222 protein-coding genes, 4 tRNA genes and 4 pseudogenes (1 of these 230 cut by a window edge) are annotated in these 230686 nt (G+C 57.3%); 104 read left to right on the top strand and 126 right to left on the bottom strand.

Annotation, left to right across the window (positions count from 1 at the left end; genetic code table 11):
* A protein-coding gene (locus tag ACR0LX_RS13470; protein ID WP_480784155.1) for an ABC transporter substrate-binding protein crosses the window boundary here: on the bottom strand, positions 1-214 show its start. Its footprint begins 1364 nt before the window's first position; 214 of the gene's 1578 nt are visible here — the first part of the coding sequence; its start codon is at positions 212-214; its stop codon lies off the left edge, out of view.
* Positions 215-318: 104 nt separating this feature from the next.
* Between ACR0LX_RS13470 and ACR0LX_RS13465 the strand changes: the two genes are divergently transcribed.
* A complete protein-coding gene (locus ACR0LX_RS13465) occupies positions 319-1008 on the top strand; it encodes a DUF1028 domain-containing protein (protein ID WP_480784154.1) in 690 nt (229 codons plus the stop codon).
* Here ACR0LX_RS13465 and ACR0LX_RS13460 read toward each other — a convergent pair.
* Positions 978-1909, bottom strand: a pseudogene (locus tag ACR0LX_RS13460) (glutaminase). The gene ACR0LX_RS13465 and the pseudogene ACR0LX_RS13460 overlap by 31 nt on opposite strands.
* Positions 1906-2664 (bottom strand): FadR/GntR family transcriptional regulator, encoded by a 759-nt coding sequence (locus ACR0LX_RS13455; protein ID WP_480784153.1) that lies wholly within the window; start codon positions 2662-2664, stop codon positions 1906-1908. The pseudogene ACR0LX_RS13460 and the gene ACR0LX_RS13455 overlap by 4 nt, the downstream one beginning before the upstream one ends.
* A gap of 88 nt (positions 2665-2752) precedes the next feature.
* Between ACR0LX_RS13455 and ACR0LX_RS13450 the strand changes: the two genes are divergently transcribed.
* Positions 2753-4009 carry a M20 family metallo-hydrolase gene (locus ACR0LX_RS13450; protein ID WP_480784152.1) on the top strand — a complete coding sequence of 419 codons (1257 nt, stop codon included), beginning with the start codon at positions 2753-2755 and terminating at the stop codon, positions 4007-4009.
* A gap of 27 nt (positions 4010-4036) precedes the next feature.
* Here ACR0LX_RS13450 and ACR0LX_RS13445 read toward each other — a convergent pair.
* From ACR0LX_RS13445 to ACR0LX_RS13395, 11 genes and pseudogenes are all read right to left on the bottom strand, one after another.
* Positions 4037-4468: pseudogene (locus tag ACR0LX_RS13445) on the bottom strand (PfkB family carbohydrate kinase); the annotation flags it as partial.
* 4 nt (positions 4469-4472) lie between these two features.
* Positions 4473-5471 (bottom strand): iron-containing alcohol dehydrogenase, encoded by a 999-nt coding sequence (locus ACR0LX_RS13440; RefSeq protein WP_480784151.1) that lies wholly within the window; start codon positions 5469-5471, stop codon positions 4473-4475.
* A gap of 515 nt (positions 5472-5986) precedes the next feature.
* Positions 5987-6862 carry an SMP-30/gluconolactonase/LRE family protein gene (locus ACR0LX_RS13435; RefSeq protein WP_480784150.1) on the bottom strand — a complete coding sequence of 292 codons (876 nt, stop codon included), beginning with the start codon at positions 6860-6862 and terminating at the stop codon, positions 5987-5989.
* The gene (locus ACR0LX_RS13430) at positions 6862-7632 is read right to left on the bottom strand and encodes an SDR family NAD(P)-dependent oxidoreductase (protein WP_480784149.1); all 771 of its coding nucleotides are present in this window, start codon (positions 7630-7632) and stop codon (positions 6862-6864) included. The genes ACR0LX_RS13435 and ACR0LX_RS13430 overlap by 1 nt, the downstream gene beginning before the upstream one ends.
* Positions 7622-8830 carry an aminotransferase class V-fold PLP-dependent enzyme gene (locus ACR0LX_RS13425; RefSeq protein ID WP_480784148.1) on the bottom strand — a complete coding sequence of 403 codons (1209 nt, stop codon included), beginning with the start codon at positions 8828-8830 and terminating at the stop codon, positions 7622-7624. Before ACR0LX_RS13425 ends, ACR0LX_RS13430 begins: the two co-directional genes overlap by 11 nt.
* Positions 8827-9876, bottom strand: coding sequence for an ABC transporter ATP-binding protein (locus ACR0LX_RS13420; RefSeq protein ID WP_480784147.1), 1050 nt, complete (start codon positions 9874-9876; stop codon positions 8827-8829). Before ACR0LX_RS13420 ends, ACR0LX_RS13425 begins: the two co-directional genes overlap by 4 nt.
* On the bottom strand, positions 9873-10388 hold the full coding sequence (locus tag ACR0LX_RS13415; protein WP_480784146.1) for a RidA family protein: 516 nt from the start codon (positions 10386-10388) through the stop codon (positions 9873-9875). Before ACR0LX_RS13415 ends, ACR0LX_RS13420 begins: the two co-directional genes overlap by 4 nt.
* On the bottom strand, positions 10385-11428 hold the full coding sequence (locus ACR0LX_RS13410) for an iron-containing alcohol dehydrogenase (RefSeq protein WP_480784145.1): 1044 nt from the start codon (positions 11426-11428) through the stop codon (positions 10385-10387). The genes ACR0LX_RS13415 and ACR0LX_RS13410 overlap by 4 nt, the downstream gene beginning before the upstream one ends.
* Before the next feature lie 4 nt (positions 11429-11432).
* Positions 11433-12290: a carbohydrate ABC transporter permease gene (locus tag ACR0LX_RS13405; RefSeq protein ID WP_480784144.1), complete on the bottom strand. Its 858-nt coding sequence runs from the start codon at positions 12288-12290 to the stop codon at positions 11433-11435.
* The gene (locus ACR0LX_RS13400) at positions 12287-13168 is read right to left on the bottom strand and encodes a carbohydrate ABC transporter permease (RefSeq protein ID WP_480784143.1); all 882 of its coding nucleotides are present in this window, start codon (positions 13166-13168) and stop codon (positions 12287-12289) included. The genes ACR0LX_RS13405 and ACR0LX_RS13400 overlap by 4 nt, the downstream gene beginning before the upstream one ends.
* Before the next feature lie 86 nt (positions 13169-13254).
* The gene (locus ACR0LX_RS13395; protein ID WP_480784142.1) at positions 13255-14622 is read right to left on the bottom strand and encodes an ABC transporter substrate-binding protein; all 1368 of its coding nucleotides are present in this window, start codon (positions 14620-14622) and stop codon (positions 13255-13257) included.
* A 180-nt stretch (positions 14623-14802) separates the two neighbouring features.
* On the opposite strand from ACR0LX_RS13395, the gene ACR0LX_RS13390 reads away from it, so the two are divergent.
* Positions 14803-15510 carry a FadR/GntR family transcriptional regulator gene (locus ACR0LX_RS13390; protein WP_480784141.1) on the top strand — a complete coding sequence of 236 codons (708 nt, stop codon included), beginning with the start codon at positions 14803-14805 and terminating at the stop codon, positions 15508-15510.
* A 341-nt stretch (positions 15511-15851) separates the two neighbouring features.
* Here the strand turns inward: ACR0LX_RS13390 and ACR0LX_RS13385 are convergent, their stop codons facing one another.
* Positions 15852-18134, bottom strand: a complete 2283-nt coding sequence (locus ACR0LX_RS13385; protein WP_480784140.1) for an adenosylcobalamin-dependent ribonucleoside-diphosphate reductase — start codon at positions 18132-18134, stop codon at positions 15852-15854.
* 128 nt (positions 18135-18262) lie between these two features.
* Here ACR0LX_RS13385 and ACR0LX_RS13380 point away from each other — a divergent pair, with 128 nt between their 5' ends.
* Positions 18263-18694: a DUF1489 family protein gene (locus ACR0LX_RS13380; protein ID WP_480784139.1), complete on the top strand. Its 432-nt coding sequence runs from the start codon at positions 18263-18265 to the stop codon at positions 18692-18694.
* Here the strand turns inward: ACR0LX_RS13380 and hisG are convergent.
* From hisG to hisS, 3 genes are read right to left on the bottom strand one after another with little or no spacing between them, the layout of a single operon-like run.
* Positions 18691-19380, bottom strand: a complete 690-nt coding sequence (gene hisG / locus ACR0LX_RS13375) for an ATP phosphoribosyltransferase (RefSeq protein WP_480784138.1) — start codon at positions 19378-19380, stop codon at positions 18691-18693. The genes ACR0LX_RS13380 and hisG overlap by 4 nt on opposite strands.
* Positions 19377-20465, bottom strand: a complete 1089-nt coding sequence (locus ACR0LX_RS13370) for an ATP phosphoribosyltransferase regulatory subunit (protein WP_480784137.1) — start codon at positions 20463-20465, stop codon at positions 19377-19379. The genes hisG and ACR0LX_RS13370 overlap by 4 nt, the downstream gene beginning before the upstream one ends.
* A 3-nt stretch (positions 20466-20468) precedes the next feature.
* Positions 20469-21956: a histidine--tRNA ligase gene (hisS, locus tag ACR0LX_RS13365; protein WP_480784136.1), complete on the bottom strand. Its 1488-nt coding sequence runs from the start codon at positions 21954-21956 to the stop codon at positions 20469-20471.
* A 124-nt stretch (positions 21957-22080) separates the two neighbouring features.
* Between hisS and ACR0LX_RS13360 the strand changes: the two genes are divergently transcribed.
* Together ACR0LX_RS13360 and ACR0LX_RS13355 are read left to right on the top strand one after the other, a co-directional pair.
* Complete coding sequence (locus tag ACR0LX_RS13360; protein WP_480571485.1) at positions 22081-22275, top strand: SlyX family protein; 195 nt, start codon at positions 22081-22083, stop codon at positions 22273-22275.
* 10 nt (positions 22276-22285) lie between these two features.
* The gene (locus ACR0LX_RS13355) at positions 22286-22975 is read left to right on the top strand and encodes an imm11 family protein (RefSeq protein WP_480784135.1); all 690 of its coding nucleotides are present in this window, start codon (positions 22286-22288) and stop codon (positions 22973-22975) included.
* A 21-nt stretch (positions 22976-22996) separates the two neighbouring features.
* On the opposite strand, the gene ACR0LX_RS13350 is transcribed toward ACR0LX_RS13355, so the two are convergent.
* The 3 genes from ACR0LX_RS13350 to dnaE form a co-directional block, all read right to left on the bottom strand.
* Positions 22997-23362: a hypothetical protein gene (locus ACR0LX_RS13350; protein ID WP_480784134.1), complete on the bottom strand. Its 366-nt coding sequence runs from the start codon at positions 23360-23362 to the stop codon at positions 22997-22999.
* Positions 23363-23367: 5 nt separating this feature from the next.
* Positions 23368-23577 (bottom strand): YMGG-like glycine zipper-containing protein, encoded by a 210-nt coding sequence (locus tag ACR0LX_RS13345; protein ID WP_480784133.1) that lies wholly within the window; start codon positions 23575-23577, stop codon positions 23368-23370.
* Positions 23578-23648: 71 nt separating this feature from the next.
* Positions 23649-27149: a DNA polymerase III subunit alpha gene (gene dnaE, locus ACR0LX_RS13340; RefSeq protein ID WP_480784132.1), complete on the bottom strand. Its 3501-nt coding sequence runs from the start codon at positions 27147-27149 to the stop codon at positions 23649-23651.
* 344 nt (positions 27150-27493) lie between these two features.
* Here dnaE and xdhA point away from each other — a divergent pair, with 344 nt between their 5' ends.
* The 7 genes from xdhA (at position 27494) to ACR0LX_RS13305 (ending at position 36882) form a co-directional block, all read left to right on the top strand.
* Positions 27494-28855 (top strand): xanthine dehydrogenase small subunit, encoded by a 1362-nt coding sequence (xdhA, locus tag ACR0LX_RS13335; protein WP_480784131.1) that lies wholly within the window; start codon positions 27494-27496, stop codon positions 28853-28855.
* A complete protein-coding gene (xdhB, locus tag ACR0LX_RS13330; protein ID WP_480784130.1) occupies positions 28852-31254 on the top strand; it encodes a xanthine dehydrogenase molybdopterin binding subunit in 2403 nt (800 codons plus the stop codon). The genes xdhA and xdhB overlap by 4 nt, the downstream gene beginning before the upstream one ends.
* On the top strand, positions 31254-32189 hold the full coding sequence (gene xdhC / locus ACR0LX_RS13325) for a xanthine dehydrogenase accessory protein XdhC (protein ID WP_480784129.1): 936 nt from the start codon (positions 31254-31256) through the stop codon (positions 32187-32189). Before xdhB ends, xdhC begins: the two co-directional genes overlap by 1 nt.
* Entirely contained in the window at positions 32186-33703 is a 1518-nt protein-coding gene (locus ACR0LX_RS13320; RefSeq protein WP_480784128.1) for an ABC transporter ATP-binding protein, read from the top strand. The genes xdhC and ACR0LX_RS13320 overlap by 4 nt, the downstream gene beginning before the upstream one ends.
* A 63-nt stretch (positions 33704-33766) precedes the next feature.
* Positions 33767-34849, top strand: coding sequence for an ABC transporter permease (locus ACR0LX_RS13315; protein WP_480784127.1), 1083 nt, complete (start codon positions 33767-33769; stop codon positions 34847-34849).
* A gap of 3 nt (positions 34850-34852) precedes the next feature.
* A complete protein-coding gene (locus ACR0LX_RS13310; protein ID WP_480784126.1) occupies positions 34853-35773 on the top strand; it encodes an ABC transporter permease in 921 nt (306 codons plus the stop codon).
* A gap of 35 nt (positions 35774-35808) precedes the next feature.
* On the top strand, positions 35809-36882 hold the full coding sequence (locus ACR0LX_RS13305; protein ID WP_480784125.1) for a BMP family ABC transporter substrate-binding protein: 1074 nt from the start codon (positions 35809-35811) through the stop codon (positions 36880-36882).
* Between the two features lie 71 nt (positions 36883-36953).
* Here ACR0LX_RS13305 and ACR0LX_RS13300 read toward each other — a convergent pair whose 3' ends face one another.
* The 3 genes from ACR0LX_RS13300 to ACR0LX_RS13290 form a co-directional block, all read right to left on the bottom strand.
* Positions 36954-37817: a DMT family transporter gene (locus tag ACR0LX_RS13300; protein ID WP_480784160.1), complete on the bottom strand. Its 864-nt coding sequence runs from the start codon at positions 37815-37817 to the stop codon at positions 36954-36956.
* A gap of 67 nt (positions 37818-37884) precedes the next feature.
* Positions 37885-39117, bottom strand: coding sequence for an HlyD family secretion protein (locus tag ACR0LX_RS13295; RefSeq protein ID WP_480784124.1), 1233 nt, complete (start codon positions 39115-39117; stop codon positions 37885-37887).
* Positions 39118-39120: 3 nt separating this feature from the next.
* Entirely contained in the window at positions 39121-39543 is a 423-nt protein-coding gene (locus ACR0LX_RS13290; RefSeq protein ID WP_480571451.1) for a hypothetical protein, read from the bottom strand.
* A gap of 161 nt (positions 39544-39704) precedes the next feature.
* Here ACR0LX_RS13290 and ACR0LX_RS13285 point away from each other — a divergent pair, with 161 nt between their 5' ends.
* Together ACR0LX_RS13285 and ACR0LX_RS13280 are read left to right on the top strand one after the other, a co-directional pair.
* Positions 39705-40778 carry an NAD(P)/FAD-dependent oxidoreductase gene (locus ACR0LX_RS13285; RefSeq protein ID WP_480784123.1) on the top strand — a complete coding sequence of 358 codons (1074 nt, stop codon included), beginning with the start codon at positions 39705-39707 and terminating at the stop codon, positions 40776-40778.
* Positions 40775-41428 (top strand): DUF938 domain-containing protein, encoded by a 654-nt coding sequence (locus ACR0LX_RS13280; RefSeq protein WP_480784122.1) that lies wholly within the window; start codon positions 40775-40777, stop codon positions 41426-41428. The genes ACR0LX_RS13285 and ACR0LX_RS13280 overlap by 4 nt, the downstream gene beginning before the upstream one ends.
* Before the next feature lie 268 nt (positions 41429-41696).
* Here ACR0LX_RS13280 and ACR0LX_RS13275 read toward each other — a convergent pair whose 3' ends face one another.
* The 3 genes from ACR0LX_RS13275 to ACR0LX_RS13265 form a co-directional block, all read right to left on the bottom strand.
* A complete protein-coding gene (locus ACR0LX_RS13275; protein ID WP_480784121.1) occupies positions 41697-44204 on the bottom strand; it encodes a GcvT family protein in 2508 nt (835 codons plus the stop codon).
* 176 nt (positions 44205-44380) lie between these two features.
* Complete coding sequence (locus tag ACR0LX_RS13270; protein WP_480784120.1) at positions 44381-45778, bottom strand: FAD-binding oxidoreductase; 1398 nt, start codon at positions 45776-45778, stop codon at positions 44381-44383.
* Between the two features lie 30 nt (positions 45779-45808).
* Entirely contained in the window at positions 45809-46795 is a 987-nt protein-coding gene (locus tag ACR0LX_RS13265) for a 2-hydroxyacid dehydrogenase (RefSeq protein ID WP_480784119.1), read from the bottom strand.
* Positions 46796-46942: 147 nt separating this feature from the next.
* Here ACR0LX_RS13265 and ACR0LX_RS13260 point away from each other — a divergent pair, with 147 nt between their 5' ends.
* Entirely contained in the window at positions 46943-47455 is a 513-nt protein-coding gene (locus tag ACR0LX_RS13260) for an SH3 domain-containing protein (RefSeq protein ID WP_480572384.1), read from the top strand.
* Between the two features lie 11 nt (positions 47456-47466).
* On the opposite strand, the gene ACR0LX_RS13255 is transcribed toward ACR0LX_RS13260, so the two are convergent.
* A complete protein-coding gene (locus tag ACR0LX_RS13255; protein WP_480784118.1) occupies positions 47467-47964 on the bottom strand; it encodes a ferritin in 498 nt (165 codons plus the stop codon).
* 367 nt (positions 47965-48331) lie between these two features.
* On the opposite strand from ACR0LX_RS13255, the gene ACR0LX_RS13250 reads away from it, so the two are divergent.
* A tRNA-Gln gene (locus ACR0LX_RS13250) sits at positions 48332-48406 on the top strand.
* 163 nt (positions 48407-48569) lie between these two features.
* On the opposite strand, the gene ACR0LX_RS13245 is transcribed toward ACR0LX_RS13250, so the two are convergent.
* The 17 genes from ACR0LX_RS13245 to ACR0LX_RS13165 form a co-directional block, all read right to left on the bottom strand.
* Positions 48570-49577 carry a hypothetical protein gene (locus tag ACR0LX_RS13245; RefSeq protein WP_480784117.1) on the bottom strand — a complete coding sequence of 336 codons (1008 nt, stop codon included), beginning with the start codon at positions 49575-49577 and terminating at the stop codon, positions 48570-48572.
* A 268-nt stretch (positions 49578-49845) separates the two neighbouring features.
* Positions 49846-50595 carry a proteasome-type protease gene (locus ACR0LX_RS13240; protein WP_480784116.1) on the bottom strand — a complete coding sequence of 250 codons (750 nt, stop codon included), beginning with the start codon at positions 50593-50595 and terminating at the stop codon, positions 49846-49848.
* Positions 50596-50606: 11 nt separating this feature from the next.
* Positions 50607-51404 (bottom strand): transglutaminase family protein, encoded by a 798-nt coding sequence (locus tag ACR0LX_RS13235; RefSeq protein WP_480784115.1) that lies wholly within the window; start codon positions 51402-51404, stop codon positions 50607-50609.
* 3 nt (positions 51405-51407) lie between these two features.
* Positions 51408-52349 carry an alpha-E domain-containing protein gene (locus ACR0LX_RS13230; RefSeq protein WP_480784114.1) on the bottom strand — a complete coding sequence of 314 codons (942 nt, stop codon included), beginning with the start codon at positions 52347-52349 and terminating at the stop codon, positions 51408-51410.
* 1 nt (position 52350) lies between these two features.
* Entirely contained in the window at positions 52351-53769 is a 1419-nt protein-coding gene (locus ACR0LX_RS13225; RefSeq protein ID WP_480784113.1) for a circularly permuted type 2 ATP-grasp protein, read from the bottom strand.
* 276 nt (positions 53770-54045) lie between these two features.
* Positions 54046-55827, bottom strand: a complete 1782-nt coding sequence (locus ACR0LX_RS13220) for a thiamine pyrophosphate-binding protein (RefSeq protein WP_480784112.1) — start codon at positions 55825-55827, stop codon at positions 54046-54048.
* A complete protein-coding gene (locus ACR0LX_RS13215; protein ID WP_480784111.1) occupies positions 55827-57236 on the bottom strand; it encodes an aldehyde dehydrogenase family protein in 1410 nt (469 codons plus the stop codon). Before ACR0LX_RS13215 ends, ACR0LX_RS13220 begins: the two co-directional genes overlap by 1 nt.
* Positions 57217-58131, bottom strand: coding sequence for a sugar phosphate isomerase/epimerase family protein (locus tag ACR0LX_RS13210; protein WP_480784110.1), 915 nt, complete (start codon positions 58129-58131; stop codon positions 57217-57219). The genes ACR0LX_RS13215 and ACR0LX_RS13210 overlap by 20 nt, the downstream gene beginning before the upstream one ends.
* Positions 58132-58285: 154 nt before the next feature.
* Entirely contained in the window at positions 58286-59476 is a 1191-nt protein-coding gene (locus tag ACR0LX_RS13205; protein WP_480784109.1) for a Gfo/Idh/MocA family protein, read from the bottom strand.
* Positions 59469-60143, bottom strand: coding sequence for a hypothetical protein (locus ACR0LX_RS13200; protein ID WP_480784108.1), 675 nt, complete (start codon positions 60141-60143; stop codon positions 59469-59471). Before ACR0LX_RS13200 ends, ACR0LX_RS13205 begins: the two co-directional genes overlap by 8 nt.
* Entirely contained in the window at positions 60133-61320 is a 1188-nt protein-coding gene (locus ACR0LX_RS13195; RefSeq protein ID WP_480784107.1) for a Gfo/Idh/MocA family protein, read from the bottom strand. Before ACR0LX_RS13195 ends, ACR0LX_RS13200 begins: the two co-directional genes overlap by 11 nt.
* Positions 61310-62146 (bottom strand): citryl-CoA lyase, encoded by an 837-nt coding sequence (locus tag ACR0LX_RS13190; protein ID WP_480784106.1) that lies wholly within the window; start codon positions 62144-62146, stop codon positions 61310-61312. Before ACR0LX_RS13190 ends, ACR0LX_RS13195 begins: the two co-directional genes overlap by 11 nt.
* On the bottom strand, positions 62143-64035 hold the full coding sequence (locus tag ACR0LX_RS13185; protein ID WP_480784105.1) for a bifunctional sugar phosphate isomerase/epimerase/4-hydroxyphenylpyruvate dioxygenase family protein: 1893 nt from the start codon (positions 64033-64035) through the stop codon (positions 62143-62145). The genes ACR0LX_RS13190 and ACR0LX_RS13185 overlap by 4 nt, the downstream gene beginning before the upstream one ends.
* On the bottom strand, positions 64035-65330 hold the full coding sequence (locus ACR0LX_RS13180; protein ID WP_170473842.1) for a TRAP transporter large permease: 1296 nt from the start codon (positions 65328-65330) through the stop codon (positions 64035-64037). Before ACR0LX_RS13180 ends, ACR0LX_RS13185 begins: the two co-directional genes overlap by 1 nt.
* Positions 65327-65902, bottom strand: a complete 576-nt coding sequence (locus ACR0LX_RS13175; RefSeq protein WP_480784104.1) for a TRAP transporter small permease — start codon at positions 65900-65902, stop codon at positions 65327-65329. Before ACR0LX_RS13175 ends, ACR0LX_RS13180 begins: the two co-directional genes overlap by 4 nt.
* Before the next feature lie 29 nt (positions 65903-65931).
* The gene (gene dctP / locus ACR0LX_RS13170; protein ID WP_480571337.1) at positions 65932-66942 is read right to left on the bottom strand and encodes a TRAP transporter substrate-binding protein DctP; all 1011 of its coding nucleotides are present in this window, start codon (positions 66940-66942) and stop codon (positions 65932-65934) included.
* Between the two features lie 101 nt (positions 66943-67043).
* Entirely contained in the window at positions 67044-68126 is a 1083-nt protein-coding gene (locus ACR0LX_RS13165) for a Gfo/Idh/MocA family protein (protein ID WP_480784103.1), read from the bottom strand.
* 208 nt (positions 68127-68334) lie between these two features.
* Here ACR0LX_RS13165 and ACR0LX_RS13160 point away from each other — a divergent pair, with 208 nt between their 5' ends.
* Entirely contained in the window at positions 68335-68988 is a 654-nt protein-coding gene (locus ACR0LX_RS13160; protein WP_480571331.1) for a GntR family transcriptional regulator, read from the top strand.
* Positions 68989-69293: 305 nt separating this feature from the next.
* Entirely contained in the window at positions 69294-70541 is a 1248-nt protein-coding gene (locus ACR0LX_RS13155) for an MFS transporter (protein ID WP_480784102.1), read from the top strand.
* 114 nt (positions 70542-70655) lie between these two features.
* Here ACR0LX_RS13155 and ACR0LX_RS13150 read toward each other — a convergent pair whose 3' ends face one another.
* The 6 genes from ACR0LX_RS13150 to ACR0LX_RS13125 form a co-directional block, all read right to left on the bottom strand.
* Entirely contained in the window at positions 70656-70985 is a 330-nt protein-coding gene (locus ACR0LX_RS13150) for an L-rhamnose mutarotase (protein ID WP_480784101.1), read from the bottom strand.
* The gene (locus ACR0LX_RS13145; protein ID WP_480784100.1) at positions 70985-72097 is read right to left on the bottom strand and encodes a mandelate racemase/muconate lactonizing enzyme family protein; all 1113 of its coding nucleotides are present in this window, start codon (positions 72095-72097) and stop codon (positions 70985-70987) included. Before ACR0LX_RS13145 ends, ACR0LX_RS13150 begins: the two co-directional genes overlap by 1 nt.
* 1 nt (position 72098) lies before the next feature.
* Positions 72099-73196: an ABC transporter ATP-binding protein gene (locus tag ACR0LX_RS13140; protein WP_480784099.1), complete on the bottom strand. Its 1098-nt coding sequence runs from the start codon at positions 73194-73196 to the stop codon at positions 72099-72101.
* 3 nt (positions 73197-73199) lie between these two features.
* A complete protein-coding gene (locus ACR0LX_RS13135) occupies positions 73200-74063 on the bottom strand; it encodes a carbohydrate ABC transporter permease (RefSeq protein ID WP_480784098.1) in 864 nt (287 codons plus the stop codon).
* 4 nt (positions 74064-74067) lie between these two features.
* Positions 74068-74961: a carbohydrate ABC transporter permease gene (locus tag ACR0LX_RS13130; RefSeq protein ID WP_480784097.1), complete on the bottom strand. Its 894-nt coding sequence runs from the start codon at positions 74959-74961 to the stop codon at positions 74068-74070.
* A gap of 85 nt (positions 74962-75046) precedes the next feature.
* On the bottom strand, positions 75047-76366 hold the full coding sequence (locus tag ACR0LX_RS13125; RefSeq protein ID WP_480784096.1) for an extracellular solute-binding protein: 1320 nt from the start codon (positions 76364-76366) through the stop codon (positions 75047-75049).
* Between the two features lie 152 nt (positions 76367-76518).
* Between ACR0LX_RS13125 and ACR0LX_RS13120 the strand changes: the two genes are divergently transcribed.
* The 4 genes from ACR0LX_RS13120 to ACR0LX_RS13105 are packed head-to-tail and all read left to right on the top strand — an operon-like array spanning position 76519 to position 80697.
* Positions 76519-77319, top strand: a complete 801-nt coding sequence (locus ACR0LX_RS13120) for an IclR family transcriptional regulator (RefSeq protein WP_480784095.1) — start codon at positions 76519-76521, stop codon at positions 77317-77319.
* A complete protein-coding gene (locus tag ACR0LX_RS13115; protein WP_480784094.1) occupies positions 77316-78338 on the top strand; it encodes an aldo/keto reductase in 1023 nt (340 codons plus the stop codon). The genes ACR0LX_RS13120 and ACR0LX_RS13115 overlap by 4 nt, the downstream gene beginning before the upstream one ends.
* Positions 78339-78341: 3 nt before the next feature.
* Positions 78342-79172 carry an amidohydrolase family protein gene (locus ACR0LX_RS13110; RefSeq protein ID WP_480784093.1) on the top strand — a complete coding sequence of 277 codons (831 nt, stop codon included), beginning with the start codon at positions 78342-78344 and terminating at the stop codon, positions 79170-79172.
* A gap of 1 nt (position 79173) precedes the next feature.
* Complete coding sequence (locus ACR0LX_RS13105; RefSeq protein WP_480784092.1) at positions 79174-80697, top strand: UxaA family hydrolase; 1524 nt, start codon at positions 79174-79176, stop codon at positions 80695-80697.
* 169 nt (positions 80698-80866) lie between these two features.
* Here ACR0LX_RS13105 and ACR0LX_RS13100 read toward each other — a convergent pair whose 3' ends face one another.
* The 3 genes from ACR0LX_RS13100 to ACR0LX_RS13090 form a co-directional block, all read right to left on the bottom strand.
* The gene (locus ACR0LX_RS13100; protein ID WP_480784091.1) at positions 80867-81169 is read right to left on the bottom strand and encodes an SH3 domain-containing protein; all 303 of its coding nucleotides are present in this window, start codon (positions 81167-81169) and stop codon (positions 80867-80869) included.
* 240 nt (positions 81170-81409) lie between these two features.
* Positions 81410-81485 (bottom strand) — tRNA-Ala (locus tag ACR0LX_RS13095).
* A 146-nt stretch (positions 81486-81631) separates the two neighbouring features.
* Complete coding sequence (locus ACR0LX_RS13090) at positions 81632-81955, bottom strand: TIGR02300 family protein (RefSeq protein ID WP_480571293.1); 324 nt, start codon at positions 81953-81955, stop codon at positions 81632-81634.
* A gap of 100 nt (positions 81956-82055) precedes the next feature.
* Here ACR0LX_RS13090 and ACR0LX_RS13085 point away from each other — a divergent pair, with 100 nt between their 5' ends.
* The 3 genes from ACR0LX_RS13085 to ACR0LX_RS13075 all read left to right on the top strand — a co-directional run bounded on the left by ACR0LX_RS13085 (position 82056) and on the right by ACR0LX_RS13075 (position 84673).
* Positions 82056-82751 carry a M48 family metallopeptidase gene (locus ACR0LX_RS13085; RefSeq protein ID WP_480784090.1) on the top strand — a complete coding sequence of 232 codons (696 nt, stop codon included), beginning with the start codon at positions 82056-82058 and terminating at the stop codon, positions 82749-82751.
* A gap of 30 nt (positions 82752-82781) precedes the next feature.
* Entirely contained in the window at positions 82782-83429 is a 648-nt protein-coding gene (locus ACR0LX_RS13080; protein WP_480571287.1) for a GntR family transcriptional regulator, read from the top strand.
* 113 nt (positions 83430-83542) lie between these two features.
* The gene (locus tag ACR0LX_RS13075) at positions 83543-84673 is read left to right on the top strand and encodes a lytic murein transglycosylase (RefSeq protein WP_480784089.1); all 1131 of its coding nucleotides are present in this window, start codon (positions 83543-83545) and stop codon (positions 84671-84673) included.
* A gap of 4 nt (positions 84674-84677) precedes the next feature.
* On the opposite strand, the gene ACR0LX_RS13070 is transcribed toward ACR0LX_RS13075, so the two are convergent.
* Positions 84678-85640, bottom strand: a complete 963-nt coding sequence (locus tag ACR0LX_RS13070; protein WP_480784088.1) for an acetyl-CoA carboxylase carboxyltransferase subunit alpha — start codon at positions 85638-85640, stop codon at positions 84678-84680.
* A gap of 121 nt (positions 85641-85761) precedes the next feature.
* Here ACR0LX_RS13070 and ACR0LX_RS13065 point away from each other — a divergent pair, with 121 nt between their 5' ends.
* Positions 85762-86595 carry an AraC family transcriptional regulator gene (locus ACR0LX_RS13065; protein ID WP_480784087.1) on the top strand — a complete coding sequence of 278 codons (834 nt, stop codon included), beginning with the start codon at positions 85762-85764 and terminating at the stop codon, positions 86593-86595.
* Between the two features lies 1 nt (position 86596).
* Here the strand turns inward: ACR0LX_RS13065 and ACR0LX_RS13060 are convergent, their stop codons facing one another.
* Entirely contained in the window at positions 86597-87193 is a 597-nt protein-coding gene (locus ACR0LX_RS13060; RefSeq protein WP_480784086.1) for a LysE family translocator, read from the bottom strand.
* 73 nt (positions 87194-87266) lie between these two features.
* Here ACR0LX_RS13060 and ACR0LX_RS13055 point away from each other — a divergent pair, with 73 nt between their 5' ends.
* Together ACR0LX_RS13055 and ACR0LX_RS13050 are read left to right on the top strand one after the other, a co-directional pair.
* A complete protein-coding gene (locus ACR0LX_RS13055) occupies positions 87267-87719 on the top strand; it encodes an Lrp/AsnC family transcriptional regulator (RefSeq protein ID WP_480571272.1) in 453 nt (150 codons plus the stop codon).
* Positions 87720-87820: 101 nt separating this feature from the next.
* Positions 87821-88390 (top strand): PA14 domain-containing protein, encoded by a 570-nt coding sequence (locus ACR0LX_RS13050; RefSeq protein ID WP_480784085.1) that lies wholly within the window; start codon positions 87821-87823, stop codon positions 88388-88390.
* A gap of 42 nt (positions 88391-88432) precedes the next feature.
* Here ACR0LX_RS13050 and ACR0LX_RS13045 read toward each other — a convergent pair whose 3' ends face one another.
* Positions 88433-89395: an L-malyl-CoA/beta-methylmalyl-CoA lyase gene (locus tag ACR0LX_RS13045; protein ID WP_480784084.1), complete on the bottom strand. Its 963-nt coding sequence runs from the start codon at positions 89393-89395 to the stop codon at positions 88433-88435.
* 294 nt (positions 89396-89689) lie between these two features.
* Here ACR0LX_RS13045 and dgcN point away from each other — a divergent pair, with 294 nt between their 5' ends.
* The 3 genes from dgcN to ACR0LX_RS13030 all read left to right on the top strand — a co-directional run bounded on the left by dgcN (position 89690) and on the right by ACR0LX_RS13030 (position 92602).
* Positions 89690-90691 carry an N-acetyltransferase DgcN gene (dgcN, locus tag ACR0LX_RS13040; protein ID WP_480784083.1) on the top strand — a complete coding sequence of 334 codons (1002 nt, stop codon included), beginning with the start codon at positions 89690-89692 and terminating at the stop codon, positions 90689-90691.
* Between the two features lie 74 nt (positions 90692-90765).
* The gene (gene dgcA, locus ACR0LX_RS13035) at positions 90766-91731 is read left to right on the top strand and encodes an N-acetyl-D-Glu racemase DgcA (RefSeq protein WP_480784082.1); all 966 of its coding nucleotides are present in this window, start codon (positions 90766-90768) and stop codon (positions 91729-91731) included.
* Positions 91732-91741: 10 nt separating this feature from the next.
* Positions 91742-92602 (top strand): D-amino-acid transaminase, encoded by an 861-nt coding sequence (locus tag ACR0LX_RS13030; RefSeq protein WP_480784081.1) that lies wholly within the window; start codon positions 91742-91744, stop codon positions 92600-92602.
* A gap of 37 nt (positions 92603-92639) precedes the next feature.
* On the opposite strand, the gene ACR0LX_RS13025 is transcribed toward ACR0LX_RS13030, so the two are convergent.
* From ACR0LX_RS13025 to ACR0LX_RS13015, 3 genes are all read right to left on the bottom strand, one after another.
* Complete coding sequence (locus ACR0LX_RS13025) at positions 92640-92954, bottom strand: DUF1244 domain-containing protein (RefSeq protein ID WP_480784080.1); 315 nt, start codon at positions 92952-92954, stop codon at positions 92640-92642.
* Between the two features lie 108 nt (positions 92955-93062).
* On the bottom strand, positions 93063-93302 hold the full coding sequence (locus ACR0LX_RS13020; protein ID WP_480784079.1) for a DUF6868 family protein: 240 nt from the start codon (positions 93300-93302) through the stop codon (positions 93063-93065).
* 87 nt (positions 93303-93389) lie between these two features.
* Complete coding sequence (locus tag ACR0LX_RS13015) at positions 93390-94127, bottom strand: N-formylglutamate amidohydrolase (RefSeq protein WP_480784078.1); 738 nt, start codon at positions 94125-94127, stop codon at positions 93390-93392.
* A 116-nt stretch (positions 94128-94243) separates the two neighbouring features.
* Here ACR0LX_RS13015 and pyk point away from each other — a divergent pair, with 116 nt between their 5' ends.
* From pyk to rplT, 5 genes are all read left to right on the top strand, one after another.
* Positions 94244-95689, top strand: a complete 1446-nt coding sequence (pyk, locus tag ACR0LX_RS13010) for a pyruvate kinase (protein ID WP_480784077.1) — start codon at positions 94244-94246, stop codon at positions 95687-95689.
* A 245-nt stretch (positions 95690-95934) separates the two neighbouring features.
* A complete protein-coding gene (locus ACR0LX_RS13005; protein ID WP_480571244.1) occupies positions 95935-96372 on the top strand; it encodes a universal stress protein in 438 nt (145 codons plus the stop codon).
* Positions 96373-96386: 14 nt separating this feature from the next.
* Positions 96387-97937 (top strand): alanine/glycine:cation symporter family protein, encoded by a 1551-nt coding sequence (locus tag ACR0LX_RS13000; RefSeq protein ID WP_480571241.1) that lies wholly within the window; start codon positions 96387-96389, stop codon positions 97935-97937.
* A gap of 184 nt (positions 97938-98121) precedes the next feature.
* Positions 98122-98322: a 50S ribosomal protein L35 gene (gene rpmI / locus ACR0LX_RS12995; RefSeq protein WP_010443552.1), complete on the top strand. Its 201-nt coding sequence runs from the start codon at positions 98122-98124 to the stop codon at positions 98320-98322.
* Positions 98323-98337: 15 nt separating this feature from the next.
* A complete protein-coding gene (rplT, locus tag ACR0LX_RS12990; RefSeq protein WP_170658380.1) occupies positions 98338-98703 on the top strand; it encodes a 50S ribosomal protein L20 in 366 nt (121 codons plus the stop codon).
* A 101-nt stretch (positions 98704-98804) separates the two neighbouring features.
* Here rplT and ACR0LX_RS12985 read toward each other — a convergent pair whose 3' ends face one another.
* Positions 98805-99011, bottom strand: a complete 207-nt coding sequence (locus tag ACR0LX_RS12985) for a hypothetical protein (protein ID WP_480784076.1) — start codon at positions 99009-99011, stop codon at positions 98805-98807.
* An 802-nt stretch (positions 99012-99813) separates the two neighbouring features.
* A tRNA-Thr gene (locus tag ACR0LX_RS12980) sits at positions 99814-99888 on the bottom strand.
* A gap of 83 nt (positions 99889-99971) precedes the next feature.
* Between ACR0LX_RS12980 and ACR0LX_RS12975 the strand changes: the two genes are divergently transcribed.
* From ACR0LX_RS12975 to ACR0LX_RS12910, 14 genes are all read left to right on the top strand, one after another.
* On the top strand, positions 99972-100127 hold the full coding sequence (locus ACR0LX_RS12975; RefSeq protein ID WP_480784075.1) for a hypothetical protein: 156 nt from the start codon (positions 99972-99974) through the stop codon (positions 100125-100127).
* 6 nt (positions 100128-100133) lie between these two features.
* Positions 100134-101402, top strand: a complete 1269-nt coding sequence (gene murA / locus ACR0LX_RS12970; RefSeq protein ID WP_480571233.1) for a UDP-N-acetylglucosamine 1-carboxyvinyltransferase — start codon at positions 100134-100136, stop codon at positions 101400-101402.
* Positions 101399-101875 carry a DUF2948 family protein gene (locus ACR0LX_RS12965; protein WP_480784074.1) on the top strand — a complete coding sequence of 159 codons (477 nt, stop codon included), beginning with the start codon at positions 101399-101401 and terminating at the stop codon, positions 101873-101875. The genes murA and ACR0LX_RS12965 overlap by 4 nt, the downstream gene beginning before the upstream one ends.
* 86 nt (positions 101876-101961) lie before the next feature.
* Complete coding sequence (hisD, locus tag ACR0LX_RS12960) at positions 101962-103263, top strand: histidinol dehydrogenase (RefSeq protein ID WP_480784073.1); 1302 nt, start codon at positions 101962-101964, stop codon at positions 103261-103263.
* 75 nt (positions 103264-103338) lie between these two features.
* Complete coding sequence (locus ACR0LX_RS12955; RefSeq protein WP_480571224.1) at positions 103339-103818, top strand: UPF0262 family protein; 480 nt, start codon at positions 103339-103341, stop codon at positions 103816-103818.
* 3 nt (positions 103819-103821) lie between these two features.
* Positions 103822-104274 carry an arsenate-mycothiol transferase ArsC gene (locus ACR0LX_RS12950; RefSeq protein ID WP_480571221.1) on the top strand — a complete coding sequence of 151 codons (453 nt, stop codon included), beginning with the start codon at positions 103822-103824 and terminating at the stop codon, positions 104272-104274.
* A 2-nt stretch (positions 104275-104276) separates the two neighbouring features.
* A complete protein-coding gene (locus ACR0LX_RS12945; protein ID WP_480571218.1) occupies positions 104277-104675 on the top strand; it encodes a ketosteroid isomerase-related protein in 399 nt (132 codons plus the stop codon).
* Positions 104668-105264 (top strand): GNAT family N-acetyltransferase, encoded by a 597-nt coding sequence (locus tag ACR0LX_RS12940; RefSeq protein WP_480784072.1) that lies wholly within the window; start codon positions 104668-104670, stop codon positions 105262-105264. The genes ACR0LX_RS12945 and ACR0LX_RS12940 overlap by 8 nt, the downstream gene beginning before the upstream one ends.
* The gene (locus tag ACR0LX_RS12935; protein WP_480784071.1) at positions 105261-106136 is read left to right on the top strand and encodes a carbon-nitrogen hydrolase family protein; all 876 of its coding nucleotides are present in this window, start codon (positions 105261-105263) and stop codon (positions 106134-106136) included. The genes ACR0LX_RS12940 and ACR0LX_RS12935 overlap by 4 nt, the downstream gene beginning before the upstream one ends.
* Positions 106137-106226: 90 nt before the next feature.
* Positions 106227-106445 carry a translation initiation factor IF-1 gene (gene infA / locus ACR0LX_RS12930; protein WP_005978431.1) on the top strand — a complete coding sequence of 73 codons (219 nt, stop codon included), beginning with the start codon at positions 106227-106229 and terminating at the stop codon, positions 106443-106445.
* An 11-nt stretch (positions 106446-106456) separates the two neighbouring features.
* Positions 106457-107035, top strand: a complete 579-nt coding sequence (locus ACR0LX_RS12925; protein WP_480784070.1) for a Maf family protein — start codon at positions 106457-106459, stop codon at positions 107033-107035.
* Complete coding sequence (locus ACR0LX_RS12920; RefSeq protein ID WP_480784069.1) at positions 107032-108054, top strand: ribonuclease E/G; 1023 nt, start codon at positions 107032-107034, stop codon at positions 108052-108054. The genes ACR0LX_RS12925 and ACR0LX_RS12920 overlap by 4 nt, the downstream gene beginning before the upstream one ends.
* Positions 108051-108233 carry a DNA gyrase inhibitor YacG gene (locus ACR0LX_RS12915; RefSeq protein ID WP_480784068.1) on the top strand — a complete coding sequence of 61 codons (183 nt, stop codon included), beginning with the start codon at positions 108051-108053 and terminating at the stop codon, positions 108231-108233. Before ACR0LX_RS12920 ends, ACR0LX_RS12915 begins: the two co-directional genes overlap by 4 nt.
* A 79-nt stretch (positions 108234-108312) precedes the next feature.
* Positions 108313-108387 (top strand) — tRNA-Phe (locus ACR0LX_RS12910).
* Positions 108388-108439: 52 nt separating this feature from the next.
* On the opposite strand, the gene ACR0LX_RS12905 is transcribed toward ACR0LX_RS12910, so the two are convergent.
* From ACR0LX_RS12905 to ACR0LX_RS12885, 5 genes are all read right to left on the bottom strand, one after another.
* A complete protein-coding gene (locus ACR0LX_RS12905; RefSeq protein WP_480784067.1) occupies positions 108440-108685 on the bottom strand; it encodes a MoaD/ThiS family protein in 246 nt (81 codons plus the stop codon).
* The gene (locus tag ACR0LX_RS12900) at positions 108678-110933 is read right to left on the bottom strand and encodes a xanthine dehydrogenase family protein molybdopterin-binding subunit (protein ID WP_480784066.1); all 2256 of its coding nucleotides are present in this window, start codon (positions 110931-110933) and stop codon (positions 108678-108680) included. Before ACR0LX_RS12900 ends, ACR0LX_RS12905 begins: the two co-directional genes overlap by 8 nt.
* Entirely contained in the window at positions 110933-111412 is a 480-nt protein-coding gene (locus tag ACR0LX_RS12895; protein WP_117868038.1) for a (2Fe-2S)-binding protein, read from the bottom strand. The genes ACR0LX_RS12900 and ACR0LX_RS12895 overlap by 1 nt, the downstream gene beginning before the upstream one ends.
* Positions 111409-112275, bottom strand: a complete 867-nt coding sequence (locus ACR0LX_RS12890; RefSeq protein ID WP_480784065.1) for an FAD binding domain-containing protein — start codon at positions 112273-112275, stop codon at positions 111409-111411. Before ACR0LX_RS12890 ends, ACR0LX_RS12895 begins: the two co-directional genes overlap by 4 nt.
* Before the next feature lie 128 nt (positions 112276-112403).
* Positions 112404-115616 (bottom strand): 2Fe-2S iron-sulfur cluster-binding protein, encoded by a 3213-nt coding sequence (locus tag ACR0LX_RS12885; protein ID WP_480784064.1) that lies wholly within the window; start codon positions 115614-115616, stop codon positions 112404-112406.
* A 75-nt stretch (positions 115617-115691) separates the two neighbouring features.
* Between ACR0LX_RS12885 and ACR0LX_RS12880 the strand changes: the two genes are divergently transcribed.
* Positions 115692-116588, top strand: coding sequence for a LysR family transcriptional regulator (locus tag ACR0LX_RS12880; RefSeq protein WP_480784063.1), 897 nt, complete (start codon positions 115692-115694; stop codon positions 116586-116588).
* On the opposite strand, the gene ACR0LX_RS12875 is transcribed toward ACR0LX_RS12880, so the two are convergent.
* Complete coding sequence (locus tag ACR0LX_RS12875) at positions 116585-117436, bottom strand: LysR substrate-binding domain-containing protein (RefSeq protein ID WP_480784062.1); 852 nt, start codon at positions 117434-117436, stop codon at positions 116585-116587. The genes ACR0LX_RS12880 and ACR0LX_RS12875 overlap by 4 nt on opposite strands.
* 102 nt (positions 117437-117538) lie before the next feature.
* Here ACR0LX_RS12875 and ACR0LX_RS12870 point away from each other — a divergent pair, with 102 nt between their 5' ends.
* Entirely contained in the window at positions 117539-118240 is a 702-nt protein-coding gene (locus tag ACR0LX_RS12870; RefSeq protein ID WP_480784061.1) for an SDR family oxidoreductase, read from the top strand.
* Between the two features lie 4 nt (positions 118241-118244).
* Here ACR0LX_RS12870 and ACR0LX_RS12865 read toward each other — a convergent pair whose 3' ends face one another.
* From ACR0LX_RS12865 to ACR0LX_RS12855, 3 genes are read right to left on the bottom strand one after another with little or no spacing between them, the layout of a single operon-like run.
* The gene (locus ACR0LX_RS12865) at positions 118245-119516 is read right to left on the bottom strand and encodes an NAD(P)/FAD-dependent oxidoreductase (RefSeq protein WP_480784060.1); all 1272 of its coding nucleotides are present in this window, start codon (positions 119514-119516) and stop codon (positions 118245-118247) included.
* A 40-nt stretch (positions 119517-119556) separates the two neighbouring features.
* Positions 119557-120591: an ACP S-malonyltransferase gene (locus tag ACR0LX_RS12860; RefSeq protein ID WP_480784059.1), complete on the bottom strand. Its 1035-nt coding sequence runs from the start codon at positions 120589-120591 to the stop codon at positions 119557-119559.
* Positions 120588-122780 carry a dehydrogenase E1 component subunit alpha/beta gene (locus ACR0LX_RS12855; RefSeq protein WP_480784058.1) on the bottom strand — a complete coding sequence of 731 codons (2193 nt, stop codon included), beginning with the start codon at positions 122778-122780 and terminating at the stop codon, positions 120588-120590. The genes ACR0LX_RS12860 and ACR0LX_RS12855 overlap by 4 nt, the downstream gene beginning before the upstream one ends.
* 183 nt (positions 122781-122963) lie before the next feature.
* Here ACR0LX_RS12855 and ACR0LX_RS12850 point away from each other — a divergent pair, with 183 nt between their 5' ends.
* The 5 genes and pseudogenes from ACR0LX_RS12850 (at position 122964) to ACR0LX_RS12830 (ending at position 130946) form a co-directional block, all read left to right on the top strand.
* Positions 122964-123851 (top strand): LysR family transcriptional regulator, encoded by an 888-nt coding sequence (locus tag ACR0LX_RS12850; RefSeq protein ID WP_480784057.1) that lies wholly within the window; start codon positions 122964-122966, stop codon positions 123849-123851.
* A gap of 187 nt (positions 123852-124038) precedes the next feature.
* Positions 124039-126519 (top strand): heavy metal translocating P-type ATPase, encoded by a 2481-nt coding sequence (locus ACR0LX_RS12845; protein WP_480784056.1) that lies wholly within the window; start codon positions 124039-124041, stop codon positions 126517-126519.
* The gene (gene cueR, locus ACR0LX_RS12840) at positions 126516-126905 is read left to right on the top strand and encodes a Cu(I)-responsive transcriptional regulator (RefSeq protein WP_480784055.1); all 390 of its coding nucleotides are present in this window, start codon (positions 126516-126518) and stop codon (positions 126903-126905) included. Before ACR0LX_RS12845 ends, cueR begins: the two co-directional genes overlap by 4 nt.
* Positions 126906-126986: 81 nt before the next feature.
* A pseudogene (locus tag ACR0LX_RS12835) lies at positions 126987-127877 on the top strand (NAD(P)-dependent oxidoreductase); the annotation flags it as partial.
* A gap of 3 nt (positions 127878-127880) precedes the next feature.
* A complete protein-coding gene (locus ACR0LX_RS12830; RefSeq protein ID WP_480784054.1) occupies positions 127881-130946 on the top strand; it encodes an aminotransferase class III-fold pyridoxal phosphate-dependent enzyme in 3066 nt (1021 codons plus the stop codon).
* Between the two features lie 60 nt (positions 130947-131006).
* On the opposite strand, the gene ACR0LX_RS12825 is transcribed toward ACR0LX_RS12830, so the two are convergent.
* The 15 genes from ACR0LX_RS12825 to ACR0LX_RS12755 all read right to left on the bottom strand — a co-directional run bounded on the left by ACR0LX_RS12825 (position 131007) and on the right by ACR0LX_RS12755 (position 145127).
* Positions 131007-131483 carry a hypothetical protein gene (locus ACR0LX_RS12825; protein ID WP_480784053.1) on the bottom strand — a complete coding sequence of 159 codons (477 nt, stop codon included), beginning with the start codon at positions 131481-131483 and terminating at the stop codon, positions 131007-131009.
* Entirely contained in the window at positions 131480-131647 is a 168-nt protein-coding gene (gene hemP / locus ACR0LX_RS12820; protein WP_480578743.1) for a hemin uptake protein HemP, read from the bottom strand. Before hemP ends, ACR0LX_RS12825 begins: the two co-directional genes overlap by 4 nt.
* 785 nt (positions 131648-132432) lie before the next feature.
* Positions 132433-133209 (bottom strand): maleate cis-trans isomerase family protein, encoded by a 777-nt coding sequence (locus tag ACR0LX_RS12815; protein ID WP_480784052.1) that lies wholly within the window; start codon positions 133207-133209, stop codon positions 132433-132435.
* The gene (locus ACR0LX_RS12810; RefSeq protein ID WP_480784051.1) at positions 133209-134288 is read right to left on the bottom strand and encodes a pyridoxal phosphate-dependent aminotransferase; all 1080 of its coding nucleotides are present in this window, start codon (positions 134286-134288) and stop codon (positions 133209-133211) included. The genes ACR0LX_RS12815 and ACR0LX_RS12810 overlap by 1 nt, the downstream gene beginning before the upstream one ends.
* Positions 134285-135934: a hydantoinase B/oxoprolinase family protein gene (locus ACR0LX_RS12805; protein ID WP_480784050.1), complete on the bottom strand. Its 1650-nt coding sequence runs from the start codon at positions 135932-135934 to the stop codon at positions 134285-134287. Before ACR0LX_RS12805 ends, ACR0LX_RS12810 begins: the two co-directional genes overlap by 4 nt.
* On the bottom strand, positions 135931-138030 hold the full coding sequence (locus ACR0LX_RS12800; RefSeq protein ID WP_480784049.1) for a hydantoinase/oxoprolinase family protein: 2100 nt from the start codon (positions 138028-138030) through the stop codon (positions 135931-135933). The genes ACR0LX_RS12805 and ACR0LX_RS12800 overlap by 4 nt, the downstream gene beginning before the upstream one ends.
* A gap of 322 nt (positions 138031-138352) precedes the next feature.
* Positions 138353-138922, bottom strand: a complete 570-nt coding sequence (locus ACR0LX_RS12795) for a carboxymuconolactone decarboxylase family protein (protein WP_480784048.1) — start codon at positions 138920-138922, stop codon at positions 138353-138355.
* 74 nt (positions 138923-138996) lie between these two features.
* Positions 138997-139500 carry a YHS domain-containing (seleno)protein gene (locus ACR0LX_RS12790; protein ID WP_480784047.1) on the bottom strand — a complete coding sequence of 168 codons (504 nt, stop codon included), beginning with the start codon at positions 139498-139500 and terminating at the stop codon, positions 138997-138999.
* 39 nt (positions 139501-139539) lie between these two features.
* The gene (locus ACR0LX_RS12785) at positions 139540-140403 is read right to left on the bottom strand and encodes a cysteine hydrolase family protein (RefSeq protein ID WP_480784046.1); all 864 of its coding nucleotides are present in this window, start codon (positions 140401-140403) and stop codon (positions 139540-139542) included.
* 179 nt (positions 140404-140582) lie between these two features.
* Positions 140583-141047 (bottom strand): nuclear transport factor 2 family protein, encoded by a 465-nt coding sequence (locus tag ACR0LX_RS12780; protein WP_480784045.1) that lies wholly within the window; start codon positions 141045-141047, stop codon positions 140583-140585.
* Between the two features lie 63 nt (positions 141048-141110).
* Positions 141111-141371, bottom strand: coding sequence for a hypothetical protein (locus ACR0LX_RS12775; RefSeq protein WP_480784044.1), 261 nt, complete (start codon positions 141369-141371; stop codon positions 141111-141113).
* 175 nt (positions 141372-141546) lie between these two features.
* The gene (locus tag ACR0LX_RS12770) at positions 141547-142551 is read right to left on the bottom strand and encodes an AraC family transcriptional regulator ligand-binding domain-containing protein (protein ID WP_480784043.1); all 1005 of its coding nucleotides are present in this window, start codon (positions 142549-142551) and stop codon (positions 141547-141549) included.
* A 49-nt stretch (positions 142552-142600) separates the two neighbouring features.
* Positions 142601-143452 carry a PhzF family phenazine biosynthesis protein gene (locus ACR0LX_RS12765; protein ID WP_480784042.1) on the bottom strand — a complete coding sequence of 284 codons (852 nt, stop codon included), beginning with the start codon at positions 143450-143452 and terminating at the stop codon, positions 142601-142603.
* Positions 143453-143508: 56 nt separating this feature from the next.
* Positions 143509-144471: an alpha/beta fold hydrolase gene (locus ACR0LX_RS12760; protein ID WP_480784041.1), complete on the bottom strand. Its 963-nt coding sequence runs from the start codon at positions 144469-144471 to the stop codon at positions 143509-143511.
* A gap of 59 nt (positions 144472-144530) precedes the next feature.
* Positions 144531-145127 carry a pyridoxamine 5'-phosphate oxidase family protein gene (locus tag ACR0LX_RS12755; protein WP_480784040.1) on the bottom strand — a complete coding sequence of 199 codons (597 nt, stop codon included), beginning with the start codon at positions 145125-145127 and terminating at the stop codon, positions 144531-144533.
* 280 nt (positions 145128-145407) lie between these two features.
* Here ACR0LX_RS12755 and ACR0LX_RS12750 point away from each other — a divergent pair, with 280 nt between their 5' ends.
* Complete coding sequence (locus ACR0LX_RS12750) at positions 145408-145962, top strand: TetR/AcrR family transcriptional regulator (protein WP_480784039.1); 555 nt, start codon at positions 145408-145410, stop codon at positions 145960-145962.
* A gap of 330 nt (positions 145963-146292) precedes the next feature.
* On the opposite strand, the gene ACR0LX_RS12745 is transcribed toward ACR0LX_RS12750, so the two are convergent.
* The 4 genes from ACR0LX_RS12745 to ACR0LX_RS12730 form a co-directional block, all read right to left on the bottom strand.
* Positions 146293-146517, bottom strand: a complete 225-nt coding sequence (locus ACR0LX_RS12745; protein WP_480578773.1) for a hypothetical protein — start codon at positions 146515-146517, stop codon at positions 146293-146295.
* A 278-nt stretch (positions 146518-146795) separates the two neighbouring features.
* Complete coding sequence (locus ACR0LX_RS12740; RefSeq protein WP_480578775.1) at positions 146796-147578, bottom strand: ATP-binding cassette domain-containing protein; 783 nt, start codon at positions 147576-147578, stop codon at positions 146796-146798.
* The gene (locus ACR0LX_RS12735) at positions 147578-148648 is read right to left on the bottom strand and encodes an ABC transporter permease (protein ID WP_480578777.1); all 1071 of its coding nucleotides are present in this window, start codon (positions 148646-148648) and stop codon (positions 147578-147580) included. Before ACR0LX_RS12735 ends, ACR0LX_RS12740 begins: the two co-directional genes overlap by 1 nt.
* A 117-nt stretch (positions 148649-148765) precedes the next feature.
* Positions 148766-149785, bottom strand: coding sequence for a substrate-binding domain-containing protein (locus ACR0LX_RS12730; RefSeq protein WP_480578779.1), 1020 nt, complete (start codon positions 149783-149785; stop codon positions 148766-148768).
* Between the two features lie 186 nt (positions 149786-149971).
* On the opposite strand from ACR0LX_RS12730, the gene ACR0LX_RS12725 reads away from it, so the two are divergent.
* The 10 genes and pseudogenes from ACR0LX_RS12725 to ACR0LX_RS12680 all read left to right on the top strand — a co-directional run.
* Positions 149972-151171: an ROK family transcriptional regulator gene (locus ACR0LX_RS12725; protein WP_480578916.1), complete on the top strand. Its 1200-nt coding sequence runs from the start codon at positions 149972-149974 to the stop codon at positions 151169-151171.
* Between the two features lie 318 nt (positions 151172-151489).
* Positions 151490-152728 (top strand): hydroxymethylglutaryl-CoA reductase, encoded by a 1239-nt coding sequence (locus ACR0LX_RS12720; RefSeq protein WP_480784038.1) that lies wholly within the window; start codon positions 151490-151492, stop codon positions 152726-152728.
* Positions 152725-153636: a UbiA family prenyltransferase gene (locus ACR0LX_RS12715; protein WP_480784037.1), complete on the top strand. Its 912-nt coding sequence runs from the start codon at positions 152725-152727 to the stop codon at positions 153634-153636. The genes ACR0LX_RS12720 and ACR0LX_RS12715 overlap by 4 nt, the downstream gene beginning before the upstream one ends.
* Entirely contained in the window at positions 153633-156089 is a 2457-nt protein-coding gene (locus tag ACR0LX_RS12710) for a PEP/pyruvate-binding domain-containing protein (RefSeq protein WP_480784036.1), read from the top strand. Before ACR0LX_RS12715 ends, ACR0LX_RS12710 begins: the two co-directional genes overlap by 4 nt.
* The gene (locus ACR0LX_RS12705; RefSeq protein ID WP_480784035.1) at positions 156082-157182 is read left to right on the top strand and encodes a BtaA family protein; all 1101 of its coding nucleotides are present in this window, start codon (positions 156082-156084) and stop codon (positions 157180-157182) included. The genes ACR0LX_RS12710 and ACR0LX_RS12705 overlap by 8 nt, the downstream gene beginning before the upstream one ends.
* Complete coding sequence (locus tag ACR0LX_RS12700; protein ID WP_480784034.1) at positions 157179-158510, top strand: hypothetical protein; 1332 nt, start codon at positions 157179-157181, stop codon at positions 158508-158510. The genes ACR0LX_RS12705 and ACR0LX_RS12700 overlap by 4 nt, the downstream gene beginning before the upstream one ends.
* Positions 158507-159352: a hypothetical protein gene (locus tag ACR0LX_RS12695; protein ID WP_480784033.1), complete on the top strand. Its 846-nt coding sequence runs from the start codon at positions 158507-158509 to the stop codon at positions 159350-159352. Before ACR0LX_RS12700 ends, ACR0LX_RS12695 begins: the two co-directional genes overlap by 4 nt.
* Positions 159345-160766, top strand: a complete 1422-nt coding sequence (locus ACR0LX_RS12690; protein WP_480784032.1) for an AMP-binding protein — start codon at positions 159345-159347, stop codon at positions 160764-160766. The genes ACR0LX_RS12695 and ACR0LX_RS12690 overlap by 8 nt, the downstream gene beginning before the upstream one ends.
* Positions 160767-161472: 706 nt before the next feature.
* On the top strand, positions 161473-161961 hold the full coding sequence (locus ACR0LX_RS12685; protein ID WP_480784031.1) for a hypothetical protein: 489 nt from the start codon (positions 161473-161475) through the stop codon (positions 161959-161961).
* A gap of 53 nt (positions 161962-162014) precedes the next feature.
* A pseudogene (locus ACR0LX_RS12680) lies at positions 162015-162344 on the top strand (transposase); the annotation flags it as partial.
* Positions 162345-162619: 275 nt separating this feature from the next.
* Here the strand turns inward: ACR0LX_RS12680 and ACR0LX_RS12675 are convergent.
* From ACR0LX_RS12675 to ACR0LX_RS12645, 7 genes are read right to left on the bottom strand one after another with little or no spacing between them, the layout of a single operon-like run.
* Complete coding sequence (locus ACR0LX_RS12675) at positions 162620-163405, bottom strand: SDR family NAD(P)-dependent oxidoreductase (RefSeq protein ID WP_480784030.1); 786 nt, start codon at positions 163403-163405, stop codon at positions 162620-162622.
* On the bottom strand, positions 163402-164502 hold the full coding sequence (locus ACR0LX_RS12670; protein WP_480784029.1) for an NAD(P)/FAD-dependent oxidoreductase: 1101 nt from the start codon (positions 164500-164502) through the stop codon (positions 163402-163404). The genes ACR0LX_RS12675 and ACR0LX_RS12670 overlap by 4 nt, the downstream gene beginning before the upstream one ends.
* The gene (locus tag ACR0LX_RS12665; RefSeq protein ID WP_480784028.1) at positions 164499-165920 is read right to left on the bottom strand and encodes an FAD-dependent oxidoreductase; all 1422 of its coding nucleotides are present in this window, start codon (positions 165918-165920) and stop codon (positions 164499-164501) included. Before ACR0LX_RS12665 ends, ACR0LX_RS12670 begins: the two co-directional genes overlap by 4 nt.
* Complete coding sequence (locus ACR0LX_RS12660) at positions 165917-166216, bottom strand: (2Fe-2S)-binding protein (protein WP_480784027.1); 300 nt, start codon at positions 166214-166216, stop codon at positions 165917-165919. The genes ACR0LX_RS12665 and ACR0LX_RS12660 overlap by 4 nt, the downstream gene beginning before the upstream one ends.
* The gene (locus ACR0LX_RS12655; protein WP_480784026.1) at positions 166213-167112 is read right to left on the bottom strand and encodes a dihydrodipicolinate synthase family protein; all 900 of its coding nucleotides are present in this window, start codon (positions 167110-167112) and stop codon (positions 166213-166215) included. The genes ACR0LX_RS12660 and ACR0LX_RS12655 overlap by 4 nt, the downstream gene beginning before the upstream one ends.
* A 10-nt stretch (positions 167113-167122) precedes the next feature.
* Complete coding sequence (locus ACR0LX_RS12650) at positions 167123-168010, bottom strand: SMP-30/gluconolactonase/LRE family protein (RefSeq protein WP_480784025.1); 888 nt, start codon at positions 168008-168010, stop codon at positions 167123-167125.
* Positions 168007-169173, bottom strand: coding sequence for a CaiB/BaiF CoA transferase family protein (locus tag ACR0LX_RS12645; RefSeq protein WP_480784024.1), 1167 nt, complete (start codon positions 169171-169173; stop codon positions 168007-168009). Before ACR0LX_RS12645 ends, ACR0LX_RS12650 begins: the two co-directional genes overlap by 4 nt.
* 101 nt (positions 169174-169274) lie before the next feature.
* Between ACR0LX_RS12645 and ACR0LX_RS12640 the strand changes: the two genes are divergently transcribed.
* Genes ACR0LX_RS12640 through ACR0LX_RS12630 form a run of 3 tightly spaced genes read left to right on the top strand, consistent with a single transcriptional unit; the run spans position 169275 to position 172672 of the window.
* A complete protein-coding gene (locus ACR0LX_RS12640) occupies positions 169275-170606 on the top strand; it encodes an aspartate aminotransferase family protein (protein WP_480784023.1) in 1332 nt (443 codons plus the stop codon).
* Between the two features lies 1 nt (position 170607).
* Complete coding sequence (locus ACR0LX_RS12635; RefSeq protein ID WP_480784022.1) at positions 170608-171486, top strand: beta-keto acid cleavage family enzyme; 879 nt, start codon at positions 170608-170610, stop codon at positions 171484-171486.
* 7 nt (positions 171487-171493) lie between these two features.
* Positions 171494-172672 (top strand): cytochrome P450, encoded by a 1179-nt coding sequence (locus ACR0LX_RS12630; RefSeq protein ID WP_480784021.1) that lies wholly within the window; start codon positions 171494-171496, stop codon positions 172670-172672.
* A gap of 5 nt (positions 172673-172677) precedes the next feature.
* Here ACR0LX_RS12630 and ACR0LX_RS12625 read toward each other — a convergent pair whose 3' ends face one another.
* Positions 172678-173466, bottom strand: a complete 789-nt coding sequence (locus ACR0LX_RS12625; protein WP_480784020.1) for an IclR family transcriptional regulator — start codon at positions 173464-173466, stop codon at positions 172678-172680.
* Positions 173467-173543: 77 nt separating this feature from the next.
* Here ACR0LX_RS12625 and ACR0LX_RS12620 point away from each other — a divergent pair, with 77 nt between their 5' ends.
* From ACR0LX_RS12620 to ACR0LX_RS12610, 3 genes are read left to right on the top strand one after another with little or no spacing between them, the layout of a single operon-like run.
* Positions 173544-174149 (top strand): dioxygenase family protein, encoded by a 606-nt coding sequence (locus tag ACR0LX_RS12620; protein WP_480784019.1) that lies wholly within the window; start codon positions 173544-173546, stop codon positions 174147-174149.
* A 15-nt stretch (positions 174150-174164) separates the two neighbouring features.
* Positions 174165-174833 carry a dioxygenase family protein gene (locus ACR0LX_RS12615; RefSeq protein ID WP_480784018.1) on the top strand — a complete coding sequence of 223 codons (669 nt, stop codon included), beginning with the start codon at positions 174165-174167 and terminating at the stop codon, positions 174831-174833.
* Positions 174830-175369: a gamma carbonic anhydrase family protein gene (locus ACR0LX_RS12610; RefSeq protein WP_480784017.1), complete on the top strand. Its 540-nt coding sequence runs from the start codon at positions 174830-174832 to the stop codon at positions 175367-175369. Before ACR0LX_RS12615 ends, ACR0LX_RS12610 begins: the two co-directional genes overlap by 4 nt.
* Before the next feature lie 25 nt (positions 175370-175394).
* On the opposite strand, the gene ACR0LX_RS12605 is transcribed toward ACR0LX_RS12610, so the two are convergent.
* The 5 genes from ACR0LX_RS12605 to ACR0LX_RS12585 are packed head-to-tail and all read right to left on the bottom strand — an operon-like array spanning position 175395 to position 180321.
* Positions 175395-176783, bottom strand: coding sequence for an FAD-binding oxidoreductase (locus tag ACR0LX_RS12605; RefSeq protein WP_480784016.1), 1389 nt, complete (start codon positions 176781-176783; stop codon positions 175395-175397).
* 27 nt (positions 176784-176810) lie between these two features.
* Entirely contained in the window at positions 176811-178334 is a 1524-nt protein-coding gene (locus ACR0LX_RS12600) for a tripartite tricarboxylate transporter permease (protein WP_480784015.1), read from the bottom strand.
* A gap of 11 nt (positions 178335-178345) precedes the next feature.
* Positions 178346-178771 carry a tripartite tricarboxylate transporter TctB family protein gene (locus tag ACR0LX_RS12595; protein ID WP_480784014.1) on the bottom strand — a complete coding sequence of 142 codons (426 nt, stop codon included), beginning with the start codon at positions 178769-178771 and terminating at the stop codon, positions 178346-178348.
* Positions 178772-178828: 57 nt separating this feature from the next.
* Entirely contained in the window at positions 178829-179776 is a 948-nt protein-coding gene (locus ACR0LX_RS12590; RefSeq protein WP_480784013.1) for a tripartite tricarboxylate transporter substrate binding protein, read from the bottom strand.
* Positions 179773-180321 (bottom strand): MarR family winged helix-turn-helix transcriptional regulator, encoded by a 549-nt coding sequence (locus ACR0LX_RS12585; RefSeq protein WP_480784012.1) that lies wholly within the window; start codon positions 180319-180321, stop codon positions 179773-179775. Before ACR0LX_RS12585 ends, ACR0LX_RS12590 begins: the two co-directional genes overlap by 4 nt.
* Before the next feature lie 155 nt (positions 180322-180476).
* Here ACR0LX_RS12585 and ACR0LX_RS12580 point away from each other — a divergent pair, with 155 nt between their 5' ends.
* Both ACR0LX_RS12580 and ACR0LX_RS12575 read left to right on the top strand, forming a co-directional pair.
* Positions 180477-181310 (top strand): universal stress protein, encoded by an 834-nt coding sequence (locus tag ACR0LX_RS12580; RefSeq protein ID WP_480784011.1) that lies wholly within the window; start codon positions 180477-180479, stop codon positions 181308-181310.
* Positions 181311-181321: 11 nt separating this feature from the next.
* The gene (locus ACR0LX_RS12575; RefSeq protein ID WP_480784010.1) at positions 181322-182935 is read left to right on the top strand and encodes a sulfatase-like hydrolase/transferase; all 1614 of its coding nucleotides are present in this window, start codon (positions 181322-181324) and stop codon (positions 182933-182935) included.
* Positions 182936-183231: 296 nt separating this feature from the next.
* Here ACR0LX_RS12575 and ACR0LX_RS12570 read toward each other — a convergent pair whose 3' ends face one another.
* From ACR0LX_RS12570 to ACR0LX_RS12555, 4 genes are read right to left on the bottom strand one after another with little or no spacing between them, the layout of a single operon-like run.
* The gene (locus ACR0LX_RS12570; RefSeq protein WP_480784009.1) at positions 183232-184143 is read right to left on the bottom strand and encodes a LysR family transcriptional regulator; all 912 of its coding nucleotides are present in this window, start codon (positions 184141-184143) and stop codon (positions 183232-183234) included.
* A 15-nt stretch (positions 184144-184158) separates the two neighbouring features.
* The gene (gene leuD, locus ACR0LX_RS12565; protein ID WP_480784008.1) at positions 184159-184764 is read right to left on the bottom strand and encodes a 3-isopropylmalate dehydratase small subunit; all 606 of its coding nucleotides are present in this window, start codon (positions 184762-184764) and stop codon (positions 184159-184161) included.
* 1 nt (position 184765) lies between these two features.
* Positions 184766-186160 (bottom strand): 3-isopropylmalate dehydratase large subunit, encoded by a 1395-nt coding sequence (leuC, locus tag ACR0LX_RS12560; protein WP_480784007.1) that lies wholly within the window; start codon positions 186158-186160, stop codon positions 184766-184768.
* Complete coding sequence (locus ACR0LX_RS12555; RefSeq protein ID WP_480784006.1) at positions 186157-187062, bottom strand: alpha/beta fold hydrolase; 906 nt, start codon at positions 187060-187062, stop codon at positions 186157-186159. Before ACR0LX_RS12555 ends, leuC begins: the two co-directional genes overlap by 4 nt.
* Positions 187063-187231: 169 nt before the next feature.
* Between ACR0LX_RS12555 and ACR0LX_RS12550 the strand changes: the two genes are divergently transcribed.
* The 3 genes from ACR0LX_RS12550 (at position 187232) to ACR0LX_RS12540 (ending at position 190387) form a co-directional block, all read left to right on the top strand.
* Entirely contained in the window at positions 187232-188233 is a 1002-nt protein-coding gene (locus tag ACR0LX_RS12550; RefSeq protein ID WP_480784005.1) for a TRAP transporter substrate-binding protein, read from the top strand.
* Positions 188234-188303: 70 nt separating this feature from the next.
* Positions 188304-188969 (top strand): TRAP transporter small permease, encoded by a 666-nt coding sequence (locus tag ACR0LX_RS12545; protein WP_480784004.1) that lies wholly within the window; start codon positions 188304-188306, stop codon positions 188967-188969.
* Complete coding sequence (locus ACR0LX_RS12540) at positions 188969-190387, top strand: TRAP transporter large permease (protein WP_480784003.1); 1419 nt, start codon at positions 188969-188971, stop codon at positions 190385-190387. The genes ACR0LX_RS12545 and ACR0LX_RS12540 overlap by 1 nt, the downstream gene beginning before the upstream one ends.
* 601 nt (positions 190388-190988) lie before the next feature.
* Here ACR0LX_RS12540 and ACR0LX_RS12535 read toward each other — a convergent pair.
* Both ACR0LX_RS12535 and ACR0LX_RS12530 read right to left on the bottom strand, forming a co-directional pair.
* The gene (locus ACR0LX_RS12535; protein ID WP_480784002.1) at positions 190989-191396 is read right to left on the bottom strand and encodes an ectoine synthase; all 408 of its coding nucleotides are present in this window, start codon (positions 191394-191396) and stop codon (positions 190989-190991) included.
* Between the two features lie 17 nt (positions 191397-191413).
* Positions 191414-192163: an SDR family oxidoreductase gene (locus tag ACR0LX_RS12530; RefSeq protein ID WP_480784001.1), complete on the bottom strand. Its 750-nt coding sequence runs from the start codon at positions 192161-192163 to the stop codon at positions 191414-191416.
* 118 nt (positions 192164-192281) lie between these two features.
* Between ACR0LX_RS12530 and ACR0LX_RS12525 the strand changes: the two genes are divergently transcribed.
* On the top strand, positions 192282-193160 hold the full coding sequence (locus tag ACR0LX_RS12525) for a LysR substrate-binding domain-containing protein (RefSeq protein WP_480784000.1): 879 nt from the start codon (positions 192282-192284) through the stop codon (positions 193158-193160).
* A gap of 263 nt (positions 193161-193423) precedes the next feature.
* On the opposite strand, the gene ACR0LX_RS12520 is transcribed toward ACR0LX_RS12525, so the two are convergent.
* The gene (locus tag ACR0LX_RS12520; protein ID WP_480783999.1) at positions 193424-194221 is read right to left on the bottom strand and encodes a helix-turn-helix domain-containing protein; all 798 of its coding nucleotides are present in this window, start codon (positions 194219-194221) and stop codon (positions 193424-193426) included.
* A gap of 393 nt (positions 194222-194614) precedes the next feature.
* Between ACR0LX_RS12520 and ACR0LX_RS12515 the strand changes: the two genes are divergently transcribed.
* From ACR0LX_RS12515 to ACR0LX_RS12470, 10 genes are all read left to right on the top strand, one after another.
* Positions 194615-195181 carry a hypothetical protein gene (locus ACR0LX_RS12515; RefSeq protein WP_480783998.1) on the top strand — a complete coding sequence of 189 codons (567 nt, stop codon included), beginning with the start codon at positions 194615-194617 and terminating at the stop codon, positions 195179-195181.
* Positions 195182-195245: 64 nt separating this feature from the next.
* Positions 195246-196499: a cysteine desulfurase-like protein gene (locus tag ACR0LX_RS12510; RefSeq protein WP_480783997.1), complete on the top strand. Its 1254-nt coding sequence runs from the start codon at positions 195246-195248 to the stop codon at positions 196497-196499.
* 36 nt (positions 196500-196535) lie between these two features.
* Entirely contained in the window at positions 196536-197342 is an 807-nt protein-coding gene (locus ACR0LX_RS12505) for a transporter substrate-binding domain-containing protein (protein WP_480783996.1), read from the top strand.
* Positions 197343-197433: 91 nt separating this feature from the next.
* Positions 197434-198126 (top strand): ABC transporter permease, encoded by a 693-nt coding sequence (locus tag ACR0LX_RS12500; RefSeq protein ID WP_480783995.1) that lies wholly within the window; start codon positions 197434-197436, stop codon positions 198124-198126.
* Entirely contained in the window at positions 198123-198818 is a 696-nt protein-coding gene (locus ACR0LX_RS12495) for an ABC transporter permease (RefSeq protein ID WP_480783994.1), read from the top strand. Before ACR0LX_RS12500 ends, ACR0LX_RS12495 begins: the two co-directional genes overlap by 4 nt.
* Position 198819: 1 nt before the next feature.
* Positions 198820-199566, top strand: a complete 747-nt coding sequence (locus ACR0LX_RS12490; protein WP_480783993.1) for an amino acid ABC transporter ATP-binding protein — start codon at positions 198820-198822, stop codon at positions 199564-199566.
* Positions 199567-199575: 9 nt separating this feature from the next.
* Entirely contained in the window at positions 199576-200361 is a 786-nt protein-coding gene (locus ACR0LX_RS12485) for an inositol monophosphatase family protein (protein ID WP_480783992.1), read from the top strand.
* Between the two features lie 26 nt (positions 200362-200387).
* Positions 200388-201350, top strand: coding sequence for an ornithine cyclodeaminase family protein (locus ACR0LX_RS12480; RefSeq protein ID WP_480783991.1), 963 nt, complete (start codon positions 200388-200390; stop codon positions 201348-201350).
* 19 nt (positions 201351-201369) lie between these two features.
* Positions 201370-202527: an aminotransferase gene (locus ACR0LX_RS12475; RefSeq protein WP_480783990.1), complete on the top strand. Its 1158-nt coding sequence runs from the start codon at positions 201370-201372 to the stop codon at positions 202525-202527.
* The gene (locus ACR0LX_RS12470) at positions 202524-203162 is read left to right on the top strand and encodes a threonine ammonia-lyase (RefSeq protein ID WP_480783989.1); all 639 of its coding nucleotides are present in this window, start codon (positions 202524-202526) and stop codon (positions 203160-203162) included. The genes ACR0LX_RS12475 and ACR0LX_RS12470 overlap by 4 nt, the downstream gene beginning before the upstream one ends.
* On the opposite strand, the gene ACR0LX_RS12465 is transcribed toward ACR0LX_RS12470, so the two are convergent.
* The 13 genes from ACR0LX_RS12465 to ACR0LX_RS12405 form a co-directional block, all read right to left on the bottom strand.
* Positions 203074-203526, bottom strand: a complete 453-nt coding sequence (locus ACR0LX_RS12465) for a methylglyoxal synthase (protein WP_480783988.1) — start codon at positions 203524-203526, stop codon at positions 203074-203076. The two genes, ACR0LX_RS12470 and ACR0LX_RS12465, sit on opposite strands and share 89 nt — an antisense overlap.
* Positions 203441-203959 carry a 2,4'-dihydroxyacetophenone dioxygenase family protein gene (locus ACR0LX_RS12460; protein WP_480783987.1) on the bottom strand — a complete coding sequence of 173 codons (519 nt, stop codon included), beginning with the start codon at positions 203957-203959 and terminating at the stop codon, positions 203441-203443. Before ACR0LX_RS12460 ends, ACR0LX_RS12465 begins: the two co-directional genes overlap by 86 nt.
* Positions 203960-203968: 9 nt before the next feature.
* Positions 203969-204670 (bottom strand): SDR family oxidoreductase, encoded by a 702-nt coding sequence (locus tag ACR0LX_RS12455; RefSeq protein ID WP_170456438.1) that lies wholly within the window; start codon positions 204668-204670, stop codon positions 203969-203971.
* Complete coding sequence (locus ACR0LX_RS12450) at positions 204667-205293, bottom strand: 2-dehydro-3-deoxy-6-phosphogalactonate aldolase (protein ID WP_480783986.1); 627 nt, start codon at positions 205291-205293, stop codon at positions 204667-204669. The genes ACR0LX_RS12455 and ACR0LX_RS12450 overlap by 4 nt, the downstream gene beginning before the upstream one ends.
* The gene (locus tag ACR0LX_RS12445) at positions 205290-206210 is read right to left on the bottom strand and encodes a 2-dehydro-3-deoxygalactonokinase (RefSeq protein ID WP_480783985.1); all 921 of its coding nucleotides are present in this window, start codon (positions 206208-206210) and stop codon (positions 205290-205292) included. Before ACR0LX_RS12445 ends, ACR0LX_RS12450 begins: the two co-directional genes overlap by 4 nt.
* Positions 206191-206880: an RraA family protein gene (locus tag ACR0LX_RS12440; protein WP_480783984.1), complete on the bottom strand. Its 690-nt coding sequence runs from the start codon at positions 206878-206880 to the stop codon at positions 206191-206193. The genes ACR0LX_RS12445 and ACR0LX_RS12440 overlap by 20 nt, the downstream gene beginning before the upstream one ends.
* A 12-nt stretch (positions 206881-206892) precedes the next feature.
* Positions 206893-207924 carry a C-terminal binding protein gene (locus ACR0LX_RS12435; protein ID WP_480783983.1) on the bottom strand — a complete coding sequence of 344 codons (1032 nt, stop codon included), beginning with the start codon at positions 207922-207924 and terminating at the stop codon, positions 206893-206895.
* The gene (locus ACR0LX_RS12430) at positions 207917-208411 is read right to left on the bottom strand and encodes a lactoylglutathione lyase family protein (RefSeq protein WP_010437254.1); all 495 of its coding nucleotides are present in this window, start codon (positions 208409-208411) and stop codon (positions 207917-207919) included. Before ACR0LX_RS12430 ends, ACR0LX_RS12435 begins: the two co-directional genes overlap by 8 nt.
* A gap of 22 nt (positions 208412-208433) precedes the next feature.
* Positions 208434-209222 carry an SDR family NAD(P)-dependent oxidoreductase gene (locus ACR0LX_RS12425; protein ID WP_010437253.1) on the bottom strand — a complete coding sequence of 263 codons (789 nt, stop codon included), beginning with the start codon at positions 209220-209222 and terminating at the stop codon, positions 208434-208436.
* 1 nt (position 209223) lies between these two features.
* Positions 209224-210225, bottom strand: a complete 1002-nt coding sequence (locus ACR0LX_RS12420; protein WP_480783982.1) for an ABC transporter permease — start codon at positions 210223-210225, stop codon at positions 209224-209226.
* Positions 210222-211745 (bottom strand): sugar ABC transporter ATP-binding protein, encoded by a 1524-nt coding sequence (locus tag ACR0LX_RS12415; RefSeq protein ID WP_480783981.1) that lies wholly within the window; start codon positions 211743-211745, stop codon positions 210222-210224. Before ACR0LX_RS12415 ends, ACR0LX_RS12420 begins: the two co-directional genes overlap by 4 nt.
* Before the next feature lie 84 nt (positions 211746-211829).
* Positions 211830-212864, bottom strand: a complete 1035-nt coding sequence (locus ACR0LX_RS12410; protein WP_480783980.1) for a sugar ABC transporter substrate-binding protein — start codon at positions 212862-212864, stop codon at positions 211830-211832.
* Positions 212865-212890: 26 nt separating this feature from the next.
* Entirely contained in the window at positions 212891-213760 is an 870-nt protein-coding gene (locus ACR0LX_RS12405) for an SMP-30/gluconolactonase/LRE family protein (RefSeq protein ID WP_171724190.1), read from the bottom strand.
* Between the two features lie 106 nt (positions 213761-213866).
* Here ACR0LX_RS12405 and ACR0LX_RS12400 point away from each other — a divergent pair, with 106 nt between their 5' ends.
* The 6 genes from ACR0LX_RS12400 to ACR0LX_RS12375 all read left to right on the top strand — a co-directional run bounded on the left by ACR0LX_RS12400 (position 213867) and on the right by ACR0LX_RS12375 (position 220032).
* Positions 213867-214538: a GntR family transcriptional regulator gene (locus ACR0LX_RS12400; RefSeq protein WP_170431691.1), complete on the top strand. Its 672-nt coding sequence runs from the start codon at positions 213867-213869 to the stop codon at positions 214536-214538.
* A gap of 135 nt (positions 214539-214673) precedes the next feature.
* Entirely contained in the window at positions 214674-216239 is a 1566-nt protein-coding gene (locus tag ACR0LX_RS12395; RefSeq protein WP_480783979.1) for a sugar ABC transporter ATP-binding protein, read from the top strand.
* A gap of 2 nt (positions 216240-216241) precedes the next feature.
* Entirely contained in the window at positions 216242-217228 is a 987-nt protein-coding gene (locus ACR0LX_RS12390; protein ID WP_480784159.1) for an ABC transporter permease, read from the top strand.
* A 56-nt stretch (positions 217229-217284) separates the two neighbouring features.
* Positions 217285-218280, top strand: coding sequence for a substrate-binding domain-containing protein (locus ACR0LX_RS12385; protein WP_010437236.1), 996 nt, complete (start codon positions 217285-217287; stop codon positions 218278-218280).
* A 52-nt stretch (positions 218281-218332) separates the two neighbouring features.
* Positions 218333-219235, top strand: a complete 903-nt coding sequence (locus ACR0LX_RS12380; protein ID WP_480783978.1) for a hypothetical protein — start codon at positions 218333-218335, stop codon at positions 219233-219235.
* The gene (locus ACR0LX_RS12375; RefSeq protein ID WP_480783977.1) at positions 219223-220032 is read left to right on the top strand and encodes an NAD-dependent epimerase/dehydratase family protein; all 810 of its coding nucleotides are present in this window, start codon (positions 219223-219225) and stop codon (positions 220030-220032) included. The genes ACR0LX_RS12380 and ACR0LX_RS12375 overlap by 13 nt, the downstream gene beginning before the upstream one ends.
* Positions 220033-220490: 458 nt before the next feature.
* Here ACR0LX_RS12375 and ACR0LX_RS12370 read toward each other — a convergent pair whose 3' ends face one another.
* Positions 220491-221375: an HAD-IIA family hydrolase gene (locus ACR0LX_RS12370; RefSeq protein ID WP_480783976.1), complete on the bottom strand. Its 885-nt coding sequence runs from the start codon at positions 221373-221375 to the stop codon at positions 220491-220493.
* 271 nt (positions 221376-221646) lie between these two features.
* On the opposite strand from ACR0LX_RS12370, the gene ACR0LX_RS12365 reads away from it, so the two are divergent.
* The 7 genes from ACR0LX_RS12365 (at position 221647) to ACR0LX_RS12335 (ending at position 228127) form a co-directional block, all read left to right on the top strand.
* Positions 221647-222423, top strand: coding sequence for a DeoR/GlpR family DNA-binding transcription regulator (locus ACR0LX_RS12365; protein ID WP_480783975.1), 777 nt, complete (start codon positions 221647-221649; stop codon positions 222421-222423).
* Between the two features lie 2 nt (positions 222424-222425).
* Positions 222426-223442, top strand: a complete 1017-nt coding sequence (locus ACR0LX_RS12360) for an ABC transporter ATP-binding protein (protein WP_170398781.1) — start codon at positions 222426-222428, stop codon at positions 223440-223442.
* Positions 223443-223498: 56 nt separating this feature from the next.
* A complete protein-coding gene (locus tag ACR0LX_RS12355) occupies positions 223499-224755 on the top strand; it encodes an ABC transporter substrate-binding protein (RefSeq protein ID WP_480783974.1) in 1257 nt (418 codons plus the stop codon).
* Positions 224756-224814: 59 nt separating this feature from the next.
* Positions 224815-225708, top strand: a complete 894-nt coding sequence (locus ACR0LX_RS12350) for a carbohydrate ABC transporter permease (RefSeq protein ID WP_480784158.1) — start codon at positions 224815-224817, stop codon at positions 225706-225708.
* Positions 225705-226514, top strand: a complete 810-nt coding sequence (locus ACR0LX_RS12345; RefSeq protein ID WP_108861532.1) for a carbohydrate ABC transporter permease — start codon at positions 225705-225707, stop codon at positions 226512-226514. The genes ACR0LX_RS12350 and ACR0LX_RS12345 overlap by 4 nt, the downstream gene beginning before the upstream one ends.
* A gap of 2 nt (positions 226515-226516) precedes the next feature.
* Positions 226517-227311 (top strand): metallophosphoesterase, encoded by a 795-nt coding sequence (locus tag ACR0LX_RS12340; RefSeq protein ID WP_480783973.1) that lies wholly within the window; start codon positions 226517-226519, stop codon positions 227309-227311.
* Between the two features lie 186 nt (positions 227312-227497).
* Positions 227498-228127 carry a hypothetical protein gene (locus tag ACR0LX_RS12335; RefSeq protein ID WP_480783972.1) on the top strand — a complete coding sequence of 210 codons (630 nt, stop codon included), beginning with the start codon at positions 227498-227500 and terminating at the stop codon, positions 228125-228127.
* A 720-nt stretch (positions 228128-228847) separates the two neighbouring features.
* Here ACR0LX_RS12335 and ACR0LX_RS12330 read toward each other — a convergent pair.
* A complete protein-coding gene (locus ACR0LX_RS12330; protein WP_480783971.1) occupies positions 228848-229714 on the bottom strand; it encodes an ATP-grasp domain-containing protein in 867 nt (288 codons plus the stop codon).
* Positions 229715-229761: 47 nt separating this feature from the next.
* Entirely contained in the window at positions 229762-230055 is a 294-nt protein-coding gene (locus ACR0LX_RS12325) for a hypothetical protein (protein ID WP_480783970.1), read from the bottom strand.
* Positions 230056-230686 lie beyond the last annotated feature (631 nt).

The following is a 230686-nucleotide window of genomic DNA, read 5'->3' as shown; positions in this document are numbered from 1 at the left end:
AGCGCACAAGTCCGTCGTAGACATTCATCAGTATCCGGAAATCATTGACCGCGGTGACCGCCGCCGGATCGAGCGCTTTTGGCTCCGCGATCTGCCCAACAATAAGGACGCCGGGCGGCGTTTGGGCTGTGGCGCCACTGACCGCTCCGAGGGCCAGCGCTATCGCCGCACCCGAAGCCAGCAGTGTCCGTCTTGTGAAAGAAAAGAGCGACATTGGCTTTACCTCCGTTGTGATGTTCTTAGAATATTTTTCATGATAAATTGCATCAGGCCAAATTTTCATGATAAATTCAAGCCCACTTGCAAGGAGGTGCCCAAGTGACGATCTCAATCCTGGCTTTTGACAAAGAAACAGGCAGTTACGGGGGTGCAGCAACCACGGGAAGCCTCTGCGTAGGGGGGTGGGTGCTCCGCGGAGACGCCGAATCAGGCCTCTCAGCATCGCAGGGATCATTGCCTTCAACGATGTGGGGGACAGATACTCTCGCCGCCATGCGGGCCGGGAAAAGCGCCAAGGATGCGGTCTTGGGCGTCGTAAACGCCGACGCGGGACGAGCGCAGAGGCAACTCGCGGCGCTCGATCCGAAGGGTGGAGTTTTCGCCTTCACCGGGGAAGACAGCATCCCTGCGGCGAGAAGCCGTTCTGGATCGAACGTCATAGTAGCCGGAAATCTTCTGAAGAGTGATGACGTGATTGACGCCTGTTTCAATTGCTTCCTAGCCACCGAAGGCTCTTTTGCCGAACGACTTTTGGCCGCGCTCGAGGCCGCTTCACTAGAAGGCGGTGACAGCCGGGGGCTGCTGTCCGCCGCTTTGCTGATCGTCAACCGCAGCGCAGCACCGCTGACCCTACGCATCGACAAAAGCGCTACACCGCTTTCTGACCTGCACGCCCTGCACCAGGCCACAACGTCCGGCACATACGCGGACTGGGCTATGCTCGTCCCAACGCTTGACGACCCCGAACGCGCAGAGCCTTACCTTGAAAAGGCGGACCAGCCCGTCTGATCCGCAAGATACTCGGCCAGCCGCGTACCGACCTTCGAATTGCCATAGCGATCCAAACCGGGCGACCAGACGGCAATCGATGCCCGCCCGGGCGCGAAAATCAGGATTCCACCACCTACGCCGCTTTTGCCCGGCAGACCGACGCGAAACGCAAACTCCCCCGAACCATCGTAGTGGCCGCACGTCATCATGAGCGCACAAATCCGGCGCGCACGTTTTTCTGATATAAGCCTTGCGGCATCAGGAAACTGCGCCAGAACCGAACCCGCACGGGCGAGTTGCACGCAGCTCATCTCGATCGCACACTGGTGACAGTAGGTGCCGAGAACCCGCTCGGGCGTATTCGACAGATTTTTATGCGATTTCAGATAATGAGCGAGCGCAAGGTTCCGATGCCCTGAGGCCTTTTCCGACTCCGCCACACGCTTGTTGATGTGAATGTCGTCGTCCTGCGCCGCTGCGCGCGCAAAACGAACAAGCTCGGCGAGTGCGTCTTTAGGCTCTCGGCCACCAATCATGGCGTCCGTAGTGACAAGCGCTCCTGCGTTGATAAACGGGTTGCGCGGGCGCCCCTCCTCTCGTTCCAGCAACACCACGCTGTCAAAAGCTGTGCCAGAGGGCTCGCGCCCTACGCGCAACCAAAGATCATCGCCGACGCGCCCCAGAACCGCGGCCAGGGCAAAACCTTCGAGACACCCTGGATAGAGAGAGGCGTTTCGGCTTGCCCTGCCCGCAAGTCCAATCCGTCAGGCAGAGCGATCGCGACCCCAACCTGATCAGGCGCGATCGAGGCCAACTCGGGGATGTAGGTCGCAACCTGCCCCCAATCGGCCTTTTCAATTGCTTCTGCGACCCCTTGCTCGGCAATCTGCTGTAAACCGGCAAACGTGGTGGAAATCACTCCGCGATGAACCGCTTCATAACAACGGCCTCCTGATCTTCCATTAGGCGGCGGGCGAGTTTCATGTGCTCCAGCATGATGTCCCTCGCGCGGTCAGAGTCGTCTTTTCGCAACGCCTCGATCAGCGCGATCTGGTGGTCTCGGCCTTCGCGCCAAAGCTTGTGGTTCGGCTTGGAATAAAGGCGCTTGTAGACCGTCAACTGGGTTAGAATCTCTGCAAGAAACCCAATTATGAACCCAAGGATCGGGTTCTCGGCATATTCCGCCAGCTTGGCATGAAAAAGAAGTGAGTCGACATGCTGAGCGCGCTCTTCTTCGGCTGATTCCGCAGGGGTATCGTAGCGCATCGTAATTGCGCGAAGCTCCTGAAGCTGATGCTCTGACAACCGCCCAGCGAGCGACGCAGCGTTCTCCGGTTCAAGAGCCACGCGCACTTGATAGATGTCGTCAATGGAGACGTTCTTGAAATAGAAGAAGTTAGCAAGCAGCGCGTGCGCGCGCTCTGTCGTCACTTCGCCGACAAAACTGCCACCGCCAGGGCCCGTCTTCGTGGCGACAAGACCTTGCGCTTGCAACAGCCGCATGGCCTCGCGAATTGTCCCTTTGGACATCTGAAACCGTTCGATGAGTTCAGGCTCGCTGGGCAGGCGATCCCCCGGCTGAAGCCCTTGCTCGACCACCCAAGACTTGATTTCATCGGCGACCTGAATGGGGCGCGATCTCTTCCGTTTCGTTTGTGTTTTCTGCGAAGCCAAGGCGCTCCTCACGTTTTTTGTAGCGTAACGGCGCGATCGCCGTTAAACCATGGAATCAATTTATCATGATAAATTCAAGGAAAATATCATGGATGGTGACATCGCCGCCCAGCGTCTCTCGGTTATTTCCAAACATAGCGCAACAGAGGAAGGCGTTACGCGCCTGCCCTGGACGCCCGAGCATAAGGCCGCGCTGGACGAGATAAAGGGTTGGATGAAGGATGCCGGGCTGTCCACCGAACTGGATGCCGCAGGTACACTCGTCGGGCGGTCACCAAATGCGACAGGCAAGCCGGTCATCCTAATGGGCTCGCATCAAGACAGTGTTCTCAACGGCGGTCAGTTTGACGGGATCATGGGGATCGCCCTCGGCTGTCTTGTGGCAAAACGCTTCGAGGGCCTATGGGACGCGCTTCCCGTCGGTATCGAAGTCCTTGCCTTTGCCGACGAAGAAGGCGTTCGGTTTCCGACTGCTCTGATCGGTCCGCGGGCGCTAGCCGGTACGCTGGACTCAACGGTATTCGAAATGACCGATCGGCAAGGTACCGTGATGGGTGACGCTATGCGCGCTTTCGGGGCCAACCCGAAGCAGGCGTTGACGATTAAGCGCAATCCCAAGTCAATTGCGGGGTATCTCGAAGCACATATCGAGCAGGGCCCGGTTCTTGAAGACGCAAACGTCCCAATCGGGATTGTCACGGCCATATGCGGCATTGCCCGCTACAACGTCACGGTCACAGGCGAAACCGGTCACGCGGGAACCGTCCCAATGGCGGGGCGCCGTGACGCGCTTGTCGGGGCTGCGCACTTGGTAAGCGAAATCAATACACGCGCCACAGCACAAACAAATCTCAGAGCAACCGTCGGTGTGCTATCGGTTAGCCCAGGTGCGGTGAATGCAGTGCCTGGCGTTGTCGAGTTCACCCTTGAAGTGCGCGCTGACGAAGACGCGCGCCGCGATGATTTCGCTAATGAAGTGGAAACGTTTGCAGATGACTGGTGCAGCACAACAGGCCTCCAGTTTTCGATTACGCGCACTTACGAACAGGGCGCTGTCCCCAGTGACGACGAGCTCATGACGGCGCTATCGGAAGCGGCCGAGGACACGGGCCACGCTGCACTGCGTTTAATGTCAGGTGCTACCCACGATGCGTCCGCGATGGCCGATATCTGTCCGATTGCAATGCTCTTCATTCCCTGCCGCGCGGGTGTAAGCCATCGCCCGGACGAATACGCCGATGCCAACAGCATGAACGCTGCCGTGGATGTTCTCGAACAAACCGTCAAACGACTTGCGACCAAATACGCAGATAGACTCGAACGCCCCGCCAAAACACCTCGATGACAGCTTTCTCGGCGATCCGAATCCGCCGAGATAGACAACGTCAAAGCGCTCGAGATCACGCAGATTTGGTCGATCTTGTTGAAACAGCTGTCGCGCAGCGGATTCGGATCGCCAATAAGCGAATGAGCGTTCGCCACGATCGTCTGTATTGACAGCATTAAGCCCAGGATATCGACTCTTGATACTTCCAATTAGGCTACAGTCGATGCCTTCGCTCGCAATTGCTTCAATCATCTTTTGCGAAAGCGGATCACATCCTAGACATGTCAAAAAACTCACGGCTATGTCACCTCGGCAGACTGAACGAGCGAGATAGATAGCAGTGTTAAGGGTGTCGCCGGCAACGGCGATGGAAGCTGAGTTTTTAGACAAATCAACATTTGAAAACTCGACCATGCATTCGCCAATCGAAGCAACGCGAACATTTTTGCGACCACAGACTTCATCCAATGTTGTCATCACATTAGATCGACTTGTATTTGTAAGCAGTACTTAGTCGCTTTCTAAGGTCTGCAATAAAGCCATCCGATATCGGCGCGTCGTGGGCGATCGAATGCCAAAGACCAACTTCATTCACATAAGCGCGCATCGACCGAAGCCCCTCTTCGAATTGATCCCAACTAAGCCCCATCGCTTCCGGCCTGATATCCAACCCGATGCTCGATATGGTGTCCAGCATCTCATCCGCACCATCTTCGTGAAGCATCGATCCGACCAATACGCCCAATCCAACAGGCTGCCCGTGTAGAAATTTTTTGCCGGTCATTTTTTCTAACGTGTAGAACAGGAAATGATCCGTACCTTCAATGTGCCTTGGGCACCAACCTGCGCCATGGTAAGTGGTTCCCCATTTCAGACCGTCGACCAGAGCCTCAATCCCGCGGTCATTCATGTCGCGAATATTGTCGATGTTCTCGACGATTGTCCTTACCTTCGAAAGCGACTGCTGAGCCAATCCTTCGTCAAAGCGCCACTTGTCCTCGATCTGCCCTTCCCTTTCGGCATAGCGCCAATCAAGAACACCTGTGTGAAAACACAGTATATCCCCGATCCCGGACCAGTTAAGCGCTGGTGGGCAGGCTGCGAGAACATCGTAGTCGATGTAGATGGCTTCAGGTACGGCCCACCCCTGATAAACCACTTTACCATCAATCCTGATCCCAGACCGTTGGCCGTAGACTGCATTGACCGAGAGCGCCGTCGGCGCCTGGAACAAAGGAAGATTCAAGCGCCAGGAGAAGTATTTTGCGACATCCAACGCCTGCCCGCCACCTAGGCCAACGACGGCTCGAATTTCACCGAGCTTTGCTGCATCCTGCTCAAGGTCGCTGCGTTCTATTGAGCCACAGAAATAGGTCTTGCAATCCGCTCCATCGAAGTGATGACCAAAGATCGGCCAAAGGTCTTGCATCGTGACGACCAGGAAAGGAGGATTAACGAAATTTCGAAATTCACCCAACAAACCCCTTCCGAACACGGTGGGAAAGCCATAGTTCAATGCGCTGTGAGCGTGAGAACACTGTAGATGTGCCATTTACTGCTTCATCCTTGGTTTGTGTGGTGAGATTTTCGGGACCAACAATTCGATGGTGGCGGTGATTGTGACTCGAGCGAGGTCTCGAAATGCCGCAACCGACCAAAGCGTCGGATCAGAACAATGTATCGATGCCCCTAGGGCATCGTACTTTTCCGACCTGGACATGTTTGGCGAAGCACCAAGACATTCATCGACAGCAACAATGTGGGCCTCGGAGAAACCGACCTTTCCCAAAATTCGTGAAATACACAAGCAAGAAAAGAACAGTCCTGGAGTACTGCCGGTTGGCAAACAGATCACCAGGCTCGGTTTATCCTCAGTCAAAGTGATCACATGCTCCGCTCTCGATTTGGACCTTGTGCCCTTCGTGTTGGCGACCACCGGGTTTAGGGGATCAGGCGCATCCTGCCGACAGAGCAATGTATGATTTGAAATCGGAATCATCTTTTCAAAATGTCGGACAAGCTGAGTAAATCGTGCTGCTTCAAACGAGGCGCGGGAGGGCCGCTGTGTCCAGCGTCAAAAACGAACAGGTTACCTCCTTGATCTTCGGGTAAATCATCGAGGGTGTCCAAACGCGCACTTGCTACAAAAGCCGTGCTGCCGCGAAACGCAACAGAGGTTATCCTTTGTGCAGGCATCAAGATACGGCGATCAACGGAACCGTCCGGCAGATACCGGGTGACACAACCGCCGTCCCAATGCGCAGACCAAAGCCCGCCTTCGTCGTCACAGATCATGCCATCTGGATAACCCTGAGCCTCGGGCAATTCGGCGAAAACTCTGCGCTCACCCACTTCTCCCGAAATCGGATCAAACGGGGCAGAATAGATAATACGTTCAGGGGAATCCGCAAAGTAGATGAATTTTCCACAGGGGCTGAACGCTGGGCCATTAAACACCGTAAATGACCAGGAGAGTTCGACCAATTCACGGCCCAAAACCCACATGCGGCCATTGGGTTTTTCTTCGTCGCGGTCGCGGCTTCCAAAAATCAAAAACTTGCCCGAGGGATGCACTGCTCCGTCATTCAGAACTTCGTCGACCCCAAGCCAGTTCTGGACCAGCGGAACACTGTCTACGAACAAACCGTCTGCTCCCCCCGCCAGGATACTTCCACTTTGCGTTAGGCAGGCAAAGGCAGCGTTTTGACCCAAATTCAACTCTTCTTCATAACCGTCTGAAAATAAGCGCCACGCTCGGCTTTCTGGAATATCCAGCCACAGTATCGAGTCGCTGGCCTTGTCGTAACGCACGCCTTCGCCTAGGACGGTATTTACCTTGCTGGGCTGACGGATATCCGGGTTAGAAGCCATCAGTAAGTCGCACTCAGACCACCGTCGACGCAGATCACCTGACCGGTGACGTATCTGGAAAGGTCAGACAAAAGATAGACATAAGCACCCGTGCAATCTTCGGGCGTACCCGGACGTCGTAGTGGTATTCGACCTTCCGCGATATAGTGGCTCTTGAAGTCATCTGCCTCGTGTTCATGCAGACCTTCCTCGGTCAAAGCCATGCGAGTGTCTATGAAACCAGGTGCCACAGCGTTGACCCTAATTCCCTGTGAGCCAAAATCCACTGCCATGGATCGAGTTAACATTAATAAGCCACCCTTTGCGGTCGCATATGCCGCCGATTTGGGCACCCCGAAGAATGCTTGAGTGGACAATGTGTTGACAATTGCCGGGGTGGCGGAATTGCCGAGCTTGGGCAAGGCCGCTCGGGTAACGCGCAGTGCCCCTGTCAAGTTCGTGTCCAGAACTTGGGCAAAGCGATCGTCAGTGACCGCCCCTGCATCACTAATATCGAGCACAGCGGCATTATTGATCAGACCATCCAGTGCGGGCCAATCGCTGATATCGGACAGCGCGGTCTCAATGCTCACTGGATCGCTAACGTCCAATGCACAATGGCGCAATCGGTCGGAGTACTCTTTTAAGCCCATTGCCGCCTGATCTAGGGCGGTGCAGTCCTTATCCGTCATCAGCACATCGCCACCTTGCTTTAGGCAGGCCCGTGCGACCGCAAGACCAATGCCCCGCGCTGCGCCGGTCACAAGAATACGGCGCCCCTCAAGAAGCATTGCCTTCTCCCGTCCAGCTTAACGCCGAAGTTGCTCTTGCGCGTTTGACATCACTCCAGCTCTGTTGCAGCCCATTGCATTCGGATCGATATCGCACCGCTTCCTCTGTGATGGCATCGGAAACCAATTCTGCCTCCTCCGGCGTCAGGTTGCAGGGATCCAAATAAATTTCCTGCCGCTCTATAAGATCATCGCGAACGATAATACGTGGGGTTCTGGCCGAGAGCCGATCCGCCAGTTCCCAGGCATTGAAGCCTGCCGCCTCGGGGTTAACGGTTATTTGCAGGCGTGTGATCGGGTTTCCGGTCCAGTCCGCGTGCCGATCCAAGGTAAACCCTGGAATACCCGACAAGTCCTTGATCCAGCCGTCAACGAGTGCTTCTTCGTAGGATTTCGCCGCGTCGTGATCGCGTTTTTCCCACAGCTCCATAGCGGCCATCGCGCCGACTACGCTTTCTTTCCCAGCTTTCATAGTGCGCCCAATACCGCGGTGTTGCAGGTAAGTGGCCCGTACTAGATTGGAATCTCCAGCAACAATTCCGCTTGTGACGCCGCCCAAAAACTTATGGCCAGAGTAGATGACTGCGGATGCCCCCGTTTCAATGGGCCCCCTCAGATCATATTCCGATGCCATGTCGACAATGACCGGAACGCCGTATTCTCGACAGCAGGCAATAAACAAGTCCATTGGCAGTTCGTTCTCTTGCACCGTGTGGTGTGACACCACATACATCGCCGCAGTTGCGCCCCTCTGAAGCGCAGCGAGCAGATGCCATTCTTCACACGTGGCTGCGGTTCCAACTGGAACAACATCAGCGCCGGCCAAGCGAATGGCCTGATCCACTGGTGCGCCGTAGTTGATCATATGCCCCATCGGCAGCAGAACACGGTGCTCGCGATCCGTCTTCGGCAGCATTTCAATACGGGCAAGATCGGTTCCGGTCCAACAAGCGGCGACGGTTTGTGTCATAGCCGCAGCCGAGCAAGTCGTGACACAGCCGGCCTCAGCGCCGGTGAGACGGGAAATGACCGAGCTTGCGCGCGCTTGCAACTCGTCCATATCTACAAAGGACGCCAAAACCATGTCTACAAGTGCACGGGTGGATGGTGCAACGCGGGACGCGCCGATGCTTGTCATAGTCCCCGCCGCATTGATCACCGGCGTCAAACCCCATCGTTCAAAAGGGTCGTTAGTCATTGCAAACGCTCCCCACCGTCAGCATTGAAAACGTGCAGGTGCTCCGGACGAATTCCCAATGTTACGCCCTGGCCCGGTGCTACACGACCGCGTATCTCGCCCCCGGCGCGCGCAGTCAGAACGGTGCCGTGTGCTGTGGTCAGATGTATAAGTGCCTCGTGGCCCAGATCCTCCATGCGATCCACACATGCCGACCCGATCCCAAACCCTTCACTCTCATCGATTGTTACGTGCTCTGGGCGGATTCCCAGTAGTGATCCTGAACGCGGAGCAATTCGACTATCCACTGTTTCCGCCCCTGCAAGAAGCGTGTCAGCGGTGACAAGGTTCATTCGGGGGCTGCCAATGAACCCCGCTACAAAGGTGTTTGACGGGCTTTCATATAGCTCGATCGGAGTGCCAACCTGCATGACCCGCCCTCTGTTCATAACTGCGATCCGATGTCCCATGGTCATCGCCTCGACTTGATCGTGCGTGACGTAAACCGTTGTTGTTCCAAGCTCCTTTTGCATCTGAGAAATCTCTCCGCGCATCTGCACCCGCAATTCAGCATCCAGATTGGACAATGGTTCGTCAAAAAGAAACGCAGACGGTTCGCGGATCATTGCGCGTCCAAGGGCGACCCGTTGAGCCTGTCCGCCCGACAGCTGGCGAGGCTTGCGATCAAGCAACTCGCCAAGGCCCAACATCTGAGCTACGCGATCCACCTCCGAATCTACGGTGGCCTGATCAGTTTTGCGAAGCTTCAGTCCAAATGACAGGTTTTCCTTAACCGACATGTTTGGAAACAGGGCGTAGGATTGAAACACCATCGAGATGTTTCGTTCGGCCGGTGTCAGATTGTTCGCGCGTTGGTTCCCGATCATCAAGTCACCCGAGGAAATACTCTCTAGCCCAGCGATCATTCTAAGAGTGGTGGACTTTGCACATCCCGATGGGCCGACAAGCACCATGAACTCGCCCTCGTGCACATGCAGGTTGAGGCCCTTGATCACCTCGACATCGCCATAGCGTTTTGACGCGTCCACAAATCTAACTTCACTCATCTCTGTGAAATCCAATCAGGAGAAATCGAAATTATGGCATCGATCTCAACGGTGATATTCCCCGGCAGCGATCCCATACCAACAGCCGCACGCGAATGCCGCCCACGCGATCCAAAAACGTCACAGAAAAGGTCGGAGCATCCGTTGATCACTTCGGGGTGGTCTGCAAATTCAGGGACGCTGTTAACCATTCCAAACACTTTACGGATTTGCGCGACATGCTCGAGCGAACCCAGTATCTCTTTCATCGCGCTGATCAGGACCAAGCCGGTCCGCATCGCGTGATAACGAGCTTCTACAACACTCACGTCGAGACCAACTTTGCCTTGGGCCAATTGCCCATTCTCTAAAAGTGGACCTTGACCGGAAAGATAAAGCGTTGTTCCGTCGACCGATCCAAGATCGAAATTTCCTACGACATCAGGAACTTGCGGAAGCTTCAATCCCAGCGCCTCCAGTTGGGTCTCGGGTGGTGGTGAGTAAAGTGATTTGGTTCTTGGTTCGGAGCTCATATTGAATACGCCTCCTCAACCTTTTCCCGCGCCTCTGTCAAAAAACTGTCCGTGACGACGAACTCGTTTGCGATGCCGAAGGCGAGGTTTTCACGGTCCACGAAACCCATAAGACCCCGCATAGCATCAAAAACATCATCCCAAGAGACACCTAACGCTGAAGGTCGGATATCGACCCCGAGTGAAACAACCGCTTTCAACAGCTCATCAGCGCGGTTTGCGTGCATCATTGCGCCAATCACAAGGCCCAGACATACCGCCTGTCCATGCAGAAACTTTTTACCAGTCCCAGCTTCGAGCGCATAAAAGATATAATGTTCAACACCTTCGATGTGACGTGGGTTCCAGCCGGCCCCATGATACGATGCACCACCCCATTTCAGGGCATCGACCATGATCTCAATTCCACGCGGGCTGAGCTCCTTAATCTCATTTAACTCGGCCAAGGCAGCTTCGGCCTTGGACAATGAAACCTGTGCTAAGCTTTCGTCATACGGCCAACGCTTCTCGCACTTCCCATGGGCATGAGCGTAGCGCCAGTCCATGACCCCGGTTATGAAACAGAACACGTCACCCACACCGCCGATATTCAATGCGCGGGGTGCACCCTCAATAATATCCAGATCGATGTAGATTGTTTCCGGCACAGCCCAACCTACATATTTGACGACGCCGTTCTCTCGCACGCCAGCGCGGTGGCCGAATACGGCGTCAACAGACAGGGACGTGGGAAACTGGAACAGCGGTAGGTTTAGGCGCCAGGCAAAGTATTTGGCGGCATCTATAGCCTGTCCCCCGCCGAGCCCGACGATCGATGCAACATCCGAGAACATGGCGAGATCGCTCTCAAGCCGCGAGCGTTCCATAGACTCGACAAAGTAGACTTGGGCATCCTGTGGCAAGGCCGGACCGAAGATGGGCCACAGATCCTCCATCGTTACGATCAACATTTTCGGACGCACAAAATTTGGAATCTCTGCCAACAGGTTACGTCCGAAAACTGTAGGAAACTGATCAATATCGGCTTCTTTGAATGGCATATTCTCAACCCTTGACTGCGCCAAGGGTCAACCCTTTGACGATGTGTTTTTGAGCGACGATGGCAAAGATCAGCATGGGGATAATCGCGATGATCGACGCCGCCGTCATTGCGCCCCAATCCAGCGCGGCATAACCGCGAAAACTGGTCACGCCTAAAGTGACCGTTTGAGCTTTCGAAAACGTGAGACCCAAAGCAATTGCGAGCTCGTTCCAGATCCAGATGGCATTCAGGATCGCTGTCGCTACCATCCCCGGCAAAGTGCAAGGAATGTAGATTTTTGTCAGGATTTGAAAATTGCTCGCCCCTTCTATTCGGGCAGCTTCATCAATCGCGGGATTGATTTCCCGAAAGAAGGAACTCAGCAGCCAAATGGACAATGGCAGCACATGTACCTGATACATCAACGCCAGGCCGATATGCGTGTCATAAAGACCCGTCCACTGATAAAGCGAGAACATCGGAAGCACGAATAGGAACTCGGGCAGCATATAGGCGAGGATCAACCAAACGCCGACGATGTTCCGACCCCGAATTTTCATCCGAACAAGTGCGTAGGCAGTCGGGATTGCAATCGCCAGTGACAGCGCGACACCAATGATTGTCACGATCACGGAATTTAGGAAGGTGTACTTGAACGTATCGTGCGTCCAAAGTTTCAGATAGTTCGCGGTCGTCGGATCAAATATCCAAAGGGGCGGGTTGGCCAACCCGTCTTTTTTAGATTTGAGAGAAGTCGCAAGTACCCAATACACTGGGAATAGGCTGAACAATACCATCGCGCCGGTGAAGACGTATGCCCACCACGTCGACAAACGCTCCGACAGACGGGTTTTTTGCGGCAGGTGTGCGGTAACGCTCATCTCCTTTCCTCCATGCGCTGTTGCAGCGTCTGAAGAGCCAGTGCGATGAAGAGGATTAGCAACGAGAACAATATGATCGTTGCCATCGCTTTGCCGATTTGCTGATAGCTATAGGCTGTTCGGTAGACAAATGTCTGCACAACCTCGGTCGCCATTCCCGGACCGCCGCCAGTTGTACCGAAGACGATGTCAAAGATTTTCAGCGTATCTATCGCGCGAATGATGACCACGGTTATTAAGAGAGACCGAAGCATTGGCAGCTTGATCCGCCAGAAGATTGTGAACTCACGTGCACCCTCAACGCGCGCAGCTTCGATCGGGTCAACGGGCAACCCGCGAAGGCCAGCAAGCAAGATGATGAAAACAAAAGCGGTTTGCCACCAGACGTCCACCGCGATTATTGACGGCATGGCCGTTGCAGCAGAGCCGTAAAACGCAGAAGGCCCAAGACCGACAGCACCAATGAGATGGTTCACGATTCCAAGAAACGGATCGAACATCACTTTCGACATCAGGGCCACAACAATGCCCGAGACCATAAGCGGCAACATGATTAACGCACGGATCAGATCAGTTCTTATGGATAATTTATCCACCTGAACCGCCAGATACAAACCCAGAGCGACTTCGACTGTTGTTGCAAATGTCGCGAAAACCACAGTGTTTCGCATAACCGTCCAGAACTCGCTGTCAGAAAGAAGAGCCGTGAAATTAGACATGCCTACATAGTCAAACTGGTTGCCCCAATTCCAGTTGGTCAGCGACACAACCATCCCGAATCCAATCGGGTAAAGCGAGGTCATCGCAAGCACCAAAACACACGGCAGGATGAACCAGAATGCGGAAGCATTGCCTAAGGGTTTGAGCAAAGAGGTCATGTCACCTTGCTATCAGAAAAGTTGTTTTGATGTTGCGAGGCGTTGCTCTGGGCCGCAAAGCCTTGAGGCCCAGAGTTATGGATGGCTCAGTTAGCAGCCAGCTTCTTGAAATCAGCCTGCGCTGCGGCGCCGGACTCAGTGGGGTCGGCACCACCATAGATCGCCTGAATGACATCAACGATGCGAAGCGCGAATTCGCTCCAACCCGCGCGCTGGACCACCGAAGTTTGCGAGTTTGGCATGGCTGCGGCCACTGCATCGACATACCCCTGCGGGAAGCTTGCTGCATAGTCGGCATCTTCCCAAGTTGACAGTCGTGGTGCTCCGCCATGGAATTTACCAATAGTTGTCGCGTTGTCTGCATTCGACATGTATTGAATGAACAGCCAACCAGCCTCGGGATTGGTCGCGTTCTGCGGAATGCCAAAACCCCATTGCCAATGCGCTGTATAAGGATCACCCCCAGCATTATCGACGGGGATCACGGAATAGCCGATCTTGCCCGCAATCGGACTTTCATCCGCGTTCTCGAAGCCTGGGGCAAACAAACTGGCATCAATAAAGAATGCAGCACCTCCAGCCTGGAAAAATTGCGAAGCGTCGGGCCAGTCCATCGCCTGAATGTTGACAGGGCCAGCCTTCATCAACTCAGCATAATTGGCCAGGCCACGCACGATATCGGGATTATCCATTTTCGGGTTATCCCATCCCCCCTCGAACCAGACGTTGTATGGAGCAGACCGATCGGCCGGCCCGACCGAGTTGTTTACGAAGCCAGTGATTGTATCGATCAACGTATCTGACCGAATTCCGCGCAACACCGCACCAGCGACTGCACCGTCGCTATCTTCTTTCACTTTCTGCGCGGCTGCGATCAGCTCTTCCATTGTGGCTGGCATTTGGCCACCCAGGTATTGATCGACATGATCCATATTTGCGAACAGGATGTAGGTCTCGAACGATGCCGGAATACCGTGATACTCCCATGTTCCGTCAATGTCGTATTTGGTGGAATCCATGAAACCTGCAGGAATGTCTGCCAAGTTGTAGTCGGGCGCAGTCAAGTCGGGATTGTCGATGAAACCCTGGAGCGAATGAACTAATCCGTTTGTATGCTGCGTATATGCTGTGGAATCCATCGGCAGAAAATAGACGTCCATCTGGGAGTTACCACCAGTTCCCCTTAGGGCAACCTCCATCCGGTCGAAATACAGGTCTTCAGCCATTGTCTGCAGATTTACTTCGATACCGGTGTCGGCTTCGAACTGATCCATAACTGCGCGTACCCCATCGGTCACCGGATGTTCAGGCATCATTACAGTGACGGATTGGCCCGAGAGTTGGTCCCAAGAAAATTCCGCAAGGGCATCTGAAGCAGATAGGCCGAACGCCAGAATTGAGCCGGCGGTCAGAAGGGTAGCGCGAAAGTGATTTTCGCGGCGCTGAATGGTCATCGTTTCCTCCTGTTGATAGCTACCCCTAAGGGGCATTGGTCAACCGAATCTCTATTTTTATGAAAGCGGTCAACCAATTAGGCTAATAACGCGACCAATTGTCAACTTAATTCAGTAAATTTTGGCATTTCAGCCATGAGAACTTGGCATTTCATCCCGACTATGCGAATGGTTGACCACTTGAACAACTTGGACGCCGATATGAAAAACCGAGCCACTGACCGTGTTTATCAGGAGATCCGAGATCTGCTTCGGTCAGGTGAAATCCTGCCGGGGCACCGCATTCCGAACGAACGTAAACTTGCCGAATCCATGAATGCCTCGCGCACTCAGATAAGGGATGCGCTTTTGGTTCTCCAACGTGATGGTCTGGTGGAGCGCAAGATAGGCAGTGGTACCTATTTGTCAGAACGAGCAGCGCAGATCATAGAATTGGACGAAGCGTCCGTTGATATGTCGCTTGAGCGGTCACATGACTTCCACGAAACGCTTGAAGCCCGACTGCTGATCGAGCCATCGGTCGCAGCTCGGGCGGCAGAAGCTCCAACTGCCAGCTTCTTGAATGATCTGGATGATGCTCTGGAACGGATCCTCGTTGCCCCTACATGGCTGCAGTTCAAAGAGGAAATCTACGGTTTCGCAAGGCTCTACTACGTCGAAGCTGGCAACGGATTTCTGTGTTGGACTTTTGACCAGATTGTCTCTGCGCGCCGCGCTAACAAGTTTGACGGCGGCACAGATCAGGCGCCCGTTGCAAATCTTGTACGCAAGCATTTTCATGACCGTCTTTCAAAGATCGCAGTTGCGATAAGGTCAGAAGAACCCGAAATGGCTCGCTCAGAAGTAGAGAGCTTTTTGGTCGGCATGGCCGCATCATCTGCTCTATGAACATAACGGGCTTAAAGGTTTCCAAAGAAAATTTGACGGGGTGAACGCCTGACAAAAACAATTCCCAACTGACAAGCCGGTGAATTGATTAGGTCGTAGCGGACCATACTTCGAGAGCCGGAAATTTTATCTAGTGGTAGTCGATTGACGTATGTCCGCTTTCGCGACGGTTAATAATTCCGTTCGCACCAGCAGCGAACGACTGGTTTCCGCCCTAAATAATGGAACACGCAAAAGTCTGCCATGAAAGTTGCAGGTTTGACGCCGAGAAATGGCATCTCGGCGTCAATAAATGTCACCTTTTGTGTCGTTCCACACCAACAAAAAATGAATTCCGGTCCTCAACCGCATTTAGAATGACCGCAACTTCGACAGGTCATGCATCCTTCGATCATGACCATGTCGAATTGGCCGCAGGACGGGCAGGCTTTGCCGCGTGGGGCATCGATGTTGACGACCTGCGCCTGTGGGTCGGACTTCAGCCCCATCCCTTCGCCTTCCAGAAAGCCGATGTTGATCATGTGCTGTTCGATGACGCCACCAATTGCCGCCAGAATCGAAGGTATATACTTGCCCTTAACCCAGGCACCGCCGCGCGGGTCGAAAACGGCCTTTAGCTCTTCGACGACAAAGGACACGTCACCGCCACGTCGGAAAACGGCCGATATCATGCGGGTCAGCGCCAATGTCCAGGCGTAATGCTCCATGTTCTTCGAGTTGATGAACACCTCGAACGGACGCCGCCGCCCACCGATGACGATGTCGTTGATGGTCAGGTAAATCGCGTGCTCGCTGTCGGGCCATTTCAGCTTGTAAGTCGATCCTTCCAATGCCTGCGGGCGATCCAGCGGTTCGGACATATAAACCACCTCGCCGCCGTCGACCTCATGCGGTGCATCGGCGCTTTCGCCCGGTGCTTTGTCATCGCTTTCGGAAACGGTCAGGACCGAACCGGTCACGTCATTGGGGCGATAGGTCGTGCAGCCCTTGCAGCCCTGATCCCAGGCCTGCATGTAGACATCCTTGAACGCGTCAAAGCTGATATCTTCGGGGCAATTGATGGTCTTTGAGATCGAGCTGTCGATCCACTTTTGCGCCGCCGCCTGCATCTTGACGTGATCTGTCGGTGACAAGGTCTGTGCATTGACGAAGTAATCGGGCAATTCCGCGTCGCCAAACTTGTCGCGCCACATCCGCACGGCATAATCGACGACTTCTTCTTCGGTGCGAGAACCATCCTTTTGCAACACCTTACGCGTGTAAGCATAGGCAAAGACCGGCTCGATCCCCGAAGAGACGTTCCCGGCATAAAGCGATATCGTCCCCGTCGGCGCTATTGATGTCAGCAATGCGTTACGGATACCATGTTCGCGGATGGCGTCGCGTACGTCGTCATCCATCTGCTGCATGGTGCCGCTGGCGAGATATTTCTCGGCATCGAACAAGGGGAACGCCCCCTTTTCCTTGGCCAAATCGACCGACGCCAGATACGCGGCGCGGGCGATCGCGTGCAACCAGCGTTCGGTCTGACGCGCCGCCTGGTCCGAGCCATAGCGCAGACCCAGCATCAGCAGCGCATCTGCCAGACCGGTCACACCAAGGCCGATGCGGCGCTTGTCCTGCGCTTCCGCTTCTTGCTCTGCCAGCGGGAATTTCGACGCGTCCACCACATTGTCCATCATCCGCACGGCGGTGGCGACCAATTCTTGCAAGGCGCTCTCATCCAGATGGGCAGCATCTTCGAACGGTGCGGCGACCAATCGTGCCAGATTGATCGAGCCCAGCAAACACGCTCCGTAAGGCGGGAGAGGTTGCTCGCCACAGGGGTTTGTGGCGGCAATCGTCTCGACATAGCTCAGATTGTTGGCTGCGTTGATGCGGTCGATGAAGATCACGCCCGGCTCGGCGTAGTCATAGGTCGCCTGCATGATCTTGTTCCACAGATCGCGCGCCTGAACCGTGTGATAGACCTTGCCCTCAAACACCAGATCCCACGGGCCGTCGGCCTTGACGGCCTCCATGAACGGATCGGTCACCAGCACCGACATGTTGAACATGCGCAGGCGGGCCGGGTCGGATTTGGCGGTGATGAACTGTTCGATATCCGGGTGGTCGCAGCGCATGGTCGCCATCATCGCGCCCCGGCGCGAGCCTGCGGACATGATCGTGCGGCACATCGCGTCCCAGACGTCCATGAAACTCAACGGCCCCGAGGCGTCGGCGGCCACGCCTTTCACGTCTGCACCACGCGGACGGATGGTCGAGAAATCATATCCGATTCCCCCGCCCTGCTGCATGGTCAGCGCCGCCTCTTTCAGCATGTCGAAGATACCACCCATGCTGTCGGGGATCGTGCCCATCACAAAGCAATTGAACAGAGTCACCTGACGCGCGGTCCCTGCGCCCGCTGTTATGCGACCGGCGGGCAGGTATTTGAAATCTTCCAGCGCCGCATAGAATTTCTCTTCCCAATGCGCCGGATCATCCTCGACCCGCGCCAAATCGCGCGCGATGCGTCGCCAGCTATCCTCGACCGTCTGGTCAATGGGCGTGCCATCGGCCTGTTTGAAACGGTACTTCATATCCCAGATCTGCTCGGCGATGGGGGCGGCAAAGCGGCTCATTGGCGATTCCTGTTTAGCTAGAGGCGGTCAGATTACTCCAATTCGCACCCAATCCACAACACCTTGATGACATGGCGCATCAGGCTACAATATAGTGAAGACCCTTGGGACGACTCTGTGGGAAAACTGTGGATAAGTACGTAAACCTCATCAAACTTTCGGTCGGATCAGAAAGCGTTGATACGCTGATCGCGTGGCAGGACAGCCGCAAACCGTTGTACGAGGACGGCTGCCCGCGCCATGTCACCCGCATGTGGCCCAAGCGCGAGGCCGAGATTTTGAATGGCGGATCAATCTATTGGGTGATCAAAGGCGTCATCCAATGTCGCCAGCGCATCCTGCGGCTGGACGAAGTCCGCGGCGAGGATGGCATCCGCCGCTGCGCGATCGTTCTGGACCCCGAACTTCACCGTACGCAGAACGCCCTGAAACGCCCGTTCCAAGGCTGGCGCTATCTAAAGCCCGAGGACACGCCCGCCGATCTGCCCAAAGGGCGAGAGCAGGACGACGCCCTGCCCGACGATCTGAATCGCGCGCTAGCGGATATCGGTCTGCTTTAGCTTAGCCGGTCAAGCAGGTCCGACAGAACCGCCTTGTCACTAGACTCGTATTTGGAGACCCGGCTGCGCCATAGCGTGGCTTGCGACTGCAGGATCAGGCCATCCGACAGGATCTTCAGATGGTTGGCCCGCAAGGTTTCCCCGGTCGAGGTGATGTCGGCAATCGCCTCGGCGGTTTCGTTCATCACCGTACCCTCGGTCGCGCCCTGGCTGTCGACCAGAGCGTAATCCGCGACACCCGCATCTGTCAGGAATTCGCGCACAAGCCTGTGGTACTTGGTGGCAATCCGCAGGCGGTGCCCATGGGTTTTGCGAAACGCAGCCGCAGCCGCATCCAGATCGTCCAACGTGTCCACATCGACCCAGCAGGCCGGTGTGGCAACAATCAGATCGGCCTTGCCAAAGCCAAGCTGCGCGACCTCTTCGACCTGCTGTTCCCAACGGGGCAGCTTCTCTTGCACCAGATCGACACCGGTAACGCCAAGATGAACGCGCCCGGCGGCCAGTTCGCGCGGAATTTCTCCGGCTGAGAGCAGGATCAGGGAAACGCCATCGATTCCTTCGACCCGGCCTGCGTATTCCCGGTCTGATCCGCTGCGGGACAGGGTAATCCCGCGCTTTTCGAACCACGCAAAAGTCTTGTCCATCAACCTGCCCTTCGAGGGGACACCCAGCTTCAGGCTCATTGTGCGCCCTCCTCGATCTCGAGCATCAGGTCGGGGCGCAGCACCCCGCCGACCGCCGGAATTTCGGCTCCATTGCCCAATTGGCGCGTCAGCGCGTCATAGCGTCCGCCGGTGGCAATCGGCGGCAGGTCCGGGCGACCCTCGGCGTAAAACCCAAAGACGAAGCCGTCATAATATTCCATCGACGTCCGGCCATAGGCGGCCTCAAAGTCCAGCCGTGCGATATCGACGCCGCGCGCTTGCAAGGCGGCCATGCGCGCTTCCAGCCGATCCAGCGCCGGGGCGATTTGTGGCAGGTCTACAGCCACGTCGCGCAGTTGTTCCAACGCAAACGGAACGGTTTCGCGTACGTTCAGCAGCGTTTCCAGACCAACCAGCTCATTGTCCGAGATCGGTGGCGTGTCGCGGTCTTCGCGCAAAGCACTGATCCGCGCCTCTATTTCGGATGCGCGGCGCTTGCCGATCATCGGCACGTCGGTCGCTAGGGGGTCTTCGGCATCCAGCAGCGCATCGCGCCCTTCCGGGGCTTGTTGGCGCCCTGCGAAACGGTCCAGCAAAATGCGGAAACGGCGCGGCCGCCACAGATGCCGCATCAACGCGTTCTTACGGCGGTCCGTCGTCCGCAGACCCTGTACCGCAGCGGTCAGGATGCCGATATCTCCGGTTGCAGCGCGCAGTGGCAAGCCACGCAATTGCAGGGCAAACAGTGAAAACACTTCGGCGTCGGCACCCGAGGGATCGTCGCGGTCAAAGACCTCGTACCCCACCTGAATATATTCGTTTGAGCGTTCCGGGTCGTGCTCTTGCCGCCGGAACACCTCGCCGGAATAGGTATAGCGCGCCGGTTCCGCACCGTCGTTCATGTGCATCTGCACCACAGGCAGGGTGAAATCCGGGCGCAGCATCAACTCACCACGCAGCGCATCCGAGGTGACATAGGCGCGGGCACGAATGTCTTCTCCATAAAGGTCCAGCAACGTGTCGGCGGATTGCAGCAGGGGCGTATCCACCACCTGAGCACCAGCGGCCTCGAACCGGACGCGCATCATCGCGGCGCGGGCCTGAATCTCGGAACGGTTGGCCATGGGTCAGTCCTGACTGTCGAGGATTTCGCGCACCTTGGCGACCAGTTCGCCACGCGGCACTTCGAACTGGCTGGGGCGTTCCTTCCATTCCTCAAGCGTTGCGCTTTCGGCGATCTTCGCGCCCAGGATCAGGTCCTTGATCTGAACGATCCCATTGGCCTTCTCATCACCGCCTTCGATCACCGCAATGGGGGAGTTCCGCTTATCTGCATATTTCAGCTGGTTGCCAAAATTCTTGGGGTTGCCCAGATAGACTTCGGCCCGGATACCCGCATTGCGCAACTCGGCGACCATCGCCTGATAGTCGGCCATCCGGTCGCGATCCATGACGGTGACGACTACGGGACCCGTGGCCTGCGCAGCGATCCGGCCCTTTTCGCGCAGGGCAGCCAGCAGACGGTCAACGCCAATTGAAATACCGGTTGCAGGCACTTCTTGCCCAGTAAAGCGCTTGACCAGATCGTCGTAGCGACCTCCACCCGAGACCGAGCCGAACTGGCGCTTGCGACCTTTTTCGTCGAAAATCTCAAAGGTCAGTTCGGCCTCGTAGACCGGCCCGGTATAGTAACCCAGACCGCGCACGACGGATGGGTCAATTTCGATCCGGTCCGCGCCGTAGCCACCCGCATCCAACAGGGCGCCGATCTGTTCCAACTCGGCAATGCCATCCGCACCGATCTTGCTGTCGCCCACAGCAGCGCGCAGGTTGGTCAGCGTTCCGGCGGTGTCAGTGGCCTTCGAGGTCAGGAATGCGATCACCGGCTCGGCCTGATTGTCGCTCAGGCCGACGCCGTCGATAAATGCACCCGAGGCGTCCAGGCGGCCTTTGGTCAACAGCTCTCGCACGCCCTGTTCGCCGACCTTGTCGAACTTGTCGATGGTGCGCAGGACGTTGTCGCGGGCAGCTGCGTCGCCACCCAGCCCCATCGCCTCAAGCACACCGTTAAGAACCTTGCGGTTGTTGACGCGCACCAGATAATCACCGCGCGGAATGCCGACGGTCTCCAGAGTATCCGACAGCATCGCACAGATCTCGGCATCGGCTGCCATGCTGGCCGTGCCCACCGTATCCGCATCGCACTGATAGAACTGGCGATACCGCCCCGGCCCCGGCTTTTCGTTGCGCCAGACCGGACCCATCGCATAGCGGCGATAGGGCGTCGGCAGGTCATTGCGGTGCTGCGCGTAAACACGGGCCAAAGGCGCGGTCAGGTCATAGCGCAGGGCCATCCAGTCGCCCTTATCGTTTTCGTCAATTTCCTGCCAGGCGAACACACCTTCGTTCGGGCGATCCACATCCGGAAGGAACTTGCCCAGTGCCTCAACGGTTTCGACCGCGCTGCTCTCCAAGGCATCAAACCCGTAGCGATGATAGACCTCCGCAATAGCCCGCAGCATCTCGGTGCGCTGCGAGACTTCCTGGCCGAAATAGTCACGGAACCCTTTCGGCGTTATGGCCTTGGGGCGGGGCTGTTTCTTGGGCTTGGCCATCTGGGGCGTCCTTCGCGGTCATGTTCCGCGCGCGGTCTATCCCATGGCCTTCATCGGGGCAAGGCGCGCTTTCGCTGGCTTTGGCGTCACAGGGTCGCTATGACCGGCCACAAAGGAGCTTTCCATGCAGCATCTGGAAGAACAGATCGCCCATCTGACCCGCACGGTCGAAGAGCTGAACACGGTCGTCACAAGCCAGCAAGGCGAGATTGACCGCCTGACCCGCCGTGTCGAAATGCTGTTGCAGCGCGAGGCCGAACGGGCACAGGAAGGCTCGGGCGGGGTCGTGTTCGGAGACGAACGCCCGCCGCATTATTGAGGTTTGGTTGATGGCGAACGACCCGAGCGCTGAGCCCTGCGCGTGGATTTCTACGACTGTCAACAGCATCAATGACATACAAGCTGTACTCCGCAAGGAGTACGGCGACCGGCGCTTGAGGCAATCTCCAGAAGTGGTCGAATGGTCCAAGAGGATGGTTCGCGAGTCGGATCTCGGCTGGAAGCGAGGAGAAATCCTGACCGAAGAACAAGTTGGCGAACTTTGGTATTTCAACGCTCATCCCGAATATGCCCCACCTCCGTTCATATCAGGGGGTGGCTACCCCTTGATTTCGGAAACTGCGAAAGCAGTTCTTGAACGGTTCGATCTGGGAGAAACTGTTTTTCACCCGCTCACAATCATGGACGCAGAAGAAACGCGAGTGACGACACCCGAGCCGTACTACTTTCTGAATGTCGGCAACAAACGGTTGATGGGTAACTACGAAGCGCTTGGTCCAGAGGGTGGGCCAGCAAGCGCGCCGTTAGTTAGCATTGCTGGAGGTGTTGTTTACGTTCCTCGCCAAGGAAAAGAAGCTAGGCTTGTAGTAGTCCCCGAAGCCCTCAACGGCCCGGACATCTGGCTAGACCCGAAAGTCCCGTCTCTGCTGTTCCTGTCCGACCGCCTTGTCACCGGCCTCAAATCCGCCGGGGTGGACAAAGGCTGGGGATTGGTTCGCTGCACCGTGGGCACGCTTTAGCGAACCCAGACCACAATCCGACTAATACCCCAGCGACTTTTTCACCGCATTGTCGACCACGCCGCCCAAAAGGGCATGCTTATCTGCGGCGCATCCTTCTGACAAAGCGGTAATGAACACTTCGCGCAGTTGGTCCTTTTCTTCGTCGGTCGTTGCATGATCTTCGATATTGATCTGGCGATTGTAGAGCGATAGGGCCGTCATCTTTTCGACCACGGCCACGACAAAGGCTTCGTCACCATCCGCCTCTTCGGCAATCGACGCACAGGTATAATGCATGACGGGCAGAGCGTCTTGGACCATCTGTTCAGCCGCTTCGTCCGCAAAGGTCAGGACCGGCGCGGCCGTAATAAGGCCCGCCAAAATGGTCGTCAAAGGGTTCCGCATCGCACTCATTTCCAGTTATGCCCGATAATCGCCCCGGCCACGCCGCCAATCGCGGCGCCTTTGCCATCGCCTATCAGGGCACCAACGCCCGCGCCAATCAACGCGCCCTCAATTGTCTTTTTCTTCTTGTCATCGGCCAACGCCGCAGTTGCCATGGCGGCTGACGTCGCACCGGCCAAGACCAAAGTTCTTAGACCAACAGATGAAAGTGTCATCCCTGCGCCCTCCTGTGTTTCGCGCGAAAGAGTGTCCAAGGCAGCCTAGCGGCACTGAATCATCGTGGCAACTAGACCTCGTCGACAGACATCACTCCGTCCAGCGATTTGATCGCGCCCTTGATCTGAGGATTGATCGGAAACTCCTGCCCCAAATCCATCTCGACTTCGCCGGGCAGTCCGGGACCGAGCAGGCACAGATGAATGGGGCCCTTCGCGGCGCCTTTGGCGGCGCCTGCCGCATCAGCCAGAACTTTGGCCACTGTTGGCAGGGCCTGTGGTTCGTCGACAAAGATGCGTAAACCGGTTGCTCCTGCCTCGCTCACCACGGAATCGGCAGGCCCGACAGATCGACCTAGCAGCTTTAGCTGATCAGCCTCCATCGTCGCCTCGGCGGTCAGAACCACCTGCGCGCCGGTCTCCAGAAATTCGCGGCATTTTTCCAGTGTATCCGAGAACAGCGTGACCTCGTACGCACCCGTCGGGTCCGAAAGCTGCGCGAAGGCGAACCGGTTGCCACGGGCGGATTTGCGCTCTTGTCGTCCGGCGACAACGCCGGCCATCTTGGCGATCAGCGGTCCGGATCGGGCCTTTTCCATCACTTCATCCAGCGTCAGCACCTGTTTGCGCTTCAGCGCGGGCATATAGTCGTCCAGAGGGTGACCCGACAGGTAGAACCCAATAGCCTTGAACTCTTCGCTCAGCCGTTCCGCAGGCAGCCAGTCGGGCGATGGCGACAGGCGTGGTTCGGGCAGATCGTCCCCTGCCTCACCAAACAGCGACACCTGGTTTGAGTTCTTCTGATCGTGGATCGCCGCAGAGTATTGCACCAGCGGATCGAGGCTCTCGAAAACGCGGCGGCGGTTCTTGTCTAACTCGTCAAAAGCCCCTGCCCTTGCCAGCATCTCAAGCGGGCGCTTGCCGACCTTTTTCAGATCAACCCGGCGCGCGAAATCAAACAGGTTGACGAACGGCTTGTCTGCCCGACCCTCGACCACGAGGTTCATAGCCTCGACACCCACATTCTTGAGCGCGCCCAGCGCATAGACCAGATGCCCATTGTGAACATCAAACGTCGCCTGAGACCGGTTCACGCAAGGCGGCACATAGGGCAGTTCCAGACCTTTGCGAACCTCTTCGAAATAGACCGCCAGCTTGTCGGTCAGGTGGATATCGCAGTTCATGACACCGGCCATGAACTCGACCGGGTGGTTCGCCTTCAGCCAACCGGTCTGATAGCTGACCACCGCATAGGCCGCGGCGTGGGATTTGTTGAAGCCATAGTTGGCGAATTTCTCCAACAGGTCGAAGACCTCGCTGGCCTTCTTGGCATCGACACCATTCTCGGCCGCGCCCTTTTCGAATTTCGGGCGTTCAGCATCCATCGCCTCTTTGATCTTTTTCCCCATCGCACGGCGCAGAAGGTCGGCACCACCGAGGCTGTACCCCGCCATGACCTGTGCAATCTGCATCACCTGTTCCTGGTAGACGATGATGCCTTGGGTCTCCTCAAGGATATGGTCGATCAGAGGGTGCACGGATTCGATTTTCCGCAGCCCATTCTTGACCTCGCAATAGGTCGGGATGTTCTCCATCGGGCCGGGACGGTACAGGGCCACAAGGGCTACGATATCTTCGATGCAGGTCGGTTTCATACGCTTGAGCGCATCCATCATGCCCGAGGATTCCACCTGGAACACCGCTACTGTCTTGGCCGCCGAATAGAGTTTGTACGTCGCTTCATCATCCAGCGGGATCGCGTTGATCTGGTTTTTGGCCCCTTCGGCGGGTTCATAAAGTTCAGTACCATCAGCGGCGATGTGCAACGGGCGATCAGATTTGAAGATCAGATCCATTGCGTTCTGGATCACAGTCAGCGTCTTCAGTCCCAGAAAGTCGAACTTCACCAGTCCGGCCTGTTCGACCCACTTCATATTGAACTGTGTGGCAGGCATATCCGAGCGCGGGTCCTGATACAAAGGCACCAGCGCATCCAGCGGACGATCGCCAATCACCACCCCCGCTGCGTGGGTCGAAGCGTTCCGCAACAGCCCTTCGACCTGCTGGCCATAGTTCAGCAGGCGATCAACAACCTCTTCGCTGCGCGCCTCTTCGCGCAAGCGGGGCTCGTCCTTAAGCGCCTTCTCGATTGAAACCGGTTTGACACCTTCAACCGGGATCATCTTGGACAAGCGATCAACCTGCCCATAGGGCATCTGCAACACCCGCCCGATATCGCGCACCGCCGCCTTCGACAGCAACGCACCAAAGGTGATGATCTGCCCCACCTTGTCGCGGCCATATTTCTGCTGCACGTAGCGGATCACCTCTTCGCGACGGTCCATGCAGAAGTCGATATCGAAGTCGGGCATAGACACCCGTTCCGGGTTCAGGAACCGTTCGAACAGCAGGGAATAGCGCAGTGGGTCAAGGTCTGTGATTGTCAATGCATAAGCCACCAATGAGCCCGCACCCGAGCCTCGGCCCGGCCCGACCGGGATATCTTCGTCCTTGGCCCATTGAATAAAGTCTGCAACGATCAGGAAGTAGCCCGGGAAGCCCATCCCCTCGATGATGTCGAGTTCGAAATCCAGCCGTTCCTGATATTCCTCGGGCGTTACCGCATGCGGGATCACCGCCAGACGTTTTTGCAGACCCTCATTGGCGATGCGGCGCAGTTCAGCGACCTCGTCATCAGCAAATTTTGGCAGGATCGGATCACGGCGATAGGCCATGAAGGCACAACGGCGCGCGATTTCTACCGTGTTTTCGATCGCTTCGGGCAGATCGGCGAACAGGGTCACCATTTCCTGCTGCGACTTGAAATAGTGCTGCGCGGTCAAACGGCGACGTCCATCCTGCTGATCGACATAGGCCCCCTCGGCGATACAGATCAGCGCGTCATGCGCCTCGTACATATCCGTTGTCGGGAAATAAACGTCATTGGTGGCCACCAGCGGCAGGTTCTTGGCATAGGCCATCTCGACATGGCCCTGCTCGGTCAGGCGCTCGGCCTCGGGCTGGCCGCCCTCGCCCGGATGGCGCTGAAGCTCGACATAAAGCCGATCGGGGAACATCGTCGCCAATCGATCCACCAGAACCTCGGCCGCCGGGCGTTGCCCGTGCTGCAGAAGCATTCCAACCGGACCATCAGGTCCACCCGTGAGGCAGATCAGGCCGTCAGACCTTTCCGCCAGCTCTTCCATTGTGACCTGCGGCAATTGCCCACCCTTGTCTACGTAAAGGCAGGAACTGAGTTTCATCAGGTTCTCGTAGCCCAGCTCGGACTGCGCCAGCAGCACGAGCGGTGCGGGCGCTTTGGGCTTCTCACCCGGCTGCGCCTGTACATAGGTCAGATCAACCTGACAGCCCATGATCGGCTGTACCCCGGCCCCGCTGGCGGTCACCGAAAACTCCAGCGCCGAAAACATGCTATTGGTGTCCGTTACTGCGACGGCGGGCATCTCCATCTGTTCGCAAAGTCCCGGCAGCTTTTTCAGCCGCACGGCGCCTTCCAACAGGGAATATTCGGTGTGAACGCGGAGGTGAATGAATCGAGGAGAACTGCTCATGACCGCCACGCTATCCCAGCCGGGCGCAGGGCAAAAGCAAGAACCGTTGCATCGGGATGCTTAAAAAATCAGCTTTGATTATTCGGCTTTTTCAGAAGGTGCTTCGGGGACCGGCATTAACCAAACAAAAAAATCGCTTTAGTTTCAGACGCCTAATTCGTAAACACGCAAGGCCGTTCGGCGCAAAGCAGGTCTATTGATGCATCACATAGGCAGTTTTTCTTGCCAGACAAGGTGCGCTGTTTCTAACATCTGACGGCAAGCTATCCGCCCGCTACTCTTTCTACGTCGCATCGAAGGAGGGCACCGAAGGGCGCAACCGAGTAACGCGACGGGTTTCTCGAATGAACATCACGTTTCTTCTGAACGGAGAGACAGTGGAACTGGCGGATGTAGATCCGACAGCGACTCTTCTGGACTGGCTACGCGAAGATCGCGGCCTGACCGGCACCAAGGAAGGCTGCAACGAAGGCGATTGTGGAGCCTGTACGGTCATGGTGACGGATGAGGGCGGCCACAAGGCGCTAAATTCCTGCATTCTGTTCCTGCCGCAACTGCATGGCAAAGCGGTGCGCACGGTCGAGGGGGCCAGCGGCCCCAATGGCGAGGCACACCCGGTTCAGCAGGCGATGGTTGATCTGCACGGCTCGCAATGCGGGTTCTGCACACCCGGCTTCGTGATGTCGATGGTTGCCGGGCACGCAAACGGGGCCAAGGATCACGACACACAGCTTGCCGGGAACCTGTGCCGGTGTACCGGATACGCGCCGATCATTCGCGCAGCGGAAGCAGCCGAAGAACAGCCCGTACCGGTTTGGGTCAAGGATCAGCCCGCGGCCCCGCCCGCAGCGTCGCCGATGCTGCCAGAGTCCTCGGACGCACTGGCGGCGGTTTACGCCGACCACCCGGACGCGACCTTGGTTGCAGGCGCCACCGATGTGGGCCTGTGGGTCACCAAGCAATTGCGCGACCTTGATCCCGTGATCTTTCTAAGCCGTTGCGATGATCTCAAAGAGATCGCGATCACCGACAGCGAGGTTCGTTTCGGCGCGATGGTTGATATGAATCGCATGGGCGAGGCACTGGCCGATCTGCACCCCTCATACGCGGAAATGATCCGTCGATACGCAAGCGTGCAGGTACGTCACGCCGCCACAGTCGGCGGCAACATCGCCAATGGCTCGCCGATCGGGGACAACCCGCCCGCACTGATCGCGCTGGGTGCCACGCTGCATCTGCGCAAGGGCGACACGCGGCGATCGATACCGCTGGAAGAGTTCTTTGTCGACTATGGCAAACAGGATCGCGCAGCCGGCGAATTCGTCGAGGCCGTCAGCTTTCCGCGTCAGCCTGACCGGCTGAAGGCATACAAGCTCAGCAAGCGATTCGATCAGGATATCTCGGCGGTCTGCGGCTGCTTCAGCATCACTGTGTCGGACGGCATTGTCACCGACGCGCGGATTGCCTTCGGCGGCATGGCGGGCATTCCGAAGCGCGCGACAAATGTCGAGGCCGCGCTGGTCGGAAAACCATGGACGTCCGAGACTGTACAGTCGGCGACACCGGCCTTCGACCAAGATTTCACCCCGATGACGGACATGCGCGCCTCGGCCACTTACCGGCTCGAGACGGCGAAAGCGATGCTCGAGCGGTATTTCCTGGAAGATCAGGGCGAAGTGACGAACGTGTTGGAGGTTTCGGCATGAGCGTGACAAAACCCCTGCCCCATGACGCGGCCCCTTTGCATGTCGCGGGAACCGCGCGGTACGTGGACGACATCCCGACCCCCAAGGGATCGCTGCACCTGGCCTTTGGCCTGAGCCCGATTGCCAAGGGTACGATCACGTCGATGGACCTGTCGGCGGTTAAATCGGCCGATGGAGTGGTCATGGTCATGACCGCCAACGACCTGCCCTTTGCCAACGACGTCTCGCCATCGATCCATGATGAGCCGCTGCTGTCGGATGGAACCGTTCATTATATCGGCCAGCCGGTGTTTCTTGTCATTGCCACCAGCCATCTTGCCGCGCGCAAAGCGGCACGGCTTGGCAATATCGACTATGCCGAGGGCACACCGCTGCTGACGATCGAAGACGCGCTCGCCGCCAATAGCCGGTTCGAGGATGGTCCCCGCATCTATGCCAAGGGCGACGCCGACGCGGCCATCGCGGGCTCGGCCCACGTGATCGAAGACAGCTTTGAGCTTGGTGGGCAAGAACACTTCTATCTGGAAGGTCAGGCCGCGCTGGCAGTGCCAAATGAAGGCGCGGATATGCTGGTGCACAGCTCGACCCAGCACCCGACCGAAATTCAGCACAAAGTGGCGGACGCCCTGGGCGTTCCAATGCACGCCGTTCGCGTAGAAACCCGCCGCATGGGCGGCGGTTTTGGTGGCAAGGAAAGCCAGGGCAACGCGCTGGCCGTCGCATGCGCCGTCGCCGCACGCGCGACCGGCAAAGCCTGCAAGATGCGTTATGACCGCGATGACGACATGACCATCACCGGCAAACGTCATGCATTCCGCATCTCTTACAAGGCCGGTTTCGACGAGAATGGCCATATTCAGGGTGTATCCTTCCTGCACCACGCGATCTGTGGCTGGGCGCAGGACCTGTCGCTGCCGGTGGCGGACCGCGCAATGCTGCATTCGGACAACGCCTATCTGCTGCCCAATGCCCGGATCGAGAGCCATCGGCTGAAGACCAACACACAATCCGCCACCGCCTATCGCGGCTTTGGCGGCCCACAGGGCATGGTCGGGATCGAACGTGTGATGGACCACGCTGCGCATGTGCTGGGAATGGACCCCGTCGAGCTGCGTCGCCGCAACTACTACGAGCCTGCGCACAAGGTGGCCGAGACAACGGCGGGTGAAAAACCGCTGGGCCATCCGGACCCGCATGAGGACCTGACCAGCCGCGGCGCCGTTGAGATGGGCGACGCACCTGTTCGCCCGCTGCCCGCAGGTGGCAACACAACGCCTTATGGCATGGAGGTCAGTGATTTCGAATTGCACGGCATGACCGAAGCTCTGCTGAAATCCAGCGACTACGCCGCGCGCAAGGCCGCCATCGAGACATGGAACGCCGAAAACAAAGTGATCAAGAAGGGCATCGCTTTCTCTCCGGTCAAATTCGGGATCTCCTTCACGTTGACGCATCTGAACCAGGCCGGTGCGCTGGTGCATGTGTATCAGGATGGCTCGGTTCACCTGAACCACGGCGGCACCGAGATGGGTCAGGGCCTGTTCCAGAAGGTTGCGCAAGTTGCAGCCTCGCGGTTCGGTATTCCACCAGAGATGGTCAAGATCACTGCAACGGACACGGCCAAGGTGCCCAATACGTCGGCAACGGCGGCGTCGTCTGGCAGCGACCTGAACGGCATGGCGGTCAAAGCCGCCTGCGACACGATCCGCGACAGGATGGCCACCTATCTGGCCGAGCGCCATCAGGCCGATCCCACGACCGTCCGTTTCCGGGACGGACATGTCGAGGTGGGCGAGGAACGCTATACCTTCGCCGAAGCCGCCGCGCTGGTCTATATGGGCCGTGTCAGCCTGTCGGCCACCGGCTTCTACAAGACACCCAAGGTCGAATGGGACCGGATCAAAGGACATGGCCGCCCGTTCTATTACTTTGCCTACGGGGCATCGGTCACCGAGGTTGCCATCGACACGCTGACCGGGGAAAACCGCATCCTGCGTACGGATATCCTGCATGACGCGGGCGCGTCGTTGAACCCGGCGCTGGATATTGGGCAGGTCGAAGGGGCCTATGTGCAAGGTGCCGGTTGGTTGACAACCGAAGAGCTGGTCTGGGACGGCAAGGGGAACCTGCGCACGCATGCACCCTCGACCTACAAGATTCCTGCCTGTTCGGATCGGCCTGACATCTTCAATGTTGCGCTTTGGGATGGCGAGAACCGAGAGGACACGATCTATCGCTCGAAAGCGGTCGGAGAGCCGCCCTTCATGCTGGGCATCTCGGCTTGGCTGGCACTGTCCAACGCGGTGGCCGCCTGCGGAGGCAGCTATCCGGCCCTGAACGCGCCCGCCACTGCCGAAGAGGTCTGGCGCGGTGTTCAAGGGATGAAGGGAGGCATCTGATGGGATTTGACCTTGAGGCTTTGAGGGAGGCGGTCAAAACCCACGGAACGGTGACCCGGGTGGTCATCGCCGCGATCAAGGGTTCGTCCCCGCGCGAAGTCGGCGCTGCAATGCTGGTCTGGAAAAACGGTCAGAGCGGCACAATCGGCGGCGGCACGCTGGAATATCAGGCCGCCCGGGCAGCGCGGGCACAGACCACGCCTGCGCTGCTGACGCAGCACGCGCTTGGACCGGATCTGGGCCAGTGCTGCGGCGGTGCTGTCACGTTGCTGAGTGAAATTTACGATGCAAAGGCGCTTGACGCATTGGAAGGCGGGGTTGTCGCCAGGTCGCCCGTGGGCGGTGACATGCCGCTGTCGATCAAACGCCTGTTAACCGCCGCGCGGGGTCAGGGGATCAAGCCCGAGCCACAGTTGATCGACGGCTGGATGGTCGAGCCCGTACATGAACCTGCGCGCAATCTGTGGATCTGGGGTGCTGGCCATGTGGGCCGCGCACTGGTCGATGTTCTGGCCCCCTTGCCCGATCTGGCAATCACCTGGGTCGATACCGGACCCGAGCGGTTTCCCGAAGACATCCCGCTAGGTGTAACTCCGGTGCCCGCTGCGAAACCGGCAGAACTGGTGCGTCATGCACCGCGTGAGGCCGAACATCTGGTGCTGACCTATTCGCACAATCTGGATCTGGAACTGTGTAACCGACTGCTTTTGCACGATTTCCGCTTTGCGGGGCTGATTGGTTCAGCTACCAAATGGGCGCGGTTTCGGTCGCGACTGGGGGCGCTGGGACATACGCCGGAACGGATCAGCCGGATCACCTGCCCGATTGGCGATCCCGACTTGGGCAAACACCCGCAAATGATCGCCGTTGGCGTTGCCGCGCAAATTTTGCGCCCGGCCCGGCAGAACGAATTGAAGAAGGACCTGAGCGCGTGACCACTCCTCTATTAAGCCTGCAAGGGCTGACCAAAGCCTATCCCGGCGTCGTGGCCAATGATCAGGTGTCCTTTGACATCGGTGAGGGCGAAGTTCACGCCCTGCTGGGCGAAAACGGTGCTGGTAAATCAACGCTGGTGAAAATGATCTATGGGCTGGTCAAGCCTGACAGCGGGACAATGCTGCTGCGTGGTCAGACATTTGCGCCCCCCGAGCCACGTGCGGCGCGCGCCGACGGAATTGCGATGGTATTCCAGCATTTCTCGTTGTTCGACGCGCTCAATGTGGCCGAGAACATCGCGCTGGGAATGGAAAATCCGCCGCCAATGGGCGATCTGGCTTCGCGCATTCGGCAGGTTTCCGAAACCTACGGTCTGCCGCTTGACCCCTATCGTACCGTCGGCGATCTGTCCGCCGGTGAACGGCAACGGGTCGAGATCATTCGCTGTCTTTTGCAGGACCCCAAGCTGCTGATCATGGACGAACCGACCTCGGTTCTGACACCGCAAGAGGTCGATATCTTGTTCGAGACGCTGAATAAACTGCGCTCTGAGGGCACCTCGATCCTGTATATTTCGCACAAGCTGGAGGAAATCCGCACGCTGTGTGACCACGCAACAATCCTGCGTCTGGGCAAGAATGTGGGCGAATGTGTTCCGTCCGAAACCTCAGCCCGCGATATGGCCGAGATGATGGTTGGCTCGACCCTGCAAACGCCCGAGCGTTCAGGGCGTGAACTCGGCGATGTCGCCCTCGACGTCAGCGGGTTGTCGGTGCCTTCGCCGTCGGAATTCGGCACTGCGTTGAAGAACGTTCACATGACCGTCCGCAAAGGCGAGGTTTTGGGCATCGGCGGCGTCGCCGGAAACGGGCAGGATGAATTGCTGGGCGTACTGTCCGGGGAAATCCCGACAGCCGCCGATGCGATCAAGTTCAACGGCCAGCCGGTCGGCAAACTTGGGCCCACAGCCCGACGCAAGCTGGGCGTGTTGACCGCGCCCGAGGAACGTCTGGGCCACGCCGCGGCGCCGGATATGAGCCTGACGGAAAACGCCCTGCTGACCGGGTCGGTGCGCGAAGGGTTGGAAAGCAACGGTTTTCTGAAATGGACCGAAACCAAAGGTTTTGCCGAAAAGATCATCGAGGCTTTCGACGTGCGCACGCCGGGACCTGAAAATGCGGCCCGATCGCTGTCGGGTGGTAATTTGCAGAAGTTCGTGATCGGTCGCGAGGTGCTGCAAAATCCCGATGTGCTGGTGGTGAACCAACCGACCTGGGGCGTTGACGCCGCAGCCGCGGCCTCGATTCGGCAGGCGATTCTGGATCTGGCGGCCAAGGGCACCGCGGTCATCTGCATCAGCCAGGACCTGGATGAGTTGATGGAGATTTCCGACAGTTTTGCCGCCCTGAACGAAGGACGCCTCAGCGCGCCGCGTGAAACGACCGGCCTGACCGTGGACGAGATTGGCCTGACGATGGGCGGAGCCCACGGCATGGAGGTGGCGCATGTGTGATCTGCGGGACCGCCTTCGGCGAGAGTATTTACAAAAAGATGAAGAACTTGGGGGGATGAGCAGGTGATTGTGTTGGAGAAACGGCCACAGCCGTCGAAAGCGTGGTCTTATGCGACCCCCCTTGTGGCGGTGCTGGCAACGATGGTGTTTGGCGGCATTCTGTTTGCCATACTGGGTAAGAACCCTGTGCAAGCCATAGGTACCATCTTTTGGGAACCCCTGTTTGGTGAGTTCTCGTTTTATTACCGCCCGCAACTGCTGGTGAAAGGTGCCCCGCTGGTGCTGATCGCCATTGGCCTGTCACTGGGTTTCCGAGCCGGTATCTGGAACATCGGGGCCGAGGGGCAATACATCATGGGCGCGATCTTTGGTGCCGCGGCCGGTTTGGCCTTCTATCCGCTGGACGCGTTTTACATCTTTCCGATCATGGTGATCGCGGGCGCGTTTGGCGGCTGGTTGTGGGCGATGATCCCGGCTTTCCTGAAAGTCCGTTTCGGCACCAACGAGATCCTCGTATCGCTGATGCTTGTCTATGTGGCCGAGCAGATGCTGGCTTCGGTTTCGCTGGGATTGCTGAAGAACCCCGAGGGGTTCGGCTTTCCCGGTTCACGCAACCTGCAATCCTATGAAAGCGCGCATAACGCGGAACTGATCGCAGGTTCCGGCATGCATTGGGGCGTCGTGACCGCCCTGATCGCGGTGATCTTTGCCTATGTGCTGTTGAACCGTCATATGTTGGGCTTTCACATCCGCTTGACTGGCGAGGCCCCGCGCGCCGCGAAATTCGCTGGCGTGAATCCGGCGCGCCTGATCCTATTTTGCCTTGGAATGTCCGGCGCGCTGGCCGGTCTGGCGGGGATGTTCGAGGTGTCGGGTCCGTCTGGCGTCGTCAGCATCGACTTTAACGTCGGCTACGGCTTTACCGCGATCATCGTGGCGTTTCTGGGCCGCCTGCATCCGGTGGGCATCCTGCTGGCCGGTGGCCTGATGGCGCTGACCTATATCGGCGGCGAAATCGCCCAGTCTCAGATGGGTCTGCCAGCCGCTGCCATTCAGGTATTTCAGGGGATGCTCCTGTTCTTCCTGCTGGCATTCGATCTTCTGACAAACTACCGCATCCGTGCGGCCCGTAGCGAGGTAGCCTGAGCCATGGACCTGACTGAAATCAATCCCGTCCTTCTGGTGGCCTCGTTGATGGTTGCCGCAACCCCGCTGCTGCTGGCTGCGATCGGAGAACTCGTGGTCGAAAGAGCCGGCGTTTTGAACCTTGGTGTCGAGGGAATGATGATCGTCGGCGCGATCAGCGGCTTTGCCATCTCGGTCGAGACCGGCTCACCCTGGCTGGGTTTCGTCGCCGCAGCCGTCGGCGGTGCCGCGCTGTCGCTGCTGTTTGTATTGCTGACCCAAGTGGCGCTTGCCAACCAGGTGGCCAGTGGTCTCGCCTTGACCCTGTTCGGTCTGGGCTTCAGCGCGCTTATGGGGCAGAGCTATGTGGGCATCAAACCTCCGGACATGGCCGAGATCCATATTCCGGTGATCAGCGATATCCCTGTGATCGGCCCCATTCTGTTCCAGCATGACCCGATCCTTTATGTCGGCATTGCCCTGACCGCCGCCGTATGGGCGATGCTGAAATACACCCGTGCCGGTCTGATCCTGCGCGCTGTCGGCGAAAACCACGACGCTGCGCATGCCCTGGGTTACAAGGTTGTCAGAATTCGCATCATGGCAATCCTGTTCGGCGGCGCCTGTGCCGGTCTGGGCGGCGCTTACATTAGCCTGATCCGCGTACCGCAATGGACCGACGGCATGACTGCAGGTGTCGGCTGGATCGCGCTTGCGCTGGTGGTGTTTGCCAGTTGGAAACCGTGGCGCGTTCTGCTGGGTGCCTATCTGTTTGGCGGCATCACCGTCTTGCAGCTGAATTTGCAGGCAGCGGGCGTTGCCATTCCAGTCGAGTATCTGGCAATGTCGCCCTATCTCATCACGATCCTTGTGCTTGTGATCCTTTCGGCCGACAAGAGCAGTGCACCTGCCTCGCTGGGCCGGATTTTCCATGCCTCGCACTAGACGAGGCCAAAATGAACCAACTCGGGAGTAACTACATGAAATTTACATCACTTCTGGCAAGCGCCGCCGTGGCGCTGGGGCTGGCTACCAGCGCTGTCGCTCAGGACAAAACCAAGGTCGGCTTCATCTATGTCGGCTCGATCAACGACGGGGGCTGGAACGAGCACCATCATCATTCGGCCAAGGAAATGCAGAAGCATTTTGGCGACAGTGTCGAACTGGTTTATCAGGAAAACGTCGCTGAAGGGCCGGACGCCGAACGGGCAATGACCCAGATGGCGCTGGAAGGCGCGGACCTGATCTTTTCGACCTCCTTCGGGTTCATGGACCCCACGATCAACGTGGCCAAGAAATTTCCGGACGTGAAATTCGAACATGCGACCGGCTACAAGCGGGCGGACAACGTCTCGACCTATTCCGCCCGGTTCTACGAAGGCCGTGCGGTGCAGGGACATATCGCCGGTAAAATGACCGAGTCGAACATCGTTGGCTATATCGGGTCCTATCCCATCCCCGAGGTTATCCGTGGTATCAACTCGGCCTATCTGCACGCGAAGAAGGTCAACCCGGAAGTCGAGTTTAAGGTTATCTGGATCTACACCTGGCTTGACCCCTCGAAAGAGGCTGACGCTGCCAAGGTTCTGATCGAACAGGGTGCGGACGTGATCCTGCAACACACGGATTCGACCGCTCCGCTGGCGGCAATGAAGGATGCCGGCAATGTAATCGGATTTGGTCAGGCAGCGGATATGGCGGAGTATGCTCCGCATCCGCGCGTCAGCTCGATCATCGATAACTGGGCACCCTATTATGTCGCCAGAACCCAGGCTGTCATAGATGGCAACTGGGAAAGCATCGATACCTGGGATGGCATCAGCAAAGGCATGGTTGGGATCGGCGAAATCTCGGATGCGGTTCCGGCAGACGTCAAAGAAGAAGCGTTGGCCATGAAAGCCGCGATTGCCGATGGCAGCTATCACCCCTTTACCGGACCGATCAAAAAGCAAGACGGAAGCGATTGGCTGGCAGACGGTGAAGTGGCCGATGACGGCACTCTGGCAGGCCTGAACTTCTATGTCGAAGGGCTGGAAGGCGAAATCCCGCAGTAACGCTGCGCCAACGACCAAACGGAAAAGACCCGCATTTGCATGCGGGTCTTTTTTCGCCGGATCGGTAATCCTCAGCGCGACCGAAACGCGATGATAAGTCCCGCCGACGCGATGAATGCGATGCCCAACACCTGCCATCCCCCGACCGGCTGATCGAATGCCAGCCATGCGAACATGGGACCGAAGATCATCACCGAATATTCGAAGACCGAGACATAGGACGGCTCGCCCAGTTGGTAGGATTTGATGATCATGAACACACCGCAAACCGACCCGACCGCTTGCATGAGGATCAAGGGCACCGCGTCCCAAAAAGGCCAGACCCAGGGTCGGGTCACGAATGTCACTTCGTCGCCAGGTTGCCACATGGGCCAGATCATCAGAACAGACGTGCCAACCGCGCCCAGCAGTCCTAGCGTGACCCACATTCCGGCCAAGAGGGCAACGGTGCTTTCACCAGCGCATAGGCTGCGTGTGGCGATTGCGCCCAGCGCATAGAAGAACCCGGCGCAGACGGGGATCAGGACCATCAGGTCAAAATCAGCGGGGTTCGGCTGCAATACCAGCGTTATTCCGAGGAACCCAAGCGCGACCGCCAAAACCCGCCAGACGCCGATACGTTGCCCCATCAATCCGGCCGATATAAGCAAGATGAAAATGGGGGACGTAAACAGACCCGCCAATGCCTGCGCGATAGGCATCATGGCCAGCGCCGAAAAGTAGAACAGCATCGAAACGGCCACCAGCACGCTGCGCAACGCCACCGCCCAAAGCCGGGCTGGTATCAGCCCTCCCAATCCAAACAGCGGCAGCATTGCAACCAGAGGCCACGCCATCAACGCGCGCATAAAGTGGAATTGCCACAGGCCGATATGGCGCGACAGCGGGGCGATGAAGTTGTCGATCACCCCAATGATCGCCATCGCGCAAATCATCAGGCCAGCAGCAAGAAGGGGCCTGTCAGCTTGGGTCAAAGACATTGCGACATGGAGCGACGACCGCTCAATGACCGGTCAGGACCAGCGTGTTGACGGGCATCAGGATCAGCCGCAGACGCAGGCCTGCCGCATGCACCACACCGATGGTATCAACGACATGCAGGAACGCACCTTCCCAGAATCCCAGGTCTTCATGCTCAAGCCGTTCATGGTTGTCGGTGTAGACGTTCGCCAAGCAGTTGCTACCCGGTGGAATGTCGTCCGCCATGCCTTTGTACAAAGGCTCCAGATACACCAGGATTGACCCCGGATTGGTATTGGTCTGCACATCGCGCAACTCGTCCGAAGGGCGGATCTGGCCTGAGGGGATCACATCCTGAATCTCAACCACCACAACGGGGATCACCGTAAACGGCTTGGTCATGCACCCCAACTCTCCGATCATGCCGGGTTTGATGACCTGTGCTGAAAGCTGGTTGAAGGCCGCCTGGAACCGATCATGTCCGGAATGCGAGGGCACCAGAATGCCAGCAGGGCGCAAAAGCGGGCTGACATAGTCCCCGACCTGCAATCCGAACTGCTCGACGCGCCCGGAAACGCCAGCATAGATCACGGTCCTTTCCAATTCGGTCAGGGCCGCGTCCAGTTGCGCATTGGCGCTGGTCAGCTGGGCCGGTATCAACTCCTCGATCTGCTGAACAACCGCCGCGCGCTGAGATTTGGCCGCAGTCACCTGCGCCTCGCGTTCGGCCACCAGATTCTCGAGCCGGTCGATCTCGGCCAGGCGCACCGCGCTTGAACCTTCGTCGCGCAGGGTCGTATTCCGCTCAAGGTCCTCCAGCGCCTGATCCAGCGCCGCGTTCGCGCCCGCAATCCCGGCCTCGGCCTCAGCCAGATCGGTTTGTGCGACCTTCAAAGACGCCTGAACCTGTGCGATCTGCGCATTGGCCGCCTGAACCTGCGCGGTTTGGGTAAAGTCCTCGATCCGAAAGATCGGCTGCCCCGCGGTGACGTGTTCGTTGTTACGGACATAGACCTCGGACACACGACCACCCAACTGCGGCAGGATCGTCACGGTCCGGAAATAGGACGCGGCGGTGTGGCTGGAGGGGTGAAAGTAAAACAGAGTGGTGATCACCGTCAGCGCCAGGATGGCGCAAGTCGTCAGGCCCCAGCGCAGTTCGTACCACATGGTGAACAGGGTGATTTCGTGACCTATCCGTTTGCCTTGAACAAAGCGGCGGAACAGGTAATCGGGCAGCACCGTGATCAGGGCGCAGAGCATTGTTTCAATCATGACTTACTGCTCCTGCCCTTCCTCGACATCCGCGGCAGGCGCAGCCGGTGCGGGTGTTTCCACCACCGGCTGTGGGGCGGGCGGCTGCCCCAGAGATCGAATGGCGTCAGCGATGTTTTTCATCGGCGTAGCAAAATCCGGGAATTGGAAGCCTGCGACCAAAATGGCCGCGATCCAGAATATCCCGTTATGCGTGAACAGGGCCAGCAGCGCCAGAATACCCACCAGCTGAAACTGCGGGTGGTTGTTCTCATGCGCCATCTTTTCAGGGACCGAGTGCAGCGTCAGGTAACCAACACCAATCAGCACCACAAGCACCACAAAAAAGATCACCATGGCGGAAAACAGGTAATCGCTTCCGTCTGCTGCGACAACGTAGCGGGGAATATGGCCGGTCGCCATTGGATGAAGGTCTGCTGCGGTCACCTTGCCCTCCTGTTCCTTTTGATACTTCTTTGACCGGGTTGTCGCCCAAATTCAAGGCTGCTTATAGTTGGCAGACCCTCAAAGCGGGCGAATATTCAGAACAGGGACCAGCATGCTTGCCATTGACCAACACTACCCCCAACCGAGCGGAACCGCTTACCGTGATTGACTTTTTGGTCATAGGAGGCGGTATCGCCGGGATCAGCGCCGCCGCGCGTTTGTCTGCGCACGGATCGGTCACCGTGCTCGAGGCCGAAGAGGCGCTTGGCTATCACGCATCAGGACGTTCGGCTGCGCTGTTTGAAGAAAACTATGGACCGCCTTCCGTTGTCGCTTTGAACAAAGCCGGAGCCACATACCTTGCGGACGAAAATGGCGGGTACCTGACCCCGCGCGGCCTTTTGCTGATTGCAGGAAAGGATCAGGCCCAGCAGTTCCAGATCGACACTGCGGATTTGAACATGCAGGCCATCGATGTGGACGATGCCCGAGCCCATGTCCCAATTCTCAACCCCGAAACCGTAGCATTTGCCGCGCGCGGTCAGGGCGCATTTGACATCGACACGGATCGGCTGATCCAGGATTTTGCGCGTGTGGTACGAGCCAATGGCGGCTCTGTTCTGACGCGCCACAAAGTGACGTCGATCCGCAAGACAGGCCATTGGATCGTCGAGGCATCGGACGAGTTCAAGGCATCCGTGATTGTGAATGCAGCCGGTGCCTGGGTTGACGAGATTGCCGCGATGGCAGGCATCGCTCCAATCGGGATCACTCCGCGCCGCAGGTCGATGGCGCGGCTGCCAGCGCCAGGCGGGCACGACGTCACGGGCTGGCCAATGATGCTGGGTGCCGGTGAAGGCTGGTACGCCAAGCCCGACGCTGGAAAATTGCTTGTTTCCCCGTCCGAGGCTGACCCCGTCCCACCGCACGACGCCTATGCCGACGACATGGTACTGGCCGAAGGGCTTGCACGATACGAGGCGATGGTGACCGAGCCGGTCACTCGGGTCGAAACAAACTGGGCCGGTCTGCGTAGCTTTGCCCCGGATGGAACGTTGGTACTGGGCCCTGACCCGGCGGATGCAAGTTTTGTCTGGTCTGCCGGTCAGGGTGGGTACGGGTTCCAGACCGCCCCTGCCGCATCGCAATTGGTTGCAGATCTGGTGACCGGCGGGCAACCCGTTCTGAAGTCTGAGGATATAGCGGCGTTGAAACCGGACAGGCTACGCAGATGACGACAAGAAAACTGCCTTCGAACGCAAGCGTCGCAAACCCAGGTGATGGCGATCGCCTTGTTGCGCCAGCCGCCAGCAGAAATACCGCTGCGTTGTGCGAATTGCTGGAACGTCACGCACCCGCGACGGGTCGCGCGCTTGAACTTGCCAGCGGCACCGGGCAGCACGTTGCCGCCTTTGCCCAGCGCCTGCCCGGGCTGCGATGGCAACCCAGCGAAATTGATCCGCAGCGCCGCGCCAGTATCGACGCTTACGCGCAGGGCATACCAAACGTCGACCCAGCAATCGAACTGAATGCGGTGGGTGCAGGGTGGCACAAGGTCTTTGTTGGGCAGGACGTGATCGTTTTGGTCAACCTGCTGCATCTGATCAGTTGGACTGAGGTGCAGATTTTGATCCGTGAAGCCGCGCTGGCGCTAATTCCCGACGGTCGCCTGATCATCTATGGCCCATTCATGCGCGATGGGTGTCTGACAAGCGACGGGGACAAACGGTTCCATAACGCCCTGATCCAACAGGATGCCGAAATCGGCTACAAGAACGATCAAGATATGATTGACCTGTTTCTCGGCTTCGGCCTGAAAGAAGTAGAAACCATAGAAATGCCTGCGAACAATCTGGCCTTCGTGGCGAAGAGACCTTCACCATGAAGGAACGTGTTTCTGGTCAAAAAGCCTGCTTTCGCAGGCTTGCCTCCGGCGGAGGTATTTCTGAACAGAAGAAGAAACGGTTTCTTAACCATGACCGGACAAACTGATAATGCGGTACAGGCGGAGGCGCCGATGGCCGTAACAGGAGAAGGCCCCCTTTGCCAAAATCAAAGGGGGCTGGATCTTGGCCCAGCCCCCGCATCTTCTGTTTGAAAACACCTCCGCCGGAGGCATGGGTCGCTGAAAGCGGCCCATTTTGGCTTTCGCGTTAGCCGTCCTTGCGGATGGTCTCGTTCTTCGGATCATATGGGCTGTCGCAGGTGACAACTGCGTCCCACAACTTGTCCTGAATTTTGACCTGTAGCTTGGTGCCCTCGACCGCCAGTTCGGGCTTCACATAACCCATGCCGATGGATTTCTCGAACGCGACCGAGTAACCGCCCGAGGTCAGACGCCCCACGCGCTCACCCTCGGGCGTATACAGCGCCTCGCGGCCCCAAGGATCGGCATCTTCTGGTCCGTCGATCAGCAGGGTACAGCACTTCACGCGCACGCCGGTCTCTTCCAGCTTGGCTTTACCGTAGAAGTCCTTGGACAGGTCGACAAAACGCGGTAGGTCGGCTTCCAGCGGGGTCGCGTCGCGGCCCAGTTCGGTGCCGAAGGCGCGATAAGATTTCTCCTGACGCAGCCAGTTCTGAGCGCGTGCACCGACCAGCTTCATACCGTGCTTTTCACCGGCTTTTTCAAGCAGATCGAACAGGTAGTTCTGCATCTCGATCGGATGGTGCAGTTCCCAGCCCAGCTCACCGGTATAGGCCACGCGGATCGCGTTCACGGGGCACATGCCCAATTCGATCTGACGGGCCGACAGCCATGGGAAGCGTTTGTTGGACAGAGCGGTTTCCGGATCGGCGTCCTTGATGACCTCTTTCAACACGTCGCGCGACTTGGGTCCGGCGATAGCAAAGACGCCCCACTGGGTGGTCACGTCCTGGATCTCGATGTAACCGAACTCCTCCATCTTATCCTCGGCCGCCTTGCGCAGATAGTCGGCGTCGTACTCGGTCCAGGCACCGGCAGAGACGATGTAGTAGTTGTTCTCGCCATTGCGGACGATGGTGTATTCGGTGCGGGTGGTGCCGTGCGAGGTCAGCGCGTAGGTCAGGTTGATGCGTCCGACCTTGGGCAGCTTGTTGCAGGTGAACCAATCCAGAAACTGGGTGGCACCGGGGCCTTTGACGACGTGCTTGGTGAAGGCCGACGCGTCGATCAGGCCAACGCCTTCGCGGATCGCTTTGGCTTCTTCGACTGCATATTGCCACCAGCCGCCACGGCGGAACGAGCGTGCGTCATGGTCGAAGTTGTCCGGCGCATCGACGGGTCCGAAGTAGTTCGGACGTTCCCAACCGTTGACCCAGCCAAACTGCGCGCCGCGCGCTTTTTGACGGTCGTAGGCCGGAACGGTGCGCAGCGGACGGCAGGCTTCACGCTCTTCGTCGGGGTGGTGCAGGATGTAGACGTGCTCATAGCACTCTTCGTTCTTGCGCGCCGCAAACTCGGTGGTCATCCAGTTGGACGAGTACCGCTTGGGGTCCAGCGAGGCCATGTCGATCTCGGCTTCGCCGTCGACCATCATCTGTGCCAGATAATAGCCGGTGCCGCCCGCGGCGGTGATGCCGAACGAGAAGCCTTCGGCCAACCACATGTTGCGCAGGCCCGGAGCCGGACCAACCAGCGGGTTGCCGTCAGGAGTGTAGCAGATCGGGCCGTTGAAATCGTCTTTCAGGCCGGATTCAGCGCAGGACGGCACACGTTCGGCCATCGCCATGTACTGGTCCGCGATCCGGTCCAGATCCAGCGGGAACAGATCCGCGCGGAAGCTGTCCGGCACGCCATGTTCGAACTGCGCAGGCGCGCCATGTTCATAGATGCCCAGAATCCAGCCGCCGCGTTCTTCACGCGCATAGGATTCGTTGTCGGCGTCGCGCACAACGGGATGCTCGGGGTTGCCTGCTTCACGCCATTTGACCAACTCGGGGTCCTTGTCCATGACGATGAAGGTATGCTCGACCGGGATCGCGGGCATCTTGATGCCCAGCATCTTGGCGGTGCGTTGCGCGTGGTTGCCCGATGCGGTCACGACATGCTCAGCCGTGATCACAACCTGCTCATCCGACGGAACAAGGTTACCACCTTTCTCGACCATCTTGGTGCAGGTGACTTCCCAGTGGGTGCCGTTCCAATGGAACGCATCGGCCTGCATCTTGCGCACGATATCGACACCGCGCTGACGGGCCCCTTTGGCCATCGCCTGCGTCACGTCGGCAGGGTTAATGTAGCCGTCCTCGGTGTGATAGATCGCGCCCTTCAGGTCCGAAGTTTCGATCAGCGGCCAGCGTTCCTTGATCTGATCCGGGGTCAGCCATTCGTATTTCACATCGCACGTCTCGGCGGTCGAGGCATAGAGCATGTATTCGTCCATGCGATCCTGCGTTTGCGCCATGCGCAGGTTGCCAACCACAGCAAAGCCCGCGTTCAAGCCGGTCTCTTCCTCGAGCGTCTTGTAGAAATCAACCGAGTACTTGTGGATGTGGGTCGTCGCATAGGACATGTTGAACAGCGGCAGCAAACCCGCCGCGTGCCAGGTCGAGCCCGAGGTCAGCTCGTCCCGTTCGATCAGCATCACATCATCCCAGCCTGCCTTGGCCAGATGATAGGCGATCGAGGTACCGACGGCGCCACCGCCAACGACCAGTGCTTTGACTTGGGTTTTCATGAGCCCGTTCTCCGGATTGAGTCTGTTTGGCAAGGTTTATGCCCAACCGAATGCAAAACCGCCAAGTCCATCCGACGCAAAAACGCACAAAACCGACGCTTGCGAAAAACTAGATACAATTCGCAAGGTGCGACCCGTCGGATTGAGTATTTGAGAAAAGGTGAAATGCGTGCGTTCTAGATGATCTTGCCGGGGTTCATGATGTTGTCCGGGTCGAGCGCTGCCTTGATCGCCGCCATGAAATGCGTCGCGGGTCCCAGTTCTCTGACCAGATAGGGGCGTTTGCCTTGCCCGATCCCGTGCTCGCCCGTGCAGGTCCCTTCCATCGAAATGGCCATTTCGTTCAGCCAGCCAACAAAATCCTCGGCTCTGGCGACCTCGTCGGGGTTTTCCATATCGACGAGTAACAGAGTGTGGAAATTGCCATCCCCGACATGGCCAACGATTGGAGCCAGAAGATCAAGCTCCGCCGACTTTGCCTGAGCGGCCATCACGCATTCGGCCAGCCGCGAGATGGGGACACAGATATCCGTGGAAATCCCCTTTGCGCCGGGCCGCAATTGCAGGCTTGCCCAATAAATGTCGTGCCGGGCCTGCCACAGCTTGTTGCGCTCTTCAGTGCTGGAAGTGGAGGTGAAATCCGAGCCGCCATATTCCGCAGCGATCTGGCCAAAGGTGTCCGCCTGTTCGACGGCGCTGCTGTCCGAGCCGTGAAACTCCAGCAACAACAAAGGTGTTTCGGGCAAAGTCAGCCCCGAATAGGCGTTGGCCGCCTGAACCGACATCTCATCCATCAATTCGATCCGGGCGACAGGCACACCGTATTGGATTGTTGTCATGACCGCCTGACAGGCTGCATCGACCGAAGGAAACGAGCAGCGGGCAGAACTGATCGCCTCGGGGATACCCTGCAGGCGCAGGGTAAGTTCGGTTATGATCCCCAAAGTTCCTTCTGCGCCGATCAACAGGCGCGTCAGGTCATAGCCGGCCGAAGATTTCTTGGCCCGTTGTCCGGTGCGGATGATCTGCCCGTCTGGCATCACAGCTTCCAGACTCAGCACATTGTCCTTCATTGTCCCATAGCGCACCGCATTGGTGCCCGAAGCGCGGGTCGCAGCCATGCCGCCTAGCGAGGCGTTGGCACCGGGGTCGATGGGAAAGAACAGGCCCTGATCACGCAGGTGGGTGTTCAAGTCTTCACGCGTTACGCCGGGTTGAACGACGCAGTCCAGATCACCCGAATTCACCCTGAGAACCTTGTTCATCTGGCTCAGGTCAACCGAAACACCGCCCGCCGGGGCGTTTACATGCCCTTCCAGAGATGTACCCGTGCCAAACGCGATGACTGGCACTTTGTGTGCGGCACAGGTCTTGACGATCTCGGACACCTCTTCGGTCGAGTGAGGAAACACCACGGCGTCGGGGGATTGGTTTTCGATCCATGTGGTCGTGTGCCCGTGCTGTTCACGGATCGCCGCACCGGTTTGCAGCCGGTCCCCAAAACGCTGCTTGAGAATGCCGACCGCTGTTTCGATGCCGGTGTCATTGCGCGGCAAAGCGTTTGCCTGCACCATGCCCATCCTCCCAGTGATATCAGATTTTGCTCACAACATTGCAGGTACGACCTGATCCGGCGGGCGGTGCCCGTCCTCGAAGGTCTTGATGTTGATGATGACCTTTTCGCCCATCTCGATGCGCCCTTCTAACGTGGCCGAGCCCATATGCGGCAATAGAACCACATTGGGCAATTGCCGCAACCGAGGGTTAACGTCGGTTCCATGCTCGTAGACATCCAGCCCGGCACCGGCGATTTCTTCGGAACGGATCATGCGCGTCAGGGCGTTCTCGTCGATCACCTCGCCGCGCGACGTGTTCACGATCACTGCCGTCGGTTTCATCAGTTTCAACCGTCTCGCATTCATCAGATGGAAGGTCGAAGGGGTCGAGGGGCAGTGGATCGTCAACACATCCATGCGCGCAACCATCTGATCGAGGCTTTCCCAATACGTCGCCTCAAGATCCTCTTCGATCTCGGCGCGTAGTCTGCGGCGATTGTGGTAATGGACCTGCATGCCAAAGGCCTTGGCGCGCCGCGCAACGGCCTGACCGATGCGTCCCATGCCCAGAATGCCCAGCCGACGACCGCCGAGCCTGCCACCGAGCAACGCCGTCGGCGCCCAACCGCTCCAATCCCCTTTTTGCATAAGGCTCAGACCTTCGGGAATGCGTCTCGTAACCGAGAGGATCAGCGCCAAGGTCATGTCGGCAGTATCGTCTGTCAGAACGCCGGGCGTGTTTGACACCAGAACGCCTCTCTGCCGGGCGGTTGCCACATCGATATTGTCGACCCCGGCACCATAGTTGGCGATTAAGCGCAGATTTTCCCCTGCCTGCCCCAGAATACCCGCGTCGATCGTGTCCGTGATGGTGGGGACCAGAACATCCGCCACTTTCACAGCGGCGGTCAATTCCTCGCGCGTCATCGGCGCATCCGTGTCGCGCAGCTTGACGTCGAAAAGCTCGCTTAACCGGGTTTCAACCGCCTCTGGCAACCGTCGCGTAACGACAACACTCAGACGTTCTCTTGGCACCTCAGTCCTCCTACCGCTTTGCAATCAGATGCGCGCCATGGCATCGTGGCGCAGGATCAGACGGGGCACAAGAACCCCATGAGCATTGATGCGACCTTTTTTCGAAGCACGACAAACAGGCATACGAGCAGACAGGCAGTGAGTGCTATTTTTTCGGTAAAACGCCTTTGTTTGGCGGCAACGTGCGCGTTTGGTGTGGCGCTGGGTACTCTTGCAGCCAGCGCACAGGATGCGCGTGGCCAGGTCACCAACCTACCCCTGCCGCGCTTTGTTTCGATGAAAGCAGCCGAAGGCAATGTGCGCCGCGGTCCCTCCCTGACCCATCGAATCGATTGGGTCTTTAAGCGGCGCGGCATGCCATTGCAGATCACGGCGGAATACGGCAATTGGCGTAAGGTCCAGGACCGCGACGGCGCCGGTGGATGGGTCCACTACGCCCTGCTGTCCGGGGTGCGTACTGTGTTGATCGAAACCGATCTGCTGCCAGTCTATGCGACGCCTGACCCGAAATCGCAGATCAATGCGCATTTCGAAACAGGCGTGGTCGCGCGTCTGGGAACGTGCACGCTGGATTGGTGCCGAATCTCGGCGGGCGGGTATCGCGGCTGGACCCAAAAATCCAATCTCTGGGGCGTTGATGCTGCGGAAATTCGCGAATAGCGCCGACCGATTTATTCTTCACCGCGTTGCGACAGTTCCTTGTCCAGCAGCAAAAGGTTCCAACGGTCGTCATTGGCGGCCTTGGCCTTGTCCAGAATAGACGAGAACAGATCTTCTTCCTCGATCTGCTCGGCCAGAAACCAGTTCAGCATATTCTGCGTGCTATATTCCTTGACCGCATGCGCCATTTCGAACAGCGCGTTGATCTGACCGGTCACGGTCTGTTCCTGCGCAAGCGCCTGTTCCAGAACGTCAACGGGCGACGCGTAGTCCGCTTGCGGTTTCGAGATTCCGTCCAGTTCGATCCGCCCGCCCCGTTTGGCGATGAAATCAAAGATCCGCATTGCATGCGTGCCTTCTTCGGCAGAATGGCCCCGGAACCAGCTTGCAAACCCCGGCAAATCCTGCGCCTCAAAATAGGCTGCCATGGCGAGGTAGGTATAGGAGGCATGTAATTCGTTGTTGATCTGCTTGTTCAACGCTTCCGCGACTTTGGGATTTAGGTTCATGTGCCCCTCCTTCGAGTGTCAGTTCCGGATATCATAGAGGTATGTGCAGCACTTAGTGAGTCAACCGGTCGAAAGATGCTTTTTTCAATTATTTTCAAATCTTTACCAAAAAGTTGTGCGACTGCGATGCAGTCTCAAATCCTTGCGTTCAATCGCATCTTCGTAAATTCTCTGCGTCTTAGGGCACGCGTCCTGTTTACGTCTTCCGGCGACGCTCCAAGCACCCTTGATTCAAGCCTGACAGTAGACAAAGGCCGAAAGAACCACCCGCTGAGCAACCGGCCAAACAAATTGTCTGATTGGATCATTTTTTGCGGAAAAACCTCTTGAACCCGGAATACAACAGTCGTAGATAGCCGCTCACCGTTGGGGTGTAGCCAAGTGGTAAGGCAGCGGTTTTTGGTACCGTGTATCGTAGGTTCGAATCCTACCACCCCAGCCAAATTCCCGTAAGTATTTGATTTTATTAAATAAAAATGTTGCGGGATCCCGCAACAATCCCGCAACAATTTTGATGGCTCCGTTACACGAATTCCAACGTGTCCACCCGTCAGGCGACTCGCAGACGTGAGGTTGAAAACTACAATCGAATTCTGTGGATCAGATCAGAAGAACGGCTCATCGTTGATTGAAGATGGCCTAATATCGAATTCAAAACCAAACTTCGCAATAGTGCTGTTCAGCACGTCAACGAACCAAGACGGAGCGAACGGAGAGATGACAATGCCGTCGATGAGATTCCTCAATTCACATTTAAGGACCTGTCCGTTGCTTGGTTCGTTTCGATCATTCTGTAAGACAATTCTAATCTCTCGCTCATGGCTTAGTGATTGGCGCTTACAAAAAATCCGCTCGGACTGAATGGACGCGTAGCGTTTGCGAAAATCTAAGTAATGAACACGACCCACAATCGCTTGGTCGCTGTTAGATGCCGCCTCCCAAAGGTTTCCAACAGTGCTTTGGATTGCAAGGCCAGTTCCCGACGGCGGAGAATAGAGTTGCCAAAGTGCTTCGGACTCGTCGTCGTTTTCATGCCAGCAATTCACCAACGATTTACGAACATGGGTCGAGGTCGCTTTGATCGACTTCAATAGGCGATGAGCCTCCGCTTCGACTTCCTGATCTGACAATTTCGGCGGTGTGTATCCCGGAGGTGCGGTTGTTACAGCTTGTCTAATAAAATCTAAGTAGTAATTATCCCAGATTGTCTCGCGATCAGCCAGTCCAATGGCGCCCTCAAATGGGTCGCTAAAATTCTCAGCGGTGGTGAAATAAAGTCCCTGTTGCATTAGCATCGCAACGAACTTTGTGAAATCCATGTAGCGCCAGACTTTCGAACTGTCGGGCGCGGATAAGTTCAAAGTGCCCGTCCAATAGACTGGGGTAGCAAGGTGAGCGAGTCGATCTGAGCAGCAAGCGCCGACGAGAAGCTCTTTTTTGTTTTCGTCGTAGCCAGCAAAGACAGGTCTGCCTTGAGGTGTATTTCGACCACAAGATACGCATGTGTTCCATTGCTGCGTCATCATGCGGCGAAGTCGATGTGTGATCCTCCCATCAGATTTTAGCCGGTCAAATACCGCTTGGTCTTCTGGTTGAATATTGATGTCGGACAATGAACCGGCCTCGATCTCTATAATTGTGAATGCTTAGAACCTCACTCTGGAGAAATGAAATGTCTAGCGCTGTTCACCCGCATCCAACCAATTTTCCCATTCGAAGAGCTACAATTGAACCCGCAACAAATCCCGCAACATTTTCTTGCAAAATATCCACTAACAAATTGTTTTAATTTAGCTTTCAAAAAACCTTAAATCCTACCACCCCAGCCATGATTTTCCTTGAATCTGCAGGCTGAATAGTTGGGCGCCAACTATAGTGCGATCATTCGTCCGTCCCGTCTGGGAGGGTGTAATCCGGAAGCTTGGATAACGCGGATTTCAATGCGTCGCCCCAGCCTTCTGAAATGGTGCGGAAATAGTCGTCGTCGGCCTCGAACCGCGAGCGTTTGCCCGCTTCAAGGCTGTCCTCGTCGTATAGCAGAAGATCGAGCGGCGCGCCCACCGACAAATTGGCTTTGATCGTGGAATCAAAACTGACCATCAAAAGCTTCACCGTCTCGGGAAAACTCATCTCGGCATCGTAGGCGCGGACCAGAATCGGGCGGCCGTATTTGGTCTCGCCGATCTGAAAGAACGGGGTTTCGTCTCCGGCTTCGATAAAGTTGCCTTCCGGGTAGATCAGAAACAGGCGCGAGGGACCGCCTTTTATCTGCCCCCCCAGAACAAGCGTTGCGTGAAAGGCGCTGTCTGCCTGCTGGCCTGATCGGGCGTGCTGTTCGATCACGCTGTTCAGCGTTTCGGCAACCAATTGCGCAACCTGAAACATTGTCGGTGCTTCGAGGATCGATGGCGATCGCTCCTCTGGGACCTTGGTCCGCTCTTCCAGCAAGCTGATCGTTGCTTGCGTGGTCGCCAGATTTCCGGCGGTCAACAAGGTGATGGAACGTTCCCCGTCCACCGTCCAGTTGAACATCTTGTTGAAGGTAGAGACATTGTCGACGCCGGCGTTTGTACGCGTGTCTGACATGAAAACCAGCCCGCGGTTCAGCCGCATCCCCACAGCGTAGGTCATTTATGTCTCCGTTACTGCTGTGCGACCTGCAATTGTACCGTCAATTGCTCGCCCGCTGTCCCTATTCGGTTTCCTATTACCGGGGCAGCTTGCATATAGTCCAGACCGGTTGCGACGCGAACATAACGATCGTCAGGGGAAATCCCGTTGGAGACATCAAATCCGACCCATCCGATCGCCTCAAGATGCACTTCGGCCCAGGCGTGAGTCGCGTCCTGAAGCTCAGTTTCGTTCATCATCAGATAGCCCGAGACATAGCGGGCGGGTAATCCCATCTTGCGCGCGCAGGTGATGAATATGTGGGCGTGGTCCTGACAAACACCGCAGCCTGCGTCTATCGCGTCCTCTGCACTCCAATCAGGCTGAGAGCTTCCAATCTCATAGCGTACGCATCCACGAATGGCTTCTGACAGGGCGTGCATCTGCTGTAGCTGCTCGCCTTCAGGCAATGCGTTCACCAGATCGGTGACGCCTTTTCCCGGGGTCGTCTGTTTGGTGCTGCGATTGAAAAGCCACAGGGGCGTGGAACCTTCATGGCGTCCCAATATCCCATGCATATCCTCGACTTCTACAATTCCTTCCGAGATCAGGGAAACGCTTTGGGTGTTTACGTCTAAACTGATCAATTCGACCGTGTTGCGGTGATAGTCCTCGTAACTCAATTCCTTTCGGCCACCGATAATTTCAGTGCTCCAACTTTCGATCTGCTGGTTGCGAAAGGATTTGGGCGTTTTCCTCAGTTGCTGAAGCCCAAAGGGGACCGGCGCATCGAAATCGTATCGGGTTTCGTGTTTGATATGCAGTTTCATGGGCTACTCATAGAACCGGTAGTCGATTTCGATCTGGCGACTTAATTCACCGAGATCTCTCAGGAACTCTTCTATGTATTCGTGCAATCCAAATTCGAAGATGCCCGTAATCTGTTGGTCGAGATACTTTTCGGCAAGCAGATTGGAGGCCTCGCACGAGGGGCCCGCAAAACCATAGTCTTTCTTGAGGTAAGACAGGTTTTCCTGAATCTTCCGGCAGCAGAAATGAAGGCTGCGGGGCATGCGCTGATCTAAAATCAGGAACTGAGCGATAGCCGAAGGTGTGGTTTTTTGCCCGTGTGTCATCCGGTACCCACCACCTGCCCCGACCGAACGAAGGATGCTTTCCCACTGGATATTGTCCAACGACGACCCGACCGAGAACGCCGTGGGCAGCAGGACATAGTACTTAACGTCCAGAATGCGACCGGTATTGTCGGCGCGTTCAATGAATGTACCGATGCGCGTAAAATCGAACATGTCGTTTCGCAGCATCGTGCCAAGCGTCGCACCGCGCACCAGCGCTGCTTGCTGGCGAATAAGTTCCAGCAAGCCCGGCAGATCGCGCTCGTTCACGCGACGTTTCATCGCCGCGTCCACCTGCATCCAGGTGCTGTTTACCGCGCTCCAGACGTCATGGGTCAATGCTGTTCGCACAAGACGAGCGTTGTCTCGGGCTTGCTTGATCACTGATCTTATGGACGAGGAATTTGCGACATCCCTCAACATCCAATCGACGGCGTCGTCCTTCGTGATCTCTTCGTAGTTGGACAAATATCCGTCCAGCACGCCGGCTGTTTTCAACACCGAGCCCCATTCCTCGACCGAGTTCTGGGTTCGTGTCAAAGCCATCCTTTGTCCAGTTTCCAGCAGTCTTGCGGTGTTTTCTGCGCGCTCCAGATAACGGGACATCCAGAACAACCCGCCAGCAGTTTTTCCCAGCATGTCAGTCCTCCAGAACCCAGGTATCTTTTGTCCCGCCACCCTGGCTGGAATTCACGACCAATGATCCTTTCTTGAGCGCGACACGCGTCAAACCGCCGGGCGTGATCTTGATCCCGTCCGGCGACACCAACACAAACGGGCGCAGATCAACATGCCTGGGCGCCAAACCAGACCGAGCAAAAATCGGCACCGTCGATAATGACAGAGTCGGCTGGGCGATATAGTTCGCCGGGCGCGATTTGAGCTTGTCGCGGAAGGCGCTGATCTCTTTCTTGCTGGCGGTCGGGCCGATCAACATCCCATAGCCACCCGAACCGTGCACCTCTTTCACAACAAGCTCGGACAGGTTGTCCAGAACATACGCCAGAGAGTCCGGATCACTGCACCGCCATGTCGGAACGTTCTGAAGCAATGGCTTCTCGCCCGTATAGAATTCAACGATTTCAGGCATGTAGGAATAAATCGCTTTGTCATCGGCGATACCGGTTCCAGGCGCATTGGCAATTGTTATGCCCCCAGCACGGTACACATCCATGATGCCCGGCACACCCAAAGCGCTGTCCGGATTGAAATTCAACGGGTCGAGGAAATCGTCGTCGACCCGCCGATACAGGACATCGATCGGCTGGTATCCCCGAGTGGTGCGCATACAGACACGACCATCGACAACGCGCAGGTCATGTCCTTCGACCAATTCGACCGCCATCTGATCTGCAAGGAAAGCGTGCTCGTAATAGGCCGAGTTGAAGATACCCGGCGTCAGAACCGCGACGGTTGGCTCTCTGTCCGCGCAGGCTGGTGCGCAGGCGGCAAGCGATCGTCTCAGGTTCTTGGGGTAGTCGGAAACATTGCGTACGTTTGTTGCGCTGAAAAGCTCGGGGAACATCTTCAACATGGTTTCCCGGTTTTCCAGCATGTAGCTGACACCCGAGGGCGTGCGGGCGTTGTCCTCGAGCACGAAGAACTCATCCGGGCCGGTCCGCACCAGATCAATTCCCACGATGTGCGTGTAAACCTGTCCGGGTGGCGAAACACCAAGCATCTGCGGCAGGAACGCTTCGTTTCCGGCAATCATTTCGGCAGGAACACGTCCGGCGCGGACAATTTCCTGGCGGTGGTAGATATCGTGCAAGAAGGCATTTATGGCCCTGACGCGCTGTTCAATGCCTTTTTCCAGCCGCTGCCATTCCCGGCCGGATATCACACGTGGAACGATGTCAAACGGGATCAACCGCTCTTCCGCCTCGGCTTTACCGTAGACGTTGAAAGTGATCCCGGTGAGCCTAAAGACTTCTTCAGCTTCGCGTTGTTTGGCCCTCAGCCTTGAAACATCTTCCGAGTCGAACCAGCGACCAATTTCTTCATAGGGAACCCGCAGAGATCCGTCGGCGCCGAACATTTCGTCAAAATAGTCACTCATGGAAGGAGTTTGCCAAACAAACCTGAGTTTTCAAGAGGTATAGCCTCCATCGCCAATTCCCTGCCGGGAAGCGCCTATTTTTAAGGCGAATTGATACGCCGCCTTTGTTCGAGCTACTTCGTTCATGTGTATGGATTTCGGTCAAAAGCTCAGTAAAACAACGCGCAACGGGTCCCCGTTGCAGCGTTTCGATTACTCGGGCCCGACGGCACAACATCCGATTTCCGAGACATCCGGAGGCTGAACACTGGGCGCGGCTCGCCGCGCCCAGTGATTTCAGGTCGCAACGTGCGATACATCCTTGTCCGGCGAGTAGATGTCCAGGATGTTCCAATGCCCGGTCGTTGGCGTCGGGTTGTTGATCATTGGCACGTCGAGGACGGTTGGTTTGCCGCTGGCAATGGCCGCCTCCAGTGCGGGCAATAACTCATCCGCCGCGCTTAGCCTGTGTCCTTCCGCACCGTAAGCCCGCGCAATGTCGGCGTAGCCCGGACCGTTTGCGGGCGCCTCGGCTGATCCCGGAAATGTCGTTCCGTAGGTCAATCCGTAATGCGCCTTTTGCAGTCCTGCGATGGTACCGAATGCATTGTTGTTCATCACCAGCCAGATGATGCCCAGATCAAGCTCGACCGCCGTTGCCAGCATCGACGGGTTTTGGCCAAAGCCACCGTCGCCAACCAGACTAAGCACCACGCGATCCGGCGCTGCCAGTTTTGCGCCGATCGCCCCCGGAGGGCCAAAACCCATCGTGGCGAACCCGCCCGGTGTCAGGATGGAACCCGGTGTCAGGATATCAAACTGTTGTCCGACGCCATTCTTGTTCCATCCAACATCAGTGGTGATGATTGCATCCTCGGGCAGCGCCTTGCGGGTGTCTGCCAGAATACGCTCGGGCATCATCGGAAAGGCTGATGAGGTCGCCATGTCCGCGTTGCGCGTTTTGAATTCAGTCCGGAAGTCGGCGATCTTCTGTTCCAGCTCGGGGCGTTTGAAGCCGTCCGGATACATCTCGCGGGCCACGCGGGTCAGAACACGCAACGCGGCCTTGGCGTCCGCAACGACGCCGATCTCGGTGGGATAGTTCCGACCGATCTCTTGCGGTTCGATGTCGATATGGATGACCTTCGAGCCGGGAATGTTGAACGTGTAGCCGGGATACCAGCTGGAGCAATCGGCCTCTTTGAACCGGGTTCCCACCGCAAAGATGTAGTCCGCATTCAGGCAGGACTGGTTAACCAGCTCGGTGCCCCAAAACCCTGTCATGCCCAACACCAGCGGATGGTCGTCCCGCAACGCGCCCTTGCCCATCAGGGAATGCGCGACCGGCAGGCCCATGTGTTCCACAAAGTCGCGTAGTTCCTCACTGGCCTGTGCCAGAAGGATACCGCCGCCAACATAGGCGACCGGATTTTCGGCCTGTGCCAACGCTTCGACAATCTCACGCGCAGTTTCGTCATCGATCGATGGTTTCTTGAGCGCACTGGTGTTGCCGAGAATGCGGTCGAAGCTGTCCGACGGAATCACTTCCGAGAAGATGTCCATCGGCACGTTGACCAGCACCGGCCCTGGCTGACCGCTTTCCGCAAGGTGGAACGCCTTTTCCAGAATTTCGGCCATCAGATCCGCCCGATCCACCCGCCAGGCACGTTTCACGAAGGGGCGATAGATCTCCCACTGGGCCGCGTCTGCGTGCAGGTTCACCTCCTGATGCGGATGTTTACCGTAGTAATGCGTGGGAATGTCCCCCGCGATCACCACCATCGGGATGCAGTCCAATGCGGCGTTTGCGACCCCGGTGGCGCAGTTGGTCAGCCCTGGGGAGAGATGGGACAGCACCACCGAGGCCTTGCCCGTCACGCGCGCATAAGCGTCAGCTGCGTGACTGGCGATCTGTTCATGGCGAACGGTCACGAAGTCGATGGGACTTTCCGCCAGCGCAGCCAGAACCGCGATATTCGTGTGGCCACACAGGCCGAATACATGCTTGACCTCACGGCGTTCAAGGAAGTCTACGATATGTTCGGCGACCGTTTTGCCGTCCAGTTTCGCTCCGTCCATCACGCGACCTCCTGTCCGTAGAACTCACCGAACAGGTCCGGCTCCGAGGGGCGATCCTCGGGGATCGGACGGCTGACCCAGGTGTAGTTCATCATGTGCTTCATGGTGACGTTTTCATTGGTGATGTTGCCGCCCCAGATGCCGCAACCCAGGCTGCTGGTCATAGGCATGCCATTGGTCCAGGCACCCGCATTGGCCTTGGATTGAGGCTGTCGAACCATCATACGGCTGACCGGAGCAAGACGCGCCAACCGGTCGATGTGATCGTCGTTGTGGCTGTAGATGCCACAGGAATGGCCCTTACCCCCGGTGTTGTAGATCTGGCTGACCGTTGCCAGCGCGTCATCGAACGTGTCGAAGTGATAAAGCGCCATCAGCGTAGTCAGCTTTTCCTTGGAAAACTTGTGCTGCGGCCCAATCTGGCCCTGATTTTCAACCATCAGGAATTTGCGATCTTCGGGAATCGAGAACCCGGCGACCTTGGCTGTTTGCTGAGGTGGGCAGGCGATGGTCGGGAACGTACGGTTGCCCTTCTCATCCCACATGGCCGCTTCGAGCATAGCCTTTTCTTCGTCCGAACACAGGTATCCGCCTTCGGCCTCAAGCGCCTTGACCATATCGTCGTAAACCGAGCGCTGGATGATGATGTTGCCGTCGGCCGAGCAGCCCGATCCAAAGTCGGACGTCTTTGAAATGCGAGTGTTCTGAGCGGCGATGTCCAGATCTGCGGTCTCATCGATGACAATGGATGAATTGCCGGCGCCGACGCCATAGGCCGGTCGCCCTGAACTGTACGCCGCTTTGACCATCGGCTTGCCACCCGTCGCCAAAGTCAGGTCACAAACCTCCATCAAATGTTGCGTCAACGGGATCGACGGTTTGCGGATCGACTGGAACAGGTCTTCGGGGGCACCGGCGGCACGGCAGGCCGCGCGCATGACCTCGACCATCTCGAAGGTGGTATGGGCGGTGCGCGGGTGCGGGCTGAAGATGACCGCATTCCGGGCGTTCGCGGCGGAAACTCCGGTCACCGGTGGGGTCATCGCCGGGTTGGTCATCGGGATCAGCGAGGCGATGACACCGGCTGGCTTTGCGTATTTCACCAGGCCCTTTTCTTCGTCGACTTCGACGATCCCCGTCGACGGTGTGCGCAGTACATCGCGCAGGACCATGTGTATCTTGAACCGCTTCGCAGGACGCCCTTCGCGATCACCAATGCCGCTCTCATCTACGCCTTGCTGTGCCAGACGTGTAAAAGTTTTCTCGTTCCCCGCATACCAAGCAATGGCCTGAGACAGGCGGTCCAGCCTGTCCTGATCCCAATCCTCGATCTCGGCCATGGCAGCGCGGGCGCGCGCCAGCATATCGGCCGCGAGTTGTCGGTCGTTTTCAGTGAGCTCTTTGCCCATGGTGATCCTCTTGGTGTTTTGGAATTGCAGCATCAGGCATACGACGCTGAGATCGCGCCGCACCGAATGTTCGTTTGGCGTGGCTGAGACAGCGACGCGCGTGTTCTTCATATCCCAACTCGGCAACGCGGCTTTGGTTGGGCAGTTCGATGGAATAGTCGACGGGTGGCATCCTTTCGATGATGCCGGTGAAGTCGATCCAGCCCTCGCCGGGGTACAACCTTGCATCGCGGGCCAGCTGGATCATGCCCTCGCGCGTATCTGCGATGCCGGGCAGGCAGTCAGAGATATGCAGGAAGTGAAACAGGTCCGAGGGGACGTGTAGCAACTCTCCCAAATCAACGCGGCTAAGGTGTAGGTAGAGCGTGTCGACCAGAATACCGCCGTTGGGCTGATCGGAAGCGCGAACAATATCCAGCGCCTCATCCAGAGTACGAAGGCGGGAAAAGCTTGGAAACTCTAGGTCCACGGTCAGCCCATAGGGTGCGGCCAGTTCGCAGGTCTCTGAGTAGACGTCGATCAGAAAGTCACGATCATCGCGGGTGTTGGTCCACGCGCTCATTATCATGCGCTTGGCGCCCAGTTCCCCGCCGATCTCCAGAGAAGGCTCAAAACTGCGCGGATCGACATCTTCGGTGATGCGCGCAATCTCGACATCAAGGACTTTCAGACCGGTTGTAGAAAGCGCAGTTTTGGTAGCCTGCACCTGCGCCTTGTCGATTGGCGATTGGGTGAATTCTCCGGGCACATGCATCGGGATAAACCGGGGGCTGACGGCATCGTAACCGGCCCGGGCTGCGATATAGACCAGCTCGGGCGGCGTACAGCCGATCAGCGTCAGATGCGCCAAGGAATAGAGAGAGGGGCTTGCGCCAGCCTCTTCGGGTTTCACCATGAACGACAGCTCCACGTGTCTGCGAATCCAATTTTCATCACATGTAAATAAAAATATCTGATATTTTTTAAAATATCAACTTTTAATACTGGGCAGGAAATGAAAACGCCCGGGCAACGACCCGGGCGTGCTTAACCTTCGTGTTCGCAAAGCTTTAGATAGTGACCCAGCCGCCTTTGGACTGGTGAGAGCGCACAGAGGCATCAATGAATCGGACACCGTCTGCGCCCTGATTGACACTAGGATAGGTAAGCCAATCCACCGGAACAGCAACGCCATCCCGGCGCGCGGCTACGGCCATGGCAAATTCCGTATAAAGGTTGGCCCAGGCTTCGATAATCCCCTCGGGGAAACCCCGCGCGGTACGGATCAGACGTTCTACACCGGCGCCGATGCCATGCCCGTGACCTCGGCTGATGATACGATCCGGCTCACCAAAACGATTGAACTTCAGCTGCTCCGAATTCTCCAAGTCCCACTCGAGACCCCCTTCGCTCCCGAATATCCGCAGGCGCAAACCGCCTCGATTTCCGGGGGCAAGGCGTGTCGCCATCAGGGTTCCCGGAACCTCGTTTTGATAGCGGGTGAACATGAACACCGTGTCTTCCAACGGCTTGGGCGCGCCGCAGACATAAAACTCGGCCCGCAGATCGGTCATGGGTAGGCCCGAGACAAAACTGGCGAGATGCGCGGCATGGGTGCCGATATCTCCGACACAACTGGTCGGGCCAGAAATCTTTGGGTCCAGCCGCCATTTGACATGAGGCGCATCAGCCACATCTTCGGGCGTCATCCAGTCTTGCATGAACTCGACATGGATTTGGTTGATTTTACCGATGCCGCCTTCCGCCACGATTTGTTTGGCCTGCCGGATGACCGGAAAACACGACATCGCATAACCGACAACAAAGACCTGACCCGTGCGCGCGGTGATCTCCTCAAGCCCCTCTGCCTCGGCGACTTCATTGGTCAGGGGCTTGTCGCACAGCACATCAATGCCTGCTTCCAGAAATACCTTGGCCGCGTCGAAATGAACGTGGTTCGGGGTGGTGATCATGACGGCATCCACGCCGTCCGGGCGCGCCGCCTCGGCCTGTGCCATCTCCTCGAACGACGCGTAGCACCGGTCGGCCGGCAGGAACCACTCGGCCCCGCGCGCCTTGCTTCGCGCAGCGTCAGAACTGAGCGCGCCTGCGACGACCTCCCACCGGTCGGTCATTCGCGCGGCCGTTGCTTGCGTGACCGAGATCCGTCCACCACCAACAACGCCCAACCGCAAACGGCGAGACAAGCGAGGAAAGGGGCCGTCAAAGTTCTGGTCTTCGGGTAAAAGTCTTTCAGCCATTCTGAACCTCCATTTCCGGGACCCGTGCGCCCTCGGGCAGGATTTCAACCGCCATGAAAATGCTGGGGGTAATCGTCTCGTATTGATGCCAGGGATAGTTGCCGTCGGCGTCATACATCGGCTTGTGCGTCGCGCCCGGAGCCATGAATTCTTCGAGATAGAGCGTCTCAACGTCCCGCTCACGACATTGCTGCATTTTACCGAAGCCAACAATTTGCGTGTGCACTTCGCGGAACCCCGGCACCGGACAGAACGGATGCTCCTTGTGCAATCCGACATTCAGTGGGACCGAGCCGGAGTGGTACATGGTCAGTCCAACGTTACCCACGAAGACCTTTGGCGACATGTAGTGGCTAACACCGCGCAGACGCTCCTCCTGGCGGATATCAAAAGCAGATGGCCACGTATCTTTCACCCAAGCGAACAGCTCATCGTCATCACCATGGGCGTCGAAACCGTAGACAATAACCGCGCGTTCTACGCTGTTAAGCGTGCTGTCTTGCACGATGACAGACGAAAGCGGTGCAACGGTCTGATCCTCGACAGAGAGATTTCGCCCCCCAAGGTTAAGAACAATCGCACGACCCTCGACAGATATTCTGTCTTCATCGGTTATGTGCTGGACGCGAAAGAATGGCTGGGCAAAGTCGAGTGTCTCAATCGGCATGCGCCAACTCCTTCCTCTCATCGTTCAGGAAATCGACCGGCAGAGGTTCCGGTGCTGCGCAACGGCTTTCAATTGTCTGGTAAGCACCAAATTTCGGTGCCCGTTCAATAGCGTCCATGACCTCGAACGCATGGTAGGCAAGCGCTCCACTCGCGCGCGGTTGGCGTCCTTCTTGTGCCGCAAGGGCCAGGTCCAGAAGGCCGAGCCCGCGACTGTCTTCATTGAACCCGTGTTTGTTTTGGACCACCTGCCAGTCCTCGCGACCAGTTGGACGGGGCTGATGAGACCAGCGCGAAGTGCCCCGTGTCTTCAACCAGACATCCCCCTGAAAAATGTTGGCTCCATGAACCGGATCAGGGTCCGGGATGCTTATAGTTCCGTCTTCGCCATAGATCTCGAACCGCGGCGTTTCGCTGTCCCAAACGTCGAAACTCATAGTCATCGACCCTATAGCTCCGGATGAGAACTGCAGCAGGCTCAGGGAGTGCGTGTTGACCTCGACATCCATCCACTCTCCGTTGCGCGGGCCGTTTTCGATCATCCGCTGGTCAAATGTCCGCCGCGCCATTCCGGCGACCCGGTCAATGGGACCAAGGCAGCAGATCATCGCGGTCAGGTAGTATGGCCCAAGGTCCAGCAAAGGCCCGCCACCAGCCTGATAGTAGAAGTCCGGGTTGGGATGGTGGCGTTCTGTCCCGTGGGTACCGACATGCGCAAAAACCCCTGTTGGTTTGCCAATGGCACCCTCGTCGATCAAGCGCCGAACGGTCTGCCAGCGACCGCCCAGAAATGTGTCGGGTGCGCAACCGACCAGCAACCCCTTTTCAGAGGCCATATGCAGGATCGCCTTTCCATCAGTTCGGTTCATAACCAGCGGCTTTTCGGAATAGACGTGCTTGCCTGCCTTTAAGGCGCGCAGGCTGATTTCTGCATGGGCCGCCGGAATTGTCAGGTTCAAAACGCAGTCAATCGTCGGATCGGCGAACACTTCATCTGGCGTGCAGGCCTTGGCAATGCCGTATTGATCCGCCTTGGCGCGGCTTTCCGAAGGATCGAGGCTGGCGCAGGCCACGACCTCGACGTTTGAGAATTTGGATAGTGTTTTTAGATAGATATCGCTGATACGACCACAGCCGATAAGGCCGACCCGGAAGGATTTCGATGTCTCACGTGTCATCATTCCTGTCTTCGTAGAGGGGTAAGTAGTTCGGGGGCATCGGCCCTTTGTTGCGCCCGCCCTGGCCCATCTGCTCCCAGGCGTGGGCGAGAATTCCGACCGAGCGGGACAGGCAGAACAACCCGCGCGACAAGGGCGCGGGAAAGCCAAGCTCGCAGAAGATGACAGCTGTCGCGCCATCGATGTTCATTGCAATGGGCCGACCTCCGCGTTGACGGTCGAGTTCGGCCTGAACCTCTTCTCCGATATCGGCAAACCGGCCAGAAACGGTGCCATCACTCGCGGCGTCGCGAACCAGTTGCATCAACCGTGGCGCGCGCGGATCAACAGGCTTGTGGAACCTGTGACCAAAGCCCGAGACGATCTTGCCGTAGGTCTCGCGCCAATTGTTCAGACCGTCCTGAACGGCTTCGTTCAGCGATGCGCCAGCATCCAGCCGGGCCGCAATATCATAGTACAGCTCGGCACATTGCTCCCCTGCCCCACCGTGTACGTCGCCCAGCATGTTCACCGCAGTTGCCATCGCATTGTTCAGCCCGACCCCACAGGTGGCAGCCATGCGCGCCGCCGCGATCGATGGGGCCTGCGGACCGTGATCCACGCCTGCGACCAGCGCAGCCTCAAACAAACGCGCCTGAGCATCGCTGGGCAGATCGCCCCGTACCATCAGCCAGATCATCTGCGGGAAGGTTACATTCCCGATCAGGTCTTCGATGGGATTTCCACGAAACGCGATCTGTCCGGGTTTCATGTCGATTATGGACGTGCGCCACCAATGGCGAACTGCGCGCTCGTCGCTTGTGATTTTGTCTTCCGAGTCGGTCATTGGAGTTGCGTTTCTTTCGCGGGGTATTGTTTCGTTTGTGCAGCAAGGCGAATTGGGGCATTCCGTGCACCATACCCTGCATAGCCCGCGCGGCGTTCAACGATTTCAAAAAACAGTCCGTTGAAGATCGGGCGGCTGTAGATCTGAAAATACTCGGCACCCGCTGCCCGGTCGTAGAGAATGTTACCCCGGCGCAGTTGGGCGACTAAATCGTCATCCAACCCGAAAGCCGCCTGCAGATCGGCATAGTAGTTTTCCGGGATTGCGAGGCTGGGAAAACCGGACTCGCGCAGATGATCCGACGTTTCAAAAATGTCGTCCGACCGGAAAGCAATGTGCTGAACTCCGGCCCCAAACCCATCTTCAAGGAACGAAGCCGCCAGTGTTCGGCGCCCAACGGCCCCGTTCAGGTTCAGGCGCACTTCGCCTTCAGGACTTTCGATAGCCTGGCTTTGCACGACACCGGACGGGTCGGCGACGTTTACGATCGGCGATTTCGCCATCTCAAACGTCGAGATGTAATAGAGCAACCAGCATTGCATCTCATCATGGCGCATCGTCTGTGCCAGATGGTCGATACGGCGCAGACCGGCGGGCTGGGTCGCTTTTGTTTTGGCGACTGGCTCGAATTCGATGTCCCAGACACGGTGCAGATCAGATTTCTCATCGATGAAATGGACAACATTACCACCGACACCTCGGATTGCGGGAATATCCAGCTCGCCGGTGCCCACTGGTTGCGAGAAATTCGGCGCGCCCAGCGCGGTCGCGCGCTGAACCGTCTGATCCGCGTCCTTGACGCGCAACCCCATGTCGCAGACCGAGGGGCCGTGGCCCAGAAATGCCGAATGCGCGAAACCTTCCTTTTCGGTATTCACGACGATGTTTATGGCACCCTGCCGCCACAGCTCGACAGACTTGCTGACATGCTTTCGTTCCATGCGAAAACACATGGCCGAGAGCATATCGGCCAGCTGCGCGCCGCTTGTTTCGTCGGCTGTAAATTCGACGAATTCGAAGCCCGACGCATAAACGCGCTCAGGCAGGTCCGGGATGCCGAAATCGGCTCCCGGCTCGGTCCGCGACACCTCATCCAAAAGGTTGACCAGCGACCTAAAGCTGTCACGCGCCAGCGTTTGACCACCGGGTTGCGGCGCTGCCTCGTTGACACGCGCAATGGACCAAGACCCCTTGTACCCGGCACGCGCCAACACCCGAACGAAACCCGCTAGGTTCAACGACCCAAGCCCCGGCAAGAGCCCAAAGTGCCGCTTGAGCCTGCGGATATCCATTTCAAGCCGGGGTGCATCGGACAGTTGCACATGGAACAGGCGCTCTCCGGGAATGTCCCGAAGGCGGGCGGGCTTGGACCCGTCGGCCAGCGAGAAGAAGGAGTTCAAGGCCAATCCGAAATGAGGACTGTCAATCGCCTCGACAATGCGCAGCGCCTGCGCGTCCGAGTGGATGAGGTCGGACCAGGGCAAGCCCATATAGGCCAGACGTACCCCCATCGCCTTTGCAATCTCGGTCGCTTCCCCGAGGTCCGTGATCACCTGATCTTCGGTGGCGTCGGCGTCCACCTCAAAAGCAGAGCCAATGAGCAGCAGTTCTGTGCCCAACTCACCCATCAGGTCGAGTTTGCGCTTCAGCCGATCAAAAGCGCGCTGTTTACCGCCACCAGATTGACCTTCGAGGTTATGGAACGGCTGCAGCAGGCAGATTTTCAACCCGAGGTCTGAGGCAATGCTCTGGACCTGCGTTGGTGACCCGTCAAAGGCGGTCAAATCCGGTTCATGCAGTTCAACCCCGTCAAATCCGGCCCCGGCGATGGCATGCAGTTTCTCGGCCAAATCACCGGGGATGGATGTTGTCGAAACCGACAGGCACATTACCCCTGGTACCCAAACATGCGCGGCAACCACAGGACCAGATCAGGCATCAGCATCATGATTATCAAGGCAAAGATCAGCACCGCCAGGAAGGCCCAGATTTCCGAGATGATTTCACGTAGCGGGATGTCCGTCACGGCGTTGATCACAAAGAGCAAAATGCCATAGGGCGGCGTGATCAGGCCGATCATCGAGTTTACGACGACCAGCACTCCGAAATGCACCAGATCAATCCCGAGCGCTTCGCAGGTTGGAATGAACAGGGGCACGATCACCAGGATGATCGTCGTCGCATCCAAGACGCAACCCAGCGCGAGGATAAGCAGGTTGACCAGGATCAGGAAGACAATCGGGCTGACATCCGAACCCTCAAGCAAGGCCGAGATCGACTGAGGGATTTGCTCCTGAATGACGATGAAGTTCAAAATGAACGCGCCACCGATGACAACCCCAACGGCTGCCGACGAACGGGCACTGTCAACGAAGACCTGATAGAGGCCACGGAACGAAAGCGCGCGATAGAAGAACGCTGCCAGCAACAGGGCATAGAATGCGGCAACAGCGGCGGCCTCTGTTGGCGTGGTAACGCCCCCGTAGATGCCATAGAGCAGGATTGCGGGCATCAGCAGCGCCGGAAATGCGTTGGCGGTTTTTGCGGGCAATTCGCGCAGTGGGATCGGCTCTTCCAAGGCAAAGTTCCGCTTGCCGGCCAGATAGTAGTTCATCGCCATCAGGACGACGCCCATGATCAGGCCCGGCAAAATACCGGCCAGGAACAGCGACCCGATAGAGGCCTTGGAAACGAGCGCGTACAAAACCATCGGGATCGAGGGCGGAATGATCGGACCGATGGTGGCCGACGCCGCCGTGATTGCGGCTGCGTAGCCTCGGCTATAGCGACCATCTTTGGTCATCATCTCGATGATGATCTTGCCGATCCCCGCAGCGTCGGCAACGGCAGAACCGGACATGCCGGAAAAGATCAGCGACGCCACAACGTTGACGTGCCCGAGGCCGCCTTTGAAGCGCCCGACAGCAGCGACGCAGAAGTTCAGCAAGCGGTCGGTGATCGACCCCGCATTCATGATATTGGCGGCGACGATGAACAAAGGCACGGCAAGCAGGATCGTGCTTTTGTAGAAGCCTTGCAAGATTTTTTCACCCGCCAACGCAACGTCAAGACCAGCGACACCCAGATACATCAGTGACGCCAAAAGGATGGAATAGCCGATAGGTGTCCCGATGCCTGCCAGAACAAAAAGGGTTAGCAGGCAGGAAAGAAGTTCAAAACTCATTTGCTTGCGTCCTCGTCGTCTTCCACATCAACGCGGGGGTGTTCGTCGACCACGTTGTATCCCACGACCATTTCAAGTTCGGTTTTTGGTGGGCCGTTGCGCATGATGTCAAAGAACAGCCATGCATACCGCGCGGCCACGACCAGCATGAACACGGCATAGATCGAAAACACGGTTCGCAGCGGTATCTTCTCGCCCGAGAAGGGGTTGCGAACGGTCGCGGTTTTGCGGATTTTCATCCAGTCGATGTAGTCCCAAGTTGGCAGGAAGCTGTAGAGCATCCCGATCACGATTGCCGCGGCGGCCAGCATCGCAAAGACCTGACGGACGCGCCGGGGTACAGACAGATAGATAATGTCGAATTTTACGTGATCCCGCTCGCGCACGATGAAGGCGCAGCTGAAGAAGATCACCCAGACCCAGAGGATGCCGATCAGTTCAAGCGTCCAGCCCGCTGGGGTAAAGAAGTACCGCAGAAGAATTTGCAACAGAAAGATCAGGAAGATTGCCGCCAGCATCCCGCCGGCAATCGCTTCGGTCAGTCGGGAGAACCCCTTCATGAAGTCTTTCATTGCGGTTCTCCCTCCCTTGCAATACGGGCTTAGTTGCCCAGAGCGTTGATCTGATCCAGAACGCCCTCGGGCCACGCCCCGGCGAACTCGCTTTCAAGATACATGGACTGTACCTGATCGCGGAACGCTGCGAGATCGGGTTCGTAAATCTCCATTCCCTGCTCTTTCAGGAAGCTGACGAGATCTTCTTCTTTTTGAAGCTGTTTCTGACGACCCGATTCCGCAGCTGCATCTGCAGCTTCCTGAACCTTGGCTTGCTGTTCAGGGGTCAGACTGTCCCAAACTTCTTTGCCGATGGCGATATAGTTCAGGTCCACCAGGTGAGACGTCAGAACGATCTGATTGGTCACTTCGTAGAACTTTGCGTCCACGACTGTCGGCAGCGGGTTGTCCTGACCGTCAACAGCACCGGTCGACAGCGCGGTATAGACTTCCGAGAACGCCATAGGTGTTGGAGCCGCGCCCAGCGCCTTGCCCAGGAACTGCCATGCATCGGTGCCCGGCATCCGCAGGTTCACGCCATCCAAGTCGGCTGGCGTCGAAACCGTCAGTTCATCCTTGGGCTGGCGCAGGTTCACCTGGCGACGGCCCAGATACATGACCGACAGCAATTTGACGCCCAGTTCTTCTTCGGCCTTCTGCTTGAAGGCATCCATCAAGGGATCGTTGAAAACAGCGACCTGATGCGCTGCATCCTGATGGACATAGCCTGCGGTAAAGATCGAAAACTCGGGGAAGAACTGCGCCAGTTCCTGCGCCGAGGTGATCGACATTTCCAGGTTGCCACGGCTGATCGCGTCCAACTCGGTGCCTTGCGCGAAGATGGTGCCGTTGTAGCTGGGTTCATAGCTTGCGAAGTCGGCAACCATGGGCGCGAAAACCTCCGCCATGGCGACCGAACGCTGATCGGTTTCCGACCCCGACGTTGCGAGGCGAAGTTGCACTTTGTCGTCTGCCAGTGCTGCACTTGTTGCGCTGAACAGAACTCCGGTTGCGACCAGGGCTGATACAGCAGCCCGGCGTGTAAGTTTGAAAGTCACGTTTTTCCTCCCTGAGACATCACTGATGCTTCTTTTTGACGATTCCAAGTTTTGACCTATTTTGGACATTTTGCAAGATTTTTTGCAAAATATCTGATATTTTATACTGCTGTGGCTTTTGCCGGTGGAGTTCGTTGCAGGCTATTTATCCTGACCGTCTCTCCGGTTCGGCAGGAATTTTGAATGGCTTCAATAACTTGCAGCGTCCTCAGACCCTCCCAACCGGATACTATCGGGTCTGCTTCGTGCCGAGCCACTTCGACAAAGTGCCGGAGTTGGTTGACCAATGGGTCCGACGCCCCCTTCTTCAACGCTGTCGACGAGATCGGTGTCCACCAATCCCTTTGCTGTCCTTGATAGCTCCAAAGTCGAAGATCGGGGACGGACAATGACCCATGCGAACCACCGATCATATAGCTGCTTTCGGTTGTTGACGGATAGATCGGATATTCCTGAGACGTCATCTCCCAGCTCCAAGGGGCGACGATACTGTCGGATACGCTTATGGTCCCGATTGCCCCACCCTCGAACGTCAATAACGCCCCGGCAACATCTTCATTGTCAAATCCGCGCTGCGAATCAGCCGACTGTGCTTGGACGGTCACAACCTCGCCAGCCAAATGCCGCAGCAGATCAACGTCATGGACCAGATTAACTGAAATAGGGCCTGCACCTGGTTTCTTTCGCCAGGGCGCAGCGTCAAAATACCCGTCGGGTTTGTAGAACCAGCAATTCGCATGGACTGCACGAACATCCCCGATCCTGCCTTCTGCAATGGCTTCCTTCGCCGACTTGATCAGAGGGTTGTGCCGCCGATGGTGCCCAACCATGAGTGGCACGTTCGCTTTCTCGGCCGCTTGGACAAGTTCCAACGCCGCAATGGCCTCGACGGCGATTGGTTTTTCAACAAGAACAGGGCAACCGTGGCAAATACAGGTAAGGCCCTGCTCGACATGCAGTGTCGTTGGGGTCGCAAGCACCGCCCCGTCCGGTGACTGCTGGGCGAACATTTCATCAAGCGTTTCGTAAAACGCCACACCATGCTCAACGGCATAGGCACGGCCTTCGTCACTGGGGTCAACAACTGCGACCAGGTCGACATGACGCAACGCTCGGATTGCATCTGCGTGGCGGCGTCCAACAAGGCCAATGCCAACGATGGCAACGCGAAAGTTCTTTGACACTTTGCTTCCTTCCGGTGGTTCCGGTGCTCTCCGGGACCCATTTTTTCGAATGAGCAAAACTGCTCTGCTTGGTGACGACCGTATTGGGGTTTTTGCGATTCCGCAATAATGTATGATATTTTTATTTTTACCATACATCAGTTTGGATTGCTGATGTCCCCTAAAAATGGTAAATGAACGAAGAAACCAAAAATATCGGGTGAAACGAATGGCGAAACAGCCGTCCACGATAGGTGCCAGCACCTATCAGCGCATCAAGCGGGATATCATCTTCGGAGAGTTGCAGCCCGGTTCGAAACTGAAGCTGGACGCGCTGAAAGATCGCTACTCGGCCAGTCTCTCGACACTTCGTGAAACGCTCAACAGGCTAGCCAGCGATGGGTTCGTCGAGGCACCTGAACAGCGGGGTTTTCTGGTCACGCCGGTATCCCGCGAAGATCTGACCGAGATCGCAGAGCTGCGCGCCCTGTTGGAATGCCACGCATTGGAACTGTCGATTGCAAACGGCGATACCGATTGGGAAGGCAACCTTGTCGCCGCGCACCACAAACTGCACTTGATGGAGCAGCAGCTTCTCAAAGGAGATGACTCGGAGAAAGAAACCTGGAAACGGTACGATTGGGAGTTTCATCAGGCCATGATCGCGGCCTGCAACTCCAGAAACCTTCTGTCTCTGCACTCGATCATCTACGATAAGTACCTGCGCTATCAGATGCTTGTACTGACCTACCGCGGCGAGGACGCTGTCAAGGAACACAAGGGCATGTTCGATGCTGCATTGGCCCGAGATGCAGGTACGGCCAAGAAACTTCTGGAAGATCACATCCGTAACGGCCTCGCCCATACCCTGAAGGCAATGTAGGCCAACCTATTGCAAAAAGCCCGGATACCTTGCGCTCGGGAAATGCGGGTTGTGAGCAAAGCTGCGCCGCGCAAGTGAGGCTTAGGCTTTAGGGCATTCTGCACCGGATGGACCCTCTTCTTCGAGCAGGTCGACGGGTGCGGCAGTGCGCGGGCGACGTCGTCAAATTGGACACAAAACGCATGGGCCGGTAATGTTCAAATCAAGGCGCCCAGTTGGGTGACCATGCGGTCGCCATTGTTTGCGTTGTTGCCACCAAGCTCATTTCAGCTTGGATGATATTGGGTTTGGTTGAGGTCGTTGTTATGAACCTTTCGCGGTTGTCACTGTTGCTTGTCGTGTTCATCGACGTGATGGGCTTTGGGCTAATCCTGCCGATTTTCAACACTATCTTGCTGGACCCGCAGCAGACATTCTTGCCGCATGATACGCCTGCCCATATTCGACAGTTCGACTACACTGTTCTCATCGCCGTCTTCTTTCTGTTTTACTTTTTTGGCGCTGCATTCATCGCAAAGGTGTCGGATTACATAGGCCGGAAGAAAGGCATCATGATCTGCCTGACCGGAGCGTTGATCGGCTATGTTCTGACCGTGGCCGCGATCATGACGGCCAGCTATTGGTTGTTGCTTTTGGGTCGCGCGATCTCGGGTTTTACGACCGCCAATCAACCCATCGCTCAGGCCGCTTTGATCGACATCAGCCACGACGACCAGGAAAAGTCAAAGAACCTCGGGATGATCGTCGCGGCGTCAGCGTTGGGTCTGTTGGGCGGCCCGTTGATTTCAGGATTGCTGAGCGACCAAAATCTGATGGGTTCATTCGCCTCACTGGAGCTGCCGTTCTACGTTGCGATAGGCCTTATACTCGTCAACATGGCACTGATCCTGTTCTTCTTTTCAGAGCCCGGTTTCAATCCGCAGAAAATCGACTTTGGGCTTTTGGATGTTGTCCTGAACCTGTGGAAGGTCTTTGCGCACCCGGTCGTGCTGAGGCTTTCAATCGTCATGTTGTTCTCGCTCATGTGCCTGAACGCGTTTTTCTTTTTTATCGACACTTACCTTCTGACCCGGTTCCGGTTTGGGACGTTGCAAAACAGTATGGCTCTGGCCGTGTTCGGAGGTTCCATGGCCTTTGGCAGCGCCTACCTGACAGCGCCGTTGCACGAACGGTTCAAAAAGTTCCCGATACTGTATGTATCTATTGCTGCGATGGGCTTGGGGATACTGGCCTTTATGCTTAACCCTGTCGCTGATCTTTCGTATGTGTTGATCGTTCCGATAACAATCGCGTTCGCAATCATGTATCCGACGATGCTGTCGCTGTTTTCCGGCAGCGTTGGCCCGACTGAGCAAGGTTGGGTGATGGGCGTGACGGTGGCAATCTACGCCCTAGGCTCAGGCACCATTACATCATTGAGCGGCTCTTTGATGGCGATCAATCTGAAGATGCCGTTCGTCATCGCTGTGATCTGCTGCGTCTTGGCGCTTGTTGCCATGGCCAAGCTGTTCCGACACCCGGGCGTCCAGGCTCTGGACACCAAAGGCAAGTGATCTTCGCCATTGCAGCTAGAATTGGGTCCATAGAGCCCGATACAGGGTATCGGTGGTTTGCGTCAGGCAACTTCAGAGTTCTTTCTTCCAAACTGCCGCAAGCTTTCGGTCGTTCTATTCCATCAAAAAGACCTGTTCCATCATCGACCATTGGTCGCCCTTGTTACGGGTCACCAGAGGTTGCTGACATGGGTCGGTCAGCGCCCACCATTCCTGCGTTTTTGGGTCCTTGGCCATTTCGGCCATGTCACGCTCGAAATCGTCGCCATGATATTCCCAATAGCCAAACAGGAGGTTTTCAGGCTCTCGCAGGAAGATCGAGTAATTGCGAATGTTGCTGCGCCTGATTTGTGCCAACACATCCGGCCATGCGTTCGCGTGCAGGCGCTTATACTCCTCGATCTTTTCGGGCCGGATACCGATCATCATTCCCATGCGTTGCATCACGCGGCCTCGCGGATATCGTGATGAACCATTTCCATCCGTGCAATGGCGTCCCAGTCCCAATCGATGCCAAGCCCGGGGTCACTCGACGGTACCCCTTTGCCATCCACAACCTGAATCCCGCTGCGGGTCACGTTGTCCAGCTGCGGGATGAATTCCAGCCATTTCGCGTTCGGAACGGCGCAGATCAGCGGCAGATGAAGCTCCATCAGGAAATGCGGGCAAACAGCGACATTGAAACATTCAGCCATATGCGCGACCTTGAGCCAGGGTGTGATCCCCCCGACCCGCGCCACGTCAACCTGCACAATCGACGCGGCACCCATCTGTAGATAGTCTTTGAACTGGCTGGCCGAATACATGCTTTCCCCAACTGCAATCGGCACCTGCGAGTGGCGGGCAAGTTCCACATGCGCACCTATGTCATCGGCGGGCATGGGTTCCTCGAACCAAGCGATGTTCAAATCATCCAGCATCGCGGCAGCGCGGATTGCCTGAGACAAATCATAACTCTGATTGGCGTCGGTCATGATCTCGTAGTCATCGCCCACTGCAGCGCGTACGGCCGCCAGCCGACGACGATCCTGCGCAATGAATTCCGATCCGATCTTGATCTTGGATCCTTTGAACCCTGTTTCTTTGGCCTCTAGCGCGTTTTCCACCAATTGTTCTTCGGTGAAATACATCCAACCGCCTTCGGTCGTATAAAGGCGCATGCTGTCGCGCACGCCGCCTGCGGCCTTCCACAAGGACTGATCGTTCTTTCGGCAGTTCAGATCCCAGATCGCGGTGTCGATCGCCGCCAACGCCAAAGAGGTGATCGCCCCCACGGCCGTTGCATGGGTTAGAAACAGCAAATCGCGCCAGATCTGTTCGTGTCGAGAGGGGTCCTTGCCTATCAAAGCCGGTGCCAGGGTCCGTTCCAGCAGCGACACAACAGCCGGCCCTCCCGTTCCGATGGTGTAGCTATAGCCGGTGCCAACCGCGCCATCACTGTCATGGATGATGACAATCGGGGTTTCCTGACTGACAAAGCTCTGGATCGCATCTGTGCGGGTAATCTTGGGCAGCAGATCGATCATTTTGATTTCAACGCGGGTGATTGTCGCCATGTCAATTGCTCCGGATTGCGTGGGTGGACGCGGCATCAAAGACATGCGCCTTGTCCAGCGTCAGGCGAAATGTCATCTGCTCGCCGGGTGAAACCGGACGGGGGTTCAACATCTTCCCCTGCACTTCGGTTCCCGCCAGTTCGGCAAACAGCAGTGTTTCGGTGCCAAGAGGCTCGGACAGGTTCACGGTCAGATCAATCTCGGCCGCCTCGCTGTTTTCGGACACTCCGTGCCCGACCGGGCTGAGGTTGTCTGCACGAAAACCCAGATGCACCCTTTGACCGGGCCTGACATCGGCACGCGCGGCTGGGGGCACCGTGATTTCCTGCCCGTCGGTCAGGCGGATCATACCCGTTTCAGTCACCTCACCATCGACCAGATTCATTGGCGGAGAACCAATGAAGGTCGCAACGAAGGTATTGACCGGTGCATTGAACAGCTCAAGCGGTGTGCCAACCTGAACGATATGCCCGTCCTGCATCAGAACGATGCGATCCGCCAACGTCATCGCCTCGACCTGGTCATGTGTGACGTAGACAATCGTGTTGCCGACTTTCTGGTGCAGTTTTTTGATCTCGACGCGCATCTGGGTACGCAGCTTGGCGTCCAGATTTGAAAGCGGTTCATCGAACAGGAACACATCGGGGTGCCGTACGATCGCACGACCCATCGCCACGCGCTGCCGCTGACCGCCGGACAGTTCCGCCGGTTTACGGTCCATCAGCTCTTCCAGCCCCAATATACCAGCGGCTTCATTTACCGCCTGGTCTATTTCGGCTTGCGGTCGCTTTGCGATCTTCAGTGAAAACCCCAGATTCTCGCGCACATCCATATGCGGGTAGAGCGCATAGTTTTGGAACACCATCGAGATATTGCGCTCGCGCGGGGGCAAGTCGTTGACCACACGGCCCCCGATCGCCACTTCGCCATTCGTGATGTCTTCAAGGCCAGCGATCATGCGCAATGTCGTGGATTTACCACACCCTGATGGGCCGACCAGCACCACAAATTCGCCATCTGCGATTTCGAGGTTGATGCCGTGCACCGCCTGATGAGAGCCATAGCGTTTGATAACGTTGTTCAGAGTTACTTCGGTCATGATCTATCCTTTGACGCCGCCAAAAGTGAGGCCGGCAATCAAGTGTTTCTGTACGATGAAGGTCAGGATCAGGGCGGGCAGGATCATCAAGACTGCCAGGGCGCACATGCCGCCCCAATTGATTGTGAACTCTGCAGTGAAATCCAGCAGGCCCACCGGCATGGTCTTGGATCCGACCGAGCGGGTCAGCTGCGACGCAAGCGCAAATTCGTTCCACGATGTCAGGAAAGCAAAGATCGCGGCCGAGGCGACGCCCGAACGCGCCACCGGAAATTCGACACGCCAGAACGCCTGCCAGCGGGTACAGCCATCAATCTCGGCCGCCTCGTGAAGCTCTTTCGGAATTTGGCGGAAGAAGCCATCGGTCAGCCAGATGGTAAATGGGACGTTCATTGCCACATAGGCCAGTATCAGACCGAAATGTGTGTCGATAACGCCAAGGCGGGCGAATACGATGAACAGCGGTAGCGATAGCGCTACACCCGGCACCGCACGAAACAACATCAGGCCAACGAAATACCCGGCTTTGCCTTTGAACCGGTAGCGCGCAAAGGCATAGCCGCCCGACATTCCAATCAGGATGGCAATGACAGTCGAGGTTACGGATACGACAATCGAATTCCACAGATAGGAAAAGACCGGTACGCCACCTTCACCTGCGCCGCCAAACATTGCCCGGTAATGGTCCAGGGTGAAGCTGGGGTTCCAGACGGGTGGTTTGGCCATGATCTCGACCGTTGGCCGAAACGAGTTCAGAACGATCCACAATCCGGGGACGCAGATCACCGCCATGGTCAGGAACAGCGCCAGGAAATGCAGGGATTTCAGAAAGCGGCGGCGCGCGCGATGGGTTTTGTTCCGATCCATGGCCTTACCCTGTCATGCCAAGCTGCGCGCGCGCAGCGCTGAGCTTTTTGAAAAAGTACACGGTGAACGCGATCGACAGCAGAATCGAGACATATCCCATGGCGTTGGCCAGCCCCATCTTGGCGTCGACATACCCAGTACGCGCCATCAGCGTCCAGATCAGCTCGGTCCGGCGCGCAGGTCCACCACCGGTCATGATTTGAACGATGTCGTAAGCCCTTGCCACATCCAGCGACCGGATGGTCATCGCGATGAAAATAAAGGGCATAAGGAACGGAAGCGTGATGTGGCGAAAGCTTTGCCAAGGGGTGCAGCCATCGACCTTGGCGGCCTCTAGCGGGTCGCGCGGCATAGCGAACAGGCCCGCGAGAATGAGGATGGCGAAGACCGACGTGCTCATCCAGATCTCGGCAAACAGGATCGAAAACAGCGCCAATTTGCCATCGACCAGCCAGGGCAACGCAGCGTCGGAAAGGCCTGTGGATTGCAGCACGTTGTTCACGAACCCGACATTGTCATTGAAAATGAACTTGAACTGAAAGCCGACCAATATGGGCGAGAACATCATCGGGAACATCAGGATGGTCCGCAACGTACGCTGGCCCCACGTGATTTTGTTGACCATCAGTGCAATCCCGAGACCCAGCAGCATTTCCATGTTCAGCGCAATCGTGAGAACAAGAACTGTCCGGCCAAAGGCGGCCCAGAAGTTCCAATCCTGCAAAATGCGTTCGTAGTTTCGGGTGCCGATCCATGTCCACAACGTGGAAGGACGCGTCAGCTTGTAGGGGGTAAAGCTGGAATAGAGCGAAAACAGAAGCGGGATCAGAACCACCGCAGCGATCACGATGAACGCCGGCAACAGCAATAGAAACCACTCGGGCAAGCGGCGGCGCATGGCAAGTCCTTCTTACAGTACCATGTAGGAGTCGGTCAGGGCCGAAAGGCTAAAACATAGCCTCCCGGCCCCCGGGGGAGTGGCCTTAGTAGTGACCCGCGTCCTGCATCATTTCGTCTACACCGGCTGCTGCGTCGTTGAGAGCCTCCTCAACGCTTTTGTCGCCGACGATCGCGGCCTGCAGCTCAGGGAATACGATGTTAGTGCTTTCGCCCCATTCGGCGATTGGAGGAACCGCAAATGCATATTCGGCACCTTTGGCAAAGGCTGCCAGAGCCTCGGCGCGGAACGGGTCATCCCCGCTTTGCGCCGCGGCGACATTTGCCTCCCATACCGCAGACCGCGTCGGCAGCGAGCCACCTGCGCTTTCGGCCAACTGGCTTTCTTCGCTGGTCAGGAACCGAACCAGCGATACAGCGGCGTCCTGGTTTTCGCAATCCGAAGTGACCGAGAAGCCATGGTGACCGGACCAGCCGGTGCGCGTCACACTTCCCATCGGTTGCACCGCGACACCCACGTTACCAGCCGCCTTCGAGGATTCCGGATCATTGAAGAACCCGGCCCAACCCGGCCAATCTAGGTTCAGCGCAACCGTACCCGAGGCGAACCCCTGCCCCAGATCGTCCCAGACATAGCTGAGCGTACCTGCCGGGACCGCTTTGGCATTGTAGAGGTCCACAAACCATTGCAATGCCCGCTGGCCTGCGTCTGAGTTGAAGGCCGGGCGCAGATCGTCACTCAGATACTGTCCGCCTTCAGCCACAAGCATTTCGTAGAAGCGGCCAACGATGGCTTCGTCCTTGCCTGCGTATTGCGTGCCATAGAAATTTGGTGGATCAGCAAAGAAAATCGCTTGATCTTTGAACTGGTCCCAGGTTTCCGGAACAGCCAGCGGATAGCCATATTCAGCCTCAAACGCCTTGGCCTTTTCCTCGTCCTCATAGTTTGATTTCAGATAATACAGTACCGAAACGTCGAATTGCGCACGTGGGAGCATTAACAATTCACCATTTACGGTCGAAGCGTTGATGTTGCCACCGACGAACTCTGCGACTTCTTCGACCGGAACATGGTCAGTCAGATCGATATACAGCCCCTCATATTGCGGCGCGAAAGACGAATGATTGGAACCGACGCACCAAGATGTGGTGCCCGCCGCCATGTCCGATTTGATTTCCTTATCAATCTCGAAATGGCTTTTCTTGGAGATGATGTTGACTTTGCCTCCGGTCGCCGCCTCCCAATCCGCGATGCGGCCGTAGAGACCCTCATACTGCTGACCACCGATCAATTTGGCGTCGATCGTGACCCCCGGAAAGCTGCCGTAGTCCTCGGCCGAAGCCGATTCGGCGACAGAAACAAGCGCGGTGCATGCGGCCAACGCTCTGAAAACACTGTTTTTCATAGTTCTTCCTCCCTTACCAGGCGCAGCAATCTGTTGCCCGGCTCCTCATGGATATTCATTTATAAAACATTTATTTGTTTTTAAATCAATCCTTGACTGCCCGCGCGCCGGGCCGATAAAACACGGGGCAACAACGCAGACAGGACATCGCAATGCCCAATGACCCCGAAACCAAATATCGCGCGCCTGCGCTGGAAAAGGGTCTCGATATCATCGAACTGTTGTCGGACAGCCACGATGAGATGTCACAAAGCGAAATCGCGCGCGCGCTGGACCGTTCACAAAGCGAGATCTACCGGATGCTGTCGACACTGGTTCGGCGCGGCTATGTCTCGCGCACGAGCGGTGATCGCTATTCACTGAGCCTCAAACTGTTCTCGACAGCGCAACGCTATTCACCGATCAACCGCCTGCTGGAAGTGGCGACACCCAAGATGCGGCGCGCCTCGCGCACGGTCTGGCAGTCGTGCCATCTGGGGATGGAAGCCGGAGGCGCCATTGTCATCGTCTCGTCCGTGGAAAGTCCCGGAAACTGGGGGCTGGCCATTCGAACCGGATCGGTCATCGGCCTGTGCAACACCGGCACCGGGCGTGTGCTTGCAGCCTTTCGCAGTGAGGAAGAGTTGCAGCAACTGATCGCCACGCATACTCCGGCGGTCGGCGAGCCGGAATTTGACGAGCCTTTGTTTCGAAAAGAACTGCAGCAAATCCGCGAGATCGGATATTACAAGGCCAAGTCGGAAACCACGCTTGGCGTTACCAATCTCAGCTTTCCGATCTTTCATCCATCCGGTGAAATCGTCGCGGTTCTCAGCTGCCCGTTCCTGGAACGTGTAGACGCCATGCGCACAGCTAATCTGGAAGAGACCGAGCACGCCTATCGCCATCTGGCAGACGAACTGACCGCCTATTTCCAGGGCGGAACTCTGGATGACGAGGGCGCTGTCCCATGACGGTCAACCGCTTTCCAACGAGCAAATTGGCCAACGGAGCGCTGTCGCTGCCGGTTCTGGGCTTCGGTGGAGCACCTCTTGGCGGGTTACTACAGGCCAATGACGCTGTGGAAACGCAAGCCATGCTGCAGCAGACGCTCGAGGTCGGATACCGGTTCTACGACACTGCGCCGTTTTATGGGTTTGGCCGTTCGGAACACATGACAGGCAATCTGCTGCGCGGGCAGGACTATATCCTGTCGACCAAGGTCGGTAGGCTGTTGCAGCCAGGTCTGCCCGGCGATCCGGCGGCAATGGGCTGGCCTGATCCGTTCCCGTTTCATCCGGTCTACGACTATTCCTACGATGGCATCATGCGTTCGTATCAGGACAGCCAAAAGCGTCTTGGCTTGGATCGGATCGATATTCTGCTGGTTCACGATATCGGGCATATGACTCACGGCGTCGAAAACCTCCGCCATTTTGACGCGCTGAGAACCAGCGGCTACCGGGCATTGGAAGAGCTGCGCAGATCAGGTGACGTCAAGGCAATCGGGCTGGGCGTGAACGAGGTTGAAATCTGCCGAGAAGCTTTGAAAATCGGCGATTGGGATCTGTTCCTGCTGGCAGGCCGCTATACATTGCTGGAACAGGCACCGCTTGGGGATCTGTTTCCCGAATGTGCTGCTGCCGGAACTTCAATCATCATCGGCGGCCCTTACAACTCTGGTATTCTGGTTGGCGGCGACACCTGGAATTATGGTGCCGCTCCGGCGGATGTCGTTGACCGTGTCCGCGCCCTGTCCGATTGCGCCACCCGCCATGGTATCCCGCTGCCTGCCGCCGCGCTCCAGTTCCCCCTGGCCCACCCGCAGGTGATCTCGGTCATTCCGGGTCTGCGCAGCCGGTCCGAGTTGCAGCAGACGCTGGATTGGACGGCAACCGACATCCCGCTGGATTTCTGGCACATGCTGCAGACCGAAGGGCTTCTACACCCCGAAGCACCACTGCCGGACGCCAACCCGTTTCAAGAGGTTTGACTTATGCGCATTGACGCTCATCAGCATTTCTGGGCACTGGCCCGAGGCGATTATGGCTGGCTGTCACCAGAGCTGACCGACATTTACCGGGACTTCCTTCCCGACGACCTGATGCCTTTGTTAAATCAGTCCGGAATTGATGGGACAGTCCTGGTGCAGGCAGCCCCCACTGTGGCAGAGACCGAATTCCTGCTGACGCTTGCCGATCAGCACGACTTTATCAAAGGCGTGGTGGGTTGGGTCAATTTCGAGAACCCAGAGGCCATAGCGGATATTGATCGCTATTTGAAACACGACGCCTTTGTCGGATTGCGGCCGCTGATTCAGGACATTGCCGACCCAGATTGGATGTTGTCGACCGAACTGAAACCCGTGTTCGAGGCTCTGATTGCGCGCGACCTGACATTCGATGCCCTGACGTTGCCGCAGCACCTGAAGAACCTGCACAAGTTGTTGTCACGGCACCCTGAAATGCGCGTTGTGATCGATCACGGTTCGAAACCTGCCATCCGCAACGGTCTGATCGATGAATGGGCCGCAGACATGACAGCACTGGCCGACGACACCGGTGCATTTTGCAAACTGTCGGGCCTGGTGACCGAAGCCAACCCAGACTGGTCGACGGACACGTTGCGCCCATATGTCGATCATCTGCTTACAACGTTCGGACCGGACCGATTGGTTTGGGGCAGCGATTGGCCCGTCTGCACTCTGGCCAGCGGCTATGAGCGATGGGTCGCGGTCACTGACGAACTGCTGGCAGGCCTAACCCCAACGGACCGCACCGCCGTCCTTGGTGACAACGCGGCCCGCGCCTATAAGTTGCGAGACTGACATGTCCAATGCGCCTCAGACCATCAAACTAAGCGCCTACGACAACGTGATTGTCGCATTGACCGATCTGGAAAGCGGCGCGCGCCCCGAAAACTCGGGGATTACGCTCAACTCTGCGGTCGCGCGCGGCCACAAGATTGCCATTGCCGCCATCGCAAAAGGTGACAACGTCCTGCGTTATGGCCAGATCATAGGACAGGCCACCCGCGACATCGCACCCGGCGATCATGTGCATTCCCACAATCTGGGCATGGGCGCGCATCAGCAGGATTATGGATTTGCCAGCAAATCCCACCCATTGCCCCGGTTGGACACAGGCAGAACCTTTGAAGGCTTTCACCGGGCCGACGGACGCATCGGAACACGCAATTACATCGGCATATTGACCTCGGTGAATTGTTCCGGGTCTGTTGCCCGGTTTATTGCCGAAGCAGCAGAGAAATCGGGAATGCTGGATGACTACCCGAATGTCGACGGGATCGTCCCAATCGTGCACGGAACCGGCTGCGGCATGTCCGGCAAGGACGAAGGCTATGCCACCCTGCACCGTACCTTGACCGGTTATGCGCAGCACCCGAACTTTGGGGGCATTCTTCTGGTCGGACTGGGGTGCGAAGTCATGCAACTCGCCGATCTGGTTGGTGGTCGTCCAATCCGAGCGGATGGCGCGCTGCGCTATATGACAATCCAACATCAGGGGGGAACGCGAAAGACCATCGAAAAAGGTCTTGTGGAGCTGGAAGGCATCGTTGCGTTGGCCAATCAGGCGGCGCGCCAACCAGCGCCCGTCAGCGCGCTGACCGTGGGGATGCAATGTGGTGGCTCGGATGGGTATTCGGGTATCACCGCAAACCCGGCACTCGGATACGCTTCGGACCTGCTGGTTCGCCTGGGCGGCACGACCATTCTGTCGGAAACCTCTGAGGTTTACGGCGCTGAACACTTGTTGACCCACCGCGCCGAAACAAAAGAAATTGGCGAACGCCTGATCGAAAGGATCAAATGGTGGGAGGACTATACCGCCCGCAACGGCGGTGAGATGGACAACAACCCCAGCCCCGGCAACAAACGCGGCGGGTTGACCACAATCCTTGAAAAGTCATTGGGCGCAGTGGCAAAAAGCGGGTCGGCCCCGCTGAGTGGCGTCTATCTTTATGCCGAGCAAATCGAGCGGTCCGGGTTGGTATTTATGGATAGCCCTGGCTATGACCCCTGCTCGGTCACCGGGCAGGTCGCCTCGGGGGCGAACCTGATCGTCTTCACCACCGGTCGCGGGTCGGTCTCGGGCTACCAGCCGACGCCGTGCATCAAGCTGGCGACAAATTCTGAGATGTATGGTCGCATGTCCGATGATATGGACCTGAACTGCGGCGACATCATCACCGATGGTGTTTCGATTCAGGACAAGGGCGCTGAGTTGCTTGAGCTGATGATCCGCGTCGCCTCAGGCGCGCCGACCAAAAGCGAAGACCTGGGCTTTGGCGGGGTCGAGTTCGTACCCTGGCAAATCGGCGCGACAATGTGAATGTCGCGCTACGCGGCCAACAGCCGTCGCATTCAAAACCGAACGAGATATCCCACCAACGCACTCGGAGCATTGCTCGAGCCCATAGAGCAAGCAGTCAGAATTTGGATCTCGCCACACCAAGAAACGCCTGCTCTGCCTTTGGGTCCTGAGCTCAAACTCAGTCGATTCAGACTTTTCGCAAATACGCCCAGGAGACATATCCCTTTAGTCCGCGCGCGCGCTGCAAGGACACGCGGCACCAGCGGGTGCCTCCGGTCTGCTCGCAACTGTGAACGCGCAGGGCGGTTCCGTTTGGAAGGCCGACGATCACGTTGAAACCAATTCCGGGTCCTGCTCGCAACTTCAGCATGTCGCCATCTTCGACCCCAAAGACCTCGTACCGTCCAAGCGAAGCAGCCGCTGCCGATCCCGCTTCGACAATGGCAAGCTGAAATAATACCGCCAAGAATAAGAATATTGTTTTTCGCATCACATTGACCTGCTTGTTGCCTCAACAGCATTCGTAGCGGTTCAGAGCATCCGGCGGAACCACTTTCCAACAAGAATACGCGCTTCTTGTTCTGTCGTTGAAGCAGCATACCAAACAGTTAAAACGGTTTGATACGGGGTTCCTTTGTCTTCAAGGGTGTCGAAAACAAGTGGGCACGAATCCAAACAGCGCTTCTTCGGTGGAAAGAAAGTAACTTCAGGGTACGGATCGGAGAAGATTTGGTGGAGCCTAGGGGAGTCGAACCCCTGACCTCTTGCATGCCATGCAAGCGCTCTCCCAACTGAGCTAAGGCCCCATCATGGTACCGCTATTGCGGTGGACGGACGTTTATGAGACGGCGCTTCCAAGCGCAAGTCTAAAAACGCGTTCGGGCAAAAAGTTTCTGCCGCTTTTTATCCGAAGCAAAACAGCTGAGGCGGCCTGCGCCGCCTCTTTCGCCGATCAGGAATCTTCGTCAGACGACATGTCCTTGATATCATCCAACGAGACGTTTTCGTTGTCGTCGTCATCGTCCAGCAGATCGTCGTCCAGCTCGACATCGACGTTGTCGTCATCGTCCAGAACGATATCTTCATCCGACGACGCCTCGCGCGCCTTGACCGATGCCGCATCCTCGGCGTCGGCGGCAATCATCCGGCTTTTGCCGGTGTCCAGTTCGACGATCTCGCCCGTGTAGGGGCTGACGATCGGGTCCTTGTTCAAGTCGTAGAACCGTTTGCCTGTTGTCGGGCAAACGCGTTTTACGCCCCATTCTTCCTTGGGCATATCAAATCCCCTTGATATCAGGTGAATCTCATCAATGATTCAGGTCACCTGCCATATGCGGCAGGCACTGTCAAAGCCTTTACGCCGAGGAGCACACGCCATGGGGCGACACGACTTGCCAGGAAAGCCCCCAGTTCCGCTGACGCTGCGAAAATCTGCGCGGGCGCGGCGTATCAGTCTGCGGATTTCCCAGTTGGATGGGCGGGTTACGCTGACCTACCCGCAGGGGATTGCCGAAACCGAGGCCTTGAAGTTCGCCCATCAGAAAGAGGATTGGATTCGACAACATCTGCAGGAACGACCCGATCCCGCCACCGTTCAATTTGGACAGACCCTGCCTGTCGAAGGGGTTCCCCGCCGAATCGTACCCGAACCCGGGCGTCGAGTGGTTCTGCGGCCCGATGAGATTGGCGTGCCAACCGGATCCGAGGCGCGACGGCTGGCGCGATTCCTGAAAGAGATGGCCCGGGATCGTCTGACTGGCGCATGCGATGACTATGCTTCGATGCTGGGGCGCCCTTACACGACACTGACATTGCGTGATACCCGATCCCGCTGGGGATCGTGCAGTTCCGCCGGAGGGCTGATGTTTTCTTGGCGCCTGATCCTCGCCCCATCCGAAGTGTTGCATTACGTGGCCGCGCATGAGGTGGCGCATCTGGCGGAAATGAACCACTCACCCGCGTTTTGGGCGCAGGTCGAACGGATTTTCGGCCCCTACAAGGAACCGCGCCGCTGGTTGCGGGATCATGGGGTCGAACTGCATCGCTATCGCTTTGACGCCGGGGCCGGTTGACGTCACTGAATTTTGTGATCACATAAACGCATGTTGAGCGCCCGCCCCGCAGAATCTCAGACAGCCACGCATGACAGGGTGTACCGTGCCCTGCGTTCCCGCATTCTGCATGGTGAAATCGCGCCGGGTCAGGCGCTGACCCTGCGCGGCATCGGCGCAGAATTCGACGTTTCCATGACCCCTGCGCGTGAGGCGGTGCGCCGTTTGGCGGCTGAGGGTGCGTTGACGCTTTCGTCGTCGGGCCGCGTCTCGACACCCGAGCTTACCAACGACCGGATCGAAGAACTGGCCGCGCTTCGGGCGCTGATCGAAGTGGAACTGGCCAGCCGCGCCCTACCGCGCGCGCATATTGCACTGATCGACCGCTTGCAGAGCATCAATATGGCGGTCGCCGAGATGGTCACCAAACGCGACGCCGTGGGCTATATCCGAACCAATCTCGAGTTCCACCGTACGCTCTATCTGCGCGCACAGGCCCCGGCAATGCTGGCGATTGCGGAAACCGTCTGGTTGCAGTTGGGGCCCACGATGCGCGCCCTTTACGGGCGCTTGCGCCGCACGGAACCGCCGCACTATCACAAGCTGATCATCGCGGCCCTGAAGGCGGGTGATGAGCCTGGCTTGCGGCTGGCGGTGCGTTCGGACGTCACCCAGGGGTTGCGCCTGCTTGTCAGCTGAGCGGCTTATCGCCCACGTCGCGTTCTTTGCTCTTCCGCTGCCCGTATTGCTGGTTTGCGTGGATCGACTGCGGTAGTCTTGATGCAAATCACAAACAAGAGCAGTTTTCAGCCATGATTGATCGACGGACCTTTTCCTTAGGACTCGGGACAACCCTTCTTGCCGCTTGTTCTGGTGGCACCGCGCCGACCAAAGCGCCCGCCTCGCGGATGCGCCCAGCCCCCAACGCCGGTTGGGATGCCTGGGTGGCCAATTTCAAGGGGCGAGCGGCGTCTCAGGGCATATCGCAGGCGACAATCAACCGCGCATTTCAGGGTGCCGGGTATTTGCCGGGGGTGATCGAACGGGACCGCAATCAGGTCGAGTTCAAGCGCTCGCTTGAGGATTATCTTGCCATCGCGGCCTCGGATGAACGCATCAGCACCGGCAAGCAAATGCTGCAAAAGCACAACGGAACCCTGACGCAGATCGAAGCCAAATACGGAGTCGACAAAGAAATCGTCGTGGCCGTCTGGGGGCTGGAAAGCCGCTATGGCGCGCGGCGCGGGGACGTGCCGGTCATCTCGGCAACATCCACATTGGCCTATGATGGCCGACGCGGTGCCTTTTTCGAAAAGCAGTTGGTTGCTGCGCTGAAGATCATTCAGGAAGGCGACACGACACCTGCCAACATGACCGGCAGCTGGGCTGGCGCAATGGGGCACACCCAGTTCATTCCGACCTCGTACCTCGCTTACGCAGTAGATTTCACTGGCGACGGTCGACGCGATATCTGGTCCGAGGATCCAGCGGATTCGCTGGCCTCGACAGCTGCATACCTGTCGCGCGCGGGTTGGGTCCGGGGGCAACCTTGGGGGGGCGAGGTCGGCACGGTCTCGGGAACCCCGGTCGCAGTATTGCAACCGCAAACCCCCGGCCCTCGCATCGCGGTGTTTCGCAACTTTCAGGTCATCAAGCGCTATAACAACTCAGACAGCTACGCGATCGGAGTTGGCCATCTTGCCGACCGGATTGCAGGCGGTCCGCCGTTTCAAGCCTCGTTCGGACCGGATGAGACCGGGCTGACACTTGAAGATCGCAAAGAACTGCAACGCCGCCTGACCTCGGCCGGTTACGACACGCAGGGTGCGGATGGTGTGATCGGCAAGAACTCAGAGGCGGCGATCAGCGCCTACCAAAGTGCAAACGGGCTGCCGGTCACCGGCAAACCCTCGGTCGAATTGTTGCGCAGGCTCGGAGGCTGACGGCTTACGCCGCCAGACCTTTGGTGCCGATGTCGAGGAATTTCTGGCGGCGGTCCTTGATCAGGGCCGCCGGGTCCTTGCCATCAAGCTCTTTCAGCATTGCGGCAATCGCATCGCGGACAGCTTCGACAGCAGCCGGGCGATCGCGATGGGCACCGCCCTTGGGTTCGGCGATGATGTGATCGCAAACCCCTAGCTTGTGCAGGTCCTGCGCGGTCAGACGCAATGCCTCGGCCGCTTCGCGCATTTTCTCCGCATCTTTCCACAGGATCGAGGCGCAGCCTTCGGGCGAGATAACCGAATAAACCGAATGCTCAAGCATCGCGACACGGTTGGCTGTGGCAAAGGCAACGGCCCCGCCCGAACCACCTTCACCGATGATCACCGAAACCAGCGGCACGCCGATCTTCAGGCACATCTCGGTCGAGCGGGCGATCGCCTCGGACTGGCCACGCTCTTCGGCGCCTTTGCCGGGATAAGCACCTGCCGTATCGATCAGGGTGATCACGGGCAGACCAAAGCGACCCGCCATTTCCATCAGGCGCACGGCCTTGCGATAGCCCTCGGGACGGGCCATGCCAAAGTTACGCTCGATCCGCGATTTGGTGTCCGATCCCTTTTCGTGGCCGATCACCATAACCGGCTGATCGTTGAAACGGGCCAAGCCGCCGATTACGGCCAGATCGTCGGCAAAGTTTCGATCCCCCGCCAGCGGAGTGAACTCGGTGAACAGCTCTTTGACATAGTCCTGGCAATGGGGCCGTTCGGGATGACGCGCGACCTGACATTTCCGCCAGGGGGTCAGGTCTGCATACAGTTCGTCCAGCAGCTTGGCGGCTTTGGCGTCCAGCGCGGCGGCCTCTTCGGTCACGTCCATCTCTTCATTGGCGCGAGCCAGCGCGCGCAATTCCTCGGCCTTGCCTTCGATCTCGGCCAGTGGTTTTTCGAAATCCAGATACTGGGTCATGACGCCTCTCAACGCGGAAGTTCCCTGCTATATGACCTGTGGTTGCCCGGGATGCAACTCAGCAAGATTTGTGGACGCCGAATATGCGACCACCATCAGGCGAAGAAAAGGTAGAGAGCCGATGACCACCAGCTACGAAGACCGCATCCTGCGGGTTTTGTCTTATATCCACGACCATCCCGCAGGGGATCTGTCGCTGGATGCGCTGGCGGATGTGGCGGCGATGTCGCGGTTCCACTGGCACCGCGTGTTTCGCGCCATTACTGGCGAGACCTGCGCGCAGGCCGTTCGTCGGATCAGGTTGCATCGCGCCGCCTGTTGGCTGGTCCAGTCGGACAAGCCGGTGGCAAAAGTCGCGACCGACATTGGTTATCCCAACCTCAATTCTTTTGCGCGGGCCTTTACCGAGGCCTACGGCAGAAGCCCCGCCTGTTTTCGAAAGGAGGGGCAGTTTCTGCCAGCCAATCCACATTTCAAAACCGGAGAATATCCAATGCATCCCGTGACAACACGCACCGAACCGCCACGCCAGGTCATCGCCCTGCCCCACAAAGGCGCTTATGCCGAGATCGGCAAGAGCTTTGAAGCCTTCGGGGTGCTATGTGAATCCCGTCAGTTGTGGCCGCAACTCGGCCCTGTGATCGGCTTGTATCTCGACAGCCCGGACGACGTGCCCGAGCAGGACTTGCGCAGCTATGCTGGCGCAGAGTTTCGCGGCGACGCGACTCCCGAAGGGATGGAAAGCCTGAACATTCCAGGTGGGAAGACTGCGGTTCTGACCTTCAAAGGTCCCTATTCCGGGCTTGCGGCGGCCTATCACAGCCTGTTCGGCAACTGGCTTCCGTCGTCCGGCGAAGAGCCAGCGGATCAGCCATGTTATGAAGTCTACCTCAACGACCCCCGCGACACCGCGCCCGACGATCTGTTGACCGAGATTTGCCTGCCGTTGAAATAGTTCAGTTCGGCCAGAGAACCGGGTAAAGCGACGCGACAAGCAACGCGGCCATGGTCCAGTTGAAAATGACCAATCGGCGCGGGTTCGTCAGGATCCGTGCCATTTGCTGCCCCAGAATGGTCCATGTGCTGACCGAGGGCAGATTCACCGCACCAAACACCAGCGCCACAACCACGATGGCACTCAGCGTATGATCGGGCGTGTAGGCGGTGGTTGCCGTCAGCGCCATCGCCCAGGCTTTGGGATTCACCCACTGGAACGCGGCAGCCTGCAAGAACGTCATTGGCGATCCTTCAACGTCGCGCCCCTCAGCCGGGGCGGCATGCGCGATCTTCCACGCGAGATACAGCAGGTACAGAACCGAAAGGACCTTGAGGATCGTATAGCTCACCGGAAATCGGTCGAAGACCTGAACCAGCCCGGCCCCGACCAGCAGCACCATAAAGGTAAACCCCAGCCCGATCCCCAGCATATGGGGAACTGTTCGGCGAAACCCGAAATTCGCGCCAGACGCCATCAGCATCAGGTTGTTCGGCCCCGGCGTGATCGATGACACGAAGGCAAACATGATCAGGGCGATGAGGATCTCGTAGGTCATGATTGAAACAATTGCATCAATCCTACCAAATGAAATTGCGTTTTCGTGCAAGGTATGAGTATTTTCGCAACCTATGGCGAAGATTGACAAGATAAACCAACAAATATTGCAGGAATTGTCCCGCGATGGGCGGATCAGCAATCTGGACCTTGCGGATCGCATCGGTCTGTCCCCGTCGGCCTGTCTGCGCCGGGTTCAGGAACTTGAGCGCGCCGGCGTGATTTCGGGGTATCGCGCGGTTCTGAACCCAACCGCGATGGGCGTTGGCTTTGTTGCCTATATCGGCGTTGGTCTGGGCGAACATACCAAGGCAGCGCAAGAGGGTTTCGAGCGCGCTTTGCAACAATCGCCCGAGGTGGTCGAATGCCATAACATCACCGGCACCATCGAATACCTGCTGCGCGTGGAATGCGCCGACCTGCCATCCTATAAGACGTTTCACACCGAGGTTCTGGGAACGCTGCCGCACGTCACCTCGATTACCTCTTATGTGGTGATGGGATCCCCCAAGGACATGCGAGGTTGACGTCAGAGGCCCTGTCGCGCCGCGGCGCTCGCCCTACAATAGTTGACTTCAAAACATGCCCATGGTTCGCTGCCGGCATAGCGTTTTACCTGGGGATACTAATGTTGAAAACACACGCGCTGACGTTTGTGATTGCGTCCATTGCAAGTTCAATCGGGGTTCATGCCTCAGCCAACGAATTGACCGCCCCGCTGCCGATTGTGAAGCCGGGTCTGAAAGTCACCTATGCCGAAGCTCCCAAGAAGATCAAGAGTTTGGAGCAGGCCCGTGAACTGATCGATACGATCGGCACAGCCGCGGATCCGGTGCCCGCGTTTGACTTTCGCGACACCGAAGACGGCGATCCGGTCATGACCGCCTCTCAGCCCTACAATGTTGCTGCGGAAATCACCGGGTTCATCAGGATCGACGAGCCGGGGTCATACCAGTTCGAAGTCTATTCAAATGACGGCGTCGAAACGAAACTGGGCGGGCATACCATTGGTTTTTTTGATGGCGTTCAGGGATGTGAAGGAAACGGCGTAACCGACGTCGAAATCACAGAACCCGGCTGGTACGAACTGACAACCCTGTATTTCCAGAAAGGTGGCAGCTCTTGCCTGATGATGAAATGGGGTAAGGACGGCGCCGAACTGGACTGGGTGCCGAACGATATTTTCGGCCACCAATAAGCAAAAACAAGGCCCCGCGATGGGGCCTTACTTGGTTACGGCCTATGCCCCCGCTGCGATCAGTTCGGCCTGCGCAACGATCACCTCGGCCTGTTTGATCGAAGCGATGTCGACCAATCGACCCTTGTAGACGGTCGCGCCTTCGCCGTTGGCCTTGGCTTGCTCCATCGCCGCCAGAATTTCACGGGCTTCCGAAACAGCTTCGTCCGACGGGGTGAAGACCTGATTGGCCAGCGCAATCTGCTTGGGGTGAATCGCCCATTTGCCGACCATGCCCAGCGTTGCCGAGCGTTTCGCCTGCGCGATATATCCGTCGTCGTCCGAGAAATCGCCAAAAGGACCGTCCACTGGCAATACGCCATGGGTCCGGCAGGCTGCAACAATCGCTGCCTGCGCCCAGTGCCATGGATCAGACCAGTGCTTTTCGCCTTCGCGCAGCATGTAGTAATTTTCCTGCGTGCCGCCGATCCCAGTGGTTTGCATGCCCATCGATGCCGCAAAATCAGCGGCCCCAAGGCTCATCGCTTGGAGACGGGGCGATGCGCCGGCGATTTCCTCGACATGCGCGATCCCGGCTGCGGACTCGATGATGACCTCGAATGATATCGGTTTGGTCCGGCCCTTGGCCGTTTCGATGGCAGTAACAAGCGCATCGACCGCATAGACATCAGCCGCGCAACCGACCTTTGGGATCATGATCTGGTCCAGCCGATCACCCGACTGCTCCAACACGTCAACTACATCCCGGTACCAATAGGGTGTATCCAGACCGTTGATGCGAACCGAGATGTACTTGTTACCCCAGTCCACGGTGTTCAATGCCTCGACCACGTTCGCGCGGGCGATGTCCTTGTCGGACGGTGCAACCGAATCCTCGAGATCAAGGTTGATCACATCCGCCGCCGAGGCCGCCATTTTCGGAAACAGCTTGGTGTTTGATCCCGGGCCGAACAACTGACAGCGATTGGGACGAGCCGGTGCGGCGGGTTGGATACGGAAACTCATCAGGGCCTCTTCAAGCAATGAAATTACGATTTTCTTCGCCAATTGGGTATTAAATTGCGCGACCATACGCAAGCATCATTGTGCATGTGCGGCATTGCATGCGCAGAAAGCTTCGTAATTTCAGCATTTCAGAGTGACGAAAGTTTAATCACATTGAAAACTTAGGAAATTCTTGCGCCATTGCGACAACTCGTGCAACTTTCTCCCTCTCAAGCACGGCTTAGGTGTGGAAATTGAGAAGGTCTCGCTATGCGGCTTCTTTATTTTGCACCAGAATCAAAGGAGTGCCGCGCGATGATCGAAACACCGTATCTGCTGTTTTTGGGCGATGCGCCCGACCAACTGGCCGCCAAAGTGGCAATCGGGATCAAGGACTGGAGACCCGAGAACGCTGTCGGCCAGTTCCGCATGGATGGCTGCAAGGCCGATCTAGGCCTGAAAGACATGTCGCTGGTCGAAGCGCGCGAAGCCGGGGCCAAGACCCTGGTGATCGGCGTTGCCAACCGGGGTGGTGTGATCAGTCAGGAATGGAAAAAGGTTCTGGTCACCGCGCTGGAAGAAGGGTTTGACCTGGCCTCGGGCCTGCACAATCTATTGCGCGACGAACCCGACCTGGCCGCTGTCGCCGAAGCCACGGGCCGCAAGCTTCATGATGTTCGTGTGCCCAACGTCGATTACCCGATTGCAAACGGCATCAAGCGCAAGGGCAAGCGGTGCTTGGCGGTTGGTACTGATTGCTCGGTCGGCAAGATGTACACCGCCATGGCCATGGAGGCCGAGATGCGCCAGCGCGGCATGAAGGCGACCTTCCGCGCCACCGGCCAGACAGGCATTCTGATCACCGGCGACGGCGTGCCACTGGACGCGGTTGTGGCCGATTTCATGGCCGGGTCGGTAGAATGGCTGACACCTGATAATGACGAGGATCACTGGGACCTGATCGAAGGCCAGGGCTCGTTGTTCCACGTGTCTTATTCTGGCGTCACCATGGCGCTGGTGCATGGCGGCCAGCCGGATGCACTGATCCTGTCGCACGAACCTACGCGCGAACACATGCGTGGCCTTCCAGGATACCAGTTGCCGACGCTCGAAACCCTGCGCGACACGGCGCTGCAACTTGCGCGCGTCGCCAACCCCGCGTGCGAGGTTGTTGGCGTTTCCGTCAACACGCAGAACATGACCGAAGACGACGCCAGGACCTATCTGGCAAAGGTTGAAGCCGGTCTTGGGCTGCCGGCAACCGACCCGTTCCGCTTTGGTTCGGGCAAGCTGGTGGACGCGCTGGCCGCTTTGTGATCTGAACATCGCGCCGTTGGTGGGGTTGCTCGCCTACGGCGTGAGTATTTAAAAAAAGATGAAGGAGTGTCTGCGTGCAGGTAGATGTCTCTCGGGATGTGTTTCGGCTGGCGCAGGTGTTCACCATCTCGCGCGGGTCGCGCACGGAAGCCAAAGTTCTGACCGTTCGAATATCGGATGGAACCTATCAGGGTTGGGGCGAATGCGTCCCCTACGCCCGCTACAACGAGACCTTGGAGTCAGTCGAGGCCCAAATCAGCGGGCTGCCCGCGCATTTCACACACCAGTCGCTGATGGACTTGTTGCCCGCAGGCGCTGCGCGCAACGCGGTCGATTGCGCCCTGTGGGATCTGGAAGCCAAATGCGCTGGAAAGCGTGTCTGGGACCTGGCAGGGTTGCCAGCGCCGGGGCCGGAGATCACCGCCTATACCTTGTCCTTGGATACGCCCGAAGCGATGCGGGCGCAGGCAGCGCAGAATGCCCACCGGCCACTGCTGAAAATCAAGCTGGGCACTCCGGACGACATGCCGCGGCTTGAAGCCGTGCGCGCAGGCGCGCCGGATTCGAAAATCATCGTGGACGCTAATGAAGGTTGGTCGGCCGAAGTTTATGCCGACCTCGCACCGCATCTTGTTCGGCTTGGCGTGGCGCTGGTCGAACAACCCCTGCCCGCTGGCGAAGATGACGCGCTGATCGGGATGGACCGCCCGGTACCGGTGTGTGCTGACGAGTCCTGTCATGACCGCACGAGCCTGCCTGCGCTCAAGGGTAAATATGACGTGGTAAACATCAAGCTCGACAAGACCGGTGGCTTGACCGAAGCTTTGGCCCTGCGCGAACAGGCGCTGGCGGACGGCTATCAGGTCATGGTCGGATGCATGGTCGGAAGCTCGCTTGCGATGGCCCCTGCGACACTGCTGGCACAAGGTGCGATGGTAACGGACCTTGACGGGCCGCTGCTTCTAGCCGAAGACCGCGACAACCCGCTGACTTTTGATGATGCCGGAGTGCACCCGCCCGTGGCCGCGCTTTGGGGCTGAGGAGAATGACATGACCCGCACCGTTTATGTGAACGGCGACTATCTGCCGGAAACCGAAGCCAAGGTTTCCATCTTTGATCGCGGCTTTCTGATGGCCGATGCCGTTTATGAGGTCACCAGCGTGCTGGGTGGCAAGCTGATCGACTTTGACGGCCATGCCGTTCGGCTGAAGCGCTCGCTGGACGAGCTCCAGATGGCTGAGCCCTGCACCAAGGAAGAACTGCTGGACATCCATCGCAAGCTGGTCGAATTGAACGGCATCGACGAAGGTCTGATCTATTTACAAGTGACGCGCGGCAGCGATGGCGACCGGGACTTTGTGTTTCCGTCCGCCGACACCAAGCCGACGCTGGTTCTGTTCACGCAGAACAAGCCAGGGCTGGCCGACAGCCCGGCGTCTAAAAAGGGCGCGAAGATCATCTCGATCGATGACATTCGCTGGGGTCGGCGCGATATCAAGACAACGCAGTTGCTGTACCCTTCACTGGGCAAGATGATGGCCAAGGCTGCAGGCTGCGACGACGCCTGGATGATCGAAGATGGCTATGTGACCGAAGGCACCAGCAACAACGCCTACTTCGTCAAGAACGGCAAGATCGTCACTCGCCCGCTGTCCAACGACATCCTGCACGGAATCACCCGCAAAGCCGTTCTGCGCATGGCCGCCGAGGCACAGATGGTGGTCGAAGAGCGTCTGTTCACCATCGACGAAGCCAAAGAGGCGGACGAAGCCTTCACCACATCGGCAAGCGCCTTTGTCATGCCGGTAATCGAGATCGACGGTGCCACACTGGGTGACGGCACCCCGGGTCCGATCGCCAGGCGTCTGCGCGAGATTTATCTGGACGAAAGTCGCAAGGCGGCGATCTGACGAAAACAGCCCGCCAATCAGGCGGGCTTTTTTTGCTTCAGCTTTTTTTGCCGACGTTTTCTTCGAACGCCACCTTGAAAGCCGCCTGCTTTTCGGCGCTGGCCTCGATCTGGTAATTGGCTTTCCATTCATCCATGGTCATGCCGTAGAAGATCTGTCGAGCCTCATCCTTGCCCATCTCGATCCCCTTTTCATTGGCCGCTTCCTGATACCAGCGCGACAGGCAGTTGCGGCAGAACCCGGCCAGATTCATCATGTCGATGTTCTGCACATCCGTCCGATCTTGCATCAGGTGCTGTTGCAGACGGCGAAATGCGGCGGCCTGAAGTTCTATTTCGGTTTGCTTGTCCATTATCCGGCTCCGGCTGGTTCTTTGGCGTTCCATGTCTGACCTAACAACCCAAACGCAGGCTTACAACAATCCCGAAGGGCCAGTGGCCCAATCGCAGCAAACTGAGCCCTAAGCCAGCTTTAGTGCCAACCACGGTACCAGACAGTACATGAGCGTCAGGATCTTATAGTTGGCGAGGTATCTGAAATAGGTCCCTTTCACTTCGGCACGCTCCATTCGGAACAGCCTGCTGTGAATAGCTGCGATCCGGTCCTGAAAGGCCAGAATCATCAACGTGGTAAAGCCCAGAAAGGCAATGTTCAGAACCGTCATCCAGCCGAAGACGGTCGTCAGGAATTCCTGAGTCATCGTCGTCTCCTTTCCTTCAATATATGGGGTTCTGCAAGGCAGGTCGCAATGACGCGAGCTTGGGAAACGACGGGTGGTGACCCCACGTCACAAGCCGCTTTTTTCCAACGCGTCTTCAAGAAGTTGCGCAAGACGGCCCGCCCAGCGCCGTTGTCCGTCGTGATCGGCTATCAGGTCATTGCGCAGTTCGATCAGCGCGTTCGGGCGGCCGAAGGTGGTGCAGTGCCTGTCTATCGCATCACCAGGCAGAACCCCTGTGTAGGGCTCGTTGATACCGACGCAAAGGTCGTCTTCGGTTTGCAGGCGGTCAATCAACGGGCGCGAAAAGCGCTCGTCCGGGGTATGCAGCACACCGATGTGCCAGGGGCGCGGCGCGCGTCCTCGCAATTGCCGCGTGAACGAGTGCATCGATACGATCACCGCATGCGGCAGCGCCGCCATCTGCGCCAGCGCGTCGTGATAGGGACGGTAGCACATGTTCAGGCGCCGCTCGCGCTCGTCAGCGTCAGCGTGACGGTTCCCCGGGATGATCGAGCCGTCGTAAAGCTTCATCAACAGCGTCGGATCGTCCTCACCCCGGTTCGGGTCGATCACAAGGCGCGAGAAATTGGCCGCGATCACCGGCGCATTCAAAATCTCGCCAAGATGCTTTGAAACCTCATAGGCACCGACATCATAGGCGATGTGACGTTCCATGTCCTCGCGCGCGAGACCAAGATCGCCACCGTTGACCTCGGGCGGAACGGTATTGGTCGCGTGATCGCAAGTGATCAGCCATCGCGACGGCCGATCAGCGCCGTGCACAAAAAATGGGGTGTATGTCATGAGCCTGTCATCTAGTTTGTCGCAGGTGTAGGGCAGTTGCTTTGAAAAGGGAATTGCGCAATAAGCACCCAAACCATGTTTGCGGTAACATTGAAGACGCGAGGAGAACAAGACCAATGCGACGCCTGAGAAATGTTAAAATCGTGGCGACGCTTGGACCAGCGTCAAACGACTATGACACCATCCGTGCTTTGCACGAGGCCGGGGCGGACGTCTTCCGCCTGAACATGAGCCACGGTAGCCATGACGAGATTCGCGAACGTCACCGCATCATTCGCCAGATCGAAAAGGACTTGGACAGTCCAATTGCCATTCTGGCTGACCTTCAGGGTCCGAAACTGCGCGTCGGCGTATTTGCAAATGACGCTGAGGAGCTGGAAGAAGGTGCTGCGTTCCGTCTGGACCTTGACCCCGATGCCGGTGACATCAACCGGGTGTGCCTGCCCCACCCCGAGATTTTCGCGGCTCTGGAGCCGGGCGCGCGGCTGCTGGTCAACGATGGCAAAATCCGCCTGATCGTCGACGATTGCGGTCAGGACTTTGCCAATTGCAAGGTCGAGATCGGTGGTACGATCTCGAACCGCAAAGGGGTGAATGTTCCGGATGTTGTCCTTCCTCTGGCAGCCCTGTCCGCCAAAGACCGCGACGATCTGGAGTTTGTCTGCCAATTGGGCGTAGACTGGCTGGCCCTGAGCTTTGTGCAGCGCGCCAAGGACGTGTTCGAGGCACGCGCCCTGGCCGATGGTCGCGCGGCGATCCTGTCGAAAATCGAAAAGCCGGCCGCGATCGAAGCGTTTGACGACATTCTCGATGCCTCGGATGGAATCATGGTCGCCCGTGGCGATCTCGGCGTGGAACTGCCGGTTTCGGCTGTACCGCCGATCCAGAAACGTCTTGTGCGCAAGTGCCGCACCGCTGCAAAGCCGGTGATCGTAGCCACCCAGATGCTTGAGAGCATGATTGAAAGCCCGATGCCCACCCGGGCCGAGGTCTCGGATGTCGCCACCGCTATTTACGAGGGCACCGACGCCATCATGCTCAGCGCGGAATCAGCCGCCGGTTCATACCCGATCGAAGCTGTTCAGACGATGAACAAGGTCGCCATCGAGGTCGAAGCCGACCCGACCTACACCCAGATCATCGCCGCCTCGCGCACCGCCAAGGGCACAACGGTCGCCGATGGCATCGTCGCTGCCGCGCGCGAAATTGCCGAGAAAACCGATATCAAAGCCATCTGCTGCTTTACGCAAAGCGGCACCACGGCCTTGTTGACCGCGCGAGAGCGTCCGGGCATTCCGATCATTGCCATGACACCGGCAACCGGAACGGCGCGCCGCCTGTGTCTGAGCTGGGGTTGCCATTGCGTGATGACACCCGAGTTGGAGCGGTTCAAAGGTGCGGTGGTCAATGCCGCGCGTGCCGCCCGGGCCGCGGGTTTCGCGACAGACAAAGACCAAATCGTCGTCACCGCCGGGGTCCCGTTCAACGTGCCCGGCACAACAAACATCCTGCGCATCGCGCCCTGTGACGAGCGTCTGATCTATAACACCGATCCGGGTTGAGGGTGCGGCGCCGGAAGGTGTCACACAACCTGAAGGATTCCTCGCTGCCTAATTTTTAGGCAGTATTTTGATAGTGTTTTCAGGGGCAAATTGCCTTCAGGCCCGGAATCTGCAAAAACCTCTCTGTTTTTTCGAGGTTTTCTCGGATACTTTCCGCAGGGGCAGTCTACTCAGCAAGTTCCAGGTTCCGGCTGCCCTGCCGGGGGCACGGGCCCCGGTACAATCAAAAATAATGGAGGAACGTCATGACAACAAAAATTGTCATCGGACTGGACGGGACAGAAACTGGAGAGCGCGCAATTGCCTTTGCCAAAGATTTGGCGGAACGGATAGGCACCTGCGAATTGCTTGTGGTTTACGTGATCGAATGGTCCCCATTTACTTTCCAAACACCGGAAGAAAACGCCTTAAGGCACAAACGGCGCGAAGAAGAGGTCGAGTTGGCGACATCACGGGTCATCACTCCGGCGGTCGAAGCGCTGAGCGCGGCTGGCTTCACGGCAAATGGCATCGTCCGCCATGGTGACGTGGCCGAGACGCTGAATGCGATCACCGTCGAAAACGGCGGTACGCAGATCGTCGTCGGGCGCGCCTCGGCGGATGGGTTCAAGAAACGCCTGTTTGGCAGTTCAACCCAGAATCTGGTCATGCATGCCGATGTACCGGTCACGGTTGTGAACTGAGGGGAGAGACGAGAATGAAAACTTTGAAACACGTCTGGCTGGCGATGATCGCCGCCCTGTTTGCAGCCCCTGCAATGGCGCAAGACGCGCCGGGACTGGACGAACGGATCAATCAGGCATTTGCCGATTTCACCGGCCCATTTGTCAGCTTCATCTTCGCGCCTTTTCCCGGAACCGGATTTCCTTGGATTGTTGGGTGGCTGGTGATCGCCGCAACAGTCTTTACGCTGTATTTCGCATTTGTTCAGCTTCGGTTCTTCAGCCATGCGATCAGCCTTGTGAAAGGCGACTATTCCGACCCCAATGACGCAGGCGAAGTCAGCCACTTTCAGGCGCTGGCCACGGCTCTTTCAGGCACCGTTGGCCTCGGCAATATCGCCGGTGTGGCGGTTGCCGTCGGCATCGGTGGTCCGGGCGCTACGTTCTGGATGATCGTCGCGGGCCTTTTGGGAATGGCGTCGAAATTCACCGAATGTACGCTGGGCGTCAAATACCGCAACGAATACGAGGACGGCACCGTATCAGGTGGTCCGATGTATTACATGTCGAAAGGCTTCAACGAACTGGGCCTGCCGGGCGGTAAGATCCTTGCGGTTCTGTTCTCGATCTTCTGTATCCTTGGCGCACTGGGCGGGGGCAACATGTTCCAGGCCAATCAGGCGCACCAGCAGATTGCGGGTATCACCGGAGACTATCCCGGTTGGATCACCGGTCTGGTCTTCGCGGGTATCGTCTTTGCCGTGATCGTGGGCGGCCTGAAATCCATCGCGCGCGTGACCGAAAAGGTCGTGCCCTTCATGGGCGTGATGTATGTGCTGGCCGCTCTGGTCATCATCATCATGCACGCGGATCAGATCGGCTGGGCCTTTGGCCAGATCTTCGCTGGCGCCTTCACCGGCCTCGGTGTGGCTGGCGGCATGGTCGGAGCACTGATCCAGGGCTTCCGCCGTGCGGCGTTCTCAAACGAAGCGGGCGTGGGTTCTGCGGCCATCGCACACTCGGCGGTACGGACCAAAGAGCCGATCACCGAGGGTTTCGTCTCGTTGCTGGAACCGTTCATCGATACGGTCGTGATCTGTACCATGACAGCGCTGGTGATCATCATCACCCAGCAACTGATCATTGATCCGGAAACCGGCAAGTACATGCTGAACGAAGCGGGCAACGCGATTGCAACCGTAGACGGCAATTCGGGCGTCAGCCTGACCTCGGCTGCCTTTGCAAGCGCCTTTGGCTGGTTCCCATATGTGCTGGCCATCGCGGTTGTACTGTTCGCTTTCTCGACCATGATCAGCTGGTCCTACTATGGCCTAAAGGCCTGGACCTATCTGTTCGGCGAAGGTCACACCAAGGAACTGGTGTTCAAGGTCATCTTCTGCATCTTCGTTGTCATCGGCGCGGCGGCCAACCTTGGCCCGGTCATCGACTTCTCGGATGCGGCGATCTTTGCCATGGCGGTTGTGAACGTCTTTGCACTCTACTTCCTGATGAAAGTGGTGCGCGAAGAGCTCGCCAGCTATGCAGCCAGACTGAAAAGCGGCGAAATCCGCAAGTTCGAGCACTAATCCGAGCCACCGGGGCGGCCCCTGTCGCCCCGGTGCCTTGCCAGCCTGCGAAAATCGCAGATTCTGGCCCGACCCCCCTTGCCAGTATGACCGAACTTGCGTAAACGGCGCTTCTGATCGCGTGACCGGCCGAGATGGCATGCCGAGTCGCGTCTGAAACCGAACCCGAGAATAGGAGACGGAAATGCCTAAGATGAAGACAAAGTCGAGCGCCAAAAAGCGCTTTAAGGTGACTGCGACCGGTAAGGTCCTTGCTGGCCAGGCCGGCAAACGTCACGGCATGATCAAGCGGACCAAGAAATTCATCCGCGATGCCCGTGGCAACACCACCCTGTCCGCCCCCGACGCCAAGATCGTCAAGGGCTACATGCCCTACGACCGCTAAGAGGAGATTTGAGAGATGTCCCGCGTTAAAGGTGGAACCGTAACCCACGCCCGTCACAAGAAGATCATCAAAGCCGCTAAAGGCTATTATGGTCGTCGCAAGAGCAACTTCAAAGTTGCCACTCAGGCCGTCGACAAGGCCAACCAGTACGCAACCCGTGACCGCAAGAACCGCAAGCGCAACTTCCGCGCGCTGTGGATCCAGCGGATCAACGCTGCTGTCCGTTCGCATGACGAGGCTCTGACATACTCCCGCTTCATCAACGGCCTGAACCTGGCCGGTATCGAAGTGGACCGCAAAGTTCTGGCCGACCTGGCCGTGCACGAACCGGAAGCGTTCGGCGCGATCGTCGCCAAAGCTCAGGCTGCTCTGACTGCCTGATCCTCTGAAAAGAGACAGTGAATGAAAGGCCGTCCCGTTGGGGCGGCCTTTTTTCATGTCTGGCATTCAGCGGCAAATGCACGGATCGCTTTGGATAGATTTCAGGGCTGCTTGTCCATGGCGCGTCGCACAGGCAAGTCCTTTTGCTTTTCCATCAAAGCGGTGTGAAACAGCGCCCGAAAATCCGACTCGGTCAGCTTGACCTGCGTTTCCTCAGGATCCGCGTCCGGGGCATTCCTGTCTTTGGTAAACGTCGTGCCGGCATATGTCTTGCCGGTAAACCGGCCGAGGATAGACTTGATGTGCATTTCAAATTCCCTTTCCCAAAACCGTTCCAAAAATCTTTGCCGCTGCGGGCCCGGTCCGAACACCTCTGCCCAAAAGGGCTCAAGGACCGCCTATCGTGAGTGGCAACCCGCAGCGACCCGGCGCATGTAAGAAATTTGCTGCGGTTCGTAAGGGGGAAGGAATCGGCAAGTTGCGTCATTTTTTGACCGCCGAGTCAAAAATCTCAGCGGTAGCTGACCTTTACGTCAACTTCCTGAACCTAGGCGAATGTTTCGTGACGTGGCGTCAATCCCGCCAAGCCGTTTTCCAGCCCGTCGCCAGAGACAAAAAGCACCCATTCGGCACATTGGAACCACGAAAAAAGGGCGCGCCGTTCAAAGGCGCGCCCCAGTCACAGGGAGGACAGTGAAAAATCCGCGCTCTAAACTCAACATGAGCGCCAACTCGTTACTGTCCCCATCTAAGCCCATACCCACAGGCGCGTCCGTAATGTTGGTCACATATCGAGAAAAACTTTCAGTAAGTTCTTCCGAATGGCTCAATTACCGCCTCTGAAGGCGTGTTCGGCCAGATATCGGCTCTCTGACCAGGGGCGCCACGCGCCTCTCGCAATGGTTCCAACCGACATGCCGGGACTTAGTTCCCGGACGTCCACCGCCGTATTCTTCAGAGCCCCGAGCGAACAGTCGCAGAGCCACGTATCTTGGATGATAGAGGGTTGGCCTCGTGTTCACGCTATCCGGCATCACACCGGCGTGCATCACACGAGGCGACTTTGCACCCTTGGCTACAAGGGCAATCTTGAGAATTACGATGAAGGGATGGTGCTGCTGGAGAGAATTGAACTCTCGACCTCTCCCTTACCAAGGGAGTGCTCTACCTCTGAGCTACAGCAGCGCTGTGGGCGGGTGATTAGACTCAAACGAAACGCGGCGCAAGGGTGTCTGGACGGTTTTTTTCCTCTGCTGTAGAGAAAGACAATGGCAGAGAAAAATTCACCCAAAAAACACGGCAAACCCGGCGAAACGCGCGAGGAACGGTTGAAGGCAGCGCTTAAGGCCAATATGGCGCGCCGCAAGGCGCAGGCCAAGGCGCGGGCGACATCCGGGGACAAAGCGGGCAAGGACGAGGGATAAGAGCAGATGGATTCGATTCTGGTGACGGGCAATGGCCCGCTAAGCGGGCAGATCCCCATTGCGGGGGCCAAAAACGCATGTCTGACGCTGATGCCCGCGACGCTGCTCAGCGAGGAACCGCTGACGCTGACCAACGCACCGCGGCTGAGCGATATCAAAACCATGACAGCCCTGTTGCAATCGCTTGGGGCCGAAGTGTCTGCTTTGCAGGATGGGCAAGTGATCGCGATGTCCAGCCATAGCCTGACCAGCCATGTTGCCGATTACGATATCGTGCGCAAAATGCGCGCTTCGAACCTTGTCCTTGGACCGTTGCTGGCGCGGTTCGGGCAGGCGGTGGTGTCGCTGCCCGGCGGCTGCGCAATTGGTGCGCGCCCGATGGATCTGCATGTCGAAGGGCTGGAGGCGCTGGGGGCCGAGATCGAACTGAAAGACGGCTATTTGCACGCTAAAACCTCGGGCGGGTTGAAGGGTGCGGTTCATGAGATGCGATTTGCATCCGTGGGCGCGACCGAGAATATCGTCATGGCCGCCACGCTGGCCAAAGGTACGACCGTGCTGAAGAACGCAGCGCGCGAGCCCGAGATTGTCGATCTGGTCGAATGCCTGCGTAAGATGGGGGCACAAATCGCGGGCGAAGGTACGTCGACCATCGAAATTCAGGGCGTCGACCGGCTGCATGGCGCGACCCATCAGGTGGTGACCGACCGGATCGAGTTGGGCACCTATATGCTGGCCCCCGCGATCTGCGGCGGCGAGGTTGAGCTGCTGGGTGGCCGTATGCGGCTGGTCGAAAGCTTTGCGGCCAAGCTGGATGCAGCGGGGATCAGCGTTTCAGAGACCGAAAAAGGCCTGAAAGTGACCCGCAAAAACGGACGTGTAGCGGCGGTGGATGTCGTGACGGAACCTTTCCCAGGCTTTCCAACCGATCTGCAGGCGCAGATGATGGCACTGATGTGTACGGCCGAAGGCACCTCGGTGCTGGAAGAACGCATCTTTGAAAACCGCTTCATGCATGCGCCCGAACTGGTGCGGATGGGCGCGAATATCGAGGTGCACGGCGGCACCGCCACCGTGACCGGAGTGGAACGCCTGAAAGGTGCGCCGGTGATGGCGACCGACCTGCGCGCTTCGGTTTCGTTGATCCTTGCCGGTCTGGCCGCCGAAGGAGAAACAACCGTCAGCCGGGTCTATCATCTTGATCGCGGATATGAACATGTGGTGCGTAAGCTGGAAGGCGTGGGCGCAAAGATTGAACGGATCAAAGGCCAATGACAGACGCAAGTTTTGAAGACGGGCGCGAAGCCCCTCTGAATCTCGGGGCCGAAGATGCTGATGATCTTCAGGTCATTTCGACTCTGGTACAGGACGCGGTGTTTCCCGTCACCGAGATGACGTGGCGCGCGTCCGACCGTCAGTTCGCCCTGCTGCTGAACCGCTTTCGCTGGGAAGACAAAGACGCCGCAGCGCGGCGTGGTCGTGCGTTCGAACGGGTGCAATCGGTGCTGCTGTTCGGCTCGGTCCTGTCTGTGGCCAGCCAGGGTGTCGATCGTGGTGACAAGGACATGATCCTGTCTCTGCTGTCCGTCGATTTCGAAGTTGGCGAGGATGGAGCCGGGCAGATTTTGCTGACGCTTGCGGGCGATGGCGCCATCCGATTGCAGGTCGAAACCATCGACGCGTCGCTAAAAGACGTGACACGCCCTTATCTGGCACCGTCAGGCCACGCGCCGCATCACCCGGAATAGGCCCCGCCGACTGACCCGACCCAAGCGGGGTTGAGCGTCCTCATCACCGGCGCTATGACCCGTGCAAACGCCTGAGAGTATCCGCCATGCCCGTCTTCCTCGACTCTGCGTCGACCGATTTCGAACCCGCCTTTCGGGCGTTGTTGAACGCCAAACGCGAAGACAGCCCCGATGTGGACGCGGTCGTGGCGCAGATTATCGACGATGTGCGCCAGCGAGGCGACGCGGCGGTCATCGAACTGACCGCAAAGTTCGACCGGCTGGAGCTTACACCGGAAACCCTGACCTTCAGCGCCGATGAGATCGCAGCGGCGACCTGTCAGGTGTCGGACGATGATCGTGCCGCGCTGGAACTGGCGGCGGACCGCATTCGCGCATACCACCAGAAACAACTACCAACCGACGCCGAATGGACGGACGAGGCTGGCGCGACGCTGGGCTGGCGCTGGTCGGCGGTGTCTGCCGCTGGTCTCTATGTTCCGGGTGGTTTGGCGTCGTACCCTTCGTCGGTGCTGATGAACGCGATCCCGGCCAAGGTGGCGGGGGTTGAACGGCTGGCCATTGCCGTGCCGACCCCGGACGGGCAAGTGAATCCGCTGGTCCTGTTGGCGGCACAGCTTTCGGGCGTGGATACAATCTATCGCATTGGCGGCGCACAGGCGATTGCCGCACTGGCCTACGGAACCGAGACGGTAATGCCGGTCGACAAGATAACCGGACCGGGCAACGCTTATGTTGCAGCCGCCAAACGCCGTGTTTTTGGCAAGGTCGGGATCGACATGATTGCGGGTCCGTCGGAAATTCTGGTGATAGCCGACAAGGATAATGACCCGGACTGGATCGCGCTCGACCTGCTCAGCCAGGCCGAACATGACGAAAGCGCCCAGTCGATCCTGATCACCGATGACGCCCGGTTTGGGCAGGCAGTTGCGCAAGCGGTTGAGACCCGACTGAAAACACTGGAGCGCCGCGAAATCGCTGGCGCCAGCTGGCGCGACTTTGGTGCCGTTATCACTGTTCGTGATCTGGATGAGGCCGCAATGCTGTCGAACCGCATCGCACCCGAACATCTTGAACTTTGTGTGGCCGACCCGCTGGCTCTCAGCGAAAAAACCCGCCACGCCGGGGCGATCTTTCTGGGGCAATACACGCCCGAAGCCATTGGCGATTATGTCGGTGGACCAAACCATGTTTTGCCCACGGCACGTTCGGCACGGTTTTCTTCGGGCCTCAGCGTGATGGATTTTCTCAAGCGCACGACACTCAGCCAGATGACACCCAAAGCATTGCAAGCCATTGGCCCGGCCGCAGCCCAGTTGGCCCGGTCCGAAAGCCTTGAGGCCCACGGTCTTTCGGTGCTGGCAAGGCTCGATCGACTGAATAACTAAGGGGGCGCACGGCTCCATTGCCCTGTTCGATCCGTTGTTATAGGTCTGTTCCGAACTGACTGGACTACGCTGAATATGACCCGCATTTCGCATATCGAACTGGATGATCGAAACCTTCCGCCTCCGACGCCCGAAATCGAGCAGGAGCGAAAAGTGGCGATCTACGATCTGCTCGAGGACAACTCGTTCACCCTGCCCACACGCGACGACCGCATTGTGCCGGATGGACCCTACCACGTTCAGCTGTCGATCCGCGACAAACGGCTGGTCTTCGATGTCGCAACCGAAGCCGAAGAAAAGGCGGCCGAGTTTCATTTGTCGCTTGGCCCCTTCAGGCAAGTGGTCAAAGATTACTTTCAGATCTGCGAAAGCTATTTCAACGCGGTCAAGTCGCTGCCCCCCAGCCAGATTGAAACCATCGACATGGCCAGACGCGGTATTCACAACGAAGGCAGCCGCGTTTTGCAGGAACGGCTGGAAGGTAAAGCCGAAATTGACACCGACACCGCCCGCCGCCTGTTCACGCTGATCTGCGTGCTGCACTTTGGAGGCTGACAGGTGAAGGCTTTGCCGCAGTCGGTCCTGTTTTGTTGCGACCACAACGCGGTGCGATCCCCTATGGCCGAGGGGATCATGAAAAAATTCTATGGTACCGGCACCTACGTCCAATCTGCCGGTGTTCACAACGACATGGAGATTGACGGGTTCTGCATCGCGGCCTGCAAGGAGATCGATGTGGAGCTGTCGCGCCATCGGTCACGCTCGTTCGACGAGATGCAGGATTGGGGCGATGACCTGAGCTCGTTCGACCTGATCGTAGCCCTGTCACCGGCAAGCCAGCGCAAGGCGCTGGAACTGACCCGGATTTTTCACCTCGACGTCGACTACTGGCCGATTATGGACCCCACGGGGCTGGGCGAGAACCGGGAACAAAAGCTGCATCATTATCGGCAGACCCGGGATCAGATCATCAAACATCTAAAGGACCGCTGGGGCGAGCCAACGGAGTGACCATGAACGCAACCGTCAAAACCTATTTCGATGCATTCAATGCCGGGGACGTGGACGGGATGCTGGCCTGTCTTGCCGATGACGTCGCCCATCACGTGAACGAAGGCCAAATTCGCCTCGGCAAAGAGAAGTTTGCGGCGTTTTGCGCCCATATGAACCGTTGCTACCGAGAAAACCTGACCGATATCGTGATTTTCGACACCAATGACGGGACCCGTGCAGCGGCCGAGTTCATCGTCAATGGCACATACCTCGAGACCGATGAGGGCCTGCCGCAAGCGCATGGTCAGACCTACCGCCTACCCGCCGGGTCGTTTTTTGACTTGAGGGACGGAAAGATTACCCGGGTCACCACCTTCTACAACCTTGCCGATTGGACCAAACAGGTGTCAGGTGGCTGAGGTCACCAGCGTCCATACCCTCACCGGACCTTCGCTTGCCGAATCGCTGGACGATGTGGCGCGCCTGCGCATCGCTGTATTCAAGGCGTGGCCTTATCTTTATGACGGTGATCTCGACTACGAGCGGACCTACCTGCAAACCTACCGGGACAGCGACAACGCGATTGTTGTCGGGGCCTTCCACGGCGATACACTGGTCGGTGCGTCGACCGGAGCACCTTTGGCCGATCATGCCGAAGATTTTGCGATGGCCTTTGATGGTACCGGACTGGATTTGAGTCAGATCTTCTATTGCGCCGAATCCGTCCTGTTGCCCGCGTATCGCGGTCAAGGCGTGGGGCACCGCTTCTTTGACCTGCGCGAGGCGCACGCGCGGCAACTGGGTTTTGCCAAATGCGCGTTCTGCGCCGTTCAGCGCCCGGCGGACCATCCCATGCGACCAGACAACTATCGCCCTCTGGACGCCTTTTGGCGCGCACGAGGATATGAACCGCTGCCTGGCGTGATCGCGCAGTTTTCTTGGAAGGATATTGGCGATACGGGTGAGACGCAAAAACCGTTGCAGTTCTGGATCAGGGATATTCAATGAAAGTCGCAACCGCCGCCTACCCGCTCGATTGGCTCGACAGTTGGTCGCAATACGAAGACAAAGTGGCGGCCTGGGTTGCCGAGGCCAGCGGCCAGGGGGCTGAACTGCTGGTCTTTCCTGAATATGGCGCGATGGAGTTGTCGACACTGGACGGGGCCGATGTTGCTGGCGATCTTGAACGCTCGATCCACGCGGTGTCTGACCGGATGCAGGATGCGGCCGACCTGCACCGGAAGCTTGCGCAGGAATACAGAACCTACATTCTGGGTGCGTCTGCCCCTGTTATTACCGGGACTGACCGCCCCGTGAACAGGGCCGCATTCTACGCCCCGGATGGCGGGCACGACCATCAGGACAAACAGATCATGACCCGGTTCGAGCGCAATCCCTGGGACATCGCACCCGGCGGGCCTTTGAAGCTGTTCGATACGGCTCTGGGCAAGATCGGTGTGCTGATCTGCTATGACAGCGAGTTCCCCCTGCTGGGGCGGGCTTTGCAGGAGGCCGATCTGATCCTTGTGCCGTCCTGCACCGAAGCGCTGTCAGGCTATTGGCGTGTACGTATCGGCGCAATGTCGCGCGCGCTCGAGGGGCAATGCGTGACGGTAATGTCCTCTCTGGTCGGTGCCAATGACTGGTCAGAAGCCGTCGATATGAATACCGGAATGGGTGGGGTCTTTGGCCCTCCGGATATCGGATTCCCGCCAACTGGCGTCCTGTCCGAAGGTACATTGAACCAACCCGGCTGGACCTATGCCGAGGTTGATCTGTCCGCAATCGCGACTGTACGCGCCGACGGGCGTGTGCTGAACCGCGCCCACTGGCTCGAACAGACACCCCGCGCCGATTCAGTCACAATCTGCCCTCTTTAGGTAATTCCGCCCTTGAATTGAGGTCGAATTAGGCTCATTTAAGCGCACATCCCCGCAGATTCTGCGGTGCAACGTAAATGTGGAGACAACATGGCCAAGGAAGATACGCTCGAATTTCCCGGTGTCGTGAAGGAACTCCTGCCTAATGCGACGTTTCGGGTCGAGCTGGAAAACGGCCATGAGATCATCGCACATACGGCAGGCAAGATGCGCAAGAACCGCATCCGTGTTCTGGCCGGCGACAAAGTTCAGGTCGAGATGACCCCCTACGATCTGACCAAGGGTCGGATCAACTACCGCTTCAAGTAACGCCCAACACCATGGCGTTTATCCTCGGATCGGGCAGCCCAAGGCGGCTGGACCTGCTGGCGCAGCTTGGCGTACAGCCCGACGCCATTCGCGCCCCCGACATTGATGAGACGCCGCTGAAAGGGGAACTGCCCGTCCCCTATTGCCATCGCATCACCCGGGCGAAGGTCGAGGCGGTGCAGGCCGGCCCCGACGACGTAACGCTCTGCGCCGATACCACGGTTGCATTGGGACGGCGCATTCTGGGCAAGCCGGAGAACGCTGGCGAAGCTGCGGCGTTCCTGCACGCCCTGTCCGGACGCAGGCACAGGGTGATCACCTCGGTTGCGGTGCGGCGCGGCGATCGCGTCCTGCAGCGTGACGTTGTCAGTCAGGTCAAGGTCAAGCGCCTCTCGGATATCGAGATCAACGCCTATCTTGCGACCGGCGACTGGGAAGGCAAAGCTGGGGCATATGCGATCCAAGGGCCTGCGGGCGCGTTCGTCCCATGGATTTCCGGCTCGTTTACGGGCATCGTCGGACTGCCGTTGTCTGAAACCGCCGCACTTTTGCAAGGCATTGGCTATCCGTTGTATCGCGAGGGATCATGAAGGGCCGCACGATCATTCTGGACCATATTCAGGACCGCGAAGCCGCAGCCCTGATGGTTGACGGCATTCTCGAAGATTTTCTGATCGCCGCAGACGCTCCGGCACCTGGTACGATTTATCGCGCCCGCGCCGACCGGCCCGTCAAGGGACAAGGCGGGATGTTCCTGACAACGCCCGATGGCCCCGCGTTTCTGCGGCAGGTCAAGGGACTGGCTCCGGGCGCGGATATTCTTGTCCAGATCACCGGATACGCGGAACCGGGCAAGGCGATCCCGGTCACCAATCGTGTCCTGTTCAAAAGCCGCTATGCCATCGTGACACCCGATGCGCCGGGCCTGAATATCTCGCGCAGTATCCGCGACGACGACCTGCGTGATCGTTTGCTTGAGATCGCCCATGATCAAATGGGGGACAGCAATTACGGTTTGATCTTGCGTTCCTGCTGCAAGGATGCAGAGCCGGATGAGATCGCCGAAGACATCGCCGCCATGCACGCACAGGCCGAGCAGGTCATGAACGACCCCGGGACCGAGCCCGAAACCCTGAGCGAGGGCGACAGCCCCCACGTGCTTGCCTGGCGCGACTGGACCGATCCGGCCGAGGTCTCGACCCAGCCGGGCGGGTTCGAAACACATGGCGTGCTGGACGCGCTGGAGACCGCGCAAGGGATCGTCGAACCCCTGCCGGGTGGCGGGTCGCTGTTCATCCAGCCCACCCGCGCACTTGTTGCTGTGGACGTGAATACCGGTCGCGACACATCGATGGCTGCCGGGACCAAGGCCAATTTCGCCTGCGCCAAAACCCTGCCCCGCGCGTTGCGCGTCCGCGGTCTGGGTGGTCAGATCACGCTGGATCTCGCCCCGATGCCCAAAAAGGACCGGCGTGGGTTCGAGGCAGCCCTGCGCACGGCGTTGAAGTCCGATCCGGAAGAGACAATTCTGGCCGGCTGGACCCCGCTGGGCCATTTCGAACTGCAGCGCAAACGCGGTCGAGCGCCCTTGTCGGAGGTCTTGAAATGAGCTGCCCGATCTGCGGCGAAAACACAGTTCAGATGTACCGCCCCTTTTGCTCGAAACGCTGCGCGGACCTCGATCTGGCGAAATGGTTGAACGGCTCATACGCCGTCCCGTCGCAGCGTGAAGAGGACCTTGAGGCAGAGCCGGACGTGGACAATCCAAAGCCAACTCAGCCGCACTGAAAAAATGTAAAAAAGCCTCTGGACACTGCCGTTGGCAAGTCATAGAACGCCTCCACCCAACGGCAAACACCGTTCCCGTGCCCGGGTAGCTCAGGGGTAGAGCAGTGGATTGAAAATCCTCGTGTCGGTGGTTCGATTCCGCCCCCGGGCACCACTTTTCCAGAGCAACCATGCGGTCTTGGCCTGGCGAAGAACTCGGAAAGAACTCAACCACCTCGCAGGCGTTGCATCAGGTATACTTCGCTGCCTTCGGGGATCGGTTCGGTTAGGCCGGTGGCAATGACGCGGCCGTTTACTGCAATCGAAACGCCTGCATCAATTGGGGCTTTCAACTGGGGGTGGGCACGCACCAGTTCGCTCAACAGCTCACCTGTTGTACGCGCCTGCACCGTGACCACGTCCTGGCCCCCGGTCAGAGACCGGAGGCCGGACCAGAGGTGGACCTCAATCATTGTCCTTCAGCGCAGCCAGAATGCGCGGAGGCGACATTGGCAACTGTCGCATCCGCACGCCCGCCGCATGCGAGACCGCGTTGGCGATGGCGGCCAAAGGCGGCACGATTCCGGTTTCGCCGACGCCGCGCACGCCAAACGGGTGACCTGGGTTGGGCACTTCGACGATTACCGTGTCGATCATCGGCAGATCGCTTGCAACCGGAACCCGGTAATCGAGGAAAATCGAGTTCTGCAGGCGACCATCCTCGCCATAGATGTATTCCTCGTTCAGCGCCCATCCAATCCCTTGCGCAGCCCCGCCCTGATACTGGCCTTCGACGTAAGTCGGGTGAATCGCTTTTCCTGCGTCCTGGATAACCGTATAGCGGGTGATGCTGGTCTTGCCGGTCTCGGGGTCGACCTCGGCATCGACGATATGGGTGCCAAAGGACACGCCCGCACCTTCCGGGGTGGCCTCGAAATGTCCCGAAATCGGACCACCGGTACGCCCCATGTCAGCGGTAATGTCGGCCAGCGGCAGCGGGTCAAAATCGCCCGCATTGGGGCCGGATGGAACGGCACAGCCGTTTTCCCATTTCACCGCATCCACGGGGATGCCCCACTTGGCCGCGGCGCGGTCGCACAGACGTTCAACCGCGTGTTTGGCAGCTTTGATGGTTGCAAGCCCGCTGGCATAGGTCACGCGTGAGCCGTGGCTGACGTCGTTGTACCCCAGCGTTGCGGTATCCGCGATGGTGACGCGGATGTTTTCGTAGGGAATACCCAGAACCTCGGCTGCCATCAGCGCCATCGACGCCCGCGAGCCCCCAATGTCGGGGGTTCCCACCATGACCTGCGCCGAGCCATCCTCGGACAAGGCCAGCGATACCGAGGTCTCGCCGCCATGGTTGAACCAGAACCCGCAGGAGATCCCCCGCCCCTGCCCCGGTTTCAGCGGTGCCGAGTAATGCGGGTGTGCCTTGGCGGCCTCAAGCGTTTCTACAAGTCCGATACGGTCATATTTTGGGCCATAGCTGGCCTTCGTGCCCTCATGCGCGGCGTTCTTAAGACGCACCTCCACCGGATCGAGGCCCAGCTTCTTGCACAGCTCATCCAAAACGGATTCAACCGCAAAGGCCCCCATTGGCGCACCGGGCGCGCGGTAGGCCGCTTGTTTCGGACGGTTGGCCATGACGTCATACCCGACCTGCCGAACGTTGGTCAGATTGTAGGGCGCAAAGGCGCACATGGCGGTCATGTCTCCAGGCGCACCCGGGAATGCCCCGCCTTGCAGGCGGAAGATCCCCTCTGCCGCCGTTATGGTCCCGTCCTTCTTCATCCCGATCTTGACATCCATCGAGGCCGAGGACGTAGGCCCTGTCGACCGGAACACCTCGGAACGGGACATGACGACCTTGACTGGGCGATTGGCCTTGCGGCTGAGCGCCAGCGCAACGGGCTCAATGAACACAGTGGTCTTGCCGCCGAAACCACCGCCGATCTCGGAGGCGGTCACGCGCAGTTGCGAGGTCTCGATCCCCAGCAGCGCGGCACAGGTCTTTTGCGCGATCCAGTGGCCTTGCGTGGTGCACCAGAGCTCACCCTTGCCATCATTGCCCAGCGTCGCCAGACAGGCATGCGGTTCGATATAGCCCTGATGCGTGGCCTCGGTCACAAAGCTGTCTTCGATGACCAGATCAGCCTCGGCAAAACCAGCCTCGACATCGCCGTGGCCGCTTTCGTGGTATCGCACCACGTTGGGATGCATGCCTTCAGGCACGGAATAATCTGCCGCGCCCTCGCGAATAACCGGAGCGTCCGGGGCCATCGCTTTGTCCACATCTGTGACGTGGGGCAGCACCTCGTATTCAACCTCGATGAGTTTGAGCGCATCGCGCGCCGCCAGCGCCGAGGTTGCCGCCACCGCAGCCACCGCGTGACCGTCATAGAGGGCCTTGTCGCCCGCCATGACATTTTCGAGCACGTTCCAGAACTCGCCCTCAAGCCCGGGCGCGAACGGCACATCGGCAAAATCGGACCGAGTCACAACCGCTTTGACATCCTTGTGCGCCTCGGCCTTCGATGTGTCGATCCCGATGATCCGCGCATGGGCGTGAGGCGAGCGCAGAATTGCGCCATGCAACATCCCGGGCGCATAGGCATCTGCGCCGAATTTCGCCCGGCCCGTAACCTTGTCCAACCCGTCCGGACGATCAGGACGGGTACCAACGAAAGTGAATTCGGATTTGCGATCGTCCAGAGCCATTATGACGCCTCCCGCATCTCTGCCGCCGTATCCATTACGGCGCGAATGATCTTGTCATAGCCGGTACAGCGGCACAGGTTACCTGCCAGCCAGTAACGGGTTTCTTCTTCGGTCGGGTTTGGGTTCTTTTCCAGCAGCGACTTGGCCGCCACAAGTATACCCGGGGTGCAGATGCCGCATTGCAAGGCGGCATATTCGATCATCTTTTTTTGCAGAGGATGCAGGACGTCCCCGTCCGCGATCCCTTCGACCGTTTCGATCTGCTTGCCCTCAGCCTCGACCCCCAGCATCAGGCAGGAGCAGACCAGCCGACCGTCCACTGTCACCGAACAGGCACCGCAATCACCGGTGCCGCAGCCCTCTTTCGCGCCGGTCAGGTTCAGCTTGTCACGCAGGCAGTCCAGCAGGGTCTCGCGCGGATCGCACAGGTACTCGACCGCGTCGCCGTTTACAGTGGTGGATACGTGGAGCTTGCTCATGAGGTTTCTCCCTTGGCGCGGGCATAGGCGATTATCGCGGCGCGTTTGGCCAATACACCGGCAACCTCGGTGCGGAATGCGATGGTGCCGCGTTTGTCGTCGATCGGGTTGCATGCGGCCGAGGCCGCAGCGGCCAGCGCATCCAGCGCGACGTCATCCAATGCGCTGCCTATCAGCGCTTTAGCACAATCCTCGACCAGCAACACGGTCGGGGCCACCGCGCCCAGCGATACGCGAGCCTCGGTGATGGTTTCGCCGTCCAGACGCAAACTGACCCCGACGCCAACCACGGCAATGTCCATTTCGGTCCGCGGAATAAAGCGCAGGTAGGCGTCGCCACCGTTCTCCCCGCGCGCGGGGATGTTAACGGACGAGACCAATTCTCCCTTGCCCAGAGACGTCCGACCGGGGCCGGTTGGGATATCCTCGACGGCAACTTCGCGCGTACCGCCTGGGCCCGTTACGGTTACGGTCACACCTGCGGCAACCATTGCCGGCACCGAATCCGCGGCCGGAGAGCCGTTGCACAGATTGCCCGTCAGCGTTGCTCGACCCTGCACCTGTGTCGATCCGATCAGGTCCATCGCCTCGACCACGCCGGGCCAATCGCGGCTAAGCTCGGGATGCTCGCTCATCTCTGCGCCGGTTGCCGCGACGCCCAGCGTCCAGCTGCCATCGGCGTTTCGGGCAATGTCGCGAACACCGTCGATCTTCTTGATGTCGATCAGCGTATCCGGCGTCACGAGATCCGAGCGCAGCTGAACCAGAACGTCCGTTCCACCTGCCAGAAACCGTGTGACGCCCGTCGCATTTGCAGCCAGTCCCGACGCTTCGGAAAAACTGGTGGGGCTGTGATATTCCATGAATCTACCTCGCTCCTGTTGATCAGGATTCACTGGGGTTCGAAGGGGACGTTAGTGCAGCAACCCTCCGGCGTCCATGGCAGGAACGACCTAATTTAGAACACGCGCATGTCGGTTTTGGAACACGCTTAAAGATCGATCTCGATCACGCCTTCCTTTTCCGCAGCGCGGCTCTGGCATAGGATAATAGCGCTTTCGCGTTGTTTGTTCGACAAGACAAAGTCGCGGTGTTCGATATCGCCCGAAACAACGCCGCATTTGCAGACACCGCAGATACCGTCGGAGCATTTCACATCTACGTGAATCCCTGCCTCGTTCAACACCTGGGCCGCATCCTTGTCAGCCGGAACCGGCAAGTCCCGACCCGACCGCGCCAGACGCAAGGTAAACGGGTGGTTTTCATAATCCGGCTGCTCGGGGACCGAGAAATATTCCAGATGCCGTGCTTCTTCCGGAAAGCCCTGACGCTCTGCCGCCTGTATCACGCCACCCATATATCGATCCGGCCCGCAGGCATAAACGTGCCAGCCGTCCTGATACCCCGCCAGAATCACATCCAGTTCGGCGCGGCTGCCCTCATCTGAAAAGTGATAGTGCACGTGATCCGCCCAGGGCATAGCGGCCAGATCGTCCAGATACCCGGCCCCGGCCCGGGTGCTGGCGGAATAGTGCAACACAAACGGTTTGCCCAGTTTGTACAACCGATGGGCAAAGGCGATCATCGGAGTGATCCCGATCCCGCCGCCCATCAGGAAGGTTTTCGATGCTGTCTCGTCCAGTTCGAAATGGTTGATGGGTTTTGAGATGAAAACCTTGCGCCCTTCGTTGAAAATACGGTGCAGCAAGGCCGAGCCACCGCGCCCTTCATCCTCGCGCAGCACGCCGATCTGATAGGCGCTGCGATCAGATGGATCACCGGACATGGAATACTGGCGCAGAAATTCCGGTGCGACCAGCACATCCAGATGCGCGCCGGCAGTCCATTCCGGCAAAGGTGCGCCATCGAGGGCCGAGAACTCATACTTGGTCACATCCGCCGTCATCTTGTCGGCCTTGGTCAATTCGACCCGCATAACCGGTGCGTCACCGGCAATGGTATAGCGGTGGACCATCGCGTCATCGCCCGCGACCTTGCGCGCCTTGTAATCCTCGGCAGTGACCATGGCCTCATAAGCCGCGATCCCCGCCTCGCGATCCATCGCAAAAGGATAGGGCCAGGGGTGCGGCGCAAGATAGGCGGGATATACCGCCAAGGTCTGATCCTCGTATTTCAGGTCCAGGTCTGTTTGCAGATCACGCCGGTTCAAAGGATGCTTCGACGGGTGATAGGACCCGTCGGCCTGCAACTCGATATCCCACCACCATTTCTTGACATCGTTCAGACCGCCATTCCCCACAGCGTCGTCGAGCCTTGCAAGCGCGGGCGCCGCTTGTGGAATATTCATTGCCGCCCAGCGGAAGGGCCATTCCTTGAAGATGCCTTCCAGATTCCACGGGCAGGTCTTCATGCACCGCCCACACATCGCCCCGCCGGGTGTCGTGATCCGGTAGGTGGCGCATTTCTGGCTGTCGGATTTCCAGATTTCATAGCCATTGAACATCAGCTTTGGCCCGGCCGTGATCGCGCCCGAGGGACACTCGCGCGCGCATTTGTTGCAGGATTCGCAAAACCGTTGCAGACCAAAGTCGATGGGCCTGTCATGGCTCATCGGCATATCTGTCGTGACAACCCCGGATTTCAGGCGCGGCCCCAGATAGGGGTTCAAAATGACCTCACCGATCCGGCTGACCTCACCCAGCCCGGACAGCAGCAACAACGGAGGTTGCAAAACCTCACCATCCATCACCGTATGCGCCTTGGCCTTGAAGCCGAGATTGCGGATTTGCTGCGCAATGACGCCGCCGAGCAAGGAAAACCGCAGATAGGCCCGCATCGACTGGGCAACGCTGATCCAGTCATCGCCGCTGGCCCCTTCCATCGTCTCATAGCCCTGATCGATGATCATGCTGACGGCCTGATCATGATGCGGAACGATTTCCTCGCCGGTCGCGTCGTGGGAATACCAGGCCCATTCCGGGCATCGACTCAGGCCCACGGCATCAACCCCAAGGAAATAGCTGGCGGCTTTGAGATTGGCAGCGTTACGGTCCGCGTCCGTGGGTTTCGCGCCGTCGGCACTGTCCCCATCCTGTAAAAGCACAAAGGCCCCCAACGCTCGGCGTTGCGCGAAACTGGGCGCGGATTTGCGGACGTAATACCCGCCCTTGGCACTGTCTTGCAGGGTTTTGCCCATATCTCCAAACTGCGCACGGGCAAACATGTCGGCGCGCTTGGGCACACGTGCAACGTTTTCCTCGTCGATATAGGTTGTTGGTGTGCCCACACGCTTGAGGTTCTCGAATGGATGCGCGCCGTCCACATAGCGCCGCTTGGCATAGGGGTCCCGGTTCAGCGCATTCTTGGCGAACCCTGTTCCCAACCACCAGGCCGGGCCTTGCGTGCGAAACCACGGCTGCTGCGCCATCGGTTGCAGAGGTTGGTCATGGGCCAATTCCATCTCGGTGGTGACAACCGCCAGCCCAAAGCCACGGCCCAGCCAAGGCGCGACCAATTCTCCATCCTCGACCGTGGCCAGGCCCGCCGCAACCGCCAGCCTAGCCAAATCAACATCAGTCGACATCGCCGTATGCGCCCGGGCGTCGAACCCGAGCAAGCGGATATAGTTCGCAATCACCACCGCATTCTCGGCCGCCAACAGGCAGGCACGATGATCCTGCGCATCGATGATCCAGTCAGAGCCGGGCTCAGCGGGGTCCGGGTCACGGTTGTGCTCATAAAGGAAAACGATTGCATTACGGTGGCTGTCGATCGAGCCAGGCGTCGCCTCCATACTATCCTTCAGATCGGCCATGATCACGTCAATGCCCGAGGCCAGTGTCTTGGTCTGGCGTGTGCGCAGCGCGTGGGCTAGACGGTCAATGTCCGGGTTTCGCCGCGACTGGGCAAGCACCGCTTCGGACGGTAGCGGGCCGCATCCCATCATCGAAGCATCATTGAAATAGCCAAACGCCTTTAGGTGGTTGGCACGCTCAACCGGGTCCGTGGGGATGTCCGATTGCACGCGGTTCACCAAACCATCGCGGATCGCATCCAGCATGGCCTGAAATTCCCCCATCGCGTTGACGATGCTCTCTGGCCGATCCGGTCGACGAAAACTAAGCGATTTCATCGGCGGGACATGCGACAGATCGGGCATTTGCGCTTGCCGGGCCAGCCGCTCGAGCGGATAGGACCCCATATGTACGGGGCGACTCTTGTCCGAGAAAAAGCGGATACCCATCGCATGCCTCCTGTTTGCAAGCGTCAGGTAGCGGGTTATGGACAGTAAAACCATTCATGGATAATCATAAATGGTATGAGCAAAACTGATTTTACCGAACTGGACGGCAAGGTGCTGCGCGTCTTCCTGACCATCTTGCAGGAAAGTTCGGTCTCAAAAGCCGCCGACAGGCTGGGTGTGACGCAATCGGCCATCAGCCACACGCTGGCGAAGCTGCGACAGGTGCTCGGCGATCCCTTGTTCGTACGGTCCGGTCAGGGGCTGACACCGACCGAGCGGGCGCTTTCGTTGAAAGACCCGGTTCAAGCAGTGCTGGACGGCATGCGCGCCCTGACCCTGGACCGCCCGTTTGACCCCATGTCCGAGCGGATCGATATCCGGATCGCCGCCAACGACTTGCAGCGCGAGCTGATCTTTCCGGAACTGCTGCGCTCGACGCGCGCCGATGGCATCCGCCTGCGATTGGAATTTATCCCCTCCGGCGTGCCGGACCCCGACCTGCTGCGCAGCGACAGGTGTCAGTTGATGCTGACGCCGCTGCCGCCTGATGGGCCGGACATCATTCAAAAGAGCCTATTGAGCAGTCCGCTGATGGTGTTCTACGACGCCAGCCGACGCGACCCGCCTGACAGTTGGGACAGCTATTGCCAAAGCGAACATGTGGATGTGAGGTTTGCCGACGGACGCAGCGCGCGCTCGGTTATGCGCGGCGTGGATCAAAGCCAGATCAACCCGCCCACCGTAACCCTGCCCCATTTCAACGCGATACCGTCTTTTGTCAAAGGCAGCGATCTGATCTCGACAGATACTGAACTGATGAAAACCGGTCCGCTGGCGGGGCTGGATTGCGCGCCACTGCCGTTCGCGTGCGACCCGGTGACGATCTACATGGTCTGGCACCAAAGATCGGCCAATGATCCCGCCCATAAGTGGCTGCGCGCCCGGATCGAAGACATCGCAGCGGCGCTTTAGATCTGAGACAACAGCCAGTCTCGCATCAATGCCACCAACTCGGATTGGCGCGGGCGCGTCGGGGCGACAATTGCAAAGCTCAGATCATCAACCAGAACGTCCGGCAAAGGTTGCACAAGTTGGCCCGAGTCTAGTTCGGACGCCACCAACGTCGCATGCGCCAGCGCTATTCCCTGACCAGTAACGGCCGCGTCGATTGCGAGGCTGGTCTGGCTGAAGCTCATCGTCTTAGGGCGGCCCTCGACCCCGACGCTTTCGAGGAACAAAGGCCAAAGACCGAGCGTATCGCTCAGCAGAACATGGTTCATTAGATCCGCAGGCGTCGACACCTTCGCGCCCAGCGCGGGGCTGCACACCACGACAAACGCACTCGAAAACAGCGGCGTAGCGGTCAACCCAGCCCGCACCGGAGACCGGCTTTGACGTACTGCAAGATCAACCCCGTCGGTCTGAAAATCTGCCAGACGTTCGCGCGCGTCCACCTGCACCGCAACGTCGGGGTGTTTTTCCATAAAGTCACTCAAACGCGGAACCAGCCACTTTGACGCGAAACTGGGCGTGACCGAGATGGTAACCTGCCGCTGCCCCGACAAGTCGTCCACCGCCTCTTCGATCAACCGAAACGCCCGCCGCAGCGGCGACTGAAAGCGGCGGCCTGCTTCGGTCAGGCGTAACCCACGTGGCAATCGATCAAAAAGCGATTGTCCCAAGCGCGCCTCAAGCCCGCGAACCTGCTGCGCAACCGCGCCTTGCGTGACACCAAGTTCTTCCGCCGCCAGTCGGAAGTTCAGGTGTCGCGCGGAAGCCTCAAAAGCTCTGAGCGCGTTGAGTGGAGGAAGGGCTGTCATCAGCATACTCAGTAGTTTTCCTACAGTAAAATGTCAGAAGAACTGATTGGCGAAGCGTTTCTGCACGAGGCAAACTAGCCGTGAAACCAATTGGAGAAACAGATGACAAAAGTAGCTTTGGTATCGGCCGGGGGCAGCGGCATGGGGGCCGACGCAGCGCGGCGTCTGGCGGCGGACGGGTTCAAGGTGGGTATCCTGTCATCCTCGGGCAAAGGCGAGGCGCTGGCGGCAGAGTTGGGCGGCGTCGGCGTGACAGGATCGAACCAGTCCAATGACGACCTGCAAAAGCTGGTTGATGCAGCGATGGCCCATTGGGGACGTGTCGACGTCTTGGTCAATTCCGCGGGCCACGGTCCGCGCGCACCGGTTCTCGAATTGTCGGATGCGGACTGGCACACCGGGATGGACGTGTATTTCCTGAACGCCGTTCGGCCGACCCGGATCGTGACGCCGATCATGCAGGCGCAGGGCGGCGGTTCGATCATCAACATCTCAACCTTTGCCGCGTTCGAGCCGGACCCGGTCTTTCCCACGTCCGGCGTGTTCCGTGCGGGGCTTGCCGCATTTACAAAATTGTTTGCCGACAAATACGCGTCCGACAACATTCGCATGAACAATGTTCTTCCCGGCTTCATCGACAGCCTACCGGAAAAGGAAGAGTTCCGCGCCCGCATCCCGATGGGACGCTATGGTCGCAGTTATGACGAGGTCGCCTCGACCATCTCATTTCTGGCATCCGACGGCGGCGGCTATATCACCGGTCAGAATATTCGCGTGGATGGGGGGATCACGCGCGCGGTGTGATCGCTCAGAACCGCGCCTTGACCAGATGGGTAAGCGCTGCGCCGGTTTCGAAAAAGGCGCGGCGCGGTCCTGTCCAACTCTCGCGGTAATCCGGCAAAGCGGGAACCGGCAAGCGGTCCGGATCACCCGTCAGCAGGCTTTCGGCCATCAACCGGCCAAAAACGGTGCCGGGGCCTATGCCTCGACCCGAAAATCCGTGAACGGACAAGGCATTGAGCCCAATCGAAACGATCTTGGGAAGATGGTCCGAGGTCATGGCGATCCGTCCATGCCAGCCTTCGGCCAAGGGCTGATCCGCAAGCTGCGGATATAGCTCCGCCATCTTGCGCCGGACCCAACCGCGATGGGTGGACTGACCAAGGCCGCTGAGTTCGCCCATGCCCCCGATAATGAACCGACCATGATGATCCATGCGAAAAGATGTCATGATCAACCCGGTATCCCAGCACCCTTCGCCTGCGGGCAGGATACTGGCGCGCAGGTTGTCGCTGAGCGGGGCGGTCGCATATTGAAAATAGAACACCGGCACATAGGCTGGCGCAGTTGTGGCCAGCGCTTGGTGATACGCATTCGTCGCCTGTATCACCGCTTTCGCGCGCACTGTTCCGGCAGCGGTGCGCAATAGCCACTGGCCGTCGAGGGGTTCCAGCGATTGCACCGGGCTGTTTTCGCAGATCTGTGCGCCAGCCTGCTCCGCCGCGCGGGCAAGGCCAACGCAATAGGCCAGGGGCTGTATCGTCCCTGCGCGCGGGTCGAATAGCGCACCGAGAAATCCGGTGCTACCGGTTCTTTCCGCAGCTTCAGAAGCCGAAAGCAGCTGTACCGCAGCCCCCGCCTCGGTCAACTGTGCATGGCGGGTCTTGAGGGTGCGCAAACCTGCCTGCGAATGGGCGCAATGCAAAGTCCCGTTGTGGATCGGCGCGCAGTCGATGCCGTGCTTTTCGATCCGATCGAAAACCTCAGCGGGTGCGGCCGACAGAAGCTGACTCAGCCGATCCCCGACCTCCTGTCCGAGATGATCGCGGATCTGCTGCGGCGACAACCACAGGCCAGCATTCACCAGCCCAACATTGCGCCCGGACCCCCCATGCCCGATCTCATGCGCCTCGAGCAAACAGACAGAGGCACCGGCCTCTGCCGCCGTCAGGGCTGCGGAACAACCGGTATAGCCACCCCCGATTACGGCCAGGTCAACCGACGCATCGCCAGTCAAGGCCTTCGCCTCCAGCCGGTTCGGGCAAGTCTTTTGCCACAGTGAAGTTTCTACGGACGCCAATATTGTCTCTTTCTTTGGGCCAAGGAATGTTGGAAGAAACTTAGCCGGTTGCAAGCGCCCTCTGATCGTCGCGGCCCATAGCAAGCAATTGAGGCTGAGCCTTCTGCAACGCCTGAAATGCGGACTTATCCGTCATTCCGCGCCACTCGGCCAGGACCAGAGATTGCGCAACCGCCCCGCCCAACGTCTCACCCGGTCCGGTCACAATGAACAAGTCAGGCGCAAATTCGCGCGCGGCGGTCTGGACTGCGCGCGTAAAGTCATAAGGCTCGGTTACCTGATGACCTAGCGTGTAATCCCAAAGTGCATGCGTATCCGTTGCCCCCGGCCACCAGATCTTGCCGCGCCCATCGATGAGAGGTCGGTCGGGTTGATGGAACATGTCCGAACCCAGACGCGCACGTCCCTGCCCTGCGACCGTAGCCTGCAAGTGCGTGTGGAACGCAGCGTGGTTTGGCAACCGCATCGGAAACCGCCCGTCCACCACAGGTTGCGACGCTTCAAAAGCCGTCAGACCCGCTTCGTTTCCTGCCAGAACCAGCAAACCACCCAGATCGATGGACAGGGCAAGATCATGACCTGCCAGCGCGTCAATCCGCGCCACCTCGTCCAACAGGTCCGCTTTGCGCGCCGGATCGTCCGTCCAGTCTGGACCGCCGAATGGATAGACCAGCTGACCACCGATCAGATGCTGCTGCATCAGCGTGCCCATGGTGTTGACCACATCGAAACCGTTCACCGGGCTCAACGCGCCTGCGACCGCCAGTGCAATGTACCATCCCATCGAGTTTCCGGTGACCGCGACAACCTCGATATCCGGTGCCAGATTTTGCGCGTCCGCCAACGACGCCGCATAGATCAGCGGAGAGGCCACGTCGCCGCGTGAATACCGCGCAACCGAATATCGCGCTGCCCCGTCCAATTCCGTCACCGAATCCTGCCCCAGCCCCGTACGGATGGCATCGAACTGGCGGAACATATCCATTCGGTTGCCATGATGGCGATGCAGATAGCCCAATTCCGGCTTGTTATAGGTCCCGCGCCCGGGGCAGATCACAACCGCAGTTCTGGTCATTTGGACTTCCCCGTCAAATTCAGTGCTGCCGCGACAATGTCTTCTGTCGACGGCAATGGGGCCGCATAGGCAGGGCCGGTCGCAATGAAACTGTCCTCGGCGACAACGCGGGCGATTGGTGTCCTTGCCCTTTGTTCGCGGAAGAACGTCATGAGCCCTTCGGATTGGCTGCCGGTCCTGCGGCATTCGTCGACGATCAGCACGCGCTTGCAGCCCTCGGTTGCGCGCAGCAAGGCCTCGGTCGGCAACGGTGCCAGCCATCGCATATCTATGATCCGCACACCGATCCCTGCCGCTTCGAGCTTGGGCATTGCCTGCCGCGACAGGTAATGCCCGTTTCCATAGGTCACAATGGCCAGATCCTTGCCGTCACCGTGTTGTCCGACTTCACCGATCGCAACCTTCTGGTCCGGCGCGGGATAGGTTGTCATCCATCCACCATCCTGTGGTTCGTGCAGGTCGCGCATCGGATACAGCGCAATGGGTTCCAGGAACACCACCACGCGCTGCTCTTCGCGGGCCAGCCGTACGCATTCTCGCAGCATTTTCGCCGCGTCAGCGCCTGTCGAGGGGCAGGCGATGATCACGCCGGGAATGTCCCGCAGAACCGCCAGAGAATTGTCGTTGTGGAAATGCCCACCGAACCCTTTCTGATAGCCCAGACCCGCGATCCGCAGGACCATCGGGTTGGTGAACTGCCCGTTTGAGAAAAACGGCAGGGTTGCCGCCTCGCCACGGATCTGATCCTCGGCGTTGTGCAGATAGGCCAGAAACTGGATTTCAGGGATTGGCACAAACCCGTTGTGGCCCATGCCGATGGCCAGCCCCAAAATGGATTGTTCGTCCAGCAAGGTATCGATCACCCGGTCGGCGCCAAATCTCTGCTGAAGCTTTTGCGTAACACCATAGACGCCCCCCTTGCGGCCTACATCCTCGCCCATACAGACGATTTCGCCATGTTCCAGCATCAGATCGGTCAGCGCCCAGTTGATCAGGCGGCTCATTGGTTGCGGCTCGGACGTGGCACGCAGATCCCCGCCAAATGCAGCGGCGCGGGCCTCGGTGGTCGGCCCGTTGGTGGGTCTGCACCTGCGCTTGGGCGGGATCAAGCTTGCCATGACCTCTTGCGCGTTGGCCAGATGAGGACGCGTCGCCGCCTCTGCCGCGATCCGGTCGGTGCGGTCGCAGGTATTGGTGTAGATGTCCAACGCCGCCTCGGGCGTCAATGCACCGGCCTGATCCAGCAACCGGACCGAATGCAACAGCGGATCGTTGGCCTCATCGCCCTCAACCTCGGACTTGCTCAAATAGGTGGTCGGCACGTCCGCCCCGGCGTGGCCATAGAGGCGGACGGTTTTTAGGTGCAGGAACGCCGGTTTGCGGCGGGTGCGGACATAGTCGGCTGCCTCTTTTGCAACCGCAAACGTCTCGAATATGTCCAGGCCGTTGGCCTGAAAATACTTGATACCAGGACGATGCGCCATCGAGGTTTCGATCCAACCCGACGGCGTTTTGACCGAAATGCCGATGCCGTTGTCCTCGCAGATGAACAGCAACGGCAGCGGCGTCGATTGTACGCTGGTCCAACCAGCGGTGTTGATGGCCCCCTGCGCAGTGGAATGATTGGCCGAGGCGTCCCCAAAGGAACAGACCGCAATCCCGTCTTCGGGCAATTCCCGATGCTCGGGACCATGACGACGTGCCGCGCCAAGGGAATAGGCCGCGCCAACCGCCTTGGGCAAATGACTTGCGATGGTCGAGGTTTGCGGTGGGATCATCAATGCCTTGGACCCCAGCACCTTGTGGCGCCCGCCGGATGTCGGGTCCTCACGCGAACAGGCGAAGCTTAGCAACATGTCCCAGGCGATCTGCTGACCCGGCACCTGCTCGGCCCGAGCGATCTGAAAGGCGGCGTCCCGATAGTGCAGAAAGGCGATGTCTGTGGGGCGAAGCGCATGAGCGACGGCCGCCATGCCCTCGTGGCCGGACGATCCGATTGTATAGAACCCCTTGCCCTGTTTCTGCATGTCGCGGCTGGTCCGATCCAACGCGCGGCTCAGCACCTGTGACCGGAAGACCGAGACCGCCTCGGTCCTGGTCAGACCCGCGCAAGGCGCGCGGCCTTGCGGAAAGTCGCGGCGCGCGACACGGTCCAGGAAATTGTCATGTACGATCCGGGCGCGATCCATGGCACTCCTCAATCTTGCAGGCGGCGGGGCCTTCTTTGAAAATGTTGTCGGTTTCGGTCGGGCTGTCCATGGGTTTCCCGAATTTCAGCCGCATTGCTTCGAACCGCGATACCCGATTGTGATGAGGCTGGCACCCGGCAAAATCCAGTGATATTGCGGTCGAAAGGTATGAGGATTTGTCATATGATCGCCCCCCGCCGATTTCTTCCGTCGATTTCATCACTTCTCGCACTTGAGGCGGTCGACCGTCTGGGTAGCGCGTCCGCTGCGGCGGAAGAGCTGTCGCTGACACAAAGCGCCATCAGCCGGCAATTGAAAACCGCCGAGGATCAGTTGGGAATCCGGTTGATCGAGCGCAGCCAGATGCGTCTGCACCTGACCCCGGCTGCGAAAGATTATGTGCAAACAGCAAGAGCATCCCTGACTGATCTGGCGCAGGCTGCGCTCAGGCTCAAGGCGAACCCGGAAGGCGGGTCGCTGAACCTGTCGATCCTGCCTACCTTCGGCATGCACTGGCTTGCGCCGCGCCTCAATGACTTTGCCCGGCGTCACCCCGAAGTGACCGTCAACCTGGGCACGCGCCTGCGACGCTTCGATTTCGCAAATGAACAGTTCCACGCCGCGATACATTTCGGACAACGCGACTGGACCGGGGTCGGTTACCAGAAAATCATGCGCGAAGAGATTGTGCCCGTATGCGCCCCGGATCTGGCACCAAAAGGCTTTGACACGCTGGAGGCGCTGCGCAACAGCCCGCTTCTGCACATAGAAACGCGCCCGGATGCCTGGGAGCAGTGGTTTCACACGCAGGGCCACCCGGTCTCGGGCCTAAAGGGCGTGTTGTTCGATCAGTTCTCGACCATGATACAGGCAACGATTCACGGGTTGGGCGTTGCCCTTCTGCCCGCATTTCTGATCGAAGACGATCTGCGCAACGGGCGACTGGTCGAGGCCTGGAATGCCCCACGTATCAGTCTTGGCAGCTATTACCTGGTCTGGCCGAACACCCGGGCAACATCAAATCCGCTGAAATCCTTTCAGAATTGGCTGGCCGAACAACTGGGCGACTGATCCGAACACCAAAACACTGCGCGGCCTTTGGCCTCGCGTCCTGCGAACGGCAGGCGGGCTGAGCACTCGGATATTCCGAACGGACCGACTGGTGCGATTCGGCGCATAAAAAAGCTCCCAAACCCCTTGACCTTCCCGTCACTGGAACCCCCAAATGAGACCTGAGAACATTGTCGGGACGACTCGGATGACCCATCCAAACCAAACTCAATTCAAGATCGATGGAATGAGCTGTGCCTCATGCGTTTCCCGGGTTGAATCCGCGCTTAAACATGCACCTGGGGTCAGTGATGCCTCGGTCAATCTGGCGACCGAGACGGCGCAAGTCAGCTATGACGGGACGTTCAACGACATCGCCGAAGCTCTTGCAAAAGCGGGTTACCCGGTTGCCGAACAGCAGATCAGCTTGACGATCGACGGCATGAACTGCGCCTCATGTGTCGGGCGCATCGAAAAAGCCCTACAGGACAGCCCCGGCGTTCTGGACGCAAGCGTGAACCTGGCCACAGGGCAGGCGAATGTCACCTATGCCCAAGGCGCTGCTGACCCCGCAGGGTTGGCGCAAATCGTGACCGCGATTGGCTATCCCGCCCATCTGGCTGAAACGACCGCCACGGCAGCGCTTGTCACAACAAAGGCCGACGAGCTCCAGTCACTCAAGCGGGCAACTGTCATTGCTGCTGCTTTGGCTCTACCTGTGTTTATACTTGAGATGGGCGGACATCTGATCCCGGCCTTTCATCACTGGGTTCAAGCCACGATCGGTACTCAGACCAGTCATTTGATTCAGTTTGCGCTGACCAGCTTACTGATGATCGGTCCGGGTCGGGTTTTCTATGCCAAGGGGGTGCCATCGCTGCTGCGCGGTGCGCCGGATATGAACGCGCTGGTGGCGCTGGGAACCAGTGCCGCTTACGTCTTTTCGATCACCGCCACCTTTGCCCCGGGGCTGCTGCCTCAGGGAACGGCAAATGTTTATTTTGAGGCTGTGGCGGTCATCATAGTTCTGATCCTGTTGGGGCGGCTGCTGGAGGCGCGCGCCAAAGGCCGAACTGGCGCCGCCATTCGCAAACTGGTCGGTCTTCAGCCCAGTACTGCGCGAGTTCTGCGGAATGGATCTTGGCAGGACGTGGCGCTGGCCAGCGTCGTTGTCGATGACGAGGTCGCGATCCGCCCCGGTGAGCGCATCCCCGTGGATGGCGCGGTTCTGGACGGCATATCCTATGTTGACGAAAGCATGATCACGGGCGAGCCGATCCCGATCGGCAAATCCTCGGGCGATCAAGTCGTCGGCGGAACCGTGAACGGGACCGGAGCATTGCGCATCCGTGCCACACGCGTGAGTGCCGACACGGTACTGGCGCAAGTCATTCGGATGGTCGAGCAAGCACAGGGCGCGAAACTGCCCATTCAGGGGCTGGTCGACCGGGTAACGCACTACTTCGTACCGGTCGTGATTGCCATCGCGGTGCTGACGGTACTTGCATGGTTGATCTTTGGCCCCGCGCCCGCGCTGCCTCTGGCACTGGTTGCGGGTGTTTCGGTGCTGATCATTGCCTGCCCCTGCGCGATGGGCCTTGCGACGCCAACCTCGATCATGGTCGGAACGGGGCGCGCGGCGGAACTTGGCGTGCTGTTCCGAAAAGGCGATGCGCTGCAACGTTTGCAACAGGCGCAGGTCGTGGCTTTGGACAAGACCGGGACGCTGACACAGGGACGGCCTGAACTCACCGACGTGACCCTTGCAAGCGGCTTTGACCGCGCCCAGGTTCTGCGTCTGGCCGCTGCGGTCGAGGCGCAGTCGGAACACCCGATTGCCAGTGCAATCACCCGTGCCGGGCCTACGGACCTTCCGAATGTGGCCAAGTTCAGGTCCCACACTGGTCAGGGTGTCAGCGCCGAGGTTGACGGGCAATCCATTCTTGTCGGCTCTGCTCGATTTATGGCTGAACACGGCATCGCGCTATCCGGCCTTGCCGACGCGGCCGAGCGCCACGCACAAGCTGGCGCGACCCCCCTCTTTGTGGCGATCGACAATCGGGCCGCCGCTGCGCTGGCAGTATCGGACCCGATCAAGCCTGATACACTGGCCTCTTTGGACCTGCTTCGCGCAGAGGGTGTGACGCTTGCGATGATCACAGGCGACAATGCGAAAACAGCCGCTGCATTGGCGGAGCAGCTGACTATCGATCTGGTGACCGCCGAGGTTCTGCCCGACGGCAAACAGGCGGCCATCGCCGAGCTGCAAAACCGCTGCGGCACCGTCGCGTTTGTGGGTGACGGCATCAATGACGCGCCCGCGCTGGCGGCAGCAGATATCGGCATCGCGATTGGCACCGGGACGGACGTCGCGATTGAAACGGCGGATGTCGTGCTGATGTCGGGCGACCTGACCGGCGTTGCCCGGGCCGTGGATATCAGCCACCGCACAATGCGGAACATCCGCCAGAACCTTGGCTGGGCTTTTGGCTACAACATCCTGCTGATCCCGGTTGCCGCAGGGGTTCTGTACCCCTTTGGCGGCTATCTGTTGTCTCCGGCACTGGCTGCGGGGGCCATGGCCTTGTCCAGCGTCTTTGTCGTCACGAACGCGCTGCGCTTGCGTCGGGTTCATGCGTCGTCTCGGGACCATGAAGTTGAAACAACCACACGCGAGGTCGCGCCATGAATATCGGAGATGTCGCCCGCAGTACCGGTCTGCCCGCAAAAACGATCCGCTATTATGAAGATATCGGCCTGATCAAGCCGCTGCGCGATGACAACGGCTATCGCCGGTTCCGCGATCAGGACGTTCACAAGCTGACCTTTCTGGGACGCGCCCGTGCGTTGGGCTTCACTATCGAAGATTGCCGCGCCCTTCTGGCGCTCTACGAAGATGAAAGCCGCGCCAGCGCCGACGTGAAACGCATTGCCAGACAACACCTGACCCAGATCGAGGCCAAAATCGCCGACCTGAACGCGATGCGCGGCACGCTGAGCCATCTGATCGAGGCCTGCGCCGGGGACGGTCGCCCGGATTGTCCGATCCTGAAGGACTTGGGTGGCAAACCCTGACGCGGGGTTGCCCTTTGGCCCGTCCTTTGCTTTGTCAGGTCCAAACACGCCGCGCGGCAGGTCTCGGACCCAGCGCCGGTTAACCAAAGGGATCAAACGATGGCAAAAATCGCGTTTTTGGGTCTTGGGGTCATGGGGTCTCCCATGGCCGGGCATCTTCAGGCAGCGGGTCACGACGTTACGGTCTATAACCGAACATCCGCCAAAGCAGACAAGTGGGTCGCGCAACACGGCGGCGCTGCGGCTGCAACCCCAAAGGAAGCGGCAGAGGGTGCCGACTTTGTCATGTCCTGCGTTGGAAATGACGATGATCTGCGCATGGTATGCACCGATGACGACGGTGCGTTTCAAGGGATGTCCGAAGGGTCAATCTTTGTAGATCACACGACCGTCTCAGCCAAAGTGACACGCGAGTTGAACGCAGCCGCCGCAGCCAAAGGGATCGCCTTTGTCGACGCCCCGATCTCGGGCGGTCAAGCGGGAGCCGAAAACGCAGCCTTGTCGATCATGTGCGGCGGCGATCAGGCAACTTACGATGCGGCGGAACCGATCATGCAGGTCTATGCCAAAATCTGCCGACGCATCGGTTATTGCGGCGCCGGTCAGATGACCAAAATGTGCAACCAGATTGCCATCGCCGGTCTGGTTCAGGGGCTGAGCGAGGCGTTGCACTTCGCGGAAAAAGCCGGGTTGGACGGACGCGCGGTCGTCGAGGTGATCAGCCAGGGCGCGGCAGGTAGCTGGCAGATGGCCAATCGCTATGAAACCATGCTGGACGATCATTTCGATCACGGCTTCGCCGTGGACTGGATGCGCAAGGATCTTGGCATCTGTCTGGATACCGCCAATGAGACGGGCGCGTCGCTGCCCGTGACGGCTCTGGTCGATCAGTTTTACAAGGACGTTCAGAAACTCGGCGGTGGGCGTTGGGATACATCGTCGCTGATCAAGCGGCTTCGGGCATTGGACTGACACATGACCAGCATGACGGAACACTGGACAACCGCCCTGCGCACTCATTGGGGTTTTGAAGCCCACCTATCCCGGCTGGACGGCGAATATGACCTGAACTTTCTGGTGCAGGCGACAAATGGGCAGGACTATGTCCTAAAGGTCATGCGCCCGGGGTGCAAAGCGGCACTTGTCGAGTTGCAGATCAAGGCACTCGATCACATCGCCAGAACCGCGCCGGGCCTGCCGTTTCCCAAAGTCATCGCTGCGCTGGATGGTGCAGAACTGCCCGAGATCGCAGACGAAAGCGGTCAGCCGCGCTTGGCCTGGCTGCTCGAACGTTTGCCGGGTCGCTGCTATGCCGAGACCGCGCCGAAATCCGAGGATTTGATCCTGAAACTGGGCCGCGTTCTGGGTGCAACAGATCGTGCGCTGGAACAGTTTTCGCATCCCGGTCTGACCCGGAAGGGTTTCAAATGGGACCTGACCCAAGCCGGATGGGTCGCCGACCAATTGCACGCCATCACGGATCCGGAAAGGCGCGCGGTTCTGGCCGAGATCGTACAGCAATTCGACGCCGTATCGGGCCAACTTGCGACATTGTCGAAACAGGCAATCCACAATGACGCCAACGACTACAACATTCTGGTCGAGGGTGAATTGTCCGAGCGCCGCACCGTCTCGGGGCTGATTGATCTGGGCGACATGTGCGCTGCGCCTCGTGTCTGCGATCTGGCGATTGCAGGCGCCTATGTGGTTCTGGACCATCCCAAGCCGGAACGCGCGCTGGCCGCTCTGGTTCGGGGCTATCACGCCGCAAACCGGCTGCGCCCGGAAGAAGTCGATCTGATCTGGCCCTTGCTGCGTATGCGTCTTGCGGTTTCCGTCGTCAACTCGACCCTGATGGCGATCGAAAACCCCGACGATCCCTATGTCACGATCAGCCAGGCCCCTGCCTGGCGATTCCTGACGCGGAGCGATGTGAATGGCGGCCTGATGCCCGCCCGGCTGCGCGCGGCCTGTGGCTTGCCGGTTGTTAACGGGGCCGAACGAATTCACGCCTATCTGGCCGAACATCGCGGACAGTTCGCGCCGATGTTCGACACAGATCTCTCCGATGCGCCAATGGGGTCGCTTTCCGTCGAAAATTCCACCTGGCCGCAAAACCCGTTCCACATGCCATTGGCCGAGGCCGCCCGCGTCGGCGAGGAATTCGGTCAGGGTATCTGGCTGGGTTATTACAACGAACCCCGGCTGATCTATGCCGAGCCGGGGTTCCGCAAAGGCCCGTGGAAAGCGTCGGATCGGCGCACCGTCCATCTGGCGGTTGATGTGTTCGCCCCCGCCGGGACAGTCCTGCATGCGCCGATGAGCGGGCGCGTCGAGGCGGTCGAAAACCGGACCGCCCATCTCGATTACGGGGGCGTGGTGATCCTGCACCACGAAACGCCCGAGGGCGATCCGTTCTATACTCTGTATGGGCATCTTGATCCCGAAGTCTGTGAAAGGCTGAAGCCAGGCGATCCGGTCGCTCAGGGCGCGGCATTTGCGCGGCTGGGTGATGCCACTCAGAACGGTGGCTGGGCCCCGCATGTGCATTTCCAGCTGGCTCTGACCACGGACGGCATGCAGGCCGACTGGCCCGGCGTCGGCGACCCGGACGACATGGAAATCTGGAACGCCCTCTGCCCGAACCCGGCCGCCCTGCTGAACCTGCCAGACGAGAAAGTGTTCTATCGCCCGACCGACAAACAGGCGATCCTTGGCGGTCGCCGCCAGCATTTCGGTGGCAACCTGTCGCTGACCTATGACGACCCGGTCATGCTGGTCCGCGGGTGGAAACATCACCTGTTCGATGAATGGGGCCGTCCCTATCTGGACGCCTACAACAACGTCCCTCATGTGGGTCACGCCCACCCACGCATTCAGGCTGTGGCCGCAGATCAGCTAAAGCGGATGAATTCGAACACGCGCTATCTGCACCCTGCCCAGACTGCCTTTGCCGACAAAATTCTGTCTAAACTGCCGGATCACTTTGAGGTCTGTTTTTTCGTCAACTCGGGCACCGAAGCGAATGAGTTGGCGCTGCGGTTGGCCCGCGCCCATACTGGCGCCAAGGGGATCGTCACACCTGATCACGGCTATCACGGCAACACCAACGCGGCGGTGGCAATCTCGGCCTACAAGTTCAACAAACCCGGCGGCGTTGGTCAGGCGGATTGGGTCGAGCTGGTCGATGTCGCAGATGACTATCGCGGCGCATACAAGCGCGACGACGCAGACCGCGCCCAGAAATATGCCGATCTGGTCGATCCGGCGATTGCGGCGTTGCAGGACAAAGGGCACGGCGTGGCTGGTTTCATCGCCGAGACCTTCCCCTCAGTCGGTGGTCAGATCATCCCGCCCAAGGGCTATCTGTCTGCGGTTTACGAAAAAATTCGCGCTGCGGGCGGTGTCTGCATCGCAGACGAAGTGCAAACGGGCCTTGGACGGTTGGGCGAGTACTACTTTGGCTTCGAACATCAGGGCGCACTGCCGGATATCGTTGTGATGGGCAAACCCATCGGCAACGGCCACCCCTTGGGCGTTCTGGTCACCACCAAGGACATCGCGCAGAGCTTTGACAACGGGATCGAGTTCTTTTCGACCTTCGGCGGCTCGACCCTGTCCTGCCGCGTCGGCAAAGAGGTTCTGGACATCGTCGATGACGAGGGGTTACAGGACAATGCCCGCGACATGGGCGCGCGCCTGATGTCCGGCCTGCGCCAGATCGAAGCGGACTTTGCCTGTGTCGGGGACGTGCGCGGAATCGGTCTGTTTCTGGGAGTCGAATTGATCAATTCGGATGGGTCCGAAGGCACTGAGATTTGCAGTTATGTCAAAAACCGGATGCGCGACCACCGCATTCTGATCGGCAGCGAGGGGCCCAGAGACAATATCCTGAAAATCCGCCCGCCGCTGACCATCGAGGCCGAAGATGTCGACATGATCCTTTGGGCGCTGAGGGAGGTTTTGTCCGAGGTTGGCGACTATCAACCCGCCCCCGAATACGGTCACGATCATCACCATTCCGGCTGCGGTTGCTGCTAGAGCGCGCGGCAGCGGATACAACAAAACCCCGGCGAGGGTGCCGGGGTTTTGCTGGGCCGATCAGTGCAGCACAACAGAGGATGCGTGATGCCCGGTCTTCGGCACGGGGGTATGCGTGGTCATTCGGCGCAGGGCGATGCCAAGCTCTTCTGACAAGGACGCCAATGCAGGGGCATAGTCGGGCCGGACAATCAGCGATGCCATCATCATGGCGTCTTCGCGATCGCCATCCGCTGCAGCTGCGATCATCAAGGCAAAGCAATTCTCGTCTGCACCCAGACAACTGCACCCCAACCCGTGCCGGACCAGCGGCCTGCGGCCGTGATGGGCGCATAAGGAACACAAGCGATCCAGCGTCAGCATGACGGCCTTGCCCTGATCGGCGCCCAGCGCGATGTCAAAATCACTGGCGGCGTCTGCGCGGCCGCGCGGCCCATCGCCCCACAGGCGCATGTACATGACCGCGCCAGCCTCGATCGGGGTGAGGTCGGCCAAGCGTCCGACTGCGGCACCGCCACGCACGGAATTAGCGCTCATTTTGTCAGGATCAGTTTTCCTGCGCGAGTGATGCGCAGCGTGTAGAGCTGATCACCCAGCTCGATATGAGCCAGATTGCCGCCTTTCGTCAGGTCCTCGGCCTTGTGGGCCGGCAGCATCGAAACAGCATAGCTTTGGGTTGGGTTGGGGGTCTGCGCATTCATGGGTCACATCTCCAGAACTTGGGCGGTCCATTTGTTTTCCTGATCTGGCTGACCCTGGAACCGGGCTGGCTTTCTGTTCTTGTTTGATATTCTGATAAAAATAGTAAGGTATGTCAAGCGCCGGTTTTTCATCGCGAATGCCGGGTCTCACCCTGCACGATTTCGCCACCTGATTCAGGCGCATTCGACGCAATCAGCACAGGCAGGGGCGTTCACGTTTGCTGTGGTTTTGGTCGCTCTGAGAGGCTCGCTGGTTGGCGGCCGCGCCAATCTGGCCGCTGCTGAGAATTGGATGTTGGCAGATCAGAGGATTGATCCGCCGACTCAGGCAACAGTTCGCGAATCGCGAGCAACGGGCGTCCCAAACCGGTATATCGGGTCATCGTATATGGTGGCCTGCCCGCCAGCCAATCGACCGACGTAACGTGGGTAACACAGGGCAGTCGTAAGTCCTCGACCACGGCAATACCACATGACGTTGCCTATAACGATAACGCGGATTTCTCTACGCCGGTTCGGCAGATCGCGGACGAAAAATGGACCCCCAAAAAGGGGTGAGGGGCCGGCCAAGGGGGTTAGAGCCAGCCCCTCATCGGGGGAATTTTAGTGAAAGTGGTAAGGCCGGTCTGGCCCGCGATTAATAAAAAGTTAACGCATCCCGCTGCGGCGCGAAATTGGGGGATTCCCGTAGTCCCCCCACTTTTTTCTGAATCTTCCAATTTTTATTGGGTTTTCACGGCAGCTTCGAAGCACAGGAGCCGTTCGATTTTCGTCCATCGAATCGCTCACACAACCTGATCGGTTTGACCCGGTGCAGAGTACCCCTGCGGGTGGGCCAACATTTGGCCAAACCCCTGGATAGGCTCGGAAATGTTCAAAACCTGCAAGACCTGGAACACCATCGCCTGATTCGAACTGATCACAGGTTTTCCCAGATCCCTCTCAAGTTGAGCCAGGATCTCGGCGCTGCGCATGTCCGTACAGGACAGAACCACAGCCTCGGCGTCGGGGTGATCTGCGCCCAGGCCGAGATCGTACACGCGTTCGGGTGGCAAAGCGCCCTGCCCTTCGTTATCGAGCGTTTCGGCCATTTCGGAACGCTTGACGGTTTCGAATCCCATCGCGCCCAGAAAACCTATCGCGCTGTCGTTGATCGCGGGCACGTAGGGTGAGGCAAAACCGATCCGACACACACCCAAAACCCTAAGCGCGTTGGTAAGTGCTCCAGCCGCCGTAACGGTCTCGGCCCCGCTTTTTGCCTTGATCCGGGCCGCCAATGCACGGTCGAACTCCGGACCGTGGGTCAGCGTGGCAGAGGTACAGCCGTACATAACCACGTCCGGTCGAACACCCATAAGCAACTCAAGCGGGTCCTCCAGATCAGCGGCCCCCAAGCCGTGCATCTGCGCCTCGTCAGGTATCTCGTCGGCGTCATACCCGCCCATGCGCGCGAAATGCAGCGACACGCCCTTGGGGCGCATCATCATCATGTCGGGCTCAAGATTGGTGTTGGTAAACGGCACCAGAATACCCAAACGTGCGCGGCCTCTTGAACCGGTCATCAGGGGTGCTCCTTCTTCCATTGGATCAGTGTTGAGATTGCAAGATTGTTGTCAGGTTCCGACCCGATGGTCATCCGCAACATCTGCGGCAGCCCCGCACCGCCCTGTGGGCGCAGAAACACGCCTTTTGCCTGCAGCACCAAATCCGCCTGTCGCGCAGACTGCGGGTCGCCCATGTCGATCAAAAGGAAATTTGTAAAACTTGCTGCCACGCTGAATCCTGCATCCTTCAATGATGCAGTCGCTTGACCACGCAAAGTGGCAGTGAGCTGACAGGTTTCGCGCATATAATCGTGATCCAATACGGCGGCCACAGCTGCGGCCTGCGCTGGCGCGCTGATGTTGTTCGGGTTCATAACCTTTCGCAGTTCAACAGCGATGGGCTGTGGGAACAGACCCCAGCCAACGCGAAATCCGGCCATTCCATAGGCCTTGGAAAAGGTACGCAGGACAATGGAATTGCCCTCTTGCACCATGTCGAAACTGGCCTCGTTCAGGTGATCGGCAAATTCGCCATAGGCTTCATCAATCACCAACAGGATATCCGGGCGCAGCCCAGCGCGCAGTTTTCGCAATTCCGGGCCAGAGATACGGGTACCGGTCGGGTTGCCGGGATTGGCGACAAAGACGATGCCGGTATCGGCCCTTACCGTGTCCAACAGAGCCTCAACGCTGACCGTAAGGTCGATCTCGGGCGCGGTGTCAAAACGCGCACCCGACATTTGCGCTGCCGATCGGAAGAACGGATAGGCATGCACCGGTGCGAGGACCGAGCGAAGCGGCCCCGAATAGACCCGCGCGATGCAACCGATCAAATCAAGCGAGCCGTTGCCGCACAGAATACCTTCGGCCTTTAGCCCGAGATGTTGGGCTAACACTTCGCGCAAAGGGGTCCAGTCCGGGTCGGGGTACAGCATGCCGTTCGCCAAAGCGGTTGTCGCCGCAGCAACGGCCGAGGGGCTTGGCGGGCGCAGGCTTTCGTTCTGGGACAGCGAGATCAACCGTCCATTTTCCGACTCGTCCAGTTTGACCATCGAATACGGAGCCATCTGCGCGACATGGGGCATGGGCAAAGTCATTTCTCGCCTCCGTATCTGGCGCTGGCGGCATCGGCGCTGACCAGACCAGCCTCGACATCCCGCGCCAAGGCATCGGGGCATCGCTCGGGCGGTGGCCCGTAGCCGCCACCGCCGGGGGTTTCAAACACCAGCATCTCGCCAGCCTTGACCCGCAGTTCCCCTTTGCCCGGCAGGTCCGGACCGTCTTCGCCAATCCGAATGCGCCCGGGTGCCCCGTCCTGACCGCCAAACCGCCCCTTGGCCGGGTTCTGAATGCGTTCGACCGACAGGAAAACCATGAAATCCCGATCCGCAGCCGCGCTGACCTCGATCCGTTGCCCCAGCCCGCCGCGATGCTGGCCTGCGCCGCCGGAATCTGTCCTGAGTTCTCGGCGATGAAACAGCACGGGCGCGGTGGCTTCGGTGGTCTCGACTTGGCTGCCCCAGACCCCGCTGGGGAAGGCGGTCGCCGAAAGGCCATCCAGCGTCGGACGCGCGCCGGTGCCGCCGTTGAACACCAGTTCCAGTGCGAATGGTTCTTCACCGCGATCAATCGCCTCGGGGACGTGGCGCAGGGGCAGATCGTACATGCACGAGGCGCCCTCGGCCGGAACCAGATCGGGCAAAGCCTGCGATAGGCAACCATAGACAAGATCCGGTGTCATCTGCCCGAGCGTATGCCGCATGGCCACCGGAGCGGGCGGTTGCGCGTTGAGAATACATCCCTTCGGGCCGGTCACGCGAAACGGGTCCAAAGACCCCGCGTTGTTGGGTATGTCCGCGCCGATGATGCAGCGCAGCGCAAACACCGAATAGGCAGCGGCATAGTTCAGTGGAACGTTGATCCCCTTGTTGGCACATCCCGCAGTTCCCGCAAAATCCAGCAGCAGATGGTCTGGCGCAATCGTCAGGGCGGCATGCAGGTCGATCTCGGCCCCATATCCATCAACTGTCAGCACATGTCGCCAGGTACCCTTGGGCAGTTCGGCGATGGCTTCCAACGTGCCCTTGCGAGAGGTTTCGATGATGTAATCCGACAGGTCGATCAGGTCCTGCAATCCGAACTCGGCCATCATCTGCGACAGCCGCGCGGCACCGCTCTCGCAACAGGCGATCAACGCATAGATGTCGCCCTCATTCGCAATCGGCTCACGAGAGTTGGCCTTGACGATGTCCAGCAGCAGAGCATTGACCTCACCCTGATCCACCAGCTTGCAGGGCGGGATCAGCAGGCCCTCGTCATAAATATCCGCGCCTTCGGGACCCATGCCGAGACCGCCCAGATCAACCAGATGAGAGGTACAGGACGTGAATCCGACGACCTTGCCGTCGTAGAACACCGGCATCATCAGCAGAAAATCGTTCAGATGGCCCGAGGCGATCCAGGGATCGTTCGTCATATAGATGTCACCGGGCTTCATCTGTTGCATCGGGAAATGACCGCGCAGCGTCTTGACCGCCTCAGCCATGGTGTTGATGTGTCCCGGCGTGCCGGTAACGGCCTGCGCGATCATCCGACCCTGAACGTCGAAGATCCCCGCCGAGATATCGCCGCATTCCCGCACAATCGGGCTGAAGGCGGCGCGGACAAGGGCTTGCCCCTGTTCCTCGACCACGGCCAACAAACGGTTCCACATAACCTGTAAACGCGTGTTTGGGATCGTCATGCGTCAACCTCCTGCGGGTTTGTCAGCCAAATGTTACCGGCCTCATCCGTCTGCGCGACAAAATCCGCGCTGACATAAGTCGTCGTTTGCGGCTCGACGATCAGCGCCGGGCCTTCGACAAGATCGCCGGCGCGTAGTGCCGACCGTTCGAACAGGCCCGCTTTGCGCCACTCGCCTGTAATGTCGCACAGGATGTCACGGGTTTCTTTCGCCGCGCGGGGGTAGCCATCGACCTGTTTCACCTTTGTCGGCGGTGCCAGAACGGGTGCCGAAACCGTCAGCCCCCAGTTCAGAATCTCGATGGTCATGCCCGGCACCGTGCGGTTGAATTGCCGCCTGTATTCGACTTCGAAATCGCGGCGCAGTTTGGGAATGTCCTGCGTCGTCAACCCCCCGTCCGGCAGCTCAACCTCGATCTCATGACCTTGACCGTGATAGCGCATGAACGCCACGCGGCGTGATTGAAACGGCCCGTCTGGCGCGCCAGCGCGAACGACGGTTTCAGCCTCTTCTGTCATATTGCAGAAAAACGCGTTCAACCCATCGACGTCCAGCGTTTCCAAAGTGGCATAGCGGGATCGGATGACCTCGAACGACACCGGGGCGAAAAGGAAACCCACGGCGGAACCGACACCGGGATCGCGCGGGATCAGAATGCGCCCCACCTGACAGCGCCGGGCGACGCGCGTAGCGTGCAGCGGGCCATTGCCGCCAAACGCAATCATCAGGCGCGCGCGCAGGTCTTTGCCCGATTCAACGGCATGCATGCGGCCTGCGCTGGCCATGTTCTCATCCACGATTTCGCTGATTGCAAACGCCGCCTGACTGGCCTCAAGCGCGAGTTTCTGGCCGATGTGTTCTTTCAGCGCCTTCTCTGAGGCATCCCGATCAATCTGCAACCTGCCCTCGGCGAACCGGGAGGGGTCAATCAGGCCTTGTGCGATGTCCGCATCGGTCACTGTGGGTTCGGTTCCGCCCTTGGCGAACCCTGCCGGGCCGGGATCGGCACCCGCGCTATGGGGGCCGACACGGATCCGGCCAAGGCGATCAACGGATGCGATGGATCCACCGCCCGAGCCGATTTCGATCATTTCGATCACCGGAATACGCACCGGCATGCCCGAGCCTTTGATAAACCGCTCGGCGCGCGAGATTTCGAATTTGCGCGCTGTCTGCGGGCGGTAATCGTCGATGAGGCACAGCTTGGCGGTCGTGCCGCCCATATCGAAGGACAGCACCTCGGTTGCACCTGCTTCGCGCGCGATACGGGCGGCTAAGATAGCGCCGCCCGCCGGGCCGGACTCGACCAGACGCACCGGCAGCTTTGCAGCAGTCTGCACCGTCGTCATCCCGCCACCTGCGGTCATCATCAGTATGGGGCATGCCAGCCCCTCGGCCGCAAAACGCGATTGGAAATCCGAAAGGTAAGTGGCCATCAATGGCTGAATATAAGCGTTTGCGATGGTGGTGCAGAGCCGGTCAAACTCGCGCGCTTCAGGGCTGACCTCATGGCTGAGCGAGATGACCAGCCCGGGCAGACGCTGCAATAGCAGATCGCGCAATCGCAACTCGTGTGCCGGGTTTGCATAGGCATGCATCAGGCAGATCGCAACAGCATCGCAACCCAGCCTTTCGATATCCGCAACCAGCCCTGCAACCGCAGCTACGTCCAGCGGCATACGCTCGTGCCCCTGCACATCCATGCGCCCGCCGATTGTCAGTGCATGCGTGCGCGGCACCAGCAGGTCCGGTTTGATCAGATTGATCGCGTATTGGGCATAGCGCCGCTCGTATGCGATTTCCAGAATGTCGCGAAAACCCTCGGTCGTGATCGATGCGACGCGCGCGCCGCGGCGTTCGATCAGCGCATTGGTTGCCAGTGTCGTTCCGTGGATCATGCCGTCGACCTGCCCCCATTGGCGCCCAGCCTGAGCCAGCACGCGCCGGGCCCCCTCCAGCGCGCCCAATGCCGGTTGATTGGGGGTCGTGGCTGTCTTGTTTGTTGCCAAAATCTGCGACGCGCCTTCGACAAGCACCGTGTCGGTAAACGTGCCACCGATATCGATTGCCATACGCAATCCAAGTTCTTTCTGCATGGACAAAACTGTTGATTGAAGTGGTAAGGCGACCCGCAGGCCGATCGTCAGACGGGGGACAGCAATCCCCGCTTAAGCGACGAGATCCGCACCAGTCGAACGGCGCATCATCGGATTGGAAAGAACGATCGCCATGATCCGTTTCCTTTGCCTTACTGCGGCAAGCATTGCACGAGACCAAGCGCGCGCGTCAACAGATTCGTGTATGGGGACAGGCGTAGGTGCCACCCATACGTGCTCCATCCAGCTGTTGGCCGATCAGTTAGGGAACCAGCCGTGGGGCAGTTTGACACCCTGTGGCCGTCCAATCCTGCTGAACCGGTTATTCTGCGGCACCTGAGTTTGCGAGATCCCAAGCGTTTTCCTTGAACGCGTCATCGAGGTCTGTTTCGGCAACGTGATTGGTGTAGTTCGACAGAACCTTGAGCGCAGTGCCCACGATCACCTCCAACACGGTTTGCCGCGTATAGCCTGCCGCTATGAAAGCCTCCATCTGCGCGTCGCTAGGCCAACCCCGGCTTTCGTTGACAGCGATAGCGAATTGACGCAATGCCTCAAGCTTGGCGTCCGCGATTGGTTTGTTGCTGCGTAGTGCCTCAATGATGTCAGCACTTACACCGGCCATCTGAGAAAGCGTGGAATGGGCCGCCATGCAATACTCGCATCCGTTCAGCCGATTGTTGGTCATCAGGATGATCTGCCGTTCGGTCTCGGAAAGATCCGACTTTCCGAAGATCGCCGAAAGGCTCATGTACCCTTCCAGAATTGTTGGGGCTTCGGCCATCGCCGCATATAGGTTCGGGACGAAACCGTACCCCTTGAGCGCAGATTGCAAGATCGGTTTGGCAGCGTTGGGTGCGGTTTCGATTGTGTGTGTTTCAAAGGTGATCATCGGAGGTTCCTTGAATGTCTGGTGTCGCGGCTGCGCTTTCATTGGCAAGCGCAGCCGCGTTGAAAGCAGCGAACTCAAAGATCGCTGACTGGGATGCTCTTGATCCCCGGCCATTTGGCATGGGCGCCGTCGATCACCGCTATTTTGTCTTCGAGGTACTTTTCGAAGATCGCCTTGTTCACGAAGAGGTAGAGTTTGCCATCGACGACATCGGCATAACGAACGTCACCGTCGAGCTTCTTGCCGACAAAGACACCAAACGCGCAGAATCCGCCGAACTGCGGCAGATATGCCGCCGGGTCGGTATCAAATTCGGCTTGCGTGGCGGCGGAGGCAAAATAGTAGTCCACACCTTCATGCCGCGAGGTGAATTCCGCGTTGCCCTGCGCGGGGTTTTCGCTTTGCAACATCGACACAGGGTCAACTCCGTGCAGCCCCAGCGGCTGGCCTGCCAAGGTCAGGCTGTTGGTGACATTGTATTCGTCTGCAGCCATGGCGCAGGTCACGATCGACAGCGTGACGGCAGAGGACAAAGCATATGCGGTGGCCCAATGACGGGCAGTTTTAGAAGTATTCATGATCGTTTCTCCAGGGATTGAGTTGATTGAGGTCGGGCGTCACGCTCCGGTGGTGATCCGCCGAACGGCTTCGTCGGTCCACCAGACGGCGTTCGCGATCATGCGAAAGTTGATCAGCGCGGCGAGATATCCGTCGCCTTCGGGAACCTTCGCACCCGCCGTGGCATCGCGCACCACCGCGACCTCGAACCCGGTTTCCAGCAGTTCGCGCATGTGGCTTTCGACACAGAGGTTGGCGGACATTCCCGCAAGGATCACTTTGTCGATGCTGATCTTCCGAAGTTGCAGCACCAGATCGTTCTGCTCGGGGCCATAGACTTTGTGCGGCGAGCAGACGATGGTTTTTCCGTCTTCGATGTATTTCTTGTATTGCGGCATCCAGTCGGCGCCCGAACCTTCAAAGCCTTCCAGATTCAGCGGATCGGTCCGGTCGAACATATTGATGTTATGCATGACCCGTTCGAGCGTGCCCTCGAACTTCCACTTATGGTCCTGCGGATAGTAGTAGTGCGGCGAGACAACCACCGGCATGTCCACCGATTTCGCCGCGATGAACAGACGTTCGAGATTGTCCACCACGCCTTGCTCAGAGACGCTCTCGCCAACAACACCCCAGGCAACGCCGTTGGGATCGAGAAAATCAACCTGCGGGTCAACGACCACCAGAGCGGTACGTTTTGGATCAATCGACATGTCCATGTCAGGCAGGCCTGGATTTTTCGGATCGGCATATTGCGCGCGCGCCGCTTCAGTGGCCGCTGCGGCGCTTTGACCGACGATTGCAACTGCGCTGGCCGCCGCTGCGCCTGCGGCGCTGGTCAGGACACGGCGCCTGTCAAGATTCACCTTTTCAGCCATGTGTGCGTCCTCAGTGTTCTGGCCAGGTTCATGATCGGATTTCATCTTTGTTCTCCTTGGTTGGGGTTGAGCAGAGCGCTGTGGCGCTGCAGAGAGATCGCGGTCAGGCGGACAAAGCTTCTCTGTTCGCAGTAAGTGAGACTGCGTTGCCGGTGTTGAATATCTGCGCTGATCGCTGGGCCAACGACGAAAGGAGCGTCGGCCGTGTCAGGTCTTTAGATTGCTTAAAGACCCAATTCAGTCAGGCCCTTGTGATCCAGGGGTCGTGTCGCACCTGTCCAGTGGAACAGACGTTGTGCCTCGTCGATGGGCAGGTCGTTGATCGATGCGATGCGCCACCTCATCAGCCCGTCCTCGGCGAATTCCCAGTTTTCATTGCCATAGGACCGGAACCACTGGTCGCTGTCATTACGCCATTCATAGGCGAACCGCACCGCAATGCGATTGTCGGTATAGGCCCAAAGTTCCTTGATCAGCCGATAGTCCAGTTCGCGCACCCACTTGGCGGTCAAGAAGTCCACAATGGCGGACCGCCCGGAGAGGAAGGTCGCCCGATTTCGCCAAACGCTGTCGACGGTATAGGCCAGAGCAACTTTTTCTGGGTTCTTGGAGTTCCAGCCGTTCTCGGCCATGCGAACCTTTTCTATTGCGGTTTCACGGGTGAATGGCGGCAAAGGTGGTCGGGTCATTTCAGTGTCCTTCAGATTGGAAGCGGGAAATCGGGGATGATGGATGATTGAATTCGTTCGGGTTCAGAACGCACCGCTGATTTTTGCGGCAAGCCGGACGGCCTCGGCCACGGATGCGATGGTGCCCCAGACCGCGCAAGTCAGCACCAGAGCAAGCGTTCTTTCCTTGGGAATGGCTCTGCGCCAATTGCCGACTGCGGGGGCAAGAAACCGGGGATAGGCAGGAATGGACCCAGATCGGCTGGGTTCGCTGTGGCCGGGAGGAGAAACCACTTTTGGCCGGGGTTGCCCGTCCATGCGTGCAGTCTGCTCTGGGTGTCTCATTCCTGCTTCTCCGGTCTAAGGGCGACCGTCGTGTCGTCAGAAACGGTTCTGACCTTAACGCTTGGGCGACCCTTGGGGCTGATGAATCCAATCTAGGCAAACGGGGTCCTGTGGTATTGGCCGGTTCCGCCAAGGTTTTGGCAGTACCTGCCAATCCCCGGCTGCGTCTGGTACGTTAAGGTGACGTCTGCCGGTATTGCGCAGGCGCCGCGCCGACCCAGCGTTTGAACGCCCTGCTGAACGTGCTTTGTTCGGAAAAACCGGTCAGAAATGCCACTTCTGCGATCGAGCAATTACTGTCGCTCAACAAGTCTTGCGCAAGCGACAGTTGCGCGTCCCGCAGCACCTCTCGGTAGGACAGGTTTTCATCTGCGAGACGGCGATAGAAGGTTCGCTCGCTCATACCCATATGGGTTGCTACGTCAGCAGCCTGCGGTGCTCCGTCGCTAAGCCGCGAGGCCAGGTGTTCCAGCACCTCGTCCCTCAGCGAGCACGGTTCGGGCAGTTTCCGGATTTCTGCATCAAGGTGTTGGGTGATGAAGTCGGAAATGCCTTGATCGCCCAGTTTGTTTCGCCAGTTCAGAATGTCTGGTGCGAATGCGATGGCGTTGTGCCTGGCTCTGAAGCGGACCTCGCACCCAAAGAAGGTCTCGAACGGCGTTGGATCTCCGCGACAGGCGTGCCGGAACTGAATGTGATCCAAAGCAATCTCGTCGCTGACAAAGCCTTTGATGTTTTCGGCAACAGCAGCCAGTGCACATTCATCACGGAGTTGAAGCGCCGGGTGATCCGGCGTGCGCGCCTCGAGCACAAATAACGCGGGTTCGCTTTCTTCCCTGAGGCTGTACACGGCTGTATCGGTCAGCAGGCGGAAATACCGCGCGAGCCGCAGCAGGCTGTCCCTAAGGGTTGGGGCCGACTTTGCCGCAAGCCCCAGGGCGCCAAGATCGTTGCTACTTATTTCACGTGCATAACTGAAGACCAGTTGGGGATCATTCTGTCTGAATTGCCGTAGCCATTCGATCAACTCGAAATAAGCGCTGTCGGGAACCGTTTGCGTGGTGCGGCATTTCAGGTGAAAAAGTGTTTTCCCGTTTTGCTGGACCTCCCCACCAGCGGTCAGGCTAAGCCCGGCCGCTCGGGTCAAAGTGGATGCAAAGATGGCTGCAACAGACGCCATATCGGTTCCCCCCTTTTCAAGTCATTTGCGCGTTGCCTTTCAGCTGGCCCTATTCGATTGCGCGAGTTGCACCAGACACCTGAACCGGAGCTCGGGGTTGGTCCGGAATGACGACATTCAGCTTGGAAGGCATACCCATGTCGGCACCTTGCGTGATCACGATACCGCCGCCATGGGGCCAGCCAAGATCGCGCAGATATCCGGCAAGTGCTGCCGCGGCCGCGCCGGTGGCCGGGTCCTCGGCCACGCCCCCGACCGCGAAAGCGTTTCGGGAATGGAACCGTCGCGGACCTTCAGCCCAGATCAGGTTTATGGTGGTCAGCCCGTACTGTTCCATCACGCGCCGACCCTCGTCCAGATCGTAATTCATGTCCGCCAGCTGCGCGCGGTCACGCAGCGCCAGCACAAGATGATCATTGCCCGCATTTGCAATCGCAGCCGGTATACCGGGGTCGAGGTCGCTGGCCACAAGCCCAAAGAGCGCCAGAGCCTTTTCGAACAAAGTACTATCAACGGGATCACTGCGGGTCGGCGGCGACGTCAGTTCGATCTGAAACTGACCAGCTTCGTCCAAACGTCCCGCGACGCTGATATCGCCCGCATTGATCCGCAGTGGGTAGGTGCCCGGCCCATTGCGTTCCGTCAAAACGGCCCCGAGCGCGATCGTGGCGTGACCGCAAAAATCAACCTCGCAATCCGGGGCAAAATAACGGACCCGCCAGTGATCTTCCTCGGGGGCGGCAAACACGGTTTCTGAGTATCCGACTTCTCCCGCTATGGCTTGCATCTCAGCCTCGCCGGGCAAGCGGTTGCCGACAACGACACCCGCCGGGTTGCCGCCGGCACCGCCTTCGGAAAAGGCGGCGATCCTGCGTACGTCAATCTTATCCATCATGGTCATCGTGCTATTCCTTGTGGGATCCGGACCTGCCCGGACGGAACCGGGCAGGTCGTCGTTTACTTTTGGGTGCGCGGAAGAAAGTCGCGGATTTCGGCGGATATGAGTTCGCCATATTCCTCAAGCGCAAAGTGACCGGTATCCAGCAGGTGGAACTCCACGTCATCGAGGTCTTTCAGATAGGGGTGTGCGCCTTCTGCCGGGAATATGTGGTCGTTCTTACCCCAGACGATCAGCGTTGGCGGCTGATGCTGGCGGAACAGGGCCTGCCATTTGGCGTATTCGTCCACGTTGGTGCCATAGTCGAGGAACATCTCAAGTTGCACCTCCTGATTGCCGGGGCGATCCAGCAGATATTGAACGTGCCAGAAATTGTCTGGGCTGACGGTCGAAACGTCTCCGACACCATGGGTGAACTGCCAGACGGTCGCATCCATGGTCAGGAAACCTCGCAAGGCGTCACCATTTTCACGCGATGGATCGGCCCAATAAGCCTTGATCGGGTCCCAGAAATCGCGCAGCCCCTCTTCGTAGGCATTGCCGTTCTGGATGATGAATCCTGAGACACGTTCGGGGTGATCGGCAAACATGCGGTAACCGACCGGCGCGCCATAATCCATCAGATAGACCGCATAGTCATCGACCCCCTTGGCGTCTATCAGCTGCGTCACGATCTCGGCCGCGTTTGCAAAACTGTAGTCATAGTGCGCTGCATCCGGCATATCGGACGCGCCAAATCCCGGGTAATCGGGGGCGATCACGTGATAATCCACCGCCAGGTCCGGGATCAGGTCGCGGAACATATGGGACGAGGTCGGAAAACCGTGAAGCAATAGAACCGTCGGATTGTCGGGGTTGCCCGCTTCGCGGTAAGCGATGTCCACCCCGTCGATTTCCATCTTTTTCATCGAAACCGAAAAAGGGCTTTCCGCTGCCTCAGAGGCGGGTGTTACCACGCCCGTCAACAGAGCGGTTCCAACCAGAACTGTCGCCAGAGTGCTGCTGAGGAAATTCCGTTTCATTGTATAACTCCTTTGTTGATATTTTGAGGTGCCGCAGGTCGCGGCAAAGTGCAGGCGGCTCAGCCGAAGCGCGCCTGAATCTCTTTGAGCTTGGCGCGCAGGCGTTCGTTCTCAGCGCGTAGCAGGGTCAATTCGTCGCCGAATTCCTTTTCGGTCAGGCGTCTGGGGATATGTCGCGGACAATTCCAGTCAAAGGCTTCGACCGCTATTCGGATGCGACGCTCGGCCTGGTCGGGCCAACCTTCGGTGGGCTCTGTCGGACGCTCCTCGACTTCGACCCGGCCCCAGATTTTCAAACGCTCGGCGCGGGCGTAATTCATGATGATCAGTGCGATACGGTTGTCCGCCGCCAAATTGCCCAGGCTGATATACTGCCGGTTGCCCCTTAGATCGGCATAGGTGATCGCATTCTCGCCATCGGCCTGCAAAAAACCGGGGGGGCCGCCGCGAAACTGAACATAGGGCCAGCCTGTTTCCGAAACGGTCGCCTGATAGAACCCGTCACATTCCTCGATAAAGGCGCGCTCGTGGTCCGACAGGATGTCACCGCCTGACCGCGCGTCAGACAGGAAGTTGGCATAAGCGCCTGACCCGTTTCTGTCCTGCTGGTCCCGAACAGTGGGCGTGAAGGCGATCTTGGCAAAGGCATAGGCCATGTTGGTTCTCCGAGGGTCGCGATGACCGGGGTGTTTCGATCCTGTTCAGGCCGGGAGAGATGGGTTTGGGTGTCCAACAGCCCCAAGGTAAACAGATCGGTTAATGTGTATCCAAGGTGTACCGATCGGTTAATCCAATCAAGCAAAAATTTTTGATGACCTCCATCACATTTCCTACTCACGCCGAGTTGATCCGAGGTAACCATATATATTTTAGTTATTTTCTTGACAGATTTGACGCTCGAACTTATTTACCGATCAGTAAATGTGGGATGTGAATATGAGCCAAAACAAACGCGCCGAGCTGATTCGAAAAGCGCTTCTTCTGTTTTACCGAAACGGCTTTCATGCGACCGGTATGGACCTTGTGGCACGAGAAACCGGGGTGTCGAAAACATCGATCTACAAACACTTTCGCACCAAGGACGAATTGATCCTTGCAGTGCTCCGCCTGCGGGACGAAAATTTCCGGAATTGGTTGTTCAGACGGATGGAAGAGTTGTCGGACACCCCGCAAGGCCAGCTGCTGGCCATGTTCGACGCGCTCGAGGAATGGTTTCTCGAGGACGGCTTCAAGGGCTGCATGTTCATCAAAGCAAGCGCGGAATTTCAGGACCCAGAGAATGCAATCAATGTACAGGCCTATGCACACAAACGCATTTTGTTGGACCATTTCACAGATTTGGCCAAAAGGGCTGGAGTCGAGAACCCGAAATTGGTGGCCCGGCAACTCCTGCTGCTAAAGGAAGGGGCCATCGTCATTGCCGCGATGTCACATTCGGAAACTGCCGCGCGCGAAGCAAAGGTTGTCGCGGAAATCTTGTTGGCCGGCTGATTGGTTGTGCGCGACAGAACGGCTTAGCCCAATTTGGTGCCGTAAGTCGCATGCGCTTTTGTTGAGAATTCGTAGAAATGTTTGAGTGCTGATTTCGCCTCAGCTTAGACGCGAAAACACGGCAACCGACGAATTCAGGACTGCACTCTCGACAATGACGCGCCTCAAGTCGATACCTATCTGTGCACCACTTTCGCAAATCAGAACCTTGCGGCGCAAAAGCCGGGCTTCATATGCCAACAGCAGGCGGCTGGCAGCGCCTAATCCGAGAACGGTCGCGCGGTACAGAGGAGGTTGGTCATGCCATCGCCTCCTCTGTAGCAGCAAAGATCAGAACCAGATTGAGTCCGCAAATACCCGATGTACGATCCGCTCGCGCGTCAGGCCGCGGTTTTTCAGTTCTTCGTCGCTGAGCGATTGCAGGAATTCGACCTGCCGAACACGCGATTGGGCTTCCGCCACGCTGATGAGTACCGAATAGATCGACGACCCGATAGACGCTATCAAGCCGGGCAGCGATAAACGCGCCTGTGTAGTTGTTGCTGAGTGTGCCATTTGGACCCTCGTAAACGTTGGTCCTCCCTTGGCGTTCAATATTTGTCATCGGAACCCTGCTGAGTAGTGTAAGTTTGCTCATAGCTCCATTGCGCGTGCTGCAATGCAGCGCGAGCTTGGATCGCAGCAAGACGTATCCCTGCGGCGTCGATAGGACTTTGGCGTGTTCGTAAACTAGAAGCGCGTCAACTGCCCGACGCAAATGGGCAGATTTTAAGGCCTCAAATTGCCTTCTTGGGGAAAGATCAGATCGTACCCGCCCTTTTCTCTCCGCTTGATCAGGCGGCGTCCTCTTTTGGGGGTTCCTTTGCCCCCGTCATGAAGGCCACCGCATCGGACATCGTGTAATCCTTGGGATCGATGGTGCAGAGCCTTTTGCCCAGCCTATGCACGTGAATGCGGTCAGCGACTTCGAAGACATGTGGCATATTGTGGCTGATCAGGATGATCGGAATGCCGCGCGATCTAACGTCCTGGATCAGTTCAAGCACTTTGCGGCTTTCTTTCACCCCTAACGCGGCAGTTGGTTCGTCCATGATGATGAATTTGGTTGCAAAGGCGGCAGCACGGGCAACGGCGACGCCCTGACGCTGACCGCCAGAAAGCGTCTCGACCGCCTGATTGATGGATTGTACCGTCATCAAGCCAAGCTCGGTCAGCTTTTCGCGCGCGAATTTCTCCATCGCTGGGCGATCGAGTTGGCGCAGGTATTGCCCCATGAAGCCCTGTTTGCGAATTTCGCGGCCCATGAACATGTTGTCGGCAATTGACAATGCGGGCGACATGGCAAGCTGCTGATAAACGATTTCGATCCCCATGTTTCGGGCATCAATCGGAGAGGTGAAGTTGACCTTCTTTCCTTCGATCAGAATTTCGCCCTCGTCCGGGATTGTCGCACCGCAAATCGCTTTGACGATCGAGGATTTTCCCGCGCCATTGTCTCCGATGACCGCAAGGATTTCCCCCTGACGCAGTTCAAAATCTGAATGGTCGATGGCGGTGACGTGGCCATAGCGCTTCACGATCCCGCGCCCTTGGACGACTGGAGTTGTGTCTGACATTAGCCTGATACCTTTCTGATCCACTGATCAACAGCGACCGCCGCGATGATGAGAAGACCGATGAGCAGGAAGGTCCACTGCGCATCTGCGCCCAACAGCCTCAGCCCAAGAGTAAACACACCGACGATCAACGCTCCGAACAATGATCCCAAAATCGAACCCCGTCCGCCGAACAGAGAGATACCTCCGATCACGACAGCGGTGATGCTTTCAATATTGGCCAGTTGGCCGGATGTCGGCGAGACCGATCCGATGCGTCCAATCAATGCCCAGCCCGCGAATGCACAGATCAGACCCGACAACATGTAGACGGACATCAGCGTCCGATGGACGTTGACCCCGGACAATTCTGCCGCTTCAGGATCATCGCCGACCGCGTAGACATGACGCCCCCAGGCAGTGTGTTTCAGCGCATAGGCCAACACGAAGATCAGAGCGAGCATGAAAATCACGCCGACCGTAAAGGTCGCACCACCGATACTAAACTTGGTGCCAAAAAACTGAAGGAACGGAGCGTTGGCTTCGATGTCCTGGCTGCGAATGGTCTCGTTCGCGGAATACAGAAAGTTGGTCGCAAGAATGATCTGCCACATCCCGAGCGTGACAATAAACGGGGGAAGCTTAACGCGGCTGACAAGCCAGCCATTCAGAGCCCCGATCATCGTTCCGACGGCCAGTCCGCACATCACTGCGATTGGCACCGGAATGCCATATCGGAACGTGAATTGCCCCATAATGACAGAAGAAAACACCATGATCGCGCCGACGCTCAGATCAATGCCTGCTGTCAGAATGACCAGGCTTTGAGCCGCAGCAACGATGCCAACAATCTGAACCTGTTGAAGGATCAGCGTCATTGCAAAGGGTGAGAAGAATTTCGAGCCCAGAAGCAGGCCAAAGATCAAAATTGCACCGACCAGCACGATTAGCGGCACAAAAGATGGATTAACATGGAGAAGATGCTGCAACTTCCCCAGAACGCCACGCCGATTGTCTTCGAACTCCGCGACAGTTTCTGTCCTGCTGGCAGCGGATTCAAATTCCTGGGTGCCTTGGTTTGCTTCAGACATATCTCCCCCTCTTTCGTGGCTGACAGTGCGACCACGAGGCTAGTTTACAGGAAGTTTTGGTTTGCTGTGAAAGGAATGATGAGGCGCAGATGCGCGCCTCATCCAACTGGTCTTTGATTAGCCCCAGCAGAGCTCCAGACCTTCGGCGACCGAGATCGACTCCACACCATCTACAGGCTGGTCGGTAATCAGCGCGACTCCAGTATCGTAGAAGTCTTTTCCGGGCGTGTTTTCAGGCTTCACGCCCTCGTCTGCCCATTTCTTTACGGCCTCGACACCCAGCGATGCCATCAACAGCGGATATTGCTGGCTGGTGGCACCGATAACTCCGGCTTCCACATTCTGCACGCCGGGGCAACCGCCATCAACGGACACGATCAGCACGTCGTTCTCGCGACCGATTGATTTCAGAGCTTCGTACGCGCCCGCTGCGGCCGGTTCATTGATCGTGTGAACAACGTTGATCGCTGAATCTTTGGCCAGAAGGTTCTCCATGGCACGGCGGCCGCCTTCTTCGTTGCCGTCAGTCACGTCGCTTCCGACCAGACGAGCATCAGTTTCGTCGCCGATCACATTGGGGTCGGCAAGGTCGACGCCGAAGCCATCCAAAAAGCCCTGGTTGCGCAGAACATCAACGGTTGGCTGGCTGACGTTCAGATCAAGCGTCGCGATCTTGGCATCGGCTGCCGCATCGCCCATCTTGGCCTTCGCCCATTGTCCGATCAGCAGACCGGCTTTGTAATTGTCCGTCGCAAACGTCGCATCGGCCGAGTCGATCGGGCTCAGCGGTGTGTCCAATGCGATGACGAGAAGACCTGCATCGCGCGCCTGCTGAACAGCCGGGACAATCGAACTTGTGTCAGATGCCGTCAGCAGAATCCCCTTAGCACCATCCAGAATGCAGGTTTCGATGGCTTGGACCTGAGTTTCATGGTCGCCGTCAATCTTGCCGGCAAACGCTTTTAGCGTCATGCCCAGCTCTTCGGCCTTCGCCGTCGCACCTTCTTTCATTTTCACGAAGAATGGATTGGTGTCCGTCTTGGTGATCAGGCAGACGGTTTCTCCGGCCGCTTGGGCAGATGCGGCAGCCATCGTAAGCGCGGCTGCGGAGGCGGCAAGCTTGAGTAAATTTTTCATATTATCCTCCCAGAAAATTGTTGTCGTCCCGCGCGGCAAGCCTGCGAGACCCACCTCCATCCTCCAATGCAGGTCATACGTATAGAAATGCGATTCTTGCCTTGCTGTCAATAAATAAATAAAGTTTATTTATTAATTTGCCGCGGCATCTTTTCATAAGGAAACGAGGTGGTTATGTTCAAAGCTATGGAGAAAGAGACGCTCAGACTACTGACTGGCGGCGTAAGTCAAAGCGGCGTTCGCGACCACAACGAGCGGCTGATTTTGACGGTTTTACAACGGCATGGGCCAACCGCCGGGGCCGATGTCGCGCGGCTTACGGGTCTCTCGCCTCAGACTGTGTCCATCATTATGCGCAAGCTCGAGAAGGACGAGATTCTCAAGCGCGGCACCCCTCTGCGCGGGAAAGTTGGAAAGCCGTCAATTCCGATGGAACTAAACCCTGAAGGCATCTTGTCTGTTGGAATGAAGATCGGGCGACGAAGTGCAGACCTGCTATTGATCGATTTTACCGGCAAACCGCGCCGCCAGCTTTCCACCACCTATGACTACCCGCTACCAGAGGCCGTCTTCGGTTTCCTGGAGTCAGGCCTGGAAACGCTTCTTTCTCGCGAACCTCAGCGGCTTCGTGATCGCGTATGCGGGATCGGTATTGGCACGCCGTTCGAACTGTGGAAATGGCACGACCTGACCGGGCTTGCAGCCAGGAAGTTCAGCTCGTGGAAGAACGTGAACTTTTTCTCCGAGGTCGCCAAGTTCAGCGATCTGCCGGTGTTCGTGGTCAATGACGCGACCGCAGCGTGTCACGCCGAGCATCTCTATGGTCGCGGGGCCGAGTATCGCGACTACTTCTATTTCTTCATTGGTTCGATGATCGGTGGTGGGGTCGCACTGAATGGCACCGTGTTCGAAGGCAATCAGGGCAATGCCGGCGCCTTGGGTGCGATGCGCACGACGGGTCCTTTGGGTGAAAGCCAGCAACTGATTGATACCGCATCGCTGTTTCTGCTCGAGGACAGGCTGATCGAAGCGGGTGTCGATCCCGGTATTCTTTGGAAAAAGCCGCAGGATTGGAGCAGCATTGCAAGATATGTCGAACCGTGGATCGGCACGACGGCGCAGGAACTTGCCAAGGCTGCGCTTTCAATTTGCGCTGTTATCGACTTTGAGGCTATCTTTATCGACGGTGCCTTCCCGCCAGAAGTGCGCGAAGAACTGGTCTCAAGAGTACGCCGCTACCTTGTCAATCAGGACAAACGCGGCTTGATACCTCCGGTGGTCGAAGCAGCTGCGGTTGGCGAAAACGCCCGCTGCATCGGCGCGGCAAGCAGCCCGATTTTCCGCCAGTTTCTGTTGAACACCAACGCAGGGCTTTCCGGAATGTAGCGGAAGTCATTAGGTCTGCGATTTGCCGACATGCAATGTGAAACTGGGAATACCGATGGACCGCTCACTCGACCTTGCCGCAGCACCGCTTTATGATCGCGAACGCTATTCTTGGTTTTGGCCCAAGCTGAACAGCTCGGCGTGGTTCATCAGTTGTCTGACTGGAAACCGGGTATAGAGAAAGGACGATCCAAAAATTTAGCTGGAATTCAGTCTAACGGCTGATAACTTGCCGACGCATCGGGTTTTGATCGCAATACTTATGTTCAGGAAATCTATTGGAGCACTCTTTTGGTAATTCCGTTTCACGTTCGGGAAATGCTTCAACGCATAAAAGCACGCTTTGACGCCGATCAGATTCCGCAGCAGATGGCACCAAATGATGCCGAGTTTTCAGCAATACGCCCGTCCCGCAGGTCGACTAAAGAAATGGTCGCGCGTCTTTGGGAGAAGTTGAAACCTACGGCCAGCGACACGGATCAAGCGCAGATCGCCGATCCTATGACTGTCGAAGCCACCGAAACCTATGGCACCAATATTGAGAACTTCATCGGCACGGTAAAACTGCCAGTTGGGGTCATTGGCCCGCTACGCCTGAACGGAATGAACGCAAACGGCGATTTCCATGTTCCTCTTGCGACGACCGAAGCTGCGTTGGTTGCCTCCTATGCCCGAGGCGCATATGCAGCAACCCGGTCAGGCGGAGTAAGCACAGCTGTTTTGTACGAAGGTGTTCTGCGAACCCCTGCATTTGTATTCGAGAGCCTGCTAAAGGCGGGACAATTCGTTGATTGGGTGGTGACGAATGTCGACATGCTCCAGTCTGCGGCCGAAGCAACTACTCGTCATGGCAAACTAATATCGCTGGAACCCTTCATAGACACAAATGTTGTCTTCTTGATTTGCCGCTACACTACGGGTGACGCAGCGGGTCAGAACATGGTGACCATCGCCACCGATGCTTTGTGTCATTCGATCGCCGAGAACTGCCCTGTGTCAATCGAGAACTGGTACATTGAGGGCAATTTCTCGGGCGACAAAAAAGCTTCGGCTTTGGGTCTGGTGACCGGGCGTGGGCGCAAGGTTAGCGCCTCGGTTGCACTTCCCGCAGGCATTGTCGAAAAGACACTGGGCACGACAGTCGACGCGATGCTGGCCTATGGGCGCGTAGCCAATCTGGGGGCGCATCTTTCGGGCCAATTTGGCGCGCAAGCGCACTATGCCAACGGGCTAGCGGCGTTCTACATCGCGACGGGTCAGGACGCGGCTTGCGTCGCTGAAAGTGCTATGGGTGTAACCCGGATGGAACCAAAGGGCGACGACCTTTTCTGCTCGGTAACGCTTCCGAACATATTGGTGGGCTCGGTCGGTGGCGGCACCGGCTTGCCAAGTCAGACCGCGGCGCTGAACATACTTGGCCTTAGGGGTAGCGGTTGCGGCACAGCGCTGGCCGAGGTTGCTGCGGCGACATGTCTATGTGGAGAAATCTCGATCGTTGCAGCGATAGCAGCGGGCCATTTCACCCGTGCCCACGAAAGCTTGGCCCGTCAACGATGAGTTTTTGGCACCGGTTTTGGATTTATCAATCCGAGCGTTTTCCGCTCAAAAAGACAGTCCCCCTATTACTTGTCTTTTCCGCTGCTAGTATCTGCGTTTCTGCGCGGCTAGCAGGTCGCCAACTGCCCGAGTGGCCCGCCTTTGCAGCAGGGTTTGTTCTGGCAATGGCGCTATTCTTCCAGATGCGCGTCTGCGACGAGTTCAAAGACGCTGATGACGACCGCCGTTACCGACCCGACAGGCCGATCCCGCGCGGGCTCGTATCTGAGAGAGAAGTTTTGGGCCTGGGATTGCTGACTATTCCTTTGGCGATTTCCGCTGCCTGGTTCTGGCACCCATCGCTCCTATGGTTGTTGATTGTTGTCTGGATCTGGCTTGCAGCGATGACGTTTGAGTTTGGAGTCCCTACGTGGCTGAAAACGCGACCGGTGTTGTACCTGGTTAGTCATATGGCGATCATGCCCATGATTGATCTGCTGCTAACAGCGATCGAATGGTTGCCTGCGGGGAGGGCTGCATCTTCTTTGTGGCTGTTTCTGGCACTCTCTTTCGTGAACGGTTGCATCCTTGAAATTGGGCGCAAGTTGTGGGCCCCCGAAAATGAAATTGCGGGGGTCGACACCTATTCGGCCCTATGGGGTCCACGTCGGGCCGGATGCATCTGGGTCGGCTGTGTTCTGCTGTCCTACGCACTACTTGTAGGAACGGGTTCTGCAACTGATGTCGGCTGGTCAAGCGCGTTGGTCGGTGCACTGGCTTTGATTCCCTGTGGGGTTGCCGCCTATCAGTATTTTCAAACGCCAACGGTTAAAGCCCAAACAAGAATGGACACTATCGCGGGGTTATGGGTGTTTTTCTGCTATTCCACAGCCGGTTTTTTGCCATTCCTCATGGGGATCAGTGAATGACTTTCATTGTGCCCCAGACGGAAGCCGAAGATGTTGCTGTTGTTGGCGGCAAAGCAGCGGCCCTTTCTCATCTTTTTCGTCATGGCTTTGCCCTTCCTGCATTTTTTGTCATCACCAATGATGCGTTTCGCAGTGGGCGCTCTGGCCCCGTTCCCCAAAAGGGTCTGAAATCCGCAGTCACAGCCGAGCTTGAAATGCTCGGACCAGGGCCTTACGCGATACGCAGTTCCGGCCGAACTGAAGACGGTGTGGAACATAGCCATGCAGGCCAATACGAAACTGTCCTAAATGTTTGTGCCAGCTCCGTGCTGAACGCAGCCAAGCAGGTCTGGCAATCCGGGTTCTCAGACACAGTTGAAACATACCGTTCGGTCAAATCCGGAGGCGAGGCCGTGGCCCCTGCGATTATCGTGCAACGAATGATTGATGCGAGCTCCGCGGGTGTTGCCTTCTCCGCCGATCCGGTTAGCGGTCGGCGAAACGTGGTTGTTATTTCCGCTGTCGAGGGTCTGGCAGAACAACTTGTTTCAGGCGAGGTGGATGGCGAAGGCTGGGTAATTGGCACTGATGGAACACCGGAAATCGCACCGGAGTCACCAGCACAACTGACCGTGGACGAAGCCCAATCCATCGCATCTCTTGCCCAAAGAGCCGAGGCACTGTTCGGACTTCCCCAAGACATCGAATGGGCGATAGATGCGCATGGGCTTCATATTTTGCAGGCTCGGCCAATCACAACGGCCCTGCGCCCCACAGCACTTGAGGACGAGACGCTTACAATCTTCGACAATTCCAACATCGTCGAAAGTTATCCGGGTGTCGTCAGCCCATTGACCTATTCCTTTGCCCTGCACGTGTATTCTGAGGTTTATCGTGCTTTTGTCCGGCTGCTGGGTGTATCCCAAAACGTCGTCGTCCAGAATCCTGCCATATTCGACAATTTGCTCGGGCGGGTGGACGGGCGTGTTTACTACAATTTGGTCAATTGGTACCGCGCCCTGGCACTGTTGCCCGGCTTCTCTCTGAACCGTGATTACATGGAAACGATGATGGGCGTTTCTGAGCCGATGCCGCGCGAGGTTACCGAGGCCTTTGACCCGCCTCCCTCGGTCGGTTGGCGCCGGTTCGTGGAATATGCAAAACTGGCCAATGTCGCAGTGGGCTTGATCTGGCAGGCGATCCGCCTGCCGCGAACAAGGCACGATTTTTATGGCAGGCTGAACGGCGTGTTGCAGGCAGGTCTGGATGTCGACACCTCGAACGCATCCGATCTGGCCGCCGAATACCGACGCATCGAAAGCACTTTGCTGGATCGTTGGGACGCGCCATTGATCAACGACTTTCTGTGCATGATCGCCTTTGGCGGCTCACGCAACCTTCTGCAACGGTGGCTGGGCGAGGACGGTCTGTCACTGCACAATGACCTCATGATCGGTCAGGGCGACATAGTTTCGGCCGAACCAGCACAACGTATTACCCGGCTGGGAGCCTTGATCCGGAAAGCAAATCTTGCCGATCAGTTGAGAGACAAACCGGCATTGACCGTTCTTGACGGGCATCCGAAGATCGAAGCCGAGGTTGAAGCGTATCTCGAGAAATTCGGCGATCGCTGTACCGAAGAACTCAAACTGGAAAGCGTCCCGCTGCGCGACGATCCGACCAGCCTTTTGCTGGCCATTGCCGCCAGCTCCGAACGCCTCGCCGGTGGTCGCCAGGAAGGCTTGGAACCGGATTGGCAGAAGCTCTTTCCGAGCAACCCGTTCAAGCGGAATTTGGCAAAGTGGATCTTGGGTTGGGCGAAAGCGCGCGTCCGCGACCGCGAGAATCTGCGATTTGAACGCACGCGCATCTTTGGCTATGCGCGGCGCGTGTTTTTGGGGATCGGACGGGAATTCGCCGCGCGCGATTTGCTTGAAACTCCAAGGGATGTGTTTTTCCTGACCACGCACGAGACCATCGGAGCGATTGAAGGCTTTAGCCTGTCGCCTGATTTGAAAGGTATCGTGGCACGGCGCAAGCAGGAAGACGAGGCCTCATCCCGACGCCCCGACCCTCCGGAACGGATCGAAATTCGCGGTCCCGCCATTGCGCCGATTTGGTCAGAGATTGCTGATATCGAGGTAGACACGGCGCGAGTAAAACACGGAACGGGTTGTTCTGCAGGACAGGCCACCGCGCGGGCGCGCGTAATCCGCGACCCACGCAACGAAGCCCTGAATCCCGGTGAAATTCTGGTGGCGCGTCACACGGACCCAGGCTGGATTGCCGTGTTCTCAAACGCTTCTGCCATCGTTGTTGAGAGGGGATCGCTGTTATCTCACTCGGCCATTGTCGCGCGGGAATTGGGTATTCCCTGCGTTGTTGGGCTAAAGGGGGCTACTCAATGGATAGATGATGGAGAGATGATAACCGTCGACGGCGCGCGCGGAACAGTGGAACGGTACGATGTGTAGTAGCGAAATCGAGAAAAAGGCGGATTTCGACAGCATCCGATACGCCCAATTGTGGGAGGACGCAGATGTATTGACATCCGCCTTGGGTGACTGCGCGGATCAGACATTGGTATCCATTTGCTCGGCGGGGGATAATGCTCTGGCCATGCTGACACTTGATCCCTCACGCATTGTCGTACTGGATTTGTCGCCCGCCCAGATCGCATGCCTCAAACTCAGGATAGCAGCCTACCAAGCACTGTCCCATCCTGGATTCCTCGAACTTACCGGATCACGCCCAAGCAACCGGCGGGGTACATTATTGACCCAGGCGATGGAGGGCACAGATGCTGAAACGCGCAAGTTCTGGAAGACCCGGCTACCCAAAGTCAAAAAGTATGGCATTGGCGGCGTCGGAAAGTTCGAGCGGTACTTCCGTATCTTTCGGACATGGCTGTTACCGCTGGTGCATTCACGCAATACAATTGATGCCGTGTTCACTCCACGCTCCTCGGAAGCACGGCAAACCTTTTTCGACACTCGGTTTAACACATTGCGTTGGCGGCTTTTGCTGAACATATTCTTTTCGCGCTACGTCATGGGACGCATGGGGCGGGATAGCGCATTTTTTGACCATGTTGAAGGCAGTCCGGCCCAACATGTTGCGCGCCGGATACATCACGCAGCGGTTGTCACCGATCCATCACAAAATCCTTATCTGCACTGGATTCTCAAAGGCACCCACGGAGATGCCTTACCAATGGCATGGCGTCCCGAGCATTTTGAGACAATCCGATCCCGGCTTGATCGCCTGGATATCCGTCGTGGGTCGCTGGAAGCATTCGTTTCAACGGGCGAAAAAGCGAGCGGGTTCAACCTGTCCGACATTTTTGAATACATGTCGCCCGAAATGTTCAGGCAGGTCTATGGCACGATCCTGACTGCAACCGAGCCAAATGCCCGGCTGGTCTATTGGAACATGATGGCACCCCGGCGCGCGCCGCAAGAATATAGCGACAGAATCGAAACCTTGACCGACATCGAAACACGGCAGAAAGCACGCGACATGGCATTCTTCTACTCGGATTTTGTGGTCGAAAAGGTGAGATATTGAATGTTATCCTGCAAATACTTCTGGCCGCAGGATCGGTGCTAGCTTTGCTTGGTGTGATGGCGGTCATCCGCTATCTTGCAAGGTCCGCTGGCCTGAGTGCTGAGGTGCAACGGAAGTTGATGCATGTCAGCACAGGCCTATTTGCATTGTTGTTGCCATGGCTTTTTCCCGACAGATGGCCGGTTTACCTGCTTATCACAACCACAATAGTTGTTATGCTTATTCTGCGGTTGCCGCGCTTTTCCAAAGGTCTTGGTGCGGCACTCCACGGGGTCGAGCGAACATCCTATGGCGACTTTCTGCTCGCCTTGTCAATTGGACTTTGCTTCCTTTTGGCACGAGAAAACACTTTGTTCTATGTATTGCCAATCGCTGTATTGACGCTAGCGGATGCCGCTGCTGCTTTGGCCGGAACCACATATGGAACACGGCGTTTCATGGTCGAAGACGGCGAAAAAAGCGTCGAAGGTTCCGTCGTTTTCTTCGTGATTACGCTGTTAGTCTCGATCGTCTGTTTTTTGATTATGTCGGACTTGCCGCCAAAAATCACACTCTTGCTATGCGTAATGGTCGCGGCCTTTGGTACTCTGGTCGAGGCGCAAAGCTGGCGTGGATTTGACAACCTGTTTCTGCCTCTTGGCTTGCTTATTTTTCTGAGTGTGCACTACGATAGCTCGCTGATCGAACTGGCGACAATCGCTGTTGCTTTTCTGGCCTCGATTGTCGGTTTCGGTGCACTCGGTGCAAGGCTCGGCCTTTCCCGACATGCCGCTCGGGTCTATGTCATCACCGCATTTCTACTGTTGTCGGTCACCGCGTTTCAGAATGCTGTACTGCCCATTCTGGTGCTGATCACGCACTTATGGTCGCGTGTCATGAACCCTTGCGAAGGGAAATACCCTGATCTGGATGTCGTCGCCACCCTTGGGCTTTTCAGTTTTGGTTGGCTCGCGCTTGGCAATGCAACCGGATGGAACGCCGTGTTATTTTACGGCCTTAGTGCAATGGGATTGGCCATGGGGTTCAGCGTCCTTGCGCTGCAGGGCAAAATCCAAGCGATCCTGGCGGTGGCTGCTGGACTCCTTGTGATCTGGCAGGTGGTTGCTGCTCTGACCCCGGAGTCTTCCCGTTGGGCCGAGCCACTCACAGCCCTGGCTTTGCTAACACTGATATGCACGGCCACAGTACCCCTGATCCGGCCCCGATGGTTCGACAAAGACCGGGTCGCGAGGCTGACGGTATTGGCCCTTGCTCTACCGTTGATCTACTACGGTTGGGTCGTTGTCAGATTGACTGGTGTAGGTTCTTTTATCGGAGTAATTTCATGACGATAGAGACGATCAAAACAGCTGCTGCACGGCTGACCGTGTATCTGGACGGACCTATTTGGGACGGCAGTCCGACGGCAACGTTCGGCGACTTTTCTTGCAATACGCCCGAGGCCGGTTCGGACATTTTGAACAAGGGGTCGGAACGGGTTCGAAAGGCTGGCATCGACCGCATTATCGGCCCTATGTCGGGGGACACGTGGCACAACTATCGGTTCGTAGCGCACAGCGACGGATCCGCTCCGTTTTTGATGGAACCTAACAACAAACCTCACGAACCCGATGTGTTTCAGGCCGCTGGGTTTAAGGAGATCAGCAGGTATTTCTCGGCCCGCGTGCTGCTTCGCGCAGAAGCTTGCAATGACCCACCCAACAGCGATGACTTTGACATAGAAGAATGGGACGGAAGCGACCCCGAATTGCTGCTCCGACAGGTTTTCACCCTTTCAACCAAAGCTTTTTCCAACAATCCATTCTATAAGCCGATTTCCGAGGCAGGTTTTATGGCCATGTACATGCCGTTTGTACCGATGATGAAACGCGAATTGATCCTTTTTGCGCGTCGCCGCGATGGGACACTGGCCGGCTTTCTGTTCGGAATTCCTAACTATGCTGAGGGCCCTGCCCCCGCATCCGTTATCCTCAAGACTTACGCAAGTCTTGAGCCAGGTGCTGGACGACACTTGGCCCACAGGTTTCACAAGACCGCCTTCAGGATGGGATACAAACACGCCATCCATGCCCTGATCCACGATGACAATACGTCTGCCGATCGCAGTGCAGCGGAGGGCGCGACGATATTCAGGCGGTATACCCTGCTTGGAAAAAAGCTGAATGACTGATCTGCTCACTCAATTTGCTTCCGCGGTAAAACGGTTTCCAGAAAGAACGGCCATTGTGGATGGCAAAGGCCGCCAGATCAGTTTTCAAGGTTTGCAGTCGCGTATTCAACAGTTGGCAGGTCGATGGCAGGATAAGGGTATCCAACCTGGCGATCGCGTGCTGTTGGCAATGCCAGTCGATGCAAACCTGTACGCAAGCCTCGCCGCTTTATGGTCCCTCGGTGCAACAGTCGTTCTGCCGGAACCGGCAATGGGGCTGGCCGGTTTACGCCATGCCGCTCGGACAACAAAACCAAAAGCGTTCTGTACTGCCGGCGCGTTTGCTGCGCTGAAATTTTTGGTTCCGAACCTTTGGTTCTTGCCCCTTCTGAGGCCGGGCAAAAGCCGCCGTGCCCCCCCGGCACTCAGTGTTCGACCGGATGACACCGCTCTGATTTCATTCACGTCAGGATCAACCGGTCAGCCCAAGGCCATCCCCCGCTCTCATGCGTTCTTGATGGCACAACATGATGCTATCGCACCCCTGCTGTATAGCGACAAGGCTGAACGCGATCTGGTGGCCTTCCCAGTCTTCACTCTCATCAACCTGGCTGCAGGGCGCACAAGTATTCTTCCAGACTGGAGACTAAGCGAGCTTGACCGTTTATCGCCCAAGCAGATGCAAAGCTGGATTCAGTCACAGCTGATTACACGAGCCCTCGTACCTCCGTCACTATGTGAAAAATTAGGTCAATCGGGCGATACAGGACAATTGCACACAGTCTTCACGGGCGGCGGACCGGTGTTTCCAGACCTTGTCGAGTCATTGAAAACCCAACACAGCCTATCGGTCATATGCGTCTATGGATCAACCGAAGCCGAACCGATTGCTCATCTCAATGCCGAAGACATCTCGGAAGAAGATGGCCGCAGAATGACCGGTGGCAAGGGTCTTCTCGTGGGGCACCCCGTGCCTGAAATCAAGCTCCGCATTCGCGACAATGAAATCCAGGTTACCGGCGCGCATGTGAATGAGGAGTACTTGGACCCGGCCGACTCAAAGGGAAACAAAATCTTAGAGGAGGGCGTTATATGGCATCGAACAGGAGATGCCGGTGCACTGGATGACATCGGACGTTTATGGTTGTTGGGGCGGATCGGCTCCGAAATTGAAGTCGATTCAGGTACGCTGTTCCCACTTGCTATCGAGGTCGCAGCGCGGCAATGGCCGGGCGTAGATCGGTGCGCGCTTGTCAATGCGAAAGCGGGCCCCGCACTTTGCGTTCAAGGATCACAGGATCACATAGATGTATGGCGAAAAAATGCTCTAGACTTTGACGTAACCAATGTGTTTCCGATCGCGCGAATTCCCATGGACAAGCGCCATGCGTCGAAAGTCGATCGCGCGGAACTTGAACGTATCATCAGGGTCTGACACAAGCCTAAGCAGAAGCCGCTGAGCCGAACTCCCTGACCTGCTCCACCGCTATGTTCAATAGGCGGTTGACCAGAATTGCAGTGAATATCTCAACTGAGCGCTTCTCTCAAAAGACTGCAGATCTTGGGCAGTTGAAATGCGCATTTGCCCTTCACATCGGTCGGTATGAACCGGCTGACCGCAGATCCCTTGGCATGGTACGCATTTGCCATTGCATCCATAATCCTGGCCACGCAGCCGCTGCAATAGCTTGTTCAAAGCTGGCTCAGCCCAGCTTATGGTTCCTACGGATACGTTTAAGTCCTTGTGATATTGGGTCTGCAAGGGATGAGCTTGCTGAGCGGTTGTCCGCAGGGTTCGCGCTCTCAGACACCAGCCATTGCGTTGTTGCTATTTGCGGCCCTAATCCGGTTATTTGGACAGGTTCTGACGGGCAACATCTTCAACGCGATTGCGCTTGCTTTGCGTGTTTTTGCACTGGTTGGGTTGTTTTAGCTAAGTCAGCGCCCCTTCGCGCTGTCGCCATTCTGGATGGTTACCCTGTTCTTATTTTCCCTGCCGCACGAAATGGTCTTGCAGCGCACAAAGGATTTCCGCTGCAGATGGTTTCGGACGAGATGTCTTGTCACATGCTCAGCCTTCTGTTTTCGAGTGTCGTTTGTGACGGCGTGCGCAGCACCTTGGACCAGAGAGAGAAATTCTGGTGGACTTGCCATGCTCGGGCGCGTCAGTGCATCTGCTGTTGCTGGCCTTTGTGGTCACTAAAAACGCGATTATGAGGCCACGGTGGCGCGTCAAGGGCGTCAGCCTGTTGGCGGTGATCAGATGCGCCGCCTTGGACAACAGCCTGCGCATTTCGTTTCTGGCGGCAGGGCTTGTACAAAACTTGGATGTGATGGCCGAAACTAGGCACAGTCTGATCGGGCTTGCGACCCTAATTCTGACAATTGCGCCATTTGCGCTGTTCTATCGGCCTGGCAGATCAGATGCACAAAAAGCTCGACCTTGGACGAAACAGATTAACTTGCGCAAAACCATCAAGGCTCTGCTGGGGATTGTCTGCCTGATAGGCAGGATTGCGATCGTATCCCGCAAGACCAATCCCGTGGATATTTCGGGCGATATGGCAGCACCAAACTGCCAATGCCGATCCACGCGCATCTGGCGCAGCAATTTCCTCAGACCGAGATAGAAGCCACCTATTTCGCGGCCTATGGCAGGCAAACGCGGAATGATGGGTTTGGCCCACTGGGATTGTACGTCGTTAGTATCGGCGCACGGGCATTGCTCAGCAGCCTGCAAGACGTCGACTGGCTGTTCAGAGATCACAGCTATGGCGCCGAATGGGTCGCAGAAGCGATCAAAGACAGGGGGATACGCGCATTCAATTCGGGTCGGATACAGCGCAAGAAGGCTGTGAAATACGGCAAGCGACGGTACAAACGCCGCAAACAGATCGAGATCATGCTCGGCAGGTTCAAGGATTGGTGGCGCGTGGCAAAACGATACGACCGCTGGTCGAATATCTTCCTCTCAGCCATCACTCTCGAGGCAACTGCCATCTATTGGCTATGAGTCCTGAACCTAGGATCGACTTAGCTGATCTCTTTGGGCGGGATGCAGCAGTTCGAACGATCGTAAAGACGACCGCATGTTCCGCGGTAATTTTTTGCAACTCAGCCGTATTGAGCGGCAAAGCGAATGTCCGGCACCAAAGATACATTGCGGCCTGACCTGAAAACATCGATGGCAGAAAAGGTCATTCTTATAACGGGGCTGTCGGCCGATCTTGTGATTTCGTGCGGTGCCCTTGGCTACGCTTCGCAACACGTTTGCTTGCTGGTCCCTCGTCAAAACCTGCCACAATCCACTTTCATCTTGTCACCCGTGATCGCCGACGACAAATCTGATGCATAATACAAGGCCGCCCTGCCCACCTCTTCCGGGGCAACCCAGCGTTTCAAAGCCGCAACATCGGTGTAGTTCTCGCGCTCGATTTCTTCGACAGGGCGCCCTTCGGCCTCGGACCTGCGCTGCAGAATGCGGTCCATGTTCTCGCCGGACACCGCACCCGGCATCAGGGCGTTGACGCGTACGTTCACAGGACCCAGTTCGCGGGCCATGGTTTCCGTAATCCCGATCAACGCGAATTTCGATGCGACATAGGCCGAGCGCATTGGATAGCCCTGAATTCCCATCAGGGACGACATGTTGATGATCGAACCAAATCGCTGCGCGCTCATGATTTTGGCCGCTTCCTGCAGACAATACATCGCGCCGACCAGATTGATGTTCATGCAGCCGATCCACGCCTCCATGTCTACCTCTGCAACAGGTGCAATCGGGCCGGGGCCACCGGCATTATTCAGCAGAACATCGATTTTCCCAGTGATTTCTTTGGCCTCGGCGAACATCGCTTGAACCTGGGTTTGATCCGAGACGTCGCAGGCGATGGCGTGCCCATCTATTTCGGACGCAACGCGCTGCAGCGGCTCCAATCGCCGACCGGTGACGACCACTCTGGCGCCGGCATCGGTGAAAACCTTTGCCGTTGCTTCGCCAATGCCGCTTCCGCCCCCGGTCACCACGGCCAGTTTGCCATCCAGGCGGCAGGTGTCGGTTGAAATCAAACTCATAGCTGTTCCTTGTCAAAGTCGCGCCCTGGATCGAACAGAGGCAGTTCGGGCTCGCGCCCCAAGATGAAATCCCCCATCAGTTTTCCGATATACGGGCCAATGGTATAGCCGCCGCGGACACAACCCAGAACAAAGGCATCCTTGATACCCGGCAAAGCGCCCGCCAGCGGATAGAAGTCCGGAACGTTTGCCTCAAACCCGGTCCAGCTGCGAAGAACACGGGCTTTCGCCAGCGCGGGAACGGCAAACTGCGCCAGTGCAATATTGGGGATGACAGTTTCAGCGGTAACTTCGCCCCTACCCTCTTGTGGTGTCCCACGCCCTTGCCAACCGCCACCGACCAACACGGTGCCATTGGTCTTTTGCTTCATGGTCAAAAGGCCGGTCGCATGGCCAATGACCGACGAGGTCAAAGGTGGCATCCGCTCCGTCACGGAAACGGTGTTGATCCGCGCGCGCACCGGCAGGTCGACGCCAAGCAAGGCGGCCACAGGTTTCAACCACGCACCTACAGCCAAAAGAAGGCGGGTCGCGTGGACAGGTCCATGAGTGGTAGTGAGTTCAAAACCTTTGGCTGTCCGACTTATTGCCGTCACGGCTGAACGCTCCCGATAGGGTATGTCAGCCCCCTGTAGGCGTGCACGGTAATACTGCCCTGTCAGCGAGGAATTGGCATAACCATCCTCGGGGCAGAAGCTGGCAGCCAGAACCTTTTGATTCAGGTTTGGTTCAGCCGCCCTTAAAGCGTTGTTCGAGACGAAAGTGATAGGTGCCCCGGCTTCGGCCTTGAGCTTCTGCCGCTCGTGCAGCAGCTCGACCTCGCGTTCGGTGAAAGCGAGCGTATAGCCGCCACTTTTTTTGAAACCGACCGCATCGCCCATGGCCTCCCAGTCATGGTGGCCACGCAAGGCATAAGGCATAAGTTTGACGCGCTTGATCTGAAGGCTGAGTGTTCCGGCATTGACACCGGACGCGCCCTGCCCCAGATCCCCCTGGTCAAGCACAATCGGGCGCATACCACCTGCTGCCAGTTGCAATGCGGCAGCGCAGCCCATGATGCCGCCACCGACAATCGCGATATCGTAGCGATCTGTCACAGCGGCGCCGGTTTCGGGATGGGAAGGTCAGCATAGTCAAAATCACCAGCAAGGGCACTTGCCGGAACCGGACGCAACGGTGGGCGCGGTGTCGGGGGCGGCACTTCGGACTCCGGACACCCAAGCTGACGCGCGATCAGATGCGCCACGGCGGTTTGACAATATTTGCCACCGCACGGCCCCATTCCCGCGCGCAAACCTGATTTCACCGCGTTGGTGCTGGCGGCACCCGATGAGATTTCAGCTGCGATGTCGGACCGGCGCAAGCTTTCGCACCGGCACATCACCGTATCGGATGTTGTCAGTTCCGCCATTCCGGGACGCTGAATGCTCAGCGCTGTCATGGCTGTTCCAAACCGGGCAGCACGCTTGTAAGCGGGTCGCAGACGCGCTTGTTCCGACTCTGTGTCCTGACCCAAATATGCCAACGCACTAAGCCCGGTAAGCTTGCCCTGAATTTCTGCCGCGGCAGCCCCTCGAATGCCTGCGCCGTCGCCGCACAGGAATAAACCGTCAATCTCTGTGCTTCCGTCCAGTTGCGCCTTGGGGACCCAACCACCCAGCTCGGGTCGATGACTCAAAGGCAGCCGGGTCAATTGGGCGGCTTCAACAGAAGGGATCAAACCATTTCCAAGACATAGACTGTCGGCCTCAATCTTGTGCTCAGCACCCCTAGGAGCCCAATCCGCCGTCAGTTTTCGCAAACCAACAGCAGTGACGCGTTGGTCACCGTCGACCCGCGTTACCGCATGTTGCCAAAGGATTGGCACCCGCGCCATCATCAGGTCGGCCATCCAGCGCCCCCCGCGGACCAACAGATCAGGTCTGTCAAACATAGCCGGTATAGCGCGCGCCCAATCGCCGCGTGAATTAGGAGTTACAACCGCTGCGACATTGCCACCCAACCTGCGGATTTCGCTGGCCACGAAAAACACCAGAGGGCCGGTCCCGCTGACGACGGTATGTTTTCCGAGCAGTGTCAGGTCCTGCTTGAACAGGGCGGTTGCCCCGGCCAACCCGATCACTCCGGGCGTGGTCCATCCCGGCACCGGCTGAACGAATTCACGTGCCCCGGTCGCAAGGATCAAGACCTTCGCGGCAATCACGTCTGACGCACCATTGTGTAGCACATGGATGTGCCATCCGACCTCTTGACGCTCGATCTGCCAGACACGCGCGTCACCTATGTGGGTCACACGACTGTCGGTGATAGCGCTGCGCAAGGCCTCACCCGCTTGCGTTTCTGACGTCTCGGGGGCGCTGACAATTGCCGCGCTCTTCGCGCGCCAGACCTGGCCTCCGGGTTTGGGTTGCTCATCGATCACAACGACCCGGCAATCCCGCCGGTCAGCCGTCAAAGCCGCATTGGCTCCGGCGGGGCCTGCCCCGATGACCGCGATATCGTAAACCTGCGTCACGTGCTTTTGCGCCTGAGCGATTCTACGACCATCCCGCTTACCACTGGCTGGCGACAGCTTTCAACGATGGTCCCATCCACACGCACTGTGCATTCCTGGCACAGCCCCATTAGGCAGAACGCACCCCGCGCCGCGCCATCTTCGGGCGCGTCGCGCAGGTGCAGATAGCCAGCCCGCAGCAAAGCCACAGCCACGGTCTCACCCGAATGGGCAATCACAGGCGTGCCGTCGAAGGAGAAGCTGACCTTGTCCGCACGCCGGATTTGGTCGGAATGATCTGGGACCAGACGGATCATCCGTAGCTGATCCCCAATTGATCGAAGGTCCGCTTGATCTTGTCGATATCCACCTTAGATGCAGGCAAAACCGGATCGCGCGGCACGCCGGCCGGCTGACCAATAAGGTTCAGCGCCGCCTTGAACGAGGCAGGCCAGGTCGCGGTGCCCATCAGCAGTTCATACAGCACGGTCAATTGGTAGTGGGCCTTGCGATAGGTCTCATCCGGTGCGCCGGTTCCGACCGCAGCCATGTCCGAGGGCAGCAGATCAGTGAACTCCGGCCCGGTGGCGATGAAACCTTTCGCTCCCAAGCCAAACGCGGGCATGATATAGTGGCAGGGCCCTGTCATCACCGACAGCTTGTCTCCCAGACGGTTCAGCAAGCGCGTGTGATAGAAGAAATCGCGCTGGCTTTCCTTAATCCCAATGACGTTGTGATTGTTCAGCAGCATCTCGGTCTGGTCCACAGTCAACGAAAAGCCCATACGGCGCGGAGAATTGTACAAAACCAGCGGTTTGTCAGTCGCGGCAGAAACTTTCTCGAACCGGCCCATCAGCTCGGCCTCGGACGCCTTGAGCACATAGGTTTGCGGCATGGACAGCAACACATCGGCCCCGTTTTCCTCGGCGGCGCGCACATAGGCCAGCGATGCGTCAATGGTTGGAGCGGAAATCCCCATCATGATCGGAACGCGACCTTTGGCGGTGTCCTTAGCCAGCCTCACTAGACGGCCCCGTTCTTCTGCCGACAAAGCCCAGCTTTCACCGTTGTCGCCCGCGATACAGACGCAGGTTGCACCCCGGCTTAGCAGAAACTCAAACAGGTCGACAAATGCGTCTTCCATGATGTTGCCTGTGCCGTCGAAGGGCGTCGCTATTGCAGGCACATAGCCGTGCAGGTCTTGTTTTTGCATTGGGTCCTCGTCAGTCGGGAAGCTTGCAGGTGAACACGCCACCGTGCTGAGCGTCGATGATGTACAAAAGCTGATCGTTATCCGGGTGGAACACGACCGAAGTGGTCCACAGCCCTTTCGGCAATCGAATTTCGGATATCGGATCACCAAGGGCATCAAAAACATAGGCTCGGCCTGCCTGCGCTTGCGCAACAGCCAACCAGCCCAAAGTATTTGTGGCCAGCCCGTCGGGTCCCAAACCACCAGAAAGATGCAGAAATGTCCCCACCATTGGTTGGCCAGTCTCCGGCAAGCGGCGCGCGAACCGCCAGACCTGATTGGCGCGCGTGGCAGCAACATAAATCCAAGCCCCATCGGGCGAAACACAGATGCCGTTGGAATACGGGACGCAATCCAGCACGAGGCGCAGCGTTCCATCCGATGACATACTATAAACCCGTCCAGTTGGGTCACTGTAGGAACTACGCCCGCTATCGGTGAACCAAAGCGTTCCGTCTGGCCCAAAGCACATATCTGACAGCCCCAGAAATGGTTGCCCTTCAAGCCCGTTGCTGAGCACCTGAAACTTGTTTTCGCCGGTCAGTTCCGTCAGCCCGTGCTGGTAATCGACCGCGATCCGGCGGCCGTCAGGGGCAAGGCGCATCGAATGCGGCTCACCTTCTATTTTGTGCTCAACCGTCCATGTCCCGTCCGGGGTGATGCGAAACACGCGGCCGTATGGCACATCTGACAGCCAGAGATGTCGCGCCTCATCAAAAAACGCCCCCTCCAGAAAGGAGTGCATGGGCTGTCCCGGTCGGGTCATTCTCGCCCAGCGCGAGGGTTCGCCCTTGTGGCGCAGTGCCTCGGGCAAAGTAGTAAAGGGCTGGGCGATCTGGATCGGCGCGTCGCGCATCATTTGACAACTCCTTCCGCGATCAGCCGTTCGACCTCATCGGAAGTCAGTCCCAGTTCCGTCAGCACGTCGCGACTGTGCTCACCATGCATTGGTGGGGCGCTCGTCAAATTGGGGCCGCCATCGCTCATACGGAACGCCGTCAGCGGAAGCGTGGCCGCATTGTCTCCGGGGTTGGGTCGGAAATATTCCCGTGCCGACAGTTGCGGGTTTGAAACCGCATCGGACAGGGATTGCACCTCGGAACCGGGCAGATCAGCGGCGCGCAGCAGGCCCACCCAATCCGAGGTCGTCCGGGTGCGAAACACGCCTTTCAATACGACCCGCACATGATCCGGTAAGCCCCAGACATCCGGCCAACTGTTGACCTGATCCAAACCCGGAACGGGGTTTCCGATCCCGCGCAACATTGCGGCTAATTTGACATACTGTTGAGGTCGAAACACCCCCAACATCAAACGCCCATCTGCGGTTTCGTAGCTTGCTATCCCAACCTCTTTGTCGCGGCTGGCCTTGACGGGGTGCTGCGCGGCCGCAACCTCGGGCGACATCATTTGCATCGCCACTTCCAGCATCGAAACGCTGATGTGGCACCCCTGCCCTGTCCGCGCGCGTTGAATGAGTGCCGAGGTTATCGCAAAGGCAGCGGAATAGCCTGTGCTGTAGTCGATGAAGGATACGCCCGGTTTTGTTCCACCGCATTGTTCAATGGTGCCGCTTATCGCCTGGATCACGTTATCATACGCGCCGGCGTCAGCATCCGGTCCGACATCCCCGAATCCGGTGATCGAGCAATGTATCAATTCAGGATTGATCTTGCTAAGCGCGTCATATCCCAAGCCCAGGCGATCCAGCGCCCCGGTACTGTAATTTTCAACCAACACATCTGCGCCGCGAACTAATTCGAGCATGAGCTCACGCCCGCGCGCGCCCTTCAAGTCCAGAGACAACGCGCGTTTGTTGCCGCCCTGCACCTGATAGTTCAGCCCAAGGCCTTTTGCGTTGGCGTCCGCGTCAGGACCTCGACCGCGTGCACAGTCAGGGTCCGTCGGTGATTCTATCTTGACGACATCCGCGCCCAACAATGCCAGCTGGTAGGTGCAGAAGGGACCCGCAAGAACGTGCGTCACATCCAGAACTTTCAGATTGTTGAGAGCGCCTGCCATCGTTTCCGCTGTTCCACCCGCCTGTTGCCCATAACGCCTATTGCACTTTGTACTATCGTCTAATATACAAAACACCGTTCTGTATGCAAGACGATATCCTCATGACCTATGTGCTGCACCGTAACTTGAAATCCTCGCTGCCCAATGTCGTCGGCGGAGACGGAAATTATCTGATTGATGCGGATGGCCATCGCTATCTCGACGCCTGCGGCGGAGCAGCGGTTTCCTGTCTGGGGCATGACAATGCTGCTGTTCGGGATGCCATCAAGGCACAGCTGGACAAGACGGCCTTTGCCCATACCAGCTTTTTCACCAACGAACCTGCCGAAGAACTGGCCGAGTTTCTGATTGCGCGTGCTCCAAAGGGCACGGGCGCGGGGCGCGTGATGTATCTGGGCAGCGGGTCCGAGGCGATGGAAGCCGCCTTGAAACTTGCACGGCAGTACTATCTCGAACGCGGCGAAATCAACCGTACACGGATCATTGCCCGAGCACCGTCTTACCACGGCAATACTCTCGGTGCGCTCGCCACTGGAGGTCATGCTGGCCGCCGGGCGCCGTTCCAGCCCTTGCTGATGGACGTTGATCATATCGACGCGGCCTATGATTACCGGTTGCGTGCTGACGGTGAAAGCGAAACAGACTTCGCGCTGCGCATGGCCAACCTGCTGGACGATCGCATCCGTGCAGTGGGGCCGGAAAACGTCATGGCCTTTGTGGCCGAACCCGTCGTCGGTGCCTCTTTGGGCACGCAACCTGCGCCCAAAGGGTACTTCCAGCGCATCCGCGAGATCTGCGACGCTTACGGTGTGCTATACATCGCAGATGAGGTCATGTGTGGCATGGGCCGAACCGGAAGCCTGTTTGCCTTGGAACAGGAAGGCATTGCCGCAGATATCACCACAATGGCCAAAGGTCTGGGTGCCGGATATCAGCCGATCGCCGCCGTCATGGCCGCCGAAAAGGTCATCAAAACCATTGAGGCAGGCAGCGCAACGTTGTGGAACGGCCACACCTACATGTCGCACGCGATAGCCACCGCTGGTGCGCTGGCTGTTCAGAAGGTCATCGAACAGGAAAGCCTGCTGGAAAACGTCCGCGCGCGTGGGGCACAACTTGGCGAAGCGCTGAAGCAGAGCTTTGAGCACCATACGAATGTTGGCGACATACGCGGGCGCGGGCTGTTCTGGACGATCGAGCTTGTAGCCAACAAGGGAACAAAGGCGCCCTTTCCGATCAGCCGAAAACTGGCCCCGCGCATTCAAAGCGAGGCGCTGGGTCTTGGAATGATGTGCTACCCCGCGCAAGGATGCGCAGATGGCACCTCGGGGGATCACGTTTTGCTTGCGCCATCCTATACTTCAACGCCCGAAGAAATTGAGCTGATTGTTGAAACACTGGCCAAGGCTGTGGCCCGCGCGCTGGAGGATTGACATGGGTAAGAAGACCATCCTGACCGCCGCGATCACTGGCAATCTGATGACGCCGGAAATCAGCCCTCATCTGCCGGTGACACCTGGACAGATAGCTGAACAGGCATTGGATGCCGCCAAGGCCGGCGCCTCGATTGTGCATTTGCACGTTCGCGATCCCGAAACCACCAGGGGCTCGATGCGTTTGGATCTGTATCACGAGCTTGTGGATCGAATCCGCGCGCAAAATGACAATGTCATACTGAATCTGACCACGGGAGAAGGTGGCCGCTTTGTACCGTCCGACGACGATCCGCAAATCGCGGCCCCAGGTTCGACCCTGTGCGCGCCAGAAGACCGTGTTGCCCATGTCGAGGAGTTGCGACCGGAAATCTGTACACTGGACTTCAACACCATGTGGTCCGGACAGGCGAGCGTCATCAACAGCCCGCGCAATGTCGAAATCATGGCAAACCGCATCTACGGCGCTGGCGTGAAGCCAGAGATTGAGATCTTCGACTCTGGTGATCTGCACATGGTCAAGGATTTCGTGGTACGTGGCGTATTGAAAACGCCGCTGATGGTACAAATGGTGCTGGGCGTTCGGTTTGGCGCAGTAGCCAACCCCGAAACCATGGCGTTTCTTGCCAGCCAACTGCCTGAAGGCACCGAATGGGCCGGGTTTGGCATTGGCCGCATGGCGTTTCCGATGCTTGCTCAGGCCTATCTGCTGGGCGGACATTGCCGGATCGGCATGGAAGACACGGCCTACATCCGCAAAGGCGAACACTGCACATCCAACGCTCAGTTGGTCGAGAAAGCCGTGTCGATTGTCGACCATCTTGGCGGATCCATTGCATCGCCAGACGAAGCACGTGTTATTCTGGGCATCGGAAGCTGAGGACAGCATGAACAGTATTCCGGTCATAGAGGGTATTTCGATTGCGGATCTGCACCGCGACCCCATGAACATCTATGCCCGCTTGCGTCGTGAATCCCCCATCGCGTTGATGAAATCAACCGGTCGGGTTCTTCTTACCAAAGCCGAAGATGTCCGGCGCGCAAAAGAGGACCTTGAATTTTTCACCTCCGAGGACACTGGAACCCCAGCGGAGCGCGCCTTTCAGGCAACGTCGATGATGCGCAAAGATGGCGCGCAACACAGATCCGAGCGTATGGCTATGGCGCCAGGCCTTTCTGCCAGCAAGATCAAGACAACCTGGCGAGCCCTTGCTGAAAAACTGACTCAGCACTACCTAGAGGAACTTTCCCGAAAACAGGGGCGCCTGGATCTATTCCAAGAACTTGCGGCACCCTATGCAGGGGCTATCTTGGGCGACGTTCTGGGCTTGCACGGAGCCGACGCAGATCAAATTGTGAAGTGGAGCCAGACTCTGATCGACGGGGCCGGCAATGTTTCAGGTGATGAAGAGGTTTTCGCCCGCTGCGACATCGCCAATGACGAGATCAACCAACTGATCGACGACAACATGGCCCGCTATCGCGATACGCCCGATGACAGCGTTCTCAGCGGGATGACCCATGCGAAGAATCCGATCCCACTGGACAGAATACGCTGCAATATCAAAGTGGCCATTGGCGGCGGTGTGAACGAACCGCGCGATGCTTTGCTTACTGTTGTATTCGGGCTGCTGACCAACCCAGAGCAACGCAACGCGGCGATGGCAGACCCGGCAATGATGGCGCGCGCCTTCGAAGAAGGTATTCGTTGGGTTGCCCCGATCCAAACAAGCCCGCGCAAGACGCTCAAACCTGTGACGCTCAGCGGTGTCGATCTTCCTGCGGGCACCCCGGTATCGACCATTCAGGCCTCGGCAAACCACGACGAAGCCATCTATGAGAATCCGGAAAAATTCGACATCTTCCGAACCGAAGACCGTCACTTCTCATTTGGCAATGGCGCTCACTTCTGCATGGGGACGCATTTGTCCCGCATGAGCGTTGCACAGGTCATGCTACCCAGTTTGTTTCAACGCTTTCCGAACATGCGGTTGGCAAATGCGGATGCCGTCGAGTGGTACGGTTTTACTTTCCGCGGACCGCTTTCACTGGACGTCTGTTTGTGACGATGTCACGGGCCAGCATATCCCAACTCGCGCGAGATTTGCAGCGCCGTTGCTTTGGTTTCGGGCACGTAAAACTCGTCAATCCGGTCAAAGTCAAAACCGCTGTCCGGCCCGGACAGGTTTACACAGGCTACGATCTGCCTGGTGTTGTCACGCACTGGTACCGCGATGCTGGATCCGCCGGGATCGCGAAATCCTTGCGAAAAGACATATCCGTTGTCGCGAACATCCTGCACACGCTGGCGAAGTTGCGAACAGGATGTGGGCGTATGTTCCGTAAATGGCACCATTTCGATCCCGTAGCAAAAGGCCTTCAACTCTTCGTCGCTGCGATCCCCCAACAGGCACCAGCCAATCGCCGAGGCGTAGGCCTGAGTCCGGGTTCCGGTCACCATGCTGGAGACGAACCCGGTTCGCGCCTGGTGACTGCCCAGATACAGAACGTCATGCCCCTCAAGCACACTGAGATGCGCGCCAACACCTGTCTTGTCGCGCAGCGCCGACAGGAAGGGCCGAGCAATGGCTGTGATCGGCTGCTGATTGAGATAGGCAAACCCAAGGTTCAACACCCGCGCACCAAGCGTATAGGTGTTTTTCTGTTCTGCCTCTTTCAGAAAATCCATCTGCCGCAGCGTATAGACCAGACGAAAGGCGGACGATCGGCTCAGGTCCATAGCGCGGGCGATCTCGCTCAGCGACATGGGTTCATCCGCCGCGCCAAGGATTTCAAGCACGCGCAGACCGCGGTGAAGTCCGGGCACGAAATAGACATTGTGATTGGGGGATTCGGTCATTCCTGGCTCGACTGCTCTCATATTTACGCGCAAACGTTTTATATGCAAAACAAAAGACTTGCAATGGAGGAAACACCATGACGCAAGAGCATGGGCAAAACGCCCTCTTGCCGACCAACGAAGACACCTGCGGGCCCTACTTCCCGATCTATTTCCGCGATCCCAGCCTAGAAGACCTCACACGGGTTGATCCGGGTGTCGTTGCTGGCGCCAGCGGCCAGCATATTATCCTGCGCGGGCGCGTGCTGGACCGGCATGGCAATCTGGCCAACGGTGTCGTGATGGAGTTCTGGCAAGCCAACGCAAAGGGCGTCTATCGGACCCCCGCGACCGAAGGCAACCCGGACATCGACCCGTGGTTCGACGGCTATGGCCGCTTGCGTTCGGATACCGGCGAATACACGTTCCGCACCATTATGCCCGGAACCGCCGGAGATCGCGCACCAAACATCACGCTGACGATCTTTTCAGACGGCATCAACCGTATCGTGACTCAGATATTCTTTGCTGAACAACCGGCCAATGACAGCGATCCGCTTTTGGCGACACTGAGTGACGCGGACAAACCGAAGCTGATTGCGCGTCACGACGGGCGCACGGTCGATGGCGCCGAAGTTTATCTGATGGACATCGTCATGGCCGGAGACAGTGAAACCCCGTTTTTCGACGATTTTGAAAGCTGAGAAGAGGACGCCAGGATGACCAAGCTTGGAAGACAGATTGAGATCGGTCCGACAGACAACACCTCGGACCAGCGCACACCGCGCCAGCGCCTGAAACTGATCCCGGACGTCGCACGGGAAAGCTTTGTGCCCTATATCCCCGCCCGTCACGCGACGCGCGCGCATGAATGGGACCTGACCCGTATCTCTCCAGATCGGCCCCGTGCCGATGGCGAGCCGATTGAGGTGACGGGCACCGTCAGAACCCAAAGCGGTGCACCGGTCCGCAATGGTCTGATCGAAATCTGGAACGCCAACCACTATGGCCGGTACCGCCATGTCGAGGACAGCTCGGGCCTGCAGTTGGACGAGAACTTCTTTGGGATGGGCCGGGTGCTGACCGACGCAGAGGGCAACTATAGGTTCTGGACGATAAGCCCAGGTGCTTACTTGGCACGCCCGGATATTGGACGTTGGCGGCCGAAACACATCCACCTGTCAATCAGCGGCGGATCATCGCGCCTGATCACCCAGATGTATTTTCCCGACGAACCAAACAACGCATCGGACCCGATGGCGATCTTGATGGGCGACACGTTCGAACGGAACATCGGCAAACCCTATGACACGCCGGATATTGATGTGAATCAGGGATTCCGCTTTGACATCGTCATCGGCGGCCGCAACGCAACCTTCTTCGAATGATGGGGCTGAGCAATCTCTATGCGCTGGGGAATCTGACCCCCAGCCTTCCCGACAGCGGCGATTACTGGATCGCGCCAGATGCGCGGGTGATCGGCCAGGTTACACTGGGCGAAGGGGCTTCGATCTGGTGGGGCGCGGTCCTGCGGGGTGACAACGAACCCATCGTCATTGGCCGGGGTAGCAATGTGCAGGAACACTGTGTTTTTCACGTAGACCCCGGCTTTCCCCTGACGATCGGAGAGAACTGCACCATCGGCCACAGGGCGATGCTGCATGGCTGCACGATCGGTGATGGCACTCTGATTGGAATGGGCGCGACAGTCCTGAATGGCGCGAAGATCGGCAAGAGTTGCCTGGTCGGAGCAGGCGCATTGGTCACCGAAGGAATGGTTGTACCCGATGGCAGCCTAGTCATCGGGATGCCCGCAAAAGTGAAGCGTCAACTGTCCGAAGAGGCGATCGCCGGTCTTGCTCGTTCAGCGGAAAAGTACCGCTGGAACAAAGACCAATTCAAAACAAAGCTGGAAGCAGTGTAAACCGGGCGGCGGGCCGAAAAACCCATCAGTCAATCTGCAGCAACTTGCCCGGGTTCATGATACCTTTCGGGTCGAAGCCGCGTTTTATGGCTTGCATCATCTGATACTCCACATCGCTTTTCTGTCGCCTCATCCGGTCGACAAAGATAGCCCCTACGCCATGTTCCGCGACGATTGAACCGCCAAGATCCCAGATCAGAGCGTCTACCTTTTCGTAGATCGGCTGACTGACCGCAGCCGCCGAGTCTTCGGTCGGAAACACGCTGTAGTGGATGTTGCCATCGCCGACATGACCCACCGCATAGCAGATCGCGCCGGGATCGATTTCGTGAACGAGTGTTTCGGCCTGGCCCACAAACTCCACCATCCGATGCGTCGGAACTGAAACGTCCCATTTCAGCATTTTGCGTTGAAAATACTGATGCGGGATCATTTGTTCGCGGATTTCCCACAGGTTCCTCTCTTGCGCGACCGATTGCGATAGGACCGCGTCCGTCAGAATGTCCTGGTCGAACCCCTGCTCGAACAGGTGCATCAGCGGCTCTTCGACACTCTCGCGTCCGGCAAATCGGACCAGAAGATACCAATCCGCGCGCGTTTCAAGCGGGCGCTGAAGGTCCGGATAGCGTTCCAGCGCCTTTTCGATCCCCAGCCCGGGCAGCAGCTCGAACGCTGTCAGGTTTTGCCCCCCAATCTGCCGGGCCATATCAAAGAACTCGGGCAGGCGTGTCATGTCGTCAAGTACAGCCATCATCGACTGCGTCACCGGCTGGTTGGGATGCAAACGGAACACCAGCTTGGTGATCACACCCAAGGTGCCCTCGGACCCGATAAACAGATGTTTCAGATCATATCCCGAATTGTCCTTGATCAGGCCGCGCAAACCGTTCCAGACAGTCCCGTCAGGCAGAACCACTTCCACCCCCAGCACCTGTTCGCGCGTTGTACCATAGCGCAGCACATTGAGACCGCCGCCGTTTGTGGCGACTGCACCACCAACGGTGGCCGTGCCTCGCGCGCCCCAATCCGGCGCGAACACTCGGTCTGCATCCAGCGCTACGTCCTGCAGGGTTTGCATCAGAACGCCAGCCTCAACCGTTGCTGTGTTCGCCAGCGGGTTCACTTCGATGACCCGGTTCATACGCGATAACGACAGCAGCACCGTTTGCCGCCCGTCCAACGGCACCGCCATGCGACAGACATTGGTGTTGCCGCCTTGCGGGACAATGGCCACGCCGTTCTTAGCGCAAATTCCGACCAGATCCGCAACCTGCTGCGTCGTTTCCGGACGCGCAACCAGCAGGCATGTACCGGCGGAACCCAGAATATCCTCGAGGTAATGCGAAGCCTCATGCGGCGACACCCACCCGTTTGGGCCCAGCAGATCTCTCAAGGCTTGGATCACATCCTGCATGTCGCTGCCTTTCCTGTGATCTCCGCCTCAATCCTCGATACTGACCGAACCCGAGGTGTCCTCGGAAGGTCTGCGAGACAGGAACCATGCGGTCGTGCCAACCGCCAAAACCAGAAGGATCAGTGCGATGGGGTAGTTGACTACCCGGGCCCAATCTCCGTTCATCAAAGCCAGGCTTTGGGACAGCGAAACCTCGAACCGAGGCCCGAGGAAGAAAGCGATGATGAAGATCACAACCGAGTAGCCATAACTGGTCATCAGGTATCCGATCGCCGCAAAGATCAGCATGACGGCAACGCCAAAAAGTCCTCCGGTCGCCATCGAAACACCAACAATGCACAGCAGCAGAGCCGATGCAAAGATGATGGATTCCGGGGCCGAGACAACCTTGACCCAGAGCCGAAGACCGGCCTGCCCGACCCACAGATTCAGGAAGTTCGCCATGATCATCGCGCCAAACAGCCCATAGATCAGACGTCCCTGATCCTGGAACAGAAGCGGACCCGGCTGAATGCCGTGGATCATGAACGCGCTGATGATTAGTGCCGCGCCAACACTGCCGGGAATGCCCAGCGTGAGCAGCGGAATCAGGTTCGACCCGACCACCGCCGAGTTCGCGGACTCGGCCGCAGCGATACCTTGCAGATTGCCCTTGCCGAATGTCTCGGGCTCTTTCGACGTGCTTTTGGCCGTTGCATAAGACATAAAGGCCGCCGCTGTTGAGCCGATCCCGGGTAGCGCCCCCAGAATGGTGCCGATCACTGCGCCGCGCAGCATCGTGAAACGGCAGGCCCAATACTCGGCCCAGGTCACGCGACGATCATCCGGGTCACCTGTATCTCTGACCTCAATCGCGCCTTTCACTTCACCCTGAATTTGCGAAAGCCGACGCAGGATTTCGGAGATGGCCAACATACCAATGGCGACCGAGGCGAGCGGTAAGCCATCAAACAGATCCCAATATCCAAACAACAGGCGCGGAGTGTAGTTTTCGGGATCGCTTCCGATCATCGCACAAAGCAGACCGAAGGCGGCTGCAATGATACCTTTGATCAGCGAGTTCCCGATCAGGCCAGACAGCACAGCAAAGGCAAAGATCATCAGGGCAAAGACCTCGACCGGCCCCATGCGCAAAGCCAGGACTGCCAACGGTGCCGACACCGTAATCAAAACCAGATCGCTGAATGTATCGCCGGTGACCGAAGAAAACAGCGCCATCTTGGTGGCTTTTAGCGGTTTACCTGCGCGCGCCAGCGGGTACCCGTCCATCGCAGTGGCGGCGGCGTCCGGGGTGCCGGGTGTGTTCATCAACACCGCAGGCACCGCCCCGCCAACCAGACCACCTTTGTTGACTCCGACCAGAAAGGCAATCGCAGGCAACGGGTCCAGTCCGAAGGTAAAGGGTATCGCGATGGCCATTGCCATTACCGGTCCTATCCCCGGAACGGCGCCCACAAATTGCCCAACCACCACCCCGAACAAGACAAACGCCAGGTTCCAAAGGGTAAAGGCATCGCCGAACCCGGCAACAATGGTAGCCAGATCAACCATAATTCACCCTCCTACGGTAGAGCCCGTTCCAGAATGACTGCTACCAACAGCCAGATGCTGGCGGGCAAGACAACAACGCCGAGGAAAAGCCAGAACATCCGGCGCTCGCCGATCAGCATCATGATCGCCAGGGCCAGAACAGGCGCCGCGTAAACAAAGCCCAAGAACGACATGAGCAGCAATCCAGCCGCCAGCAATGTGAAATAGAGACCGGCGAACATGAACTCACGCGGGCCCTGCGCCTTGTGCGCCGTGGGCTTGAGCATCAAAAGAGCGCCGCAAACCGCCAGAACAATGGCCACTGCATTGGGAATTGTTGAGGGCAGAACCCATCCGTCGTCGACGGATTCAACAAAGGTGGGAATGATCGCGAAATAGAGCAGCAGCCCAAACAACAGAAAGAAACCACCTGTCGCGCGATCCGCTGTATGTGTCATGATCATCCCCTCCGGGAAATGCGCCCGACGAACCTCTCGTACAGGCGCGCCGTTGGCTTATTCTGCGAACAGAACTTTGACGTTTTCGATACCGTCCACCATCATCTGTTTGGTGCCCTCGGGACCGAGATTCAGCGTTTCCGACGTCGCCGCGTTACGCACGACTTCCGCCACTTCATCAGAGGCGATCGCGTTTTCAAGCGCCGCCGTCAAAGCCGCAAGCGCTTCGGGATCTGTTCCGGCTGTTGTAGCAAAATAGAAGAACGGATCGACATAGGCATCAAAGCCGGCTTCACGTACCGTCGGCGTGTCAGGCGCGTACGAATGGCGCGCGTCGTTGGCGCTGGCAATCATTTTGAAATCACCGGATTCCAAATATTTGAGATGCGTTCCGGCCGAGAACCCTGCGAGAACCTGACCACCCAGCAGCAACTTTTGGGTTTCGGCCTCACCCTTGGTCGATACAAACCGGAATCCGGCATCGGTTTCGCGGTCTACAACTTCCATCAGCAATTTTTGCGGCGGTGCGCCAAATCCGATGGCGAGACCATCATTGGCTTTGGAGTATTCTACCATCTCTTCCAGCGTGTTGAACGGAGCGTCAGCACGCGCAATCAGAGCCAGCTGGGCACGTGACACGGTGCCCAGATAATCGAAACTGTCCAAATCAAACGGTAGCTCCTCGCCGCGTTTCACCAGATTGATCAGGATCGGCATATTCACACCCATGCCGATTACGTTGCCCTTGGGCGGCATCTTGGAAATGCCAGTAAACATGGCGACCCCGCCGCCACCGGTCTTGTTTTCGGCAATGATGTTCCAGCCGGTCTGTTCTTTCATCACTTTCGCGATCACCCGTCCCATCGTATCGGTCGACCCGCCAGCACCAAAACCAATCTGCAGTTTCAGCGTGCCTTTGGGTTCCCAATCGTCTGCCTGTGCCACACCCGCAAGTGCGAGGACCGCACCGGCGATAGCGCCGGCAAATTTGGATTTGAGTTTCATGGTGTTACCTCCTGAAGGGAATTTTCTGTTTCGCGGGTTGCCGCGAGCTTGCCTGGCGCGAGCGGTTCGCCGCTTGCCTGTTTGGCTGCCTGTTCGAGGCGCATGCACATCTCGAGAAACTGCAATCTTTCCTGTTGCGTGAGGGCCGCGTCCATTGCGTCAGTCAGCCGCTCGACATCGGGAAACAGGTCGGTGTGCTTTTGGCGACCTTTTTCGGTAAGGAAGAACAGCTTGGTGCGTCTGTCCAACTGTGAAGGGCGGGTGCTGATCAATCCGTGTTCGATCATTTCAGTCAGATGTCGGCTGACCTGGGCCTGCTCCATCCGAGTAAACTCGACCAATTGTTTCTGAGTCGCTTCCGTTACCAACGACAGGCCCATCAATATCCGCCAAGAGACCAGCCCCATACCATCGGCACGTGACACAACCCGCGAGACTTCTGATTTCAAGGCGCGCGAAAGCCGGAATGCCGCAACCGCCATCAGGCTGACACCCTTTGGCACATGTCCGAGTTCGATACGTTCCAGACGGTTTGCCCCACCCATCGGCGATTCCTCCTGTGTGTTTTATAAATCAAACCTTGTTTTATATGCAATACAAATTTATGACTTGTCATACGCCTTCCCAAATCCACGAATTCCTGTTGAGCGGTTGGTGGTTAGGACACGGCGGAAAAACGGTAAGCGCAGGAGGGCGTAATATGACGTTCCGAAACGTATTGATTGCGTATAACGGCGGCCCCGGATCCAGGGCTGCCCTTGAATTCGCGATCTGGCTTGTCAACCATCACGATGCGCATCTGACCGGGATATTGGCCCATGGGGCATCGCAATTTACGCAGAAAATTCCGGCCTGGTTGACGAAGTCGCTGAAGTCCTCGCTGGCCGACGTTATGGACGATCGTATTTCGGAACTGACGCGTTCTTTCCGCGATGCGACCGAAGGCAAAGTGGCCGCTGACCGGCTGCATTGGCTGGACGTCCGGGCAGAACCCGATCAGGCCGTCGCCCGGTTTGCGCGTTTGTACGATCTGACCATTGTTGGGCAATACGAAAACCTTCTGGGCGCTGATGAGCTCGTGTTGCATCCCGATCGGATTGCATATGCCAGCGGGCGGCCTACCCTATTGATTCCGCGCGATATGGACATGAACAAAGTAATTACCGATACCGCCGTTGTCGCATGGGACGGCGGCCGGCGGGCCGCGCGTGCTTTCTTTGATGCGATGCCTGTCCTGAAAAAGCGTAAGCGCATCATTCTGGCTACTGTCGATCAAGGGCGCGGTCGCGAACATCCGATGAGCCAGGACAATCTGGAACGAGTTCTTGGGCGGCATAGTTTGAATCTTGAACACCGCACTTTAGCCGCCAACGGAACAATCGCAGCAACTTTGTTGCAACTCTGTCAGGATGAAGGCGCCTCACCCCTGATCATGGGGGCCTACGAACATTCGCGCTGGTCCGAAGACCTGATGGGCGGCGTCACACAGGAGATCGCACAGTCGCTGAACGTTCCCATCCTGATGTCTCATTAGGAAGACGCAAAATGCCAAAGAAAATTCTATTCATCATGTGCGACCAGCTAAGGTATGACTATCTGGGCTGCTCTGGCCATCCCAGCATACGGACGCCCAACATAGACGCGCTGGCCACACGCGGCGTTCGCTTCGACCGAACCTATGTGCAATCGACCATCTGCGGCCCCAGCCGGATGAGCTTTTACACCGGACGCTACGTGCGGTCGCACGGGTCTTATTGGAATGAGCATCCGCTACGCGTCGGCGAAATGACACTGGGCGATCACTTGAGGCCATTGGGCACCCGGACCGTTCTGTGTGGCAAGACCCATATGACCGCAGATACCGAGGGGATGGCGCGTCTGGGCCTCGACGCGTCGACCGGCATCGGTGCATTGGTTGCCGAATGTGGCTTTGAAATTTGGGACCGCAATGATGGCGTCGTTCCGGACGGGGCGAAAAAGCAACCATCGCACTACAACAAGCACCTTTCTGCCTTGGGGTACGATGGGCCAAATCCGTGGCATCAATGGGCTAATTCCGGGCGCGGCGAAGATGGGGAAATTCTGTCTGGCTGGCTTCTGAAACATGCCTCGGAACCTGCTGCGGTTGCCGAAGAAGACTCCGAAACACCATATACAACCACCCGCGCCATCGAATTCATGGAGCAGGCCAAGGACGAAAGCTGGTGCCTGCACCTGAGCTTTATCAAACCGCACTGGCCTTATATCGTGCCTGCGCCCTACCACAACATGTACGGGCCCGATGACATCCTGCCCGTCAATCGCAGCGAAGAGGAACGCAAGGATTCTCACCCCCTGCTGGCTGGCTATTTCAATCACCGCTATAGCCATGCCTTCAGCCGCGATGATGTCCGTGAAACGGTGATTCCGGCCTATATGGGCCTGATCACCCAAATCGATGATCAGATCGGACGGCTCGTGAAATACCTCGAAGACAGCGGTCAGATGCAGGACACACTGATCGCATTCACCTCGGACCATGGCGACTACCTGGGAGATCACTGGCTGGGTGAAAAAGAGCTATTCCATGACGCGTCGGCCCGTATCCCGTTGATCGTTGTCGATCCATCGCCAGAGGCAGATTCAACACGCGGGACCGTCAGTCCCGAGCTGACCGAAGCCATCGACCTTGCCCCCACATTCGTCGAATACTTAGGTGGAACCGCGCCAGACCACATTCTCGAAGGGAAATCACTGTTGCCGGGTTTGCGAAAGCAGAGGCATCAGGCCCGCGACTTTGTCGTGTCCGAATATGACTATTCGGCACGCCCCTACCTGCGCCATCTGGGGCAGGATACCAAGACCTGCGCGTTGACCATGATCTTCGACGGACGGTGGAAGATGACCTGGGTCGAAGGCCACCGCCCCATGCTGTTCGATCTGGAAACTGATCCGCAGGAACTGCGGGATCTTGGTGGGTTGCCTGACTATGCCAACCAGGTTGCCCGCCTGCGCGATATGATGTTCGCCTGGACCCGCAGGCAACACAATCGCGTCGCGATTTCGGATGAAAAGATAGACACCGATTTGTGCCGAGACGACGCAGACTATGGTGTATATCTGGGCTTTTGGGACGAAGACGAATTGGAGGCCTGGGAGGCCGCCCAAAATCAGACCTAACGCAGGATGCAGCGGCCTCGCCAAAATCCGGATCCAGGCTGAGCCCGATACGACCAAGGTTTGGCAAGCTCACAAAGGGAACAATGCGCAAAGACGCCAACCTGCATGTCGCGAGGCATTTTCCTGGGCGCAAAGAACGTCTGTGATGAACTCGTAGCGCGTGATGCGGTAGTATGCCCGAACAACGATAATGCCAAGATGACGATCGGTTGTGTCCACACGAAAGACCCAAACCAAGCTTCACTTACGATCCCTTTCGGCGAAGAGTGATCGCGTAGAACAAATTCAGAGTCCGGTCACCGACCAACCCCGACGGCATGCAATCGCGATGAGGCTTCTTTGACTACGTCCACAAACTCATCCACCATTTTCGAGTTTCCTGCCGCTCGTCGCGCGACGTAGAGTTCGATGCGTTGGCCGTTCGTTTGGTACGGGATGCAACTTAAATGCGGCGGCGCGAGGGCGCGAATCCAGGCGGGTGCCAGCCCAATGCCGACCCCGTGCGCCACCAGTTGCAGCATGGTGGATTTGTCAATGACTTCGCAGGCAATGTCCGGTTGCCATCCCTCGGCACGGTAGCTGTTCCAGAGCAGGTCGTGAAGGATCGGGCGGGCGTGTTTTGGAAACCCGATAATCGGATGATCCCTGATATCCGCCGCTGATAGCGTTTCTCGACTGGCAAGTTCCGATGCGGACCGCAAAACCACGACGGCGCCCTGCTGGTACAACAGATCTGCCTTCAGGAACTCATCTTCGGGAGGTTGGCGAACAAATGCAATGTCAGTGCGGTGGTTTGCAAGCTCTTGCGTATGGTGATCCGAAGACGAAATCTCAAGAATGTCCACGTGAACCGAAGGTTGCCGTTTGCGGAATTCCATCAGCGCCGGCGGCAACAGCATCGAGATTGCCTCGTCAACGCCGCTGACTCGCAGTGTCTTCAGCCCACTGTTGGCCGTGTGCCGGGCCTTGGAAACGGATTTGTCGATATCTGCCAGTATCCGCTTGGCGTCGCGCAGGAACTCGGACCCCGCTTGCGTCAGGCTGACCTGCCGGGTTGTCCGAAAGAACAGGGCAAAGCCCAACTCGTGCTCCAGCGCGGAAATACGGTCGGACAAGGCTGGCTGACTAAGGCCCAGGCGTTCGCCTGCCTTTCGAAAATGCAGTTCTTCGGCGACGGCCACAAAGCACTGAAGTTGGCGAAATTCCAAATCAAACCACCTCGGCTACTGTATGACGCGCACCCGTTGCCGTTCGCCCAATCCGCTTTCATATGTGCGGATCGCATCGGCGAATTCCAGCGAGTTCAGGGTATCGTCGCGCCCCTCAAGATGGGCGGTCTGCGTTGCGTCGTCCATGTCAAACGGCAGCTCTGCCGTGCCATGTCTGATGACCCGGTTTTCGATATCAATCGTATAGTTGACACCACCCTCATGGGACGCCGCTTGCATCAACTGATCCCGCACTTTGGGACTGACGATGGGCAGGGCAAGGCCGTTCTTGCGCGCATTGTCGTAGAAAATGCCCGCGAAACTGGTGCCGATGATGCCCTGAATACCCAGTTGAACCAGCCCCCAGACCGCGTGTTCACGACTAGATCCGCAGCCGAAATTGTCGCCGACAATCAATATTCTGGCCTTGTGCCAGGGATGCGTATTCAGCACAAAATCCGAGCGCAGCGTATCGTCGTCGTGAAAGCGCAGATCAGCGAATGTGCCATCCGCCAGCCCTTCGCGTGTGATCGTTATCAGAAAGCGTTTAGGCATGATCACATCGGTATCGACATTGGCAAGCGGCAAGGCGGCGGCGAGCCCGTGAACAGTTTTTGGCATCTTATTCCGCTCCTTCGCTCAGAAACTCACGCACATCCGCGATACGGCCATGGATGGCGGCGGCGGCCACCATCTCCGGGCTCATCAAGTGGGTGCGTGCCCCGCGGCCTTGTCGACCTTCGAAATTGCGGTTGGTCGAGGAGGCAATCCGCTCGCCATCCATGGCGATATCGTCATTCATGGCAAGGCACATCGAACAGCCGCTTTCCGGGCGCCAGTCAAAGCCCGCTTCTTTGAACACCCGGTCGATCCCCTCAGATTCGGCCTGTAGGCGGGTATAGGTCGAGCCCGGAACGACGATGGCGTTCACCGACCCAGCGACCTTTTTTCCTTTCAGGATTGTGGCTGCAGCGCGCAGATCCTCGATACGGCTGTTGGTGCAAGATCCGATAAAGGCGCTGTCGATTTTGATATCGGTCATCGCCTGACCAGCTTTCAGGTCCATGTAGTCCAGTGCTCGGGTCAGCGCCTCGCGCGCCTTGGGCGTCATCCCCTCGGTCTCGGCCGGAACTGAGCCGTCGACCGGCACCGACTGATCCGGGCTGGTGCCCCAGCTGACAAGTGGGGCAATATCGGCGGCGTTGATCTCGAATACCGTATCATACTCTGCGCCGGGGTCCGAATTCCACTCCAGACCACCAAAATCCAGCGTGCCGCTATGCGCGCGTCCCTTGATTTTCTCCAGCGCCTTTTCGTCGGCTCCAATCAGGGCAGCCCGTCCGCCCAACTCGACCGCCATGTTGCAAATCGTCATCCGCCCGGACATTTCCTGCGCGCGGATGGCTGAGCCGGAAAACTCGACGGCATAGCCATTGGCGCCGCCTGCGCCGACCACCTGAACGACCTTCATGATGATGTCCTTGGCGGTTACACCGGGGGCAAGATCGCCATCGATATTGACCAGCATCGTCTTCAGCCGCTTATAGCGCAGGGTCTGCGTCGCCAGCACATGTTCGACCTCGGATGTGCCAATACCAAAGCCCAGCGCTCCGAAGGCACCATAGGTGGTGGTATGGCTGTCGCCGCAGGCGATCAACATCCCCGGTGCGACAAGCCCCTGTTCGGGGACAACAACATGCTCAATTCCCTGGCGGCGGTCGCCCAGACCATAGAAGGCAATGTTGTGCTTCTTGCAATTAGCCTCCAGATTGTCGATCAGCAACTTGGACGCTGCATCATGCGGATCGCGCTGCCGTGTGGCATTCACGTGATCGACCACTGACAAATGAGCCTCGGGCCGCCGGACGGAAAGTCCTTTCTGATCCAACCCGGAAAAGGCCTGCGGGCTGGTGTATTCATTCATGATGTGGAAATCGACATAGATCAGCATGTCGCCGTCCGGCAGATCGCAGACCTTATGTGCGTCCACCAGTTTGTCGTAAAGCGTCCTGCTCATTCGGCGGCATCCTTCTGTTCGATCTGGCGCAGGAAAAATGCGCGTATTCGGCTGGCTATTTCGTCCGGAATCTCTTCGACCATGTAGTGCGTAGCATCGACGGCCTCGCCCTCGACCCGGTGCGCTCGCTCCTGCCAAAGCGCCATTGCATCGAAGCAGGTCTCGATGACCCCACGCTTGGCCCAAAGGACCAGCAGCGGTTGTTCTATCTTCCGCCCGTTGTCCTGATCGTCATGTTCAATGTCGATGGTCGCCGCGGCGCGGTAGTCCTCGCACGCGGCGTGGATGGCCTCGGGTGTGCTGAAGGCGGTGATGTATTCATCGAGGGCCGCAGCGATAAAGGGGTTTTCACCCTTGGCCTGATTGAAGCATTTCAATTTCCAGAACTGCGCGGGATCATTGCCGATGATCTGTTCCGGGATGGGGTGTTTCTGGATCAGAAAGAACCAGTGCCAATAGGCGGTGGCGAACTCCTTTGAGGTATCGCGATACATTTCACGCGTCGGCGCGATGTCCAACAGCACCATCGCCCGGACGTTCTTCGGATGATCCAGAGCCATTCGATGGGTAACGCGCGCACCGCGATCATGGGCGCCGACCAGAAACGCCTCATGCCCCATCTGAGACATGACCGAAACCATGTCCTTTGCCATTTCGCGTTTCGAATAGGGCATATGCCGATCATCTGAGGCGGGTTTGGACGACCGACCATATCCGCGAAGGTCAGGGCAGATGACATTGAACTGATCTGTGAGCTGCGGGGCAACCGCATGCCACATAGCCGATGTCTGCGGATAGCCGTGCAACAACAAAAGACCCGGATTGCCAGGGTCGCCCCCGTGACGAACAAATATCTTCTGCTCGCCGACATTCAGAGTCAGTTCCTCGAATTCCAGAAACATACCGGAGCGCTCCGCGAATATGGGTTGTTATTCACGATACCCGACTTTTACACCGATATTGATCGAATATACTGATCAATTCTTCCGAAAAATCATCGCCGCCCAAGCATGTACTCTCGCTCAGCATCTTTGATCGGGTCAGACCGGCCTGACAGAACGGGAGGAAGCTATGAAATTCTGGAAGACATCAAGCCTGGTTGTTGCGCTCGTTACTGGTGCGGGTTCCGCATTTGCCGCCTGTGATCCGGGCGAAGTCGTCATCAAGTTCAGCCATGTTACCAATACCGACAAACACCCCAAGGGCATCGCAGCGACGTTACTTGAACAGCGCATCAACGATGAGATGGACGGAAAAGCCTGTATGGAGGTCTTTCCGAACTCGACCCTCTACAACGACGACAAGGTGCTCGAAGCCATGTTGCAGGGCGACGTGCAGCTGGCCGCGCCCTCACTGTCCAAATTCGAGAAATTCACCAAGAAATTCCGTATCTTCGACCTGCCGTTCCTGTTCAAGAATATCGAGGCGGTCGATGCGTTCCAGACCTCGGACGCCGGGCAAGCCCTGCTGGATTCGATGCAGCGTCGTGGCCTTCAGGGTCTGACCTTTTGGCACAATGGCATGAAACAGATGTCGGCCAACAAACCACTGGTTACTCCGGCCGATGCGGATGGGTTGAAATTCCGGGTCATGTCCTCGGACGTGTTGGTGGCGCAGATGGAAGCCATCGGAGGTAGCCCTCAGAAAATGGCATTCTCGGAGGTCTACGGCGCGCTACAGCAGGGTGTCGTCGATGGGCAGGAAAACGTCTGGTCCAACATCTATGGCAAGAAATTCTTCGAGGTGCAGGACGGCATCACCGAGACCAATCACGGCATTATCGACTATCTGGTGGTGACCTCGGTCGACTGGTTGGACAGTCTGGACCCCGAAGTACGCGAGCAGTTCCTGACCATTCTGGACGAGGTTACAGCCACCCGGAACTCAGAATCCTATGAGGTCAATCAAAAGAACCGTCAAGCGATCCTGGATGCAGGCGGCACCATTCGCACCCTGTCGGATGAGGAACGCCAAGCTTGGATCACTGCCATGCAGCCGGTTTGGGATCAGTTCTCGGGCGATATCGGTCAGGACTCCCTCGACGCGGCGGTCCAGATCAACTCTGGCTTCTGAGCCATCCCATCGGCGGGCAGGACAATCCAGCCTGCCGTTTTCCTGAAAACTGCTGTTGGGAGGGTCGGCTATGACCAACAATCACTCGTTCATGGACCGGGTCGAAGAGGTCTTGATCGCTGGCATTCTGGGTCTGATGACCGCTCTGACTTTTGCCAACGTCGTCGCCAGATATGTCTTTAACTCGAATATCCTTTGGGCGTTGGAGATGACGGTTTTCCTGTTCGCCTGGCTTGTTCTGCTGGGGGCTTCCTACGCGGTGAAAAAACACGCGCATCTGGGGGTCGATCTGATGGTGAACATGGTGCACGGCAACGCCCGGAAACCGCTGGCGCTGGCCGCTGCCGCTGTATGTGTCGCCTTCTCATTTCTTATGCTGAAGGGATCTTGGGACTACTGGGCCAACTTCGCCAACCTGCCCGCCACCGAAGGGCGCTGGTTCCCGCTTGGGTTCGAGCAGGATTATCGCGAAAAGGGCTGGTACGAGACCAATGACATCCCGATGCCCGGTATCCTTGCCTGGATGGCAGGCGCCTTTAACGAAGGAGAAGCCTACGAAAAAATCCCGCGTTTTCTGCCTTACATCGTGCTGCCGATTTCGATGGCCTTGCTGTTGCTGCGGTTTGTTCAGGCGACATTCAGCATCCTGAACGGAAAGACGGATCGGCTCGTGGCCAGCCACGAGGTCGAAGAAGAACTGGCCGAAATTGAAGCCCAGAACGCGGAGGCAAAATAATGGAAACCGTCCTTCTCTTTGCCATGGTCATCGGATTCCTGGTGATCGGCGTCCCGATTGCAATCTCGCTTGGGATGTCTTCAATTCTGTTCCTGCTGTGGTTTTCCGACAGTTCGCTCGCCTCGGTCGCGCAGACCCTGTTTGCCGCTTTCGAAGGCCACTTTACCCTTCTGGCGATCCCGTTCTTCATCTTGGCGTCGTCGTTCATGACGACCGGCGGTGTGGCGCGGCGGATCATCCGTTTTTCAATTGCATGTGTTGGCCATTTCCCGGGCGGCCTCGCCATTGCGGGTGTGTTTGCCTGCATGTTGTTTGCCGCACTGTCAGGTTCGTCACCTGCGACGGTGGTTGCCATCGGTACAATTGTGATCGCCGGTATGCGGCAGGTCGGATATTCCAAGGAATTCGCCGCCGGCGTGATTTGTAACGCCGGTACGCTGGGCATCCTGATCCCACCCTCCATTGTGATGGTGGTCTATGCCGCCTCGGTCGAAGTGTCGGTGGGCCGAATGTTCCTTGCAGGTGTCATTCCCGGGCTGTTGGCCGGTCTGATGCTGATGGTCACGATCTATGTGATAGCCAAGATCAAGAACCTTCCCAAGGGCGAATGGAAAGGCTGGGGCGAAGTATTCCAGTCAGGCCGCGAGGCCGGTTGGGGCCTGTTCCTGATCGTGATCATTCTGGGTGGTATCTATGGCGGCATCTTCACCCCCACGGAAGCCGCCGCTGTCGCCGCCGTCTATGCCTTTTTCATCGCCACCTTTGTGTACAAAGACATGGGGCCACTGGCCGCCCCCAAAACCCGTAGCCTGTCCGCCGCTGCGGTGATCGAGGACGCGCCCGCCGGCCCACGTATTCCCCTTAGGAGCAAGCCTTGGGCGATTGTCACCGCAATTGTGCACCCGGACACTCAAAAGACCTTGTTTGATGCGGGCAAACTGACGATCACCCTGCTGTTTGTGATCGCCAACGCACTGATCCTGAAACATGTGCTGACGGATGAGCAAATCCCGCAGCAGGTTGCCAATGCGATGCTGTCGGCAGGCTTTGGTCCGGTGATGTTCCTTGTGGTGGTCAACATCATCCTGCTGATCGGTGGTCAATTCATGGAACCCTCGGGCCTCTTGGTCATCGTGGCACCACTGGTGTTCCCGATCGCCATCGAGTTGGGCATCGACCCGATCCATCTGGGCATCATCATGGTGGTGAACATGGAGATCGGGATGATCACCCCGCCGGTGGGCCTGAACCTCTTCGTCACTTCAGGCGTCGCCGGAATGCCGATGATGAGCGTTGTCAAAGCAGCCCTGCCTTTCCTGGCCGTGCTGTTCGTGTTCCTGATCATCGTCACCTACGTCCCGTTCCTGTCGACATTCCTGCCCAACACGTTCATGGGACCAGAAATTATTACCCAGTGACGCGGAATGCGCTGGCGGCATCTGTCGCTGGCGCGTTTTGTTCAGACGGTGGGTTCGATCGATATCCTTGATGGATTACACAAAGAGGCGTAAGCACCTGTTAAGACCGTTAACAGTTAGGTGATGCCATGTCTTATCCCTGAACGGTCTGCAGAGTTTGTTTCTCTTCATCCAAAATTTGTTCTGTTAGCCGGTGCAGGAATTTGTTGGTTCGGTGAAGCTAGCTCTTCTCTCTGCCACGCACCTGCATTGACGCTGGATGGTCTCGAACACCGTCTACATAAATTCGCCAGGTTAAAACGCACGACGGTATCAATACTGGATAAATTCCGAAAAGGGGCCGAACTCCGTGATTGCAGCGCGGGTTTGGCTTGGTAACTGCGCGCGTTGGGTACATTCACAGAACAAGCTCTTTCATTCCTCTCCGCAGCGTTCAATCAAATGGGCTCTTCACCTTTGTCGCTGCGGGTGTAGCGTGAGCGCAAAAGGCCAAAGGCCTATCGTCGAAGCGGCACTCAGCCGAAGTTTAAAAGATTGCAGGGAAAGGATGTTTTGGGCTCATTTTGCCCGTTTCTGCGCATGGTAGGCTTGATTGGTGTGCTCAGCCATTACAAGGGCCGTCGCAATGCGAGGGCGCATAACTTCCGTCCTTACGATGCACTTCGTGCCCACTTAGCGGCGGGTTGAAGACGCAGACAAGCCTCAATTCAGTATCCGTGGTCCGCACCAAGTGTCGATCATGTTGATCCAATGCGTAAAGGGTAAACGGCTCAAGAGAACGCCAAGCTTCTTCGTCAGGCGCTTTGATCTGACCTTTGCCACCAATACAGTAGCACGCTTCCAAATGATGGGTGTATTCAAGCTCGAGCAATGAACCTTTTTTGACGATCGTATCTGTTAACGAAAACCCCATTCCATCCGAGGCGAGCAATATCCTCCGGCTATTCCATCTTGGTCCAGAAACGTCCCGATCTGTACCGATGATGTCTTCCAGTTTTGTGACAATCATCTTTCATCACCTCGTTGCTATCTTACCGCACGATTCATTCCGCCGTCGGAAAGAATACTCTGACCGTTGATATACCGCGCACCGTCGCTGGCAAGAAAGACACAAGCTTTTCCAATTTCCTCAAACGTCGCAGGTCGCTGCGCCGGGATTCCCCGACGGGCGTGCTCGGACAGATTTACGTTTTCGCAAAACCCAGGCAACAGGTTGTTCATGCGAATGTTGTGCCGCGCATAACGATCCCCATAGAGCTTTGAAAAACTGTGCAGAGCGCCCCGTAACATACTCATGGGGTATGGCGCACGTGGCTCAACCGCGTTCATGGACGAAATATTTACGAAAGCACCCCCACCTTGATCGATCAGTATGGGCGTGGCGATACGGGCAATCTTGACAACGTTCAGCACGTACATGTCCAGACTTTCGTGCCACAGTTCGTCGCTGAGTTCCAAAAGCGGCCCGTCAAAGTCAGGATCGAAACCGACGGTTTTGATGGCCTCGGGCACCGTTCCACCATGGCCCATATTGCTAACGATGGCGTCAATCCGTCCGTAGTTGCTCATGGTGTCGTCAATCATCGCCTGCAAGTCATTTACATCCAGAACAGAGCCGCGGCGGCCAATACCGCCAAGCTCCGCCGCAAGTTCAACCGAGCGGCTCGAAGGGGACATCAGCGAAACCTTGTAGCCAGCCTTTGCCATTTCAATGGCACAACCCCTGCCGATCCCTTGTCCGGTCCCTGTCATCAGCGCAACTTTGATCTCTGGCATGGTCTCCCCTTTCTTCCTGTGAATAGAGTGTGAGATTTGTTGAACCGAAGTCATCCTACCTCGCAAAAATCCGACTAATCTATCGAGTTCTCGGCATCATGATGTTAGTTTTTCTCATATGGCACGATCCCTTAGACACCTCCGAGCGCTTCAGGCTTTCAACGAAACTGCTATCCGCTCGAGTCTGACGAAAGCGGCAGATGAACTGAGCGTCACCCATGGGGCAATTAGTCGCCAAATCAAGCTGCTGGAACTGCACCTTGGCGTGACGCTTTTTTATCGCCGACCCAATGGCGTCGAATTGACCAATGCCGGAGAACGCCTATTTCAATCGACGCGGGGGGCGTTTTCGACATTGCAGTTGGGTGTATCAGAAGTGAGGCGACTACATCACCGCCGGTCACTTACAGTGTCTTTGTCCACATCGTTGGCGATCAAGTGGCTTGTGCCGATGTTAAGCGCTTTTCAGCGAGAGCATCCGGGCATTGCATTGTTGCTAGACACAAATGATGACTTTACGGATTTCCATACCTCCGAGGTCGATGTGGCCTTGCGGTTTGGCGAGCCCGGTTGGGGCGGGCTGTATTATGAACGAATAAAACAGGAAGAATTGGTTGCTGTGGCCGCGCCGTCTCTTGTTGAACACACGCAATTACCAATGTGCGCCGAGGCCATAGTTGATCTCCCGTTGTTGCACGACGCATTCAATGTCGGATGGGAAAGCTGGGCCACCCAGGTCGGGCTGAGCTCTGATCGGATCACTGCGCAGCACATCAAATACGTGGATAGCGCTGTACTGCTTGAGGCTGCGCTAAACGGACAAGGCGTCGCATTGGCGCGACATCTTCTGGCAGCAAGAGATTTGGAACAAGGTCTGTTGGTTCGCCTTGATAACAGCAGCGTTCCATTGGATCGCGGGCTCTATTTCGTTTGCCGACTTGGCGACCAAGAGCGGGTCACCGTGAGAATTTTCAAAAAATGGATTATGTCGATTTGAACTCTGGGTTCCAATAGAACCGGTGTTGGCAAAATTGGCTAAGGCGCTTCAACGTCGTCTTTGTCCGGCGACTGGCGAGTTCGGCTGCCATCGACTATCGCACTGGGGTTCAAAGTCCACTCCGGTGAAGTACGCCGTGGCCATTCACACCACTTCAGAACACTGTTCTGGTCCTTCTTCAAAAAGACCTCGTTCTTTGCACGCTTGGCCTACTCGAAAGCTTTTCGGTTACGAAACCTGGTTTCAAAATTCCGACAAGGGTTTCATTTGAGATGTAGCAAAAATAAGCTGAACAGTTCGGCCTGCGACGATATCTGTAGTTTGCTGTAAATGTTCCGTCTGTGAGTTTTAACTGTAGGTAGTGAAATGCCAAGTCTCAGAGAGATCGAGTTACTACTATGCCCGATCAAAATAAGTTGGGCTACCTCGCGTTCGCGTTGGGTAAGCGTATCGCCACCAAAATCGTTGAACCTATCGTCCTGTACGCCAGTAGTATCTTCCGCCATCAAACTCGACGGGTTAATTGCGAACTGCCTGTCAATTGCGGCTTGCAAGTATGGAAAAAACGTTTCCAAAGACTCGCAACAGGCTGCAGTTTGTGGACTGTTCCGGGGCGTTAGGAAGCTAAAATCCAGCATCGTGTCGTTGGGTAGTGACACGAGTGTGATTGTTTCGGCGATGTTCTTAGGCCAACCCGGAGTTCGATACCCAATCTGTTCAGTATCGTCGACATGGACGTCGACATCGCGTGTATGCACCCGAGTTCCACCTCCGCTTTCCAGTAATGAGGGCATAGGGTAAACACCACATGCTTTGCCCGCCAAAAATGCACGATACGCGGGATTGATCACGTATGTATAGTTCAGAAAGTTATGGAGCCCGCGTTCGTAGCTGATGGGGGTTGGGCGATCCGCCAAAGATACGGCAGATTGCTTTCTGCGGTAGAGAAAAATGTGAAAATTTCCGTATCCCAACTGCTGCTCTATCAAATCCGCCAGGTCATTAACAAAGCTGTCACTCCCGATCATTCCGATCAGATTCACCACCAGATCGTCAGTCAACGTGGGATACTCAGTGAACGGTTGGCATTGGAACATGGCGTCTGACCTTGGCAATATCTCTACCAAAATTACCGTCAGGATCTCGACGCGACAACATTTGACGCGCGCGTAGCACAATTCATACATCCTATGGGACGATTTCTGGATCACGAAACCCGACTAAAATGGTCTCGTTTTCAAACGCGAGATATGAGTCAAGCGTGCACTGTGTCAGAATGTTGACAGAGCAGGAATTACACGGGCGACTTGGAAACGATCCATCACATCTAACCTGTCAGAAAGTTCTGTTGCAGATCATCATTTCAGAGATTTGCGTTCGGTTCTGGGCGATGCGGTGCTTTTCAATGGCGATCATTTGGGCGATCAGGGCCTGCGAAGCGGGATTGCAAGCTCGTGGGCAGATTTGTATCCACAAGACATTTGGTTGCTGCCAGGGCGGCCTCTACGCTTGTTGCCAACGCTACTTCTCTGTTGTCTGCAGGAGATTGTCTCGTTGCAATCCGGCCCAAGTACGCGACAATTTTCGAAACCCCAGAAGCAATCGAGATTTCGGACAGCACAGTGTATGAACACCCGGATTTTGCCGCTTTGGCGCAGCGGGGCGAATGGCTGATCCAGAAAACGACTCGGATCAAAAGCGCATTTGACAGCATCAGACGTTGGATCGAAAGTGAAGAGCTTGATGAATGTGTGGAGTCCACAGGTGGATGTGTGTGCTTCACCAGCGATAAGCCACATGTCTCTGTCGTCACTGAAAAATTCTATCAGATGCTCTATGAAGCAATTGGCACATATTTGGGTGCCGGACCGTGGTACGAGATGCCTTTGCGTCGGTTACGGCTGGCCGGAACCACAGGAACTGCCGCAAGGTCAGGACAGCATCTCGAGCGCGATCCGGGTTACCTAAAAGAAACTGCGCCTGGTCACATCTCATCCTTTAGGACGATAGGATTCTGCTGACAGTTTGAGTGACACTTCATTCCGACAGGCGATCGCTGGGCGCCGACAACACGGAATACGACACTTGGAATTTCCAATTGACAATGTACGCGACAGGTTTCCTTCGCTTTCGGTGCAGGATGATGGCGTGCGACGTACGTATCTTGATAATCCGGCAGGTACTCAGGTTCCGGGTTCGGTTGTCGTTGCCATAGGTCACTATCTTCTCAACCATTCAAGCAATGCGGGTGGGAAATTCCAGACCAGCGTTGAGACCGACAAAGTATGGCTGACGGCGCATGAGGACATGGCGACTTTCTTGGGCGCGTCCTCAGCTGCTGAGATCATTGTCGGTCAGAGCATGACCAGTCTGACATTTCATCTCTCGCGCAGCATCTGCCACGAATTCCAGCCCGGCGATCAGATTGTGATCAGTCGGATGGAGCACGAAGGCAACGTCGGGCCATGGCTTGAAATCGCCAAGGACAAAGGGTTGGAAATCAGATGGGTCGATTTTGATCGCGAAAGCTGGCAAGTCGAACCCGACGACCTGATGGCGCAGCTCACCGACCGAACGCGGCTTGTGGCGCTGAACTATGCCAGCAATCTTACCGGGTCCATCAATGACGTAAAGCGTTTGACACGCATCGCCAAGGATGCAGGCGCGCTGGTCTTTGTGGATGCGGTACAATTGGCGCCGCATCACCTGGTCGACGTTCAGAAGCTTGGTTGCGATTTTTTGGCCTGCTCGTCGTACAAGTTTTTCGGACCGCATCTGGGCGCGATCTGGGGGCGTGAGGCGTTGCTGGCGTCGTTATATCCTTACAAGGGTCGATGCGTATCGGATGCAAGCCCGGATCGATATGAGATGGGTACACCTCAATACGAGCTGCTGGCAGGCCTGTCGGCGACTGTACGCTATTTTGAAGATATCGGCAGAGCTACCGGAGGCACCGGCGATCCGCGTTCTTTGATCGCGCGAGCATACGAAGCTTCGCGAACTTATGAGGAACCACTGACCACCCAATTTATCTCTGGTTTGCAGGATATTTCCGGCATGTCGATCTATGGGATTGTCAATCCAAATCGCATTGGTGAACGGGTGCCGACGGTTTCGTTCCGGCACGCCAGCGTGCGACCAGACGCCATTACCACGGCTCTGGCCAAAGCCGGAATTCATGCATGGCATGGCCATAATTATGCCTATGAACCTGCCAGAGCCCTTGGATTGCCACTGGATGAAGGTGTCGTTCGAATTGGCATCGCGCATTACAATACCGCTTCCGAAATTGATCAGACGCTAGAGCAGATTTCGAAAATTGTCACAGAAGCCGGATAAAAATCGGCCAATCCATTCACACAAGGAGGAACGAAAATGAACTTTAAATCCAAACTTGTAGCTGCCGGTCTGGCGGTGCTGGGGCTGGGGGCACCTGCGTCGGCAGAAACTTTGCGCGTCGGCATGGAATGCACCTATGCTCCTTTCAATTACCGTACCGAATCCGGTGAATTGGCGGGTTATGACGTCGATGTTGCCAAAGGCGTAGCCGAAATCATCGGCGCCGATCTGGAGTTCGTCTGTCAGCAATGGGACGGAATGATCCCTGCGCTGCTTGCCAACAAGTTCGATTTGATCATCGCATCAATGTCGATCACGGAAAGCCGGCTGGAAAAAATGGACTTCTCCAGCCCGTACCGCGACTCGGTTGGCCGGATCGTAGGGAAATCGGGGCAGGACCTGAATCTGTTCGATGCTGACGGCAATCCAATCCCCGAAAACTTTGATGGTCTTAGGGTTGGGATCGAACGCGCTTCGACCTATGAAAACTGGTTTAATGCCAAGCTGCCGGATGCTGAAGTTGTACTTTATGACGGATCAGAGCCGCTGTACCTGGATCTGGTCAATGGCCGCGTTGACGCGATCATAACCAACCCCATGAAAGCACATCTGCGATTCCTGTCTCAGGAAGAAGGCAGCGGCTTTGAATTCGTCAGCCCGCCAATCAACGAGGTTGAGTTCTTTGGCATCGGCGTGGGCATCGGCCTGCGTCAGGGTCAGCCTGAGCTGAAGGAACGCCTGAACGGTGCCATCAAGCAGCTGATCAACGACGGCCAGCTGACCGAGTACGCGTTGAAATACTTCCCATTCCCAATCCACAATGAGGAATGGGGCGACGGCTGAATTCCCTTGACGCGGCAGCACACAGTAACGCGCCGCCGCGTCTTAGAACCGATTTTGCACCGATCTTACTAAGTAATCGAAGGGACGTAGTGTGGAAGTCTTGGCCGGCTGGTGGGATGACTTCTTTTGGGGGTCTGTCGTTGTTCTGCAGGTGTTTCTGGCATCGCTGGTGCTGATGGTCCTGTTCGGGCTGATCGGCGCGGCGGCGAAACTGTCGAATAACCGTATCGCACAGAAGATCGCAGGCGCCTACACTGTAATTTTCCGCGGAACCCCTGAAATTTTGGTGATCTTGCTGCTCTATTTTGGGTCCGCGATTACCCTGACCGCGATTGCGCAGATGTTTAATCCCAACATAAAGTTTCTGGATGTGCCACCCTTCTGGGCCGGGACCATCGCCATTGCTCTGATTGTTGGCTCCTACGCGACCGAGACCTTTCGCGGTGCGTTCCTGGGGGTCAAACCAGGCAGCATCGAGGCGGCGCGGGCGCTCGGAATGTCGAACCTTCAGACGTTTATCTACGTTCGCGTTCCCGAGATGTGGCGTTTGGCGCTGCCTGCCTTTGGCAACCACATGCTCTCGCTGATCAAGGATACGGCCCTGATTTCGATCATCGGGCTCAACGAGACCCTTTTTGTCGCCAAACAAGCCATTGGGACAACCGGCAAACCCTTCACCATGTATATCGTCGTCGGACTGATCTATCTGGGCTTTTCGACGGTGATTACCCTGACCGTGATGGGGCTTGAACGCTTTGGCAAACGCACGACGAGGCTGTCATGAGTTTTGATCTTTCCCTCATCGTCGAATCCCTGCCCAAGATGCTGATGGGCATGGGCGTGACCTTTCAGCTTTTGATCCTGTCGGGGTTTCTGGGGCTCTTGCTTGCCATCGTGCTGATGCTGATGCGGATCAGCGGCAAATGGTATCTGGATTGGCCCGCTCAGGTTTACATCTATGTCTTCCGCGGCACGCCGATCCTGGTGCAGATCTTCATCGTATATTACGGGTTTCCGCAGTTCGAATTCATCCGAGAAAGTGTCTTCTGGCCGATCTTTCGCGACCCGTTTGGCTGCGCGATCTTTGCTCTGACGCTGAATACCGGCGCATATGTCTCAGAGATTTTGCGAGGCGGTGTTTTGGGTGTGGATCGCGGTGTGCTCGAGGCCGGCGAGGCCCTGGGTCTTTCCAAATCGCAGCGCTTTGTCTACTTGACCGCACCGATTGCGACACGTCTGGCGCTACCCGCATATGGCAACGATATCATAAGCTTGCTGAAGTCCACTGCGCTTGCCAGCACCATCACACTAATGGATATGACGGGCATAGCGCGCACCATCGTGGCGCAAACCTATGCGCCCTACGAAATCTTCATCTCATTGGCGATCATCTACATGATCCTGACGTTCATCATCCAGAAGATACTGGCCCGTATCGAACGATATGTCGGCCGCTATGCCGTAAGGGAGGGCTGATATGACATCCTCGGAGCCTCTGATCCAGATGCAAGGGGTCGGTAAGCATTTCGGCACCTTCCAGGCACTGAAGAACATAAACCTGAGCGTTACAAAGGGTGAGCGGATTGTTGTCTGTGGTCCTTCAGGGTCGGGAAAGTCCACCATGATCCGATGCATCAATCGGCTTGAAAAGCATGATGAAGGTAAAATTGTTATCGACGGGATCGAATTGACCGACGATCTGAAGGATTTGAACGCCGTACGCCGCGAAGTTGGTATGGTATTCCAAAGCTTCAACCTGTTCCCACATATGACGATCCTCAACAACCTGATGCTGGCGCAGAAACTGGTGCGCAAGACACCGAAGCCAGAAGCGCGAGAAATTGCGATGCACTATCTCGAACGCGTGAAGATCCCCGAACAGGCTGGGAAATACCCGATTCAACTTTCCGGCGGCCAGCAGCAACGCGTCGCGATCGCCCGTGCGCTGTGTATGAAGCCTGAGGTGATGCTGTTTGATGAACCTACATCGGCATTAGATCCGGAAATGATCAACGAAGTGCTTGAGGTCATGGTCGCTCTGGCGAAGGACGGCATGACGATGATCTGTGTGACACATGAAATGGGATTTGCACGATCGGTCGCGGATCGCGTGATCTTTATGGATGCCGGCGAAATCGTTGAAGAGGCTGAGCCGGAGACGTTTTTCAACCAGCCAAAAAGCGAACGCACCCGAACGTTCCTCAGCCAAATACTGACGCATTAAGAGGCCCTTATGACTTCGCGCCTTCCTCCGTATTCCGAGTTTTTGACATTCGCCGAGAAACTGGCGGACCTTAGCCGTTCCATGCTGCTGCAGGCCCATCAGCACAAACCGGAAGTTGAGATAAAACCGGATGCATCTTTTGTAACCGCCGCCGACAAGGCCGTAGAGGCCGCCTTGCGCGCGAGGATCATGGATGCCTATCCGGATCACGGAATTCTTGGTGAAGAATTCGAAAACACCAATCTCGATTCCGAATTTGTCTGGGTGCTGGATCCGATTGATGGCACGGCCGCATTTATCGCCGGCATTCCCGTCTACGGCTCGTTGATCGCGTTGGCTTGGCAAGGCGCGCCCTACCTGGGTGTTATGGAACATCCGTTGACCGCAGAACGTTGGGTTGGAGTTGCAGGGGAATTCGCCCAGTTCAATGGCAACCCGGTTCGTGTCCGGTCGTGCGCCTCGATCGGGACGGCATACGCGACGTGCAGCAATCGCGATTTTATGAGCGCTGCCGAACAGGTTAAATTCGATCGCGTCCGCAAGCGCGTGCAATACGTGCAATATGGCGGATCCTGCTATTCCTACGGCGTTCTATCCTCGGGCCGGACCGATCTGGCGCTGGATGGCGGCCTGGATGCGTTCGATATCTATGCACCAGCGGCCGTGATCACCGGGGCGGGCGGGCACGTCACCGATTGGGAGGGGCGGCCTCTTTCATTCGATATGAATGGTTCGGTTCTCGCGGCCGGTGACCATGCACGCCTGGAAGAAGTTGTGTCGATCCTGCAGGATTGATGCGCGGCATAATTGGAGAAGCATTGATGCCTGAAAACTCTACGCCAATGATTTTGCAAGACGAAATCATCAAGGAATTATTGCCGCAGCTTGACGTTCAAGGCGAATTACGAGTGATGTTCAAGGCCTTGGCACAAGACAAGGCCGAACAACCCCCGCAGACCGTGACAGAATTCCCCAACAAGGATGGCGATTTCATCACCTATCTGGGAGTGGTTGAAGCGATGGGTGTTTTCGGTGCCAAACTGTCACCTTATATTGTGACGGACAGCGCACCGATCATTACCGCCTGGACAGCTCTGATGAGCATGCAGACAGGTCAACCTCTGGTCTGGTGCGACGCGGGCAGGCTGACGACTGAACGTACGGCTGGCACGACTGCACTGGCCGTTGACTATCTAGCCCGGGTCGACGCCAAAAAGCTCGCGATTATTGGGAGTGGAGCGGTTGCACAGGCACATCTGCGCCATGTTCTGGGACTTCGGAATTGGGATCAGATCGCTGTTTATTCCCCCTCTTTGACACAGGATCCGGAGCGTCAGTTCACATGGCAGTCCTTGTCTGAAAAAGTTGCCATCGCCGACGATGCCGCAAGCTGCGTTACTGACGCGGATGTGGTAATGCTGTGCACGTCATCAGGAACACCGGTGATTGATCCGGCCGATATCGGCAAACCTGCTCTCATAACGTCCATCAGTACCAACGCGCCCAATGCGCATGAGGTTCCACCGAGTTTTCTGAACCAGGCCGAGGTCTATTGCGACTACGCGGCGACCACGCCGGGTGCAGCAGCGGAGATGCAGATCGCAACGGCTGACCATGGATGGTCGGCAGATCAGATCAAAGGCGATCTGGGTTCACTGGCCTGCGGCAAGGCTCCGCTGCCTGACTATACCAAGCCAGTCTACTTTCGCTCAGTCGGTTTGGGCCTTGAGGACATCGCCATGGCCTATGGCATCTGGAAACTGTCTCAGGCGCAAGGCAACTGAGGGAAAGGGAAGACACAATATGAAAATCAAACCTTTTGGTGTTGAGATCTGGATGAATGAATTCGAAAATCATTGCGAATTCAATCTGGCCGAAACCTGTGTAGCATCTCTGACGATCGAGCAGCTTCTGGAACTGTCAGGCAAGAACTCGGACGTTCTTGACGATCTCAAGCCGATGAAATTGACCTATGGTGCAATCGAAGGGTCCGACCGTTTGCGTGATGCGATTGCGACGCTCTATGGCCGTCAGGAGCGTCACAATATCGTCGTCACACACGGCGCGATCGGGGCTAATGCGCTGGTTCATGAAACGCTGGTGGAACCGGGCGACCATGTAATCTCGGTTCGGCCAACCTATCAGCAGCATTATTCGATCCCCGAGAGCTATGGCGCCACAGTTGATATCCTTCACCTGCGGCCAGAAAACGGCTTTTTGCCTGATCTCGAAGAATTCGCCGCATTGATCCGACCAGAGACCAAGTTGATCGCGATCAACAACCCCAACAATCCGACCGGTGCATTGATGGAAGCCGGTTACTTGGAACAATTCATTGAGATCGCCCGGCGCAGTCAGGCCTATGTGCTGTGCGATGAGGTATATCGCGGCACCAGTCAAACAGGGGACGGGTTCTGCCCCGCCATTGCGGACCTCTATGAACGGGGTATCAGCGTGGCCGGTATGTCCAAGACCTTTTCGCTGGCAGGGCTGCGACTGGGTTGGATCGCAGCGGCGCCGGAGGTGCTTGAGGCGGTTTCCATCCATCGCGATTACAACACGATCAGCGTGGGTATGCTGGATGACTATTTCGCCGCCCTTGCTCTGGAAAACAAAGCCCGCATTCTTGAACGTAGTCACCGGATCACCCGCGGAAACCTCCAGATCCTTGATGATTGGGTATCGAATGAACCCAGAATTTCCTACGTTAAGCCACAAGCGGGCACGACGGCACTGCTGAAATATGATTTCGATATGTCATCGCGCGATTTCTGTATCTCCTTGCTGGAAGAAACCGGAGTGATGTTCACACCTGGTTCGGTTCTGCATATGGAAGGCTGGTTGCGCATCGGCTATGCTAATGATCCCAAAATTCTGGAGGCTGGGCTGTGTAAAGTCAGCGCATTTTTGCAGCGACTTGAAGAGAAGGGTGTACCTCCTGTTGCATCTGTGACGGCATGAACGAAAGCATTTTCCAATCAGCCGCGCGTTCGGTCCGGGCGCGGCAACGCGTAACTGGGTTGATTTACCAGACGCCGGTACTGCCTTCGCTGTCGTTGGGCGTCAAAACCGGATGCGATCTGTATTTCAAGGCTGAGAATTTCCAACTGACCGGATCGTTCAAGATGCGGGGGGCCGCCAGCAAGATGACGGCGATGGAGCCGGGGCAAAAGCTGATCACTGCGTCCTCGGGCAACCACGGCATTGCTGCGTCACGCGCGGCCTCGCTGACCGGTCAGAACCTTACCGTAGTGCTGCCGGAAACCGTGGCGCGCGCTAAACTCGACAAGATCCGCTCTTTCGGGGTCGAGGTTATTCTGCATGGGGCGGAATCCGGCCTCGCCGAAGCTCATGCGCAAAGCCTCGCCACCTCGGGAGATTACACCTATGTTTCTCCCTATAATGACCATGATGTGATCGCTGGACAGGGTGTGATCGGGTTGGAGTTGCTGGAGCAGCTTCAGCAAATCGACAACGTGTTCATCTCGATGGGCGGTGGAGGGCTCATTAGCGGTATTGGGTCGGTTCTGAAATGCTTTGGTGCGAACATGCCATTGGCAGATCATACACTGTTGCGAGACGGGTCAGAGCCTTAACGTCGACATCATGTGGCATGTGCGACAGAGGGTCGACGAAGAAAATCAGTGCATCCAGTTTCTCTTCACAGATCATAGCGCCGATCTGTTGGTCGCCTCCGAGTGGTCCGCTTTTAAGGCAGGTCACATCCAGTTCTGGATAGGCTTGCTTAATGCGACTACCGGTAGTCCCAGTCGAAAAGATTTGTACTCTGGACAGGCGGGCCAATTGCAGACCCACCCATTCAACGATTTCGTCCTTTCGCGCATCATGCGCTACAAGCGCGAAACGCGGCGCCTCACCGGATGAACTGTTCAACGTAGTCTTCTCCAAGACCGACTTCCGCAAAATGTTTTCGGCACAGATCAATCTTGGTAAAGACATCTTCGTAGCCAGTGACCTTGCCCCACGGATCAACATAGCACATAACGCCATTGACCTGGAAATAGGTGACCATCTCTTCAACATCGTCGGGAACGACCAAAGTATGAGTCTCACCCGGCGGCTCAAAGACATATCCCCCCTCTTCCGCAACCCAATCATGTTCCAGATAATGCCAGCGCCCTTTCAGGACAAAACCGTGGACTGGCTGTGGATGGCGGTGCCGCGAAAGAACACCAGCTTTGCGCACTTTGAGAAGGTTCATCCAATAACCTTGCGAGCGGTTCAAGCAGAGCGGTCGGAACCAGACGTTCTCTGCCTGCGGAACCCATAGCCTGTCGTCTTCGCTCATGGCATTCTGGATCACGATCTCGTCTTGCGCATCCTTGGGAAACGGCAACTGATATGGCATTCGGGCGGTGTCATCGTCATTCATTGATTTTCCTCACATAGCGAGATAGCCGCCATCGACCGGATAGATTGATCCGGTCACAAAGCTGGCGTTTTCACTCAAAAGCCATTGCACAAGCGCACCGACTTCTTCGGGTTTCCCCCAGCGTTTCATAGGCGTACGCGCCATGATCCCCGCTGTTCGTTCAGGGTCTTCCCGAAGGCCCTGGGTCATCTCTGTCTCAATCCAACCCGGCGCGATGGCATTGACCCGGATACCGTCTTCGGCCCAGCGACCTGCGAGCGCCTTGGTCAACTGTGCCACGCCGCCCTTAGAAGCGGAATACGCCGGAACCAAAGGCCCACCAAAGGTACTGAGCATAGAGGCGGTGTTGACGATGGCCCCACTCGCTTCAGCCAACAATGGATGCGCGGCAAGACAGCAGCGCATGGTGCCTGTCAGATTCACATCGAGCACCTTGGCGAAGACGTCGATGTCATATTCTTCGCCACGCAAAAGAATACCTGCGCAGTTCACCAAGGCATCGAGACCCGTGAGTTCGCCGAATACATCATTGATGGACGTCTGGTCGGTGACATCCAAGAGCTGCACCTTTAACCCGTCTTGAGGCTCGAATGCATCCAATTCGGATTGGGAGGCGGATGCGGCAATGACGGACCAACCTGCGTCTGCCAACGACCGTGCAACACCCGCACCAATCCCTCGCGTTCCGCCCGTTACAAGGGCCTGTTTCATCCAAGTTCCTCCAATACACTGGTGAAGGCGCGCGCGCGCCTGCCGATATCATCCAATGTATAGCTCGGTTTGAACAGTGCGGATCCCAGCCCATATCCATCTACACCCGCGGCATGATACGGCGCCATCGTATCCGGCGTTATGCCCCCTACCGCAGCGACGACTGCGTCTGCAGGCAATACGGCGCGCATGGCAGAAATGGCAGCTGGCGGCACCATTTCCGCCGGAAAGAATTTGAGGACCGATGCTCCGATATCCAACGCCGTAAAGGCCTCGGAGGGGGTCATGACTCCTGGACACCAATAAAGATCCCGAGCGACAGCCGCGCGCCCGACGTCCGGGTTCATATTGGGCGACACGATGATACGCCCGCCTGCATCAGCAACCGCCGCGACCTGATCCACAGTCAACACTGTGCCAGCGCCGACGATGGTCTGAGCGCCATGTTTCACGGCGATCTGCCCTATCGATTCCAGCGGGTCCGGTGAGTTGAGCGGCACTTCGATTATCCGAAACCCGGCATCGAAGAGTACATCAGACACCGGGCGCGCATTTTCTGATGCTAGCCCCCGCAAAATCGCAATCAGCGGGTTCTCGGCAAGAGCTGCGGTGAGGTCAATCATCCAACCAACCCCGCAGCGCGAGCAATCAGAAAATGCCCTTTCGCAACGATATCATCTGGCGCGCGACGGCTGTCGAAACCAGCAGTTCGAAGCGCTATTTCGTATCGGTCGGACAAGTCGCTGCGTCCAACAACAGTGATCGTGCCGACGTCTTTTACTTCGCCGGTCGCGGCAGCAACCTCGGTCCCGATCAACAAGCCCGACAAGTAGTCGGCCGTGGCAACCTTTGGGATTTTGCCCATGAGAGGAAGCGTCCGAACATGAAACAGGCTGTGCAGCAGGTTCGACTCACCACTGAGGCCCGCCTTTACGCCCATCACGAGTGCGTCTTCGCTGAAGGCGTCCTCCTTCATCAATGTGCCAAGGATCGTGTGTTCTTTCAGCGCCGAAAAGATCTCACCTGTCATGTAAGTCGAGAAATCCACGATCTTCCCGTCCGCAACCTGAACCCATTTGCTGTGCGTTCCCGGCATCACGAACATACCTTCGCTCAGGCCTAGCGAAGATGCCCCAATGATCTGGGTCTCCTCGCCGCGCATTACGTCGGGTCCTCCGGCATGTTCTGTCGACGCACCCGTCACAAAGTGAATGCGCGCTCCGTTGGCCGCTTGGTGGGGGACCAACGCCCGCGCCAGACCGCCAGCACCCAGCGGCATTTCGGCATATTGCGTTTCGACCCAGCCATTGCGGCTGGTAATCATGCCGGATGCCAGGATCGGCAGGTTAGTGTTGGAGACCCAAGGGCCGATGAGACGATCAAGGACCGCGTCAAAGGTTTGCCCCGCAACCTGCATGATGCCTTCAGGCGACGAGACCCCATCGATCACCTCGCCCTCCGCACCGATTAGAAATGCACGGAACGATGACGTGCCCCAATCTACGCCGATCAACGCTGGCTCAGATGCGACCGAATTCATTCAGCAGATCCTCAACGGTTTTGCCTTGGGCCACCCATTTACGGGTTTCCTCTTCACGGTCAGCCTGCTCTTGAGCAAGGCGCACGGTTTCTTCGGCAATTTCCTGTGGAACCACAACGACGCCCATAAGATCAGCTACGATGAAATCTCCGGGGTTTACGACGACGCCCCCACAGGCAATGGGCACATTAATCGAAAGTTCTTCTTTACGTTCCGAGAACATCGTGTGCGTTCCGCGCGGCGTGATCGCGCGCGTCCAGATTGGCCAGTTGATGTCTTCCAACTCATCTGTGTCGCGCCCGGTGCCATCGACGATCATACCGCGAATGCCACGGTTCTTGGCCAGACCACCCATCAAACCGCCGCAGACCGACGTTTGACGATCTCCACCCGCGTCCACAACGATCACGTCCCCGGGTTGTCCCATTTCAAGCGCTCGCAATGGGTCGACCAGGTCGCCTTTTGAAAGCTGAACCGTCACGGCCTGGCCTGTCACCTTGGCGCGGAAGGCGGGTTTGATGGCGCTGTCCATCACGCCTGTTCGGTACTGCACATCCGCAAAAATGGCAGCGGCAGAGTACGCCTCCAACACCTTGTCGAATTTTTTGAGAAGTTCCGGGTTTCTTTCAAAATCATTGAAAACCCTGAGGCCCGTGCTGACGTCTGGCATTCTTGTCTCCTGTTATGCGGTAGATACGGCCAATGCGTCGGCATTGACGGTATAGTCGGGGTTTTGCCCTGTCAGGACCTTGGCCACCTGAGTGGCCGCGGTGACCCGCGCTGCGTGTATGGATTCCTCGGAATAGTAGGCGGCATGTGGCGTTACGAGGACGTTGGGCAGTGTGAACAACGGGTTGTCATCAGGCATCCAGTTGGCGCGCTTGGCCGGCTCTTCTTCGGGGTCGTCGAGCCCTGCAGCGGCCAGATGGCCTTCGGTCAGCGCCCGGAACAGGGCTTTGTTGTCGACCGTTGGTCCGCGTCCGGTGTTCACGAGTATCGCACCGGGTTTCATGACCGAGAATTCGGCATCCGACAAAAAGTGATGCGTGTTCGGCGTCATCGGTGCCTGCATCAGGATATAGTCGGACCTTGCCAGCAATTCGGGCTTGCTCACCAGCTCGACCCCAATCTTTGCCGCGACTTCTCTTGGCAAATACGGGTCGTAGGCGATGACCGTAACCCCGAAAGATTGCGCCCGCGCCACGATGGCTTGCCCGATTTTACCCAGCGAGACGACACCCATCGTCCGCCCGCGCAAACGGTAGACCGGCTGCCCGCTTTGCCATTTCCAGATCCCTGCATGAGTGGCCCGATCATAGTCAGGCAACTTGCGCGCCAGGGTCAGCCAAAGGGCAATCGCATGATCGGCGACCTCCTCGGTGCAATAGTTTTGCACATTGGTGACGAGGATACCTTTTTCCGTCGCCGTGCCGACATCCACGATATCCACGCCTACGCCATAGCGCGCGATGACCTCGCAGTTTCGCATCCGCGTGATCGTTTCTTTCCCGATCCGGGCATATTGGTTCATCATCGCTGCGCAATGCGGCGCGACATCGAACAGGTCTTCCTGACGCTTGGCCTGAAGCGCAATCACCTCGGCTCCTGCGGCTTCCAGGATTTCCGTCTCAACGGCAACATCACCAAAGTCGTAATCGGTGATCACGACCTTGGGTTTGTCCGTTCTGGGGGGAAAGGCGGCGCGATCAGTCATAAGCACCCGCCGAATAGGTCAATTCGTACGAGTGGCTGTAGAGCTCGAAAATGTTGCCAAAAGGGTCTTCCATATAGACCATGCGATAGGGCTTTTCACCTGGGTAATACTTGCGCACTTGGCTCATGCGCTGGCGCCCGCCCAGGTCTTCGATAACCTTGACGCGGCCTTCCAGATCCTCGTCCTGTACGCAGAAATGAAACAAGCCACGCCGCCAATATTCAAACGGGCGTTCTTCTTCGACGGTCTTCGGGAACTCAAACAATTCGATGCCAACACCGTCGCCCATCGACAAATGCGCGATGCGGAAGCTTCCCCAACCTTCCCCAAATACATCGTCGCACATCTGACCGATGGCGCTTTCGTCATGCAGGATTTCAGTTGGTTCCATCAGCACGTAGAGGCCGAATGCCTTGGAATAAAACTCCACGGCTTTTTCCAGGTCGGGAACTGTGATGCCGATGTGAGAGAAAGTGAGAGCGGCCATGTAGGGCTCCTCCAGTTAGAAGTTAAAGAATGTTGCGAACGATGCCGCCTTCGATCCGGTGCGCAGAACCATTGGAGGCCGTGCTTGCTGAGATCGTGACGATCATGCGGGCGACTTCGTCTGGTTGGACAAAGCGTTGTATGAGCGATGTGGGCTCATCTGATTTGAAGTAATTGTCGACGATCGTATCGAGCGGCTCACCCTTTTGATCCGCGAGACCGTCAAAATAGGCTTCGACACCTTCGGTCCAGGTCGGACCAGGCAGGATCGAGTTAACCCGGACTTTCGTGCCCTTTGTCAGTTCTGCCATGCCGCGTGTCAGACCTAACATGGCAGTTTTAGTGACAGAATAATGCACCATCTGAGGGAGCGGTTTCACTGCCGCTTCGCTGGCCATGTTGATGATAGATCCCTTATCCCGGCCAAGCATGTCAGGCAGGAAAATTCGGCTCATCCGAACGGCGGACAGGACATTGATGTTGAAGTAGTGCATCCAGTCGTCATCCGTGAGATCCTCGAACGGTTTGACCGAGAAGATGCCGACATTATTCACAAGAACATCCACCGCCCCGCGCGCGCGGGCAAAATCCGCCAGTGTTTCTGCATCTGAGGTCTTGGTCAGGTCGGCCGCAATGCCTTCGACCTTGCCCAGAGATGACAGGTCGTCGACGCAGTCGGACACTTCCGTCTGGGTCAGGCCATGCACGATGACCCGCGCGCCTTCTTCAAGATAGACCCGGGCAGTGGCTTTGCCGATGCCGGAACCTGAACCAGTCACCAGGACCAGCTTATCCTTAAGCCCCAGATCCATCTCAGGCCTCCTTCTTTACGTTAGACGACTGCTGCGATGAAGTGCGGCCGAACATTCGACCCATCAAGCCCGAAATCTCTGCACGCCACATGTCTATGCCGACGGCCAACAGAATGATCAGGCCCAACACGATGCTCTGAACCGAAGATGGCGCAGCGTTCAGGTTCAAACCATTCTGGACGATAACGATTGTCATCGCCCCCATCAGCGTGGCGAGGATGTTGCCACGACCGCCTGCAAGGCTGGCTCCGCCGACAACAGCAGCGGCAATGGCCTGCAGTTCTAGCGTCTGGCCATAGTTGGGTGAACCAGAGTTGAGGCGCGCTGACATCAGGATCGCACCAACCGCAGTCATAAAACCCGCGATGACAAATGTCGTCGTCTGAACTTTTCGTACGTTGATACCCGTCAGAACGGCAGCGGCTGGGTTACCACCCACGGCATAGATCTCACGGCCGAGTTTCGTGAAGTTCATAGTGAACGCGGCAAGGACGTAGAAGAACACGAGGTAGAAGAAAGGCATCGGAACGCCGAACAGCTTGCCGTAAAAGATTGGCTCCAGCGCCGGATCCAGCGAGAAGATCGGAGACCCATTGTTGAAGGTCAGCGCAAGGCCCCTGAAGGCAATCAACGCCGCCAATGTCGTGATAAACGACGGGATACGCCCGTAGGCTGTTATCAGCCCAATGAACAGACCAAGCAATCCGCCCATGAAGAGTATGAGGGGCAGCGCCAGAACCAGTGGAATGCCGACAAATTTCAACATTTGCGCAAGGATCATGGTCAGCAAAGCCACCATAGACCCGGAACTCAGATCGATGCCCGCAGCGAAGATCACGATAGTAGACCCGATTGCGATCAAGGCCACGATGCTTACCTGTAGCGAAAGGTTAGAAAGGTTGCCCGGGTTCAGGAAGCGTTCGGTCGTAAGGGCCACGATCAGTGCGACAATCACCATTGCTGCGAATGGCCCGATCAACTGGGTGTCAAAGATCCGCTTCATGCGAAAGCCTCCTTAGGCTTGGATTGGGGGGTGTCGGCGGACGCGCGAACAAGATCGTCATGCGTAAGGTCGGATGCATCGACTGTGCGCACTATCGTTCCGTGCTGCACGACGGCAATCCGATCGCTCATCGCAAGCAACTCATCATGGTCTGAACTGATCAGAATGATCGATTTTCCCGCCCGCGTGAGCCTGTTAATCAACTTATAAACAGCGATCTTGGCGCCGATATCGATCCCTTGCGTCGGTTCATCAAGGATCAGGATGTCAGAGGCTGAGAACAGCCAACGTGCAATCACGATCTTCTGCTGATTGCCACCAGACAAGAAGTTGACCGTCTTTTCCTCGGCCTGAGTTGAGATTTCCAGATCGCGGATCAGGTCATGGGTAGCTTGCTCTTCCGCCTTAAGATTCAACACGCCGAACCGGCTTAGCCCGCCAAGGGACGCTGCGGTGACGTTCCCGCTTGCGCGGAAATTGAAAAACAACCCGTCAAACTTTCGATTCTCTGGGACAAGAGCCAAGCCCGCACGGATCGCATCAATTTCCCGACGAAAGCGAACCGGTTTGCCATTTAGTCTTATCTGTCCGCCTGTTAGCTCGTCTGTTCCGAACAGGGCGCGGGCAATCTCTGTGCGGCCACTGCCCAATACGCCACCCAAGCCCAGAACTTCACCTCGGTGCAACGAAAACGATACATCTCTCACGCCCGAATTGGTGGCCAGACCCGCCGCCTCTAGCACAATATCCTTGGTCGCGTTCTGCTCTTTGGGATAATGCTCACCAATGTCCTCACCGACCATTGCGCTGACAATCTCAGAGACGTTGATCTTGGTCTCGCCACTTGCACGCACAACACAGCCGTTGCGCAAGATCGTCACTTCATCAACGATCCGTTCAACCTCATCCAGCCTGTGCGACACATAGAGAATAGCGGTGCCGCGCTCGCGCATATTGCGCAGTAGATGGTGCAGGCGCTCAATTTCATCTTCACCCAATGCCGCCGTCGGCTCATCCAGGATGATCATGCGGGCGTCCATCGCGACAGCTTTCGCGATCTCGACCAGTTGTTGCTCGCCTACCGATAGCGAGCCGGTTATGGTTTCGGGTGAAACATCGACATCCATTTCCGCCAGAACCCGAGCGGCTTCGTTGTGGACCTTGGCCCAGTCGATCACGCCAAAGCGGGACCGAGGCATATTGCCAAGGAAGATGTTTTCGCCAACCGACAAGGTGGGCACGATAGAGAATTCCTGAAAAACTGTTGCGACGCCGAGTTCACGTGCCGCCTGCGGGTCGCTGATCGTGACCGGCTTGCCATTGTGCAGGATTTGACCGCTATCGGGTTGCTGCACGCCGGACAGTGTCTTGATCATAGTCGACTTGCCACAGCCGTTTTCACCCAGCAGCCCATGAATGGAACCGGGCAAAAGCCGGATGCAGACCTTGTCATTCGCCAAAACCCCAGGATAGGCCTTGGTAATATCGACAAACTCCCAAAGGGGCGTTGCGGGTGTCATCGCGATTGCCTCAACAAAAGTGAAACTCGGTTGGTTTGCGACCCGGCAGCACGCGCACGCGCCACCGGGAAGCGGGGAGAAAACTCAGTACTCTTTGGACGGCTGCGGGAAGAGCTTTTCTGGCTCTTGCAGCACGCTGATCGCACCATCTTTGTCTTCAATTGATGTGGGCGTTTCGATCCAGCCGCCGGGATAGGACCCGTTGAGCGCATCAATGGTTGCGTGCATAGCCGCCTTACCCATCAGGAATGGTGAGGTGTTGACGGTTGCCGTGATGTTGCCAGCCGCAATTTCTTCAAGGCCGGACGTGTCGCCATCATTGCCCAAAAGGACGATGTCACTGCGGCCAAGCGCTTTCGCCGCAAAAGATGCCCCGATGATCATGTAGTCGTTCGCCGCAAAGATCATGTCGAGATCAGGGTTCGACTGCAGGATGTCCATACCAGCAGTGTTGCCGCCCTCAACGTTCCATTTACCGTCGATAGACACCACTACGTCGAAGTTTTCGTTGCCCTCGATACCGTCGAGGAAGCCGCCGACACGTTCGGTCGAGTGATAGCCTGGCTGGCCTTCGATAATGCCGACCTTCAACGGTTTATCGCCATAAGTCTCAATGGCCCAGTCAGCGATAGCATGCGTGCCGTTCCGCTGAGAGTACCCGACAACGCCATGAATGGGTGTCGGGAAGTTCGGGATGTCCGAGTTGATCATCAAAACTGCCATGCCCTTGTCGACGGCCTGCTTAAGCAGTGGTGCGGCAGCAAATTCATCGTGTGTACCAAAGATGATCGCATCCACATCCTGCGTCAGCACATCCTGGATCATTCCCATTTGGCCGTTGATGTCCGCACCGGACTGGGGCGCAAGCATGAAGACTTCGACCCCGGCCTCAGCAGCAACCGCTTTGATGCCTTCACCGATGGCGATGTAGTAGTTGAACTCGGTCGCCGGCGGCATATACGCGATCCGGAATGTATCGTTCTTGGGTTCTATTGCATCGATTGGCGCTTGTGCCCCGTCCTCAAGTGGAACCGGTGTTGGATAATTTTCCGCCAAAGCGACCGCTGCCAGCGTGGCGAACCCCGCGGCAAGCGTAGTGGTCATAAGCGTTTTCAACATAGTTTTCTCCTCCAGAATTTCGTTGGTTATCCTTTGAATGGCGCGTCGATCACGCCACGAACGCCGGGTTTCACAGCAAAGAGGCCGCCGGATTCCGGTTCTTTTGTTAAAGCTGCTTCGTCACTCATCAGCCTTGAGCTCGTGATGAACAGCGTATCGAGATCAGGCCCACCGAAAGCGCAACAGGTAGGCTTCCAGACCGGCACCTCGATCACTCGATCTATCGTGCCGTCAGGTGCGACGCGAACAACGCGATGGCCTTCCCATTCGGCGTTCCAAACGCCCCCCTCGGCATCGACACAGGACCCATCAGGCAAGCCAGGTTCATCATTGAAGGAAGCGTGCTGCCGACGGTTCGAAACGGTTCCACTGCGGGTGTCGTAGTCAAACGCGACGATTTCCCGATCCGGGGTATCGGCGAAGAACATCGTCTCACCGTCGGACGTAAAGCAGGTCGAATTGGCGCAAGACACTGCTTCGATAATCGTCCGTACACTCAAATCCTTATCAACGCAGATGACCGATGAATCGGCGTTGCCAGACACTTCGTTCATGCCTCCAACAATCAATCGCCCCTGTCGATCGGTTCGCCCGTCGTTCAGCCGTGTTTCTGGGTTGTTCGGCTCGAATCGTGCCACGATGGTTTGCTCGCAATTGGGCGAATCGAACAAGACAACTCGATCCGCATAGGCAACGATCAGACCGCCAGACGCGCGCGGCGCGAAGCAACACACGCGCTCCGACATCTCATGAGAGGCAGTTTCTGACGTTGCAGGATCAAATGACCAAAGCGCACAGCCTTCAATGTCGGTCCACCAGACAAGACCATCGGCGGGATTCCAGAAAATCCCTTCCCCGTGCTGGTTCTTACAATCGACGACCAACTCTGCGCGCACTTTTTGATCTCCCAAATACATTCTGATATCTGATATACCAGCTTGCCTAATCTGGTGTATCAGATATCTTGCATCTGGCAACACCTTTTTTTGGAGATATCCTCAGATGGCGCTTGAGAGACCCAAGTCTTTGCGTGAACTCGCACTGGAACATTTGCGGAATAGTATTATCGATGGCTCCCTGAAAATGGGTCAGGTTTTGTCGGAGCGAAAAATCTCCGAAGAGCTGGGCGTATCAAAATCGCCAGTACGCGAAGCACTCGCTCAATTACGTGACGAAGGGTTGGTCAGTATCGAGCCTCAAAAAGGCGCACGCGTTTTTTCGCTGTCTGAGCCGGAAGTGACTCAGATTTGCGATTTCAGACAGGCTATCGAAACTGCCGCCTTTGAACTTGCATTGTTGCGGAACCCGGAAGGTCTTGCCAGCGACATGCAGCGTGTTGTGAAGGACATGGAGAAAGAACGCAGGCGAGGTAATGAAAAGGGCTACCTTTCACTGGATACCACATTTCATCAGTTGATTTTTGAACATGCCGGTAACGATTATCTGACGGCCAGCTATACACGCTACATCGGTAAGATTGCCGCATTGCGAACCCATTTGGCAAAGCTGCCTCAGCATACTGAGCTCTCCTTCGACGAGCATTCAAAAATCGCTATTGCCGTTCGCGAAGGTGACATGGCCAAAATCAAATCTCTTCTCACAGCGCATATTGACCGCACCAGACAAGCCTACAAAAGCGCCGCCATCGTCCTCGAAGGAGCGACCGCATCTTAGCAAAAACGTAGCTTCGTTGTGACGGGGGCGGGCCAGAACGGCGCCGCCCCTTTCTTTTGGGCACCTCACGGTCTTTTCTTTTTCAGTTGACATCTGAGATATCAGATGCCAATCAAAAGGCGGGAGGAAGCTTGTATGACGCCAGCAATGAAACCTGACTCACCGGGGCTACAGCCACTGATCCAGCTGGATCGAGTTGGCAAAAGCTTCGGCACGAACATTGTTTTGGATGGCGTCGACTTTGAATTGAGACCCGGCGAAGTTCACGCGCTATGCGGGGAAAACGGCGCCGGAAAATCCACTTGTCTCGGCCTGTTTTATGGACTTCACCAACCTTCTGCTGGGCGTATCCTGTGCGACGGCAAGGAACAGCGAGTCGAAAGCCCATCGCACGCGCAATCCCTGGGCATCGGCTGTGTTTTTCAAGAACTCAGCCTCGCTGGCGCGCTATCTGTTGCGGAAAACATCTACGCGGGGCGCGTACCCACCCGGTTTGGCGTAGTTGACTGGCCTGAACTGCGCCGCCGTGCGGAGGCGTTACTGGCGGAATTCGGTCTGGATATCGACGTCTCAACACCCGTGGAAAACTTGCCAATAAGCTCCCGCCAGATTGTTGAAATCGCCAAGGCGCTGTCGTTGAATTCCCGCGTCCTTTTGCTGGATGAACCGACGTCGGCACTGGCACCCGACGAAGTAGACGCACTATTCGAAGTCCTAAAGTCCCTGACAAAGAAAGGGATTGGCATCGTCTATGTCAGCCACCATATGGCCGAGATTTTCCAGATCTCGGATCGCATTACCGTTTTGCGAGATGGGCGCCACATCAGCACTTTACCGGTTTCGGAAACTTCTCAAGAACAAGTCGTTGCCGAGATGATCGGCGGCGCTCACCCTGGTGATGTCACGCGGTCAGGTAAGGCTAACGGCGAAGAGGTTTTGCATGTCCAAGACCTAACCCATCCAGGTGAATTCGAAGACATTTCTTTCTCCATTAAAGCCGGAGAGATTGTAGGGATGGCAGGGTTGATGGGCGCTCGCCGCAGCGAGATTGTTCGATCGATTGTCGGGCTGATGCATGGCGCGACCGGGGAGATCAGACTGCACGGCAAGCCTGTTAACTTTGCGTCCTTGCGGCAGGCGATGCGTGCTGGGGTCGGGTTTGTTCCCGAGGAACGCAAGACTGAAGGCCTCTTTCTGGAACAATCACTCAGCGACAACCTGATCGCGGCCAGTCTTTCCGATCATGCGTCTGCTGGGTTCATGCGTTCGGGCTCGATCAAAGCAGCCAGCCAAACAGCCATTGACGCCTTCAGTGTCAAAACCAGCGGGATTAACGAAATTGTTGGTGATCTCTCAGGGGGCACTCAGCAAAAGATTATGTTGGCCAAGTGGCTCAAACGCGCGCCAGCTCTTCTGATCATTGAGGAGCCCACAAAAGGGGTCGATGTCGGAGCCAAATTCCAAATCCACACGGAACTTTTGCGTCGAGCAGTCGAGGGAATGGCCATCCTCGTCGTGTCATCCGATTTTCCTGAACTTGTCTCTCTCTCGACCCGCATCCTTGTCGTCCACGACGGTCGCCTCATGGGAGACATCGCAGCCGCCGAGGCAACCGAAACCACGCTTCTTCAAATGGCCGCTGGAAATTCCGTTCCAATTGTGGACGCACCCCAAACCAATCAATCAGGAGTCGCGACGTGACCATGACCGCTCAAGCCAACTTGCCCATGAAGCGTCCGCTGCTGCGCCGTGTTCTACAAGCTTTTGTCGATATTCGTGAACTGACGCTGATCGCTCTGATCGCCGCCATCATCATCGTGATGTCCAACGTTAATCCCTATTTCCTCAGCTTCTCGAACTTTCGAGCCGTGGCCGTGGGCATGGCCCCCACCGCGATCATCGTGATAGGTATGGCGATCTTGCTTGCCTCTGGCGGGTTCGATCTTTCCGTCGGGTCGGTAATGGCCTTGTCTTCTACCGTCGTAGCCATGCTGCTTTTGACCGGCATGCCAATTCCGCTCGCTGTGGTATGCGGATTAGTGTTGGGTGGAATTGTCGGCGTAGTGAACGGTTTGCTGGTGACCGGCCTCGGGATCAATCCGCTTATCGCGACCCTCGGCACGATGTCGATCGCGCGAGGCATCGCTCTTGTCCTGACCGAAGGTTTTTCTGTCTCAAGCCTGCCGGCATCATTTGCCTGGATCGGCAAAGCTGACATAGGCGGCTTTCCGGTAATCGTCTTGTTCACCATTCTGCTCGTCGTTCTGTTTGACCTGGCCGTCCGCCATACGCGCTTTTTCCGTCAGGTCTATTTCATCGGCGCCAATGAAAAGGCCGCGATGTTGTCAGGCATCCATGTCACACGCGTACGTATCATTCTGTACGCACTGACCGGTATTCTGGCTGCTTTGGCGGGTGTATTGCTGGCCTCCCGCCTGATGAGCGGCACGCCCACGGCAGGAAACGGTATCGAACTTCAGGTTCTGGCAGCGGCTGTCATCGGTGGCGCATCTCTACGCGGCGGCGAAGGTACTATTCTTGGTGCTTTCCTCGGCGTCGTTTTTGTCGCGTTGATCAACAACACTATGACGATGCTGGCCGTATCGATCTACTGGCAGATGATCGTCATCGGCGGTGTGCTCGTTACAGCGGTGGCCTTGGACATGCTGATCCGAAGCAAACGGGGCTAATCCATAAGCTTTCCAAAACCCAACAACAACCAAAGATCCAAAACAGGGAGACTACGATGACTGAATTGAATGTGAATCGGCGCAGGCTGCTGACAGCGGGTACCACCGCTGGATTGGCCGCAGCGTTCGGACTGCCCATGCTGTCCAAAGAAGCCATGGCACAAGCGGCCGGCAAAGAGTATGTGTTCCTGTCCATCGTAACGCAGGTGCCGTTCTGGGTGGACTATCGCAATGCGATGGAAGACCTTGAAGAGTTAATGGGCATCAAGGCCACATTCACCGGCCCGTTGGATTTCGACACGGCCGCACAAGCACGCCAATTGGATGAACTGATCGCAAGACGTCCCGCAGGCATCCTTATCTTCCCCGGTGATCCGGCCACTCTGGCTCCCGGCGTCGAACGTGCGGTCGAGGCGGGCATTCCGGTCACATGTTGTATTGGCGATATTCCCGACAGTCCCCGGTCCACATTCCTTGGTATCAACGGCGTTCAGGCAGGACGTGTCGGCGGTGAAATGCTCGCACAAGCGATTGGCGGGAAAGGCAAGGTTATCCTCGGCACTTTCCCTGCCCCCTCCACATTGGAGCGGGTCGAAGGGTACAAACAAATCTTTGCTGAGAAATACCCAGATATCGAGGTCGTCGACGTCGTCAACGATAAGGCCGACCCGTCCTATGCGCCGACAGCCTACCTTCAGGCAATTCAGGCGAACCCGGATATTGTTGGCATTGGCGGCACGGACGGCGACAGCGGCAAAGGCGCGGCAATTGCCGTCAATGAGGCAGGACGCAAGGACATCAAGATCGTCGCGATGGACCGAAATGATGATATGCTTCCCTATATCGAAGACGGCACAATTCACGGCGCTGTGGCTCAGAAATCCTATCTGGAGATCTTTCTCGCCTTCCACATGATGCATTGGCAGAACACTGATGCGCTGAAGGTCTTGCCCGATTGGAAGGCGGCTGGCATCAACCCTTTGCCGGAGCGCGTTGAGACCGGGGTTATGCCGATTACGGCCGAAAACGTCGTCCAGTTCAAGCACACCTAAGGGATTGTCCCGGCGCATTCGATCGCGCCGGGAAACCGATAGGAGGGGGTACATGTCGGACAGATGGAGCGTTCTTAACCTGCAGCAAAACGATCTGCAGCTGACACTCCTGCCCGGCATCGGGGGCCGCCTATGGGATATAAACTTCCAAGGTCGCTCCCTCCTATTTCAGAACGCAGATCTCGACGGTTTGGATGTCAATGACACACGGCTTACTGATCTGCCCACACGCTCTCCACAATTTGGTTTTCCGCTCTGGGGCGGAGAGAAAACGTGGATCGCCCCAGATGCATCCTGGGTAAACGGCGCTCCGTTTCCCGTGTTGGACAGCGGCTCTTACCAGATCACTTCAAGAAGCAGCACTCGTATCGACATGACCAGCGCATTATGCCCGACCTCGCACTTGTCAGTGTCGCGCCGCATCACGCTGACCTCGGCGGAAAGCTGGGAAATAGAACACATCGTAGTCAACCATGGGACATCCTCGCGCCTGACTGGCATTTGGTCAGTCATGATGCTTAACACCCCCACCAAGGTCGGTGTCGAATTGAAAGACCCTGCATTTCATCCTGTTTTTGGCTCTTCCGAAGGGATGATGGCTACGCACGGCAACGGCATTGTCGTGGATTGCAACAGACAGCAGGAATTCAAGGTCGGGCTACCGAACCCAAACGGACGTACAGTGGCGCGGTGCGGCGCTGATGGCCCTCTGCTGATGTGTTCAGTACCAGAACCTCAACAGGGCGATCAATTTGTACACGACTATCCGTTTGAGGTCTTTAACTCGGGCGATTACGCCTATTGCGAAGCGGAGTGGCACTCCCCGGCACGCAACCTCGCACCGAATGAAACGCTGAATTTTCGGCAAACGTTCCGCGTCTTGGCGGAGGAAGATGCATCCCAAATGCCATTGGGCCTCACAAACAACAAGGAGTTCCTGTCATGCATGTCTTGATTACAGGCGCTGGCGGGCACCTAGGCCGCAAACTTTTCGACGCGCTAGAGAGCGACTGCGATTACATCGTTTCTGGCCTCGACATTCGCCCCGTTGATCATCCCGACATTCACACAGCAGACCTGTCCGACGACAGCAGTTGGGTCAGTTTGCTAAAGGGAGTGGACGTTATCGTGCATCTAGCTGGTGACCGAGAGCCCTCCGCCACTTGGGCCTCCGCGATCAAACACAATATGGATGCAACGCTTTCTCTCTATCACCATGCGGCAGCCATGGGCGTCAGGCGCGTGGTTCTTGCCAGCTCCAACTGGGTCCATGGCGACAAAAGGTTCACGCATGAGGTGCTCAACAGCGCGACACCACCAGGGCCAGTAAACGCCTACGGCATGTCAAAGCTATTCTGTGAACGGACAGGGGCCTATTTCGCCGAGCATCACGGACTGTCGGTCATCTGCTTGCGCATCGGCTGGACGCAATGGACTCACGGCAACCAACCTGGCACACACATGGCGATGGGCCGGTGGGGTCAGGAAATGTGGTTGAGTGATCGGGACTTTCTAGGCGGAATGCGCGCCGCAATGGATGCTAAGGATATTTCCTTCGCAGCCTTGAACCTGATGTCAGACAACCCAGGTATGCGCTGGGATATCACCGAAACACGACAAGCGATTGGCTACTCTCCAGAGGATGGAAGCCCCGCGAAAACAACAGTGGGCATTTCCTTGAGATCCATGCTGCAGCGGCTGTTTACAGTCCGACTCCCCAGCTATTTCGCGACACGTTTCCCGAATTGGTAGAGTACAAGGCCCGGGTATTGTTGTCGCGTCGCGCAATCAGTTTCCGAAACTTCGCATCGAAGTATGCACTGAAAAGGTCAGCGTTGTCCGCTTCGCGGTCGACGGAGAGCAACATAACGAGCGCCAGAATTCGCAACCATTGGGTTTTGATTGTACGACACCAAACAGCGAGCATCGCTGAAGGGGTGTGACTTGAAACGATCTTTGGTTGAATGCGAGTCTTATCTGCGGACCGAACGAACCATCATTTCAACCCCTCATATAGCCGTCATTGATCATGTGTGCAGAGAACGCACGCGATGAGCCCATTTTTGCCGATGCTGCGCGATGTCCGAACGAAGGCAACGCGCAGTAAACCAGCTTTGCGAAATCGTGAGAATAGTCTCTTAATCGCCGTTCGAACCAAGACTAATTTTCGGTCTGATACCTCGCCAAGAGCGGGAACATCACTATGTTTTCTATATGCGAAGTAGGCGCCAGCTCGGTGTCAAGCTGGATTGTTCGCAAAATGTGCGAGTATCCAGCCCCGAAAACACTCCGTCTTGCGCGACAAGGACTGTGCGCCAACCCCGTGCTGCTGCACCGAGGATATCGGTGTGAAGAGTGTCACCGCACATCGCGATGCGTTCGGGCGGAATTCCTGGAAGCGTGGCTTCGACCATCTCAAATACTTCCGGAAATGGCTTGCCAAAGAACCTGATGTCTTGAAGGCCCTCATCTGCCAGCAAATGCCCGTAGTGACCGGGCTCCAGTGAAAACCCGAAGTCCCGTGGCGCTGCCAGATCAGCATTTGCGATCACCACTGGGCGCGGGTTGACCAACAAGCTGTCGCAAAGCATGGATTGTTGTGATTGTTGCCAGATTTCGGTCGAGAGAAACAAGAAACCGTCAGCGCGGTCAAAGTCTGTCTGGTCTGCCTCAAGCCTGATCGTCTCGGATAAGATGTCCGTCAGGTCGTCAGACGGAGAGGCGATGCAGCCCCACAGACCGTCGTTCAGGTTTGCCAAGGCTGCGTCGCGGCTGGTTACAATCTCATCTGCGTCAACCTGCATTCCGAGCTTTTGAAATTTGGCAGTGGCGCCCTGGTGATTATAGCTGGCGGCATTGGAAAGAATGCGAATCTGGTGTCCGCCTTCCCTGAGCTCTTTCAAACGAGCTGCCGCACCGGGAATCGGGGTTTCCCCAACATTCAGAACGCCAAAAGCATCAAACACAAAGGCGTCTACCTCGTCGCCAATATCCAGAAGTGACTCTATTTCCAGAGTGGCTGCGGTGAATGTTGCTTTTGGGAGTCTGGGACGTATGGACTGATAACGCGAAAATATCGAGTTGGCGTCAAACATGTGTCCAAATGTCCTCCTTTTTTGATGAGCGCCCCGACAAGTTTGACGCAATCCAGAATGTAGCATCAACAAAGCAAAATGGAAGAAAAAACAACATTATTAGCAAATCGTTGTTACGGAGATTTGAAATTTCACGTGCAAAGCATTGATAGATATAATCTTTACGAAACTTGCAACTAGGGCGTTCTACAAGATCTTATGTGGTTTTGGTTGAAAAATGTTGTTTTGTTGTTTCTTAGTGGTATGGTTCTGGCAACTTGAAGGGGGATAAATGGCGTCAAAGAAGATCAGACGGAGGGATTTGATCCAGCAGGTCGTGCAAGAGCGTGGCGGTGTCAGTGTGGGGGCTTTAGCGGAAATGCTAGGGGTCTCGACGCAAACCATCCGCCGCGATCTGGACATTTTGTGCGACGGTGAAAACCTGCGGCGCGCGCATGGGCGGATCGAGCTGGCTGAAAGCCGTTTGAATACCCCATTTGATCAGAGAGCCGGAACGAACATACGTGGCAAACGGTCGGTTTCCGAACTTGTTGCGAGCATGATCCCCAACGGGGCAAACGTGTTCCTTTCAATCGGATCGACTCCGCTTGAAGTTGCCAAGGCACTGTCCGGCCACCAGGAGTTAACGGTCATCACGAACAACCTGAGTGCCGCGATGGCGCTGAGTAATGAAATCTCAAACCGTATCCTTTTGCCAGGAGGCGAGCTGCGCCTGCCCGATCGTGATTTTATCGGCGAAGAAGCAACCGATTTCTTTGACAGGTTTCGTGCCGAGTTCGCAATATTTGGCGTTGCCGGTGTGGCGCATGATGGTGGGTTGTTAGAATTTCATCCAGCTGAGGTTCGGGTGAGAATGAAAATGCAGCAGCACGCAGCCAAATCGATCCTCGTAATAGACAGCAGTAAATTTGGTCGCATTGCGCCAGCATTGGGCGGCAACATCTCGGATGTCGACGTTGTCGTGTGCGACCGTCCTCCGGGCCCTGAATTTTCCGATCTCGCAGACAGTTTGGGCGAAGCCATTACTTACTCACAAGGAGAGCGCTGAATATGGCAGAACCGTTTGTTCACGTCGACAATATTGCTAAGCGCTGGAATGGGCAGCTTGGCGTCGAGAATATTAATCTTTCGATCCCGCGTGGTTCGTTCGTAGCGCTGCTTGGCCCGTCGGGCTGCGGCAAGTCAACGACGCTGAGATTGCTGTCGGGACTAGAATTGCCGGATGAGGGGCGGATCGTCATTGACGGGCGTGACATCACTACTTCTGCCCCTGCAGAACGCAATCTGTCGATGGTGTTCCAGTCTTATGCATTGTTCCCGCATCTGAGTGTCGCGGAAAACGTTGTTTTTGGCCTCAAGGTGCGAAAAGTCGTCGCGGCGGAACGGCGCGAGAAACTGACCCGGGCGCTCGAGATCACTGGCTTGCTGGGCTATGAGCAGCGTAAGCCGGGGGAATTGTCGGGTGGTCAGCGCCAGCGTGTGGCGCTTGCACGTGCGATCGTGGCAAACCAGCCGCTGTGCCTGATGGATGAGCCGCTTTCGAACCTTGATGCCAAGCTGCGCGCCTCTGTGCGCAAGGACATCAAAAAACTTCAGGTCGATTTGGGCATCACCGTAGTTTACGTCACGCATGACCAAACCGAAGCGATGAGCATGGCCGACATGGTCGTGCTGATGAAAGACGGCCATATCCAGCAGACAGGGTCCCCGGAAGAGCTTTACTACAAGCCTGCTAACACTTTTGTCGCCGAGTTTGTCGGTGCCCCGCCAATGGCGCTGATCAAGTCAGAAGGCGTGCCGGGATTTGAGCGCGCAACGACAATTGGCCTTCGCGCCGAAGCGGTGAAGGTGGTGGAATCGGGCAAGGGCAGGCTGACTTGTAAAGTATCGGAATGCGAATTCCTGGGTTCCGAAACATTCATTGGCCTGTCACATCCTGCTGCCAATGGTCTGACCGTCTCCATGCCCGGACTGAAACATATTCCGGCAGGAGAAGATCTGGAGATCAGCTTTGCCGATGAAGACCTGCATTTCTTTGACGACATGGGCAAGCGACTGGCCGGGTAGGTCGAGCAACTGAACTTTGGAAAGGCAAGAATAACTGTCATCACTGGGAGGAAAAAATGAACGTTATTAAGAAGATAAGTTTGGCTGCCGTCTCGGCCACCGCGCTGACATCGGCGGCGGCGGCTGAGACGGAACTAACAATGTATTATCCTATCGCGGTTGGCGGCGCGCTGACCGAGGTAGTGGATGGCATCGTTGCCGATTTTGAAGCCGCCAACCCTGACATCAAGGTCAACGCGATCTATTCAGGCAACTATGACGACACGCGCGTTCGTGCCTTGTCCGCACTTGCATCGGGTGAACCGGCTCAGCTGGCGGTGATGTTCTCAATCGATGCCTATGATCTGATCGAGCAGGATCTGATCGTGGCCTACGAAGATATCGACGGGGTTAACCCGGGCTGGCTAGAGAGCTTTTATCCTGCATTGATGGCCAATGGCCGGATCGAGGGTAAAACTTGGGGCATTCCATTCCAGCGTTCAACTATCGTTGCCTATTACAACAAGGACCAGTTTCGTGCGGCAGGTCTTGACCCTGAGGCACCGCCCAAGACCTGGGACGAGCTGATTAGCATGGGCAAGGCACTGACCAACGACGACACCTATGGCCTGATGATCCCATCGACAGGCTATCCCTATTGGATGTTCCAGGCGTTGGCGATCCAGAACGGCAAGGAGGTGATGTCCGATGACGGCCTGACCACCTATTTCGATGACGAAACCGTTGTCGATACGTTGGAATTCTGGCAGTCGCTGTCGCAGGAGCATGGCATCATGCCCACTGGCACCGTTGAATGGGGTACCCTGCGGCAGGCGTTCCTTGAAGGTCAGACCTCGATGATGTGGCATTCGACCGGCAACCTTACGGCTGTGAAGAACAACGCCAGTTTTGACTTTGGCGTCGCCGAGCTTCCGGCCAATGTGCGGCTGGGTTCGCCTACCGGCGGCGGCAACTTCTATGTTTTTAAGGAGACATCGGACGAAGAGCGCGCGGCGGCCATGAAGCTGATCGAATTCATGACCTCTCCCGAGCAAGCGGCAGCGTGGTCCATCGCGACCGGCTATATGGGCGTGTCTCCGGCAGCGTATGAAACCGAGGCGCTTAAATCCTATACAGAAGAGTTCCCACCCGCTCTCGTTGCCCGAAACCAACTGGAAAATGCTGTTGCCGAATTCTCGACCTTTGAAACCGCACGCGTGCGCGAAGGTCTGAACAACGCAATTCAGGCGGCTTTGACCGGCACAAAATCGGCTGAAGACGCGCTGGGGGAAGCCCAGACGGCGGCTGTGCGCCTGCTGCGTGATTACCAATAACCTCAACTCCCTGGCGTCGGGCAGAGATGCCCGACGCACCCTACCTTGAGGGCCGCTATATGGCAGAGCATGTGAATATCGAGCGTCGTAGACAGGCCATCTACGGTTGGATTCTGTTGTCACCAGCGGCAATTCTACTGACGACCTTTGCGTTTTATCCTTCGCTTGCGACCTTGTGGTCGAGCTTGTACAGCCGAGAAACCAGAAGACGCCCCAGCGAATTTGTCGGCGGCGAGAACTATGCCGACCTGTTCGCCGACCCAACCTTTTGGAAAGTTGTCGTGAACAACTTGATCTATGCGGGCGCGACCATCCCTATTTCTATTGCAATTGCGCTTTCGATGGCGCTTTGGGCGAACTCCAAGATTCCGGCTCGCGGGTTTGTACGCACCGCCTATTTCACGCCCACGGTCCTGCCAATGATCGCAGCGGCAAACCTTTGGCTGTTTTTTTACACTCCCGGGTTGGGTGTGCTCGACCAGATCGGCGGTCTGTTTGGCCTTCCCTCAATCAACTGGCTGGGACAGCCTGAAACTGCGCTGTGGGCTGTAATCATCGTGACGATCTGGAAAGAGGCTGGGTTTTTCATGATCTTCTATCTGGCGGCCTTGCAGACGATCCCTGAGGACCTCAAGGAAGCTGCCGACATTGAAGGCGCCAGCCGCTGGACCTATACGCGCCGGATCGTACTGCCGTTGTTGATGCCGACGACGCTATTTATCATGGTCAATGCGTTGATCAACTCTGTGAAATTGATCGATCATTTGTTCATCCTGACCAAGGGCGGGCCCAACGACGCCTCCAAGCTTATCCTTTATTACATCTGGGAAATGGCCTTTGCCTTCTTTGATGCGCCCCACGCAGCGGCAATGACCATCCTAGTGCTTGTCGTGCTCGGCGTGGTTGCCGGCGTCAAGTTCACCATTCTCGACAAGCGGACTCACTACCAATGAGCGGATTTTCCAAACATATCGAATCCTTTGGTGCACTGCTGTTGGCCGTGATTTGGATTTCCCCGCTGGTCTTTGCCTTTTGGGCGGCGTTCCACAGCACCTCAGACGCGGTCAATTTTAACATCACGTCGCCATGGACGCTCGACAATTTCCGCACCGCTTGGGAGGGCGCGCCTTGGCTACGCTATTTCCTCAACACCTTCCTTTTAGTGACGGTGATCCTTATTGGTCAGTTCTTTGTCACGACGCTGGCAGGATTTGCCTTTGCCCAGGTCCAGTTTCCGGGTCGAGATTTCGTGTTCATCCTCGTGTTGATGCAACTTTTCATCCTGCCCGAAGTGTTGATCGTGGAAAACTATGCAATGGTTTCACGCCTCGGATTGTTTGACACGATTCTTGGCGTCGGAATGCCCTATATGGCCTCTGCCTTTGGCATTTTCCTAATGCGGCAGGCGTTTAAGGGTGTTCCTATAGAACTGCATGAGGCAGCGCGCGTCGAAGGCTGCGGCTGGTTCGGAATTCTTTGGCGAGTCTATGTGCCCTTGGCGCGCCCGACATATCTTGCTTATGCGTTGGTGTCGGTATCGACCCACTGGAACAACTTCCTCTGGCCGCTCATCGTGACCAACTCGCCCGACACACGCCCGCTGACGGTTGGCCTGTCGATCTTTGGCGCACCGGAAAATGGTGTGGACATAAGCGTCATTTCAGCGGCAACGATGATGTCCGTTGCGCCCTTGTTGATCGCGTTCCTCGTGTTCCAGCGTCAATTCGTTCAGGCTTTCCTGCGCGCGGGAATCAAATAGTCATGGCGACGTTTCTTCATCTAAGTGACTTGCACGCGGTATCGCGCGGCGATTTGTGTTCAGGCGTGCTTGATACCCGTTCGATCCTGATTGGGGTCATTGATCGATTGATCGAAAAAGGTGAAGCTCTTGGCCCGCTCGACGCGGTTCTAGTAACTGGTGACGTCAGCGAAGATGGCAGCCCGGGCAGTTACGATTTCGCGCGCGCGCAACTGGAGCGGTTTGACCTGCCTATTTATCTTGTTCCTGGAAATCATGATGCGCGCAAGCCAATGCAAAAGGCCTTTTCAGGTTTGGACACCATGCCAGTGGATGGGCTTGTCGATTGGGCGGACACAGTGGGCGATACCCGTGTTATCGGGCTTGATACACTGGTTGAAGGACAAGGCGGCGGCAAGCTGCGCGTGGAAAGTCTTGATCTTTTGGAGCGGGAACTTTCTGGGTCTGACGGGCCGGTTGTCGTTATGTTGCACCACCCGCCATTTTGCATCGGGATTGATTTCATGGATGTTATCGGACTGGAGAACCGTTCCGATCTGGCAGATATTCTTTCAGTTCACTCAGGGGACATCACGGTGTTGGCTGGACATGTCCATGGCGTTCACATTGGTCGCGTTGGCGGTCACGTTGCCATGACAGCGCCGGGCCTTTGCAGCGGTTTTGCACTGGATCGACGCGCGGCCGCTCCAGTTGGTTTTTTTTCTGGACCTACGGGCTGCGCAGTTCTCGAGACCGGAAAGAACGATATATGGAGCGTTGTTTCGCTAGACGCTGCCGAGGGGCCGTACTCATTCTGAAGTGGCCGGATTGGCCCGGAATCCAAAGACTCGGTGATAGTAGAAAACTCACCCACAATTATTGTTTTGAATTTGGCTGCTGCTGCGGCACTTCTGTTCGGGGCTGTTCGCCTTGGGCGCACTGGTTTTGAGGGAGCCTTTGGAAGCCAGCTGCGGTTTTTTTGCGCCGGTCGACGGGAAACCGGTTTGATTGGGTTAGCCCTGATTTTTCTGTCGCTTGATCTTATTCGCGACACCAACGCGCCTCTGGCAAACAGCGAGGCCGCTCCGGGGGCCTTGAATTACCTTTCTGCTGACCCGTTGACGGCCTTTTTGCTGGCGGTGTATTTTGCCTGGCTGGTGCATTACTGCGTCGCAGCGATATTGTTGCTTGCAACCCTTGCGGCTCAGAGCGTTCTGCCCCTGTCGGCGACTTTTGCCATGGTTCTTGGGACCAATCTGGGCGGTGCCTTTATTGCGTTTGTTCTGACCTTGCAGGCCGATGTCTCGGTGCGCCGGGTCGTGTCTAGCAACTTGTTCCTGCGTGGCGGTGGGGCGGGGCTGGTGCTGTTTTTGCTCTTCCGGCTTGACGGAGTTGACCTTGTTTCCGGGGCTAGCACCGTTCAGCAGGTTTTGAACCTGCAATTTCTGCTCAACTTTATGCTTCTTGTTGGCTGTATTCCGTTTCTTGGCCCGATGATGCGTTTGGCGGAGAGTATTTTCGCTGATGACAAAAAAACAGCGCCAAGACCAACGGACGTACGGACCTGGATCCTTCGGTTCAGAACCAGCCGTCGCGCGCCTTTGCTTGTGCGCATCGTGAGTTGGTCGAAATGAGCAATAGGATCGAGATCATGATGCGGGACTCAATGTCACTTTTGACAATTACGATGATGCCATTGCCCAAAAACTGTTGCGCCCGGGTGAGGCCGGGGGGTGGGGTGCGACTTCCGACTCAATCGGGTATCGGGCGGAAGAACCGGCAAGCGATTTGATTTCAGTGGCAGCTCAGGGGCAGAAAAACGTTGAATTGGACTTATTCAAAGTTTTCAGTGCCTGTGGAACGTCACTGATATTTGACTCAATCGACGACCAAAACCTCAATAAATTAGTGAACCCCGTCATTCAAATCTGACTCAAACGTGAAGCATTTCTGACCCAACCTGCGAAGCAACACTTCGCTAACACTTGGCGTTGCCCTATGTATCCGACGTCAAAAGCACAAAGCCTAACCTACCCCTCCACTACGATCCCGCAAACTGTTACTGAACCCCGAACGGAAGATGTCTTGACGCGTGAAGCATAATCACAGCAAGGCCTATCATGGCTGGGCTCATGCCTTGAAATCTGCGTAAGGTTCCTCAGTTAAGTGAACCCAGAAAATCGTTTGGCCCGCGAAGCCCCCAAATTGGACGCCGGAATCTATCACTCGTGAAGTATTGTAGTCTTTACCGGGCCCAGGAGGAGGCACCTTTGCATGTGCAACTCGTAATGCCTCTTCAAGACTTGCACCTACTCCTTCGTACAGAACGATTTCGGCAGTCATACCGCACTCCTTCAAGTTAATTTTGGTTCTAAGAACGCAACAATCGCATCCGTGATCTTTCCTCCAGAAGCCTTGTCAAACGTAATAAACATAGGCTGAGTATTTATCTCTAAGAAAATCAATTTGTCAGTTTCATCGCGCATAAAGTCCGCAGCATAAAACGTCAAACCAAGAACTTCAGCTAGTTTCCTAAGACTGCACAGTAAGTCGCCTGGTGGGTTAGTCAGCTCGATTTTTGCCTGATGTCTCTCTCGGTAATCCAGGTCTTCGCTGGTAATGCTGAAAGCGACTGCCTGATCTCCGACACCGAAAACCCTCATTTCTGGACGGTTAAGTTTTTTTTGAATGAAGCGCGGATAGTCAGCCTCACGGGTATATCCGGTTTGCTTTGTGGCATGTGTGAGCGCTGATTGAAGCTCAATGGTTAAACTTCCTCCGGCTACTGGTTTAACGATTGTCTGGGTACCTTTATAGTGATCAACCTCGCTAGAAGAGAGTGTTCCGATAAGTGTCTTGCACACTTCCAAGCCGCATTGTCGAGCAAGAATCAGGTTGTATATCTTGTTGTTTTCACAAGAATTTGAAAATCTGTTGAAGCACCGTATTTCTTCGTTGGCCAGCATCCATCCGCGTATCGCATAAAACCAATTGAGAGCTACAGACGAAAGGTTGCTGTCTTTCCGGCTTTGTTGCGCCCAGAATACGTCATGCCGAATGAACGTTGAAGAAGGCCTAATAAGTTCTCCATCAACAACAATACCGGGCTCATCCAATTCGATTGCGATGTTTGGTGCGCAGTCCGGTCCGACAATCAAGTCCTTGAATGGCACGCCCAAATGTATCAGACGCCTAATCAGCCATCCGATGTTTGGGTCCAATTGGCCTCCTGCTACGAGTATCAAACCTAAACCAAATTACTTATGAGTTAGTCTGGGTCCTCTTCACCCAGAGCTTTGGTCGTGATCCCTCCGATGTCCTCTTCCTCGCCAATGGCCAGCGTCGTCACAATGCCATCTTCTTCGCCGACCGGCATCGTGGTGACTGGGGGATCTTCCTCGCCAACTGCCATTGTGGTGACGTCCTCGGAAACTCGGCCCTCGGCTTCTTCTTCGCCGTCCGCCATTGTCGTAAGCGGAGGATCTTCTTCGCCGAGCGCCAAGGTTGTAATTGGCGGATCTTCCTCGCCAATAACCAACGTAGTCAACTTTGAATCGCTCATCGAATAATCCTCTCGTCAAAATTGGTGAATACAGTATAGCACGCTGGCACCCAAAAATACATAAACGCATATTCGGAACGAGCTAACAGGACCATCGTAAGCGTCCTGTCAGAGCGTTATCTCCAAGGCAACGTTCGTTGACATAGGCGGTCTCGATGACAGCTAGGTGTCCGCGCCAGCTCAGCCACCAACACGTGATCGGATGAAGAAGTGTTTTGGCCCAAGGCGATGGCCCGCATAGCGTGTTCGGAGGTGTTATTGCGGCGTTCAAGGTCACCGTACGTGAAGTACAATTGGGTCGCGTTAACCTATCATATGCGGATGGTATCGGCGTTCCTGAATCGGACATTGCCTTGATCGCGACCATGAGGCCGTCCAAGCTGTCAATTCAACGCTGATGAAAGTGCTCAGCGGCGTGTGGCCATATGCTGCAACAGCTCCGAGGTTTGCTGTGTGCTCATAGTTCCAGATACTGCATTTTGCACGAGTGACTTCGGAGCACCGATTGCCGCCGTTGGCCTGCGAAAGGACGGCGCAGAGCGGATGAGGTGGATGGCTCCTGCTCCACCGGCATCGAACGTGCCAAAGTGCAGTTGTTATCGACTGCTGGGAAAGGAGCCACCCAATGACA

This window comes from Ruegeria sp. CH11, assembly GCF_056537105.1.
Note: the sequence above shows the minus strand (reverse complement) of the source record. Positions and strands in the feature narration are given on the sequence as shown.

Coding starts and splice junctions, on each gene's coding strand:
- ACR0LX_RS13450 (WP_480784152.1), top strand. CDS start 2,753: ATGGATGGTGACATCGCCGCCCAGCGTCTCTCGGTTATTTCCAAACAT.
- ACR0LX_RS13435 (WP_480784150.1), bottom strand. CDS start 6,862: ATGGCTTCTAACCCGGATATCCGTCAGCCCAGCAAGGTAAATACCGTC.
- ACR0LX_RS13430 (WP_480784149.1), bottom strand. CDS start 7,632: ATGCTTCTTGAGGGGCGCCGTATTCTTGTGACCGGCGCAGCGCGGGGC.
- ACR0LX_RS13425 (WP_480784148.1), bottom strand. CDS start 8,830: ATGACTAACGACCCTTTTGAACGATGGGGTTTGACGCCGGTGATCAAT.
- ACR0LX_RS13420 (WP_480784147.1), bottom strand. CDS start 9,876: ATGAGTGAAGTTAGATTTGTGGACGCGTCAAAACGCTATGGCGATGTC.
- ACR0LX_RS13415 (WP_480784146.1), bottom strand. CDS start 10,388: ATGAGCTCCGAACCAAGAACCAAATCACTTTACTCACCACCACCCGAG.
- ACR0LX_RS13410 (WP_480784145.1), bottom strand. CDS start 11,428: ATGCCATTCAAAGAAGCCGATATTGATCAGTTTCCTACAGTTTTCGGA.
- ACR0LX_RS13405 (WP_480784144.1), bottom strand. CDS start 12,290: ATGAGCGTTACCGCACACCTGCCGCAAAAAACCCGTCTGTCGGAGCGT.
- ACR0LX_RS13400 (WP_480784143.1), bottom strand. CDS start 13,168: ATGACCTCTTTGCTCAAACCCTTAGGCAATGCTTCCGCATTCTGGTTC.
- ACR0LX_RS13395 (WP_480784142.1), bottom strand. CDS start 14,622: ATGACCATTCAGCGCCGCGAAAATCACTTTCGCGCTACCCTTCTGACC.
- ACR0LX_RS13385 (WP_480784140.1), bottom strand. CDS start 18,134: ATGAGCCGCTTTGCCGCCCCCATCGCCGAGCAGATCTGGGATATGAAG.
- hisG (WP_480784138.1), bottom strand. CDS start 19,380: ATGAGCCTGAAGCTGGGTGTCCCCTCGAAGGGCAGGTTGATGGACAAG.
- ACR0LX_RS13370 (WP_480784137.1), bottom strand. CDS start 20,465: ATGGCCAACCGTTCCGAGATTCAGGCCCGCGCCGCGATGATGCGCGTC.
- hisS (WP_480784136.1), bottom strand. CDS start 21,956: ATGGCCAAGCCCAAGAAACAGCCCCGCCCCAAGGCCATAACGCCGAAA.
- ACR0LX_RS13360 (WP_480571485.1), top strand. CDS start 22,081: ATGCAGCATCTGGAAGAACAGATCGCCCATCTGACCCGCACGGTCGAA.
- ACR0LX_RS13355 (WP_480784135.1), top strand. CDS start 22,286: ATGGCGAACGACCCGAGCGCTGAGCCCTGCGCGTGGATTTCTACGACT.
- ACR0LX_RS13350 (WP_480784134.1), bottom strand. CDS start 23,362: ATGCGGAACCCTTTGACGACCATTTTGGCGGGCCTTATTACGGCCGCG.
- ACR0LX_RS13345 (WP_480784133.1), bottom strand. CDS start 23,577: ATGACACTTTCATCTGTTGGTCTAAGAACTTTGGTCTTGGCCGGTGCG.
- dnaE (WP_480784132.1), bottom strand. CDS start 27,149: ATGAGCAGTTCTCCTCGATTCATTCACCTCCGCGTTCACACCGAATAT.
- xdhA (WP_480784131.1), top strand. CDS start 27,494: ATGAACATCACGTTTCTTCTGAACGGAGAGACAGTGGAACTGGCGGAT.
- xdhB (WP_480784130.1), top strand. CDS start 28,852: ATGAGCGTGACAAAACCCCTGCCCCATGACGCGGCCCCTTTGCATGTC.
- xdhC (WP_480784129.1), top strand. CDS start 31,254: ATGGGATTTGACCTTGAGGCTTTGAGGGAGGCGGTCAAAACCCACGGA.
- ACR0LX_RS13310 (WP_480784126.1), top strand. CDS start 34,853: ATGGACCTGACTGAAATCAATCCCGTCCTTCTGGTGGCCTCGTTGATG.
- ACR0LX_RS13305 (WP_480784125.1), top strand. CDS start 35,809: ATGAAATTTACATCACTTCTGGCAAGCGCCGCCGTGGCGCTGGGGCTG.
- ACR0LX_RS13300 (WP_480784160.1), bottom strand. CDS start 37,817: ATGATTTGCGCGATGGCGATCATTGGGGTGATCGACAACTTCATCGCC.
- ACR0LX_RS13295 (WP_480784124.1), bottom strand. CDS start 39,117: ATGATTGAAACAATGCTCTGCGCCCTGATCACGGTGCTGCCCGATTAC.
- ACR0LX_RS13280 (WP_480784122.1), top strand. CDS start 40,775: ATGACGACAAGAAAACTGCCTTCGAACGCAAGCGTCGCAAACCCAGGT.
- ACR0LX_RS13275 (WP_480784121.1), bottom strand. CDS start 44,204: ATGAAAACCCAAGTCAAAGCACTGGTCGTTGGCGGTGGCGCCGTCGGT.
- ACR0LX_RS13270 (WP_480784120.1), bottom strand. CDS start 45,778: ATGGTGCAGGCAAACGCTTTGCCGCGCAATGACACCGGCATCGAAACA.
- ACR0LX_RS13255 (WP_480784118.1), bottom strand. CDS start 47,964: ATGAACCTAAATCCCAAAGTCGCGGAAGCGTTGAACAAGCAGATCAAC.
- ACR0LX_RS13240 (WP_480784116.1), bottom strand. CDS start 50,595: ATGACCTACGCTGTGGGGATGCGGCTGAACCGCGGGCTGGTTTTCATG.
- ACR0LX_RS13235 (WP_480784115.1), bottom strand. CDS start 51,404: ATGAAACTGCATATCAAACACGAAACCCGATACGATTTCGATGCGCCG.
- ACR0LX_RS13230 (WP_480784114.1), bottom strand. CDS start 52,349: ATGCTGGGAAAAACTGCTGGCGGGTTGTTCTGGATGTCCCGTTATCTG.
- ACR0LX_RS13225 (WP_480784113.1), bottom strand. CDS start 53,769: ATGAGTGACTATTTTGACGAAATGTTCGGCGCCGACGGATCTCTGCGG.
- ACR0LX_RS13220 (WP_480784112.1), bottom strand. CDS start 55,827: ATGGACGGAGCGAAACTGGACGGCAAAACGGTCGCCGAACATATCGTA.
- ACR0LX_RS13215 (WP_480784111.1), bottom strand. CDS start 57,236: ATGGGCAAAGAGCTCACTGAAAACGACCGACAACTCGCGGCCGATATG.
- ACR0LX_RS13210 (WP_480784110.1), bottom strand. CDS start 58,131: ATGGTGAAACCCGAAGAGGCTGGCGCAAGCCCCTCTCTCTATTCCTTG.
- ACR0LX_RS13205 (WP_480784109.1), bottom strand. CDS start 59,476: ATGGCTGAAAGACTTTTACCCGAAGACCAGAACTTTGACGGCCCCTTT.
- ACR0LX_RS13200 (WP_480784108.1), bottom strand. CDS start 60,143: ATGCCGATTGAGACACTCGACTTTGCCCAGCCATTCTTTCGCGTCCAG.
- ACR0LX_RS13195 (WP_480784107.1), bottom strand. CDS start 61,320: ATGACACGTGAGACATCGAAATCCTTCCGGGTCGGCCTTATCGGCTGT.
- ACR0LX_RS13190 (WP_480784106.1), bottom strand. CDS start 62,146: ATGACCGACTCGGAAGACAAAATCACAAGCGACGAGCGCGCAGTTCGC.
- ACR0LX_RS13185 (WP_480784105.1), bottom strand. CDS start 64,035: ATGTGCCTGTCGGTTTCGACAACATCCATCCCCGGTGATTTGGCCGAG.
- ACR0LX_RS13180 (WP_170473842.1), bottom strand. CDS start 65,330: ATGAGTTTTGAACTTCTTTCCTGCCTGCTAACCCTTTTTGTTCTGGCA.
- ACR0LX_RS13175 (WP_480784104.1), bottom strand. CDS start 65,902: ATGAAAGACTTCATGAAGGGGTTCTCCCGACTGACCGAAGCGATTGCC.
- ACR0LX_RS13160 (WP_480571331.1), top strand. CDS start 68,335: ATGGCGAAACAGCCGTCCACGATAGGTGCCAGCACCTATCAGCGCATC.
- ACR0LX_RS13155 (WP_480784102.1), top strand. CDS start 69,294: ATGAACCTTTCGCGGTTGTCACTGTTGCTTGTCGTGTTCATCGACGTG.
- ACR0LX_RS13150 (WP_480784101.1), bottom strand. CDS start 70,985: ATGCAACGCATGGGAATGATGATCGGTATCCGGCCCGAAAAGATCGAG.
- ACR0LX_RS13145 (WP_480784100.1), bottom strand. CDS start 72,097: ATGGCGACAATCACCCGCGTTGAAATCAAAATGATCGATCTGCTGCCC.
- ACR0LX_RS13140 (WP_480784099.1), bottom strand. CDS start 73,196: ATGACCGAAGTAACTCTGAACAACGTTATCAAACGCTATGGCTCTCAT.
- ACR0LX_RS13135 (WP_480784098.1), bottom strand. CDS start 74,063: ATGGATCGGAACAAAACCCATCGCGCGCGCCGCCGCTTTCTGAAATCC.
- ACR0LX_RS13130 (WP_480784097.1), bottom strand. CDS start 74,961: ATGCGCCGCCGCTTGCCCGAGTGGTTTCTATTGCTGTTGCCGGCGTTC.
- ACR0LX_RS13125 (WP_480784096.1), bottom strand. CDS start 76,366: ATGAAAAACAGTGTTTTCAGAGCGTTGGCCGCATGCACCGCGCTTGTT.
- ACR0LX_RS13120 (WP_480784095.1), top strand. CDS start 76,519: ATGCCCAATGACCCCGAAACCAAATATCGCGCGCCTGCGCTGGAAAAG.
- ACR0LX_RS13115 (WP_480784094.1), top strand. CDS start 77,316: ATGACGGTCAACCGCTTTCCAACGAGCAAATTGGCCAACGGAGCGCTG.
- ACR0LX_RS13110 (WP_480784093.1), top strand. CDS start 78,342: ATGCGCATTGACGCTCATCAGCATTTCTGGGCACTGGCCCGAGGCGAT.
- ACR0LX_RS13105 (WP_480784092.1), top strand. CDS start 79,174: ATGTCCAATGCGCCTCAGACCATCAAACTAAGCGCCTACGACAACGTG.
- ACR0LX_RS13100 (WP_480784091.1), bottom strand. CDS start 81,169: ATGCGAAAAACAATATTCTTATTCTTGGCGGTATTATTTCAGCTTGCC.
- ACR0LX_RS13090 (WP_480571293.1), bottom strand. CDS start 81,955: ATGCCCAAGGAAGAATGGGGCGTAAAACGCGTTTGCCCGACAACAGGC.
- ACR0LX_RS13085 (WP_480784090.1), top strand. CDS start 82,056: ATGGGGCGACACGACTTGCCAGGAAAGCCCCCAGTTCCGCTGACGCTG.
- ACR0LX_RS13080 (WP_480571287.1), top strand. CDS start 82,782: ATGTTGAGCGCCCGCCCCGCAGAATCTCAGACAGCCACGCATGACAGG.
- ACR0LX_RS13075 (WP_480784089.1), top strand. CDS start 83,543: ATGATTGATCGACGGACCTTTTCCTTAGGACTCGGGACAACCCTTCTT.
- ACR0LX_RS13070 (WP_480784088.1), bottom strand. CDS start 85,640: ATGACCCAGTATCTGGATTTCGAAAAACCACTGGCCGAGATCGAAGGC.
- ACR0LX_RS13065 (WP_480784087.1), top strand. CDS start 85,762: ATGACCACCAGCTACGAAGACCGCATCCTGCGGGTTTTGTCTTATATC.
- ACR0LX_RS13060 (WP_480784086.1), bottom strand. CDS start 87,193: ATGACCTACGAGATCCTCATCGCCCTGATCATGTTTGCCTTCGTGTCA.
- ACR0LX_RS13055 (WP_480571272.1), top strand. CDS start 87,267: ATGGCGAAGATTGACAAGATAAACCAACAAATATTGCAGGAATTGTCC.
- ACR0LX_RS13050 (WP_480784085.1), top strand. CDS start 87,821: ATGTTGAAAACACACGCGCTGACGTTTGTGATTGCGTCCATTGCAAGT.
- ACR0LX_RS13045 (WP_480784084.1), bottom strand. CDS start 89,395: ATGAGTTTCCGTATCCAACCCGCCGCACCGGCTCGTCCCAATCGCTGT.
- dgcN (WP_480784083.1), top strand. CDS start 89,690: ATGATCGAAACACCGTATCTGCTGTTTTTGGGCGATGCGCCCGACCAA.
- ACR0LX_RS13030 (WP_480784081.1), top strand. CDS start 91,742: ATGACCCGCACCGTTTATGTGAACGGCGACTATCTGCCGGAAACCGAA.
- ACR0LX_RS13025 (WP_480784080.1), bottom strand. CDS start 92,954: ATGGACAAGCAAACCGAAATAGAACTTCAGGCCGCCGCATTTCGCCGT.
- ACR0LX_RS13020 (WP_480784079.1), bottom strand. CDS start 93,302: ATGACTCAGGAATTCCTGACGACCGTCTTCGGCTGGATGACGGTTCTG.
- ACR0LX_RS13015 (WP_480784078.1), bottom strand. CDS start 94,127: ATGACATACACCCCATTTTTTGTGCACGGCGCTGATCGGCCGTCGCGA.
- pyk (WP_480784077.1), top strand. CDS start 94,244: ATGCGACGCCTGAGAAATGTTAAAATCGTGGCGACGCTTGGACCAGCG.
- ACR0LX_RS13005 (WP_480571244.1), top strand. CDS start 95,935: ATGACAACAAAAATTGTCATCGGACTGGACGGGACAGAAACTGGAGAG.
- ACR0LX_RS13000 (WP_480571241.1), top strand. CDS start 96,387: ATGAAAACTTTGAAACACGTCTGGCTGGCGATGATCGCCGCCCTGTTT.
- rpmI (WP_010443552.1), top strand. CDS start 98,122: ATGCCTAAGATGAAGACAAAGTCGAGCGCCAAAAAGCGCTTTAAGGTG.
- rplT (WP_170658380.1), top strand. CDS start 98,338: ATGTCCCGCGTTAAAGGTGGAACCGTAACCCACGCCCGTCACAAGAAG.
- ACR0LX_RS12985 (WP_480784076.1), bottom strand. CDS start 99,011: ATGCACATCAAGTCTATCCTCGGCCGGTTTACCGGCAAGACATATGCC.
- ACR0LX_RS12975 (WP_480784075.1), top strand. CDS start 99,972: ATGGCAGAGAAAAATTCACCCAAAAAACACGGCAAACCCGGCGAAACG.
- murA (WP_480571233.1), top strand. CDS start 100,134: ATGGATTCGATTCTGGTGACGGGCAATGGCCCGCTAAGCGGGCAGATC.
- ACR0LX_RS12965 (WP_480784074.1), top strand. CDS start 101,399: ATGACAGACGCAAGTTTTGAAGACGGGCGCGAAGCCCCTCTGAATCTC.
- hisD (WP_480784073.1), top strand. CDS start 101,962: ATGCCCGTCTTCCTCGACTCTGCGTCGACCGATTTCGAACCCGCCTTT.
- ACR0LX_RS12955 (WP_480571224.1), top strand. CDS start 103,339: ATGACCCGCATTTCGCATATCGAACTGGATGATCGAAACCTTCCGCCT.
- ACR0LX_RS12945 (WP_480571218.1), top strand. CDS start 104,277: ATGAACGCAACCGTCAAAACCTATTTCGATGCATTCAATGCCGGGGAC.
- ACR0LX_RS12935 (WP_480784071.1), top strand. CDS start 105,261: ATGAAAGTCGCAACCGCCGCCTACCCGCTCGATTGGCTCGACAGTTGG.
- infA (WP_005978431.1), top strand. CDS start 106,227: ATGGCCAAGGAAGATACGCTCGAATTTCCCGGTGTCGTGAAGGAACTC.
- ACR0LX_RS12925 (WP_480784070.1), top strand. CDS start 106,457: ATGGCGTTTATCCTCGGATCGGGCAGCCCAAGGCGGCTGGACCTGCTG.
- ACR0LX_RS12920 (WP_480784069.1), top strand. CDS start 107,032: ATGAAGGGCCGCACGATCATTCTGGACCATATTCAGGACCGCGAAGCC.
- ACR0LX_RS12915 (WP_480784068.1), top strand. CDS start 108,051: ATGAGCTGCCCGATCTGCGGCGAAAACACAGTTCAGATGTACCGCCCC.
- ACR0LX_RS12905 (WP_480784067.1), bottom strand. CDS start 108,685: ATGATTGAGGTCCACCTCTGGTCCGGCCTCCGGTCTCTGACCGGGGGC.
- ACR0LX_RS12900 (WP_480784066.1), bottom strand. CDS start 110,933: ATGGCTCTGGACGATCGCAAATCCGAATTCACTTTCGTTGGTACCCGT.
- ACR0LX_RS12895 (WP_117868038.1), bottom strand. CDS start 111,412: ATGAGCAAGCTCCACGTATCCACCACTGTAAACGGCGACGCGGTCGAG.
- ACR0LX_RS12890 (WP_480784065.1), bottom strand. CDS start 112,275: ATGGAATATCACAGCCCCACCAGTTTTTCCGAAGCGTCGGGACTGGCT.
- ACR0LX_RS12885 (WP_480784064.1), bottom strand. CDS start 115,616: ATGGGTATCCGCTTTTTCTCGGACAAGAGTCGCCCCGTACATATGGGG.
- ACR0LX_RS12880 (WP_480784063.1), top strand. CDS start 115,692: ATGAGCAAAACTGATTTTACCGAACTGGACGGCAAGGTGCTGCGCGTC.
- ACR0LX_RS12875 (WP_480784062.1), bottom strand. CDS start 117,436: ATGACAGCCCTTCCTCCACTCAACGCGCTCAGAGCTTTTGAGGCTTCC.
- ACR0LX_RS12870 (WP_480784061.1), top strand. CDS start 117,539: ATGACAAAAGTAGCTTTGGTATCGGCCGGGGGCAGCGGCATGGGGGCC.
- ACR0LX_RS12860 (WP_480784059.1), bottom strand. CDS start 120,591: ATGACCAGAACTGCGGTTGTGATCTGCCCCGGGCGCGGGACCTATAAC.
- ACR0LX_RS12855 (WP_480784058.1), bottom strand. CDS start 122,780: ATGGATCGCGCCCGGATCGTACATGACAATTTCCTGGACCGTGTCGCG.
- ACR0LX_RS12850 (WP_480784057.1), top strand. CDS start 122,964: ATGATCGCCCCCCGCCGATTTCTTCCGTCGATTTCATCACTTCTCGCA.
- ACR0LX_RS12845 (WP_480784056.1), top strand. CDS start 124,039: ATGACCCATCCAAACCAAACTCAATTCAAGATCGATGGAATGAGCTGT.
- cueR (WP_480784055.1), top strand. CDS start 126,516: ATGAATATCGGAGATGTCGCCCGCAGTACCGGTCTGCCCGCAAAAACG.
- ACR0LX_RS12830 (WP_480784054.1), top strand. CDS start 127,881: ATGACCAGCATGACGGAACACTGGACAACCGCCCTGCGCACTCATTGG.
- ACR0LX_RS12825 (WP_480784053.1), bottom strand. CDS start 131,483: ATGAGCGCTAATTCCGTGCGTGGCGGTGCCGCAGTCGGACGCTTGGCC.
- hemP (WP_480578743.1), bottom strand. CDS start 131,647: ATGAATGCGCAGACCCCCAACCCAACCCAAAGCTATGCTGTTTCGATG.
- ACR0LX_RS12815 (WP_480784052.1), bottom strand. CDS start 133,209: ATGACCGGTTCAAGAGGCCGCGCACGTTTGGGTATTCTGGTGCCGTTT.
- ACR0LX_RS12810 (WP_480784051.1), bottom strand. CDS start 134,288: ATGACTTTGCCCATGCCCCATGTCGCGCAGATGGCTCCGTATTCGATG.
- ACR0LX_RS12805 (WP_480784050.1), bottom strand. CDS start 135,934: ATGACGATCCCAAACACGCGTTTACAGGTTATGTGGAACCGTTTGTTG.
- ACR0LX_RS12800 (WP_480784049.1), bottom strand. CDS start 138,030: ATGCAGAAAGAACTTGGATTGCGTATGGCAATCGATATCGGTGGCACG.
- ACR0LX_RS12795 (WP_480784048.1), bottom strand. CDS start 138,922: ATGATCACCTTTGAAACACACACAATCGAAACCGCACCCAACGCTGCC.
- ACR0LX_RS12790 (WP_480784047.1), bottom strand. CDS start 139,500: ATGAATACTTCTAAAACTGCCCGTCATTGGGCCACCGCATATGCTTTG.
- ACR0LX_RS12785 (WP_480784046.1), bottom strand. CDS start 140,403: ATGAAATCCGATCATGAACCTGGCCAGAACACTGAGGACGCACACATG.
- ACR0LX_RS12780 (WP_480784045.1), bottom strand. CDS start 141,047: ATGACCCGACCACCTTTGCCGCCATTCACCCGTGAAACCGCAATAGAA.
- ACR0LX_RS12775 (WP_480784044.1), bottom strand. CDS start 141,371: ATGAGACACCCAGAGCAGACTGCACGCATGGACGGGCAACCCCGGCCA.
- ACR0LX_RS12770 (WP_480784043.1), bottom strand. CDS start 142,551: ATGGCGTCTGTTGCAGCCATCTTTGCATCCACTTTGACCCGAGCGGCC.
- ACR0LX_RS12765 (WP_480784042.1), bottom strand. CDS start 143,452: ATGACCATGATGGATAAGATTGACGTACGCAGGATCGCCGCCTTTTCC.
- ACR0LX_RS12760 (WP_480784041.1), bottom strand. CDS start 144,471: ATGAAACGGAATTTCCTCAGCAGCACTCTGGCGACAGTTCTGGTTGGA.
- ACR0LX_RS12755 (WP_480784040.1), bottom strand. CDS start 145,127: ATGGCCTATGCCTTTGCCAAGATCGCCTTCACGCCCACTGTTCGGGAC.
- ACR0LX_RS12750 (WP_480784039.1), top strand. CDS start 145,408: ATGAGCCAAAACAAACGCGCCGAGCTGATTCGAAAAGCGCTTCTTCTG.
- ACR0LX_RS12745 (WP_480578773.1), bottom strand. CDS start 146,517: ATGGCACACTCAGCAACAACTACACAGGCGCGTTTATCGCTGCCCGGC.
- ACR0LX_RS12740 (WP_480578775.1), bottom strand. CDS start 147,578: ATGTCAGACACAACTCCAGTCGTCCAAGGGCGCGGGATCGTGAAGCGC.
- ACR0LX_RS12735 (WP_480578777.1), bottom strand. CDS start 148,648: ATGTCTGAAGCAAACCAAGGCACCCAGGAATTTGAATCCGCTGCCAGC.
- ACR0LX_RS12730 (WP_480578779.1), bottom strand. CDS start 149,785: ATGAAAAATTTACTCAAGCTTGCCGCCTCCGCAGCCGCGCTTACGATG.
- ACR0LX_RS12725 (WP_480578916.1), top strand. CDS start 149,972: ATGGAGAAAGAGACGCTCAGACTACTGACTGGCGGCGTAAGTCAAAGC.
- ACR0LX_RS12720 (WP_480784038.1), top strand. CDS start 151,490: ATGCTTCAACGCATAAAAGCACGCTTTGACGCCGATCAGATTCCGCAG.
- ACR0LX_RS12715 (WP_480784037.1), top strand. CDS start 152,725: ATGAGTTTTTGGCACCGGTTTTGGATTTATCAATCCGAGCGTTTTCCG.
- ACR0LX_RS12710 (WP_480784036.1), top strand. CDS start 153,633: ATGACTTTCATTGTGCCCCAGACGGAAGCCGAAGATGTTGCTGTTGTT.
- ACR0LX_RS12705 (WP_480784035.1), top strand. CDS start 156,082: ATGTGTAGTAGCGAAATCGAGAAAAAGGCGGATTTCGACAGCATCCGA.
- ACR0LX_RS12695 (WP_480784033.1), top strand. CDS start 158,507: ATGACGATAGAGACGATCAAAACAGCTGCTGCACGGCTGACCGTGTAT.
- ACR0LX_RS12690 (WP_480784032.1), top strand. CDS start 159,345: ATGACTGATCTGCTCACTCAATTTGCTTCCGCGGTAAAACGGTTTCCA.
- ACR0LX_RS12675 (WP_480784030.1), bottom strand. CDS start 163,405: ATGAGTTTGATTTCAACCGACACCTGCCGCCTGGATGGCAAACTGGCC.
- ACR0LX_RS12660 (WP_480784027.1), bottom strand. CDS start 166,216: ATGATCCGTCTGGTCCCAGATCATTCCGACCAAATCCGGCGTGCGGAC.
- ACR0LX_RS12655 (WP_480784026.1), bottom strand. CDS start 167,112: ATGCAAAAACAAGACCTGCACGGCTATGTGCCTGCAATAGCGACGCCC.
- ACR0LX_RS12650 (WP_480784025.1), bottom strand. CDS start 168,010: ATGATGCGCGACGCGCCGATCCAGATCGCCCAGCCCTTTACTACTTTG.
- ACR0LX_RS12645 (WP_480784024.1), bottom strand. CDS start 169,173: ATGGCAGGCGCTCTCAACAATCTGAAAGTTCTGGATGTGACGCACGTT.
- ACR0LX_RS12640 (WP_480784023.1), top strand. CDS start 169,275: ATGACCTATGTGCTGCACCGTAACTTGAAATCCTCGCTGCCCAATGTC.
- ACR0LX_RS12635 (WP_480784022.1), top strand. CDS start 170,608: ATGGGTAAGAAGACCATCCTGACCGCCGCGATCACTGGCAATCTGATG.
- ACR0LX_RS12630 (WP_480784021.1), top strand. CDS start 171,494: ATGAACAGTATTCCGGTCATAGAGGGTATTTCGATTGCGGATCTGCAC.
- ACR0LX_RS12625 (WP_480784020.1), bottom strand. CDS start 173,466: ATGACCGAATCCCCCAATCACAATGTCTATTTCGTGCCCGGACTTCAC.
- ACR0LX_RS12620 (WP_480784019.1), top strand. CDS start 173,544: ATGACGCAAGAGCATGGGCAAAACGCCCTCTTGCCGACCAACGAAGAC.
- ACR0LX_RS12615 (WP_480784018.1), top strand. CDS start 174,165: ATGACCAAGCTTGGAAGACAGATTGAGATCGGTCCGACAGACAACACC.
- ACR0LX_RS12610 (WP_480784017.1), top strand. CDS start 174,830: ATGATGGGGCTGAGCAATCTCTATGCGCTGGGGAATCTGACCCCCAGC.
- ACR0LX_RS12605 (WP_480784016.1), bottom strand. CDS start 176,783: ATGCAGGATGTGATCCAAGCCTTGAGAGATCTGCTGGGCCCAAACGGG.
- ACR0LX_RS12600 (WP_480784015.1), bottom strand. CDS start 178,334: ATGGTTGATCTGGCTACCATTGTTGCCGGGTTCGGCGATGCCTTTACC.
- ACR0LX_RS12595 (WP_480784014.1), bottom strand. CDS start 178,771: ATGACACATACAGCGGATCGCGCGACAGGTGGTTTCTTTCTGTTGTTT.
- ACR0LX_RS12590 (WP_480784013.1), bottom strand. CDS start 179,776: ATGAAACTCAAATCCAAATTTGCCGGCGCTATCGCCGGTGCGGTCCTC.
- ACR0LX_RS12585 (WP_480784012.1), bottom strand. CDS start 180,321: ATGGGTGGGGCAAACCGTCTGGAACGTATCGAACTCGGACATGTGCCA.
- ACR0LX_RS12580 (WP_480784011.1), top strand. CDS start 180,477: ATGACGTTCCGAAACGTATTGATTGCGTATAACGGCGGCCCCGGATCC.
- ACR0LX_RS12575 (WP_480784010.1), top strand. CDS start 181,322: ATGCCAAAGAAAATTCTATTCATCATGTGCGACCAGCTAAGGTATGAC.
- leuD (WP_480784008.1), bottom strand. CDS start 184,764: ATGCCAAAAACTGTTCACGGGCTCGCCGCCGCCTTGCCGCTTGCCAAT.
- leuC (WP_480784007.1), bottom strand. CDS start 186,160: ATGAGCAGGACGCTTTACGACAAACTGGTGGACGCACATAAGGTCTGC.
- ACR0LX_RS12555 (WP_480784006.1), bottom strand. CDS start 187,062: ATGTTTCTGGAATTCGAGGAACTGACTCTGAATGTCGGCGAGCAGAAG.
- ACR0LX_RS12550 (WP_480784005.1), top strand. CDS start 187,232: ATGAAATTCTGGAAGACATCAAGCCTGGTTGTTGCGCTCGTTACTGGT.
- ACR0LX_RS12545 (WP_480784004.1), top strand. CDS start 188,304: ATGACCAACAATCACTCGTTCATGGACCGGGTCGAAGAGGTCTTGATC.
- ACR0LX_RS12540 (WP_480784003.1), top strand. CDS start 188,969: ATGGAAACCGTCCTTCTCTTTGCCATGGTCATCGGATTCCTGGTGATC.
- ACR0LX_RS12535 (WP_480784002.1), bottom strand. CDS start 191,396: ATGATTGTCACAAAACTGGAAGACATCATCGGTACAGATCGGGACGTT.
- ACR0LX_RS12530 (WP_480784001.1), bottom strand. CDS start 192,163: ATGCCAGAGATCAAAGTTGCGCTGATGACAGGGACCGGACAAGGGATC.
- ACR0LX_RS12525 (WP_480784000.1), top strand. CDS start 192,282: ATGGCACGATCCCTTAGACACCTCCGAGCGCTTCAGGCTTTCAACGAA.
- ACR0LX_RS12505 (WP_480783996.1), top strand. CDS start 196,536: ATGAACTTTAAATCCAAACTTGTAGCTGCCGGTCTGGCGGTGCTGGGG.
- ACR0LX_RS12495 (WP_480783994.1), top strand. CDS start 198,123: ATGAGTTTTGATCTTTCCCTCATCGTCGAATCCCTGCCCAAGATGCTG.
- ACR0LX_RS12490 (WP_480783993.1), top strand. CDS start 198,820: ATGACATCCTCGGAGCCTCTGATCCAGATGCAAGGGGTCGGTAAGCAT.
- ACR0LX_RS12485 (WP_480783992.1), top strand. CDS start 199,576: ATGACTTCGCGCCTTCCTCCGTATTCCGAGTTTTTGACATTCGCCGAG.
- ACR0LX_RS12480 (WP_480783991.1), top strand. CDS start 200,388: ATGCCTGAAAACTCTACGCCAATGATTTTGCAAGACGAAATCATCAAG.
- ACR0LX_RS12475 (WP_480783990.1), top strand. CDS start 201,370: ATGAAAATCAAACCTTTTGGTGTTGAGATCTGGATGAATGAATTCGAA.
- ACR0LX_RS12470 (WP_480783989.1), top strand. CDS start 202,524: ATGAACGAAAGCATTTTCCAATCAGCCGCGCGTTCGGTCCGGGCGCGG.
- ACR0LX_RS12465 (WP_480783988.1), bottom strand. CDS start 203,526: ATGTCTTTACCAAGATTGATCTGTGCCGAAAACATTTTGCGGAAGTCG.
- ACR0LX_RS12460 (WP_480783987.1), bottom strand. CDS start 203,959: ATGAATGACGATGACACCGCCCGAATGCCATATCAGTTGCCGTTTCCC.
- ACR0LX_RS12455 (WP_170456438.1), bottom strand. CDS start 204,670: ATGAAACAGGCCCTTGTAACGGGCGGAACGCGAGGGATTGGTGCGGGT.
- ACR0LX_RS12450 (WP_480783986.1), bottom strand. CDS start 205,293: ATGATTGACCTCACCGCAGCTCTTGCCGAGAACCCGCTGATTGCGATT.
- ACR0LX_RS12445 (WP_480783985.1), bottom strand. CDS start 206,210: ATGAATTCGGTCGCATCTGAGCCAGCGTTGATCGGCGTAGATTGGGGC.
- ACR0LX_RS12440 (WP_480783984.1), bottom strand. CDS start 206,880: ATGCCAGACGTCAGCACGGGCCTCAGGGTTTTCAATGATTTTGAAAGA.
- ACR0LX_RS12435 (WP_480783983.1), bottom strand. CDS start 207,924: ATGACTGATCGCGCCGCCTTTCCCCCCAGAACGGACAAACCCAAGGTC.
- ACR0LX_RS12430 (WP_010437254.1), bottom strand. CDS start 208,411: ATGGCCGCTCTCACTTTCTCTCACATCGGCATCACAGTTCCCGACCTG.
- ACR0LX_RS12425 (WP_010437253.1), bottom strand. CDS start 209,222: ATGGATCTGGGGCTTAAGGATAAGCTGGTCCTGGTGACTGGTTCAGGT.
- ACR0LX_RS12420 (WP_480783982.1), bottom strand. CDS start 210,225: ATGAAGCGGATCTTTGACACCCAGTTGATCGGGCCATTCGCAGCAATG.
- ACR0LX_RS12415 (WP_480783981.1), bottom strand. CDS start 211,745: ATGACACCCGCAACGCCCCTTTGGGAGTTTGTCGATATTACCAAGGCC.
- ACR0LX_RS12410 (WP_480783980.1), bottom strand. CDS start 212,864: ATGTTGAAAACGCTTATGACCACTACGCTTGCCGCGGGGTTCGCCACG.
- ACR0LX_RS12400 (WP_170431691.1), top strand. CDS start 213,867: ATGGCGCTTGAGAGACCCAAGTCTTTGCGTGAACTCGCACTGGAACAT.
- ACR0LX_RS12395 (WP_480783979.1), top strand. CDS start 214,674: ATGACGCCAGCAATGAAACCTGACTCACCGGGGCTACAGCCACTGATC.
- ACR0LX_RS12390 (WP_480784159.1), top strand. CDS start 216,242: ATGACCGCTCAAGCCAACTTGCCCATGAAGCGTCCGCTGCTGCGCCGT.
- ACR0LX_RS12385 (WP_010437236.1), top strand. CDS start 217,285: ATGACTGAATTGAATGTGAATCGGCGCAGGCTGCTGACAGCGGGTACC.
- ACR0LX_RS12380 (WP_480783978.1), top strand. CDS start 218,333: ATGTCGGACAGATGGAGCGTTCTTAACCTGCAGCAAAACGATCTGCAG.
- ACR0LX_RS12375 (WP_480783977.1), top strand. CDS start 219,223: ATGCATGTCTTGATTACAGGCGCTGGCGGGCACCTAGGCCGCAAACTT.
- ACR0LX_RS12370 (WP_480783976.1), bottom strand. CDS start 221,375: ATGTTTGACGCCAACTCGATATTTTCGCGTTATCAGTCCATACGTCCC.
- ACR0LX_RS12365 (WP_480783975.1), top strand. CDS start 221,647: ATGGCGTCAAAGAAGATCAGACGGAGGGATTTGATCCAGCAGGTCGTG.
- ACR0LX_RS12360 (WP_170398781.1), top strand. CDS start 222,426: ATGGCAGAACCGTTTGTTCACGTCGACAATATTGCTAAGCGCTGGAAT.
- ACR0LX_RS12355 (WP_480783974.1), top strand. CDS start 223,499: ATGAACGTTATTAAGAAGATAAGTTTGGCTGCCGTCTCGGCCACCGCG.
- ACR0LX_RS12350 (WP_480784158.1), top strand. CDS start 224,815: ATGGCAGAGCATGTGAATATCGAGCGTCGTAGACAGGCCATCTACGGT.
- ACR0LX_RS12345 (WP_108861532.1), top strand. CDS start 225,705: ATGAGCGGATTTTCCAAACATATCGAATCCTTTGGTGCACTGCTGTTG.
- ACR0LX_RS12340 (WP_480783973.1), top strand. CDS start 226,517: ATGGCGACGTTTCTTCATCTAAGTGACTTGCACGCGGTATCGCGCGGC.
- ACR0LX_RS12325 (WP_480783970.1), bottom strand. CDS start 230,055: ATGAGCGATTCAAAGTTGACTACGTTGGTTATTGGCGAGGAAGATCCG.